At 69.1% G+C, this 226,543-nt stretch carries 215 protein-coding genes and 3 pseudogenes (2 of these 218 cut by a window edge); 105 read left to right on the forward strand and 113 right to left on the reverse strand.

The window, feature by feature from the left end; genetic code table 11:
• Window positions 1-902 carry the 5' end (the start) of a bifunctional lysylphosphatidylglycerol synthetase/lysine--tRNA ligase LysX gene (gene lysX / locus EV644_RS18415; protein ID WP_132189527.1) on the reverse strand. The gene continues 2,455 nt to the left of window position 1, outside the view, so only the first 902 of its 3,357 coding nucleotides appear in the window; the start codon lies at window positions 900-902; its stop codon lies beyond the left edge, outside the window.
• A 141-nt stretch (window positions 903-1,043) separates the two neighbouring features.
• Here lysX and EV644_RS18420 point away from each other — a divergent pair, with 141 nt between their 5' ends.
• The gene (locus tag EV644_RS18420; protein WP_132189528.1) at window positions 1,044-1,790 is read left to right on the forward strand and encodes an alpha/beta fold hydrolase; all 747 of its coding nucleotides are present in this window, start codon (window positions 1,044-1,046) and stop codon (window positions 1,788-1,790) included.
• A 70-nt stretch (window positions 1,791-1,860) separates the two neighbouring features.
• Entirely contained in the window at window positions 1,861-2,289 is a 429-nt protein-coding gene (locus tag EV644_RS18425) for a PPOX class F420-dependent oxidoreductase (protein WP_132189529.1), read from the forward strand.
• A gap of 39 nt (window positions 2,290-2,328) precedes the next feature.
• Here the strand turns inward: EV644_RS18425 and EV644_RS18430 are convergent, their stop codons facing one another.
• The 4 genes from EV644_RS18430 to EV644_RS18445 all read right to left on the reverse strand — a co-directional run bounded on the left by EV644_RS18430 (window position 2,329) and on the right by EV644_RS18445 (window position 9,923).
• Window positions 2,329-3,564, reverse strand: coding sequence for an ROK family transcriptional regulator (locus EV644_RS18430; RefSeq protein ID WP_132189530.1), 1,236 nt, complete (start codon window positions 3,562-3,564; stop codon window positions 2,329-2,331).
• A gap of 162 nt (window positions 3,565-3,726) precedes the next feature.
• Entirely contained in the window at window positions 3,727-6,648 is a 2,922-nt protein-coding gene (locus EV644_RS18435; protein WP_132189531.1) for an ATP-binding protein, read from the reverse strand.
• A gap of 151 nt (window positions 6,649-6,799) precedes the next feature.
• Window positions 6,800-7,000, reverse strand: a complete 201-nt coding sequence (locus tag EV644_RS18440; protein WP_132189532.1) for a hypothetical protein — start codon at window positions 6,998-7,000, stop codon at window positions 6,800-6,802.
• Window positions 7,001-7,037: 37 nt separating this feature from the next.
• Window positions 7,038-9,923 (reverse strand): type 2 lanthipeptide synthetase LanM family protein, encoded by a 2,886-nt coding sequence (locus EV644_RS18445; RefSeq protein ID WP_132189533.1) that lies wholly within the window; start codon window positions 9,921-9,923, stop codon window positions 7,038-7,040.
• Window positions 9,924-10,246: 323 nt separating this feature from the next.
• Between EV644_RS18445 and EV644_RS18450 the strand changes: the two genes are divergently transcribed.
• Both EV644_RS18450 and EV644_RS18455 read left to right on the forward strand, forming a co-directional pair.
• Window positions 10,247-11,440: an MsnO8 family LLM class oxidoreductase gene (locus tag EV644_RS18450; protein ID WP_241998340.1), complete on the forward strand. Its 1,194-nt coding sequence runs from the start codon at window positions 10,247-10,249 to the stop codon at window positions 11,438-11,440.
• Between the two features lie 68 nt (window positions 11,441-11,508).
• Window positions 11,509-12,969, forward strand: coding sequence for an NAD-dependent succinate-semialdehyde dehydrogenase (locus tag EV644_RS18455; RefSeq protein ID WP_132189534.1), 1,461 nt, complete (start codon window positions 11,509-11,511; stop codon window positions 12,967-12,969).
• Here EV644_RS18455 and EV644_RS44615 read toward each other — a convergent pair whose 3' ends face one another.
• The 5 genes from EV644_RS44615 to EV644_RS18475 form a co-directional block, all read right to left on the reverse strand.
• Complete coding sequence (locus tag EV644_RS44615; protein WP_158292867.1) at window positions 12,970-13,140, reverse strand: hypothetical protein; 171 nt, start codon at window positions 13,138-13,140, stop codon at window positions 12,970-12,972.
• A gap of 96 nt (window positions 13,141-13,236) precedes the next feature.
• A complete protein-coding gene (locus tag EV644_RS18460) occupies window positions 13,237-14,463 on the reverse strand; it encodes a glutathionylspermidine synthase family protein (RefSeq protein WP_132189535.1) in 1,227 nt (408 codons plus the stop codon).
• Window positions 14,463-14,900 (reverse strand): hypothetical protein, encoded by a 438-nt coding sequence (locus EV644_RS18465; RefSeq protein WP_241998342.1) that lies wholly within the window; start codon window positions 14,898-14,900, stop codon window positions 14,463-14,465. The genes EV644_RS18460 and EV644_RS18465 overlap by 1 nt, the downstream gene beginning before the upstream one ends.
• The gene (locus tag EV644_RS18470; RefSeq protein ID WP_241998344.1) at window positions 14,897-16,255 is read right to left on the reverse strand and encodes an APC family permease; all 1,359 of its coding nucleotides are present in this window, start codon (window positions 16,253-16,255) and stop codon (window positions 14,897-14,899) included. Before EV644_RS18470 ends, EV644_RS18465 begins: the two co-directional genes overlap by 4 nt.
• 61 nt (window positions 16,256-16,316) lie before the next feature.
• The gene (locus EV644_RS18475) at window positions 16,317-16,871 is read right to left on the reverse strand and encodes a GNAT family N-acetyltransferase (RefSeq protein ID WP_132189536.1); all 555 of its coding nucleotides are present in this window, start codon (window positions 16,869-16,871) and stop codon (window positions 16,317-16,319) included.
• A gap of 98 nt (window positions 16,872-16,969) precedes the next feature.
• Here EV644_RS18475 and EV644_RS18480 point away from each other — a divergent pair, with 98 nt between their 5' ends.
• Complete coding sequence (locus EV644_RS18480; RefSeq protein WP_132189537.1) at window positions 16,970-17,554, forward strand: TetR/AcrR family transcriptional regulator; 585 nt, start codon at window positions 16,970-16,972, stop codon at window positions 17,552-17,554.
• A 42-nt stretch (window positions 17,555-17,596) separates the two neighbouring features.
• Window positions 17,597-18,007: a type II toxin-antitoxin system VapC family toxin gene (locus EV644_RS18485; RefSeq protein WP_132189538.1), complete on the forward strand. Its 411-nt coding sequence runs from the start codon at window positions 17,597-17,599 to the stop codon at window positions 18,005-18,007.
• On the opposite strand, the gene EV644_RS18490 is transcribed toward EV644_RS18485, so the two are convergent.
• The 5 genes from EV644_RS18490 to EV644_RS18510 all read right to left on the reverse strand — a co-directional run bounded on the left by EV644_RS18490 (window position 18,008) and on the right by EV644_RS18510 (window position 23,430).
• Window positions 18,008-18,301: a hypothetical protein gene (locus tag EV644_RS18490; protein ID WP_199239888.1), complete on the reverse strand. Its 294-nt coding sequence runs from the start codon at window positions 18,299-18,301 to the stop codon at window positions 18,008-18,010.
• A gap of 128 nt (window positions 18,302-18,429) precedes the next feature.
• Window positions 18,430-20,904: a glycoside hydrolase family 2 protein gene (locus EV644_RS18495; RefSeq protein WP_241998346.1), complete on the reverse strand. Its 2,475-nt coding sequence runs from the start codon at window positions 20,902-20,904 to the stop codon at window positions 18,430-18,432.
• Window positions 20,905-20,987: 83 nt separating this feature from the next.
• Window positions 20,988-21,590, reverse strand: a complete 603-nt coding sequence (locus tag EV644_RS18500; protein WP_132189539.1) for an SGNH/GDSL hydrolase family protein — start codon at window positions 21,588-21,590, stop codon at window positions 20,988-20,990.
• Window positions 21,590-22,687 carry a Gfo/Idh/MocA family protein gene (locus EV644_RS18505; RefSeq protein WP_132189540.1) on the reverse strand — a complete coding sequence of 366 codons (1,098 nt, stop codon included), beginning with the start codon at window positions 22,685-22,687 and terminating at the stop codon, window positions 21,590-21,592. The genes EV644_RS18500 and EV644_RS18505 overlap by 1 nt, the downstream gene beginning before the upstream one ends.
• Window positions 22,684-23,430 (reverse strand): sugar phosphate isomerase/epimerase family protein, encoded by a 747-nt coding sequence (locus tag EV644_RS18510; RefSeq protein ID WP_132189541.1) that lies wholly within the window; start codon window positions 23,428-23,430, stop codon window positions 22,684-22,686. Before EV644_RS18510 ends, EV644_RS18505 begins: the two co-directional genes overlap by 4 nt.
• Before the next feature lie 709 nt (window positions 23,431-24,139).
• On the opposite strand from EV644_RS18510, the gene EV644_RS18515 reads away from it, so the two are divergent.
• Window positions 24,140-25,153, forward strand: a complete 1,014-nt coding sequence (locus EV644_RS18515; protein ID WP_132189542.1) for a LacI family DNA-binding transcriptional regulator — start codon at window positions 24,140-24,142, stop codon at window positions 25,151-25,153.
• Here the strand turns inward: EV644_RS18515 and EV644_RS18520 are convergent.
• The 3 genes from EV644_RS18520 to EV644_RS46365 are packed head-to-tail and all read right to left on the reverse strand — an operon-like array spanning window position 25,143 to window position 28,042.
• A complete protein-coding gene (locus EV644_RS18520) occupies window positions 25,143-27,245 on the reverse strand; it encodes a molybdopterin-dependent oxidoreductase (RefSeq protein WP_132189543.1) in 2,103 nt (700 codons plus the stop codon). The genes EV644_RS18515 and EV644_RS18520 overlap by 11 nt on opposite strands.
• A gap of 36 nt (window positions 27,246-27,281) precedes the next feature.
• Complete coding sequence (locus tag EV644_RS18525; RefSeq protein ID WP_132189544.1) at window positions 27,282-27,800, reverse strand: AAA family ATPase; 519 nt, start codon at window positions 27,798-27,800, stop codon at window positions 27,282-27,284.
• 56 nt (window positions 27,801-27,856) lie between these two features.
• On the reverse strand, window positions 27,857-28,042 hold the full coding sequence (locus EV644_RS46365; RefSeq protein ID WP_241998348.1) for a hypothetical protein: 186 nt from the start codon (window positions 28,040-28,042) through the stop codon (window positions 27,857-27,859).
• 38 nt (window positions 28,043-28,080) lie between these two features.
• Here EV644_RS46365 and EV644_RS46370 point away from each other — a divergent pair, with 38 nt between their 5' ends.
• From EV644_RS46370 to EV644_RS18540, 3 genes are read left to right on the forward strand one after another with little or no spacing between them, the layout of a single operon-like run.
• On the forward strand, window positions 28,081-28,257 hold the full coding sequence (locus EV644_RS46370; protein WP_241998350.1) for a hypothetical protein: 177 nt from the start codon (window positions 28,081-28,083) through the stop codon (window positions 28,255-28,257).
• Window positions 28,258-28,312: 55 nt separating this feature from the next.
• Complete coding sequence (locus EV644_RS18535; protein ID WP_132189545.1) at window positions 28,313-28,960, forward strand: Pr6Pr family membrane protein; 648 nt, start codon at window positions 28,313-28,315, stop codon at window positions 28,958-28,960.
• 14 nt (window positions 28,961-28,974) lie between these two features.
• Window positions 28,975-29,616, forward strand: a complete 642-nt coding sequence (locus EV644_RS18540) for a class I SAM-dependent methyltransferase (protein ID WP_241998352.1) — start codon at window positions 28,975-28,977, stop codon at window positions 29,614-29,616.
• 150 nt (window positions 29,617-29,766) lie between these two features.
• Here the strand turns inward: EV644_RS18540 and EV644_RS18545 are convergent, their stop codons facing one another.
• Window positions 29,767-30,417, reverse strand: coding sequence for a transglycosylase family protein (locus EV644_RS18545; protein ID WP_132189547.1), 651 nt, complete (start codon window positions 30,415-30,417; stop codon window positions 29,767-29,769).
• Between the two features lie 662 nt (window positions 30,418-31,079).
• Between EV644_RS18545 and EV644_RS18550 the strand changes: the two genes are divergently transcribed.
• Window positions 31,080-31,355, forward strand: a complete 276-nt coding sequence (locus EV644_RS18550) for a response regulator transcription factor (protein ID WP_241998354.1) — start codon at window positions 31,080-31,082, stop codon at window positions 31,353-31,355.
• Here the strand turns inward: EV644_RS18550 and EV644_RS18555 are convergent.
• Both EV644_RS18555 and EV644_RS18560 read right to left on the reverse strand, forming a co-directional pair.
• Complete coding sequence (locus tag EV644_RS18555) at window positions 31,334-31,765, reverse strand: ATP-binding cassette domain-containing protein (protein ID WP_241998357.1); 432 nt, start codon at window positions 31,763-31,765, stop codon at window positions 31,334-31,336. The two genes, EV644_RS18550 and EV644_RS18555, sit on opposite strands and share 22 nt — an antisense overlap.
• Window positions 31,766-31,891: 126 nt before the next feature.
• Complete coding sequence (locus EV644_RS18560; RefSeq protein ID WP_241998359.1) at window positions 31,892-32,848, reverse strand: catalase family protein; 957 nt, start codon at window positions 32,846-32,848, stop codon at window positions 31,892-31,894.
• A gap of 519 nt (window positions 32,849-33,367) precedes the next feature.
• Between EV644_RS18560 and EV644_RS18565 the strand changes: the two genes are divergently transcribed.
• Window positions 33,368-33,859 carry a DinB family protein gene (locus EV644_RS18565; protein ID WP_369410501.1) on the forward strand — a complete coding sequence of 164 codons (492 nt, stop codon included), beginning with the start codon at window positions 33,368-33,370 and terminating at the stop codon, window positions 33,857-33,859.
• An 18-nt stretch (window positions 33,860-33,877) separates the two neighbouring features.
• Here EV644_RS18565 and EV644_RS18570 read toward each other — a convergent pair whose 3' ends face one another.
• The 8 genes from EV644_RS18570 to EV644_RS18605 all read right to left on the reverse strand — a co-directional run bounded on the left by EV644_RS18570 (window position 33,878) and on the right by EV644_RS18605 (window position 39,252).
• On the reverse strand, window positions 33,878-34,432 hold the full coding sequence (locus EV644_RS18570) for an isochorismatase family protein (RefSeq protein WP_132189548.1): 555 nt from the start codon (window positions 34,430-34,432) through the stop codon (window positions 33,878-33,880).
• A gap of 268 nt (window positions 34,433-34,700) precedes the next feature.
• Window positions 34,701-35,141 carry an SRPBCC family protein gene (locus tag EV644_RS18575; RefSeq protein WP_132189549.1) on the reverse strand — a complete coding sequence of 147 codons (441 nt, stop codon included), beginning with the start codon at window positions 35,139-35,141 and terminating at the stop codon, window positions 34,701-34,703.
• A 62-nt stretch (window positions 35,142-35,203) separates the two neighbouring features.
• On the reverse strand, window positions 35,204-35,542 hold the full coding sequence (locus EV644_RS18580) for an ArsR/SmtB family transcription factor (protein WP_132189550.1): 339 nt from the start codon (window positions 35,540-35,542) through the stop codon (window positions 35,204-35,206).
• Window positions 35,539-36,003 (reverse strand): SRPBCC family protein, encoded by a 465-nt coding sequence (locus EV644_RS18585; RefSeq protein WP_132189551.1) that lies wholly within the window; start codon window positions 36,001-36,003, stop codon window positions 35,539-35,541. The genes EV644_RS18580 and EV644_RS18585 overlap by 4 nt, the downstream gene beginning before the upstream one ends.
• Window positions 36,004-36,096: 93 nt before the next feature.
• Window positions 36,097-37,176, reverse strand: a complete 1,080-nt coding sequence (locus tag EV644_RS18590; protein WP_132189552.1) for an ABC transporter ATP-binding protein — start codon at window positions 37,174-37,176, stop codon at window positions 36,097-36,099.
• Entirely contained in the window at window positions 37,173-37,985 is an 813-nt protein-coding gene (modB, locus tag EV644_RS18595; RefSeq protein WP_132189553.1) for a molybdate ABC transporter permease subunit, read from the reverse strand. The genes EV644_RS18590 and modB overlap by 4 nt, the downstream gene beginning before the upstream one ends.
• 86 nt (window positions 37,986-38,071) lie before the next feature.
• The gene (gene modA / locus EV644_RS18600) at window positions 38,072-38,857 is read right to left on the reverse strand and encodes a molybdate ABC transporter substrate-binding protein (RefSeq protein ID WP_132189554.1); all 786 of its coding nucleotides are present in this window, start codon (window positions 38,855-38,857) and stop codon (window positions 38,072-38,074) included.
• Complete coding sequence (locus EV644_RS18605) at window positions 38,857-39,252, reverse strand: TOBE domain-containing protein (RefSeq protein ID WP_132189555.1); 396 nt, start codon at window positions 39,250-39,252, stop codon at window positions 38,857-38,859. The genes modA and EV644_RS18605 overlap by 1 nt, the downstream gene beginning before the upstream one ends.
• A 111-nt stretch (window positions 39,253-39,363) precedes the next feature.
• On the opposite strand from EV644_RS18605, the gene EV644_RS18610 reads away from it, so the two are divergent.
• Window positions 39,364-41,337 (forward strand): acyl-CoA dehydrogenase family protein, encoded by a 1,974-nt coding sequence (locus EV644_RS18610; protein ID WP_132189556.1) that lies wholly within the window; start codon window positions 39,364-39,366, stop codon window positions 41,335-41,337.
• Window positions 41,330-41,947 (forward strand): hypothetical protein, encoded by a 618-nt coding sequence (locus EV644_RS18615; protein ID WP_132189557.1) that lies wholly within the window; start codon window positions 41,330-41,332, stop codon window positions 41,945-41,947. The genes EV644_RS18610 and EV644_RS18615 overlap by 8 nt, the downstream gene beginning before the upstream one ends.
• Window positions 41,948-42,307: 360 nt before the next feature.
• Here EV644_RS18615 and EV644_RS18620 read toward each other — a convergent pair whose 3' ends face one another.
• From EV644_RS18620 to EV644_RS18630, 4 genes are all read right to left on the reverse strand, one after another.
• The gene (locus EV644_RS18620) at window positions 42,308-43,066 is read right to left on the reverse strand and encodes a nucleotidyl transferase AbiEii/AbiGii toxin family protein (protein ID WP_132189558.1); all 759 of its coding nucleotides are present in this window, start codon (window positions 43,064-43,066) and stop codon (window positions 42,308-42,310) included.
• Complete coding sequence (locus EV644_RS18625) at window positions 43,063-43,962, reverse strand: type IV toxin-antitoxin system AbiEi family antitoxin domain-containing protein (RefSeq protein ID WP_241998361.1); 900 nt, start codon at window positions 43,960-43,962, stop codon at window positions 43,063-43,065. Before EV644_RS18625 ends, EV644_RS18620 begins: the two co-directional genes overlap by 4 nt.
• Window positions 43,963-44,904: 942 nt before the next feature.
• Window positions 44,905-45,057, reverse strand: a complete 153-nt coding sequence (locus tag EV644_RS44620; RefSeq protein ID WP_158292868.1) for a hypothetical protein — start codon at window positions 45,055-45,057, stop codon at window positions 44,905-44,907.
• A gap of 74 nt (window positions 45,058-45,131) precedes the next feature.
• Window positions 45,132-47,678, reverse strand: coding sequence for a bifunctional FO biosynthesis protein CofGH (locus tag EV644_RS18630; RefSeq protein ID WP_132189560.1), 2,547 nt, complete (start codon window positions 47,676-47,678; stop codon window positions 45,132-45,134).
• A 90-nt stretch (window positions 47,679-47,768) separates the two neighbouring features.
• On the opposite strand from EV644_RS18630, the gene EV644_RS18635 reads away from it, so the two are divergent.
• Window positions 47,769-48,350 (forward strand): TetR/AcrR family transcriptional regulator, encoded by a 582-nt coding sequence (locus tag EV644_RS18635; RefSeq protein WP_132189561.1) that lies wholly within the window; start codon window positions 47,769-47,771, stop codon window positions 48,348-48,350.
• Here the strand turns inward: EV644_RS18635 and EV644_RS46375 are convergent.
• Genes EV644_RS46375 through EV644_RS18655 form a run of 5 tightly spaced genes read right to left on the reverse strand, consistent with a single transcriptional unit; the run spans window position 48,339 to window position 51,948 of the window.
• Window positions 48,339-49,079 carry an MFS transporter gene (locus EV644_RS46375; RefSeq protein WP_241998363.1) on the reverse strand — a complete coding sequence of 247 codons (741 nt, stop codon included), beginning with the start codon at window positions 49,077-49,079 and terminating at the stop codon, window positions 48,339-48,341. The two genes, EV644_RS18635 and EV644_RS46375, sit on opposite strands and share 12 nt — an antisense overlap.
• A 49-nt stretch (window positions 49,080-49,128) precedes the next feature.
• Window positions 49,129-49,596, reverse strand: coding sequence for an MFS transporter (locus EV644_RS46380; protein WP_241998364.1), 468 nt, complete (start codon window positions 49,594-49,596; stop codon window positions 49,129-49,131).
• Window positions 49,593-50,039: a MarR family winged helix-turn-helix transcriptional regulator gene (locus EV644_RS18645; RefSeq protein ID WP_158292869.1), complete on the reverse strand. Its 447-nt coding sequence runs from the start codon at window positions 50,037-50,039 to the stop codon at window positions 49,593-49,595. Before EV644_RS18645 ends, EV644_RS46380 begins: the two co-directional genes overlap by 4 nt.
• Before the next feature lie 53 nt (window positions 50,040-50,092).
• On the reverse strand, window positions 50,093-50,632 hold the full coding sequence (locus tag EV644_RS18650) for a hypothetical protein (RefSeq protein ID WP_132189563.1): 540 nt from the start codon (window positions 50,630-50,632) through the stop codon (window positions 50,093-50,095).
• A 56-nt stretch (window positions 50,633-50,688) separates the two neighbouring features.
• Complete coding sequence (locus EV644_RS18655; RefSeq protein WP_158292870.1) at window positions 50,689-51,948, reverse strand: glycosyltransferase family protein; 1,260 nt, start codon at window positions 51,946-51,948, stop codon at window positions 50,689-50,691.
• A gap of 41 nt (window positions 51,949-51,989) precedes the next feature.
• Between EV644_RS18655 and EV644_RS18660 the strand changes: the two genes are divergently transcribed.
• The 5 genes from EV644_RS18660 (at window position 51,990) to EV644_RS18680 (ending at window position 55,597) form a co-directional block, all read left to right on the forward strand.
• Window positions 51,990-52,469: a MarR family winged helix-turn-helix transcriptional regulator gene (locus EV644_RS18660; RefSeq protein ID WP_158292871.1), complete on the forward strand. Its 480-nt coding sequence runs from the start codon at window positions 51,990-51,992 to the stop codon at window positions 52,467-52,469.
• On the forward strand, window positions 52,462-52,929 hold the full coding sequence (locus EV644_RS18665) for a methyltransferase family protein (RefSeq protein ID WP_132189566.1): 468 nt from the start codon (window positions 52,462-52,464) through the stop codon (window positions 52,927-52,929). Before EV644_RS18660 ends, EV644_RS18665 begins: the two co-directional genes overlap by 8 nt.
• Before the next feature lie 87 nt (window positions 52,930-53,016).
• On the forward strand, window positions 53,017-53,667 hold the full coding sequence (locus EV644_RS18670) for a TetR family transcriptional regulator (protein ID WP_132189847.1): 651 nt from the start codon (window positions 53,017-53,019) through the stop codon (window positions 53,665-53,667).
• Window positions 53,664-55,301 carry an MDR family MFS transporter gene (locus EV644_RS18675; protein WP_199239889.1) on the forward strand — a complete coding sequence of 546 codons (1,638 nt, stop codon included), beginning with the start codon at window positions 53,664-53,666 and terminating at the stop codon, window positions 55,299-55,301. Before EV644_RS18670 ends, EV644_RS18675 begins: the two co-directional genes overlap by 4 nt.
• Window positions 55,298-55,597, forward strand: a complete 300-nt coding sequence (locus EV644_RS18680; protein ID WP_132189567.1) for a thiamine-binding protein — start codon at window positions 55,298-55,300, stop codon at window positions 55,595-55,597. The genes EV644_RS18675 and EV644_RS18680 overlap by 4 nt, the downstream gene beginning before the upstream one ends.
• A 47-nt stretch (window positions 55,598-55,644) precedes the next feature.
• Here EV644_RS18680 and EV644_RS18685 read toward each other — a convergent pair whose 3' ends face one another.
• Window positions 55,645-56,388: an SDR family oxidoreductase gene (locus EV644_RS18685; RefSeq protein WP_132189568.1), complete on the reverse strand. Its 744-nt coding sequence runs from the start codon at window positions 56,386-56,388 to the stop codon at window positions 55,645-55,647.
• A gap of 99 nt (window positions 56,389-56,487) precedes the next feature.
• On the opposite strand from EV644_RS18685, the gene EV644_RS18690 reads away from it, so the two are divergent.
• Window positions 56,488-57,333, forward strand: a complete 846-nt coding sequence (locus EV644_RS18690) for a helix-turn-helix transcriptional regulator (RefSeq protein WP_132189569.1) — start codon at window positions 56,488-56,490, stop codon at window positions 57,331-57,333.
• 180 nt (window positions 57,334-57,513) lie between these two features.
• Complete coding sequence (locus tag EV644_RS18695; protein WP_199239890.1) at window positions 57,514-58,899, forward strand: ThuA domain-containing protein; 1,386 nt, start codon at window positions 57,514-57,516, stop codon at window positions 58,897-58,899.
• On the opposite strand, the gene EV644_RS18700 is transcribed toward EV644_RS18695, so the two are convergent.
• Window positions 58,853-59,740, reverse strand: a complete 888-nt coding sequence (locus EV644_RS18700) for a bile acid:sodium symporter family protein (RefSeq protein ID WP_132189570.1) — start codon at window positions 59,738-59,740, stop codon at window positions 58,853-58,855. The two genes, EV644_RS18695 and EV644_RS18700, sit on opposite strands and share 47 nt — an antisense overlap.
• Before the next feature lie 96 nt (window positions 59,741-59,836).
• Here EV644_RS18700 and EV644_RS18705 point away from each other — a divergent pair, with 96 nt between their 5' ends.
• From EV644_RS18705 to EV644_RS18715, 3 genes are all read left to right on the forward strand, one after another.
• Window positions 59,837-60,940 carry a WD40/YVTN/BNR-like repeat-containing protein gene (locus EV644_RS18705; RefSeq protein WP_132189571.1) on the forward strand — a complete coding sequence of 368 codons (1,104 nt, stop codon included), beginning with the start codon at window positions 59,837-59,839 and terminating at the stop codon, window positions 60,938-60,940.
• A gap of 75 nt (window positions 60,941-61,015) precedes the next feature.
• Window positions 61,016-61,846 (forward strand): endonuclease/exonuclease/phosphatase family protein, encoded by an 831-nt coding sequence (locus EV644_RS18710; RefSeq protein ID WP_132189572.1) that lies wholly within the window; start codon window positions 61,016-61,018, stop codon window positions 61,844-61,846.
• Between the two features lie 261 nt (window positions 61,847-62,107).
• Window positions 62,108-63,532 (forward strand): C40 family peptidase, encoded by a 1,425-nt coding sequence (locus tag EV644_RS18715; RefSeq protein WP_132189573.1) that lies wholly within the window; start codon window positions 62,108-62,110, stop codon window positions 63,530-63,532.
• A gap of 93 nt (window positions 63,533-63,625) precedes the next feature.
• On the opposite strand, the gene EV644_RS18720 is transcribed toward EV644_RS18715, so the two are convergent.
• Entirely contained in the window at window positions 63,626-64,114 is a 489-nt protein-coding gene (locus EV644_RS18720; protein ID WP_132189574.1) for an inorganic diphosphatase, read from the reverse strand.
• Between the two features lie 50 nt (window positions 64,115-64,164).
• On the opposite strand from EV644_RS18720, the gene dacB reads away from it, so the two are divergent.
• From dacB to EV644_RS18780, 12 genes are all read left to right on the forward strand, one after another.
• Window positions 64,165-65,526, forward strand: a complete 1,362-nt coding sequence (gene dacB, locus EV644_RS18725; protein WP_132189575.1) for a D-alanyl-D-alanine carboxypeptidase/D-alanyl-D-alanine endopeptidase — start codon at window positions 64,165-64,167, stop codon at window positions 65,524-65,526.
• A 61-nt stretch (window positions 65,527-65,587) separates the two neighbouring features.
• Window positions 65,588-66,682: a zinc-dependent metalloprotease gene (locus EV644_RS18730; RefSeq protein ID WP_132189576.1), complete on the forward strand. Its 1,095-nt coding sequence runs from the start codon at window positions 65,588-65,590 to the stop codon at window positions 66,680-66,682.
• Window positions 66,654-67,808 (forward strand): tRNA lysidine(34) synthetase TilS, encoded by a 1,155-nt coding sequence (tilS, locus tag EV644_RS18735; RefSeq protein ID WP_132189577.1) that lies wholly within the window; start codon window positions 66,654-66,656, stop codon window positions 67,806-67,808. Before EV644_RS18730 ends, tilS begins: the two co-directional genes overlap by 29 nt.
• Window positions 67,809-67,867: 59 nt before the next feature.
• The gene (gene hpt / locus EV644_RS18740; RefSeq protein WP_132189578.1) at window positions 67,868-68,419 is read left to right on the forward strand and encodes a hypoxanthine phosphoribosyltransferase; all 552 of its coding nucleotides are present in this window, start codon (window positions 67,868-67,870) and stop codon (window positions 68,417-68,419) included.
• A 179-nt stretch (window positions 68,420-68,598) separates the two neighbouring features.
• Window positions 68,599-70,629 (forward strand): ATP-dependent zinc metalloprotease FtsH, encoded by a 2,031-nt coding sequence (gene ftsH / locus EV644_RS18745; protein ID WP_132189579.1) that lies wholly within the window; start codon window positions 68,599-68,601, stop codon window positions 70,627-70,629.
• Complete coding sequence (gene folE, locus EV644_RS18750; protein ID WP_132189580.1) at window positions 70,598-71,206, forward strand: GTP cyclohydrolase I FolE; 609 nt, start codon at window positions 70,598-70,600, stop codon at window positions 71,204-71,206. The genes ftsH and folE overlap by 32 nt, the downstream gene beginning before the upstream one ends.
• Window positions 71,207-71,545: 339 nt before the next feature.
• Window positions 71,546-72,343 carry a dihydropteroate synthase gene (gene folP, locus EV644_RS18755; protein WP_132189849.1) on the forward strand — a complete coding sequence of 266 codons (798 nt, stop codon included), beginning with the start codon at window positions 71,546-71,548 and terminating at the stop codon, window positions 72,341-72,343.
• On the forward strand, window positions 72,340-72,804 hold the full coding sequence (locus EV644_RS18760) for a nuclear transport factor 2 family protein (RefSeq protein WP_132189581.1): 465 nt from the start codon (window positions 72,340-72,342) through the stop codon (window positions 72,802-72,804). Before folP ends, EV644_RS18760 begins: the two co-directional genes overlap by 4 nt.
• Window positions 72,801-73,202, forward strand: coding sequence for a dihydroneopterin aldolase (gene folB / locus EV644_RS18765; protein WP_132189582.1), 402 nt, complete (start codon window positions 72,801-72,803; stop codon window positions 73,200-73,202). Before EV644_RS18760 ends, folB begins: the two co-directional genes overlap by 4 nt.
• Window positions 73,199-73,765 carry a 2-amino-4-hydroxy-6-hydroxymethyldihydropteridine diphosphokinase gene (folK, locus tag EV644_RS18770; protein WP_132189583.1) on the forward strand — a complete coding sequence of 189 codons (567 nt, stop codon included), beginning with the start codon at window positions 73,199-73,201 and terminating at the stop codon, window positions 73,763-73,765. Before folB ends, folK begins: the two co-directional genes overlap by 4 nt.
• Before the next feature lie 2 nt (window positions 73,766-73,767).
• Window positions 73,768-74,286 carry a DUF3180 domain-containing protein gene (locus EV644_RS18775; protein WP_241998365.1) on the forward strand — a complete coding sequence of 173 codons (519 nt, stop codon included), beginning with the start codon at window positions 73,768-73,770 and terminating at the stop codon, window positions 74,284-74,286.
• A gap of 95 nt (window positions 74,287-74,381) precedes the next feature.
• Complete coding sequence (locus EV644_RS18780) at window positions 74,382-74,738, forward strand: hypothetical protein (RefSeq protein ID WP_241998366.1); 357 nt, start codon at window positions 74,382-74,384, stop codon at window positions 74,736-74,738.
• 25 nt (window positions 74,739-74,763) lie between these two features.
• Here the strand turns inward: EV644_RS18780 and EV644_RS18785 are convergent, their stop codons facing one another.
• The 3 genes from EV644_RS18785 to EV644_RS18795 all read right to left on the reverse strand — a co-directional run bounded on the left by EV644_RS18785 (window position 74,764) and on the right by EV644_RS18795 (window position 77,909).
• Entirely contained in the window at window positions 74,764-76,074 is a 1,311-nt protein-coding gene (locus EV644_RS18785; RefSeq protein WP_241998367.1) for a type II toxin-antitoxin system HipA family toxin, read from the reverse strand.
• Window positions 76,067-76,393: a helix-turn-helix domain-containing protein gene (locus tag EV644_RS18790; protein WP_132189586.1), complete on the reverse strand. Its 327-nt coding sequence runs from the start codon at window positions 76,391-76,393 to the stop codon at window positions 76,067-76,069. Before EV644_RS18790 ends, EV644_RS18785 begins: the two co-directional genes overlap by 8 nt.
• Before the next feature lie 310 nt (window positions 76,394-76,703).
• The gene (locus tag EV644_RS18795) at window positions 76,704-77,909 is read right to left on the reverse strand and encodes an NADH-quinone oxidoreductase subunit D (RefSeq protein WP_132189587.1); all 1,206 of its coding nucleotides are present in this window, start codon (window positions 77,907-77,909) and stop codon (window positions 76,704-76,706) included.
• 190 nt (window positions 77,910-78,099) lie between these two features.
• Here EV644_RS18795 and EV644_RS18800 point away from each other — a divergent pair, with 190 nt between their 5' ends.
• Together EV644_RS18800 and EV644_RS18805 are read left to right on the forward strand one after the other, a co-directional pair.
• A complete protein-coding gene (locus EV644_RS18800) occupies window positions 78,100-78,588 on the forward strand; it encodes a PH domain-containing protein (protein WP_132189588.1) in 489 nt (162 codons plus the stop codon).
• Complete coding sequence (locus tag EV644_RS18805) at window positions 78,585-80,012, forward strand: PH domain-containing protein (protein ID WP_132189589.1); 1,428 nt, start codon at window positions 78,585-78,587, stop codon at window positions 80,010-80,012. Before EV644_RS18800 ends, EV644_RS18805 begins: the two co-directional genes overlap by 4 nt.
• A gap of 86 nt (window positions 80,013-80,098) precedes the next feature.
• On the opposite strand, the pseudogene EV644_RS47210 reads toward EV644_RS18805, so the two are convergent.
• Together EV644_RS47210 and EV644_RS18815 are read right to left on the reverse strand one after the other, a co-directional pair.
• Window positions 80,099-80,758 (reverse strand): annotated as a pseudogene (locus EV644_RS47210) (SAM-dependent methyltransferase); the annotation flags it as partial.
• Window positions 80,755-81,309 carry a 2'-5' RNA ligase family protein gene (locus EV644_RS18815; RefSeq protein ID WP_132189590.1) on the reverse strand — a complete coding sequence of 185 codons (555 nt, stop codon included), beginning with the start codon at window positions 81,307-81,309 and terminating at the stop codon, window positions 80,755-80,757. The gene EV644_RS18815 and the pseudogene EV644_RS47210, both read right to left, overlap by 4 nt.
• A 129-nt stretch (window positions 81,310-81,438) precedes the next feature.
• Here EV644_RS18815 and EV644_RS18820 point away from each other — a divergent pair, with 129 nt between their 5' ends.
• From EV644_RS18820 to EV644_RS18850, 7 genes are all read left to right on the forward strand, one after another.
• The gene (locus EV644_RS18820) at window positions 81,439-82,296 is read left to right on the forward strand and encodes a Rossmann-like and DUF2520 domain-containing protein (RefSeq protein ID WP_132189591.1); all 858 of its coding nucleotides are present in this window, start codon (window positions 81,439-81,441) and stop codon (window positions 82,294-82,296) included.
• The gene (gene panC / locus EV644_RS18825; protein WP_132189592.1) at window positions 82,293-83,120 is read left to right on the forward strand and encodes a pantoate--beta-alanine ligase; all 828 of its coding nucleotides are present in this window, start codon (window positions 82,293-82,295) and stop codon (window positions 83,118-83,120) included. The genes EV644_RS18820 and panC overlap by 4 nt, the downstream gene beginning before the upstream one ends.
• A 188-nt stretch (window positions 83,121-83,308) precedes the next feature.
• Window positions 83,309-85,021, forward strand: coding sequence for an L-aspartate oxidase (locus EV644_RS18830; protein ID WP_132189593.1), 1,713 nt, complete (start codon window positions 83,309-83,311; stop codon window positions 85,019-85,021).
• Window positions 85,022-85,025: 4 nt separating this feature from the next.
• A complete protein-coding gene (nadC, locus tag EV644_RS18835; protein WP_132189594.1) occupies window positions 85,026-85,880 on the forward strand; it encodes a carboxylating nicotinate-nucleotide diphosphorylase in 855 nt (284 codons plus the stop codon).
• On the forward strand, window positions 85,880-86,644 hold the full coding sequence (locus tag EV644_RS18840; protein WP_132189595.1) for a type III pantothenate kinase: 765 nt from the start codon (window positions 85,880-85,882) through the stop codon (window positions 86,642-86,644). The genes nadC and EV644_RS18840 overlap by 1 nt, the downstream gene beginning before the upstream one ends.
• A gap of 186 nt (window positions 86,645-86,830) precedes the next feature.
• The gene (locus EV644_RS18845) at window positions 86,831-87,274 is read left to right on the forward strand and encodes a hypothetical protein (protein ID WP_132189596.1); all 444 of its coding nucleotides are present in this window, start codon (window positions 86,831-86,833) and stop codon (window positions 87,272-87,274) included.
• Between the two features lie 35 nt (window positions 87,275-87,309).
• Window positions 87,310-88,755, forward strand: a complete 1,446-nt coding sequence (locus EV644_RS18850; protein WP_132189597.1) for a multicopper oxidase family protein — start codon at window positions 87,310-87,312, stop codon at window positions 88,753-88,755.
• 1 nt (window position 88,756) lies between these two features.
• Here the strand turns inward: EV644_RS18850 and EV644_RS18855 are convergent, their stop codons facing one another.
• The gene (locus tag EV644_RS18855) at window positions 88,757-89,344 is read right to left on the reverse strand and encodes a carboxymuconolactone decarboxylase family protein (protein ID WP_199239891.1); all 588 of its coding nucleotides are present in this window, start codon (window positions 89,342-89,344) and stop codon (window positions 88,757-88,759) included.
• Between the two features lie 71 nt (window positions 89,345-89,415).
• Here EV644_RS18855 and EV644_RS18860 point away from each other — a divergent pair, with 71 nt between their 5' ends.
• Window positions 89,416-89,607 carry a hypothetical protein gene (locus EV644_RS18860; protein ID WP_132189598.1) on the forward strand — a complete coding sequence of 64 codons (192 nt, stop codon included), beginning with the start codon at window positions 89,416-89,418 and terminating at the stop codon, window positions 89,605-89,607.
• Here EV644_RS18860 and EV644_RS18865 read toward each other — a convergent pair.
• Window positions 89,598-90,005 (reverse strand): TIGR03668 family PPOX class F420-dependent oxidoreductase, encoded by a 408-nt coding sequence (locus EV644_RS18865; protein ID WP_132189599.1) that lies wholly within the window; start codon window positions 90,003-90,005, stop codon window positions 89,598-89,600. The two genes, EV644_RS18860 and EV644_RS18865, sit on opposite strands and share 10 nt — an antisense overlap.
• A gap of 105 nt (window positions 90,006-90,110) precedes the next feature.
• Between EV644_RS18865 and EV644_RS18870 the strand changes: the two genes are divergently transcribed.
• Window positions 90,111-91,400, forward strand: a complete 1,290-nt coding sequence (locus EV644_RS18870; RefSeq protein WP_241998368.1) for a hypothetical protein — start codon at window positions 90,111-90,113, stop codon at window positions 91,398-91,400.
• On the opposite strand, the gene EV644_RS18875 is transcribed toward EV644_RS18870, so the two are convergent.
• From EV644_RS18875 to EV644_RS18890, 4 genes are all read right to left on the reverse strand, one after another.
• Window positions 91,386-92,084 (reverse strand): DedA family protein, encoded by a 699-nt coding sequence (locus EV644_RS18875; RefSeq protein ID WP_132189601.1) that lies wholly within the window; start codon window positions 92,082-92,084, stop codon window positions 91,386-91,388. The two genes, EV644_RS18870 and EV644_RS18875, sit on opposite strands and share 15 nt — an antisense overlap.
• 46 nt (window positions 92,085-92,130) lie before the next feature.
• Window positions 92,131-92,985 carry an SPFH domain-containing protein gene (locus tag EV644_RS18880; protein WP_132189602.1) on the reverse strand — a complete coding sequence of 285 codons (855 nt, stop codon included), beginning with the start codon at window positions 92,983-92,985 and terminating at the stop codon, window positions 92,131-92,133.
• Window positions 92,973-93,419, reverse strand: coding sequence for an NfeD family protein (locus EV644_RS18885; protein ID WP_132189603.1), 447 nt, complete (start codon window positions 93,417-93,419; stop codon window positions 92,973-92,975). Before EV644_RS18885 ends, EV644_RS18880 begins: the two co-directional genes overlap by 13 nt.
• A 138-nt stretch (window positions 93,420-93,557) precedes the next feature.
• A complete protein-coding gene (locus EV644_RS18890; RefSeq protein WP_199239892.1) occupies window positions 93,558-94,130 on the reverse strand; it encodes an ArsR/SmtB family transcription factor in 573 nt (190 codons plus the stop codon).
• A 58-nt stretch (window positions 94,131-94,188) separates the two neighbouring features.
• On the opposite strand from EV644_RS18890, the gene EV644_RS18895 reads away from it, so the two are divergent.
• The 4 genes from EV644_RS18895 to EV644_RS18910 all read left to right on the forward strand — a co-directional run bounded on the left by EV644_RS18895 (window position 94,189) and on the right by EV644_RS18910 (window position 100,516).
• Complete coding sequence (locus EV644_RS18895; protein WP_158292872.1) at window positions 94,189-95,478, forward strand: MFS transporter; 1,290 nt, start codon at window positions 94,189-94,191, stop codon at window positions 95,476-95,478.
• A gap of 10 nt (window positions 95,479-95,488) precedes the next feature.
• The gene (lysS, locus tag EV644_RS18900) at window positions 95,489-97,009 is read left to right on the forward strand and encodes a lysine--tRNA ligase (protein WP_132189606.1); all 1,521 of its coding nucleotides are present in this window, start codon (window positions 95,489-95,491) and stop codon (window positions 97,007-97,009) included.
• Between the two features lie 294 nt (window positions 97,010-97,303).
• A complete protein-coding gene (locus EV644_RS18905) occupies window positions 97,304-97,636 on the forward strand; it encodes a histone-like nucleoid-structuring protein Lsr2 (protein WP_132189607.1) in 333 nt (110 codons plus the stop codon).
• 345 nt (window positions 97,637-97,981) lie between these two features.
• A complete protein-coding gene (locus EV644_RS18910) occupies window positions 97,982-100,516 on the forward strand; it encodes an ATP-dependent Clp protease ATP-binding subunit (protein ID WP_132189608.1) in 2,535 nt (844 codons plus the stop codon).
• A gap of 89 nt (window positions 100,517-100,605) precedes the next feature.
• Here EV644_RS18910 and EV644_RS18915 read toward each other — a convergent pair whose 3' ends face one another.
• The 3 genes from EV644_RS18915 to EV644_RS18925 form a co-directional block, all read right to left on the reverse strand.
• Window positions 100,606-101,115, reverse strand: coding sequence for a hypothetical protein (locus tag EV644_RS18915; RefSeq protein WP_241998369.1), 510 nt, complete (start codon window positions 101,113-101,115; stop codon window positions 100,606-100,608).
• A gap of 94 nt (window positions 101,116-101,209) precedes the next feature.
• Window positions 101,210-101,809 carry a hypothetical protein gene (locus EV644_RS18920; protein ID WP_132189609.1) on the reverse strand — a complete coding sequence of 200 codons (600 nt, stop codon included), beginning with the start codon at window positions 101,807-101,809 and terminating at the stop codon, window positions 101,210-101,212.
• Window positions 101,806-104,541: a hypothetical protein gene (locus EV644_RS18925; RefSeq protein ID WP_132189610.1), complete on the reverse strand. Its 2,736-nt coding sequence runs from the start codon at window positions 104,539-104,541 to the stop codon at window positions 101,806-101,808. Before EV644_RS18925 ends, EV644_RS18920 begins: the two co-directional genes overlap by 4 nt.
• A 310-nt stretch (window positions 104,542-104,851) precedes the next feature.
• Here EV644_RS18925 and EV644_RS18930 point away from each other — a divergent pair, with 310 nt between their 5' ends.
• Together EV644_RS18930 and EV644_RS18935 are read left to right on the forward strand one after the other, a co-directional pair.
• Window positions 104,852-106,834 carry a kinetoplast-associated-like protein gene (locus tag EV644_RS18930; RefSeq protein WP_132189611.1) on the forward strand — a complete coding sequence of 661 codons (1,983 nt, stop codon included), beginning with the start codon at window positions 104,852-104,854 and terminating at the stop codon, window positions 106,832-106,834.
• A gap of 72 nt (window positions 106,835-106,906) precedes the next feature.
• The gene (locus tag EV644_RS18935) at window positions 106,907-107,860 is read left to right on the forward strand and encodes a DivIVA domain-containing protein (protein WP_132189612.1); all 954 of its coding nucleotides are present in this window, start codon (window positions 106,907-106,909) and stop codon (window positions 107,858-107,860) included.
• 143 nt (window positions 107,861-108,003) lie between these two features.
• On the opposite strand, the gene EV644_RS18940 is transcribed toward EV644_RS18935, so the two are convergent.
• The gene (locus EV644_RS18940) at window positions 108,004-108,897 is read right to left on the reverse strand and encodes an HhH-GPD family protein (protein ID WP_132189613.1); all 894 of its coding nucleotides are present in this window, start codon (window positions 108,895-108,897) and stop codon (window positions 108,004-108,006) included.
• 32 nt (window positions 108,898-108,929) lie between these two features.
• On the opposite strand from EV644_RS18940, the gene EV644_RS18945 reads away from it, so the two are divergent.
• On the forward strand, window positions 108,930-109,613 hold the full coding sequence (locus EV644_RS18945) for a hypothetical protein (protein WP_132189614.1): 684 nt from the start codon (window positions 108,930-108,932) through the stop codon (window positions 109,611-109,613).
• Window positions 109,614-109,625: 12 nt separating this feature from the next.
• Here EV644_RS18945 and EV644_RS18950 read toward each other — a convergent pair whose 3' ends face one another.
• From EV644_RS18950 to EV644_RS19010, 13 genes are all read right to left on the reverse strand, one after another.
• The gene (locus tag EV644_RS18950) at window positions 109,626-111,140 is read right to left on the reverse strand and encodes a DHA2 family efflux MFS transporter permease subunit (RefSeq protein ID WP_132189615.1); all 1,515 of its coding nucleotides are present in this window, start codon (window positions 111,138-111,140) and stop codon (window positions 109,626-109,628) included.
• Window positions 111,113-111,688 (reverse strand): PadR family transcriptional regulator, encoded by a 576-nt coding sequence (locus EV644_RS18955; RefSeq protein WP_132189616.1) that lies wholly within the window; start codon window positions 111,686-111,688, stop codon window positions 111,113-111,115. The genes EV644_RS18950 and EV644_RS18955 overlap by 28 nt, the downstream gene beginning before the upstream one ends.
• A gap of 141 nt (window positions 111,689-111,829) precedes the next feature.
• Window positions 111,830-112,924: a DNA integrity scanning diadenylate cyclase DisA gene (gene disA / locus EV644_RS18960; RefSeq protein WP_241998371.1), complete on the reverse strand. Its 1,095-nt coding sequence runs from the start codon at window positions 112,922-112,924 to the stop codon at window positions 111,830-111,832.
• 136 nt (window positions 112,925-113,060) lie between these two features.
• Entirely contained in the window at window positions 113,061-113,885 is an 825-nt protein-coding gene (locus tag EV644_RS18965) for a hypothetical protein (protein WP_132189617.1), read from the reverse strand.
• A gap of 299 nt (window positions 113,886-114,184) precedes the next feature.
• Window positions 114,185-115,123: a beta-ketoacyl-ACP synthase III gene (locus tag EV644_RS18970; RefSeq protein WP_132189618.1), complete on the reverse strand. Its 939-nt coding sequence runs from the start codon at window positions 115,121-115,123 to the stop codon at window positions 114,185-114,187.
• A 133-nt stretch (window positions 115,124-115,256) separates the two neighbouring features.
• On the reverse strand, window positions 115,257-115,448 hold the full coding sequence (locus tag EV644_RS18975) for a hypothetical protein (RefSeq protein WP_132189619.1): 192 nt from the start codon (window positions 115,446-115,448) through the stop codon (window positions 115,257-115,259).
• A complete protein-coding gene (locus EV644_RS18980) occupies window positions 115,445-117,259 on the reverse strand; it encodes a hypothetical protein (RefSeq protein WP_132189620.1) in 1,815 nt (604 codons plus the stop codon). The genes EV644_RS18975 and EV644_RS18980 overlap by 4 nt, the downstream gene beginning before the upstream one ends.
• Before the next feature lie 392 nt (window positions 117,260-117,651).
• Window positions 117,652-119,061: a DNA repair protein RadA gene (radA, locus tag EV644_RS18985; protein WP_132189621.1), complete on the reverse strand. Its 1,410-nt coding sequence runs from the start codon at window positions 119,059-119,061 to the stop codon at window positions 117,652-117,654.
• An 80-nt stretch (window positions 119,062-119,141) separates the two neighbouring features.
• Window positions 119,142-120,467, reverse strand: a complete 1,326-nt coding sequence (locus tag EV644_RS18990) for a tetratricopeptide repeat protein (protein ID WP_132189622.1) — start codon at window positions 120,465-120,467, stop codon at window positions 119,142-119,144.
• Window positions 120,464-122,239 carry a sugar ABC transporter permease gene (locus tag EV644_RS18995; protein WP_132189623.1) on the reverse strand — a complete coding sequence of 592 codons (1,776 nt, stop codon included), beginning with the start codon at window positions 122,237-122,239 and terminating at the stop codon, window positions 120,464-120,466. Before EV644_RS18995 ends, EV644_RS18990 begins: the two co-directional genes overlap by 4 nt.
• Complete coding sequence (locus EV644_RS19000; protein ID WP_132189624.1) at window positions 122,239-123,501, reverse strand: ABC transporter substrate-binding protein; 1,263 nt, start codon at window positions 123,499-123,501, stop codon at window positions 122,239-122,241. The genes EV644_RS18995 and EV644_RS19000 overlap by 1 nt, the downstream gene beginning before the upstream one ends.
• Window positions 123,491-124,042, reverse strand: a complete 552-nt coding sequence (locus EV644_RS19005; RefSeq protein ID WP_132189625.1) for a P-loop NTPase family protein — start codon at window positions 124,040-124,042, stop codon at window positions 123,491-123,493. Before EV644_RS19005 ends, EV644_RS19000 begins: the two co-directional genes overlap by 11 nt.
• Before the next feature lie 107 nt (window positions 124,043-124,149).
• Window positions 124,150-124,848 (reverse strand): class I SAM-dependent methyltransferase, encoded by a 699-nt coding sequence (locus tag EV644_RS19010; protein WP_132189626.1) that lies wholly within the window; start codon window positions 124,846-124,848, stop codon window positions 124,150-124,152.
• 123 nt (window positions 124,849-124,971) lie between these two features.
• Between EV644_RS19010 and EV644_RS19015 the strand changes: the two genes are divergently transcribed.
• The gene (locus tag EV644_RS19015) at window positions 124,972-125,838 is read left to right on the forward strand and encodes a GNAT family N-acetyltransferase (RefSeq protein ID WP_199239893.1); all 867 of its coding nucleotides are present in this window, start codon (window positions 124,972-124,974) and stop codon (window positions 125,836-125,838) included.
• On the opposite strand, the gene EV644_RS19020 is transcribed toward EV644_RS19015, so the two are convergent.
• Window positions 125,826-127,082: an MFS transporter gene (locus EV644_RS19020; RefSeq protein WP_132189627.1), complete on the reverse strand. Its 1,257-nt coding sequence runs from the start codon at window positions 127,080-127,082 to the stop codon at window positions 125,826-125,828. The genes EV644_RS19015 and EV644_RS19020 overlap by 13 nt on opposite strands.
• A 181-nt stretch (window positions 127,083-127,263) precedes the next feature.
• Here EV644_RS19020 and EV644_RS19025 point away from each other — a divergent pair, with 181 nt between their 5' ends.
• Both EV644_RS19025 and EV644_RS19030 read left to right on the forward strand, forming a co-directional pair.
• Window positions 127,264-128,691, forward strand: a complete 1,428-nt coding sequence (locus EV644_RS19025; protein WP_132189628.1) for a beta-N-acetylhexosaminidase — start codon at window positions 127,264-127,266, stop codon at window positions 128,689-128,691.
• A 108-nt stretch (window positions 128,692-128,799) separates the two neighbouring features.
• Complete coding sequence (locus EV644_RS19030) at window positions 128,800-130,236, forward strand: WS/DGAT/MGAT family O-acyltransferase (protein WP_132189629.1); 1,437 nt, start codon at window positions 128,800-128,802, stop codon at window positions 130,234-130,236.
• A 109-nt stretch (window positions 130,237-130,345) separates the two neighbouring features.
• On the opposite strand, the gene EV644_RS19035 is transcribed toward EV644_RS19030, so the two are convergent.
• Together EV644_RS19035 and EV644_RS19040 are read right to left on the reverse strand one after the other, a co-directional pair.
• Entirely contained in the window at window positions 130,346-132,682 is a 2,337-nt protein-coding gene (locus tag EV644_RS19035) for an ABC transporter permease (protein ID WP_132189630.1), read from the reverse strand.
• A complete protein-coding gene (locus EV644_RS19040; RefSeq protein ID WP_132189631.1) occupies window positions 132,679-133,386 on the reverse strand; it encodes an ABC transporter ATP-binding protein in 708 nt (235 codons plus the stop codon). Before EV644_RS19040 ends, EV644_RS19035 begins: the two co-directional genes overlap by 4 nt.
• Before the next feature lie 137 nt (window positions 133,387-133,523).
• On the opposite strand from EV644_RS19040, the gene EV644_RS19045 reads away from it, so the two are divergent.
• A complete protein-coding gene (locus EV644_RS19045; RefSeq protein ID WP_241998372.1) occupies window positions 133,524-134,327 on the forward strand; it encodes a sensor histidine kinase in 804 nt (267 codons plus the stop codon).
• On the forward strand, window positions 134,324-134,992 hold the full coding sequence (locus tag EV644_RS19050) for a response regulator transcription factor (protein WP_132189633.1): 669 nt from the start codon (window positions 134,324-134,326) through the stop codon (window positions 134,990-134,992). Before EV644_RS19045 ends, EV644_RS19050 begins: the two co-directional genes overlap by 4 nt.
• Window positions 134,993-135,013: 21 nt before the next feature.
• On the opposite strand, the gene EV644_RS19055 is transcribed toward EV644_RS19050, so the two are convergent.
• The 3 genes from EV644_RS19055 to EV644_RS19065 form a co-directional block, all read right to left on the reverse strand.
• Window positions 135,014-135,778, reverse strand: a complete 765-nt coding sequence (locus EV644_RS19055; protein WP_132189634.1) for a Type 1 glutamine amidotransferase-like domain-containing protein — start codon at window positions 135,776-135,778, stop codon at window positions 135,014-135,016.
• Window positions 135,775-136,407, reverse strand: a complete 633-nt coding sequence (locus EV644_RS19060; protein WP_132189635.1) for a VOC family protein — start codon at window positions 136,405-136,407, stop codon at window positions 135,775-135,777. The genes EV644_RS19055 and EV644_RS19060 overlap by 4 nt, the downstream gene beginning before the upstream one ends.
• 127 nt (window positions 136,408-136,534) lie before the next feature.
• Window positions 136,535-137,275, reverse strand: coding sequence for a DUF3109 family protein (locus tag EV644_RS19065; protein WP_132189636.1), 741 nt, complete (start codon window positions 137,273-137,275; stop codon window positions 136,535-136,537).
• A 146-nt stretch (window positions 137,276-137,421) separates the two neighbouring features.
• Between EV644_RS19065 and EV644_RS19070 the strand changes: the two genes are divergently transcribed.
• From EV644_RS19070 to EV644_RS19090, 5 genes are all read left to right on the forward strand, one after another.
• Window positions 137,422-138,354, forward strand: coding sequence for a Ppx/GppA family phosphatase (locus EV644_RS19070; protein ID WP_132189637.1), 933 nt, complete (start codon window positions 137,422-137,424; stop codon window positions 138,352-138,354).
• A 62-nt stretch (window positions 138,355-138,416) separates the two neighbouring features.
• A complete protein-coding gene (locus EV644_RS19075; protein WP_132189638.1) occupies window positions 138,417-139,283 on the forward strand; it encodes a sugar phosphate isomerase/epimerase family protein in 867 nt (288 codons plus the stop codon).
• Window positions 139,280-139,915 carry a TetR/AcrR family transcriptional regulator gene (locus tag EV644_RS19080; protein WP_132189639.1) on the forward strand — a complete coding sequence of 212 codons (636 nt, stop codon included), beginning with the start codon at window positions 139,280-139,282 and terminating at the stop codon, window positions 139,913-139,915. The genes EV644_RS19075 and EV644_RS19080 overlap by 4 nt, the downstream gene beginning before the upstream one ends.
• Before the next feature lie 65 nt (window positions 139,916-139,980).
• The gene (locus EV644_RS19085; RefSeq protein ID WP_132189640.1) at window positions 139,981-140,709 is read left to right on the forward strand and encodes an ABC transporter ATP-binding protein; all 729 of its coding nucleotides are present in this window, start codon (window positions 139,981-139,983) and stop codon (window positions 140,707-140,709) included.
• Window positions 140,706-141,443, forward strand: coding sequence for an ABC transporter permease (locus EV644_RS19090; protein WP_132189641.1), 738 nt, complete (start codon window positions 140,706-140,708; stop codon window positions 141,441-141,443). Before EV644_RS19085 ends, EV644_RS19090 begins: the two co-directional genes overlap by 4 nt.
• 26 nt (window positions 141,444-141,469) lie before the next feature.
• On the opposite strand, the gene EV644_RS19095 is transcribed toward EV644_RS19090, so the two are convergent.
• Window positions 141,470-142,540: a DUF695 domain-containing protein gene (locus EV644_RS19095; RefSeq protein ID WP_132189642.1), complete on the reverse strand. Its 1,071-nt coding sequence runs from the start codon at window positions 142,538-142,540 to the stop codon at window positions 141,470-141,472.
• 238 nt (window positions 142,541-142,778) lie between these two features.
• Here EV644_RS19095 and EV644_RS19100 point away from each other — a divergent pair, with 238 nt between their 5' ends.
• The 7 genes from EV644_RS19100 to EV644_RS19130 all read left to right on the forward strand — a co-directional run bounded on the left by EV644_RS19100 (window position 142,779) and on the right by EV644_RS19130 (window position 150,173).
• Window positions 142,779-143,708, forward strand: coding sequence for a proline dehydrogenase family protein (locus EV644_RS19100; RefSeq protein ID WP_132189643.1), 930 nt, complete (start codon window positions 142,779-142,781; stop codon window positions 143,706-143,708).
• Between the two features lie 161 nt (window positions 143,709-143,869).
• Window positions 143,870-144,493, forward strand: a complete 624-nt coding sequence (locus EV644_RS46390; protein ID WP_241998373.1) for an excalibur calcium-binding domain-containing protein — start codon at window positions 143,870-143,872, stop codon at window positions 144,491-144,493.
• A 56-nt stretch (window positions 144,494-144,549) separates the two neighbouring features.
• Window positions 144,550-145,353: a pyrroline-5-carboxylate reductase gene (gene proC, locus EV644_RS19110; RefSeq protein ID WP_132189644.1), complete on the forward strand. Its 804-nt coding sequence runs from the start codon at window positions 144,550-144,552 to the stop codon at window positions 145,351-145,353.
• A gap of 136 nt (window positions 145,354-145,489) precedes the next feature.
• The gene (locus EV644_RS19115) at window positions 145,490-146,077 is read left to right on the forward strand and encodes a hypothetical protein (RefSeq protein ID WP_132189645.1); all 588 of its coding nucleotides are present in this window, start codon (window positions 145,490-145,492) and stop codon (window positions 146,075-146,077) included.
• A 70-nt stretch (window positions 146,078-146,147) separates the two neighbouring features.
• The gene (locus EV644_RS19120; RefSeq protein WP_132189646.1) at window positions 146,148-146,897 is read left to right on the forward strand and encodes an HAD family hydrolase; all 750 of its coding nucleotides are present in this window, start codon (window positions 146,148-146,150) and stop codon (window positions 146,895-146,897) included.
• On the forward strand, window positions 146,894-149,260 hold the full coding sequence (locus tag EV644_RS19125) for a glycoside hydrolase family 65 protein (RefSeq protein WP_132189647.1): 2,367 nt from the start codon (window positions 146,894-146,896) through the stop codon (window positions 149,258-149,260). The genes EV644_RS19120 and EV644_RS19125 overlap by 4 nt, the downstream gene beginning before the upstream one ends.
• Before the next feature lie 10 nt (window positions 149,261-149,270).
• A complete protein-coding gene (locus EV644_RS19130) occupies window positions 149,271-150,173 on the forward strand; it encodes a TIGR03560 family F420-dependent LLM class oxidoreductase (RefSeq protein ID WP_132189648.1) in 903 nt (300 codons plus the stop codon).
• Between the two features lie 22 nt (window positions 150,174-150,195).
• Here EV644_RS19130 and EV644_RS19135 read toward each other — a convergent pair whose 3' ends face one another.
• Window positions 150,196-150,948, reverse strand: coding sequence for an endonuclease/exonuclease/phosphatase family protein (locus EV644_RS19135; RefSeq protein WP_132189649.1), 753 nt, complete (start codon window positions 150,946-150,948; stop codon window positions 150,196-150,198).
• Window positions 150,945-151,913 carry a tryptophan--tRNA ligase gene (trpS, locus tag EV644_RS19140; RefSeq protein ID WP_132189650.1) on the reverse strand — a complete coding sequence of 323 codons (969 nt, stop codon included), beginning with the start codon at window positions 151,911-151,913 and terminating at the stop codon, window positions 150,945-150,947. Before trpS ends, EV644_RS19135 begins: the two co-directional genes overlap by 4 nt.
• A 270-nt stretch (window positions 151,914-152,183) precedes the next feature.
• Here trpS and EV644_RS44625 point away from each other — a divergent pair, with 270 nt between their 5' ends.
• The 6 genes from EV644_RS44625 to EV644_RS19165 all read left to right on the forward strand — a co-directional run bounded on the left by EV644_RS44625 (window position 152,184) and on the right by EV644_RS19165 (window position 156,212).
• The gene (locus tag EV644_RS44625; RefSeq protein ID WP_158292873.1) at window positions 152,184-152,351 is read left to right on the forward strand and encodes a hypothetical protein; all 168 of its coding nucleotides are present in this window, start codon (window positions 152,184-152,186) and stop codon (window positions 152,349-152,351) included.
• Between the two features lie 61 nt (window positions 152,352-152,412).
• Window positions 152,413-153,588, forward strand: a complete 1,176-nt coding sequence (locus EV644_RS19145) for an acetoin utilization protein AcuC (RefSeq protein ID WP_132189651.1) — start codon at window positions 152,413-152,415, stop codon at window positions 153,586-153,588.
• Between the two features lie 125 nt (window positions 153,589-153,713).
• Window positions 153,714-153,929, forward strand: a complete 216-nt coding sequence (locus EV644_RS19150; RefSeq protein WP_112248247.1) for a helix-turn-helix domain-containing protein — start codon at window positions 153,714-153,716, stop codon at window positions 153,927-153,929.
• Between the two features lie 140 nt (window positions 153,930-154,069).
• The gene (locus EV644_RS19155; protein ID WP_132189652.1) at window positions 154,070-154,693 is read left to right on the forward strand and encodes a histidine phosphatase family protein; all 624 of its coding nucleotides are present in this window, start codon (window positions 154,070-154,072) and stop codon (window positions 154,691-154,693) included.
• A 73-nt stretch (window positions 154,694-154,766) separates the two neighbouring features.
• Window positions 154,767-155,465: a 4a-hydroxytetrahydrobiopterin dehydratase gene (locus tag EV644_RS19160; protein WP_241998374.1), complete on the forward strand. Its 699-nt coding sequence runs from the start codon at window positions 154,767-154,769 to the stop codon at window positions 155,463-155,465.
• 225 nt (window positions 155,466-155,690) lie between these two features.
• The gene (locus EV644_RS19165) at window positions 155,691-156,212 is read left to right on the forward strand and encodes a GNAT family N-acetyltransferase (RefSeq protein ID WP_132189653.1); all 522 of its coding nucleotides are present in this window, start codon (window positions 155,691-155,693) and stop codon (window positions 156,210-156,212) included.
• Here EV644_RS19165 and metG read toward each other — a convergent pair.
• From metG to crcB (EV644_RS19180), 3 genes are all read right to left on the reverse strand, one after another.
• Window positions 156,194-157,696, reverse strand: coding sequence for a methionine--tRNA ligase (gene metG, locus EV644_RS19170; protein WP_132189654.1), 1,503 nt, complete (start codon window positions 157,694-157,696; stop codon window positions 156,194-156,196). The genes EV644_RS19165 and metG overlap by 19 nt on opposite strands.
• A gap of 189 nt (window positions 157,697-157,885) precedes the next feature.
• Window positions 157,886-158,260, reverse strand: a complete 375-nt coding sequence (gene crcB, locus EV644_RS19175; protein ID WP_132189655.1) for a fluoride efflux transporter CrcB — start codon at window positions 158,258-158,260, stop codon at window positions 157,886-157,888.
• On the reverse strand, window positions 158,257-158,742 hold the full coding sequence (crcB, locus tag EV644_RS19180) for a fluoride efflux transporter CrcB (protein ID WP_132189656.1): 486 nt from the start codon (window positions 158,740-158,742) through the stop codon (window positions 158,257-158,259). The genes crcB (EV644_RS19175) and crcB (EV644_RS19180) overlap by 4 nt, the downstream gene beginning before the upstream one ends.
• Before the next feature lie 59 nt (window positions 158,743-158,801).
• On the opposite strand from crcB (EV644_RS19180), the gene EV644_RS19185 reads away from it, so the two are divergent.
• Window positions 158,802-159,320, forward strand: a complete 519-nt coding sequence (locus EV644_RS19185) for a GNAT family N-acetyltransferase (protein ID WP_132189657.1) — start codon at window positions 158,802-158,804, stop codon at window positions 159,318-159,320.
• A 7-nt stretch (window positions 159,321-159,327) separates the two neighbouring features.
• Here the strand turns inward: EV644_RS19185 and EV644_RS19190 are convergent, their stop codons facing one another.
• The 3 genes and pseudogenes from EV644_RS19190 to EV644_RS47805 all read right to left on the reverse strand — a co-directional run.
• Entirely contained in the window at window positions 159,328-159,810 is a 483-nt protein-coding gene (locus EV644_RS19190) for a GNAT family N-acetyltransferase (RefSeq protein WP_132189658.1), read from the reverse strand.
• A gap of 1 nt (window position 159,811) precedes the next feature.
• Entirely contained in the window at window positions 159,812-159,940 is a 129-nt protein-coding gene (locus EV644_RS47215) for a hypothetical protein (RefSeq protein ID WP_255511325.1), read from the reverse strand.
• A 58-nt stretch (window positions 159,941-159,998) separates the two neighbouring features.
• A pseudogene (locus tag EV644_RS47805) lies at window positions 159,999-160,157 on the reverse strand (class I SAM-dependent methyltransferase); the annotation flags it as partial.
• Between the two features lie 110 nt (window positions 160,158-160,267).
• On the opposite strand from EV644_RS47805, the gene EV644_RS19195 reads away from it, so the two are divergent.
• From EV644_RS19195 to EV644_RS19205, 3 genes are all read left to right on the forward strand, one after another.
• Window positions 160,268-160,369 carry a 30S ribosomal protein bS22 gene (locus EV644_RS19195; RefSeq protein ID WP_008356322.1) on the forward strand — a complete coding sequence of 34 codons (102 nt, stop codon included), beginning with the start codon at window positions 160,268-160,270 and terminating at the stop codon, window positions 160,367-160,369.
• Between the two features lie 64 nt (window positions 160,370-160,433).
• Window positions 160,434-161,453 (forward strand): NAD-dependent epimerase/dehydratase family protein, encoded by a 1,020-nt coding sequence (locus tag EV644_RS19200; RefSeq protein ID WP_369410502.1) that lies wholly within the window; start codon window positions 160,434-160,436, stop codon window positions 161,451-161,453.
• On the forward strand, window positions 161,446-162,663 hold the full coding sequence (locus EV644_RS19205; protein WP_132189659.1) for a lysophospholipid acyltransferase family protein: 1,218 nt from the start codon (window positions 161,446-161,448) through the stop codon (window positions 162,661-162,663). Before EV644_RS19200 ends, EV644_RS19205 begins: the two co-directional genes overlap by 8 nt.
• A 321-nt stretch (window positions 162,664-162,984) precedes the next feature.
• Here the strand turns inward: EV644_RS19205 and EV644_RS19210 are convergent, their stop codons facing one another.
• Window positions 162,985-164,055 (reverse strand): DUF5667 domain-containing protein, encoded by a 1,071-nt coding sequence (locus tag EV644_RS19210; RefSeq protein ID WP_132189660.1) that lies wholly within the window; start codon window positions 164,053-164,055, stop codon window positions 162,985-162,987.
• A gap of 209 nt (window positions 164,056-164,264) precedes the next feature.
• Window positions 164,265-164,807 (reverse strand): sigma-70 family RNA polymerase sigma factor, encoded by a 543-nt coding sequence (locus EV644_RS19215; RefSeq protein ID WP_132189661.1) that lies wholly within the window; start codon window positions 164,805-164,807, stop codon window positions 164,265-164,267.
• A gap of 514 nt (window positions 164,808-165,321) precedes the next feature.
• Here EV644_RS19215 and EV644_RS19220 point away from each other — a divergent pair.
• From EV644_RS19220 to EV644_RS19255, 8 genes are all read left to right on the forward strand, one after another.
• Entirely contained in the window at window positions 165,322-166,770 is a 1,449-nt protein-coding gene (locus EV644_RS19220) for an AMP-binding protein (RefSeq protein ID WP_132189662.1), read from the forward strand.
• Window positions 166,767-167,003: a glutaredoxin family protein gene (locus tag EV644_RS19225; protein WP_132189663.1), complete on the forward strand. Its 237-nt coding sequence runs from the start codon at window positions 166,767-166,769 to the stop codon at window positions 167,001-167,003. The genes EV644_RS19220 and EV644_RS19225 overlap by 4 nt, the downstream gene beginning before the upstream one ends.
• A 136-nt stretch (window positions 167,004-167,139) precedes the next feature.
• On the forward strand, window positions 167,140-167,898 hold the full coding sequence (locus EV644_RS19230) for a redox-sensing transcriptional repressor Rex (protein ID WP_132189664.1): 759 nt from the start codon (window positions 167,140-167,142) through the stop codon (window positions 167,896-167,898).
• Window positions 167,899-167,971: 73 nt separating this feature from the next.
• Window positions 167,972-169,339, forward strand: coding sequence for a glutamyl-tRNA reductase (locus EV644_RS19235; protein WP_132189665.1), 1,368 nt, complete (start codon window positions 167,972-167,974; stop codon window positions 169,337-169,339).
• The gene (gene hemC, locus EV644_RS19240; protein ID WP_132189666.1) at window positions 169,336-170,217 is read left to right on the forward strand and encodes a hydroxymethylbilane synthase; all 882 of its coding nucleotides are present in this window, start codon (window positions 169,336-169,338) and stop codon (window positions 170,215-170,217) included. Before EV644_RS19235 ends, hemC begins: the two co-directional genes overlap by 4 nt.
• An 89-nt stretch (window positions 170,218-170,306) precedes the next feature.
• On the forward strand, window positions 170,307-171,971 hold the full coding sequence (locus tag EV644_RS19245; RefSeq protein WP_132189667.1) for a bifunctional uroporphyrinogen-III C-methyltransferase/uroporphyrinogen-III synthase: 1,665 nt from the start codon (window positions 170,307-170,309) through the stop codon (window positions 171,969-171,971).
• A gap of 4 nt (window positions 171,972-171,975) precedes the next feature.
• Window positions 171,976-172,956: a porphobilinogen synthase gene (hemB, locus tag EV644_RS19250; protein WP_132189668.1), complete on the forward strand. Its 981-nt coding sequence runs from the start codon at window positions 171,976-171,978 to the stop codon at window positions 172,954-172,956.
• Window positions 172,957-172,986: 30 nt separating this feature from the next.
• Entirely contained in the window at window positions 172,987-173,241 is a 255-nt protein-coding gene (locus EV644_RS19255) for a hypothetical protein (protein WP_132189669.1), read from the forward strand.
• Window positions 173,242-173,318: 77 nt separating this feature from the next.
• Here the strand turns inward: EV644_RS19255 and EV644_RS19260 are convergent, their stop codons facing one another.
• From EV644_RS19260 to EV644_RS19290, 7 genes are all read right to left on the reverse strand, one after another.
• The gene (locus tag EV644_RS19260; protein WP_241998375.1) at window positions 173,319-174,572 is read right to left on the reverse strand and encodes an MFS transporter; all 1,254 of its coding nucleotides are present in this window, start codon (window positions 174,570-174,572) and stop codon (window positions 173,319-173,321) included.
• Window positions 174,573-174,702: 130 nt separating this feature from the next.
• Complete coding sequence (locus EV644_RS19265; RefSeq protein WP_132189670.1) at window positions 174,703-175,227, reverse strand: dihydrofolate reductase family protein; 525 nt, start codon at window positions 175,225-175,227, stop codon at window positions 174,703-174,705.
• A gap of 99 nt (window positions 175,228-175,326) precedes the next feature.
• Complete coding sequence (locus tag EV644_RS19270) at window positions 175,327-176,184, reverse strand: carbohydrate ABC transporter permease (protein WP_132189671.1); 858 nt, start codon at window positions 176,182-176,184, stop codon at window positions 175,327-175,329.
• Window positions 176,174-177,115: a carbohydrate ABC transporter permease gene (locus EV644_RS19275; RefSeq protein ID WP_132189672.1), complete on the reverse strand. Its 942-nt coding sequence runs from the start codon at window positions 177,113-177,115 to the stop codon at window positions 176,174-176,176. Before EV644_RS19275 ends, EV644_RS19270 begins: the two co-directional genes overlap by 11 nt.
• Window positions 177,112-178,368: an ABC transporter substrate-binding protein gene (locus EV644_RS19280; protein ID WP_132189673.1), complete on the reverse strand. Its 1,257-nt coding sequence runs from the start codon at window positions 178,366-178,368 to the stop codon at window positions 177,112-177,114. The genes EV644_RS19275 and EV644_RS19280 overlap by 4 nt, the downstream gene beginning before the upstream one ends.
• A gap of 12 nt (window positions 178,369-178,380) precedes the next feature.
• The gene (locus tag EV644_RS19285; protein ID WP_132189674.1) at window positions 178,381-179,976 is read right to left on the reverse strand and encodes an FAD-dependent oxidoreductase; all 1,596 of its coding nucleotides are present in this window, start codon (window positions 179,974-179,976) and stop codon (window positions 178,381-178,383) included.
• Window positions 179,977-181,005, reverse strand: coding sequence for a LacI family DNA-binding transcriptional regulator (locus EV644_RS19290; RefSeq protein WP_132189675.1), 1,029 nt, complete (start codon window positions 181,003-181,005; stop codon window positions 179,977-179,979). It lies immediately after the preceding gene.
• Between the two features lie 221 nt (window positions 181,006-181,226).
• On the opposite strand from EV644_RS19290, the gene EV644_RS19295 reads away from it, so the two are divergent.
• The 3 genes from EV644_RS19295 to EV644_RS19305 all read left to right on the forward strand — a co-directional run bounded on the left by EV644_RS19295 (window position 181,227) and on the right by EV644_RS19305 (window position 186,618).
• Window positions 181,227-183,116: a hypothetical protein gene (locus EV644_RS19295; protein WP_132189676.1), complete on the forward strand. Its 1,890-nt coding sequence runs from the start codon at window positions 181,227-181,229 to the stop codon at window positions 183,114-183,116.
• Between the two features lie 154 nt (window positions 183,117-183,270).
• Complete coding sequence (locus EV644_RS19300; RefSeq protein WP_132189677.1) at window positions 183,271-184,221, forward strand: hypothetical protein; 951 nt, start codon at window positions 183,271-183,273, stop codon at window positions 184,219-184,221.
• Between the two features lie 36 nt (window positions 184,222-184,257).
• Window positions 184,258-186,618, forward strand: a complete 2,361-nt coding sequence (locus EV644_RS19305) for a carbohydrate-binding protein (protein WP_132189678.1) — start codon at window positions 184,258-184,260, stop codon at window positions 186,616-186,618.
• A gap of 2 nt (window positions 186,619-186,620) precedes the next feature.
• On the opposite strand, the gene EV644_RS19310 is transcribed toward EV644_RS19305, so the two are convergent.
• Window positions 186,621-188,399, reverse strand: coding sequence for a hypothetical protein (locus EV644_RS19310; RefSeq protein ID WP_132189679.1), 1,779 nt, complete (start codon window positions 188,397-188,399; stop codon window positions 186,621-186,623).
• 207 nt (window positions 188,400-188,606) lie between these two features.
• Here EV644_RS19310 and EV644_RS19315 point away from each other — a divergent pair, with 207 nt between their 5' ends.
• The 6 genes from EV644_RS19315 to EV644_RS19340 all read left to right on the forward strand — a co-directional run bounded on the left by EV644_RS19315 (window position 188,607) and on the right by EV644_RS19340 (window position 196,443).
• A complete protein-coding gene (locus tag EV644_RS19315) occupies window positions 188,607-189,530 on the forward strand; it encodes a carbohydrate ABC transporter permease (RefSeq protein ID WP_132189680.1) in 924 nt (307 codons plus the stop codon).
• The gene (locus tag EV644_RS19320; RefSeq protein ID WP_132189681.1) at window positions 189,520-190,398 is read left to right on the forward strand and encodes a carbohydrate ABC transporter permease; all 879 of its coding nucleotides are present in this window, start codon (window positions 189,520-189,522) and stop codon (window positions 190,396-190,398) included. Before EV644_RS19315 ends, EV644_RS19320 begins: the two co-directional genes overlap by 11 nt.
• 48 nt (window positions 190,399-190,446) lie before the next feature.
• Complete coding sequence (locus EV644_RS19325) at window positions 190,447-191,775, forward strand: ABC transporter substrate-binding protein (protein ID WP_132189682.1); 1,329 nt, start codon at window positions 190,447-190,449, stop codon at window positions 191,773-191,775.
• 25 nt (window positions 191,776-191,800) lie between these two features.
• Entirely contained in the window at window positions 191,801-192,955 is a 1,155-nt protein-coding gene (locus EV644_RS19330; RefSeq protein ID WP_132189683.1) for a Gfo/Idh/MocA family protein, read from the forward strand.
• Window positions 192,956-193,870 (forward strand): DUF6807 domain-containing protein, encoded by a 915-nt coding sequence (locus EV644_RS19335; RefSeq protein ID WP_132189684.1) that lies wholly within the window; start codon window positions 192,956-192,958, stop codon window positions 193,868-193,870.
• A gap of 758 nt (window positions 193,871-194,628) precedes the next feature.
• Complete coding sequence (locus EV644_RS19340) at window positions 194,629-196,443, forward strand: TOMM precursor leader peptide-binding protein (protein WP_158292875.1); 1,815 nt, start codon at window positions 194,629-194,631, stop codon at window positions 196,441-196,443.
• 21 nt (window positions 196,444-196,464) lie between these two features.
• Here EV644_RS19340 and EV644_RS47530 read toward each other — a convergent pair whose 3' ends face one another.
• From EV644_RS47530 to EV644_RS19370, 3 genes are read right to left on the reverse strand one after another with little or no spacing between them, the layout of a single operon-like run.
• Window positions 196,465-199,446 (reverse strand): helix-turn-helix transcriptional regulator, encoded by a 2,982-nt coding sequence (locus tag EV644_RS47530; protein ID WP_158292876.1) that lies wholly within the window; start codon window positions 199,444-199,446, stop codon window positions 196,465-196,467.
• Window positions 199,447-199,487: 41 nt separating this feature from the next.
• Window positions 199,488-201,020 carry a sensor histidine kinase gene (locus tag EV644_RS19365; RefSeq protein ID WP_132189688.1) on the reverse strand — a complete coding sequence of 511 codons (1,533 nt, stop codon included), beginning with the start codon at window positions 201,018-201,020 and terminating at the stop codon, window positions 199,488-199,490.
• Between the two features lie 6 nt (window positions 201,021-201,026).
• Window positions 201,027-201,785 carry a response regulator transcription factor gene (locus tag EV644_RS19370; protein WP_132189689.1) on the reverse strand — a complete coding sequence of 253 codons (759 nt, stop codon included), beginning with the start codon at window positions 201,783-201,785 and terminating at the stop codon, window positions 201,027-201,029.
• Between the two features lie 165 nt (window positions 201,786-201,950).
• Between EV644_RS19370 and EV644_RS48155 the strand changes: the two genes are divergently transcribed.
• The gene (locus EV644_RS48155) at window positions 201,951-203,171 is read left to right on the forward strand and encodes a S1C family serine protease (protein ID WP_132189690.1); all 1,221 of its coding nucleotides are present in this window, start codon (window positions 201,951-201,953) and stop codon (window positions 203,169-203,171) included.
• Here EV644_RS48155 and EV644_RS19380 read toward each other — a convergent pair.
• The 3 genes and pseudogenes from EV644_RS19380 to EV644_RS47820 all read right to left on the reverse strand — a co-directional run bounded on the left by EV644_RS19380 (window position 203,058) and on the right by EV644_RS47820 (window position 205,777).
• Complete coding sequence (locus EV644_RS19380) at window positions 203,058-203,690, reverse strand: alpha/beta hydrolase (RefSeq protein WP_132189691.1); 633 nt, start codon at window positions 203,688-203,690, stop codon at window positions 203,058-203,060. The genes EV644_RS48155 and EV644_RS19380 overlap by 114 nt on opposite strands.
• A complete protein-coding gene (locus EV644_RS19385) occupies window positions 203,687-204,670 on the reverse strand; it encodes a ring-cleaving dioxygenase (RefSeq protein WP_132189692.1) in 984 nt (327 codons plus the stop codon). The genes EV644_RS19380 and EV644_RS19385 overlap by 4 nt, the downstream gene beginning before the upstream one ends.
• Window positions 204,671-204,872: 202 nt before the next feature.
• Window positions 204,873-205,777, reverse strand: a pseudogene (locus EV644_RS47820) (phosphotransferase enzyme family protein).
• A gap of 121 nt (window positions 205,778-205,898) precedes the next feature.
• Here EV644_RS47820 and EV644_RS19395 point away from each other — a divergent pair.
• Window positions 205,899-207,695: a hypothetical protein gene (locus EV644_RS19395; RefSeq protein WP_132189693.1), complete on the forward strand. Its 1,797-nt coding sequence runs from the start codon at window positions 205,899-205,901 to the stop codon at window positions 207,693-207,695.
• A 150-nt stretch (window positions 207,696-207,845) separates the two neighbouring features.
• On the opposite strand, the gene EV644_RS19400 is transcribed toward EV644_RS19395, so the two are convergent.
• The 10 genes from EV644_RS19400 to EV644_RS19445 all read right to left on the reverse strand — a co-directional run bounded on the left by EV644_RS19400 (window position 207,846) and on the right by EV644_RS19445 (window position 216,796).
• Window positions 207,846-208,430 carry a cytochrome P450 gene (locus EV644_RS19400; protein ID WP_241998376.1) on the reverse strand — a complete coding sequence of 195 codons (585 nt, stop codon included), beginning with the start codon at window positions 208,428-208,430 and terminating at the stop codon, window positions 207,846-207,848.
• 269 nt (window positions 208,431-208,699) lie between these two features.
• On the reverse strand, window positions 208,700-208,885 hold the full coding sequence (locus EV644_RS47825; protein ID WP_369410506.1) for a GrpB family protein: 186 nt from the start codon (window positions 208,883-208,885) through the stop codon (window positions 208,700-208,702).
• Entirely contained in the window at window positions 208,846-209,223 is a 378-nt protein-coding gene (locus EV644_RS19410) for a GrpB family protein (protein ID WP_132189694.1), read from the reverse strand. The genes EV644_RS47825 and EV644_RS19410 overlap by 40 nt, the downstream gene beginning before the upstream one ends.
• Before the next feature lie 29 nt (window positions 209,224-209,252).
• Window positions 209,253-209,975, reverse strand: coding sequence for a hypothetical protein (locus EV644_RS19415; protein WP_132189695.1), 723 nt, complete (start codon window positions 209,973-209,975; stop codon window positions 209,253-209,255).
• Entirely contained in the window at window positions 209,972-210,775 is an 804-nt protein-coding gene (locus tag EV644_RS19420; protein ID WP_132189696.1) for a CPBP family glutamic-type intramembrane protease, read from the reverse strand. The genes EV644_RS19415 and EV644_RS19420 overlap by 4 nt, the downstream gene beginning before the upstream one ends.
• Window positions 210,776-210,813: 38 nt before the next feature.
• Complete coding sequence (locus EV644_RS19425; RefSeq protein ID WP_132189697.1) at window positions 210,814-211,536, reverse strand: hypothetical protein; 723 nt, start codon at window positions 211,534-211,536, stop codon at window positions 210,814-210,816.
• Window positions 211,533-212,483 (reverse strand): ABC transporter ATP-binding protein, encoded by a 951-nt coding sequence (locus tag EV644_RS19430; RefSeq protein ID WP_132189698.1) that lies wholly within the window; start codon window positions 212,481-212,483, stop codon window positions 211,533-211,535. Before EV644_RS19430 ends, EV644_RS19425 begins: the two co-directional genes overlap by 4 nt.
• A gap of 103 nt (window positions 212,484-212,586) precedes the next feature.
• On the reverse strand, window positions 212,587-213,231 hold the full coding sequence (locus EV644_RS19435) for a response regulator transcription factor (protein WP_132189699.1): 645 nt from the start codon (window positions 213,229-213,231) through the stop codon (window positions 212,587-212,589).
• The gene (locus EV644_RS19440) at window positions 213,222-214,979 is read right to left on the reverse strand and encodes a sensor histidine kinase (protein ID WP_132189700.1); all 1,758 of its coding nucleotides are present in this window, start codon (window positions 214,977-214,979) and stop codon (window positions 213,222-213,224) included. Before EV644_RS19440 ends, EV644_RS19435 begins: the two co-directional genes overlap by 10 nt.
• A 728-nt stretch (window positions 214,980-215,707) precedes the next feature.
• Window positions 215,708-216,796 (reverse strand): aldose epimerase family protein, encoded by a 1,089-nt coding sequence (locus tag EV644_RS19445; protein WP_241998377.1) that lies wholly within the window; start codon window positions 216,794-216,796, stop codon window positions 215,708-215,710.
• Window positions 216,797-216,971: 175 nt separating this feature from the next.
• On the opposite strand from EV644_RS19445, the gene EV644_RS19450 reads away from it, so the two are divergent.
• From EV644_RS19450 to EV644_RS19460, 3 genes are all read left to right on the forward strand, one after another.
• A complete protein-coding gene (locus EV644_RS19450; RefSeq protein ID WP_199239895.1) occupies window positions 216,972-217,571 on the forward strand; it encodes a cysteine hydrolase family protein in 600 nt (199 codons plus the stop codon).
• Window positions 217,572-217,578: 7 nt separating this feature from the next.
• A complete protein-coding gene (locus tag EV644_RS19455) occupies window positions 217,579-218,514 on the forward strand; it encodes a GlxA family transcriptional regulator (protein WP_241998378.1) in 936 nt (311 codons plus the stop codon).
• A gap of 172 nt (window positions 218,515-218,686) precedes the next feature.
• Window positions 218,687-220,831 carry an MMPL family transporter gene (locus tag EV644_RS19460; RefSeq protein WP_132189702.1) on the forward strand — a complete coding sequence of 715 codons (2,145 nt, stop codon included), beginning with the start codon at window positions 218,687-218,689 and terminating at the stop codon, window positions 220,829-220,831.
• 55 nt (window positions 220,832-220,886) lie between these two features.
• Here EV644_RS19460 and EV644_RS19465 read toward each other — a convergent pair whose 3' ends face one another.
• The 3 genes from EV644_RS19465 to EV644_RS19475 all read right to left on the reverse strand — a co-directional run bounded on the left by EV644_RS19465 (window position 220,887) and on the right by EV644_RS19475 (window position 225,624).
• A complete protein-coding gene (locus EV644_RS19465; RefSeq protein ID WP_132189703.1) occupies window positions 220,887-224,051 on the reverse strand; it encodes a glycoside hydrolase family 3 N-terminal domain-containing protein in 3,165 nt (1,054 codons plus the stop codon).
• 173 nt (window positions 224,052-224,224) lie between these two features.
• The gene (locus tag EV644_RS46415) at window positions 224,225-224,935 is read right to left on the reverse strand and encodes an HNH endonuclease family protein (RefSeq protein ID WP_199239896.1); all 711 of its coding nucleotides are present in this window, start codon (window positions 224,933-224,935) and stop codon (window positions 224,225-224,227) included.
• 77 nt (window positions 224,936-225,012) lie between these two features.
• Window positions 225,013-225,624 carry a hypothetical protein gene (locus tag EV644_RS19475; protein ID WP_132189704.1) on the reverse strand — a complete coding sequence of 204 codons (612 nt, stop codon included), beginning with the start codon at window positions 225,622-225,624 and terminating at the stop codon, window positions 225,013-225,015.
• Between the two features lie 278 nt (window positions 225,625-225,902).
• Here EV644_RS19475 and EV644_RS19480 point away from each other — a divergent pair, with 278 nt between their 5' ends.
• Window positions 225,903-226,543 carry the 5' end (the start) of a S8/S53 family peptidase gene (locus EV644_RS19480; RefSeq protein ID WP_158292877.1) on the forward strand. 1,210 nt of this gene lie beyond the right edge of the window, so only the first 641 of its 1,851 coding nucleotides appear in the window; it begins with the start codon at window positions 225,903-225,905; its stop codon lies off the right edge, out of view.

A 226,543-nucleotide genomic window follows, 5' to 3' on the forward strand; every position in this document is an offset into this window, starting at 1 on the left:
CCGTTGACCACCCGGTACGCGATCGCGGCCTCGTTGTCCGGGGAGAAGACCACGGCCTTGTCGCGCCGGGTGGCGAAGTACCCGAGCGAGTCGCGTTCGCCGTACTGGAGCAGCAGGCGGCGGAGGTGCAGTTCCTCGGGCTGGCTCAGGTAGCGGACCCGGCGGACCGAGCGGAGGAAGATGGCGAATGCGATCACCAGGGAGGCCGCCGAGATCGCGCCGACGGCCAGGCCGACCCAGCCGTGTCCCTCGTGGCCGGCGCCGATCCTGGTCCGGCTCTGGCCGAGCGCGGCCATCACCGCCCAGCCGATCTTCTCCTTCTGGCCGCTCAGGGTGTTCGGGAAGATCTGGGTCAGGGTGATGCTGACCGCGATCGAGATCATCAGCCCGGCGACCAGGGCGGCGATCGCCTGCCGCCGGCTACCGGGCGCGACCCGGGCCGGGAAGGCGCCGCGGATCTTCCACAGCAGCACGATCAGCGCGGAGACCACGACCAGCTGGGCGATGCCGCGCTCCAGGTCCTGGATCCTGGCCGGGCGGCCGAACTCCTCCAGCAGCGCGGCGTCGTCCGGATTGGCCAGCCGGACGCTGGTGAACGCGACCGCGGCGATCTGGGTGACCAGCCACAGCACCTCGAAGACCCACAGCACCCAGAGCAGCGCCGCTCGCTTCCCACGCAGCAAGGCACTGCCGATGACGGCGAGGTAGACCGCGGAGAAGAACGTGTGACCGGCCGGGATCCCGAAGAACTCGAAGGCCAGGTCGACCTTGCGCACGTACGCCGGTGCGAACAGGTGCAGCGGGATCGCTAGGAAGGACCAGACCGAGGCGGCCACGACGACGCGGCCGACCCAGACGGCCGCCCGGTGCTGCCAGTTCGGTACGTCCTGTTGCGATGACACGGTGCGATCATCCCACCTGCCACTTGGCGGCCTCTGCGACGCTGGCCCCCATGGCAGCCGTCCAGCTCCCGCGCGCGCACCGGGGCAGGTGTGCTAAATCTCGGCGACAGCGTCGCCCGCGGTGAGGCAGGCTTTGCTCCGATGAATACGCGCTGGGTGGTGCTGCCGGGGCTGGCCGAGACGCCTGAGGAGTTCGGCCGGGTCGTCTCGCTGCTGCCCTCCTGCGAGCTCCGCCTGATCGACCCCTGGCGTACTCCGGTCACCTCCGCCCCCGACGTGCTCAGCTCGGCCGCCGGGGTGGAGTCGCCCGTCGGCCTGGTCGGTCACTCCATTGGCGGACTCGCGGCGCTGCGGTGGATGCTCATCCGGCCGTTCGAGGTGGACCGGCTGATCCTGGTCGACACCAGCCTCACCTCGGAGACCGGCCTGCGCTGGCTCTACCCGGGCACTCCCGCCGACCGCGGGATCCGCGCACTGCTGGGATTCCTCGGCCGGATCGGCGTACCGGGGTTGCTCGGGCCGGCGGCGCGGCGGTTGCTGGTCCGGGTCGGCAGCGCGACCAACCGGGATCTGTTGTCCAAGGCAACAGCCAGGGCCCGGTACGGCGCGCCGGGGTCGTGGTTGCTCTTCTGGGACGAGCTGGCGAGCAGTTGGGCGCTGGCGGCGGAGGTGGCCGCGCTGCTGGAGCACCCGCCGGAGGACCTGCCGCCGACCGTTCTGCTGGTTGCCACCGGAGGCAGTTCCCGGTTCACCGCCAACCGCTGGCTGGCTGGTCAGCGTGCCCTCGCGGCCAAGCTGAACGCAACGGTCGAAGTCCTGCCCGACTCGGCCCACCTGGTCCACCTGGACCGGCCCGACGCGATCGCCGGCCTCCTCGTCCAGATCTGACCTCGTCGAGGCGTCGATCCAGGCCGCGCCTGTTCGTGTAGAGGGTGATCATGCCTATTGAGGAGGACTGATGGGTTTCACCGATGGGGAGATCGCCTACCTGCGGTCGCAGCCGCTCGCGCGGCTGGCGACGTTGGGGGAGGACGGGCAGCCCGACCTGGTCCCGGTGGCGTTCGAGCTCGACGACGGCGTCTTCTGGGTCGGCGGGGTGGGGCCGGACGTCGTGCAGACGCGGAAGTTCAGCAATCTGAGGGCCGGCCGCGACAAGGTCGCGCTGGTGATCGACGACCTGATCTCGCTGGAGCCGTTCATCGCTCGCTGCGTCCGGGTCTACGGTCGGGCGGAGCTGCCGATCGAGCGCGTCGGCATGGTCGGCCCCGGCCTCTACAGCCGCATCGTCCCCACCACGAGCTGGAGCTGGAACATCGAGGGCAGACCCGCCGGCGACACCTGGTACCCGGCCCACCGCACCGTGCATCAGCCAGACCGGGTGGACTAGCCCGGACCACGCGGGCCGGCCCGGACCAGGCGGGCGTCGTCAGCGCGGGGTCGGGAGCTTGCGCTGCCAGACCTCGTCCAGCGCCATCCGCATGGCACCGGTGACCACGGCGTCCTCGGCGAGGGCGGAGAGCTCGAGCTTGGGGTGGTTCAGCGTCAGCAACCGGAGCTGGTCGGAGATCGCGTCGAGCAGCACAGCACCCGCACGCGCCACACCGCCACCGATCACCACAGCGGTCGGGTCCAGCACCAGTACTGCGGGCGCCAGCGCCCGGGCGAAGTCGCGGGCCACCTGCTGCACGACCGCCTGCGCGACGGGATCACGCTCGGCCGCAGCGGCGAACACATCGGCCGTATCCAGCTGGTCCCGGCCGAGCTCCGCCAGCCGGGAGTCCGGGTTGTCGAGCACAGCCTGACGCCCGAGAGCAGCGATCGCCTCCGAGCCGACAGCGCGTTCCAGCGGGCCGCGGCTGTCCTCGGGGTTGATCACGTCGTCCGGGGCCGTGGCGATGAAGCCGATCTCACCAGCGGCGCCAGTGCCCCGGTGGAGCCGGCCGTCGATCACGATGCCGGCACCGAGCCGCTCGCCCCACTGAACGGCCAGCAGGGTCCCCGTGCCGCCACGGGCCGCTGCGATGGCCAGGGCCGCCAGGTTGGCGTCGTTGTCGAGAATCACCGGGCAGTCGAGCAGGCTGCGGACGTGTTTGGTCAGGTCGATCGCGGACCACCCCGGCACGCTCGGGACCAGCTGGACCCGGCCGGTGTGCTCGTCCACGATGCCGGGGCTCGCGGCGACCGCCGCGGCGATGTCCTCGGCCGGCACCTCCGCCTCGGCGAGCGCCTCGGTGATCACCTCGCTGATAACCCCCAGGAGCTCCTGGGCGGTCCACCCGGGCCCGGACCGGCGTACCAGCGAGAGCTTGCGGCCGGCCAGGTCGGAGACGCCGACGGTGACGCGGTGCGGGCCGACGTCCAGGCCGAGCACCGGCGCGGCGCGGCCGCGCAGGGAGACCCGGATGGCCGGGCGGCCGAGCGAGCGGTCCGCCGAGTCCGGGCCGTGCTGCTGCAGCCAACCGGCGTCCAGCAGTTCATCGACTGCCTGCGCCACGGTCGGTCTGGCCAGGCCGGTGCGTTCCACCAGTTCCGCGACCCGCAGCGGTGCGGGTGCCGAGCGGCGAACCGCGTCCAGCACCGCAGCGACGTTGATCCGCCGCAGCATCGTCGTACCGCCGCCGCCGACCGTTCCCTTGCCCATGTCCGACCCCTTGCCTGCCACTCACCCATCCTATATATAAAGCGAGCGTTCATAAATTAGCTGTCGCTTGCGCGCGCCGAGCACGCCCAGAACGCCGGGGCGGGCGGTCGCCCCGAAGTCCGTGAGTCGACAACTATCACTCACCAGCCGTCCACCTGCCCAGCACACGCACTGGGGCAGGGCTCAGTCCTGCAACACCGTCCGCGCGAAACTGCTGAGGGCCTCCCGGTCCGGCTGCTGGGTCTTGGTCATCAGGCTGGCGACGTGCTTCTCCACCGTCCGGGGTGAGATGTGCAGCCGCGACGCGATCGACTTGTTCCCGATCCGGTCCACCAGCAACTGCACGACCTCGAACTCCCTGGTGGTGATACCCAGCTGGCGCAGATTCGCCGGCACCTGGTCGGTTCCGCTCCGCCGCTGCGAGACCGTCGCCCCGAGCTGCCGCAACATGCTGCGGCAGGCGCTCGCCACCGCTGGAATCTCCGCATTGTGGAAGTAGTCCTCGGCCTGCCGCAGCCAGCTCACCGGCTCGCCCCACCCGTCGGTCGCCGCGGGCTGAGCAACCAGTCGCAGCCCGAGGTGCCGGGCCATCGGATAGAGCGAGGAGGTCTCCTGCGCCACCGACAGGATCGCGTTCGCCTCGTCGATCCGGCCGTCGCGCCCGAGCAGTACGGCGTGTGCGAGCTGGACGAACTGCTTGTTCCACCGCATCCCGCTCGCCGCTTTCGCCGTCACCGCCTCGAAGTGCGGCCACCCGTTCCGCCCGGCGAGGACGCCGAGCAGCAGGCCGAGCCCGTTCTTGCCGGAGGTGTGGAAGGTGGTCGGGTTCTGGGCGTCGTACGCGAGGGCCTGGGCCATCTCGGACTCGGCCAGCTCGTGGTTCTCCTCCAGCAGCGCGCAGAAGGTCCGGGCCAGGCCGTAGGAGTAGGGCAGCTCGTACGAGCCGCGCTCACCCCAGACGGCGACCTCCGCGAGCGTCTCCTCCATCGCGGCGCGCCGTCCCTGGTGCGCCTGCATGATCGCCTTCGTCACCAGCACGTACGCCGCGCCGCGGCCGAGCTTGAGCCGCCGGGTCACCTCCAGGCACTCCTCGAGGATCACCGCGGCCTTGTCGTACTCCGAGCGCAGGATCGCCTGTTGCCCGAGGATCCCGTCGACCTCGTACGCCAGCGGGATGGCGCCGATCCGCAGGGCCTGCTGGCGGGCTCGTTCCAGCTCGACCACGCTCCCGTTGGTCAGGCAGATCGTGCCGGCCTGGAACAGATGCGAACAGACCCGCTGGAACGTCATGTTGTGTTCTTCGGCGACCTGCCGGGCGCGATGGAAGTACGCGACGGACTTCGCCAGGTCGTGCTCGCGGGAGAGGATCCCCAGCAACTGCAGGGCGTCGCAGGCCACGGCCGGCAGCATGGCGCGTTCCGCGGCCTCGGCGGCGCGGGTGGCGAGCAGTGTCGCGGACCGGAGCCGGCCAGGGCTCGGCCGGGCCAGCTCGAGGTGGGCCGCGATCGCGTCCAGCGGGGCGAGATCCGCGTCACCGGCGTCCGGGCCGAGCAGGGAGCGTGCGGTCGCCACCTGGGTCATTGCCGCAGACCATCGGCCAGCCATGTGCTCGACGTTGGCGAGCTGGATGTGCAGCGCCGCGACCTTCCGGCCGTCCAGGTTGCGGTCGGCCATCTCCTCGATGGCGGTCGCGTGTTTGGCGCTGTTCTCGAACATGCCGGTCTCGCTCAGCGCGATCAGCAGCGAACCGAGCACCTCCGCGCGGTAGGTGGTGTCGGGATCCGCGGCGAGCAGGGTGTTCGCGCGTTCCAGCAGGTTCACCGCCGAGCCCATCGAGCCGTCGTCGAAGGATCTGCGGCCGGCCAGCGCGAACTGGCGGCCGGCCCGGGCCAGGTCGCCAGCGGTCTCGGCGAGCTCCGCGACCATCGGGCACCACTCGCCCGGCAGGCCGGGGTGGAGCTCCTCGATGGCGTCGGCACACCGCCGGGCCAGGATGGACCGCTCGGTCGGCGTCAGCCCGGCCAGCAGGGCGTCCGCGGTCAACGGATGGCGGAACGCGTACCAGTCGGGCACCGGCTCGTCCGGCCCGACCAGCTGGGCCGCCAGGCCGGCCCGCAAGGTCGCGAGCAGCAGCCGCTCGTCGGTCCCGGTGGCCTTGCGGACAACGCTGAGTGGGAATCGATGCCCGATCACCGCGGCCAGGATCAGCAGGTCCCGCGACTTCGGTCCGAGCTGGCTGGTCCGGCTGCCGATGCTGCGCACCACGGCGGCCGGGACGCTGGTCTGGAGTCCGTCGACGACCTGGATGCTGCCGTCCGGGCCGGACAGCAACTGGCCCGACCTGCCGAACTCCTGCAGCAGTTCCTCGACGATGAAAGGGATCCCGGCACTGTCCCGCCAGAGCTGGTCGGTGAGGTGGTCCGGTACGCCGCTCAGCGGCACTTCCAGGCAGCCCGCGACGAGCTCGCCGACCTCGTCACGGCCGAGCGGTTGCAGGTCGATCATCGCCGCGGTGCCTCGCTGGGCGGACAGCCGGGCGAGCTCCAGACCGGCGCACCTCTCGGAGCGAAGTGTGGCGACCAGCGCGATCGGCTGCTCGCTGAGGTTGTCCAGCAGGTACTCGACCACGGCCAGCGTCTCGGGATCGGAGCCGTGCAGATCCTCGAGCACCAGCAGGCAGCCCCGGTCACGGCCGGCCAGCGCGAGCAGGCGCAGGATGCCCTCGCCCAGCACGACCGCGGACGTCGCGGTCTCGTGGGCGGTGCCGTCGTCCCAGTCCGGGACCAGCCGACCGAGCACCTGACGGTACGGGCCGAGGCCCTCGGACGGCGGCATCTCGCCGCGCCGGATCAAGGACAGCAGCGCTTCGGTGAAAGGGCGGAAGGCCACCATGTTGCCGACGGCTCCGACCCGGCCGCGAAGGGTGGCCATGCCCTCGTCGAGCGCCTTGGTGGTACTCACCGCGGCCAGCCGGCTCTTGCCGATCCCGGGCTCACCGACCAGGAAGACCGCACCCCCGCGACCGTCACGTGCCGAGGCCAGCAGACCGCGGAGATGGTCGATCTCCCCGTCTCTGCCGACCACCTTCGGCGCATGGGTCTGCATGCTTGCTTACTTTAACGACGTGTCGGTCCGGTCGCAGTCGAATCGGCAGGTTGGTCCGAGCCGCCGGACAACGCGGACGACCGGTGCAGCAAACGTATGTTCAGCCGTCAGCGGACGTCCGCGACCGCCCGCCGACGGCTGGTCCATGGGGTTATTCGGCGATCGTCGGCCAGGTGCTGAAGGTCTCAGCGAGCGCGGCTACCCCGACGCTCGCGACACCGACCACGCCGGCCAGAGCCATCGCCCGGCGGCCGAGGCGCGAGCGGGTCGGCACGTCGATCGGGCCGAGCGGGTCGGTCTCGGCGGTCTGGGAGTCGAACTGGTCGTCACTGGAGGTGTTCTGGGCGGTCATGGTGTTTCCCCTGTCGGTGGTGGGTCGGGACCGGCTCTCAGCGCTGTGATGGGTGCCGGGGGCCGGTTGTCGGTTCGAGCAGCAGCACGGACGGAACCTGTCCGCCGAAGGCGAGGCGCAGCAGTCCGTAACCGATGCCCGCCAGGCCGGTCAGCAGACCGGCCGAGGCGACACCACGGGGACTACCACAGCGCGGCCCGTACTGCTGTACTGCGGCGAGCACCAGCCCGGCCCGGCGACGCCGGACCACCTCGATGGCGGGGTGTTCGCGTTCGGCGAGCCACATCAGTGGCTCCACCGCGCCGAGCTCGCCGTGACACAGACTCATGTCGGCGAGCACCGGACGTTCTGTGGCGGTCCTCAGGTACGCCTCGAGGTCCGCGGGGACACCGGCGCCGAGTCGCGCCAGTGCGGTACCGGCGTCGCCCGAACACCAACCTGCGTTGGCCGGACGGGTCCGCCGGTCAAGGTCGGCCGCCACCCGCGCGCCGTCCCGGTACTTCGCCTCCGGTACGTCGTACTGCCCCAGCGCCCAGGCGATTCCCTCGTACCCGCGGGCGAACCCGCCGGCCGGTGCGGGCAGTTCCCGGCGTACGCCGAGGTCGATGGCGGCCAGTAGCTCATCGGCATAGCGGGTGGCGAGCCGGGAGGCGGCAGGCTGGTCGTGGATCGCCTGCATCGCGGCCAGTCCACCGGCAGCGCCGTCGGCGAAGCCCGGGAACATCGTCGGGTCCGGGGGGATCCGCTCGGACAATTCCAGTGCTGTTGCGAGCCACTGGGGGATGTCGGAGTCGCCGAGCAGTTCCGCGAGCCGGCTGAGCCCGTAGCAGATCCCGCCCAGTCCGTGCAGCCCAGATCCCACCAGTTGCGCGGACTCCAGGTCCGTGGCGAGGGCCTCGAACAGCAAGGGGATCGGGCGGATCGCGTCCCGGGCGAGCTCGCTGTACTTGTCCGCGCCGGTCAGAGCAGCCACCTGGGCCAGGAAGAGCGCGGTACCGGTGTAGCCGTTGGAGAGCCCTGCTCCCATCGGCATGACGGCCCAGTGGTGGTCGTCGATGAGTTCGAGGCTCAGCCAGTTCGCCGGACCGCCGCTGTCGCCGAGCACCTGCGCGACGATCTCGTCGGCGATGTCGGTGGCGGCGGCCAGCAGTCGCTCGGGGTCTGCCTCTGCCGCGCCCAGGCCGGCCCTGTTCGCCGTACAGGCGTGCACGACGGGTTCCGGGCGGGTGGCCAGACAGGCGGAGATGATCCACTCCTGCCGGTGCTGGTCGATCTCGCTCATCGCCGCGATCTTGGCCTCGACTTCGGCAAGGCCCTGCGCAGCAAGGACTTTCGGGACCCGGGTGCCGTCCGCGGTCCAGAGGTCACGGCTGTCCGGCCGCGCCATGAACAGTGGTACGTCGCCGGCCCACAGGTCGGCCAGTTCGAACGGGACCAGGCGTCGCTGGCGAGGGTCGGCATCCCAGAGCAGGTCGAGCAACCGGCTCCGGCCGTCCGCGTCGCGCAGTGCGTCCGGGTGCGTCGACTCGTCCAGCAGCGCCACGTAGGTGGCGGTCGGCCTTGGCACGTAGCGGATCTCGTCGGCGGCGCAACGGGCGAGCATGCCGTCAGGGCCGAGCAACTCTCCCGAGTGCCGGGCGATCGCTTCATAGGCGGCCCGGAACCCTGTCAGCAAGGCGATCTCGTGGTCGCGCGGGTCCATCGGGACGTCGTCGAGCCGCGGCCGGTTCCGGCCGCCGCGGGTCCGGCCGGGCCGCCGGACCAGGTGCATCGAGTCCAGTCCGGGGTCCGCCCAGTCGACCGTGCTTCTCGGCGCTACCTCGCCCGCGTCCCCGCCCAGGCCGGACATGTCCGCGACCCCGTGCTCTCCGGTCAGCAGCAGCGGGAGCAGCGCTGTGCGATACACCGAGCTCCGCAGGGCCGCGTGGGCTGGGTCGTGGCTCAGTACTCCGACCGTGGCCGGGCTGGGGTGGAACAAGGTCTCGACGTCCACGAGCACCGGTTGGTCGCCATCGGCGATCAGGTTCTCGTAATGCATGTCGGTGCCGTCCAGCACGTACAGCAAGGCGAGCAGAGCGCCTTGCCGGTGGTAGAAGCGGCGTACTGCGGAGAGGTCCGCGCACGGGGTGTGCGGGACGTACCCGAGCCAGCCGTAGCCGGGGCGGCGGAGGAGCCGGACGGTGCGGATGCCCAGGCCGGTCCTGTCGTTCAGCCAGTCGACGAGTTCGTTGAAGTGGCCGTGCAGATCCAGCGGCCTGGGCTTGTAGACAACTTGCCGGCCGTCCGCGAAGGTGAGGGTCGCCGTCAGCCGGCCGCCGCGGTGCGGATCGCCCCCGGGCTCCACGCTGACCAGGGGCCCGGGGTCTGCACCCGCCAGCAACTCGGCGGTCAGTTGCTCGCGGTCATCGGCGAGACGCGTCAGCAACTCGAGGTGGCCCTCGACCGCCTGCCGACACGCCTCGCCCAGGACCCGGGCCAGCACCGGGTATGCCGCCAGGAACTCCGCCAGCTCGCTCCCTCCGACGAGCCGGTGGGTGAAGTCGAGGAATCGCTCGGCCGGGGTGTCCCCGGCAAGTTCGCCACGGTCTCGTGCCCGGGCCAGTTCCAGCACCAGCGTCCGGGAGGCCAGCTTGACCAGCCGGAGGCCGAGGCGCTGCAGGAACTGCTCGGTCAGGACGCCGGTCTGCCCCGCCGCGGCGAGGTCCTGCCGGGCCGAGGCCAGCAGTGGTTCGAGACACCGGACCAGGGCCTGTTGCCAGTCGTCGGCGACCGGCGGCGGGGTGGAGAAGGTGGTGGTACTGCGTTCGACGTACTCCGCCCACGCGGGCATCGTCCGGCCCAGCTCATGGGGGCCGACCCCGGCTGACCACCAGGCCTTGGCCTGGCTGGTCCGGGGTGTCCCGGTGGCGGTGGAGTTGAGCACGCGCTCAGGCTGCCATCGGCCTATGGGTGCTGCCATGGGTATGCGGCCCCCATATTCTGCGTGGGTTGTCCTGCTGTACCGCGGACTGTCCTGCTGTACCGCGGGATGGCGACTGGGGGTTGGCCACCCCGCGGTACAGCAGCGCCTGGCCGGACGACCTCTGGTGGAAGGTAGGCCGGCGCAGGAATTCAGGTGCGGCAGGTGACCGTTGTCGGGCCCCTGCGGTTCAGGTCACTCGTGGCCGGCCTCCTCGTGATCAGCGCGTCGATGACTGGGGGAACGCCGTGAACGATGCCCGAGCGCCGGAAGGGGCGGCAAGGGCCGTGAGCACCCAAATTCCCGCCGTCGCCCCGGCGTACAACCGTGGGGGAGCGTGGACCGGAACATGGGGGACGAACCCCCATGCGCTGAACAGCGGGGACTGCGACGGTGGGCTCGTGTACAGCCCAGCCGCTCCAGGCCTGCCGGTCTCCGCCCACTCGGTGCTCGACGTGGTGCCGCAGCTGGCCGGCCAGTCGGCGGCCGCTGCCCTGCGGGAGACCGCCGAGGTCGCGCAGACGGCGGACGACCTGGGCTACCGGCGGTTCTGGCTCGCGGAGCATCATGGCGTCCGCGGCACCGGCAGCGCCAGTCCGGCCGTGCTCGCCGCGATCCTGGCCGCCCGGACCGACCGGATCAGGCTGGGCTCGGGTGCCGTCCTGCTGACGAACCACCAGCCACTGGTGGTCGCCGAACAGTTCGCGGCCCTCGCTGCCGCCTACCCGAGCCGGATAGACCTGGGTGTCGCCAAGTCACCGAGTGCGCCGCCCAGCACGGCCGCCGCACTCGGGTGGACCGACAAAGCGTGGGACAGCTTTCCCCAACGGCTGGACGAGCTCTGCCGCTTCCTGCGGGACGGACTGCCCGGTCGTGCTCCAGTAGGGGATGTGCGGCTCGCGCTCGCGGGGTTGCCGCCGCCCGTCTTCGTCCTGGCGGACAGCCCGGCCGGAGCGCAGGTTGCCGCAGTACGTGGGCTGCCGGTGTTCCTCTCGCACCACTCGGCGTCGGCAGCCACGCTCGCGGCCGCCGCGGCGTACCGGGACAGCTTTGAGCCGACTGCTCCCACTGGCAAGCCGTACGTCGGGGTGACGGTGGGGGTGGTCGCCGCGGACACGGACGAGGAGGCGGTCAGCCGGCTGGCGGAGTACGTGCGGGTGAAGGGGCGGCTGAAGACAGCCTCGAACCGGGCGACTCCCGCGGAGCTGATGCACCTGCTGGAGCCGCCCATCACCAATCGCGAGCGGTCACGGGCCGAGCGGCTGCTGGACGACCCGGGGTACGTCGTCGGCTCCCGGTCCGGGGTTGCCTCGGGCCTGGCGACCGTGGCCGCCACCACCGGCGCGGACGAGATCATGCTGGTCCCGCTGGCCTTCGACAGCCTGGTGCGGTCCGCCATTCTGCGGACGATCGCGTCCGGCCTGACCCGCGCCATCCGGACCATCCCGCGCCACGCCCCGCACTTCGTCGCCACCGCCTGACCCAACGCTGCCAAGGCCCTTCACCGTCGTCCTATCGTGGAGAGTGCTGACTACTGAAAGGCAGACCGATGTCGCGGGAGCAGGAAGTCGTCGAGGCGTGTCCGGCTGAGCTCTTCATCGCCGGCAAGTGGCGAGCGGCCGAGGGTGGCAAGACTCTCGCGGTCGAGGATCCCTCCACCGGCACGACGTTGTGCGAGGTGGCGGACGCCAGTCCCGCGGATGGGCTGGCCGCGCTGGACGCGGCGGTCGAGGCGCAGGCGGACTGGGCCGCGACACCGCCGCGCGAGCGGGGCGAGATCCTGCGGCGCACGTACGAGTTGATGACCGAGCGCGCCGACGACCTGGCGCTGCTGATGACGCTGGAGATGGGCAAGCCGGTCGCTGAGTCGAAGGCCGAGATCGCCTACGCGTCGGAGTTCTTCCGCTGGTTCGCCGAGGAGGCGGTGCGGATCGACGGCGGCTACCAGGTCGCGCCGAACGGCAAGGGCCGCTTCCTGGTGATGCGGCAGCCGGTCGGGCCGTGCCTGCTGATCACGCCGTGGAACTTCCCGGCCGCGATGGGCGCCCGCAAGATCGGGCCGGCCGTCGCGGCCGGCTGCACGATGGTGATCAAGCCGGCCGCCCAGACGCCGCTGTCGATGCTGAAGCTGGCCGACCTGATGACCGAGGCTGGACTGCCGCCCGGCGTGCTGAACGTGATCACCACCAGCGACTCCGGCGGCGTGATGGAGCCGCTGATCCGCGACGGCCGGTCCCGCAAGCTCTCCTTCACCGGTTCCACCCCGGTCGGGCAGAAGCTGATCGAACAGTCCGCGGAGCAGGTGCTCCGGACGAGCATGGAGCTCGGCGGGAATGCGCCGTTCCTCGTCTTCGAGGACGCGGACCTGGACCAGGCCGTGGCCGGTGCGATGCTGGCGAAGATGCGCAACGGCGGCGAGGCCTGTACGGCGGCCAACCGGATCTACGTGCACTCGTCGTTGATGGACGAGTTCGCGACCAGGCTGACCGAGCGGATGTCCGCGCTGACGGTCGGCCGCGGTACCGAGGACGGGGTCGACCTAGGCCCGCTGATCGACGCCAAGCAGCGCGACAAGGTGAAGGAACTGGTCGAGGACGCGGTCGGCCGCGGCGCCCGGGTGCTGACCGGCGGAACAGTTGCTGAGGGCAACGGGTACTTCTACCCGCCGACGGTGCTGGCCGACGTGCCGAAGACCGCGCGGCTGCAGAAGGAGGAGATCTTCGGCCCGGTCGCGCCGCTGACCGCCTTCGACACCGAGGACGAGGCGGTCGCGATGGCGAACGACACCGAGTTCGGCCTGGTCTCCTACCTGTTCACCAAGGACGTCAACCGCGCGCTCCGGGTCAGCGAGCGGCTGGAGAGCGGCATGGTCGGCCTGAACCAGGGCATCGTGTCCAACCCCGCGGCGCCGTTCGGCGGCGTCAAGCACTCCGGCCTCGGTCGCGAAGGCGGCCCGGTCGGCATCGACGAGTACCTGGAGATCAAGTACATCGCCGTCGCGCAGGACTGATCAGCTCTCCCGGATCGCCCGCACGATCAACTCGTTGCGGGCGTTCTGGCCGAGCGGCACGGACGTGTGCAGGCCGTCGCGCAGATAGGTGCTGAGCCGCCCCGGCTGCGCGGCGGCGATCCCCGCGCTGAGCGCGCTGATGGCGGCAATCCCACCCCGGCTGCGATTCATCAGGCCCCCAGCTCCGTCGCCGCGTTCCCCTCACCCTGAAGAAACGCGGCGCAGCGACGGAACGCTGCATCGACCCGGCGACTTTCTGGCGGCCTGTTACTCCGCGAGCCAGGCCTGGATGGTCTCCTCGTCCGGCCGGGCCTCCGTGCCGATCGCGTGCGGGACGAACCGGGCGTAGTAGTCGGTGATCGGCCCGTCGGACTCGCGCACCATCATCCCGGCGGCCACGCCGTCGACCACCCAGCTGCCGATCACCGCGCGGTTGCCCTCGTACGACGGGAGCGGGTGCCACTCCTGGTAGACCATCGTCGAGGTGTCGTACGGACCCTCGTGCACGTGGTCGTCGGTCGAGGCGATCGTGTGGATCTGGATGTTGCTGCCCTCGCGGCCGTGCAGCGGCTTCGCCACCCACTCGAGCAGGTCACCCGGCGAGTCGAAGTACGCCGGCAGCAGGTTCGGGTGGTCCGGGTACAGCTCCCACAGCACCGGCAGGATCGCCTTGGTGGACAGCATCGTCTTCCAGATCGGCTCGATCCACTGCACCGGTTCCCGCTCGACCCCGGCCAGCACGTACCGGCCGAACTCGTCGTCGAGCATGTCCTCCCACGGGTAGAGCTTGAACGCGGTCCGGATCGGCCGCCCGCCCCAGTCCACGAACGCGCGTTGCTCCGACTCCCAGCCGAGGTCCTCGATCTCATGCCCGTACGTCGCCAGTCCCGCCATTGCCGCGGTATCGCGCAGGTAGGCCACCGTCATCGCCTCTTCGCCGGTGGTCTCGGCTCCGGAGTTGAAGAAGTGAGCCTCGTTCCCCGGGAAGCGACCGGCCGCGAGGTTCACGGCCCACCACTTGACCAGCCGGTCGTGCACCGAGTTCCACTGGTCGGCGTCGGGGAACACGTCCTCCAGCCAGTTCCACTGGATCACCGCGGACTCCAGCAGACCGGTCGGGGTGTCTCCGTTGATCTCGAGCATCTTCGGCTCGACCCCGTTCCAGGCCAGGTCGAACCGCGCGTACACCGACAGGTCGTCCCGCTTCAGTGACTCCCGAACCAGCGGCAACGTGCCGGAGGCGAGGCCCAGTTGCGAATCACTGAACCGATCGCCCGAGGCCATCACCGAGGCGGCGTGCTTGCACATCTCGTAGAGCTCCTCGGTGACGCGTTCGAGGTGCAGGACCTCCTCCAGCGTCACCTCGTACCAGGCGCTCTCGTTCCAGTACGGCCGCTCGCTGCCGTCGGGCATGTCGGTCATCGGGAAGACCAGGCCCTGCTCGACGACCTTGTCCTTCCAGTCCGGGCGCGGCTTGATCGAGTGACGCCACATCAGCCGCCGGAGCCCCCCTTGCCCGCCTTGCCGAAGCCGCCGCGGGTGATGGTGCCGATGTTGCCGCCCTTGGTGTCGAGCCCGCCGCGCTTGACGGTCGCAGTACCGCCCGCGGCGTTGCGCAGTCCGGCGGTGGTGTACGAGCCCGCCGCGGTGTTGTAGCGGCCGCCGATCGGTGGCACGAACGCGTTGCCGCGGGTGGCCATGTAGAACCAGAAGAAGCCCGCGCCGGAGCCGTGGTACTCGCGGTCGTCCTTGCAGTTGCCGTCGTCGGTGCGCTCCTGCGTCTGCGGGTCGACGCAGATCGCCGCGTAGTCAGGCTGGTCCTCGTCGTTGGAGCACCCGGTCAGGGACGCGGCGACCAGAGCGGTCAGCCCGAGCGTGATGCCCGCGCTCCGCATCCTCCTCTTGCCTGCCTGCGACCTCTGTTGGGTCATCGCCTTTCCCCTTCGGCGGGCGGCTTCATCGAGAACATGATGATGGCGCCCACGACCATCGTGACACCCACGACAACCAGGGGACCGGTGCCGACGTCCGCGACGGCCAGCACGAGCACGACGACGAAGGAGCCGGCCGCGACGAGAGGGATCACCGCGCGCTGCAATACCCGCCCGCGGATCGCCCCGCTGAAGTACACCGGTACGGCGAGCGCCGTGGCCACGTAGTACAGCGACACCAGCACGGAGACCGCCGCGACAGAGTCAGCCAGTACTGCGTCCGACGTGAGCACGAGCGTCACGTAAACGAGCACGCTGGCTGCCGCGAACACCCAGGTGGACACGCTGGGGGTCTGGTAGCGAGCGGAGATCCGGGCGAACTGCCCGGGGAACGCGTCCCGCCGGGCCATCGATAACATCGTCCGGGCTGTCGGCAGGATCGTCGTCTGGGTCGAGGCCAGGGCGGACACCAGCACCGCGCCGATCAGGACCTTGCCGCCGGCCGTGCCGAGGAGATCCGTGCTCAGGATCGCGAAGAAGTCGTCGTCGGCGATCTCTGTCAGCGGGTCCACCCCGGCGTACGCGATCGCCGCCCACGTGACCACGACGTACAGCACGATCAGGAATGCGTTCGCGATCAGCGCGGCGATGGCGGGAGTACGGCGGGGGTCGCGCGACTCCTCGTTGACGCTGAAGGAGGAGTCCCAGCCCCAGTAGAGGAAGATCGCCACCAGGATCCCCGCGGCCCACGCGCCATCGCCGGTCTCCGAGAACGCCGGGATGCGGAGCGTGCCGGCCTCCTGGAACGCGTTGATCACGAACCACAACAGCGCGAGGACTTCCACGCTCACCAGGATCAGCTGGGTCCAGGCGGCGACCCGGATGCCGCGGTAGGCGAGCAGGGCCATGCCGAGGATGAACACTGTGCCCAGGGCGGCCTGCGCGAGTCTGGAGTCGGCCGCGCTGTTGAGACCGAGCAGGTCGTAGGTGTAGACGGCGGCCACCTGGGCGAGGTTGCTCATCACGAGCACGCACGCCATCACCGTGGTCCACCCGACCATCCGGCCGATGCCGAGCCCGAACGCCTTCTCGGTCCACGGGAACGTCGTACCGCAGTCCGGCTCGGCCCGGTTCAGCTCGCGGAAGCACAGGGCCACCAGGACCACCGGGATCGCGCTGACCGCGAGCAGCAGCGGAGCGGCGGCGCCGACGTACCCGACAAGCAACCCGACCGACACGGCCAGTGAGTACGCCGGGGCGGTGGAGGCGATCCCGATCGCGGTGGACGACCCGATGCCCAGGGTGTTCCGGCGCAGGCTCCGGCCCCGGGAGCGCGAGTCAGCGGTCGTGGTCATCGCCCCCAGGGTCGCACGCGACCGGTTCGGGTCAGCAGGACCCGGGGGTCAGACCCAGGCCTCAGGCCCAAGCGCGGTGGGGCCACTCGTCGCTGAGGATGGACCAGACCTGTACGTCGTGCAGCTCGCCGCGGTACGGGAAGGCCTGGCGGAGGGTGCCCTCCAGGGTCATCCCGAGCCGCTGGGCGACCGCGACGCTGCGGGTGTTCGCCGGCACGCACCGCCACTCGACCCGGGTCATCCCGCGGGTTCCGATCGCCCAGTCGACCAGTTGCTGCGCGGCTCGGGTGATCAGCCCGTGCCCCTCCGCCTCGGCCGACAGCCAGACGCCGATCTCGCAGCTGCCCCAGGCGGCCTCGAAGGTACGGAACAGCAGCCCGCCGACGAGTTCCCCGTCCAGCCAGATTCCGTAGATCCGGCCCTCGTCGGCCGCCTGGCGCTTCGCGTACCGCTCGAGGAAGTCCCGCGCCTTCTCCTCGTCGACGACCACCTCGGCCCAGGGGATGTACGGCTCGATGTTGGCGCGGGCTTTGTCCACGTGCGCCAGGAACTCGGCCGCCTGCCACGGCTCGAGCGGGCGGAGCTCGGCATTCTCGGTGATCTTCGACGCGAACAAGGCGGCCTCCCCGGAGTACATAACAAACGTTCGGTACGTACTATAACCCTGTACGGGTGGAGCTTCTACGGGGATCCCCCGGGAGCAGGAGGTGGACGATGCCGGCGAAGACGGACCACGACGCCAGGCGGCGGGACGTGTCGGCCGCGGTCTGGCGAGTCCTCGCCGCCCAAGGCTTCGGCGGGCTGACTCTGCGCGCGGTCGCGGCCGAGCTGGGCGCCACCACAGGCCTGGTGACGCACTACTTTCCCTCCAAGCAGGCGCTGATCGTGCACGCACTGGAGGTCGCGGAGACGCACACCCGTGCACTCGTGCCATCTCTCGAGGGTGTTCACGGCTTGGAAGCGCTGCGGCAGGCGCTGGCCGCAGTATTGCCGTTGACTCCAGAAGGCACCGAGATCAACCGCGTCTGGGTGAGCTCCTGGGACGCCGCCCTGGCCGATCCCGAGCTGCGCGCGCTGGAGAAGGCCCGCTACAAACGCTGGCGGTCCCGGTTGAAGCCCCTCGTCATCGAGGCCCAGAACGACGGCGACCTGCCAACAGGTGACCCGGATGACCTGGTAGCAGCCCTAGCAGCCTTCACCCACGGCCTCGTAGTGCAGGCACTCTTCGACCCGCGGACCTTCCCTCGCCAACGGCTGCTCGCCGTCCTCGGTTCCCACCTCGAAGGGCTCCGTCCCTAGGAGAGACTGGTGCCACCTGCTCGATCGGGACGACCGTTTCTGATGCGCGTGTACGTGGATAGCAGCGCACTGATCAAGCGGGTGATCGTGGAGGAGGAGTCCGACGAGCTGGTCGATTTCCTCGATGCGCATTACCACCAAGCCGACATCCTGGCGTCGTCTTCGCTCGCCTGGGTCGAGGTGTCCCGCGTGGTGCTGGCGCGCGCCAAGTCGTCGACCGATACCGGCGATCTTATCGACGGAGCGATGTCCGGAATCGACGAAAGGTCGATGACAGCCGAGGTCGTCAGCGTGGCCCGCCGGATAGAGCCGCTGATATTGCAGAGCCTCGACGCAATTCACCTTGCGACGGCCGTGTTGATCGACGCCGACCTCGTCGTCACGTATGACGACCGGCTGGCCGACGCTTGCCGCCGCAACTCTCTCGCCGTCGCGATGCCTGGTCGCGATTGACTACTCCACGACGAGGTTGAGGCGTTGGATGCCCCAGTTGTCGGTTGACGGGCCGTAGACCTGGTAGTGCGCGCCGGCGCAGGGGTTCGCATCGGTCACCTGCAGCGTCGGCTGACCCCAGTCGCTGATCCACTGCAGGGCCTGCCCGTTGCGGAACGCCCGGTACGCCTTCGCGCCGGCGACCCGGTTGAAGGTGAAGGTGACCCGGCTGTCGGACCCTAGGCGGCCGTTGATCCCGGTCGGCGCCGGCAGCCGCCCACTCACGTCGTACAGCGGGGCGGTGGTTCGTTGCACGAACAGACCTCCAGGACGGGGCGGGGACCATGAGGTTGCGAACTGTCAGCACCCAGTAGGGGGTGCCGCGATCACTTAGTCAAGGTCTCGACGTAATTGCTTTCGGGCCCGTCCTGGAGGGCCTGCCATCAGGTCAGCAGGTCGTTCGCCGATCGCAGCACCGGTACGCCGAGCGCGCCGGCCGGGGTGGACGCGCCGGTCACGTGGAAGGTGTGCGACTCGCCCGCGCTCAGGGTGATCAGGCCGCTGTCGACCCGGGCCGAGGCCTCCAGCCGGTCCGGGAACAGCGCCAGGTCCTTGGCGAGCGCGGTCGCCGTCACCGTGACGTCGTAGCCGTTCTCGGTGCCGGCCACCTCGGCGGTGTAGGCGTCCCCGTCCAGCTTCAGCGCGGTGTCCTCCGCGAAGTACCAGTACGCCGACGCACCGTCGGCGGCCCGGACCTCCACGTACTCGGTCGCCAGCTCACCGGCCGTGGCGACTGACGCCGGCAGCGAGTTGAGCACCGCCGAGCGAGCCGGGACCTCCAGCGCGAAGGTCTCGCTCGCCAGTACCTCGCCACTCTTCGCGGTGCTGCGCCGGGACACCGTCACCTCGGTGCTCCAGGCAACGTCCGTGTCGTTGTGAGCGGCAACCACCGGGCCGTCCTCGCGAGGTTGCACCGTCAGCAGGCGGTCGGCGTACACGCGGCGCAGGGCGAACCACAGCGGCTTGCGGATGCCGTGCCCGTCGACGGCGGCCCAGGAGACGACCGGCCAGTTGTCGTTCAGCTGCCAGACGATCGCGCCGGTGTTCAGCGGGAACAGGCTGCGGAAGTGCTCGATGCCGTAGGCAACCGCCCGGGCCTGGTTCAGCTGGGTGGTCCAGTGCCAGTCGTTGATGTCCTTCCACCTCGGCAGGTGCTCGCCGAGTCCCCGCTCCAGCTTGAGGTTGCCCTCGAACGCCTTCTGGTGCACCAGCATCTGCTCGCCGTACGGGTCGAGCGGCTGGTCGTGCACCACCGAGGTCAACGTCGACCAGGCGGGCGGCCCCTGGAAGCCGAACTCGGAGACGAACCGTGGCTTGTAGTTGCGGTACGTCGAGTAGTCCACCTGGTTCCAGACGTCCCAGATGTGCATGGTGCCGTTGCGCTCGTCGTTCGGGTGAATGTACCGGTCGTAGGAGAACGGGCTGCCCGCGCTGTACGGCGTACGAGGGTCGAGCTCGGCGACGATCGCGGGGAGCAGGTCGAAGTAGTACCCCTCGCCCCAGGTGCGTCCGGCCAGCGGCGCGCGCCAGCCCCACTCGACGTACCCCCAGATGTTCTCGTTGTTGCCGTTCCAGAGCGCGAGGCTGGCGTGCCGGCTCAGCCGGGTGACGGCCTGTCGTGCCTCGGCCTCCACCTCGCCTCGCAGGGGCTCCTCCTCGGAGTACGCGGCGCAGGCGAAGAGGAAGTCCTGCCAGACGAGCACGCCGAGCTCGTCGCAGACGTCGTAGAAGTCGTCGCTCTCGTAGATGCCGCCGCCCCAGACGCGGAGGAGGTTCATTCCTCCGTCGATGGCGTCGCGGATGCTGCTTTCGTAGGTCTCGCGGTTGAGCCTGGTGACGAAGGCGTCGTCAGGGATCCAGTTCGCGCCGCGCACGTAGACGGGCTTGCCGTTGACCGACAGGACGAATGGGCCACCGTTCTCGTCGGGGGCGACGTTCATGGTGATCGTGCGGAACCCGACCCGGCCCCGCCACCCGTCGGACTGCGCGTCCGCCTCGAGGGACACGGTCACGTCGTACAAGGGCTGGTCGCCGTACCCGCGTGGGTACCAGCGGTCGACCGCGTCGACCGTCGAGGTGACCGTGGCCTCGGTGGAGCCGGCCGGGACGGTCACCTGGTTCGTGGTGCCGCCGACCTCGACGGTGATGGTGGCGTCAGTGGAGAAGCCTTCGGCCCACGCGAGCGCGACCTTGGTGTCCAGCACGCCGCGGTCCTCCTCGAGGCCGGCGAGCGGACGCACCGAGTCGATCCGTACGCCGGTCCAGGACTCGATCCGGATCGGCCGCCAGATCCCGACGGTGGCGACATCCGGTCCCCAGTCCCAGCCGAAGTTGCTCGCCATCTTGCGGATCGCGTTGTAGGGATGGAGGTTCGTGTGCGGCCAGAGCCCGGACTCCTCGGACAGCCGGTTCGCGGTCGTCACCGGGGAGGCGAACTCGATCACCACTTCGTTGCCCTCGGCAATGAGGAGTCCGGTGACGTCGAACCGGTACGAGCGGTGCTGGTTGCAGGTGCGACCGAGCTCGGTGCCGTTCAGCGTCACCGTGGCGGCCGTGTCGAGGCCCTCGGCAACGAGTTCCTGGACGGCCTGCTGGTCGTCGGCCCAGTCGAAGACCGTGCGGTAGGTCCAGCTGGTCAGGCCGATCCAGGCGAGCTCGCCCTCGTTGTCGCCGTCGAACGGATCCGGGATCACGCCCGCCGTCAGCAGGTCGGTGTGCACCTCGCCGGGGACGGTGGCGGCGACCGGTGTGGTCAGCAGGTCGCCCTGCCCCTCCGGCACCGGGCCATCGACCGCCCGCACGGTCCAGGCGGCACCGCCTGCGGTGGTCAGCGGGACAGTCCTGAGAGTGGATTTCACAGACGGATCTCTTTCGGGAGAGGGGTGCTTGACCGGTTTACTTGATTGACGCGACGAGGTCTGCCGGCCCGCTGTCGGCGTGATCAGGAAATGGTGCGCTGCCAGAGATCGGCGAGCAGTCGGTGTCCGGCGGCCGTCGGATGGACGCCGTCATCGGCGAGCGTGGTCGCCCCGACAAGTGCTGCCTGCCGGTTGAACTCGACATCGGCGGGCACCAGCACAGCGCCGTACTCCGAGGCCAGCCGGCGGACGACCTCGATCTTCGGGTCCAGGTCTTCCCGCCAGGCGTCCTGGTCGTCCTTGACCGCGAGCAGGAACGGCTCGACCAGGATCAGCTTCGCCTGCAGCGGTTCGAGCAGGGCCCGGTAGGACCGCTCGAACGACTCGGTCGAGGTCGGGTCGTTCTTGTCATACCGGCGCCAGGTGTCGTTGATACCGATCAGCACGGACACCACGTCCGGCCGGTGCGCGAGGACATCGGTCTGCCAGCGTGCCTCGAGGTCAGCGGCGCGGTTGCCGCTGATGCCGACGTTCACGATCCGCGGCCGCTGCGGACCGAGGGAATCGAACAGGTCCCGGACATAGCCATCGCCCAGGCCCCGCGGATCCTCCCGGCGGCCGCAGTCGGTCACGGAGTCCCCGGCGAACACGACGGTCCGCCGGGGATCCAGGAGTTCTTCGATCATCAGATGGTCGAGGCGTGCACGTCCCAGTCGTCCGGCAGGACGGCGGGGATCTCCACAGTGCTGGTGACGTCCACGAAGGCGCCCGTCTCGATCGACTCGGTGATGGAGGCCATCACGTCGACGACGTGGAACGCCAGCGCCCCGGTGGCCCGGTGCGGCCTGTCCTCCCGGATCGCCCGCGCCATGTCCAGTACTCCGGTGCCGCGCTCGGCGGACGCCTCGGTGCTGGCGACGGTCTCCCAGTCCTCGCTGCCGCGGCGGCGGATCTTGATCTCGCCGTCGAAGCGGTTCGGGTCCGGCAGGGCCAGGGTCGCGTCCGCGCCGGTGATCTCCACCAGCCCGGCTCGCGGCAACGGCGAGTCGAAGCTGAAGATGCTCTGCGAGGACTGCCCCGACTCGAACCGGGCGATCGCGGAGACGTGGGTCGGAACCGTCACGTCGAAGTCCGTGCCCTGCAGCGGGCCGGATCCGATCGTGCGCTTCTCCCGCGACTTGGAGGCGAGCCCGGCGACGGCCGCGACCGGTCCGAAGCTCTGCACCAGCGCCGTCAAGTAGTACGGGCCGATGTCGAACAGCGGGCCCGCGCCCTCCTGGAACAGGAAGGCCGGGTTCGGGTGCCACGATTCCGGGCCGGGGGACTGCATCAGGGTGAGTGCGGTCAGCGGCTCCCCGATGTCACCCTTCTCGATGATCCGCCGGGAGGTCTGCAGACCCGGGCCGAGGAACGTGTCCGGAGCGCAGCCCAGCCGGAGTCCCGCGTCCTGAGCGGTCGCGAGCAGCTTGAGTCCGCTCTCCTGGTCGAGCGAGAAGGGCTTCTCGCTCCACACGTGCTTGCCTGCGGCAACGGCCGCCAGGGCGACCTCGACGTGGGCCAGCGGGATGGTCAGGTTGACCACGATCTCCACGTCCGGGTGGCTGAGCACCGCCTCGGGACCACCATGGGTCTCGATGCCGTACTCCTCGGCCTTGGCCTTGGCTGCCTCCGGCCGCAGGTCCCCGATCGCGACCACCTTCAGGTCAGTGAAGCTCTGCATGCTCTTCAGGTAGGCGTCGGAAATGGTTCCGGCACCGATCACGCCTACGCCGACAGCGCTCATGCAACATCCTCTCCGGTCAGGTAGGCGAAGCTGCCCGCCACCGCGTCGAAGATCTCGCCCTCGAAGTCGTCGAGCTCGACGACCCGCAGCGTGCCCGGAGACGCCTTGAGGATCTCGTTCACGTTGATGGAGCCGGCGCCGACCGCGACCTGCGCCTTGTTGTTCAGGGTGCCGTCGCCGTCCTTGACGTGCAGCGCCTTGACCCGGTCACCGAGCCGGCCGAGCAGGGCCGGTACGTCGGCGCCGCCGACCGCGGCCCAGTAGGTGTCGACCTCGAGGATGACGTCGTCGGACAGGTTGTCGGCCAGGATCTCCAGGCCGTGCACCCCGTCGATCACGGACTCCAGCTCGAACTGGTGGTTGTGGTACCCGACCGTGATGCCGTGGTCGGCCGCCTCCACCGCCGCCTTGTTCAGCGCTTCCGCCGTCGCCTTGATGTCGTCGGCGGACTGCCAGCGCGCCGGGTCGACGTGCGGGTCGATGACGGTGGTGATGCCGAGCTTCTTCGCCACCTCGAAGATCGGGCCGGACTCCTCACGCAGCAGACCCGCGTGCGTGGTGGGAGCCGTCAGGCCGTACTTGGGCAGCGCCTCGGCCAGCTTGTCCGCCAGCCCGACCACACCGAACGGCTCCACCTTGCGGTAGCCGATCTCCGCGATGCGGGCCATCGTGGCGTCGAAGTCCTCCTCCAGCTTGTACCGGACCGTGTAGAGCTGAAGGGACAGATTGTCCACTGCGACCATGTTTTCTCTCCTCGTCCCCGAAGCACCCCGCTGCCCGGGAGGCGCTCCGGCCGACCTAGCCGAACCGGTTAAGTAACTCGCCGCAGCGTATCCCACCACCCCACCCCCCGGCCACCCCGAAACCACCCACTGAGCCGCCTTCACCACCTGAAGGCAAGCGCTTACCTGTCTCGCCTCCGGACCTCCTCGCCCTGAGTCACGGTGACGCCAGCCGCCACACGGCGTCGAGTCGTGAATCTGGGGGAACCAGCAACCGGTTGCCAGCAACCGGGATCCACGACTGAGCGAGCACTCACTGGCTAGACGCCATGGCCGGCGCGGGTGCACCAGCCACTTTGTGCACCACCGGAGAACGGCACCCGGCCAGCGGCACTCACGTGATGCACAAGGTGGCAGATCCAGGAAGGTGGCAGTATTGCGCCGTGCGAAGTAGGGGGTGGCCATATCCGTTCGCAGAGGTGCCGTGGGGCAGGATTCATGAGTTCCCGACAGGTGCAGGCCGGCGGTGATCGGGGCGTGAGGTCTACCGACAGTAATTGTTCTGTGCGTTTGAATGTCTTGCTCGGCGCGGGGTTTGTTTGATCAATACAGGTTGCTGTGGGTAGGGGAGAGCGGTTACCTGTGGACAGGGTGTAGGCGGGGGGTCGCAGAATGGGGGGAGAGGCCGGGTCGCCGTCACGGTCCGGGTTGCCTGTTGAAGGAGGCCGTTGTGGCCCGCATCACCATCAAGGAGATCGCCAGACGGGCCGGGGTCTCCAAAGGCGCCGTGTCGTATGCGCTGAACAACCAGCCGGGGGTGTCCGAGGCGACCCGGGCGCGGGTGCTCAAGGTCGCCGAGGAGTTGGAGTGGGTGCCGAACCGGGCTGCCCGGCAACTCTCGGTCGCGCGAAGCGAGACCTTCGGACTGGTGCTCGCGCGGACCGCGAAGACCCTCAGCGAGGAGTCTTTCTACATGGGCTTCGTCGGTGGCGTGGAGTCCGTGCTGAGCGAGAAGTCGTACGCGCTCGCCCTCCAGGTCGTTCCCAGCCTGGAAGAGGAGATGGCGACGTACCGGAAGTGGGCTGCGGAGCGCCGGGTGGACGGGGTGCTGGTGGTCGATCTGCGGGTCGCCGATCCGCGGATCCCGCTGCTGCGCAAGCTCGACCTGCCCGCGGTACTGGTCGGCGATCCGGCGATGGCCGACGGGATGACCTGTGTGTGGACCGACGGGACGACCGCGATGGAGGCCGCAGTCGGGCACGTCGCGAAGCTCGGGCACCGGGAGATCGCGCGGGTGGCCGGACCACCGGAGCACGGGCACGTGTGGATCCGGGATCAGGCCTTCGCGGCGGCGAGCCATCGACTCGGCCTGGATGCGCGGGTGGTGCACACGGACTTCTCCGGCGAGGCGGGCGCGGCGGCGACCCGCGAACTGATGGCGAACGACAGCCGGCCGACGGCGATCATCTACGACAACGACCTGATGGCCGTCGCCGGGTTGTCCGTCGTGAACGGCCTGGGGCTGAAGTCGCCCGACGACGTCACGATGGTCGCGTGGGACGACTCGACCCTGTGCCGGCTGACCCACCCGACCCTGACCGCGATGAGCCACAACATCGTTGCCTACGGCGCTGAAGTCACCCAGCGGCTGTTCGACCTACTCGACGGTGCGCTGCCCGCCGCGCACCTCTACTCGACGCCCGCCCTGGTGGTGCGGGAGAGCTCCGGCCCGCCTAACCGATAACCGCGGCCGCAGTCACCTTCACCGGTACGCCGTTCAGGGCTGCCGTACCGGCGAGGGTGTCCGTCAGGTCGGCATCGGTCACGTCGTTCGCACTCGCCCCGGCCACCTGGTTCGCGATCGTCAGCCGTGCCCCGGGCCGTCCATGACCGAACCCGTGCGGCAGGCTCACCACTCCAGGCATCATGTCCTTGCTGGCAGCGACCTCCACGTCGACGGATCCCGCCGCCGAGCTGACATGCACCAGCTGACCGTCCTCGAGATCACGCGAGAGAAGGTCGTCCGGGTTCATCAGCAACTGATGCCGCGGCTTGCCCTTCACGAGTCGAGCCGAGTTGTGCATCCACGAGTTGTTGCTGCGCAGATGCCGTCGCCCGATCAGCACCAATCCGTTGCGCCCGGCAAGCAAAAACGCCGACAGTCGCGGCAGATCATCGAGGATCATGCGCTGCGCAAGGTCGATCCGCTTCGACTTGTTGCGAAGGGCGCCTGGCAGGGCAGGCTGCAACGGCCCGAGGTCGATCCCGCCGCGCGACTTCCGCAACTTGCCCACGGACAACCGGTACGGCCCGATCCGCAGGCCCAGGTCGACGACCCGCTTCGGCGACAACCGCAACCGCGCCGACGCGATCACCTTGCGCCGGCTTCTCGGCGTACGGCGTAACAGGGCGAGCCCGAGTCCGCGGAAGATCTCCCAGTCGTGCCGGGCCTCCGGCGGACGAGGGAGTACGGCATCGTTCCAGCGGGCCGTGTTCCGGACGGCGAGCTGGTGGAACGCCAGGTCGTAGTGGTCCCGCTCGAGCGGTGGCGTCGGGGGCAGGATCACGTCCGCGTGCCGGGTGGTCTCGTTGATGTACGGATCGACGCAGACCATGAAGTCGAGGGTGCCGAGGGCCTCGTCGAGCTTGCGGCCGTTCGGCGTGGAGAGCACCGGGTTGCCCGCGATCGTCACCATCGCCCGGATCTGGCCGTCGCCCGGCGTCAGGATCTCCTCGGCCATCACGGATGCGGGCAGTTCGCCGCTGAATTCGGGCAGTCCGCGCACCCGGCTCTTCCAGACGCCGATGTGGCCGCGGCCGATCCCGCGCAGGGTGTCCACGGCGGGCCGCGGGATCATTGTGCCGCCCGGCCGGTCGAGGTTGCCGGTGATGATGTTGAGAACCTGCACCGCCCACTGGCACACCGCGCCGAACTGTTGCGTGGAGACGCCGACTCGTCCGTAGCAGGCGGCCTTGTCGGCGCCGGCGAACTCGCGCGCGATCCGGCGGATGGTGTCCGCGTCGATCCCCGTCACCGGCGCCGCCCGCTCGGGCGTCCACTCGCGCGTCGCCTCCGTCACCGCCTCCAGCCCATCGACGTACTGCGCGAGCCTGGCGTGACCGTCGGCGATCACCTGATGGATCAGCGCGAGCAGGAACGCCGCGTCCGTACCGGGCCGGACGAAGTGGTGCTCGTCCGCCACGGCCGCGGTCTCGCTCCGGCGCGGGTCGATCACGACCACCCCGCCGCCGCGCTTCTGGACCTCCTTGAGCCGCCGGCCGAATCCCGGCGCGGTCATCATGCTGCCGTTGGAGGCGAGCGGGTTCGCGCCGAGCATCAGCAGGTACGACGTACGGTCGATGTCTGCGACCGGGACCATCAACTGGTGCCCGTAGAGCAGGTGCGACGCCAGCATGTGCGGCAGCTGGTCGACCGAGGTGGCGCTGAACCGGTTGCGGGTCCCCAGCTGCCGGACGGCCGTCGGCATGTGCGTGAGCGCCCCGAGGCTGTGGACGTTGGGGTTGCCAAGGTAGACCCCGACGGAGTTCTTCCCGTGCTCCTTCTGGATCTCGGTCAGCTTGGCGGCGACCAACTCGTACGCCTCGTCCCAGCCGAGCTCCTCCCACCCGTCGGCGGTACGGCGTACCGGGGTGGTCAGGCGGTCCGGGTCCTCCTGGAGATCGCGCAGCGCGACCGCCTTCGGGCAGATGTGCCCCCGCGACAACGGGTCCGCCTCGTCGCCCCGGATGTCCGTGACGTGGCCGTCCTCCACCGTCACGAGCACGCCGCAGATGGCTTCACACAGATTGCACGAGGTCCTCCGCACGGTCGCCATCCGGTCAAACTACCCCTGGGTAGCGCCGACCACTAGTCACTCGAAGCGGGCCTCGTCGAGGCGGCCCAGGATGGCGTCGACGGTTTCGTGCGGGGAGAGGTCGGAGTTGTCGAGCCAGAGCCCGCGGCGCGGGGTGAAGGCGTGCAGCTCGTAGTCGAGCTCGTCGACCGAGTGCTCGTACCCCGAGCCGAGGCGGTTCGAGATCACGTCCGGTCGCGGGGTCAGTACGACGAGGTACCGTGGCCGGGTCTGGATGCCGTCGAGGAACTCGCGGAGCAGTTCACCGATCACCACGTCCTGCAGTACGACGGTGAACCCGGCCTGGGCGTAACCGTCGGCCGCCTGGCAGGCCAGCCGGTACCTGAGCTTGAGCTGCTTCTGCGCCTCGGCCCCGTTCTCGATGGCCGAGGAGGCCTGGCCGCTGACGATCATCCGGCGGAACACGTCGCCGCGCAGGTGGACGCCGTACTGGAAACGCTCGGCGAGCAACTGGGAGACGGTGGACTTCCCCGCCGCCGTGATCCCGCTGACGACGATCACCCCCTCGGTCTCCATGAGGGGATCGTGCCACGCAGGACAAGCTTTTGGTCAGGCCTCGTCCATTCTTGTCTTTAGTCGGACATACCGGGCCCGGTCGTCAAGCGCGCAACGATTCCAGGTGCGCGCGGCTTCTGGGTCCTGCTCGCCGCCGGGATGATCACGCGGTACGGGTTCCGGCTGCCCAGGCTCGGGATGGCGTTGCTGATGGCCGTCCCGCTGGTCGACGTGGTGATGCTGGTCGCCAGCGTGATCGACATCCGCCGGGGCGGAGAGCCGTCGCGTCGGTGTCGGGGTGATGCTCGCTCTCGGCCTGCTGTCCGGCCAGGGGTACGACGCGTTGCTCGGGCCGGCCTGGACCTGGACCTGGACCATCGTGCTGGTGATCGACGGCTTCGGCTCCTTCAGCTACGGCGGCCATGTCGAAGAGGACGTCGACGAGGACGAGCCGGGCAAGGTCGAGCAGAACGTCTGAGTGACAAGGCCGAAGATCCGGGCCGGACCCGTCCGGAACCCGTACATTGACGGACATGACGAAGTCCGTGGCAGGGCGGGTCTGGTTCGGTGTCACCGCGCTGGTGGTTGCGCTCGGCATCGTGATCCAGTTGTTCGTGACCGCGAACGGCACCGAGGGTTTCTACCCGGACAACCCGGAGCGCGTGCTCAATGTGTTCGCCTACTTCACCATCCAGTCCAACCTGCTGCTCGGGGCGACCTGTCTGCTGCTGGCGATGGATACCGACCGGCCGCGGGGGGCGGTGTTCCGGACGCTCCGGCTCAACGGAGTTCTCTGCATCGCGGTGACCGGCATCGTCTACCACCTGGTGCTGGCCGCGACCGATGAGCTGTCCGGCTGGGGCGCCGTCACGAATGTCCTGGTCCACACGGTCACCCCGGTGCTTGGCGTCCTGGGGTGGTTGCTGTTCGGGCCGCGGCGGCAGACCGACGGCCGGATCGTCGCCTGGTCGATCGTGTTTCCGCTGCTCTGGCTGGCCTTCACGTTGATCCGGGGCGAGGGGACCGGGTTCTACCCCTACCCGTTCACCGATGTCAGCCTGCACGGCTACGGGCAGGTCCTGCTGAACTGTCTGCTCGTCGCGCTACTGTTCCTGGCGCTGGCGGCCGGGGCCACCTTCCTCGATCGCCGGATAGGCCAGAAAACCCCCGCCGAGAGGTAGTGAGTGCTGTGTTGGTGACGTCTCGCTCGTATGCCGAGTACGAGGCGATGTTCGACCTTTCCGAGCTCCCCGGCTCGGTGCTCGACTGTTGTGCCGGGGGTGCGAGTTTCACCGCGGAGGCCGCCGAACGTGGCGTCGACGCGGTGGCGGTCGATCCCGCCTACGACCTGCCGCCCGCCGAACTGGTCGACACCGTACGGCGCAGTCTCCCGGCGACGGCCGGCATCGTCGACGAGCACGCCGCGAGCTTCGTCTGGACCTGGTACGGCGATCCCGGGCGCAAGGACGAACTGCGGATCCAGGCGGCCGACAGGTTCCTGCAGGACGTGGCGGTGGCTCCCGAGCGGTATGTCGCGGGGAGTCTGCCGGAGTTGCCGTTCGAGGATGAGCGCTTCGACCTGGTGCTGTGCTCGCACCTGCTCTTCACCTGGGCCGACAAGTACGACCAGGACTGGCACCTCGCCGCGCTACGGGAGCTCATCCGGGTCAGCCGTTCGGAGGTGCGGATCTTCCCGCTCGTCCATCAGGGTGCGGGCCAGCCGGTGGCGTATCTGCCTGACTTGCTCGAGGCTTTGCCCGAGGTCTCGTCCGAGTTCCGCAAGGTGCCCTACGAGTTCCAGGTCGGCGCCGACCAGATGCTGGTCCTGACCCGCTGATCGTCTGTACTGCGGGCCGAACGCACCTGGTCGCCCCGTGCCACAGGGCGGAGGGATCCGTGGCGCGGGGCGACGGTGGTGTCCGTGCCACAAGGCGGCAGTGGTCGCCGCCGCCCCGCAGTACGGAGGGGATTCGACTGCTGTGAAGGGCTAGCGCAGGAAGCGTCCGCAGACTGGCCACGGGGAGGCACCGCGCTGGGCGTAGAGCATCTTCGCCCGCATCAGCTGCTCGCCGGCCGACGCCTGCGCCGGACTGCCGGAGCCGCCGACGCTGCGCCAGGTCCTCATGTCGAACTGGAACAGGCCGTAGTAGCCTGCCGGGTTCACCGCCCGGGAATTGCCGCCCGACTCGCAGTTGGCGACCTTGCGCCAGCCCGAGCTCATGTTCGCACTGCCGCCGCTGGCACGGGTGTCGGAGCGGGGCGCGCGAGCCTTCTTGACGGTCTTGGTCTTCTTCGGCCTCGACGACTGGCTCCTGGACGACTTCGTCGACTTGGTGGTCTTGGCCCGCCGCTCCGTGTGCCGGACGGTGGACTTCTTCACACCGTCGAGCTGGAGGGTCTGACCGATCAGGATCAGGTCCGGATCCTTCAGGTTGTTCAGTCTCGCCAACTCGTGCCAGTCGGCGCCGTTGGCCTGGGCGATCTCGGACAGGGTGTCGCCGGGCTTGACCGTGTAGTCGGTGGCGAACGCGGCACCGGCGCCGGCGGCCGTGATGCCGGCCCCGAGGCCGGCGATGGAGATGGTCCGGACGACCCGCCGGGTACTTCGGCGGGGACGGGCGTGTCGAGCTTTGGACATCAGATTGCTCCTCGTGAGCTGGGCATGGTGAATTTCTCCAGCCCGGATGATTCAGCCGCGTGCGCACTTACCCCGAGAACCTCGCGCCGGGAAGTGCGGACCGGGGCGAGACGAAGGTGGACGTCACCTGGGTGCGTGAGGCTCGGATCGCCGGCCGCTCCCTAGCGAGCAGCCGCACCGGGCTCCGCAGTCTGGTGAGGTACCACTCCCTTCCCGGGTGCAGGGGACCGACATCCGGCCGATATCACGGGACGGCGTCCGAATGATCACGTGACGGTAACGACGTGACCGGCCCATCGTGCGCGAGACGGCCGCCGAACGCAAGGGGCCTCGCCGAATCAGGACAAGATTTTTCGGCGTCTGTGAGAGCGCGAAACCTCAACAGCAGAACGGTTTCCGGAGCCCTCGTCAGGCGGGGAATCGACCATTCTTCCCCCGCTTCGGGCGGTCCAACCATCCCACTTTGCCCGCCGCCGCGAGTCCGCCCGGATTCCGGTATTCGTGCGTGTCATCCGCGCGGTTCGCCCGTTGTTCGAGTCACGGGCCTGGCTGCTCCGAGTGCCGCGTCGCGATCCGTCCGTGACGGATCGGACGCTCTCGGTGGCCGCGGCGTGCGTTGAGGCGATCAAGTGATGGGGACGAGCGAGCGGTGATCCGACCAGTTGGTCGAGGCGATCCGGGACGTCGCGAAAGGTCTGCCCGTGGTCGATGTCCGGCTCGCCGTCGCCGCGCTCAAGGCCGGTGACAACCCGGTGACGGATCGCGAGTGCGAAGTACTGCGTCAGGTCACGACCGGCGCGACCGCGCAGGCGATCGCCCGCACGCTCAGTCTGAGCGCCGGCACAGTACGGAACTACCTGTCCCGGATCCTGGCCAAGACGGGTGCGCGCAGCCGGATCGAGGCGATCCGCAAAGCTCAGGACGCGGGCTGGATCTGATCACCTCCGGGCTGCCAGTGGCCGAGGAGTACCCGGTAGAGCCGCGACGACCTCAGCAATGTCGTGTGGTTGCCGATGGCAGCTTTGTTGCCGTCGAGGACGAGGATGCGCCGGGCCCGCAGTGCGGAACTGATCCGGTGCGCGATGAGGATCACCGTGCCGCCGCGGGCCGCGAAAGCCTCCTCCGCGCGCCGCTCCGCCTCGGGATCGAGGAAGCACGTCGCCTCGTCGAGCACGACCAGGGGAGCCGGCGACAGGTACGCCCGGGCGAGCGCGATCAACTGCTTCCCACCCGCGGACAGGTCTCCAGGTCGCACTCGCGCTCCTAGCCCACCGAGCCGGGCGGCCAACGCCTCGGCACCGACCGCCTCGACCGCCTCCATCACCTCGGAGACCGTTGCATCGGGCAACAGATTGGTGACGTTCTCCTCAGCGGACCGCTGAAGACGTAGGCCTCCTGGGGAATCAGGACTCGGGCCGACGAGGGCCAGGTGCTCGCCTTCGGCGGTCCGATCAGGAGTGCTTGTACAGCCCGGTCACTTCGCGGACCGGTTCTCCTGGCTGCCGAAGTACGCGACCTTCCGGGCCCGCATCACTTCGCCCAGCGGGCGATGCTCGACCAGCGCGTTCCACGGGTCGAACTTGGCTGCCTCGACCTCCTGGTCGAACGTCTCGTCCCTGGTCTGCCGGAGGATGGTGAGCCTGCCGATCGACAGGTACGGCGCCTGCCAGCTGACCGACGCGTCCTCGATCGGGGTGGACTCCTCGTCGCTGAAGAACTGGGCCTGGACGTCGTAGTGCAGCGGCCGGTCGGTGAGCCGGCGGTAGATGTCCGCTCCCCAGTCTTCCCGCGCGGCCGGATCCGGCTCGCTGGAGGCGGCGACCAGCTTGATGCGTACGGCGTACGGGCCGAAGCTGATCGGGGCGGCGCTGAAGAAGTCGGTGGTGGCGAATCCGCTGAACGGAATCTTGAGGGCGGCCGAGACGGTCCTGAGCTGCGGGACGATGCCGGGCCGCTTGAGGGCTTTCAGGAGGATCTGGCCCGTGGTGCCGGAGCCGGTGGTGGCGACGGTGACGAAGTCCTCGCTGGTCGCGGAGCTGAATCGGTCGTGGTTGATCAACGCGAAGTCCTGCGAGACCGCCTCGCCGCCGAGCGCCGCCGCGCCGTTGACGCCGAGCACCTTGACGGCGAAGCCGCGGATGTCCGGCACCTGGTCCGGCGCACGGTTGAACCCGCCGTTCGAGAGCCGCACCCAGGCGTCGTACTTGTCCGGGTTCGAGAAGATCCCCTGCCGCGCATGGTCGGGCAGATCCGCCGGCACCTCCAGCATCGCCCGCAGTGCCGCCACCTGCTTGCGATGCAGAGCCCGCCCAGTCCCGTACTGCGTGTCCTTGCGCTGCTGCATCTCCCGGAAGAGCGCTGCCTGCCGCTCATGCCTCTCACCCTCGTCCGGCAGAACCACTTCGCGCCACTGCATACTCGGCTCACCCACGACAACTCCCCTCGCCGGACCGGACCAGTCCCTCCAGTATCCGCCCCCCTGGTAGTTGCACCCGGCAACTTCCCACTCTCCAGCCCCCGCGCCCCCTCCGTCGCCGCGCCCGCCCGCCCGGAGTCGCCACTCCTGCGTCGCGGCTCGGTGAGAGCGAGGCGGTCGTCTGAGCTGCCGTGCATTGCCTGAGAGAAGTGGCTTGAGTGCGAGGCGGCGCCTCGGGTGGGGCCGGGTTCTTCCTCGCAGCTCAGGAGAAGCCAGGGTGGTCGCGGTGGAGTGGGTGATCGCCGGACGGGCGGAGCGGTGAAGACGCCGCGAGGGGCCAGGCGGCCCGGCTCCCTCACAAGGCACTCACCGAGGTGCTGCGCCGGCACGGCTGTACCGAACAAGAGGTAGAGATCGCTCACGACGTCCACATCCACGCTCACCGAGGTAGCTGAGGCGCAGAGAGAACGCAGTACTTCCTGTCGGTCCGTACGCCGCCCGCCCGCCCGGCGTCGCAGCCCCTACGATCGGCGGGTGACTCGTGAGCGGCCGCCAGGAACGGCAGATGAGCGGGCGATGCTCGTCGGGTGGTTGGACTGGCAGCGGGCGACGGTCAGGCTGAAATGCGTCGGGCTGTCGGAAGGGCAAGCTCGACTGGCGCCGCTTCCCTCGTCGCCGCGGATGACGGTGGCGACGTTGGTCGCGCATCTGCGGTGGGTGGAGCTTGCCTGGTTCGAGGTCAGCTTCCTGGGGACACGGGAGCTCGCGACCGAGGATCCTCTGGACCTGCAGGATCCTCCACAAGCCTCCCTCGATCGGCTGTTGAGCGAGTACGACGCGCAATGTGTCCGGTCCAACGAGATCCTTGCCGCCGCTCAGCTCGACGACCTGGAAGCGTGGGCGCCCGCCGGGCTGGAGTTGGTGTCGTTGCGGTGGATCGTGACGCATCTGATCGAGGAGACCGCTCGTCACCTCGGCCACCTTGATGCCCTTCGCGAGCTGATCGATGGCACCACCAGTTACTAGCCGGCGCCGACTGGACGATCAGCTCTTGAAGTCGACGTTCTTGGTTTCGGCGACGGCGGCGGTGCGGCCGGGGGCGGTGTGGTACTGCCAGTAGAGGTTCGTGTGGGCGATGACCTTGTCGGGGGGCGGGGCGCCCCACTCGGACTGGTCCTCTGTGGTGTGGGCGTCGCCGACCAGGGTGACGTCGTAGCCGCGGACGAAGGCGCCGTGGATGGTGGAGCGGATGCACTCGTCGGTCTGGGCGCCGGTCACGATCAGGCGGCCGATCCCGGCCGCGGCCAGCACCTGCTCGAGGTCGGTGTCCTCGAAGGAGTCGGCGTACGTCTTGTGGACCAGCGCCTCGGACTCCCGGCGCGGCAGTTCGGGCACGTACTGCCAGTCGGCACTGTCCTTGGGCAGGTTCTCGCTGTTGTGCGCGACCCAGACGATCGGGACCTCCTCCTCGCGGGCCTTCTCGACGAGGGTGCCGATGTTCGCGACGACCGCGTCGCGCTCGTGGGTGCCGGTCACGACGCCGTTCTGGACGTCGATGACCAGCAGGGCGGTGTTGGGTCGATCGGACAGCGTGGTCATGACGATCTCCTAGCTGGTCGGACGCGGGATCTGCCGCGGAGAACACGCTAGGACGATCCGCCGACATTTTCTCCGGCAGGGCGCTTCCGGAACCGACTTGCACACCGTTCAAGTCGTGGGTGGACCCTGCAGAGGATCCGCCACGTGGTCGTCTTCGGCGCCTCGATCGTCGTTCTGTTCGCAGTCGCCATTTCGTGACAGCGGCTCCCGCTCGCCGACCTTGGGCAAGGTCGGCAGAGCGGGAGCCGCGGGCTTTGTGAGGTGAGGCTCAGTGCCAGTTGCTGATCTGGACGTCGCGGGGGGACGGGGCGCCCTTGCCGGTCTCGACGAGAGACTTGAGGCTCATCAGGTAGATCGCCCATTTGGTGCTGCAGTGGGACATGAACTCCACCGGCTCCTTCCAGCCCAGGTGCTGGAACAGAATGATGGTGTAGTCGCCCTCCTGCTTCAGCTCCCAGACGACGTTCGTGCCGATCCATTCCTCGGGCCCGTCGACGACCTCCCACAGCACGCGCCGGTTGGGCTCCAGCTCGAGCACCTTCATGTCGAAGCCGCCCGGCAGGAAGCGGAACTGGAGGACGTCCCCGATCCCGCTCTCGCCCTGCGTGTCGTCCGTCCACCAGCCGGCCAGGCCGTCGCGGGTGGTGAGAGCCTGGTAGACCTCGTTCGGGGACGCGGTGATTCCGACTCTGTGGAGAATGTCCACCATGATCGATTCCTCTTTCCAGTCTTGGGTTTGAAGGACTAGCCGGTCGGCGGGTGAGCCGCCGGTCACTGCTCTTTCCTGCGCTGGATCGCCTCGGCGATGCGCTTGATCCGCCGCAACCTGGCGTCCCAGGTCGCGCCGACTGTGGACAGTTGTGCCGCTGCGCGGGCGAGTTGCTCGTCGTCCACCAGGTACCGCCTCTCCCGTCCGGCCGGTGTGCCCTGGACCAGCCCGACGCGGTCGAGTACTGCGAGATGTTTGGCGACGGCCTGCCGGGTGACGGGGAGTCGCTCGCTGAGGGAGGTCGCCGTACCGCCGCCGTCCGCCAGCAGCAGGTCGAGCATCCGCCGCCGGGTTGGGTCCCCGATCGCCGACCAGAGATCGTCGTCGACCGTGACCGTCATGACTTCGAGACCAGCCGTTCGGTGTACTTGACGAGCCGGGGGAGGAAGTAGTCCCACCCGGTGCTGTGCTCCTGGTACTGCTCCTCGAGCACGGCGACCTCCCAGCCCTGCTCCCGGAAGCCGGTCTCGGTGAGCCGCAGGACGGTACCGGCGCCCGACGGCTCGAGCCGGAACGTCACCAGCAGTGAGTTCGACGGGGTCGGGGCGTCGCCCTTGGGGTGCGTCCACCGGAAGGAGAACAGCCGCGGCGGCTCCGCCTCCACGACGGTGACCTGGACGACGTTCGCCTCGGGGGAGGTCCGGTCGCCGAAGACGATCTCACCGGTGCCGCCGGCCGACGGATCGAGGTCCGCCTCGTCCGGCCACCACTCCTTCAGGTGCTCCGGGCTGCTGATCACCTCGAACACCACCTCGGGTGACGCGTCGATCCTGATCTCGCGCTCGAGGTTTCCGTACTCCATGGTCAGCCCACTTTCCGCAACGTTTGGTTGCACGTCACGGTAGTACAGCGCACGCCAGATGCGCAACCGTTGGTTGCACATTCATTGCCGGTACTACGTGGGGTAGGTCTGCGTCTCGGTGGCCTTGAGGGTGGCGTGGAGGCGTTGGCCGGGGGCCAGGTGGAGGTCGGCCACGGCGGCGGTGGTGATGTCGGCGAGCAGGACGGCCGGGGCTGCCCGGTCCTGGGTGGCGCTGGGGTCTGGGGTGAGGCGGACCCGGACCGTGTGGGCGTGTTGTTCGATGCCGGAGACAACCATCGGCCAGGTGTTGCGCGGCGTACCGGTCGGGCGCTCGGGGTAGAGGCTGACGGCCGCCGGCGGGAAGGCCACGTAGACCGGGCCCGACGACGGCGTCGCGATCGTCAGGGAACCACCCCCGTCGAGGACGACCGTGGTGCCTTCGGCAACGCCGCGGTAGAGGTTGAGGCCGACCAGTTGTGCCACGTAGTCCGTCCGCGGGCGGCGCGCGATCTCCGTCGGCCCACCCTCCTGGACGACCCGGCCGTTCTCCACGATCACCAGGCGATCCGCGAGCACCATTGCGTCCAGCGGATCATGCGTCACCAGGAGAGTTCGGCCGTCGTAGCGGGACAGGTGATGCCCGAGTTCCGCCCGCACGTGCAGCTTCGTACTGGCGTCCAGAGCGGCCAGCGGTTCGTCCAGCAACAGCAGCGAAGGCTGCGTCGCCAGGGCGCGAACCAGAGCGACTCGCTGCGCCTGACCTCCGGACAGTGCCCGTGGACGGCTGCGAGCTTGGTCGGTCAGTCCGACGGTGTCGAGCCAGTGGGCCGCCTCGGCTCGGGCCACCCGCTTCTCCATACCGCGTGCACGTAGGCCGAACGCCACGTTCTCCACCGCACTCAGGTGGTTGAACAGCAGGTAGTCCTGGAACACCACCCCGATCGGCCGACGGTCAGCGGACCGGAACACCCGGGGCGGTTCGTCCCAGACCTCGTCGTCGAGCCGGATCTGCCCGGCGGTGACCGGCAGCAGCCCGGCGATCGCGCGGAGCGCCGTGGTCTTGCCCGCGCCGTTCGGCCCGAGCAGCGCGACCACCTCGCCCGGTTCGACGGTCAACTCCAGGTCGAGCTCGAAGGAGTCCCGGGTCACCTTCAGGTCGGCGTACAGGGTCATCGCAGACCACTGATCCAGCGTTCCCGCAGGCAGGCGAGAACCACAACGGACACGGCCAGCAGGACCACGCTCAGGACGACGGCGACATCGGGGTCCGTCTCCAGCGCCAGATAGACCGCCAGAGGCATCGTCGTGGTCCGGCCCGGCAGGTTGCCCGCGAAGGTGATGGTCGCGCCGAACTCCCCGAGGGCACGGGCCCAGCACAGTACTGCGCCCGCCACGATGCCCGGCGCGATCGACGGCAGGGTGACCCGGCGGAAGGTGAGCCAGCGACCGGCGCCGAGGGTCGCGGCAGCTTCCTCGTACCGCGGGTCCGCGGCGCGCAGGGCTCCTTCCACCGAGATCACCAGGAACGGCATCGCCACGAACGCCTCCGCGACGATCACCCCGGCCGTCGTGAACGGCAGGGAGAACCCGAACCACGTGTCGAGGTGCTGCCCGATCAGCCCACGCCGGCCGAGCACCAGCAGGAGAGCGACCCCGCCGACCACTGGTGGGAGCACCAGGGGAACCGTCACCAGCGCCCGGATCAGGCCGCGACCGGGGACCTCGGCACGGGCGAGCAACCACGCGAGCGGTACGCCGAGGAGCAGGCAGATCACGGTGGCGGAGCTTGCGCAGACCAAGGACAACCGTAGGGCCTGGCCGACCTCGGCGCTGAAGAGCCGCGACGGCAGGGTCGCCCAGGGAGCCTGGGCGAGCAGGCCGATCAGCGGGACGAGCAGGAAGGCGAGCCCCAGCAACGCGGGCAGCAGCAGGACCAGCGGCAGCCGCCCACCGATCCGTCGCTGCCTCCGTCTGTCACTCATCGCCCGCCCTTCACGCACGCCAAGCTCTCACGAATCCGACGCACGCCGGCGCGAGGCTCACGGGTGCGAGGCTCACAGGGCGAGGCTCACGGGGCGGCGAAGCCGGCTTCGGTGAGGACGGTCTTGCCACGGTCGGAGAGCACGAAGTCGACGAACGCCTTGCCGCCGTCCGGGTTCTTCGCGTTGGTCAGCGTCGCGATCGGGTAGTCGTTGATCGCCGAGTCCGCTTCGGGGAACTCGATCCCGTCGACCTTGTCCTTCGCCGACAGCACGTCGGTCTTGTAGACCAGCGCGGCGTCCACCTCGCCCAGCCCGACCTTGGTCAGCGCGGCCTTCACGTCCTGCTCCAGGCTGTCCGGCTGCGGGGTGATCTTCGCCGTCTCGAACACCTTCTTCGCGGCCGCGCCGCACGGCACCTGCTCGGCGCAGAGCGCGATCTTGCGATCCTTGTCCGCGAAGTCGGTGAGCCCGGTGATCTTGGCCGGGTTGCCCTTCGGTACGGCGATCTCCAGCTTGTTCTTCACGAAGACGACCGGGGTGCCCTTGTCGGTCACCTGGTCCATGTTCTTCGGGGCCGCCGAGGCGAAGACGTCCACCGGCGCGCCCTGGTTGATCTGCTGGGCCAGCGCCGAGCTGCCGGCGAAGTTGAGGACCACCTTGACGCCCGGGTGCGCGGCCTCGAAGTCCTTGCCGAGCTGAGTGAACGTACCGGTCAGCGACGCCGCCGCGAACACGGTCACCGTGCCGGAGATCGCAGCGCCGGACGAGGACGAGGGCGACGAGGGCGACGCGGCCGGAGTGTCCGAGCCGCAGCTCACGAGGCTGAGCGCGGCGACGGAGGCCAAGGCGGTGAGGACGGTACCGCGGAACATCAGGCCTCCGGGATCTCGACGACGACGTGGGTGGACTTGATCGAGGCGACGGCGATCACGCCGGGCTCGAGGCCGAGCTCGTCGGCGGCCTCGCGGCTCATCAACGAGACCACCCGGAACGGCCCGGCCTGCATCTCTACCTGGGCCATCACCCCGTCCTTGAGGACGCGGGTGACGATGCCGCGCATGCGGTTCCGCGCCGAGGCGGCCGTGGTGGCGCCCGACTCGGGTGTTTCCGCCAGTTGCTGGGCGAACGCGGCCAGCTCACGTCCCTCGACGGCCATCCGCCCGCTGTCCTGGATCGCGGGCAACCGCCCCTGGTCGACCCAGCGCCGGACGGTGTCGTCGCTGACTCCCAGCAACGCGGCCGCCTCACTGATCCGCAAATTCGGCATGTTGTGCAGCCTAGTGCCGCAAACGCGGATCCCGAAGACCTTTCTCGCCGACAGGCTGCCAACGTGAGCGTCGTTACGCCGCTGGAAGTACCCGCGACATAGGTTTGGTGCATGAGCACGGGGTTGCGGGAGTACCTGGACGGGCCGCACAAGGCGGTGCGAGACGTAGTACGGGACGGGCTGGCGGCGAACGCCGGGCTGCTGAACGCGGGACTGGACCTGTCGCGGGACGAGTACCGCGATCAGGTGCTCGCCGTGATGCAGCAGGTCACCGCCGAGGGACACACCGGCCGGGGCTTCCCGAAGGAGTTCGGCGGGCAGGGTGACCTGGGCGGCTTCATCGCCGGGTTCGAGACGCTGGCCTTCGGGGATCTGTCACTGATGGTGAAGGCGGGGGTGCAGTTCGGCCTGTTCGCCGGGGCGATCCTGCACCTCGGCACCAGCCGGCACCACGAGCAGTACCTCACCGATGCGATCGATGGCCACCTGCTCGGCTGCTTCGCGATGACCGAGACCGGGCACGGCTCGAACGTCCAGGCGCTCGGCACCACCGCGACGTACGATCCGGCGACCGAGGAGTTCGTGGTCCACACGCCGAACGCAGCCGCGCGCAAGGACTACATCGGCAACGCGGCGAGGCATGGCCGGATGGCGGCGGTCTTCGCCCAGTTGGTCGTCGGTGGCGAGACGCACGGCGTGCACTGCCTGCTCGTGCCGATCCGTACGCCGGACGGCGAGTCGATGCCCGGCGTGACCTTGAGCGACTGCGGCCCGAAGCTCGGCCTCAACGGCGTCGACAACGGCCGCATCGTCTTCGACCACGTCCGTGTACCCCGTACCGCGCTGCTGGACCGCTACGCGCAGGTGGATGCCGAGGGCACCTACTCGAGCGAGATCGAGAACCCGGACCGGCGCTTCTTCACCATGCTCGGCACCCTCGTCCAGGGCCGGGTCTCCGTCGGCGGCGCCGCGATCAACGCGAGCAAGGTGGCGCTCACCATCGCCATCCGGTACGCCGATCGGCGACGGCAGTTCAGCGCGCCCGGGAGTGCCGAGGAGGCGCTGCTGCTGGACTACCGGATGCATCAGCGCAGGTTGCTCCCGCTGCTGGCGAGGACGTACGCGCTGCACTTCGCCCAGGCCGAGCTGGTCGACGAGTTCGTCCGGATCTTCGGCAGCGACGGCACGGACAACACCGAGGGCAACACCGATGGCGAGGGCGGGCTCGGGGATCGTGACGAGCACGACCGGCGGGCTCTCGAGGCGCAGGCGGCCGGCACGAAGTCGCTCGGCACCTGGCATGCCACCGAGACCATCCAGATGTGCCGTGAGGCCTGCGGTGGCGCGGGCTATCTCGCGGAGAACCGGCTGGCCGCACTGAAGGCGGACACCGATGTGTTCACCACCTTCGAGGGTGACAACACGGTGTTGCTGCAACTGGTCGCGAAAGGGCTGCTGACCAACTACCGGGAGTCGTTCGGGAAGCTCGATCCGCTTGGGACGGCCCGGTTCATCGCCGCGCAGGCGGTGGAGATCGCGGTCGAGAAGACCGCGCTGCGGACAGTCGTCGAGCGGCTGCGCGACGCAGTACCGAACCGGAACGATACTGCCGACCCCGATGCCGGGCTTCGGGACGATGCGTACCACTGCGGCATGGTCCGGTTCCGGGAGGAACACATGCTGGCCGGGGTGGCCCGGCGACTCAAGAAGGGCATCGACGCCGGCGACGACGCGTTCGAGGTGTTCAACCGGTGCCAGGATCACGTGATCGCGGCCGGCCGGGCGCACGTGGAGCGCGTCGTACTGGAGGCGTTCCTGGCCGCGGTACAGGCTGCGCCCGAGGGGCCGGTGCGGGATCGGCTGAAGGAGTTGTACGACCTGCACGCGCTCGCCACCATCGAGGCGGAGCGCGCCTGGTACATCGAGCACGGCCGTTTGTCGGGTCAACGATCCAAGGCGATCACGGCACTGGTGAACGAGCTCTGCGCCGCCGTCCGGCCGCACGCGGACGAGCTCGTGGAGGCGTTCGGAGTACCGGGCGCGGCAGTCGATGTGCCGATGGTTGTACCGTCGCAGCATGAGTGAGCCGATTGAGCCCGCGTCGGCCGCCGAGGCCGCCCGCGAACTGGCGAAGGTGCTGCTGGAACAAGCCGACGCTCTGGACCTGCACGATCTGCGAGCCACCACGGCGATCGAGAACGTCCGAGTCCAGGCCCGGGTGCTCGCCGACGCCGTGCACGAGCGCGGCTGGGGCGACATCTTCCTCGGCATCGACTCCTACGATCCGGACGAGCTCGACGACCTGCCGCTGGGCCCCGACGACTTCGACGACCCGGCCGACTACCGCGAGATGGTCGAGCGCGGCGAGCTCGACGACCTGGAGGAGCCGCTGGTACCGGAGAACGGCATCCGCCTCAGCTACCAGGCGCGGTACGACTTCGTGGTGACCGACCCGGAGGCCTTCATCGCCTACGTCCGCGGCCGCTCCGACGAAGCCCAGAACGACGACGTGATCGACGACATCGAGGACGCCCGCTCAGCCTTCGAGCTCCTCGGCTACCTCGACGGCATCGGCTCGAAGGACTACGACGGCCTAGGCCTCAGCCCGGCCGGCGGCGAGGAATCCCACAAGGTAGTCGACTTCTCCCTCTGGGACATGGACCCCACCCGCCGAGACGACACCTACCCGTACTGATCCCCACGCAGCTCCCCACCCCCGGTGCAGCGGCTCTTGCGTCGCCGCTTGCTTGAAGGGCGCGGTGGTGACCGTGCGCGGTTTGGTTGCCGCAGGCGCTGGTCAGCGCACTGGTCGCCCGCCGGGTCTGCAGCTCGCGGCCACCCGGCCACCCCCGCCCTTGGCCAGCGTGTACGTCGTCCGCAGAAGCCGAGGTGCCACTCAGGTCCAGCGTTGAGAGGTGATGTCCCAGACGCCCTGTGAGATGGCGCCGCTGAGAAGAGGGCTGAGGCAAGCACTCACGGTGCCCAGGGCCTTCTCGAGGTCGTACAGCTCCGCCGGCACCGCGGCTTGGACGGCTTCACTCCGGTAACCGGCGGGCTATTGTCCGCCAGGCGAGTCCAGCGTGGTGGGCAGAGCCAGGTCTCGATGCAGCGCCTCGGCCTGCAGAGCGGCTGATGTGTCGGTCGCATCGATGCCCGGACCGCTGGTGACGATCAGCACCAGGTCGACGAGGTCGTGATACCGCGTCGAAGACGCACCGTCTCGGTGGAGTTCGTACATCGCACAGAGTTTGTCCGCAATCTGATCGGCGAGGGAGTAGAGCGAAAATTCGGGGAGCTCCGGAACGCCTGGCATCACGATGATCGGCTTGGGTTGGAATCGGTCGACGCTGCAGATGCGACGTTTCTTGACGGACAGGTCGATGCTGAACCGCTGATACTCGGTGGAGCCGATGGAGGCTGTGACGCGGATTGTGGCTACGGCCTTCTCGTCGTCTACAGCGGCCCGTTCTTCAACTCGTCCCAGTTCGAAGCGGAAGAAGTCGTCACCGCACGGCTGGGCCATCGCGTTGCGTAGTTCGGCCAGAGGTGCGACCAGGTCGATGTTGCCAGCGGGATAGAGCAGGTCGACGTCGTCGCTGTAGCGGGCCCGGGGAAGTCTGACGAGGAGACCGGTGCCGCCTTTCAGCACCCACGGCGCGTCGGGTTCGCGGAAGATGCGAGCCAGGAAGCGCTGCATGACGAATTCGCGGTTGATCTCCTGCGTCGGTCGCCCGGCGTCCTTGGCGACCTTCTTCATGCGGGCGTTGGCGCTTACGCGGAATTCCCGTGCGCTTGCGTACGGCGTTTCTCTCATGTGGCCGCCTGGTCTGTTGGTTCCTCGAGGAGCTTTGCCCGGGCTTCGTAGGCGGCCCGTAGCGCCTCTTGAACGTCTTCTGGTTCATCGGTGATGCCGAGCAGGGCCTGCAGTTGCCGGAGCTCGTCAGTCGACAGTCCGACGTGAGCGGCACGATTGCGCAGGTCTCTGGGGACCCGTGGATCCAGTAGGGCGAGTGCGTGAAGTAGAGCAGCGTCGGCTGGTGATGGTCCTGGCGCGGCGAGTTCGGCAGCCTGTTGGGTCGCTTTGGGAATGCCGGCCTCGTCGAGGAGGCGATTCAAGAGCGCGCGGCCATGCCCGAGCTGCTGGCCATAGTGGTGCGCATAGGGGGCGAGCGCAGAGCTGAGCTCTTCCGCGGTCACGGAGTTCAGAGCCATCGCGTCGCGAACAACGCCCGCCAGATGACCGCCATCTGTATGAGTCTTCGCCAGATCACTGATCGTCTTGACGATTGTCGTTACCGGAAGACCGGTGGTGATCTGCCAGTCGGCTGGGCTGAGACTCTCGCGGTGGAACCTCACGTCAGGTCTCTTCGACTGTTTGCGGGTGGCGACGGTGAACTCGAATCGATCCGCGTCCAAATCGCCGAGTTGGTGGTATCTCGCGGCCGATCGGTGCGACAAGACCGCGTCTGGTGCTCTGAGGCGGGCAGCGGCCGGTTGTTCTGGCGCGAGCGCGAGCCAAGCTGCCCGCAAGTCATCCAACGGCGATCCAGCGCCCACGACCCGATAGACGCCATGTGTCACCCGCTCTAGCACACCTTCAGCGGCCAACCGTGCCATGGACTGAGCAGACACACTGGCGGCGCGCGCCTGAGCGGTCGTGACCAGCCCCCACTGCTCATCGGCGATGGCGGCCACCTCGGCGATCTGCACTTCAATCCTCCGCATCCTGCTCCAAAATTACTCTATCAGATGAATATCGAAGCATATTCAAGATAATCGGAGTCAGGTGTTCCGGTGTCGACGACCTGGCATTGCGGAGCCCTGCCCGCGTAGCGAGCCGGTGGCGGACTGATCTCGCTGCTGCGGCGCCAGTGCCGCCACTCTGCTGAGAGCGCGACACAGGCCATCCGGCGGGTTTGTTGCCCTCAGCACCGTCCTCTTGCGGCGTCCGCCGACGTGCGTCCAGTGGAAGCTGCGTGTTGGTCGATGCTGGGCCCGGCCTTGCCGCCCAGCTGAAGATTCCCAGCTGGCCAGCGATTGGGCTATCAGTGGCGACGCGGGAGTTGCGGGGGCGTGGTACCGGTCTGGTCCGCAACGGCATCTAGTTGTTGCTGAAGGCAATTTCTTCTACTCGCGAGTACGCAAGGTGAGGTCGGATATACGGAGCGTCGCCTTAGTCAAGATCAATGCAAATGTTTGACCCCGTGCGTGGCGGCTCTCCGCCACCCCGTGACAACGTTCTGTCGTCAGCGACGGACGGGTCGCTGACACAGGCTCCAGGCGGTACCGCGGTACTCCCGTCCGCGACCGGACTGTACCTCCCCTGCCGGTCACGGAATGAGACGGCGGGACCTCCCTCCTTCGGGCCGAACCGCCCACTCGGGGCAAAGCAAGACGCCGGCCGTGTCGCCGGGGTGCCGGTCGCCAGTGAGGTGGTGACCGACACCCGATGCGGTCGGCGTTTCTTTTCCCGAGGTACTGATGCGATTTCTGGGGATCAGTACCTCGGGAAGCTCCGGGTGCCAGGCGGTGCCGCTCGGGTTCTTCCTGCGGAACCGGACCTCAGCCTTTATCGCCTACATCGCGATCGGCCGTCGCGGTCGACCTCGCCCCCGCGCGCTGACGGACGGTGACGCCGGTCGGCCCGCGAGTTCAGCCGGCTTCGCGGCTTTCGTCTTCCAGGTCTTCGGTGTCAGGTGGCCGGCGCAGGTCGACCAGGTCGTCCAGGACCGGCGTCGCGGTCAGGCCGGCATATAGAGCGAGAGCGACCGCGATCGTGACGATCGCGAGGATGGCGATGAGCATGATGTCCCTCGGCGTACTGATGCACTGTTGTTCATCTGTACGTCGGGGTTCCGTGGTCAGTTCATCGCTGAGCGTCAGGCGAGTTCCAGCGCGCTGATCGGGTGCTGCTGGACCTGGCCGTACGTCGTGGTCCGCTGCCGGGCCGGACGCCCCGCGGCGGTGGCCATCTGGGTGAGTTCTTCAATGGACTTGCGGGAGCCGTGCTTGGAGCCGGCCATCCGGCTGATGGTCTCCTCCATCAGGGTGCCGCCGATGTCGTTGACGCCCCCGTTGAGTACTGCGACACAGCCGTCGACGCCGAGCTTGACCCACGAGCACTGGATGTTGTCGATCCGGCCGTGCAGCATGATGCGGGCCATCGCGTGCACGGCCCGGTTCTCGTCGTACGTCGGCCCGGGCCGGGCAACACCGGCCAGGTAGATCGGCGAGTTGGTGTGGATGAACGGGAGCAGCACGAACTCGGTGAACCCGCCGGTCTGGTCCTGCACCGCGGCGATCGTCCGGAGGTGCTGGACCCAGTGGTGGGGTGAGTCGACGTGGCCGTACATCATCGTCGACGAGGAGGGCAGCCCGACCTTGTGCGCGGTCGTGATGACCTCGATCCAACTGGCCGTCGGCAGCTTGCCCTTGGTGAGGATCCAGCGGACATCGTCATCGAGGATTTCAGCGGCCGTGCCGGGGATGCTGTCGAGTCCGGCTTCCTTCACCGAGACGAGAAAGTCTTCGATCGACAGGCCGGTCCGGACGGAGCCGTTGACGATCTCCATCGGCGAGTAGGCGTGCACGTGCATCTCGGGCACGCGGTCCTTCACCGCCCGGACCAGGTCGGCGTACGCGGTACCGGGCAGGTCGGGGTGGATGCCGCCCTGCATGCACACCTCGGTCGCGCCGATCACCCAGGCTTCCTCGGCCCGCTGGGCGACCTCGTCCATCGACAGTGAGTACGCGTCGGCGTCGGTACGGCGTTGGGCGAAGGCGCAGAACCGGCAACCGGTGTAGCAGACGTTGGTGAAGTTGATGTTCCGGTTCACCACGTAGGTGACGTCCTCGCCGACGGTTGCCTTGCGCAACTCGTCGGCGATCCTGGCGAGCTGGTCCAGCGCCGGGCCGGTGGCCGTCATCAACGTCAACGCTTGCGCGTCGGACAGCCCGGCCGGGTCGCGTTCGGCTGCAGCGAGGGCTTCCTTGACGTCGCCCTCGATCCGCTCAGGTGCAGCCCTGTTCGCGACGTCCTCACGCAGTACGTCCCAGTCGCCGTAGGCCGCGTCGAAGTCCGACCGGGTCTCGGTCCGGCGACCCTCGGTGTCGATCGCGGTGTGCAGATCGGTCCGGCCGACGCTGTCCCAGCCGCCGTCGGGCTCCTGCCACGGCAGGCCCTTGGGGAAGGCCGCCTCGTTCGCCAACCCGGTCTCGGGATCGACCAGCGCCTCCACATGCGAGATCAGCCGCGGATCCAGCCACGGCTCACGCAGGTACTCCGGGTGGGCGGTCAGCCGCTCCCGCAAGGTGAACCCGGCGTCGGCGGTCACCTTGGCAAGGTCGTCGATCTGCGGCCACGGCCGTTCCGGGTTCACGTGGTCCGGGGTCAACGGCGACACTCCGCCGAAGTCATCGACACCGGCATCCAGCAGCAGGCGGCACTCGGCCAGGTCGACCAGATTCGGCGGTGCCTGGACCCGCATCCGGGGTCCGAGCACGACCCGGGTGACGGCGATCGCGGCCAGCCACTCATCCAGCGGTACGTCGGCGTCATTGCGCATCGCGGTGTCCGGCTTCACCCGGAAGCCCTGGATGATGACCTCCTGGATCCCGCCGTACTGCCGGGCGATCCGCCGCAGCGCGAAGATCGAGTCGGCCCGCTCGGCCAGGTTCTCCCCGATGCCGATCAGCAGGCCGGTGGTGAACGGCACGTTCGAGCGGCCGGCGTCCTCCAGCACCCGCAGCCGGATCGCCGGGTCCTTGTCAGGGGAGCCGTAGTGCGGCTGGCCCTTCTCCTCGAACAACCTGCGCGACGTGGTCTCCAGCATCACGCCCATGCTCGGCGCGACCGGCTTCAACCGCTGCAGATCCTGCCACGACATCACGCCGGGGTTCAGGTGCGGCAACAGCCCGGTCTCCTCCAGCACCCGGATCGCCATCGCCCGGACATAGTCGAGCGTCGAGTCGTACCCGGCCTCCTCCAGCCAGGTCTTCGCCGCGTCCCACCGGTCCTCGGGCGCATCCCCAAGCGTGAACAGCGCCTCCTTGCACCCCAACGCCGCACCCTGCCGGGCGATCTCCAGAACCTCGTCCGGACTCAGGTACGGCGAGTGAACCCGGCCCGGGGTCGTCGCGAAAGTGCAGTAGTGACACCGGTCCCGGCACAACCGGGTCAGCGGGATGAACACCTTCTTCGAGAACGTCACCACTCCGCTGCGCCCGGCATCGGCCAGCCCCTGATCCCGCACCCGCGCGGCGGTCGCCATCAGTGAGGTGAGCGCCTCGCCCGAGGCGGACAGGAGGACTTCAACCTCAGCCGGGTCGAGCGTCTTGCCGTCATCGGCACGCTTCAGAGCGCGGCGCATGGCGGTGCTGATCGTGGTGTTCCGGGGAGTGGCTGAGCGCTGTTCGGGTTCGGTCACGACGACGAGCGTATGTCGTGAAATGGCCCGATCCGACCGAATCCGGGACCCAAAATCAAGTGGTACGTTCGTCCTGATAGTTTGCCATTCGTGCAGGTCAGCAGGGTAGTCGGCGGGGTGGTGAGAGCACCGAAGGCGGACGGGCGGCGGGTCCGCGGCCGGCTCCGGCGGACGGAACTGCTGACCGCCACGCTGGCTGTGATCGAGCGGGACGGCGTCGCCGGCGTCAGCCACCGGGCGGTCGCCGCGCAGGCCGGGGTCTCCCTCGCCTCGACGACTTATCACTTCGCAAGCCTCGACGATCTGCTGGTCGCCGCGCTGACCTGGGCCGCCGAGGACCTGACCGCCGAACTGCAGGAGCGCGTCAACGAGATGGGCGCCCGGCCCGCCGACGAGCTCGCCCGGTTGATCGAGCACTGCCTGGTCTACCGCCGGGGGCGCACCCTCGCGGAGTACGAGCTCTATCTGCTCGCGGTCCGTCGCCCAGCCTTGCGGGAAGCCGCGGCGGCGTGGCTGGAGCCGCTCACCGAGATCGCCCGCAACTTCACCACCGACCCGCACAAGGCGAGCCTGCTGGTCGCGGCGCTGGACGGCATCCTGTTGCAGTCCCTGATCGGTGCCCGCCCCTACAACAAGGACGACTTCTCCGCCTTGCTCACGCTACTGCGTTGAGGTCGGGACCAGTTTCAGCCCAAAGGCTCTCTCAGGCGTCAGCAGTGGTGAGGGCGGTGGCTCGGCTTCGGAGTGGGCCGTGGGGACGCGGAGGTGCGACAGCGGCTTCCAGCCACTGGCGAGCACGCCGACCGCGAGCAGGACGGCGAAGGCGCCGACGTAGAACGGCAACTGGATGTTGATCTCCTCGCCGAGCTTGCCCGCAAGCCACGGCGCGACCGCACCACCGGAGAAGCGCACGAAGCTGTACGCCGCGGAGGCGGTGCCGCGCTCGACCGGCGCCGCGCCCATCACGGCCTCGGTGATCAGGGTGTTGTTCACGCCGAGGAACAACCCGGCGACGATGACGCCGGCCGCGAGCACGCCGCGGTGGTGTGCGTACACGCCCATCACCGCGAGATCGGCGGCGAACAGCAGCAGCGAGGTCATGACCACGGGCAGCGTGCCGAAGCGGCGCTGCAGCCGGGGCGCGGCGAACACCGAGGTCAGGGCCAGCCCGATGCCCCAGCCGAAGAAGATCAGGCCGATCTGGCGGGCCGACATCGCCAGCGGGAACGGGGTGAACGCCAGCAGCGTGAAGAAGCCGAAGTTGTAGAGCAGCGCGGTGACCGCCACGGTGGCGAGGGAGCGGTGCCGGAGTGCCTTCAGCGGTTCGATGATCGAGGTACGGCGAGGTGCCGGCGGCGAGGCGGGGAGCAGGAAGGCCGTCGCCGCGAGCGCGATCGTCATCAGGACGGCGACGCCGAAGAACGGGCCGCGCCAGGAGATCGTGCCGATCTCACCACCGACCAGCGGGCCCGGCCGCGATGCCGACGCCCAGCGCCGCTTCGTACAGGATGATCGCCTGCGCGACCGAACCGCTCGCGGAGTTCACGATGGTGGCCAGCGCGGTCGCGATGAACATCGCGTTGCCCAGGCCCCAGCCGGCCCGGAAGGCGACGATCATGCCGATCGAGTTGGACAGGCCGGCCAGCGCGCTGAACACGACGATGATGGCCAGGCCGATCAGCAGCGTGCTCTTCGCGCCGATCCGGCTGGAGACCGCGCCGGTGATCAGCATCGCGACACCGATGACGGCCATATAGCTGGTGAAGAGCAGGGAGACCTGGGACGGGCTCGCGTGCAACTGCTCGGCGATCGGCTTGAGGATCGGGTCGACCAGGCCGATGCCCATGAACGCGATCACACAGGCGAAGGCGACGGCCCAGACGGACTTGGGTTGTTTGAGGAACGAGTTGCTGCTCAACGGGGGGTGTCCTCCAGATCGAGGGTGAGGATCGAGTGCATGACGGTGACCGCGGCCTCGAGGGTGGCGAGGTCGGTCGACGGCAGGTGCCGCAGGCGCGCCGCGATGGCGGTCCCGGCTTCCTGACGGGCGCGGTCGAGCTCCGCCCGGCCGGCGTCGGTGAGGCTGATCAGGCTGGCGCGGGAGTCGGCCGGGTCGGGCTCGCGCCGGACCCAGCCGCTCTCCTCCTGGCGCTGGACCAGGTTCGACATCGTCGGCTGCGAGCAACGGTCGGCCTTGGCCAGGTCGCTGATCCGGGTCGGACCGAGCTCGTCGAGCCGGCCCAGCAGCCGCATCGCCGCGTGCGGGAGCGCACTCACGTCGCGGCTGGCGAGCCGGGTCAACCGGGCCGCGGCCACAACCACGTCGACGCCGAGCTGAGTCAGAGCTGTCGTAGCGATCACGTAATCCAACATTACATAGGAAAGCTATGTATTTCCAGAACGGGTGAACCAGCTCACCTGACCGGGTTGCCGTCGGGATCGCGGAAGGCGCTGACAGGCACCGGGCCGCGGTGCAGGATGTGCGGGATGTCGGCCCATGGCAGCAAGGGCTCGGTGGGGTTGAGATTCCGGAGCCGGTGCAGGGCCTGATCGGAGGGCTGGGACAGTGCGGCTGCCGCCTCGGCGCTGTAGGGGAGGTAGTCCTCGGCGGCCTGGGGTCGGAACAGTGGCTCGTGCCGTTTGAGCAGGATGCAGGTCCGTTCGGGCACCAGCAGTTCCGCGTCGATGGTCCAGTAACCGAGCCGGCGCAGTACTCGGCCGGACTCGCGGAGCGCGTCGAAGATCGGCGCCGGATGGACCGGGGAGAAGAAGACGACATCGGTCCAGCGGCAGTCGAGCGGGTGGACCGGATGATCCATCACGTGCGGCCGCTCGGCGTACTTGGCGGCTTCGCGGTGGTAGAGGTCGGGGTAGCGGTCGCGGATCATGGACAGCGGCAGCAGGTCGTCGCCACGGAGATCACGGATGGCGCCCTTGTAGAGAAGTGTCGGCATGAAAGAAGCCTCCGACGCGGTGATCGCTTCGGAGGCTGCTCTCTTGATTCTACCGGTCAGAGGTGTCTTGCGATGGCTTCCGCGGCCTGAGCCGGGCCGTCTACGGTGGCGTAGAGCTTCTGGATTCGTTCGGCAGCTTCCAGGTGGCGGCGGTTGTGGAGCATCTCGGTGGCGGTGCCGGCCAGGCGGTTCAGGTGGTGGGGCGCGACGTGGCGGGCCGCGTCGAGGCGCTCGACCAGGGCGACGTTCAGGTCCTGCTCCGGCTGCAGCGGGACGCCCAGCAGGGGAGTGCCGCAGGCCATCGCGGTCTGGACGCTGCCCTGGCCGCCGGTAGTCACCGCGAGGTCGACCTGCGGCATCACCAGATGACTCGGCAGCACGCCTCCGACCATGATCCGGTCCGTCGCGAGATCGCTGAGCTCATGGATGGTGCCGGCCACCAGGATCCGTACGTCGAGTGCGCTGAGCGAAATGACCGCCTCCCGGACGAGCGCGGGCGGTGTCGACGTCATCGCCAGGTAAACGACAGGGCCAGGTCGGTCGAGGAACTTCCGCACCCCCTCCGGCAGCGGGACATCCAGGTGCGCGAAGAGCGGTCCGATCCCCTGCAGGCGAGTGTCGGGGCGATACCCGACCTTTCCCGCCGGTGTCCACGCTGCGAGTTCCGCCGCCGAGACATCCAGCACCTCAGGCACTTCCGGCACCAGTGAGAGGTCGCCGAGCAGGAGCGCCGCGAGGCTCGGGACTCCCTCGACCCCGAGCGACGCGGCCACCCGGTTGAAGCCGGCGCAGTACGCCGGAGTGCGGTTCGAGGTCCGGTTGATGAGGAAGCGGCTGAGCCAGTCCGGTGCGTGCTTGAGCCGGGGATCCACCGGTCGGCTGGGCGCGGGTAGCAACCTGCGCTCGGCGACCGGCGGCACGAAACTGCCCGCGTGCTCGGTGATCAAGCGGACGCCGGTCAGCCGGGACGACAGCAACGTGGTCAGGGTGAACCCGGTGACGGCCACGGTGATCCCGTGGGCGCGGAAGTACTCCGCTTCCGCCCGGACGTAGGTCTCGATCTCCGCGTCGTCGTACATGCTCTGGCGGGGGTCGCCGAGGCCGACCGCCGACGCCACGAAGGATGCCGCCCGCTCGGGCGACATGCCCGGGCCCAGTACGTCGTACGGGATGCCGGCTTCGACCAGCAGGCGCTCGTGCGGGCCGCCGTGAGTGGCGACGCGGACCGGGACGCCGAGCACGGTCAGGGCTCGGTGGATCTCCAGCATCCGCGACGTCTCGGACAGGTAGGCGCAGTGTGGCAGTAGGCAGATCACGGTGGTTGCCCCCCTCGATGCTAATAGGTAATATATTGCCTATGTCGCGGGAGAACAAGACCGAAGTACTGCTCGGGATCGGGCCAGGGTCGCGGTTGGAGCCGTCGATCCGGGCGTTCCGGACCACGCTGACGCTCGCCCACAAGTTGCGTTACGCCATGGACGAGCGACTCCGTGCGGACGGGCTGACCACCCAGCAGGCCGCGCTGATCACCGTCGTGACAGCCGCCGGGAAACCGTCGCTGGCCGAAGCCGCGGCCGCGCTGGGGAGTACCCATCAGAACGTCGCCCAGATCGTCGCGGCCCTGGTGCGCAAGGACATGCTGCAGATCGAGCCGGATCCCGCGGACAAGCGCAGGAAGTTGCTCTCGACAACGAACCGCAACGCGGCGTACTGGCAGGAACGCGACGAGGGCGACTTCGGCGCGGTGGCCGACTGGTTCGGCGAGCTGTCGCCGGCGGAGCTCAAGACCTTCTGCGAGTTGTCCGACCGGGTCATCGCCGGGCTCGACAATGCTTAAGGCGGCGCTGGGCAGCACTGCCTTCTTCTTCGCCGCACCTTGTGTGGTGGCCGGTCTGGTGCCTTGGTGGATCAACGGCTGGGCCGAGCCGCGCTTCTGGCCTGCACTCTTGCTGGTGGCCGGCGGCATCCTCGTCGTCTTGCGCGCCTTCATTCGCTTTGTCCGCGAGGGCCGTGGTACTCCGGCGCCGGTGGCCCCGACCGAGCAGTTGGTCGTCGGCGGCGACTTCCGCTACGTCCGCAACCCCATGTACGTCGGCGTCGTCGCGACGATCCTCGGTCAGGCGCTGCTGTTCCTCGACCTCTGGTTGTTCGTCTACGCGGTGGTCGCCTGGGCGGTGATGGCGTCCTTCGTCCACTGGTACGAGGAGCCGGTACTGAGCCGGCGGTACGGACGGCAGTACGAGGACTACCGCCGGGCGGTGCCCGCGTGGCTGCCCCGGCTCAGGCGTTCGAAGTGATCTAGACCACTCTTTCCGTGCAGTCCTGCAAAGTTGCAGGAATATTAATTTGCAGTGTGTGCAAGTTCGCATATCGTTGACGTCGTGATGCAGACCGAGGAGAGCGCGCCGCCCGGGCGGCGGGAGCGGAAGAAGCGGGAGACGCGCGCCGCGTTGATGGCCGCCGCGCTCCGGCTGGCACTGGAGAAGGGGCCGGACAACGTCACGGTCGAGGAGATCAGTGAGGCCGCGGACGTCTCGGTGCGGACCTTCTTCAACTACTTCCCGCACAAGGAGCACGCGATCCTCGGTCGCGACCCCGAGGAGCTCGAGCGCGCGCTCGAGCGGCTCCGGGACACCCCGGCCGGCCAGTCGCCGCTCACCACGATGCGGATGCTGATCGCCGAGGCGCTGGTCGACGTGGAGCAGGACAGCGCCACCGCCTCGCAGCGGTTCGCCCTGATCGTCCAGTCGCCGACGCTGCTGTCCCAGTTCGTCCTGCTCGGCGCCGAGGACGAGCGGGTGCTGTCCGCGGCGATGGCCGAGCGGATGGGTGAGCCGCGGGAGGCGATCCGGCCGATGCTGATCGTCGCCGCCGCGAGTACGGCGGTCCGGATCGCGTTCGAGAAGCAGAAGGACGCCGGTGGGCGCTCGGTGCGCTCGCTGATCGACGAGGCGTTCCTGCTGCTCGCCGACGGGGTGGATCCGGACTTCGACAAGACCACAGTTTTCCGAACCGACCAGGAAGGTCAGTCATGACAACGACCTCTTCGCCCAAGCCCCCGGAGGCGGCGGGCGAGGTCAACTCCGACGACACCGCGGCGGCCCGGCCGCAGGACACCATTTCGCTCGAGGTGGCGGCCGAGCAGGTCGCCGCGCTCACGCCGCGTCAGACCGTGCAGGCGATCTCCGGCCTGATGATGGGGATGTTCGTCGCCATCCTGGCCGGCACCGTGGTCTCGACCGCGCTGCCGCGGATCATCCACGACCTCGGCGCGAGCCAGTCGTCCTACACCTGGGTCATCACCCTGGAGTTGCTCACGATGACGGCCACGGTGCCGTTGTGGGGCAAGCTCGCCGACCTCTACAACAACAAACTGCTGGTCCAGCTGTCGCTGGGCTTCTTCGTGGTCGGCTCGCTCGTCGCCGGCTTCGCCCCGAACATCGAGGTGCTGCTGGGCAGCCGGGTCCTGCAGGGTCTCGGCGCCGGTGGTCTGACCGCCCTGGTGCAGATCGTGATGGCGGCGATCATCCCGCCGCGTGAGCTCGGCCGGTACTCCGGGATCTTCGGCGCCATCTTCGCCTCGGCGACGGTCGGTGGACCGCTGCTCGGCGGCTTCCTGGTCGACTCGCCGCTGGGCTGGCGGGCCTGCTTCCTGATCGGCGTGCCGTTCGTACTCGCCGCGATCGTTCTGCTGCAGCGCACGCTGAAGTTGCCGACCGTGCGCCGCGAGGTGAAGATCGACTGGTGGGGCGCGTTCCTGATCACCGCCGGGGTGAGCACCCTGCTGGTCTGGTCCTCGTTCGCCGGGAGCAAATTCGAGTGGGCGTCCGGTTGGAGCTTCGTGCTCGTGGCTCTCGCCCTGGTGGCGCTGGTGGCCGCCGTGCTGGTCGAGCGTCGGCACCCTGAGCCGATCATCCCGATGGACCTGTTCCGCAACCGCACGGTGACGCTGTCCATCGTCGCGAGCGCGCTGGTCGGCGTGGCGATGTTCGGCGGCTCGGTGTTCCTGGCGCAGTACTTCCAGATCGCGCAGGGCTACTCGCCGACCAAGGCCGGGCTGATGAGCCTACCGATGATCCTGGGCATGATGGTCGCCTCCACGATCGCGGGTGGGCTGATCACGAAGTACGGCAAGTGGAAGATCTACGTGGTCGTCGGGAGCTTGCTGCTGCCGATCGGGCTGGCGCTGTTCGGCACGATCGACGCGCACACCTCGAAGTACATGCTGTGGGCCTTCATGATCATCCTCGGTGTCGGCATCGGCCTGGTGATGCAGAACCTGGTGCTCGCCGCGCAGAACGACGTACCGGCCCGGGAGCTGGGCGCGGCCACCTCGGCGGTGAGCTTCTTCCGCAGCATGGGCGGCACGATCGGGGTCAGCGTGCTCGGCGCGATCCTGGCCAACAAGGTCACGGAGACGCTGAACCCGGGCGGTGCCTCGTCCGGTGGCAGCAACGCGGTGCCGAACATCGCGGAGCTGCCGGAGCAGGCCCGGACGGCCGTCGAGAACGCGTACGGCGCGGCGACCGCGGACCTGTTCATGATGTCGGTGCCGTTCGCGGTGCTCGCTCTGATCGCCGTCCTGTTCATCAAGGAGAAGCCGCTGCTGACCACGTCCGGCGCCGAGCGCCGGGCCCATGAGGAGCAAGCTGGCAAGCTGGACGCATGATCGTTGCATTCAGCATCAGCCCGGCGGCCGGGGACGAGACCGGCGGCGTGAGCGAGGCGGTCGCGGAGGCGATCCGCGTGGTCCGCGCCTCCGGCCTCCCGAACGAGACCAACGCGATGTTCACCAACCTCGAGGGTGAGTGGGACGAGGTGATGGCGGTCGTGAAGCAGGCGGTGGACGCCGTCGCCGCCGTCTCGCCCCGCGTCAGCCTGGTCCTCAAGGCCGACATCCGTCCCGGCTACACCGGCCAGCTGACCGCCAAGGTCGAACGCATCGAACAGGCCCTCTCCGACTGACCGTTCCGGTCGGCGCCCGTACTGCGGGACGCCGGCCGGTCTGTCGGTCAGTGCGAGTTGACCGCGGCGAGGGTCTGGTCGAACCGGCCCTCGCGCTCGGCCAGCCGGAGGAACTTGACCCGCTCGACCAGGATCTCGTCCGCGTCGGGCTGCTGCTGGATCAGCTCCATCGCCTCGGTCAGGTAGTCCTCCAGCGGCATCGCCCGCTCGTTGTCCTGCTGGCCCAGCAGCGTGGTCCGGACCGCCGGTGGTACCAGCTCGATCACCTGGACCGACGTGTCCGCGAGCTGGAGCCGCAGGCTCTGCGTGTAGCTGTGCACGGCCGCCTTGGTCGCGTTGTACGTCGGCGTGATCGCGAGCGGCACCGTGGCGAGGCCCGAGCTGACGGTGATGACCGCCGCTTCCGGCCGGGTGATCAGGAACGGCGTGAACGTGGCGATCGTACGGATGGTACCCAGCAGGTTGATCTTGATGGTCTCTTCGGCCGTCTGCTGGTGAGCCGGGTCGAGCAGGTTCTCCATCTGCATGATGCCGGCCATGGTGATCAGGACGTTCAGGTCCGGATGGGCGGTCGTCACCGCCTCGAATGCGGCGGCGATCGAGGAAGGGTCGGCGACGTCCAGCTCCACCGTCTCGAGGCCTTCGTGCTCGGCCGCCAGCTGGTCCAGCAGGTCCTTGCGGCGACCGCTGATGATCACCTTGTTGCCCAGGTCGCGGAATCTCAGGGCCAGGCCGAGGCCGATGCCGGAGGTACCGCCGGTCATGAAGATCGTGTTCTTCGTCGGGTTCATGTCCTCAGCCTGGAGCGCCCCGCGGATGGCATCCAGGCTCGCTTCAACCACTGCTCGACAAGCAGTGGTTAACGCACCGAGGTGCTGAACAATGGCTTCATGGAGTACACCGAGCTGGCCGATTTCCTGCGCAAGCGGCGGGAGCTGCTGCAGCCCGAGGACGTAGGTCTGCCGCGCGGACGACGGCGCCGTACTCCGGGGCTGCGGCGCGAGGAGGTCGCCGTCCTGGCCGTCATGTCTACCGACTACTACAGCCGCCTCGAAGGGGGCCGCGGGCCACAGCCGTCGGTGGAGATGCTCGCCTCGATCGCCCGGGCGCTGCGGCTCACCCCGGCGGAGCGGGACCACCTGTTCGTCCTTGCCCGGCACGGAAAGCCACCGTTTACAGCGGTCGCCGACCACGTCAATCCCGGTCTGCTGCGGATCCTGGACCGGCTGGACACCCCGGCGATGGTGCTGAACCGGCTCAGCGAGACGCTCGCGCAGAACCAGGCGCACGTCGCCTTCGACCGGGAGCAGACCAACTTCGAGGGACTCGAGCGCAGTGCGGTGTACCGGTGGTTCACCGGGGAGGTGGACCGGGCGCTCTACTTCGAGGAGGAGTGGGCCTCGCACGGTCGGGTGCTGGTCTCGGGCCTGCGGTCGGTGGTCGCGGTCGACGGGCCGGCCTCCCGTGCCGCCACGATCGCCGACGCTCTGCGGCAGGAGAGCGCGGAGTTCGCCCAGTTGTGGGAGGCCCACGAGGTGGGAGTCAGGCACAGCGGGACGAAGCGGTTCCGCCATCCGGTGGTCGGCGACCTCGAGCTGTTCTGCCAGTTGCTGGACGATCCGGAGCAGCAGCAGACGCTGCTGGTTTTCACCGCCAGCCCGGGGAGTGAGAGCGACGAGCGGTTGCGGCTGCTGTCGGTGCTCGGCAACCAGCGGTTGCAGCCGACAGAAAACTGAAGGATTTTCGGACAGAGCTTGCTGAAGGTCTTTACGGCGGTTTGGCCGTGAGTTAATTTAAGCCCTGAAATCCCATTCCGTAACACCTCGATCACCGAGGGGATTCAGTTATGCCCGCTCGGCTGCTGCCGCCTGCGCAAGAGCACGCGCAGTAGCACCCCCACGGAAGGACCCGCCCCCATGCTTTCCGACCGCAAGATCCCGATCATCCGATTACTGGCGCTGCTCGTCCTCGCCTGTCTGTGCCTGACCTCCGGGAGCGCCTTCGCCCGCGAGGCCCGGCCGGACAGCCAGAACGCTGTCGCCGCGAACTTCAACGTGCTCGCCTTCTACAGCGGTACCTGGGATGCCGCGCACATCGACTTCGACAAGGAGGCGAACCAGCGGTTCCCGCAGTTCGGCGCGCAGAACGGCTTCACCTACACCGCGACGACCAACTGGGACCAGCTCAACAACCTGACCGCCTCGCAGTACCAGGTGGTGATGTTCCTGGACGACTCACCGCACAGCGCCGCGCAGAAGGCGGGGTTCCAGCGGTACATGGAGAACGGCGGTGCGTTCCTCGGCTTCCACGTCTCGGCGTACAACGATGCCAGCGGCAACTGGCCGTGGTTCAACAACACCTTCCTCGCGACCGGCTGGTTCGCGACGAACACCTGGGGACCGACCGCGGTCACGTTGAAGGCGGAGAACCGCTCGCACCCGTCGCTGGTGAACACCGGCGCGACGTTCCGGTCGTCGGTGAGTGAGTGGTACAGCTGGCAGAACGACCTGCGGAACAACCCGAACATCCAGATCCTGGCGTCGATCGATCCGTCCAGCTTCCCGGTCGGCACGGACCCGGCGCAGACCTGGCGCAGCGGCTACTACCCGATCGTCTGGACCAACAAGAACTTCAGGATGATCTACGCCAACTTCGGCCACAACGCGATGAACTACGAGACCGACACCCGGCTCTCCTCGACCTTCGACAGCCCGGCGCAGAACCAGTTCATGATGGACGCGCTCAAGTTGCTCGGCGGGGGCGGCGGCACCGTGCCGCCGGTCGACCAGCCGTCGCCGACCGCGTGGTACTCCGTGGCCAACAAGGGCAACAACAAGTGCGTCGACGCCCGGGCCGCGGGTACCGCCAACGGCACCGTGATCCAGCAGTACTCCTGCAACTCCTCGCAGGCGCAGCACTTCCAGTTCCAGCCGACCTCGGGCGGGTTCACCCGGGTCAACAACCGCAACGACGCCAGCAAGGTGATCGACGTGACCGGTGTGTCCGCCGCCGACAACGCCGGCCTCCAGTTGTGGACCTACAGCAACGGCGCCAACCAGCAGTGGCAGACGGTCTCCGAGGGAGGCGGCTACTTCCACTTGGTCAGCCGCCTGAGCAACAAGTGCCTCACAGTCCCAGGAGGCTCCACCGCCGACAGCACCCAACTCGTCCAACTCACCTGCAACAAACTCCGCTGCCCAGTCCTTCGAACTCACCGCGGCCTGATCGCCTGCTTGCGCCCGGAGAACCTCGGGGTCAGACCTCCAGGTTCTTCGGACGCAATGCGGTCGGGCGGTGGCTGAGGTAGTAGGCGAAGGCGGCGGTGGGGACGAACATGACGATGCCGTAGACGGCGACGGGGATGGCTATCTCGCTGTTGTCGAGGAGTGACGGGCTGAGGGCGATGGTGAGGGCCAGGGTGGCGTTGTGGATGCCGATCTCCATCGAGCACGCGATCGCCTGCCGCTCACCGAGCCGGGCCAGCCGCGGTACGGCGTACCCGAGGGCGAGGCTGAGGACGTTCAGCAGTACTGCGACCACGCCGACGGCGGCCAGGTAGTCGAGCACGTTGTCGCGCTCGGTGTAGACCGCGGCGAAGATGACCAGCGCGAGCACCAGGATCGAGCCGAGCTTGACCGGCCGGACCATCCGCTCGGCGAATGCCGGCTGTTTGTTGCGCAGCAGCATCCCGAGCGCGACCGGGATCAGCACGATCGCGAACACCTGCAGCATCTTGAGCGGCTGCAGACCGATCTGGCCGTCGCCCAGGAAATATGCGAGGGACAGGTTGACCACGATCGGCAGCGTGATCACGGCGAGCACCGAGTTCACCGCAGTCAGGGTGACGTTGAGTGCGACGTCACCGCCGGCCAGGTGGCTGAACAGGTTCGCGGTCGTTCCGCCGGGTGACGCGGCCAGCAGCATCATGCCGACGGCTAGTGCCGGTGCGAGGTCGAAGAGCTTGACCAGACCGAAGCAGATCACCGGGAGCAGGAGCACCTGGGTGCCCAGTGCAACCAGCACCGCACGCGGCATCCGCAGTACCCGGGTGAAGTCGGCGACGGTCAGCGTGAGGCCCAGGCCGAGCATGATGATCGCGAGCGCGACCGGCAGCAGCACCGAGGTCAGCACGGAGTCGTTCACAGGCGGCTCCTTTGAGCGGGTGCTCAGAGTGGCAGCGGGCGTGAGCTGTCGGCAAGACCTCGTCTTGTGTCGGCTCGGTGTATTACGTTGCCGCCCATGAAGACGCTGCGCATCGCCGCCCTCGCGGCCGGAGTCCTGCTCGCGATGTCCCAACTGACGCCGGCCCAGGCGGTGACGAGCCCCGGCCTGACCGGCGGCGGGCGCCACGGGCCGAAGTACCAGTGGGACCTGAAGCCGACCGGGAGTGCGTCGCAGTTCCGCGGACTCGCGGCGGTGAGTGCGGATGTTGCTTGGGTGGCGGGCAGTGCGGGGCAGGTGCTGCGGACGACCGACGGAGGCAAGACCTGGCAGAACGTCAGCCCGGCCGGCCAGACGCTGCTCTTCCGTGACGTCGAGGCGTTCGACGCGAAGCGTGCGGTGATCCTGGCGATCGGTCCCGGCGAGGACTCGCGGATCTTCCGGACCAGCGACGGTGGCAAGACCTGGGCCGAGTCGTTCCGCAACACCGACCCGAACGCGTTCTACGACTGCCTTGACTTCAACGACCAGCGCCACGGCCTGGCCTTGAGCGACCCGGTCGACGGGAAGTTCCGGATCGCGGAGACGTCCGACGGCGGCCAGTCGTGGCAGGTGCAGTCGACGAAGGGGATGCCGGCCGCGCTGCCGGGCGAGTTCGCCTTCGCCGCCAGCGGGACCTGCCTGGTCGCGGGACCGGGTCGGACCGCCTGGTTCGCGACCGGCGGTGGCGACCGGCCGCGGGTGTTCCGCACCAGCGACGGCGGTCGCAACTGGAAGGTGACCGACTCCCCGATGGCCAGTGGCGCGGCGGCCGGCATCTTCAGCCTGGCGTTCCGTGGACCGCTGTTGGGTGTCGCGGTCGGCGGCGACTTCGAGAAGCCGACCGAGGCGGTCAAGGCCGCTTCCGTCACGAACGACGGGGGCCGCAGCTGGAAGCTGGTTCCGGCGGACAAGGCGCCGAAGGGATACCGCAGTGGCTCGGCCTTCGTACCGCGGACACTGGCGACGGTGATCGCCGTGGGGCCGTCCGGCAGCGACGTCAGCTACGACGGTGGCCGCAGCTGGACGCAGTTCTACGACGGCAGCTTCGACAGCGTCGAGTGCGCCGGGCACGGGTCGAGCGCAGCCTGCTGGGCGTCCGGCGCGAAGGGCGCGGTCGCCCGTCTAGCCGTCAAGCGCTGACTTGCTGCTGGTCCGTTGCCAGGGCGACACCCGTACGTCGTGCGGGGGTCGCCTGGCTGCGGTGAGGATGAGGGCATGCGCAAACGTCCGAAACGTTTGCTGGTCACCTTCACGGGTCTGCTGATGCTGCTGCCGACGGCGGCGGCCGCGAGCCCCGGGCATTCCGACGACCGCCCGGGCCGGCCGCTGAAGGTCCTGACGTACAACATCCACCACGGTGCGGGGACCGACGGCCTCCTCGACCTCGAGCGGATCGCCCAGGTGATCGACGACTCCGGCGCCGACGTGGTCGGCCTGCAGGAGGTAGAAAACCACTGGAGCGAGCGTGGCAACTGGGAGGACCAGGCCGCCTGGTTCGCCCGGAGGCTGGACCTGCACTACGCCTTCGCGGCGAATCTGGACCTGCCGCCGCTGAACCCGGGCGAGCCGCGCCGGCAGTACGGCACGGCCGTGCTGTCGAAGACGCCGATCCGGGACTTCCGCAACACCCTGCTGCCGCTCTACCCGACCGGTGAACAGCGTGGGCTCGCCGTCGCGACGATCAAGGTGCGGGGACAGAACATCCGGTTCGCCAACACCCACCTGACGTCGAACAACAACGCCGAGCGCCTCGAGCAGGCGAGGAAGGTGGTCGAGTTGCTGGCCGGCTCGAAGACGCCCACCCTGCTGGTCGGCGACCTCAACGCCACCCCGGAGAAGCCGGAGATCACCACTCTGACCGCGGTCTGGCGCGATACCTGGGCCGAGGTCGGCCTCGGGCCGGGGTACACGATCGAGGCGGACAAACCGACGGCCCGGATCGACTTCGTCCTGCACACCCGCACGCTGCGTCCGACCGCCGCCGAGGTGATCACCACCAACGGCTCCGACCACCTCCCGGTGGCAGCCACCTTCACCCTCCGCTGACCCCGCCCCGCGGCGACTGATCGCCGTACAGACGCACCGGCGCCACCCGACCTCGGGTGGCGCCGGTTTGCTGTGTGCGCTCGGGGACCTGAATTACAAGCTTGTAGTTTGTCAAGCCGACACGCAGGTGAAGCAAAGTTATTCGTGGGAAAGGTGTTCCCAATGGGGCTGCAGGCACCTAGTGTCACCTATGTGGTCCAAGAGGACCAAAGTTCACGAACCCTGGGGAAGGGGTTCGCGACTGGCGGAAGGAAGTACCCGATGCGGACGCCCACTGGGGCTACGTCCGGTCAGCGGGACACGAGCACCGGGAAGACCGGCAGGGCTTTGCTCTCCGGGGTGCTCGCGGTCTCCTTGGCCGGAACCATGGCCCTGATCCCGGTCCCGGCGCAGGCTGATCCCAAGCCGCCGGTCATTCCTTCACAGTCCACGGTCGACGCGGCCAAGCGGGCGGCTGCCGCGAAGGCGGCCCTGGTCGCCACGATCGAGCAGCAGCTCGCCGCCGCGAACGACCGCCTCGAGCGGCTCGGGATCGAGTCCGGCAAGGCCGACGAGGCCTACAACGGCGCGATGTACCGCCTGCAGCAGGCGAAGACCGATGCCGCCGCCGCCGCCGACCGGGCGAAGAAGGCGGAGCAGACGCTGGCCGCTCAGCGCCGCCAGATCGGCCGGTTCGCCGCCGCGTCGTACCAGGGTGGTGGCGACCTAGCGAAGATCGGGCCGCTGTTGACCTCGGAAGGCCCGCAGCAGTTGCTCGACTCGGCCGGGGCCGCGCGCTCGGTGTCCCAGGCGATGCAGGGATCCTTCCTCCGGTTCACGGCGACGCAGGTGGTCAGCAACGCGTTCAAGGTGCAGGCCGACCAGGCCGTCACCAAGGTCAAGGCCGCCACCGATGAAGCGGCGAAGGCGAAGGCCGCTGCCGAGGCCGCCGAGGCGAACCAGGCCGCCGCAGTCACCGCGATCGGTGTCCAGCGCAAGCAGCAGATCGCCCAGCTCGCGACCCTTCGGAACACCTCGGTCCAGGTCGCCGAGCAGCGGCAACGTGGCCTGGAGGAGCTCGCCCGGCAGCGGGCCGCGGCGCTGGCCGCCAAGAAGGCGGAGGAGCTGCGCAAGCGGATCGCGGTCCGGGAGGCTGCCGAGCGCGCTCGCGAAGCGGCCGAGAAGGCTCGCGAGGAGCGGGAGAACAAGGCCAGGAACCAGCACAAGGCGAAGCCGCCGAAGCACCAGCCCGATCGCGGCGGCACCGGCAAGGGCACCAGCACCAGCACCGGCACTGGCACCGGCGGCAACGACAACGGCGGCGGCTCCGGGCACAACTCGCGCGGTGCCCGAGCCGCCGTCGACTTCGCGCTGTCGCAGCTCGGCGAAATGTACCTGTGGGGCGCGGCCGGACCCGACCGCTGGGACTGCTCGGGTCTGACGATGGCCGCCTGGCAGCGGGCCGGAGTGGAACTGTCGCACTACAGCGTCGCGCAGTACGAGCAGACCAAGCGCATCTCCGAGGACGAGTTGCGGCCCGGCGACCTGATCTTCTGGGCCGAGAACGCGAACGATCCGGGCACGATCTTCCACGTCGCCATGTACCTCGGCGGTGGCCGGATGGTGCACGCGCCGCGCACCGGCAAGCCGGTCAGGATCGACAGCGTCTACTACTGGGAATCCCCGGACTTCTTCGGCCGCCCTTGATGAATCGACCGCGCAGCAGGGCGCTGCTCACCGCCGCGATGTCCCTCGTCCGCCGGAACCGCTCGGCCGACCAGCCGATCGGAACCGCAGGGGTCAGTGCGGCTGGGTCTTGAGCCGCTCGAAGGAGGCGCTGATCTCGGCCTCGGCGTCGGCGCGGCCGACCCAGCTGGCGCCCTCGACCGACTTGCCCGGCTCGAGGTCCTTGTAGACCTCGAAGAAGTGCTGGATCTCCAGCCGGTCGAACTCGGGCAGGTGGTGGATGTCGCGCAGGTGCTCCTGGCGCGGGTCGCCGGCGGGCACGCAGACGACCTTGTCGTCCGGGCCCTTCTCGTCGGTCATCCGGAACATGCCGATCGCGCGAGCCCTGATCAGGCAGCCCGGGAAGGTCGGCTCCGGCAGCAGCACCAGAGCGTCCAGGGGGTCGCTGTCCTGGCCCAGCGTGTCCTCGATGAACCCGTAGTCGGCCGGATACTGGGTCGACGTGAACAGGGTCCGGTCGAGCCGGATCCGGTTCGTCGTGTGGTCCAGCTCGTACTTGTTGCGGGTGCCCTTGGGGATCTCGATGAAGACGTCGAACTCCATACGGCAGATACTGTCACGGTTCTCACCGTTGAAATGACAGGAGCAGCCCGGTGGCCCGTTCTCCCCGTGCGGTTTTCGTCACGCTGCTGGCCTGCACGCTGTTGGCCGGCCTGACGAGCGGCGCGCAGGCAGTGCGTGGCTCGTCCCAGCGCGGCACCGCCGCCCCCGCAGTACTGGCCCCGGCCAAGCCCAAGGGGACCGCGCCGACCACTGTCGGCGTACAGAAGGTGCTGGCGGCGGCGATGAAGGATCCGTCGCTGGGAAGGCATCACGGCGTCTACGTGTACGACGCGTCGCGTGGCAAGGCTGTCTATTCGGCAGGTATTGCGACGGGCTTCGTGCCGGCGTCCACGATGAAGCTGCTGACCACGGTGTCGGCGCTGGAGACGATGGGGCCGGACCACACGTTCACCACGAAGGTGGTGCGCTCCGGGTCCGGCTCGATCATCCTGGTCGGCGGTGGAGACCCGTTGCTGACGACGAAGCGAGTCACCGACCCGTTGGACTTCCCGCCGCGCGCCTCCCTGCAGGAACTCGCCGTCAGTACTGCGACCGCGCTCGAGGCCGACGGGATCACCAGCGTCACCCTCGGGTACGACGCCGGCCTGTTCACCGGGCCCGCCGCGAATGCGAAGTGGGAGCCGAAGTACCTCACCGAGGGGATCGCCGCCCGGACCTCCGCGCTCTGGGTGAACGAGGGACGAATGACTCCGGGGATGGCGAAGCGGGCGACCTCTCCGGCTCAGGCGGCTGCCAGTGCGTTCGCGCTGCAGTTGCGGGCGGCCGGGATCACCGTGGCGAAGGCGATCAAGCCCGCGGTGGCGGCTTCGTCGGGGGAGGACGTCGCCCAGGTGCACTCGGCCTCGCTCGGGGACATCGTCGAGTACGTCAACCTGCACAGCGACAACGACGGCGCCGAGGTGCTGCTGCGGCACGTCGGGCTGGCGACGGACAACGGCGGCTCCTACGCCGGTGGGATCACGGGCGTCCGGACCACGCTGACCAAGCTGGGGCTGAACGTCAGCAAGGCCCGGATCGAGGACGGCAGCGGGCTGTCGCGCACCAACCAGGTCCCGCTCGACCTGCTCGCCGGCGCGGTCCGGGTGGCGGCCTCGCCCGACAAGCCGCAACTACGCCACCTGCTGACCGGTCTGCCCGTGGCCGGCTTCACCGGAAGCCTCGAAGACCGCTTCGCCAGCCCCGGTACGAGTGCCGGCACAGGCCTGGTCCGCGCCAAGACAGGCACCCTCACCGGCGTCCACTCCCTGGCCGGCCTGGTCCGCACCACCTCAGGCACGGTCCTCGTCTTCGCCGTGGCAACAGACACCGCCCCACCCGCCAAGGCCCTAGACGCCCGAGCCGCCCTGGACCGAGCCTCCGCCGCCCTCTCCACCTGCGGCTGCACCAGCTGACCCCGCCTCAACCGGTGCGGGTGGGAAGGCGCAGGTTGGAACATGGCACTAGGGTCGAAACATGAGTACGGCGGAAGGTGGGACCGCGGCTGACATGGTCGACTGGCAGCTGGCGACGGGAGTGGCTCGCAAGCTGCTCCGGCCGGGGCCGGCGGTCAGTCGCGCCGAAGCGGACCAGGTGGTCGCCGAGCTGCGGCAGTTCGCCGCCGACTCGGAGCATCATGTGCGGGAGTTCACCGGGCTGCGGGCGACCTCCGCCACGGCACCCGTGGTGATCGTGGACCGTCCTGGCTGGGTGCAGGCCAACGCCGACGGCTTCAGGACCGTGCTGCAACCCCTGGCGGACAAGCTGCGCGAGAAGCAGGAGCGGACCGGCGGGCTGTCGTCCGCGGTCGGTTCCCGTGTCACCGCGATCGAGGCCGGCGCACTGCTGGCCTTCCTCTCTTCCCGGGTGCTCGGGCAGTTCGACCCGTTCTACCCGTCCGAGCCCGACCCGGCGCGTCCCGACCTGACCGGCCGGCTGCTGCTGGTCGCGCCGAACGTGATGCACGTCGAGTCCGAGCTGGGCGTCGTACCGCGGGACTTCCGGCTCTGGGTGTGCCTGCATGAGGAGACCCACCGGGTGCAGTTCACCGCGGTCCCGTGGCTGCGGGACCACCTGCGCTCCGAGATCGCCCTGTTCCTGGACGAGGCCGAGCTGGACGCTTCGGCGTACGCGGCGATGTTCCGCGAAGCCGTGCAGCGGCTCGGGCGGTCGGTGAAGGGCGACGCCGAGCTCAGCCTGGTCGACCTGATGCAGTCGCCGGAGCAGCGGGCCGTGCTGGACCGGCTGACTGCGGTGATGTCGCTGCTGGAGGGCCACGCGGACTTCGTGATGGACGGCGTCGGGCCGAGCGTGATCCCGACCGTGGACGCCATCCGCGCCAAGTTCACCTCCCGCCGCACCAGCGGCAGCCCCGTGGACCAGTTGCTGAAGCGGCTGCTCGGGCTGGACGCGAAGCTCAAGCAGTACCAGGACGGCGCCGCCTTCGTCCGCCGCGTGGTCGACCGGGTCGGCATGGAGGGCTTCAACCGGGTCTGGACCGGCCCGAACACCCTGCCCACCAAGAACGAGATCGCCAACCCCGATGCCTGGGTCTCCCGACTCCACGGCTGACACCGCGCCGGCCGACGGTGAGCGAGGTACGGCGACGGACGGGCAGGGCGACGAGCAGGTGGCTGAGCCGGCGTCGGCCGGCCGTCACCGGGCGGCGAGCGGGGAGCAGGAGGCAGAAGAGTTGGTGGAGGAGCGGCGTGGCCGGCTCCACCCGGCGGTCGCGCGGACGCGGGAAGCCGTCCGCGCGGGACTCGTCGAGCTACCCCGCGGGACGCTTCTGCTGGTCGCCTGCTCCGGTGGCGCTGACTCGCTCGCACTGGCCGCGGCGACCGCCTTCGAGGCGCCGAAGCTCGGGCTCCGGGCCGGGGCGGTGATCGTCGACCACGGGCTGCAGGCGGACTCCGCCCACGTCGCGGCGGCCGCTGCGGACCAGTGCCGCTCGTTGGGCCTCGATCCCGTCCAGGTACGCCCAGTAGAGGTCGGCACTGAAGGCGGCCCCGAGGGAGCCGCTCGTAGAGCCCGGTACGACGCCCTGCGGGACGCGGCCGACGAATTCGGTGCAGACGTGATCCTCCTGGCCCACACCCGGGACGACCAGGCCGAGACCGTCCTGCTCGGGTTGGCGCGTGGTTCAGGAGCCCGCTCGCTGGCAGGGATGGCCCCGGCGGCAGGACTCCTCCGACGTCCTTTGCTGGACGTGCCACGGAGTACTACGGCCGCCGCGTGCATCGCGTCGGGCCTGCGGCCGTGGCATGACCCGCACAACGACGACCCGACGTACAAGAGAGTGCGGGTGCGGCACGAGGTGCTGCCGGTGCTCGAGGAGGCTCTCGGGCCCGGTGTCACCGAGGCCCTCGCCCGGACCGCTGGGCTCCTCCGGGCCGATGCCGACGCTCTCGACGTCCTGGCGGCCGACCTCGCGGAGACCGCGGTACGGCATACCGAGGACGAGGTGGTCTGCGACATCGGCATGCTCGAGGTGGAACCGACCGCTATCCGGACCAGGGCGCTCCGGCAAGCGGCCCTCGAGGCCGGCTGCAAAGCGACGGATCTCACAGCGGGCCACATCGCCGCCGTCGACTTGTTGATCACGGACTGGCGCGGGCAACGCTGGATCGACCTGCCACAAGGCGTTCGGGCGGTCCGGCGGGATGGCTCGATCGTGCTCGCTCCAGGGCTGACCTGACCGGTCAGGGACCGCCCCCGGATTGATCGGATCGGGCTTGCGTATGACACGCTGATCCCGTGGATGCGGCGGACATCGAGAAGGACCTGACCAAGATCCTCCATACCGAGGACGAGATCCTGGCCAAGCTCAAGGAACTGGCCGTGCGGATCGAGGCCGACTACGAGGGCAAGGACCTGCTGGTGATCGGCGTCCTCAAGGGTGCCGTGATGGTGATGGCCGACCTGGCCCGCTCCTTCCGCCGGCACGTCGAGATGGACTGGATGGCCATCTCCTCCTACGGCTCGGGCACCAAGTCGTCCGGGGTGGTTCGGATCCTGAAGGACCTGGACACCGACATCACCAACCGGCACGTGCTGATCGTCGAGGACATCATCGACACCGGGCTGACGCTGAGCTGGCTGGTCAGCAACCTGCAGTCCCGCAAGCCCGCCTCGGTGGAGATCTGCACCGCGTTCCGCAAGCCGGACGCGGCCAAGATGGCGGTCCCGGTGAAGTACGTCGGCTTCGACATCCCGGACGAGTTCGTGGTCGGCTACGGCCTGGACTACGCCGAGAAGTACCGGAACCTGCGCTGCGTGGCGACCCTCGCGCCGCACGTCTACTCCTGACCTCGGTTTCGCGCTCGGCGAAGTTGGTGACAGGCTGTAGACAGGGCCCGTACCGTCGTTCGGTGACCCTCGTGGTGGGCACGCTTGCCCGACACGAGACACTTGGACTTGGTATTACCGTCACAAGCCCACACACCCGGGCCTGCTGAGCTAGGAGGGACGGGGCGCCTGCCCTGATCATGGACGTGAAGCGCTTCTTACGCGGACCCCTGTTCTGGATCGTCATCGCCTTCGTGGGCGTACTGGTGATCGGACAGCTCCTGACCGGCTCGACCGGGTACAAGACCCAGCCCACGGGCCAGGTCGTGCAACTGATCCAGCAGGCCACCTCGTCGAGCGACAAGACGCTGAAGTCGGTGACGCTGATCGACCCGGACCAGGAGATCCGGGTCGAGAAGACCGACGGCACCAAGGTGCGGGCCCACTGGGTCGACGGCCAGGCCAACACGCTGGGCACCCAGCTGCAGACCCTGTTCCAGGACGGCAAGCTCGAGAAGTACGACGTGGAGAACCCGAAGCCGAGCTTCATCGGCCAGGTGTTCTCGACGCTGATCCCCTTCCTGCTGATCGCCGTGGTCTTCATCTTCTTGATGAACTCGATGCAGGGCGGCGGCTCGCGGGTGATGAGCTTCGCCAAGTCGAAGGCCAAGCTGATCACCAAGGACACCCCGAAGACGACCTTCGCGGACGTGGCCGGGTGTGACGAGGCGATCGAGGAGCTCGGCGAGATCAAGGAGTTCCTGCAGGAACCCGGCAAGTTCCAGGCGGTCGGCGCGAAGATCCCGAAGGGCGTCCTGCTGTACGGCCAGCCCGGTACGGGTAAGACCCTGCTGGCCCGCGCGGTCGCCGGTGAGGCGGGCGTGCCGTTCTACTCGATCTCCGGTTCTGACTTCGTCGAGATGTTCGTCGGTGTCGGTGCCTCCCGGGTCCGCGACCTGTTCGAGACCGCGAAGACCAACGCCCCGGCGATCGTCTTCATCGACGAGATCGACGCCGTCGGCCGGCACCGTGGCGCGGGCCTCGGCGGTGGCCACGACGAGCGCGAGCAGACGCTGAACCAGCTGCTGGTCGAGATGGACGGCTTCGACGTGCGCGGCGGTGTGATCCTGATCGCGGCCACCAACCGGCCGGACGTGCTCGACCCGGCGCTGCTGCGCCCGGGCCGCTTCGACCGCCAGATCGCGGTCGACGCTCCGGATCTGCCGGGTCGCGAGAAGATCCTGAAGGTGCACGCCCGCGGCAAGCCGATGTCGGAGAACGCCGACCTGCGCGCGGTTGCCCGCCGTACGCCGGGCTTCACCGGTGCCGACCTGGCCAACGTGCTGAACGAGGCGGCGCTGCTCACCGCCCGGCTGAACAAGCAACAGATCGACAAGAACGCGCTGGACGAGGCGATCGACCGCGTCATCGCCGGACCGCAGCGCCGGACCCGGCTGATGTCGGACAAGGAGAAGGTACTCACGGCGTACCACGAGGGCGGACACGCCCTGGTCGCCGCGGCGCTGCCGCACTCCGACCCGGTGCACAAGGTGACGATCCTGCCGCGCGGTCGCGCGCTGGGGTACACGATGGTGCTGCCGGACGAGGACAAGTACTCGACCACCCGGTCGGAGATGCTCGACAAGCTGGCCTACATGCTCGGTGGCCGCGCCGCCGAGGAGATGGTGTTCCACGACCCGACCACGGGCGCGAGCAACGACATCGAGAAGGCGACGGCGCTCGCCCGGGCGATGGTCACGCAGTACGGCATGACCGAGCGGCTGGGCGCGATCAAGTTCGGCCAGGACTCCGGCGAGCCCTTCCTGGGCAGGGATCTGGGCAGCCAGCGCAACTACTCCGAGGAGATCGCCGCGGCGGTCGACGAGGAGGTCGGCAAGCTGATCCTGAACGCGCACCAGGAGGCCTTCGACATCCTGGCCGAGAACCGCGCGGTGCTGGACCACCTGGTCGAGGAGCTGCTCGAGAAGGAGACCCTCGACAAGGGCGAGATCGCCCGGATCTTCACGCCGATCCAGAAGCGCGAGCTGCGGCCGGCCTGGACCGGTTCGTCCACCCGGGTGCCGTCGGAGCAGCCGCCGGTGATGCCGCTGCCGAACCGCGGCGAGCAGAACGGCTCGCTGTCCGACGTGATCCCCGGCGGATCGGTCGGCCCGGACGAGGCCGCGCACGGCCCGAACTATGGCGGTGGCCCCACTCCGCCAGTGGACTGACCCGGTGACCTCGCCGAAGTTCGATCACGACCGGGCCGAGCGTGCGGTCCGGGAACTGCTGATCGCGATCGGCGAGGATCCGGATCGTGAAGGCCTGAAGGACACGCCGGCCCGCGTCGCGCGCTCGTACGCCGAGATCACGGCCGGGCTGGGCCAGCTCCCCGAGGACGTGCTCACCACCACCTTCGACCTCGGCCACGACGAGATGGTGCTGGTCAAGGACATCGAGGTCTGGTCGGTGTGCGAGCATCACCTGGTCCCGTTCACCGGGGTGGCGCACGTCGGCTACATCCCGAGCGCGGACGGGCGGATCACCGGGCTCTCGAAGCTCGCCCGGCTAGTCGACCTGTACGCGAAACGCCCGCAGGTGCAGGAGCGGCTGACCACCCAGGTGGCGGATTCCCTGGTGGAGTTGCTGAAGCCGCGCGGCGTGATCGTGGTGATCGAGTGCGAGCACCTCTGCATGACCATGCGCGGCGTCCGCAAGGCGGGTGCCAAGACGATTACCTCGGCCGTCCGCGGCCAGCTCCGCGACCCGGTCACCCGGGCCGAGGCGATGAGCCTGATCGTCGGCTGACGCCGTACCCGTAGCTTCACCGCGCCGGTTTCGCTGAACATTTCGGAGCCGTAGGCGTAGACAATCTGTGTCTGAGCGAATACTCTCCGTAGTGGTGCTTTTATCGCACAGGCAGGGGCACGGGCAGGCGAACGAGTCCTACTCACAACCGATCGGTGAGGCGCTGTCCGCTAGCGGCGCCTCATTGGTACTGGGTTAGCGACCCTCGGCGGAGCCGGGAGTCGATGGGGGCCTGGTACCTAGGTGGGGCGGTTCGGGCGCGGCCACTACGGTGGTCGGGTGCGAACTGCCCCACCGAGTCATGTCGAAGGCCTGCCCACACCGGATCGCTGTCTGGTGATGGGCGTCGTCAACGTGACCCCGGACTCCTTCTCCGACGGTGGTGAGTGGTTCGAGCCGTCCGCCGCGATCAAGCACGGCCGCGAGTTGCTGGCCGAGGGCGCGGACCTGCTGGACGTGGGTGGCGAGTCCACCCGGCCGGGCGCCGAACGCCCCGCACCGGCCGAGGAGATCCGCCGGGTGCTGCCGGTGATCGAGACCCTGGCCGCCGAGGGAGCGCTGATCTCGGTGGACACGATGCGGGCCGACGTGGCTGCCCTCGCGCTCGACGCCGGCGCCGTGATGGTGAACGACGTGTCCGGCGGGCTGGCCGATCCGGACATGCTCGGCCTCGTTGCACAACGCGGTACGCCGTACGTGTGCATGCATTGGCGTGGGCACTCTGCCGACATGCAGCAGCGGGCGCAGTACGACGATGTGGTGGCAGAAGTGATCGCGGAGCTCGGCGAACGGCTGAAAGCGATCCAGCAGGCTGGAGTGGACTTGAACAGGGTCGCACTGGACCCCGGACTGGGTTTCGCGAAGAACGCGGACCACAACTGGGAGGTGCTGCGCCGGCTGCGGGAGTTCGGTGTCCTCGGGCAGCCGTTGCTGATCGGTGCCTCCCGCAAGGCGTTCCTCGGTAGGCTGCTCGCCGACGAGAAGACCGGCGAGCCGAGACCGGCCGTCCGACGAGACGACGCCAGCGCGGCCGTCTCCGCCCTCGCCGCCGCGGCGGGCGCCTGGTGCGTCCGGGCCCACGCGGTGGCGCCGAGCGCGGATGCGGTGCGGGTGGCGCGTAGGTGGGGAGCGGTATGACGGAAGAGCCGGGCGGTAGGCGGCGAGGGACGAGTGCCTCCGCCGAGAGCGTTGTGCTGAACGCGAACACGGCGTTCTACAACGCGTTCGAGGCGGGTGACCTGGACCTGATGGCCGCGGTCTGGCTGCCGGAACCCGATCCGGTCTGCATCCACCCGGGCAACGCCGCGATCTACGGCTACAGCGAGATGATGCGGGCCTGGGCGATGATCTTCGCCAATACGCCCTACATCCAGTTCTTCCTCACCGACGTACAGGTAAGAGTGGATGAAGACGTGGCTTACGTCACGTGTACGGAGAATGTCCTGTCCTCCGGTGAAGGGGCCCCGGAGGAGGGTTTCGCGGGGGGCAAGGCACTGGCCACGAACGTCTTCAGGAAAACTTCTTCCGGCTGGCGGTTGTGGATCCACCACGCCTCCCCGGTACTGTCGTCTGGGGGTCGACAGGAGGAGGCGGAATGAGCGGTCCCGTGATGCCTGCCGCCGGACCTCCCGACGTGATCGAGATCCGCGGCATCCGCGGCTTCGGCCGGCACGGCGTCTTCGACCACGAACGGGCCGAGGGCCAGGAGTTCGTGGTGGACGTCCGGCTCGAGCTCGACACCCGCAAGGCCGCGGCGACCGACGACCTGGCCGACACCGTGAACTACGGCGTGGTCGCGGAACAGGTGCACGCCGCCATCGAGAACGACCCAGTCGACCTGATTGAGACACTGGCACAACGGATCGCGGATCTGTGCCTCGCCGACCGGCGGGTGAGCGGTACCGCGGTGACCATCCACAAACCCTCGGCGCCGATCAAGGTGCCGTTCGACGACGTTGTCCTGACCGTGCAGCGCAGAGCCGGAGAATCCTCGTGACCGAGACCCCTAGCCCCTACGTCATCGATGCGGACACCCTCAGCGGTGGCCTCAAGCCGATCCGTCAGGTGATCCTGTCGCTCGGCAGCAATCTCGGCGACCGTGAGGCGAACCTGCAGGGCGGCGTCGACGCACTGCGGGACACCCCTGACGTCGTCGTCGTCGACGTCTCGCCGGTCTATGAGACCGAGCCGGTCGGCGGCCCGGACGAGTCCGGCCCGTACCTGAACATCGTGCTGCTCGCCGACACCACCCTGTCGGTCGACACGCTGCTGGACCGCGCGCACGCGGTCGAGCAGGCGTTCGGCCGGGAGCGCAGCGTGCCGGGAGCGCCGCGGACCCTGGACGTCGACCTGATCACCTACGGCAAGAAGACGATCGAGTCCGAGGAGCTCACGGTCCCGCATCCGCGGGCGCACGAGCGTGCCTTCGTGCTGGCGCCGTGGCTCGACATCGAGCCCGACGCCGTCCTGCCCGGCGTCGGCCCGGTGGCCGAACTGCTGGCCGGTGTCGGCACCGAAGGTGTGAAGAAGGTCGACGACCTCACCATCGAGCTGCAGTAGTGGTGTCAGGCGGTACCGGCCCGGATCGTGCGCCAGGCGCAGGCAAAGAACCTCCGCGCCCTGGCTCGGTCCGGCCGACCTCCCGTCGGCTGCTGGTCGCGATCGTCGTCCTCGGGGCGGCGATCGGCTGGACCCTGGTCAAGGCGATCGAGTCCGGCGGCGGTGTCGCGCCGACCGTGTCGTGGCTCACGCTGGTCGCCTGGGGCTTCCTGGCCGCGCTGCTGTTCGCCGCCGCCCGCAACACCCACCAGCGGATCCAGGTCCGGCGGGAGCGGATCGAGCCGTCCCGGGCTGTCTTCCTGCTGCTGATCGGAAAAGCGTCCGCATTCGTCGGCGCGTTGTGCGCCGGTGTTTACGCAGGGTTCGCGTTATCCTTCCTGGGCGCCCTCGGTTCGTCCGGGCCGCGCAACCGCGTGATCACAGCCGGTGCTGCGGCCGTGATCTCAGTGCTGGTCGTCACGGCCGGATTGCTACTCGAACGGGCGTGTCGTATCCCCGATGACCCCGAGGACACCCCCTAACATGTCGGTCCATGGGGTCAAGGGGTAGCCGCCGTCGAACCAGGGCCACAGTTCTCGCCGTCGCGAACGGCTTACTGATCGTCATCTGCCTGACTGTGAGCATCGCTCTCTTCTCCCAGAACGAATGGATCCTGCGCGCCGCCGCGGTCGCCGCCGTTCTGGTCGCGATCGGCGCCTCCTTCCTGGTCCGCCACCAGCTCCTGGTCGAACGCCTGGCCCACAGCGACGAGCGCGCCCACGTGGCCCAGCAGTACTCCCGCATCACCAGCGCCCGCGTCGTCGAGAACGCCGAGTTCGTCGACCTGATGCAGCGCCGCCTGGATCGCATCGACGAGCGCCTCGACAAGATCGACGAGGAAGTCGCCACGGTCGTTGCCGCCGGCGACAAACACTCGATCGCCGACGCCCCCACCGTGGTAGACCTCAAGCTCCGCGGCCTAGCCGCCAGCTGACGTACCTGCTGGGCAGGATGCGGGATCAGCTGAGTCGGCGGGCGATGACGGCTTGTTCGTGCTCGAAGGCCGGCGCCAGCTGGTCGATCTGCTTCTTCGTCTGACCAAGCTGAGTTGCCACGTCTCGCCAGCGTGAGACCGCCTTCGCGACCTCTGCCATCGCCGCCACCGCCTCCGACCGGTCGAGGCGGAACAACTCGGCAACCTCCAGGGCCAGCTCGACGCTTGCGTCGGTCTCCGTCTCGTTGATCGCGGTCGAGAGGTACTTGGCGCCGGGCGAAGGGTCAGGGTTCAGATCGAAGGCCGGCGACAGCGCCCACGAGCCGGTGACCAGGTGCAGGAACCCGTGATTCCGCAGATGATCGTCGAGGTTGGAGATGAGGACGGAGAAGACCATCCGTTTCCAGAGTTGGCGGAGCTCCTCACTCGCGGCGGCTGAGTGCTCCTCGATGACCGCGCCGATGTCGAGATAGCTGCCGGTGTCGCCGTCGCGCGCTTCGAGCATCGTCATCGCGCTGACGTAGCCGATCCGGCGGGACGCCACTCGGTCGAAGCGGTTGATCACATGGACGTCTCGTCCCGCGATCTTCAGCAGTGCCGAGTCCGGTACGACGATGCCGGCTGCCCGGGCGAGGTCGAAGGCGACCTTCTCCCACGTCATGACGTTCCACTCGTCGGAGCGGCTGGGGAACTTCGCGATCGCGATCGCGCCGCTGTCCGTGCGAACGTGCGCCTTCGGCCGGGCGCCGCCGAGCGAGCTGCCGGCTCGGAGCAGCTTCGTCAGGCCTGCAAGGTCGGCATCGTCGTCTTCGGTCCGCTCGGCAAGGTCGAGCAGTGCGGGAAGGTCCGTGAGGGCCGGTACGCCGCTTGCGTCGTCGGCGATGAACCCGGTCGTCCCGGGCAGAGCGAACCGGATGGCGCCCTGCCTCAGATCGTCGCGGACGCCGAGGAGGTAGCTGAACTCACTCAGGGTGCGGGGTGTCGAGGCTGCGTCCCTCGCGCGGCGCCGCTCAGCCTTGGCGATCAGAACCTTGCCCCAACGATCGGGAGAGCTGTCCGCGAAGGAGTGGAACATGGAGACGCCGACCGCGGTGTGCTGTGCGCCGATGGTGAGTGGCAGTGCCGGTTCGAGCGGATACGCCCGCGGGTCGGCGAGGTAGGACGGGTCGTAGAGGAACGTCGCCGACTCCGTGCCGCGTCCGTAGTGCGAGTTCAGTTGACCGGCTCTGACATCTTGTCCGTCGATCTGGACATGCACCTCAACCTTGCCGGGCAACGGGTCACCCGTGGCAGCAATGGTCCGGTCGGCCTGATCGCCTCTCGGAGACTTAGCCATCGGAACGCTGCCGGGCCGGGCGCACGCGCCGAGGAAGCTCCTCGTCTGCGCGCAGACGACCGACGTCGGTCGTGTATGGATCCAGCGAAGTCACCAACTGCTCGAGAACACCCAGTGCCCTGGCGACGCGAAATGTGCTCTCGAGGCTCACGCCCTCGCCTGCCTCAAGCCGTCGGACGGTCCCTCGGGAGACCCCGGCGCGGTCTGCCACCTGCTCGGCGGTGAGGCGCTGGAGACGGCGCCAAGTGCTGAAGTGTTCACCAGCCGTCCCCAGTGCGCGCGCCACCGGGCGTGGCAGTGGTTTGGTCTGCCGAGGCATGCTATCTCCAGAGGTAAGGTTCTGTTTTAGGCACGTTAAGTCTGATAGTGACCTAAAAATAATACAGTATTCCTGGGTGCAGCCTAGCTGGCTCCGTGCGGATGTGTCGACGTTCAGCGATCCTGCTGTGGACGAAGCAGTCGCCGACCTCGACGCCGAAACCTGGCACAAGACAGCCCGTTGTGGAGTTTCGGCCAGCCGGACGAGCGAGCGACGTACGGATCGGGCCCGTCTGACGGTCGCTCGCTCGGCTGCGACCACCTGACATTCGCTGAGCGGCGACGGGGGAGCTGGGTGGGCGGGGTACCAGCTATTTGTCGATATCGCCGACGACGAAGAACATTGAGCCGAGGATGGCGATCATGTCGGCGACGATGGTGTTCGGGAGCATCTCGGGGAGGACGGAGATGTTGTTGAAGCTGGCGGAGCGGAGTTTCATCCGCCAGGGGGTCTTGTCGCCGCGGGAGACCAGGTAGTAGCCGTTGATGCCCAGGGGGTTCTCGGTCCAGGCGTAGGTCTGGCCCTCGGGGACCTTGAGGATCTTGGGGAGGCGGACGTTGACCGGGCCGGCGGGCATCGTGCGAAGGCGGTCCAGGCAGGCGTCCACCAGGTCGAGGGATACCTTGACCTGCTCCAGCAGTACCGAGAAGCGGGAGAAGCAGTCGCCGTCGGTGCGGGTCACCACGCGCAGTACGCCGTCTTGGGCCAGTTTCTCGTAGGCGAGGTAGGGCTCGTCGCGGCGCAGGTCGGCGTCGACGCCGGAGGCGCGGGCGATCGGGCCGGAGACGCCGTAGGCGGCGATCAGCTCGGGGGACAGGCGGCCGACGCCGACGGTCCGGGCGCGGAAGATCTCGTTGCCCAGGACAAGGTTCTCGATGTCGGGGAGCCGGCGGCGGACGGCGGCAGAGGCGCCCGCGGCACGCTGCAGCCAGCCGAGCGGCAGGTCCTCCTTGAGGCCGCCGACCCGGTTGAACATGTAGTGCATCCGGCCGCCTGACAGCTCCTCCATCACCGCCTGGATCGTCTCGCGCTCGCGGAACGCGTAGAAGACCGGCGTGATCGCGCCGAGCTCCAGCGGGTAGGAGCCGAGGAACATCAGGTGGTTCAGGATCCGGTTCAGCTCGGCCAGCAGGGTCCGCAGCCAGACCGCCCGGACCGGGACCTCGAGGCCCATCATCCGCTCGACGGCGAGCACCACGCCGAGCTCGTTGGAGAAGGCGGACAGCCAGTCGTGCCGGTTCGCCAGTACCAGGATCTGGCGGTAGTCGCGGACCTCGAAGAGCTTCTCCGCGCCACGGTGCATGTAGCCGATGATCGGCTCGCAGCCGACGATCCGCTCGCCGTCCAGGGTCAGCCGCAACCGCAGTACGCCGTGCGTCGCGGGGTGCTGCGGGCCGATGTTGAGCACCATGTCGGTGGTCGGCAGCTCGGAACCGGAACCCGTACCGCCGCGTTCGTACAGCGGGTCCAGCCCCGCGGCTCCAGCCCCGATTCCCACCACTCTTTCGGTACTCATGACCCTTAGTGTGCCGTGAGCGATGCAATTTGACGCTGCTGACGCCCAGGCACGCACCTCACGACCTTTGAGAATCATCCACGATGCTCCGCATCGAGGACGCTTCTCAAACGCCGCGATGCACGCACCTGGACGCCACCATCATTCAAGTTGCATCGCTCACGGCACCCTGTCGTGACAGGCTGGAGGGGTGGACGACCTCTTCGCACCTTCGGATGTCAGCTGGACGCCGGTCTCGCCGAAGCTCGCGACGGTGCGCAGGCTGAACGCGGCGATCACGTTCGGCCTGCTGGCGATCGCGGGCCTGCTGCTGTTCGGAATGCTGATGGACTGGCTGTACGGCGTACTGGCGGTGGTGGTCGCCGCGCTCGGGTTCGGCTGGGCCTGGATCGTGATCGGGCGCAACCAGCGGTCCTGGAAGTACGCCGAGCGCGAGGACGAGCTGCTGGTCAGCCACGGCATCATGTTCCGCCAGCTGGTGGTCGTGCCGTACGGGCGGATGCAGTTCGTCGACGTGGCCGCCGGGCCGTTGGAGCGGGCGTTCGACCTGGCGACGGTGGAGCTGCACACCGCGACGCCGGCGACGGACGCGAAGATCCCCGGGCTGCATCCGGACGAGGCGGCTCGCCTGCGTGACCGGTTGTCCGCCCTCGGTCAGGCGCAGGCGTGGGGCCTGTGACCGAGCCGTCCGCGCCCCCCGAAGCGCCGGAGATCCGGCAGGCCGAGGCCGGCGGGGCCCGGCTGCACCCGCTGACCCCGTTCGTGAAGGGCTGGGGGTACTTCGTCGTGGCCGCGTTCGCGATGGCCAACAACGAGGGCCTGCGCAGCGACCTGACGATCGCCGGGCTCGGGCTGCTCGCGGTACTGGTCGGCGGGATCCTGCTCGGCGCGCTGTCCTGGTGGTTCACCAAGTGGCAGCTGACCGCGGACGCGATCCGGGTGGACAGCGGGTTCCTGTTCCGCCGGACCCGGATCATCCGGTTCGACCGGATCCAGACGATCGACGTGGCCCAGCCGTTCGTGGCCCGGTTGTTCGGCATGGCCGAGCTGCGGATGGACGTGGCCGGCGGGGGCAAGAGCGACGGCAGGCTGAGCTACTTCAGGTACGACGAGGCGGTGAACCTGCGGGCGCTCCTGCTGTACCGGGCCAAGGGCGAGCAGGCGGCCGAGCAGCAGGCGCCACAGGCGGAGCCGGAGCCGCTCCTGGTGGTTCCCACCGGCCGGCTGCTCGGTGCGACGCTGCTGTCGTCGACAGTGCTCGCGAGTACGGCCGCCCTGATCTGGTTGATCGCCGCGACCACGGTGCTGGAGTTCCACATCGGCCTGTTCGCCGCTCTCCCGCTGCTGCTCGGTGTCGTGCAGCCGATCTGGAAGCAGGTCGTCGGCAACCACAGGTTCACCCTGTCCGAGACGCACGACGGGCTGCGGACCAAGCGCGGCCTGTTCGACCTGCAGCGCCAGACGGTTCCGCCGGGCCGCGTCCAGGGCCTGCTGATCACCGAACCGCTGATCTGGCGGCTGCTGGGCTGGTCCCGGGTGGATCTGGACATCGCGGGCGTCGTCGGTGGCAACGGTGGCGACGGCGAGGACAGGAACGACGGCGCTCAGCTTCTCCCGGTCGGCGAGCGCCAGGAGGTGGCCGGCGTCCTCGCTCGAGTGCTGCCGGGCTTCGACCTGGCCGCGATCGAGATGCACCGTGCCCCGGAGCGGGCGAAGTGGCTGCGTCCGGTCGGCTGGCGCTACCTGGCCTACGGAGTCGACGAGCAGGTCCTGGTGACCACCCGTGGGTGGGTGAGCCGGCGTACGTCCATCGTGCTTCACCACAAGACGCAGTCGGTCCGTCTCCAGCAGGGACCGCTGCAGCGCCGTCTAGGGCTCGCCAACGTCCACGTAGACACCCCGCAAGGCCCGACCGACGCTGTCGCCCTCCACCGCGATCTGGCGGAAGCTGCGGCCCTCCTGGAGGCTCAGGCCGACAGAGCCCGCGAGGCGCGCCGTACTGCGGACTCCCCGGCCGCCGTCCACACCCAGCCGAAGGCGCCGAGCCCCGACGGGTCCAGCAGCTCAGCGGCCTCTCCTGCGGACGACAGTTCGGCCAGGTAGCGCAGGGGCTCCTCACGGGCCAGCTCCTGGCTGGGCCGTGCGGCGGTGACGCCCAGGGCCTGCAGAGCCTCTCGCTGGGTGGTCACCGTGCCACCCAGCGAGTCCAGCGCGACGTGGGCCGTGATGTCGCACGAGCCATCCGGCACCGGGTCGCACTCGTGCCCGTTCCGGAACCCCGTCAAGGTCCCGTACGGCGGCCTGCCGGCGCGCAGGTGTCCGTAGTCGATCGCAACGGCGACAGCACCTTCCTCGAGCCGGCCGAGGACGTCCGCCCAGGCCTCGTCGCGGGTGATCCCGATCTCGGCCCGGTCGCCGGGCTCCAGCAGTGGCCACCACCTCTCCAGCCACTCCAGGTCGTTGCCCGTCACAACGTCACCCGGAGTGAGGTCCGCCCGCAAGTAGCGCGGGACGCCGGCCGAGTCCAGCTCGGCCAGCTCGCACGGCATGTTGTCCAGCCACTCGTTCGCGATCACCAGGCCGGTCAGCCGGTCGGGCAACGCGTCGTCGAGCTCGATGTCCAGCACCTGCAGGCCTTCGGCGCGCAGGACCTCGCCGAGTTCACCCGAGCCCGCGGCGATGTCGACCACCTGGGAGGCATCGACGGCATGGGCCAGCCGCGCGACCGCCTGGCCGAACAGCCCGGACGCGTGCACCGAAGTACGGAAGTGGGCTGCGGGGCGTTCGCGGCGGTAGAAGCCCTCGGGACCGTAAAGCGCCTGGTCCCAGGCCTGCCGGAAGGTCGTCATCCCAGCGGGACCGACCCGGTCAGTTGCCAAACCTTGTCGTCGCCCTCGCGCCAGATGGTCAGGTCGTCGAGCGTCACCGTCGGGGCCGGAGCGGCGGCGAGAGCAGCCTGGACCTCGGCCAGCACCGGGTCGCTGTCCCGTGCGGAGATCGTCAGGTGCGGATGCGGGTCGGGGTGGTCACCGCCGTAGGGCGGGCACTCGGGGAACGCGCTGATCACCGTCCGCACCAGCGCGCGCACCTGGTCGAAGGGCTCGGGCCGGAGCCAGACGGGGCTGTTCGGGAACTGCTCGGCGGTGGGGAAGCTGAGCTCGAACGGCCGCACCTCCGAGACCGCGTCGGTCAGCCGCTGGACGTGTTCGGGCGTCGGGTCCCTGAGCCAGGGCACCAGCACGGTCACGTGCGGCGGGATCAGCTCGGACAGCGCCAGGTCGGGCCGGGCCGACGAGAACGACGCCGTCCGCCAGCGATCGGTGTACTCGGCGAGCTCCGGTACTGCGATCAGGATCGCGGTCAGCCCCGACCGCTTCGCCCAGGGGTCTTGTCCGTTCACCGGCACATCGTCCCACCTGTGACGAAGAACTCGACCCCATCCCCGCCGCCCGCACTACCCTGTTTCTGAACCGCATCAATTCGTCTGGTACCCCGAACGGCCCTGGGGACTGGAACGTAGAGAGTGGACATGGAACGCATCGGCATCATCGGCTCCGGCCGGGCCGGCAGCGCCTTGGGAGCAGCCTTGGCGTCCGCCGGGCATCCCGTCACCGGCCTCACCGCGCGCTCGCGGGCATCACTCGACCGCGCCGCGCGGCTTCTTCCGCATGTACCCGTCCTGTCGCCCGACGAGGTGACCACCCGGGCCGACGTGGTGCTGGTCGCCGTACCGGACGACGCGATCGCCCGGGTGGCTGCCGATCTCCCGCTGACGGAGGACCAGTACGTCGTACACCTGTCCGGCGCGCACGGGTTGTCCGTACTGGCCGGGGTCCAGGCGATCCCGGTGGCGCTGCACCCGCCGATGACCTTCACGGGCGGCCCGGCGGACCTCACGGAGGTCGTTTTCACGGCGACCGCGCCGGACGAGGCACGGGAGGTCGTCGAGCGGCTGGTGAAGAGCCTCGGGGCCGGTGTGCAGTGGGTCGCGGAGGAGGACCGGGCGCTGTACCACGCGGGCGTCGTGCACGGCGCGAACCACCTCACCACCCTGCTCGCGCAGGCGTTCGAGGTGCTCCGCGAGGCCGGGATCGCCGACCCGGCGGCAACACTGCGGCCCTTGCTGATCGCAACTCTCGACAACACGCTGCGGTCCGGTCATGATGCGCTCACCGGGCCGATCGCGCGCGGCGACGTGGACACGGTGGCAGCCCACCTTGCGGTACTGCGGGGCCGCACCGCGAGCACGTACGCCGAGCTGGCCAGGGCGACGGTGGACCTGGCGGCGGCGGACGGACGGCTGGACCGCACGACGGCCGAGCGGTTCCACCAGGTGTTGGCAGCAGGGGTGCTGGAGCGGGATCGAACAGGGGAGGCACCGGCGTGAGACTCACCCAGACCAAGGCGGAGTTGCGGGCAGCCGCGGCGATCCGGCCCCGCGCGGTCGTGATGACGATGGGCGCCCTGCACGAAGGCCATGCGGCGTTGCTCGCCGAGGCCCGGGAACGCGTCGGGCCGGAAGGCAGCGTGGTGCTGACCATCTTCGTGAACCCGTTGCAGTTCGGGCCGACCGAGGACTTCGACCGGTATCCGCGGACGCTGGCCAGTGACCTGGCGATCGCCAAGAGTGAGGGCGTCGACCTGGTCTTCAACCCGTCCCGGGACGAGCTCTACCCGAACGAACCGTCCATCACGGTCCATCCCGGGCCGCTGGCGGACGAGCTCGAGGGGATGGTTCGGCCAGGCCACTTCGCCGGCGTCCTGACCGTGGTGTCGAAGATGCTGCACCTGACCTCGCCGGACCTGGCGCTGTTCGGGGAGAAGGACTACCAGCAGCTCACGCTGATCCGCGAGATGGTGTGCGACCTGGACATGGACGTCGACATCGTGCCGGTGCAGACCGTGCGAGAGGCGGACGGGCTCGCGCTCTCGTCACGCAACCGCTACCTCAACGAGACCGAGCGTGACGAGGCCCTGGTGCTCTACCGAGCGCTCACCGCGGGCGCGAAGGCAGGCATGAACGGCCCGGACGCCGTCCTGGCCGCCGCCCACGCCGAACTGGAAGCCGTTCCGTCGGTCGAGATCGACTACCTGGCACTCAGAGCACCGGACCTCGGCCCGGTGATCGGTCCAGGCGAAGCCCGCATGCTCATCGCCGCCCGCGTAGGGACCACTCGTCTCATTGACAACATTTCCATCACGCTCCGGTGAGTGCGGTGGGGGTTGGGGGGTCGGCGCAGTTCTCCGGCGCCCGGAGGGGCACCTCGCGGCGTTGGAGAAGAAGCCACGATGAACACCGCATCGAGGCTCCTTCTCCGCCTTGCGATGCACCCCTCCGGACACCGGAGAACTGCACCGACCCCCCAACCCCCACCGCAGCCGGTTGATACGGTCGCCGGATGACTGCTCCTGCTGTGCCGCAGCGGTTGGCTGCGCCCGAACCAGGCTGGACCGACACCGTGGACGTGGTGGTGATCGGCTCGGGCATCGCGGGGCTGACCGCCGCCCTGCGCGCCCGGGAGCTCGGCTCGGTGCTCGTGGTGACCAAGGACGTCGTCGCGTCGGGGTCGACCCAATGGGCCCAGGGCGGGATCGCCGCGGCGCTCGGTCCGGGTGACTCCCCGGAGGACCACCTGAAGGACACCCTGGTGGCAGGTGCCGGGCTGTCTGACCCGACCGCCGTACGGGTGCTCGTGACCGAGGGACCCGAGGCGGTCCGCGACCTGATCGACTTGGGCGCGCGGTTCGACACGCAGGCCGGGGGAGACCTGTCGCTGACCCGCGAGGGCGGCCACCACCGCAACCGGATCGCGCATGCCGGCGGGGACGCCACCGGCGCGGAGATCGAGCGGGCGCTAGTCGCCGCGGTGAGGCGGGCCGACGACATCCGCATCATCGAGCACGCGCTGGTGCTCGACCTGCTGACGGCCGAGGACGGCGATGTCGCGGGTGTCACCCTGCACGTGATGGGCGAGGGCCAGTTGGACGGCGTCGGCGCGATCCGCAGCCGGGCGGTGATCCTCGCGTCGGGTGGACTGGGCCAGCTGTACGCCGCGACGACGAACCCCAGTGTCTCCACCGGCGACGGTATGGCGCTCGCGCTGCGGGCCGGCGCGAAGGTGCGGGACCTGGAGTTCATCCAGTTCCACCCGACCGTGCTGTGGCTCGGCAAGAGCGCCAAAGGCCAGCAGCCGTTGGTCTCCGAGGCCGTTCGGGGCGAGGGTGCGTTCCTCGTCGACCACCTGGGCAACCGCTTCATGCAGGGGCAGCACGAGCTCGCCGACCTCGCCCCGCGCGACATCGTGGCGAAGGCCATCATGCGGCAGATGCTTGCTACCGGCAAGGATCACGTCTACCTCGACGCCCGGCACTTCGGCGACGAGAAGTGGCGGGTGCGGTTCCCGACCATCCTGGCCTCCTGCCGGTCGCACGGTATCGACCCGGTCCGCGAGCTGATCCCGGTCGCACCGGCCTGCCACTACTCCTCCGGCGGAGTCTGGACCGACCTGTACGGCCAGACCTCCGTGCCCGGGCTGTACGCCTGCGGCGAGGTCGCCTGTACCGGCGTGCACGGCGCGAACCGGCTCGCCTCGAACTCCCTGCTCGAAGGACTCGTCTTCGCCCGGCGGATCGCCGGATCGCTGGCCGAGATGATGCCGGAACTGCGGGAGCCCGCGGTCGACCACCGGGTCCCCGGCCTGGTGGACGCGGACGTCGTGCCGGAGTTGCAGCGGGTGATGACGGTCGGCGCCGGCGTGATCCGGAGCGCCGGCGGCCTGTCGGAGGCGGGTGCCACCCTCGGCAAGCTGATCGAGCAGCCGGCCGGAGAGCCCGGAACGCCGGGCTGGGAGGCTACGAACCTGATCACGGTCGCGTCCGCGCTGATCGCGGCGGCAACCACCCGGGAGGAGAGCCGCGGCTCGCACTGGCGTGAGGACCACCCGGATCGTGACGACCGGAACTGGTCCGGCAGTCTGGACATCACTCTTCCGGCCGAGGAAGATTCGGCCCGGCCCGCCACGACGTTCGTGGCGCACCGTGCAGACGCAGTAACAGGCACAGCAACAGACGCAGTAGCAGCAACAGGCGAAGCATCACCTGAGGGGAAGTAGCAGCATGGATGAAACACTCGACAGGCCGTGGGTCGAGGACCTCGTCCGGGCCACCATCGAGGAGGACCTGGCCGGGGGTGTGGACGTCACCACGACCGCCACCGTCGAGGCGGACCAGGTCTCGGTGGCGGAGTTCGTGGCCCGGGCCGACGGCGTGGTCGCGGGTCTGCAGATCGCCGAGCTGGTGATCCGCCTGGTCGCGGGCAAGGAAGAGGTCGAGATCGAGCACTCGGTCGCGGACGGCGCCACGGTCAAGGCCGGCGACGTCCTGATGACCGTGCGCGGCAAGACCCGGCAGTTGCTGACGGCCGAGCGCACCACGCTGAACCTGCTCTGCCACCTCTCCGGCGTCGCAACCTTGACGAGCCGCTGGGTCGCGGCGGTCGACGGCACGGGCGCGGTGATCCGGGACACCCGCAAGACGATGCCGCTGCTGCGCTCCCTGGAGAAGTACGCCGTCCGCTGCGGTGGCGGTAAGAACCACCGGATGGCGCTCTCCGACGCCGCCTTGATCAAGGACAACCACGTGATCGCCGCGGGCGGCGTGGCCGAGGCGTACCGGCTGGTCCGCAAGGCCTACCCGGACATCTCGATCGAGGTCGAGGTGGACTCCGTGGAGGACGCGGTGATCGCCGTCGAGTCCGGTGCCGAGCTGATCCTGCTCGACAACATGCCCGTGCAGCAGTTGCGCGAGGCGGTGGAGAAGGTGGCCGGCCGGGCCCGGCTCGAGGCCTCCGGCGGACTCAGGCTGGAGATGGCCCGCGAGGTCGCCGAGACCGGCGTGAACTTCCTCGCCGTCGGCGCGCTCACCCACTCGGCGCCCGTCCTCGACATCGCGATGGACCTCCAGGCGGCCTGATGCTGCTCGCCGTCGCCGTCGAGAACACCCGGACGCTGGTCGGCCTGATCGACGAGGGCACGGTCAAGCGGCACTGGTGGGTGGGGACGGACTCCCGCCGTACGGCGGACGAGTGGGCGGTGCTGCTCGAAGGGCTGCTGACCGGGGAGTCTCCGGTCTCGGGGATCGCGGTCTGCTCCGCGGTCCCGCACGTCCTGCACGAACTGCGCGACGTGGTCGCCCGGTACTACCGCGACATACCGAGCGTGGTCGTCGAGCCGGGCGTGAAGACCGGGCTCCCGGTGCTCGTGGACAACCCGCGCGAGGTCGGCACCGACCGGATCTCGAACGCCCTGGCGGCGGTGCACCGATTCGGAGCCCCCTGCATCGTGGCGGACTTCGGTACTGCGACCACGGTGGACGTGGTCAACCCCGGTGGCGCGTTCGTCGGCGGGGCGATTGCCCCGGGCATCGAGAGTTCCGTGGACGCGCTCGGCGTCTCCGCGGCGCAACTCCGCCGGGTGGAGCTCGTCCGCCCGCGGTCGGTGGTCGCCAAGAACACGGTGGAGGCGCTGCAGTCCGGCGCGATCTTCGGTTTCGCCGCGCTGGTGGACGGTCTGATCACCCGGATCATCGCCGACCAGGGTCTGGACCGCTCCACCGTCACAGTGGTCGCGACAGGTGCGCTGGCTCCGCTGGTGGTCCCGGAATGCGCCCAGATCGACTACCACGAACCGTTCCTGACCCTGCACGGCCTGAACGAGGCATTTGCCCGCAACAATTGATCCCACCCCCTGCCCGATCGGGCAGTGTTACTGTCCGTTGAGGCCAGGTCACCGGATAACGGTCTTGTGCACAGGGCGGTAAGAGGATCACCATGAGGACGAGCGACACCCGGGTGGGGAGGCCCGGGGCCACGGGGTGGGTTCGTGGTCGCATCGGCGCGGGTCGCTGTGATCCGGGGGAGGATCATGAGATCCGCATACCGTGTACTCGCAGGCCTCATCTCGCTCGGCGTCCTGGTCCAGGCGATGGCGATCGCGCTCGGCTGGTTCACCGCCATCAAGGACGTTGACGACGGCTTGGTGATCGACAAGAACTACGACGGCAACATCGGGCACAGCCTGCACGGCACCATCGGCATGATGGTGATCCCGATTCTTGCCATCCTGCTGCTGATCGTGTCGTTCTTCGCGCACGTCCCCGGCGGGGTCAAGTGGGCGGCGATCGTCTTCGGCCTGGTGGCGCTGCAGATCGCGCTGGCCTTCGTGGCCTTCGGCGCGCCCGCGGTCGGCGCCCTGCACGGCGCCAACGCGCTGGTGCTGCTCGGCGTCTCGGGCATGGCGGCCAGGCGGGCATCCGGCCCGCCGACACCGGCGACGACCGGCGCCTCGGCGACCCAGGCGACCATCTAGATGCTCTTGGCAACGAGTTGCGGCCGGCGGAGCTGATGGCCCGCCGGCCGCTCCGCCGCGTCCTGGTCGGCCTGCTGGCCACGGTCGCGCTGCTGGCGCCGATCGGCTGGTTCTGGCAGCAGAGCCTGGTGCCCGGCGGCCTGTCCGCGATGGACATGGGGTACGCCGACTTCGGTGGCGGCCCGTCGGTGGCGATGATGCACGCCGGCCACGGAACCGACCTGAGCAAGCTGGCCGCGGTCCCGGATCGTCCGGCCGACGTCTCGGTGAACCTCGTCGCGCGCAAGGAACGCTTCGACATCCCCGGCCGTGGCTCGACCGAGGGCTACACGCTCAACCACACCTCGCCGGGCCCGGAGATCAGGGCGAAGAAAGGCGACCTGGTCGAGGTCACCCTGGTCAACGAGTCGGTCTCCGCGGGAATCACGCTGCACTGGCACGGCGTCGACGTACCGGCCGCGCAGGACGGCGTCGCCGGCGTCACCCAGGACGCGGTGATGCCCGGGCAGACGTTCAAGTACCGCTTCGTCGCCCCCGACGTCGGCACGTACTGGTACCACTCGCACCAGTTGTCGCACGAGCAGGTCAAGGGCGGTCTGTACGGCGTGCTGGTGATCTCGCCGGGCCCGACAGACGTGGTCGCCGTGGCCCACACGTACGACAAGGTCCGCACGGTCAACGGCGGGTACGGCGAACGCCGGGTGCCCGGAGTCGCCGGGACCACCGTGCGGGTCCGAGTGATCAACACGGACAACGGCCCGATGGCGTCGTGGGTCGACGGCGCGCAGTACAAGGTGGTCGCGGTGGACGGGACCGAGGTGAACGCGCCGACGCAGGTCGCGGGGAAGTCCGTGCTCGTGACCGCCGGCGGCCGGATCGATCTCGCCATCACCCTGCCGGCCACCGCGATCCGGATCGGCCTGGGTGGCGGACCGACGACCCTGGTGATCGGCGAGGGCGACGCGCCGACCGGTCGCGAACCACCCGGGCCGGTCGACCTGCTCACCTACGGGAAGCCCGCCGCGCTGCCCTTCGACCCGTCAGCGGCGGATCGGAACTTCGAGTACCGGATCGGCCGCCGCCCTGGCTTCTTCGACGGCAAGCCCGGGCTGTGGTGGACGATCAACGGCCACCAGTTCCCGGACGTACCGATGTTCGTCGTGAAGCAGGGCGACGTCGTCAGGATGACGGTCAAGAACACCTCCGGCCAGGTCCACCCGATGCACCTGCACGGCCACCACGTGGTCGTCCTCAGCCGCAACGGCCAGCCGGCCACCGGCAGCCCGTGGTGGGTCGACTCCCTCAACGTCGAGGATGACGAGACCTACGAGATCGCGTTCCTGGCCGACAACCCGGGCATCTGGATGGACCACTGCCACAACCTTCCGCACGCCGCGCAGGGCCTGATCACCCACCTGATGTACGAGGGCGTCACCACCCCGTTCCACCTCGACGGCCCCACCGGCAACGAACCCGAGTAGGTCAGGCGTCGATCGGGCGGCCGACCGTGAGGGCTGTGCGCAGGGCGGCGGGGAGGCTGTTGTACGCCGGGTCGGGGGTGGTGCCGGTGGCGTCGAGGGTCTTGGAGAAGAAGCAGCGGGCGGCCGCGGCGAGCGCGACGTCCAGGATGTCCTCGTCGGAGAGGCCTTGCGCGCGGAGGGTGTCGACGTCGGACTCGGTGATGGTGTGGGCGGCGACGGCAATCTTGCGGGCGAAGGACATGACGGCTCGGTCGACCGGGTCGTCGGACGGATCATGGACCAGCGCGGCGACCTCGTCGGGGGTCAGGAACTTCTCGGCCAGGACCTGGCCGTGGGCGAGACAGCAGTAGCTGGACTTCAGCGCCGTCGCCGCGGCCAGCGTGGCGAGCTCGTAGCGGCGGAGGTCCATGCTCGCCTTGATCGCGCCGTTCAGCTGCTTCCACGCCTCGTAGACCGCGGGCCGGGCGGCGAACATGGTGACGAAGTTCGGGATGTGCCCGGCCGGCGAGCGGTTCTCCTCGAGAAAGCCCTCGGGCGGTTCGGACGGATTGAGGTAGGCCATGATTCCCCCGGAGGTCGTGTCGGCCACCAGTGTGTCCCATCGCGGCCCGCGGAACCGTTTTCTTGACTCACTCCAGATCAGCTGGAAAGCTGCGGTGCATGTACCAGCTGATCTGCCGGCGCTGCGGGCGGATCGAGGACGTCGATCGCGCCGTGGGCGAGACGACCTGCCTGGGAGCCGACGACGGGAGCGGCTTCCGGATCGACGAGGCCGAGGTCACCTACTGGGGACTGTGCCCGGCCTGCGCGGCCGATCGCGACGCCAGCCACCGGTCCACCGCTCAGCTGTAGGACCAGCCGGACCAGGCGTCGATCGTCATCGTGATGACCGGACCGTGCGGTGGGTCCAGCCGGTACTGCGGGTACTTGGCGGCGAGAGACTCCACCGCCTCTGGGTTCTGCTCGTCCACTCGGGCCACGCCGTCGGCACGGACCCACCAGAGCTGGGACCAGTCGGCGTCGTACCGGTCGCACAGGACGGCGACGCGGGGATTCCAGGCGAGGTTGCGCAGCCGGCGGAGGTTCGTGGTGGACTTCGGCTTCTGATCGATCGCGATCACGAGTTCGTCGCCGGCGAGGGCGAAGACGACCGGGACGATGTGCGGCCGGAGGTCCTCGCCGGTGGTGGCGAGGAACGCGCGCTCGGCGGTACCGAGGTACTGTCGGCAGACGTCCGCCCCGAGTCTCACGGATCGACACTACTGCCGGTCCGCGGGTCGTTCTGACTGGGTAAGGTCTTAGCCGTCGCTGCTGTGAGGGTGGGGTGAGGCGAGATGGTCAGGGTGCGGGCTGTCTTGTCGACTGTTCTCGCGGCGCTGTGCGGAGCCACACTGCTGACCGCCTGCTCCTCGGACCCGACGCCGAGCGGGGTCACGCTCGCCTGGGCCAGTGACAGCCGCCAGGCCGTCCGGGTGAGCTGGAGGGACTCGAACGCGCCGAACCGGATCACCATCGAAGGCGTGCTCAGCACCAGCCCGTCGTACGTGAAGTATCTGCCGGACAACGCGCCGAACACCTGGGACATCCCGAGCTCGGAGTTCCCGCCGGACGGGAACTACCGGATCGCGATCGCGGTCGGGACGTCGAGCGGTGGGGTCACCAGCAAGCCGGCCAGGTCGCCGATGTTCGACACCGACGGCCCGGTCCGGCCGTCCGCCTCGGCCGCCATCCCGACCGGGGAGTCCGGCCAGGACGTGCTCGTGCGCTGGGACGTGCCGGCGCCCCCGCAGGACTTCAGCCCGGACGATCCACTGGACGTGACCGGGCGTCCCCAGCTCTACGTCCCGCTCGTCGGCCGGCCAGGGGAGCAACTGCGCGCGATGGGACCAGGCACCACCTCCACCCAGGTGGTGCTCGAGGACCTGAAGCCCCCGTACCTCTTCCAGCTCCGCGCCCAGAACGAGTGGACCTCCGCGGTCGGTGGCGAGATCGCGGGCCGGTCCAGTACGACGACCGCGTCGGTCCCCGGGTCGGCGCAGTTCAGCGTGGCCATGAGGATCCGTGGCCGGGCGATCCTGCAGGAGGTCCGCTGCGCCCCGGAGACCAGTTGCGTGGAGCAACGAACCACCTTGGCCGGACTGCCGGTGGTCGTCCTCACCCAGGTCAGGCCGCGCGCCCGGTGGACCCCCGCGGGTCGCGGTATCACCAGCACCGGCGGGTATTACGACATAGCGGTCACCGCGGCGGGCACCCGTCCCTACATGGTCACCGTGCCGCTCTACAGCGGGGCTGGATCGATGGTCAGCTCCTCGACGAGCAAGCCGGCGGTGACGAGGGGCGTCGTACGGGTCGCATCGGCCGGATTCATCGGCGGGGCGTCGCGGCGGCGGGGTGAGACGATCACGGTCTACGCGACCGTGAAGCCTCCGATGAACGCGGTCGCGTTGCTGCAACAGTGGAACCGAGTGTCCAAGAGGTGGAACAACGTCAAACAGGTGCGGATCCTGCGGGGCCAGGTGGTGTTCGCTTTCAAGGCCGCGCGGCCGGGCCTCTTCGTCTTCCGCTACGTGCTGCCGAACGCGACGTATCTGGGCCGGCCGCTGTACAGCACGGTCACGCCGCACCTGATGCTAAGCATCCGCTGAGGTCTCGACCGCCATCGGTCCCGCCTCCAGCGACTGGGCATCAGCCGGTACTGCGGCCTCGGTCCCCCCGCTGCGGCGTTTGCGCAGTTTGTAGCCGGCGTACGCCGCGACCACGGCGACGGCGATCACCACCAGGGCCCAGACCGAGACTTCCCCGAAGATCTTGTCCGCGTTGTCGCCGACCTTGAACGCGACGATGCCGATCGTCGTCGCCCAGGCGATCCCGCCGGCCGCGTTGGCGGCGAGGAACCGCGAGTACGGCATCCGCAGCGTGCCCGCCATCGGCCCGGCGAAGATCCGCAGCAGCGCGACGAACCGGCCGAAGAAGACGGTCCAGACGCCGTACTTGTGGAAGTACTTCTCGGCCTTCTCGATCCGCGCCGGCGAGAAGTGGTGGAACCGGCGGCCGAGCCGGTCGAACAGCCCGCGCCCTGCCCGGCGCCCGATGAGGTAGCCGACCGAGTCGCCGATGATGGCGCCGGCCGCCGCTGCCGCGATCACGATCACCAGGTTCAGGTCACCCTGCGAAGCCAGCAGCGAGGCGGCGATCAGCGTGGTCTCGCCCGGCAGTGGCACCCCCATGCTCTCGATGCCGATGACCAGCCCGACGACCAGGTACGCCAGTACGGCGACGCCGCCGGTCGGTACCGCGATGGCCAGCGCGTCCAGTGTTGTTCCCCCCATGCCTCCATCCTGGCACCCGCGCGCAAGCGTTTAGCTGATCTGTGAGCTATTCCCGGGGAATTTCAGGGTTCGTCCCGTTGAACGCCTTCGTGACGTTCTGTAGCGCCGCTGTGACCTCGGACGGGATCACCCAGAAGGTGTTGCCCGGACCCTTCGCGAGCTCGGGCAGCATCTGCAAGTACTGGTAGGCCAGGAGTTTCGGGTCCGGGTCGTTGCGGTGGATCGCCTCGAACACCGTGTCGATCGCCTTCGCCTGGCCCTCGGCGCGCAGGATGGCGGCCTGCCGGTCACCCTCCGCGGTCAGGATCCGGGCCTGCCGGACGCCCTCGGCGGTGAGGATCGCGGCCCGCTTCTCCCGGTCCGCCCGCATCTGCTTCTCCATCGACTCCTTGATCGACGGCGGCGGGTCGATCGCCTTCAGCTCGACCCGGTTCACCCGGATGCCCCACTTGCCGGAGGCCTCGTCCAGCACGCCGCGCAGCTGTGAGTTGATGTGCTCGCGGGACGTCAGTACCTTCTCCAGGTCCAGGCTGCCGATCACGTTGCGCAGTGTGGTGACAGTGAGCTGCTCGATCGCCTGCTCGAAGTTGGCGATCTCGTACGCCGCCGCGCGGGGATCGGTGACCTGGACATAGAGCACCGTGTCGATGTCGACGACCAGGTTGTCCTCGGTGATCACCGAGCGCGGCTCGAACGAGATCACCTGCTCGCGCAGGTCGATCAGTTGCCGGGGCCGGTCGACGAACGGGATGAGGATGTTCAGCCCGGGCTCGAGCGTGCGCAGGTAGCGGCCGAGCCGCTCCACGTTGCTGGCCCTGGCCTGCGGGATGATGCGGACGGTACGCAGGACCAGCACGACGGCCAGCAGCGCCACCACGATCCCGACGATCAGTTCGGCCATGGATCCTCCCGGGGATGCACGAGGGCTGTGGCGCCCTCGATCGCGAATACGTCGACGGTGGTCCCGGTCGGGATCAGCACGTCGGGGTCGTAGGACCGGGCGCTCCACTCCTCGCCGCCGATCCGGACCCGACCGGGCTCCCGTCCGACTGGGCTCAGGACCACTGCCTCCCGCCCGATCAGGGCGGCCACACCGGTCCGTAGCTGCGGGTGCGAGTTCAGGTGCCGGCGGGCGACCGGCCGGACCAGCGTGATCATCGCGGCGGCTGTCACGGCGAAGGCGAGCAGCTGCAGCCCCGTCCCCAGGCCCAATGCGGCGAGCGCCGCCGCGGCCAGTGCCGCGACAGCGAGCAGCAACAAGTCGAACGTGGCCGTCAGCAACTCGGCGATACCGAGCACCGCGGCAATGGTCAGCCAGAGAAGCCAGGACTGCATGTGATCACCTGCGCGGCGGAGAAACCCTCTCGTTTCGACGGTACTCCGGTGCGGCGGAAACGTGTCCTGTCGGCGGCTAACAGTTCGGACAGTGCCCGAGTCGGGCTCAAGTCGGCCCGAATCAGGCTCAGGCGGCGCTCAGTCGGCTTCTTCGGGCGCCTTGCCGGTGGGGACGACGGCAAGCAGGGTGCTGACCAGGCGGGTGGACGCCGGGTGGCTGGCCGCCGTCCGGCCGCGGCGGTGCCGGTCGATCACCTCGGTGAGTTCCTTGCCGAGCTCCTCGGCCTCGGCCTTCGTCAGCCACAGGCGGGCGCGGCTCATCAGGCTGAGCTCGTCCCAGGGATCGTCGCCGGACATCTCCTCGAACTGCTCCATCACCCGGTTCACGTTGGTGCGCATCATCGTCTGGCTCGCCAGCCGGCCCGCGCCGCTGGACTGGGACGAGATGACCAGGCTGACCGCTGGGGCCCGCCACGGCCGCTCGCGGCCGTCCGTGGTGTCGTCCGCGCGCTCAACGATGCCCCAGCGGGCCAGCGCCCGGAGGTGGTAGCTCGTCGCGGACGGGGTCAGCCCGGCCAGCTCGGCGCACTCGGTCGCGGTCAGCACCCGGCCGTTGTACAGCTCCTCGATGATCAGCTGCCGGGCCGGGTGGGCCAGGGCGCGGATCGCCCGCGGATCGGTCAGCTCCAGGCGCTTCTTCTTCGCGGCCACGGCGACAGCGTAGCCGGTCCCTTGACCCGGGCATATCTGAAGCATTAACTTCATAGTTGTGAAGCAATCACTTCAGACTTCGATCTGGTCCTTCCGCGATCTCCGCCTCGTGCTGCCTGCCCGCGCCCTGTCGTACGCCGGTGACTCGATCGCGCTGATCGCCTTGATGCTGCGGGTTTCCGGCGACGGTGGGCCGGGCGCGATCACCGCGCTGCTGCTGGCGTTCGCGGTACCGACGGTGGTGATGATCCCGTTCGCCGGCCGGATCGTGGACGGCTACGACTCGCGGACCGTGCTGGTCTGGTCGTCCCTGCTGCAGGCGGCCGCCGGGGTCGGGCTGGCGTTCTGCCACGGTCTGGCCGCCACGCTCGCGCTGGTTTGCGTCCTGCAGGTCGGCCAAGCCGTCGCGGGACCCGCGTGGGGTGCCTTGATCCCGCGGATCGTCGGCGAGGACCTGGTCGGTCGCACGACCGGCACGAGCCAGGCCCTGATCGGCGTGGCCACGCTGGCCGGGTCAGCCGTCGGCGGCGTACTGGTCGGCTGGTCCGGTGATCGCGGGGCTCTGCTGGTGGACGCCTCGACCTTCCTCGGGCTGGCGCTCGTCGCCCGGGTGGTCCGGACCCGCCGCAGCCCCGAGCCGGGCGCAGTACGGGAGCGAGGCGCGCTGATGGCAGGCCTGCGGAGCATGTTCGCGGACCCGCTGCTGCGGATCCTGGTCCCGGCGCTGTGGGTGTTCGTCCTGGTCGGAGAGGCCGTGAACGTGGTCGAGGTCTTCCTGATCACGGATGAGATCGGCCTCGGCCCGAGCGGGTACGGCGGCGTCCTGGCCGCCCAGGGCGCCGGCGCGATCGCCGGTGCCTGGTTCACCGGCCGGCTGCGGACCGACAAGGCCCGCTCACACGCTGTTCTCACCGGTACTGCGGCGATCGGGGTGTCCTGCGTCCTGATGGGCCTGGCCGGCGGGGTGGTCCCGCTCGTGATCGGCGCCGTCGCGGTCGGATTCGGCAGCGGCATGCTGAACGCCGCGACCAGCACACTGGTGGTGACCAGGTCGGCTGAACTGGTCCGCGGCCGGGTGATCGCCGCGCTGGGCGGAACCGCCCGTGCCTTCAGCCTGCTGGCCCTTCTCCTCGGCGGCCTGGCCGGCTCCGTCTTGGGGCCCCGGGCAACATTCGTGACCGGCGGCACCGGCTGCGCCGTCGCGGCGGTGGTCGCCGGAGTACTCGTGATTCGGGCCGGCAGGCGGCCTGCGGGCGGCCGGCCCGGGGAGGCGGAGCAGGGTGCCGCCGAGGCCGGCCCGCCATCCGCGGTACTAATGGATTCGGTCGAGAGGGGAGTCAGTCACTAGCCTTTGGGGCATGACTGAGCCACGTGAGAACCCGGTGACCCCCGACAGCGGGCAGGACGACCTGCCCGAGCAGATGCGGGTCCGCCGGGAGAAGCGTGACCGGCTGCTGGCCGAGGGGGTCGAACCGTACCCGATCACAGTGCCCCGGACCCACCTGCTGAAGGACCTGCGAGCCCGGTACGACGGGCAGGAGCTCGAGCCGGACACGAAGACCGGTGAGCAGGTCTCCGTGGCCGGCCGGGTGATCTTCCTGCGCAACACCGGCAAGCTCTGCTTCGTCCGGCTGCGCGAAGGTGACGGCACCGAGCTGCAGGTGATGCTGTCGCTGGCCGACATCGGCGAGGAGGAGCTGGCCCGGTTCAAGGCGCTGGTGGACATCGGCGACCTGCTGTCCGTGCAGGGCGAGGTGGTGACGAGCCGCCGCGGCGAGCTCTCGGTCCAGGCGACCGCCTGGCAGATGGTCGCCAAGACGCTGCGCCCGCTGCCGAACGAGTACAAGCCGCTGAGCGAGGAGTCCCGGGTCCGGCTGCGTTACGTGGACCTGATCGTCCGGCCGGAGGCGCGCGACATGGTCCGCACCAAGGCCGCCGTGCTGAAGTCGCTGCGCGCCACCCTGGACGCCCAGGACTACGTCGAGGTCGAGACGCCGGTCCTGCAGCTGACCAACGGCGGCGCGGCGGCCCGCCCGTTCCGGACCCACCTGAACGCCTTCGACCAGCAGATGCTGCTCCGGATCGCCCTCGAGCTCGATCTCAAGCGCGCGATGATCGGCGGCGTCGACCGGGTCTACGAGATCGGCCGGACCTTCCGCAACGAGGGACTCGACTCCACCCATGCCGCGGAATTCTCGATGCTGGAGGCCTATCAGGCCTACGGCGACTACAACACGATGAAGACTTTGCTTCGTGATCTGGTCCTGAATGCGGCGGAGGCGGTGGACCGCACGGTGGTGACCGGACGTGACGGTTCTGAGATCGATCTGAGCGCGCCCTGGCGCGAGGCCAGCGTATTCGACCTGATCTCCGAAGCGGTCGGTGAAGCGGTGGACGTGACCACCGACGCGGCCGCCTTGACGAAGCTCGCCGAACAGCACCGGGTCGAGTTGCAGCCGGGCTGGAATGCCGGCGAGATCGCGCTGGAGCTGTACGAGAAGCTGGTCGAGCACACCCTGATCCAGCCCACCTTCGTGCAGGACTATCCCGAGTCGGTGCGCCCGCTGGCGAAGCCGCACCGGTCAATTCCCGGCCTGGTCGAGGCTTTCGACCTGATCATCAACGGGGTCGAGCTGGCGCCGGCGTACTCGGAGCTCAACGACCCGGTGATCCAGCGTGAACGCCTGGTGGCACAGTCGTTGCTGGCCGCGGCCGGCGATCCCGAGGCGATGGACCTGGACGAGGATTTCCTCCGCGCGATGGAGTTCGGGATGCCGCCGGCCGGTGGGATGGGGATGGGCGTGGACCGGCTCGTGATGCTGTTCACCGGGGCCGGTATCCGCGAGACGATTCTCTTCCCGCTGCTTCGTCCGGAGTGACCTGATTGCCCGCTGACCGGCGCCGATAAATCGGACCCGGGGACCGTTGCATAGCACAACCAACGGCCAAATCCATTCCCGGGTCCGATTTTTGTGCCGGACCGTCCTGCAGCCAGCTGAATACCGATGGTCACGACGGATGCGTTGCGTCGCCGGTGCGGAGGTTTTAGTCACATCTTTCGGTTACATTGTGCCTGTTGAATGACACGGTGCCGGTTTGTGCGGTACAAATCAGGAGCAACAATTCCGCACGTTGATTGTGCCCGGTGGCGGGCGCGGAAAGGACTGTCATCGATGGCGCAAAGGGTCCAGGTGGTTCTCGAGGACGATCTCGACGGCGGTAAGGCCGACGAGACCGTGACCTTCGGTCTGGATGGCTCGACGTACGAGATCGACCTGTCCAAGAAGAATGCCGCCAAGTTGCGTGACGCTCTGGCCGCCTACGTCGGAGCGGGGCGCCGGGTCTCCGGCCGCCGCGGTGGCGCCGGCGGGCGTGCGCGCGGACGGGGCCGGTCGGCGACCGACTCCGCCGACATCCGCGCGTGGGCCAAGGACAACGGCTACGAGGTGAGCGAGCGGGGTCGTATCTCCGCCGAGGTGCGGGCGGCGTACAACGACGCCAAGTAATTCCCCGGACTGCGGTCCCGGCGCCAGCGATGGCGCCGGGACCGTCCGCATTCCGGCCGTTTCACAGTGTGGACACGACGGGGACGCCAGGGCGGTACCGGCCTGCGCCGGATAGCTGAGTAGGCAGCGATCTTCGAGAATTCGCTGGTGGCGAACACCGGGCGCGGCGGGAACACCGGGCCCGGTACAGAGGTTGTTCCCTTGTGATCCCCAGTTGGCGACCGTACGAGAGGTCGCAGCTTGTTCGCTGAGAGCGAGCCTGTCGGTGCCGGGGACTAGCATGCATGTACGGGGGTCGGCCTATACGGCACGTCCGACTCCTCTGAGGCAAGGAGCGCTTTGGCGATGTTTGAACGATTTACGGACCGCGCCCGTCGGGTAGTCGTCCTGGCCCAGGAAGAGGCCAGGATGCTCAGCCACAACTACATCGGGACCGAGCACATCCTGCTCGGCCTGATCCACGAGGGTGAGGGTGTCGCCGCCAAGGCTCTCGAGAGCCTGGGTATCTCGCTGGAGGCTGTCCGCTCTCAGGTCGAGGAGATCATCGGCCAGGGACAGCAGGCTCCGAGCGGGCACATCCCGTTCACCCCTCGCGCCAAGAAGGTACTGGAGCTCTCCCTGCGTGAGGCCCTGCAACTGGGCCACAACTACATCGGCACCGAGCACATCCTGCTCGGCCTCATCCGCGAGGGTGAGGGCGTCGCCGCGCAGGTCCTGGTCAAGCTCGGTGCGGACCTGAACAAGGTCCGCCAGCAGGTCATCCAGCTGCTGAGCGGGTACCAGGGCAAGGAGACGGCGTCCGCCGGCGCGCCCGCCGAGGGTGCGCCCAGCAGCTCCTTGGTGCTCGACCAGTTCGGCCGGAACCTCACCCAGGCCGCCCGTGAGTCCAAGCTCGACCCGGTGATCGGGCGCGAGAAGGAGATCGAGCGGGTCATGCAGGTGCTGTCCCGGCGGACCAAGAACAACCCGGTCCTGATCGGTGAGCCGGGCGTCGGCAAGACCGCGATCGTCGAGGGCCTGGCCCAGGCGATCGTGCGTGGCGACGTGCCCGAGACCCTGAAGGACAAGCAGATCTACACGCTCGACCTCGGCGCGCTGGTGGCCGGGTCGCGCTACCGCGGTGACTTCGAGGAGCGCCTGAAGAAGGTGCTGAAGGAGATCCGCACCCGCGGCGACATCGTGCTGTTCATCGACGAGATCCACACCCTCGTCGGGGCCGGCGCGGCCGAGGGCGCGATCGACGCGGCGAGCATCCTGAAGCCGATGCTGGCCCGTGGTGAGCTGCAGACCATCGGCGCCACCACCCTCGACGAGTACCGCAAGTACGTCGAGAAGGACGCCGCGCTGGAGCGCCGCTTCCAGCCGATCCAGGTGGCCGAGCCCTCGATCGCGCACACGATCGAGATCCTCAAGGGCCTCCGGGACCGCTACGAGGCGCACCACCGCGTCACCATCACCGACCCGGCCCTGGTCGCGTCGGCGCAGATGGCCGACCGGTACATCTCGGACCGCTTCCTGCCGGACAAGGCGATCGACCTGATCGACGAGGCCGGTTCCCGGTTGCGGATCCGCCGGATGACCGCTCCGCCGGACCTGCGCGAGTTCGACGAGAAGATCGCGAACGTGCGCCGGGAGAAGGAGTCGGCGATCGACGCCCAGGACTTCGAGCGGGCGGCGAGTCTTCGTGACGACGAGAAGAAGCTCATCAACGCGAAGGCCGAGCGCGAGAAGCAGTGGAAGGCCGGCGACATGGACGTCGTCGCCGAGGTCGACGAGGAGCTGATCGCCGAGGTGCTCAGCACCGCGACCGGCATCCCCGTCTTCCAGCTGACCGAGGAGGAGTCCTCCCGGCTGCTCAAGATGGAGGACGAGCTGGCCAAGCGCTACATCGGCCAGACCGACGCCGTCAAGGCACTGTCCCGGTCGATCCGGCGGACCCGTGCGGGTCTGAAGGACCCGCGCCGGCCGAGCGGCTCGTTCATCTTCGCCGGTCCGTCCGGTGTCGGTAAGACCGAGCTGTCCAAGGCGCTGACCGAGTTCCTGTTCGGTGACGAGAAGTCGCTGATCAGCCTCGACATGTCGGAGTACTCCGAGAAGCACACGGCCTCGCGGCTGTTCGGTTCGCCTCCCGGGTACGTCGGCTACGAAGAGGGTGGCCAGCTGACCGAGAAGGTGCGCCGCAAGCCGTTCAGCGTGGTGCTGTTCGACGAGGTCGAGAAGGCCCACCCGGACATCTTCAACTCGCTGCTGCAGATCCTGGACGAGGGTCGTCTGACCGACGCCCAGGGCCGCGTGGTCGACTTCAAGAACACCATCATCATCATGACCACGAACCTGGGTACTCGCGACATCTCCAAGGGCAGCCTCGGCTTCTCGCAGACCAGCGACACCTCCGGCTCGTACGAGAAGATGAAGGCGAAGGTGACGGAGGAGCTCAAGCAGCACTTCCGCCCCGAGTTCCTGAACCGCGTCGACGAGATCGTGGTCTTCCACCAGCACGACAAGGACGCGATCGTCAAGATCGTCGACCTGATGGTCGCGCAGGTGGAGGAGCGGCTGAAGGACAAGGACATGGGCATCGAGCTCACCCCGGCGGCGAAGGCACTGGTCGCCGACCGTGGCTTCGACCCGGTCCTGGGTGCTCGCCCGCTGCGTCGCGCGCTGCAGCGTGACGTGGAGGACGTGCTGGCCGAGAAGATCCTGTTCGGGGAACTGCGTCCCGGCCAGATCGTGCTCGTCGACGTCGCCCCCGAGGGCACCGTCAGCGAGGACGGCGTGCCGGAGTTCTTCACCTTCCTCGGCACCCCGAAGGCCGCCACCAGCCCGGACCTGGAGCTGACCGAGATCGCCGGAGGTTCCTCCGGCCTTCAGGACACCTGATCCAGGCTTTGGCCTAGGCAGACCGAAGGGCCCCGCGGACACCAGTCCGCGGGGCCCTTGGCCGTACTCAGGGGCGTCGGCTGACCAGTTCAGCTGCCGCGGCCGCGTAAGGTCCGCAGCCCTCGTATGCCGAGCACAGCCCAGCCGGCGCCGAGCAGGAACGCCCCGAAGACCAGCAACAGCCGGGACCCGACCTTCTCCGGTACTCCGGCCAGCCCTTCGCCGAGCTCTTTGAAGGCGCCCCAATCGAACAACCCGGTGGCCAGCTCCAGAACCGCCAGCCCAAACACGACCACCTGCAGCGCCGTGAACCCCAGCAACGGTCGGTACGCCGTGGGGCTCCACTCGGTCCGGGTATGCCCGAGAGCAGCCGGCACCCCGAGGAACCCGAGTACTGCGATCACCCCGGCGCCCACGTGCTCCGGCAAGAACGCGAGCAGCGAGAGCTTCTCGTTCTCGGGCGGCACCAGGCCGAACGGGTACCAGTCCGCACCCAGGAGCCACGCCAGCCCAAGTGCGCCGTACAGCAGGGACAGGCAGGCCACGAGCACCGGGAGCCTGGTGGTGGTGCTGCGGGTCTGGTCCACGGTGACAGTCATCGATTCCTCCAGCTTCACGTGCTTCCACGGTCGCGCCGGAGGTACCTCGGTCGCCTCGTTCCCGCGGGTGGTGCCGCTCCCTCGGCCGGGTGATTCAGCGGGCGTTGCGAAGGCGGGTGACGGCTTCTTGGAGGGCCTCGTCGGTGGGGTGGGTCTGGGGGACGCGGGAGGCGACCAGTTGGGCGCTGGCGGCGAGCAGCCAGGTGAAGCCGGTGATGGCGGCGAGGGCGGGGCCGGGGCCGGGCCAGGAGTCGCTGAGCGAGCCGAGGTCCCGCGCCTGCCAAGCCCCCGCGATGAAGAGCATGGCGATGAGCGCGGTGACAGCTGCTGCCGTCTGGCTGTAGATGCTGGCGGTCGTTCGCGTCTGGTCGTCGCGGGAGGAGGCGGTCGCTCGAGTCGGGTCGTCACTGGAGGAGGCGGGCTGGCGACGGGGGTGGAGAGCCAGCGCGAGGATCGAGGTGGCGAGCCCGGCCAACCAGGTGACGGCCACCGACGGCTGGGTCTCCAGGCCGAGTTGCCAGACCGAGAGGCCGAGTCGCCTGCTGAAGGTCCACGGGAGGAGCAGCGTCACACCGGCGGCTAGTGCGGTCAGCAGGGTCACTCGACCGAACCACCGGTGCTGAGAGATCGCGAGCGCCTGCTCCGCGGCGTCCAGCTGGCGCGGGAGTTCCTCGTCGGGCAGGAGGTCGCTCATCGGGTGGGCTCCAGGCGGACGACGTCGGTGCCGAGTTCGAAGTACAGGGACTTGCCGATGACGGTGACCTGGTCGGCGGCCTGAGGGACGCCCTGGGCCGGTCCGGCGATCACCGTGACCTTGCCAGGCCCATCGACGCGGACCAGGTGGCTGCCGTCGTACCCCCAGAGCTTTCCGTCCGGACCGGCGAACCAGTTGCCGTCCGTGGTCCACTGGTCGGCAGCGACGCCGGTCGCGGTGATCGGCCAGCCGGAGGTCGCCCCGCCGAGCAGTGTGGTCGCCTTGCCATCATGCGAGACGTGGACGAGCCGCTCGCCCAGGACCATGGCTGCGTCGCCCGACCCGAGCTGGACCAGACCGTCCTGCTTCAGGGCGCCCTTCAGCTGGATGCGGTTCACCTGCGGGCCTGGACCGTAGAAGTTGTAGAACTGCCCGCTGATCGCAGTGACGAGCCTGCCGCCGGCGGCGGCCGCGAACTCCCCACGCTGGTTGGGCGCGACCGGCCGAGGATCGCGTACCGCCTCAGCCCCGGCGGCCGTCCAGTGCACCGCTACTTCGGCCGAAGGATTGCTCCGGCTGGCCACCGTCCACCACACACCGCCCAGCCCGTCCGGAGCCCACGCGTGCGCCGCGTTGGGTACCCGGAGCCGAATGAGCTTGCCGTGGGCATCTAAACCCAGCTGCATGCCCGTACCCGGAATAGCCTTGCCCGGCTGACCTTCTGCGGTCACCGATGGTTCCGCCGGCTGCACTGTCGGCAGCACAGTCGCCCTGTACTGCGTATTGCCGTCCGCAGGCTTCCGGCGATCGCAGCGAGCTGCCGGCTCGGGTGCGGCCGGGTAGGAGCCGGCTGAGTCGGCCGCGTCGGTGATCTCGAGGATCTGGTCACCACCACCCGGCGAAACACCCAGCAGGACGGACCCGTCGGGCCTAGCCTCGATGCTGTCCACTCCGGCGGGCCCAGCAGGCACCTCACGCAGTACGCCGTCCGGAGTGATCACGGAGGTCGGGGAGCTCCCACCGAGCCACAGGTTGCCTCGAACGTCCACGGCGAACGCCTCAACCGTCAGCGAGGAGCTGGCCGCGTCCTTGCTCAGCAGGCAGCCGGCGGGAGCCACCCCGGTGAGCTGCTGCGGCACACCGCCAGGCCTGAGCAGGGCGAGACCCGTCTGGCCGGTCCTCCAGGCCGTAGTGCCATCCGGCCCGGTGGAGACCTCATTTCCTGGTCCGCCCGGTCCCGGATCGACCAGGTAGTCCTTGAGCACCATGCCGCGCCGGAACTCGTTGGCCGGGATCTGCCAGGTGCTGGTCGATCCCCAGATCACCACCGAGCGATCCGCGTTGCGGTGAGTCAGCGCAGGCCCTTGCCCGGTCGCCAGCACGTCGACGTCGGGTGTCACGTAGTAGCTGCCGTCGGCGTTCTTGTGGCTCAGGCTGATGTCCGCGGCAACCAGTGTCAGCGGGACCGAGAGGACCGCCCAGGGACGATTCCCGGGACCGCCGGCGAGCAAAACCATCCGGTTGTCCGTCACCCCGAGCAGCGCGGGCGGAGTCACGCCATGGCTCAAGGCGACTCGCGGCAGCGCCACCCCGTCGCGGTACTCGAACAGCGTCGAACCCTCCGAGCCGGTCCGGCCGAGCAACCACTGGCCCGGCGTACCGTCGAGTGTTCCGGCGATGGAGTCCAGCGGGTCCGACGTCCCGATGGCGACGCGCATGCCGAGCCGGTCCACCATCTGCCCGCCCTGCAGGTCCAGGAGCCGATGCGGAGCCCCCGCCGCCACCACAGGCCGGTACTCCGGTGCTGCCGCGGCCGGCACGAACAGCCCGGCTGCAACGGCGACCAGACCGGTCACCGCGACCAGCACCAGGCGCAGGGACCACCCGGGTGCGCGGCGGCGTACGGAGAAGGCGGTGGCGGTCACGCCGAGAGCAAGAAGCAGCACACCGAATGCCAGAGCGAGCCAGGCTCCGACTCCCACTCTGTAGCCGACGCCGTCGGAGAGCCTTGGCGGCAACTGCGCAAGGGCGCTAAGGATGCCGGCCACGACCACAGCACCAGTCGCGACCGCTGACACGCGAAGGACAAGGTGTGCCGGCTTGGGCACGATCAGGGTGGCGACGGCGGCGCAGAGTGTCGCCAGCGCGGTCACTGCGAGCACCACAGCCCAGGCCTCGGCGGACGGGATCTCCCAGAGCTGTACGCGCGCCACACCGGCCTCGGAGCCGGTGGGTCCGAGCGCCACCGGGTCGAGCAGATCACGCCAGGGGAGGACCGTCGAGGCCAGCAGCAGCGCGGCGAGTGTGCCGGTCAGAATCGGCTCGATCGTCGTCCTGAGGTCGGCCGAGTTCTCGGCGACAGGACTCAGTCGGAGGAAGGCCGCTCGCAGTTCGGTCTGGTCGAGCGGCTCGCCGGATGAATTTTCAGTAACATCCGACGGCGCCGCGAGCAGGGCCGGCGGAGCCGGTGAACGGGTCGCCCAGAAGGCCGCGATCGAGCTCGCCAGGGCCCCGCAGACGACGACGCCGATCACAGCCGGTGAGGTCGAGCAGCCCGTTCTTCCCTGCGTGGCAAGGCCGACCCAGGCAGTCCCGGTGACCACCACGAGAGCTACTGCGCCCCAACCGCGAACCTGCGGCCGAAGCCAGATCCTGTCCGCACACAAGCGATCCGCGAGCAGCAGCGCGAGCACGGTGACCGGTACTGCGAGGGCGGCACCACGTCCACTCACCGGCTGGGTCGTCGCGCGCCAGAGGTAACAGCCTGTGCTCGCGGAGCCGGGGATCAGCACGGCCAGTGTGGCGGCGACAATGAGACACCCGAGGGCTGCACTTTGCCACTGGGTTCGTCGTAAGGTCCTCCGGTGCTCCAGCTCCTCGGTCCGGAGCAGAGCCGCCGCGGCTTTCGATTCGGTGGGAAGATCGCGCAACGGCATGAAAAGAAGTTACCCGGCTGTCGATCTAGCTCGTTGTAGCAGCATGACCACAGGTTTCGGACCCGGACTGTTGGAGAGGGGGCCGGAGATGGAATCATCTCCTCGCATGGACGCCCCGCGTCTCTCTCTGACCCAGGAACCGGTCCCCGACGCCGGTTCCTTTGGCGTGCGGCAAGCGGGTGGCGTGCTCGAGCGGGCGCAGCGGATCGCGGACACTCTGCGGGAGCAGGCGGAGTACGAGAACGACAGCGCCCTCGAAGAGGCGGAGCGGATCCGCGCCGAGGCCGAGCGGGTCCGGGTCGCGGCAGAACAGGCCGCGCAAAAGCTGCGCGACGACGCCGGCTCGGCGGCCCAGCGGCTGCTCGACGACACCGAGCGGGCCGCGGAGCAGCTCCGGTCCGAGTCAGAGGCCGAGGCCGAGCGGGTCCGGCGCGAAGCCAACGCCGAGGCGGATCGGCTGCTCGAGGAGTCGACCGCCGCGGCCCAGCGCCTGCGCGGCGAGTCCACCGCGGCGGCCGAGCGACTGCGGTCCGAGTCGATCGCCGAGGCGGAGAGGGTCCGGGCGGAAGCCGAGGCGGAGGCCGAGCGGCTGAAGCTGGAGTCGGAGAGCGCGGCCGAGCAGCTACGCAGTACTGCGGCAGCCGGGGTGGCGCACCGCCGGTCCGAGTCGGAGGCGGCCGCCGAGCAACTGCGGGCCGAGTCGCACGCGGCGGCGGATCGGCTCCGGCAGGAGTCCCAGGCTGCGGCGGACCGGCGGCTGGCCGCGGCCGAGGCGGAAGCGGCCCGGCTGAAGGAAGACGCCGACGAGCTGATCGACGAAGCCCGGCAGGCCCGCGAGTACGCCGCGCAGGCCGTCGAGCGCGCGAGCCGCGAGGCGCAGCAGCTGGTCGCCGATGCCGGCGAGCAGGCCGCCCTCGTCTCGCAGGCCGCGGTGAACAACGAGGCCGAGCTGATCGCCCGGGCCGAGTCGGAGGCGAGCGAGCTCCGTACCGCGGTCGAGCGCGAGGCCGAGTCGGCGCGCGAGCGGGCCCGGGTCGAGATCGCCGACGCGCACGCCGAGATCGAGCGGCTGCGCGGTGAGAACAGGGCCGAGCTGGAGCGCCGGACCGCCGCGCTGGAGGAGACCGAGCGGGCCAAGCTGGCCGCGATCTCGCTGGAGATCGACAAGCTCCGCGCCGCCGCGGTCGAGGAGATCACGGCGCGCAAGGCCGAGGCCGAGGAAGCCAACGAGCGCCTGATGGCCGATGCCCGGGCGCAGGCGAAGCTCGTGATCGACAGCATCGAGGCCGACCGGCGAACCGCGTCCGCCGAGGCGCAGCGGATCGTCGAGGACGCCAACCTGGCGGCCGAGACCGCCCTCGCGGAAGCCGAGAAGCAGACCGCCTGGAGCAAGAAGACGGTCGACGATCTGGTCGCCGCCGCAGAGCAGGAGGCCCGGGGCATCCGCAACCGCGCCGCGATGGACGTGGCCGAGCTGGCCCGGCAGAAGCGTGCGCATCTGCGCCGGGTGGTCAGCCGGTCGACCAGTCGGCTCAGGGAGACCCAGACCGCGATCGCCAGGGAGAACGCCGAGCTGACGACGCTCGCCGAGACCACGCTGAGCTCCGCCAACCAGCAGGCGGAGGCGACGCTGGCCGCCGCGACCCAGCAGGCGGACAGGGCCACCTCCCAGGCGCAGGGCAGGGCGGACCGGCTGAAGGCGGCCGCCGAGGTCGAGGCCAAGGAGATCGTCACCCGGGCGAACCGCCGGGAGGCCGAGGCGCAGGCCAGCACCCAGGTGCTGCGCGAGCGCGCCGCCAAGGATCTGGCCGACGCGCAGCGCCAGTCGCACGAGCTGATCCGCAAGTCCCGCGCCGAGGCTCAGGGCCTCGAGGCGCAGGCCCGCGAGCATGCTGACGAGCTGCGCGCGCAGGCCCGTAAACTTCTCGCCGACGCCGAGGCGAGGGTCGCTGCGCTCAACCAGCGCCGCGACGAGATCACCAAGGAGCTCACCCAGCTTTCGGGTGTGATCGAGGCACTCGCTATCCCTGGGTTCCACGCAGGTGGTGGAATGTCCGCTAGCGAGGGTTCCACGGGGGAATCAGGATGAGGACGTGACAGTCAGATCCTTGTCAGTGACAATGTGTGATCCACCCACCCACCGAAGTGAGCATCAGAAGACATGAGCAGTGAAGCCCCAACCCCGTTCCGCACCGTTCTGCGTGGCTACGAGCCTGCCCAGGTGGACCAGCACGTTCGTGAGCTGACCACCTCGCTGACCGCACTGCAGCAGCAGTCCGAGCAGCTGCAGCGCCACGTTCAGGAGCTGCAGACCCGGACGGACGCGGCCGAGTCGGCCGTGATCACCGCCCAGGAGGACAACAAGGACCGCACGCCCACGTTCACCGAGTTCGGTGAGCGGGTGGCGAAGATCCTGTCGCTGGCCGACGACGAGGCCCGCGATCTGGTCACCCGGGCCCGTGCCGACGCCGAGGCGATCGTCGCCGACGCCGAGGCGCACGCGAAGAAGGTCCGCAAGGAGGCCGAGCAGTACTCCCTGGACTGGAAGAGCGAGGTGGACGCCGAGGCTGCCCGCATCCTCGAGGAGGCGCGCACTCAGGCCGACGACATGCGCGACGAGGCCGAGCGCGACGCCACCGCGCGCCGCAGCGAGGCCCAGGCGCTGTACGAGCAGGAGCGGGCCAAGTCCGCCCAGGCAGCGGCCGCTTTCGAGACCACCCTGGCCGAGCGCCGGGGCAAGGTCGAGCAGGAGTTCGCCGCCCGGACGGCCCTGGCCGAGCAGCAGCTGGCGGCGGTCACCGACCGTGCGGCCCAGGTGCAGCGCGAAGCCGACCGTTCCCGCTCCGAGGCGGAGCGCCTGGCCCAGCAGCAGCTGGCCGACGCCAACCGTCAGGCGCAGGAGATCGTTGCCGCCGCCAAGGACAAGTCCGAGCGGATCCGCGCCGAGTCCGAGCGTGAGCTCGCGGCCGCGACGCAGCGCCGCGACAGCATCAACGCGCAGCTGACCAACGTCCGGCAGATGCTGGCCACGTTGTCCGGCAGCCCGGCGATGCCGCTGGACCTGCTCACCGACGACGACGCCGAGGCCACGGCGAACGGCAGCAAGAAGAACTGAGCACCTCCCGCTGAGGCCGGCTCCCGGGGCAAACCACCCCGGGCCGGCCGCCAGCACCTCTCACCGGACCGCACCGTCGGCCCGGCTTTCGCGACGTCCGGAGTTCCCGTGAGGGTCTCCGGACGTTCTGGGTTCTGCCGACTTCAGGCCGGCAAGGCGTAGCGGTTGCGGGGAAGCGGATCCACTAGACCGTCTGCGACCAGGCCATCCAGGGCTCGCTCGCGCTGGAGCTGGTCAGGCCAGCAGGCGTCGAGGTCGGCCTTGGAGACGGCGCCGGTCGCGGCCCGCAGTACGGCGAGGAGGCGGCCGCGAGCCTGGCGATCGGTGCCTTCGTAGGTCTGGCCCTTGCGCGGCGGCCCGGAGTACTGCGGACTGCCGGCCAGGACCCACGCGCACTGACTGCGGATCGGGCAGTCGGCGCAGCGCGGTGTGCGAGCGGTGCAGACCAGCGCGCCCAGCTCCATCGTCGCCACAGCCCAGCGAGCCGCGGTGGGCTCGTCCTGCGGCAGCGCGGATACCGCGAGCCGCTGGTCGGCCGCAGTCGGGGAGATGCTCGGCTGAGCGGTGCCGGTGAGCGCCCGGGCGAAGACGCGGCGCACGTTGGTGTCCACGACCGCGTGCCGCTGCCCGAAGGCGAACGACGCGATCGCGGCCGCCGTGTAGGTCCCGACGCCCGGCAGAGCGAGCAGCGCCGCGTGGTCGTCCGGTACTTCGCCGCCGTGCTGCTCCACGATCGCCCGAGCTGCCGCGTGAAGCCGCAGGGCGCGCCTGGGGTACCCCAAGCGGTCCCAGGCCCTCACAGCCTCACCTGGAGCCTCTCCGGCCAGGTCTGCCGGCTTCGGCCACCGCTCCATCCACACCTCGTACGCCGGGAGTACCCGGGCGACGGGGGTCTGCTGCAGCATGAACTCGCTGACCATCACTGCCCAGGCACCAGCCGAGGGGTCGCGCCAGGGCAGGGTGCGGGCGTTCGCCGCGTACCAGCGCAGGACGGGCTCGTGCAGGGCTGATGCGAGCGGAAGCGGCGAGTCTGACATGGCGAGCACAATCCTGACATTAGGGTGCGAGCATGAGCAGCCTGCTCCGACCCGTCGGGCATCTGCCCGCCAGCGTCTACTGGTTCCGGCGCGCACTCGTGCTCGTCGTGCTGGTGGTCGTCCTGGTGGTGCTGGTCCGCGTGATCGGCGGAGGCGGCGGCGATCAGCAGAACTCCGCGGCCACCGACCCCGGGCAGAGCCCCAGCACCCAGCCGAGCGCCGTACTGACCTCCACGCCGTCGACGTCGGGCAGCACGAAGACGCCTGGCGGCAAGACCTCGGAACCGGGCAGGACCACCGGTACGGCGAAGACGTCCGAGCCGCCGAAGGACGTGAAGTGCACCGGCAGCGACGTGAAGATCGACGTGCTGCCGGCCAGCAGGTCGCTCGCGCCGGGTGCGCCGCTCAGCCTCGCGATCCAGTTGAGCGCCGTCGGTGACGAGTGCAAGGCGACGGTCGATCCGACCCGGCTCTCGGTGACGATCACGTCGGGCCAGGACCAGATCTGGACCACGACCCATTGCGGGCAGGCGATTCCGCGCGCCACCCTGATCCTTGCCAAGGGCAAACAATCCACCACGACGGTGCTCTGGAACGGCCGCCGCTCAGGCCTCGGCTGCCTGCCCGGCCAGCCCCAGGCGAAGCCGGGAACCTACGTGGCCAAGGCCGTCTACGACGGCCGGGCCTCGACCGAGCAGGCCTTCCGGATCGTTTAGGGCCCTGGATCCCTACGCTGCTTCGGCTTTCGCGGTGGTCGTGTCGGCCGGCCGCTCGAGGTAGTTGGGCTTGGTGAAGAACAGCGCGGCGATCAGCCCGATCACCAGAACGGCGGCGGGCAGCATCAGTGACTGTGCCATCGAGTCGCTGAAGCCCTGGTGCAGGGCCTCCGGCAACTTGCCGCCGCCACCCTCGCCTGCCGTCGCGCCGCCCGGCACCATCGGCAGGTTCGCCGCCAGCCGCGACTCCATCAGTACTGCGATGCCCGCGCTGCCAAGCACCGCGCCGACCTGACGGGTGGTGTTGTAGACACCCGCGCCCGCTCCGGCCTGGTGCATCGGCAGGTTCCGCGTCGCGGTGCTGCCGATCGGCGCCCACATGAAGCCGTTCGCGACCCCGAGCAGCGCGATCGGCAGCAACAGTTCCCAGATCGGCACCGTCGGCTCGATCACCTGGCTGAGCCAGAACAGCGACACCGAGCAGCACAGCAGGCCGAACCCGGCGATGAACCGCGGCGGCGCCTTGTCGGTCAGCCGGCCAACGAACGGCGCCAGCACACCCGAGATGACAGCCATCGGCACCAGCAGCAGCGCCGACCGGGTCGGGCTCAGCCCGCGCACGGTCTGCGCGTACAGCATCAACGGGAACGCCATCGCGGTGATCGCGAACCCGACGGTCGTGATCGCGGTGTTCGCCAGCGAGAAGTTGCGGTCCTTGAACAACGACAGCGGCAGCAACGGCTCGGTCTTGATCCGCGCCTGCCAGACCAGGAACAGCGCGATGAACACCAGGCCGGCGATGATCAGCGACCAGACCGAGAGCGGTCCCTTGATCTGGCCCCAGTCGTATTTCTGTCCCTCCTGGATACCGAACACCAGGCAGAACAGGCCGATCGTGCTCAGCGCCACGCCGAGCAGGTCGAACTTGTGCTCGTGCGTCGGCAGGTCCGGCACCAGCCGCCACGCGAGCACGAAGCCGACCACGCCGATCGGCGCGTTCACGAAGAAGATCCACTGCCAGCCGAGGCCGTCTACCAGCACGCCGCCGAGGATCGGGCCGACCAGGGTCGCGACGCCCGCGGTCGCACCCCACAGGCTCATCGCCCGGCCGCGCTCGTTCGGCGGGAAGATCCGGGTGATCACCGCCATCGTCTGCGGCGTCATCATCGACGCCCCCAGGCCCTGGAACACCCGCGCGACTATCAGCATCTCGATCGAGGTGGTCAGGCCGCACCAGACCGACGCGAGGGTGAACAGCGTCAACCCGGCCAGGTACAGCTTCTTCGGGCCGACCCGGTCGCCGAGCCGCCCGGTGATGAGCAGCGGTACGGCGTACGCGAGCAGGTAGGCGCTCGTCACCCAGACCACCGTGCCGACATCGGCCCGCAACTCGTTCAGGATCGCGGGTGTCGCCACCGAGACGATGGTCGTGTCGACCAGGATCATGAAGAAGCCCAGCACCAGGGCCCACAGCGCAGGCCACGGCCGCACGTCGGGGCTCAGCTTTTCTTGCTGCGGTACGGCCATGGCAGGTCCTTGCTCTCAATCCGGTTGACGATGGTCTGGAGCCAGTCACGCTCGGCGACGGCTTGGGTGCGCAGGTAGTCGGCCACGAACCAGTACGCCTCTTCGACGTCCTCGGTCCGGACCCGTTCGATCGTCGCCTCGATCTCGTCCACCTGTTTCCGCAGTAGTTCGAGGCGCCGGTTCAGCACCCGCACGGTCTCGTCGGCCGGCAGGTTGTGGGCCTCGCTGAGCGCCACCGGGAAGAGCGGGTACTCGTACACCGGGGTCTCGATCGCTTCGCTGATCCGCCGGCGCAGGGCGGCGGATCCCTCGGCGGTGATCGCGTAGGTGGTGCGCTCGGGACGGTTCCCGGCCCTCTCGGTGCCGGTCGCCTCGACCAGTTGCTGACCGGCCAGCCGCTCGACCGTGTGGTACACGGTGCCCAGCCGGACCTTGATCAAGCGGTCCTCCTCGCGGCTCATCAGCACCTGGAACATCTCGTAGGCGTGCATCGGCCGCTCGTTCAGCAGGGCCAGCACGGCCATGCCGACGGGGGTCAGCTCCGTCATGGTCCTCCGCCCGGAATAGTCGGCGTGAATTGATCCACGTGGAGTATTACTCGCGCGACGGCGGTCACGCAAGCCCGAGTGGACGCAAAAACGCGGCGCCGGCTGAAAGCTCAGCCGGAGCCGCGTTCGGAGTACGGAAGGTCAGACGTAGCGTTCGAGGATGCTCGACTCGGCCAGCCGGGACAGGCCTTCGCGGACCGTCCGGGCGCGGTTCTCGCCGACGCCGTCGACCGTCTGCAGGTCGTCGATGCTGGCGGCGAGAAGCTTCTGCAGGTGGCCGAAGTGCTCGATCAGGCGGTCGATCACCGCACCGGGCAGACGCGGCACCTTGGCCAGCAGGCGGTAGCCGCGCGGGGTGACCGCGGCGTCCAGCTGCTCGGCCCCACCCAGCTGCAACGCGCGAGCAACCTGGCCGATGTCGAGCAGATCGGTCGGGCTGACCGCGTCCAGCTCCAGCAGTACGTCGTCCGCCGTCTTGGAGCGACGCCCGCTGGCCGGCGGCAGGTAGTCCCGCACGACCAGTTCGCGTTCACCCGCGACGCCGGCGACGAGCTCGTTCAGCTGGAGGGTGAGCAGGCGGCCGTCGGTGCCGAGCTCGATGACGTACCCGTCGATCTCGGTGGCGATCCGGCGGACCATCTCGAGCCGCTGCGCGACCGCGGCAACGTCGCGAACGGTGACCAGGTCCTCGATCTCCAGTGCGGACAGGGTCCCGGACACCTCGTCGAGGCGGAGTTTGTACCGCTCCAGGGTGGCGAGCGCCTGGTTGGCCCGCGACAGGATCGCGCCGGAGTCCTCGAGCACGTAGCGCTGGTCGTCGACGTACAGCGCGATGATGTGCATCGACTGCGACACCGAGATCACCGGGAAGCCGGTCTGCCGGGCGACGCGGTCGGCGGTGCGGTGCCGCGTGCCGGTCTCCTCGGTATGGATCGACGGGTCCGGCATCAGGTGCACGGCGGCACGCAGCATCCGGCTCATGTCGCGGTCGAGGATGATCGCGCCGTCCATCTTGCTGAGCTCACGCAGACCGGTGGCGGTGAACTCCACCTCGATCTCGAAGCCACCGGTCGAGATGGAGTCGACCACCTTGTCCTGTCCGAGGACCAGCAGGGCGCCGGTACGGCCCCGCAGGATTCGTTCCAGGCCTTCACGCAGTTCGGTACCGGGAGCCACGGCGGCGAGGGTCGCGCGCATCCGGGCGTCGGTGCTGTTCTTGTCGGAATTCGTGGCCACGGTCCCTGAGTCTATGCGGCTCAGACGTGCCTTGTGACCGACCCACCTGCTTTCCGGCCAGTCATGCGACGGCGATCGGGTCGCATTTACAAACGCCCGTGCATCAGACCGTGCAACCGCTCGTGCACACGTGAAATCAGGGCTTTCCGGCTCTCGAACGTGATCGGGCGTGCCAGCTCGCGGTGAGCGCGGCGGCCCAGAGGATCAGCGCGAGGTACGGCGCGGGCAGCCAGTCGATGGCGAACTCGGGACTGCCCATCGAGCGGACTTTCGGCAGTACCAGCAGCATGAACGCCGCGGTGGACACCAGTCCCAGAGCTGCCACGAAGGCTGTGATCGTCTGCTGGGCGGGCAGCAGGAGCAGGAGCCCCATCAGGATGACGATCCCGGCCAGAGCGTAGCTTTCCAGGTTCGGTTGGCCGAGCATGCTCAGGCCGGTACTGGCGATCGGATCGTGGTCGGCCGGAGTCGTCTCGAGGATGATGTCGGATCCACTCGATTCGACCAAGGTGATCTGCGCCCACCCGGCCGCCATGGTGACGAGCAGCCCGATGCCGCAGGCGAACACCACCGTGCGCTGCGCGAGCAGCCGCCGCTCCGATGGCTTGCCCACAGACCGCCAACTGGCAGCGGTGATCGCGATCAGCAGTACCCACAGAGCCATGGCGAGGATCGGCGCTTTCGTCCACGCGTACATGAAGTCGAAGGTGTTGCGAGCGGGCTCGGGGTCCCTGCTGAAGTACACGCCGAGCACAACGGCGAGGCCGGCGATGGCGGGCAGTGCGGGCCATGGCCGCCCAGGTGGCAGGAGCCCGACGGCGACCAGCAAGGGGATCGAGAGTGCCAGCACCGGCCAGTGGCTATCGACCTGCAACGCGTTGTGAGGTATCACCCCACCCACGTCCGGGTCGAAGTCGGAGCACCACGGCGTCCACAGCAAGACGAACTGTCCCAGCGCCACGACGGCCACCTGCCGGCGCCGAACCCCCCACCCCGCCACACCACCAACCGCAGCTCGCAGCGCGCGCCCCGGTCCTCCGGTGAACGCACGACCGCGCTCACGCTGCGCCTCCACCTGCTCGCCCAATCCCCCTGTACGCCGCACCGCCGGGCGCCGCCGACCGTCGCGCGAATGCTGACACCTCGCGGGGGTCAGTTCGGGGGAGGCGGTCAGTTCCCGGGAGAGGGCAGCTGACGGGAGGGGGGTCAGTTCCCCGGGAGGGGGCAGTTCCCGGGAGGGGGGTCAGTTCCCGGGAGGGGTCAGGGGCAGCGGATGATCTGACCGGCGTAGGAGAGGCCGCCGCCGAAGCCGAAGAGGAGGACGGGGGCGCCGGCCTGGACCTCGCGCCTCTCCACCAGCTTCGACAGCGCGATCGGGATGCTCGCCGCGGAGGTGTTGCCGGACTCGATCACGTCGCGGGCGACCACCGCGTTGACCGCGCCGAGGCGCTTGGCCAGCGGTTCGATGATGCGCAGGTTGGCCTGGTGCAGCACGACACCGCCGAGTTCCTCGGGGGTGACGCCGCTCTTCTCGCAGACCTGCCGGGCGATCACCGGAAGCTGCGTGGTGGTCCAGCGGAAGACGCTCTGCCCTTCCTGGGCGAACTTCCCGTCGCGGCCCTCGATCCGGACCGCCTCCGACATCTCCGGCACCGAACCCCACACCACCGGGCCGATCTCCGGCTCCTCGGTGGCGACCACCACGGCCGCACCGGCGCCGTCGCCGATCAGGACGCAGGTGGTCCGGTCGGTCCAGTCCGTGAAGTCGCTCAGCTTCTCGACCCCGATCACCAGCGCCTTGGACGCGGCACCAGCGCGGATCGCGTGGTCGGCGGTGGCGAGCGCGTGGCTGAACCCGGAACAGGCCGTGTTCACGTCCAGCGCGGCGGGACTACCCAGCCCGAGCCGGGCAGCCACCCGGGCGGCGATGTTGGGGGAGCGGTCGATCGCAGTACAGGTGGCGACGACGACCATGTCGATCTCGGCGGTGTCGAGACCGGCGTTCGCGATCGCCTTCTCGGCGGCCCGCCAGGCCATCTCGTCCACCTGCTCGTCCGGCGCGGCGATCCGGCGCTCGCGGATCCCGACCCGGCTCTGGATCCACTCGTCGTTGGTCTCGACCATCGTGGCCAGCTCGACGTTGGTGAGCACTCGCTCCGGCTGGTAGTGGCCGAGGGCGACAACTTTCGAACCGGTCATTCCGAGTGCTCCTCAGGTCGGGGCCGGCCTGGGTCGGAGGCCGGTTGGGGGCGACCCCAGAGTACTTTCCGGTCTCCCGCCCCACGGACACCCGTCTCACCACCCGTACTGCGAGGCACGCGCGTCGGTGCGGTCACGACCTCGCCTTTGCCCCCGTCTGGCGCAAGACGCCGAAGGTGATCGTCTCCACCAGCCTCGCCCACGCCGACCGGAACACCACAGTCATCAACCGCGACGTGGCCGAGCGGTTGACCGCGATGAAGGCGCAGCCCGGCGGCGCCATCATCCTGACTGGCGGGAGCACCGGGTGGTCCTCCATCGTCATATGCCGTCGGTCAGAGGGTGAGTGCCGGTGTGGTCGACGCGGAATTTGTAGCCGTGGCGGGTGGTCCATTCGAGTGCGCCGTCGTTGAGGCGGTGGACGGTCCAGTGGCCGTGGGTTTTGACCCGGTGGCTGTAGCGCCGGAGCGGGGTGAGGTTGGTGGTGCTGGTTTGGCCTGGTGGTCCGGTGGTGTTGAAGGTGTAGGGCTGGATGTGGTCGAGGTCGGTGTGGTTGGTGGTTTCTGCGGTGCCGTAGGGGAATTGTTCGACGGGGTGGGTGAGTTTGAGGTGTTCGCGGATGCGGCGGGGGATTTCGTAGGCGTCGACGCTGATCTTGTTGTTGAGGTCGATGACGGGCTTGACGGTGATCTGGTCGTGGCCGAGGAGTTCTTCGAGGCGGGTGGCGTAGACGGGGCCGAAGCGTTCGACGCGGGTGATGCCGCCGCCGGTGAGCAGGGTCTGGTCGGTGATGTGCACGTAGAGGGTGGTGGTCCGGGCGTGCTTGCGCCCGCGTTCGGTGCGGTTGTCGGTGGTGCCGGCGCCGCTGGTGGGGTGGTTGCTGTGGGCGTCTTGTTTGATGGCGGCTAGTTTCCGGGCGAGTTCGCGGCGCGCGGCGGCGTCCATCCCGGCGCCGGAGGTTTCAGGCGTGCCGAGGTGAAGGCTGGCGCTGCTGCCGCTGTTGGTGGCGCTGTGGTCGGGTGCTGGTCGTGGTTCGGATCGTTCGTCGAATGCCGGCTCGCTGGGGTGTGGCGCGTCGCGGTCGGCTTCGTCGTCCGGGCCGGGCTCAGCGTCCGGGCCGGGTTCGTGGTTCTGTCCGGGGTCGTCGACGCGTTGTTCGTCGTCGCCCGGTTCATCCATGTTCCGCGTGCCGTCGGGCCGGTCGTCCGCGGACTGTTCATCCGCGGCTGGGGCGGGCGCCGATGCGGGCGCGGACGCTGAGGTCGGGGTAGGCGTGCGCGTGGCCGAGGTGGGGGTCGGCGTGCGCGTGGTCGTGGTGGGCGCGTCTTGGTTGGGCGGGTGGTTTGGGGTGGGCGCCTCTTGGGTGAGGTGGTGGGCGATGGTGAGGAGTTGTTGGGCTAGTTCTGGGTCGGCGAGGATGCCGATTGCTTTGGCGCGGCGTTGGTCGAGGGGGTCGGTGTCGCCGAGGTCGGCCAGGGCGTCGGCGAGCTGGGTGAGGGTGGCGTGGAGGCGGATGATGTCGCCGGTGGCGGCCTTGACGTACAAGGTGGTGGTGCCGTGTTCGTCGGTGCGGCCGGGCCAGACGCCGCGTTGTCTGGCTCGGGCCTCGGCGGCGGCCTGGGCGGCGTCGGGGTCGGCTCGCCACAGCGCGGCGCGGACGATGTTGGCGATCCGGTGCGGGGTGACGGTGTCCACGATGCCGGCGAGTTCGGCGTCGACGATCGCGGCGGCCTGTTCGGACAGGTTGAGGCAGGCGGTGGCGATGGTGCAGGCTTTCCAGGCGGTGGCGTGCTCGGAGCGGACCTGGGCCCAGATCCGGGGCAGCCGGTGGCGCAGCGCCAGGGCCTGGCCGAAGAACGCGGTCGCGGAGCCGGTGGAGCGGCCGATCACGGCGCCGAACTCGGCCACGGCGAACTCCGCGACCGCCGGGCAGCCCGGTCCGCCGTAGACGACGCCGCGTTCTCCGCCGGGGACGCGGTGGTGGCCGGGCACGGTGGCGGGGTCGGGGTGCAGGTCGGCGAAGTGCAGGGCCAGTTCGAGCAGCTCGACGTCGGCGCGGTTGCGTTGCGCGTGCAGCCGCGCGGCCGAGGCGAGCGTCTCGGCCGCACTGAGCTCAGTCACATCGCAGACGAACATGTGTTCGATACTAGTGTGAGTGATGGACGGTTCGCAAACCGTCAGAGCCCCGGATCGCCTTATCCACAAGGGGAAACGTCACACTTGCTCAGTGGTCGAAGTCGGGTATGCACGCCCCGGGGGTTGCAGTGTGGAGTCAGTTCAGCAGGGGCGAGGCGCGTGGCGGACAGTTCACTGGTCCAGACAGATGGCGCCGCACAGGACGCTAGGTCGGTGGCGGTGGGCCGGTAGCGACAGATCGGGTGGTGCTAGACCGGGCGCCTGGTCGAGGTGCTAGCCCGGGCGCGAGGTCGGGGGACCTGACTGATAGTGCCGGGTCGGCGGGGCCGGGTCGGTGGTCCAGGTAGGTAGTGCCAGTCGGTAACGGCAGGTTGGTGGGAAGTCTTGGCGGGTCAGGCGATGCCGGCGGCGAGGAGGGCGGCTCGGATGTCGCCGGCGGCGAAGACTCGGAGGCCGTACTTGGCTTGCATGTCCATGGGCTTGAGGTCTTTACCGCGGTTGGGGGTGTCGGCGGGGACGATCGCCTTGGTGAAGCCGAGACGGGCGGCCTCGGCGAGGCGTTTCTCCAGGCCGCCGACGCGACGGACCTCTCCTGCCAGACCGACCTCGCCGATGGAGATCAGGCCGGGGTGGATCGGTTTGTCCATCACCGAGGACGCGACCGCGATGGCTACCGCGAGGTCCGCGACGGGCTCGGTGATCTTCACCCCGCCCACGGTCGCGACGTACACCTCCTGGTCGGTCAGCTTCAGGCCCGCCCTGTTCCCCAGCACGGCGAGGACCATGGCGACGCGGGACGACTCGAGCCCGGACGTCGTACGGCGGGGTTGTGGTGCGGCGGACGGGCCGACCAGCGCCTGGACCTCGGCGAGCAACGGGCGGCGGCCCTCCATCATCACGGTCACGCAGGTCCCGGCGACCGGCTCGGAGTGCTCGGAGACGAACAGGCCGGTCGGGTCGCTCACCTCGACGATGCCGGTGTCGACCATGTCGAAGCAGCCGACCTCGTCGGACGGGCCGAAGCGGTTCTTCGTCGCGCGCACCATCCGGAAGCCCGAGTGCCGGTCGCCGTCGAACGCGAGCACGACGTCGACCAGGTGCTCCAGCATCCGTGGTCCGGCGATCGCGCCGTCCTTGGTGACGTGGCCGACGAGCACGACCGCGATGTTGCGTTCCTTCGCGAGGCGGACCAGGGCGCCGGTCACCTCGCGGACCTGGGTGACACCGCCGGGCGCCCCATCGACCTCGGGGTGCGCCATCGTCTGCACCGAGTCGATCACCAGGAAGGACGGGTCCACGGCGTCGACCTGGCCGACAACGGCGCCAAGGTCGGTCTCGGCGGCCAGGTACAGCTCATCGACCAGAGCATCCGTGCGGCCGGCGCGGAGGCGTACCTGGGCGGCTGATTCTTCACCGGAGACGTAGAGGGTGCGCTGGCCCCGGCGGGCGGACTGGGCGGCTACCTCGAGGAGGAGGGTTGACTTGCCGACGCCTGGCTCGCCCGCGAGCAGGATGACCGCGCCGGGGACGACACCGCCGCCGAGGACGCGGTCCAGCTCGCCGATGCCGGTCGGGCGTGACTCGGCCTCGATCGCGGAGACCTTGGCGATCGGCATGGCAGGTGAGGAGACCGGGCCCGCGGTGATCCGGGCAGCCTTTGGGGCACCGACCTCGGCGACCGTGCCCCACGCCTGGCACTCGCCACAGCGTCCGATCCAGCGGGCTGTCGTCCAGCCGCACTCGCTGCAGGCGAACGGCGATTTGCCCGCCTTCGACCTCGTCGACCCCGCTGCCTTCACCATGCCGACAAACCTAGGCGACTCCGCCGACAATCCTCGTCAGCCTGTCCACAGCTCGCCCGGTTCTTCTTGTCGGCGCGAGATCAGGAGCGCCAACGCTTCAGTAGATGGTGGAGCCAGGAAGGGGTGTGGCGAGGGGAGTCTTCAGGGAAGGCGGGTTGGGGATCCGTGGGGTGGCGGGTGGCTTTGAGGTACTTGGTGAGGAGGGGGTGCGAGCTGTCGGCGTCGCGGAGGGTGGCGCTTTGTTCCAGGATGGCTCGGGCGTTGTCCAGGCGGCCGGCTACCACTTCCGCTGAGCCGAGGTGCTGGAGGCAGCGGGCCTGGCCTTCGCGTTCGTCGATCTCGGAGTACAGGTGTTCGGCCTGTTGCCACCACTTCTTGGCTTCCTGCGGGTTCCGCTGCATCCAGGCAGCCACGCCGGTCAGCTCGAGAGCGTGGGCGAGACCGCTGGCATCGCCCGCCGAGGACGCCTGCGCGGCGGCCGGGCGCAACTGGTCGAGCGCGCTCTCGGGGTCCTGCTGGTAGAGGTGGACGATCGCGAGGTTGATGTGGATCGCGATCTCGCCGGCGAAGTCCGGGCCCGGTCTACTGAGCCGGGCGTCGTCCAGGCGATCGCGGGCGTTCAGGACGGCCTCGTCGCGGTCGTTGCCGGCCGGTGCCTGCTCGGCGCGAGCCAGGTGCAGCAGAGCTCGCTCGACCTGTCGCCTGGTGGTCAGGGCCGCCGCCGTACGGCTGTGCCCACGCCGCGCGGGCGCGACGTTGTCGGAGATCCCCAGCCGCGTGCTCGCCGCCTCCAGCTCACCCATCAGCCGGTACGCCGTTGCCGCCCGGGCCGCGGCGAGTTCTGCGAGGTCCCGGCGGCCACAACCATCAGCCACAGCCGACAGGAACTCGCTCAACTCCAGCAGTAGCGCCGGTTCTCGGCGGCGCAGGTACCAGCCCTCCAAGGCGTCGCAGATCCGGGCGATGTCGTCCGCGTTCTCATCCCGGGGTTTCTCGTCGGACAGCAGTTCCCGCAGCCGCGGTTCGTGCTGCTGGAACCACTCGGCGGCGGCCATGCCACCTGCGTCCGAGCCGAGCGAGATCGACCACTGCTCGGCTTCTTCAGCCGCCGTGCGGAGCTCGCCGGGCTCGTGCGGCGTACCGGCGCGCCACCGGCGGAAGCGGCGCAGGCCGACAGGTGCGTTGTAGATCGCCCAGATCAGCGCGAACAGGATCGTCAGGCTGAAGCCGACGACACTCACCCAGCCGCCGCTGTCGAGGCTCTGCGACAGCTTGTCGCCCGCGAGCCCGGACAGCAGCGCGGACGCGAGCGCGCTGATCCCGAAGAAGTCCCCGCGCCGCCGTTCTTGTTTCGCGGGCTTCTCGGGCGGCTGCTCGTCAGCCTTTTCGTCAGCGGGAGGCGTCACGGCTTGCTCCCCACGGTCAGCCCACGCACCACGGTCGGCCAGAACGACAACAGCAGCACAACGGGTACCACGGACGCCACCACCGCAGCCGCCGCCACTGTTCCACTCGAGGACGCGAACTGCCGCGCCTCGCCCCACAACACCAGCGACAACGGCGTAGTACCGGAGCCGCTGATCAAGAAGCCGACGATGAAGTCGTTCCACACCAACGCGAACTCCAGCACGGCAACAGCAACCAACGCGGGCCGATACGTCCGCTGCACAGTCGCCAGTACTGCGCTCTGTCGCGCGGGCCCCTGGAGAGCCTCGGCAACGAGCACAGGGGGAGCCGACGCAAAGGCCGAGCGCAGCAACAACACCGCGAACGGCAGCCCGGCAGCAGCGTGTACCAAGGCCAGCGCGACCCGCGACCCGGCAAGCCCAGCGGCGGAGATCGCATCCCGCAGCGGCGCGGCGTACATCTGCACCGGCGTCACGGCCAGCACCACGAACGCAGAGGTGACCACTCGCCCCAACCACTGCGGTAGTCCGCCCCAGGCCACCAGATAGGCGGTCGGGACGGCGATGACCAGCAGCACGATCGTCGCGACAGCCGAGATCAGCACAGTGGACAGCAGAGCCCGCAACAGCCCCGCATTGGCCGCAGCAGCAAAGGAATCAAGCCCAAGCCCGGCCGTGGACCACCAACCATGAAGCCCTGCCTCACGTGGCGAGTGCAGCGCCGTTGCGACGAGCACGACAGCCGGCAGGATCCAGAACAGGCCGACCGCGAACCCGACAGTCCAGCCGATCCTCCGGACCCGGCGACTGGGCTTCGACCGGCCCAGCGACGGATCAGGCTTCACCACAGCGACAGGCATCGCCCACCGGCGCCGACGCAGCCCGCGCACGCCGATCACCGCGACAGCGGCCACGATCGCGAACAACACCACACCGAGTGCGGCAGTGCGACCGGCCGGCTCCCCCGTACTAGTAGCGCGCCACCAGTTCAGACCGAGCACGTCCGCGTCCCGCTGCATCGGCCCGGGCACCACGATGAGTATGAGGTCGAAGACGCGCACAGCGGCGATCACCAGTGTCAGCGTCACCACCCCGGTGATCGGCCTCAGCAGCGGCAGTTCGAGCGCGAACAGCCGCCGCCAGCCCGTCACACCTTCAGCAGCGACAGTCCGGCTCACGTCGTCCGGGATGGCGTCCAGGCCGGCGCGGAACAGCGATACGACGTACCCGAGCCAGGTCCAGCCGAACGCCGACACCAGCACCAGCCAGAACAGCCCCGGCCCCAGCCACACCGGGCTCGACCCGAACAACCGGGTCGCGACGGCTGTCACCGGGCCGCGCTCCGGCGACGCGTCGTAGATCAGCCGAAAGGTCGCGCCTGATACCAATACCGAGACAGCGAACGGAATCACCAACGCAGGTTGGAGAAACGTGGACAGCCCGGGCAACCGGTAGCTCACCAGCGCCAGCAGGAAGCCGACCACGACCAGGCCGAGCGCCACCGCGATCCAGGCCAGGCTGTTGCCGACGGCATGCAGTGCGGCCGGGTCGCCCATCACCGCGAAGTTCCCCAGACCGAAGGAACCGTCGGGCCGTCTGAAGGCAGCGACGACCGTCACGCCGACGGGAATCAGCAGCAGGCTGCTCAACAGCAAGGCAGGAAGCCCCAGTAGATAAGGGCTCGCGGGTCGGCGCGGCTTGCCCGGCACGGGGCGTCCGCTGATCTCGCGGCCGACCACTTCGAGCGTCAGGCCGTTGCTTTGCAGCCCCATCAGCCTTCCACCTTCTCCACTGCGCCGAGCTCGGCCAGCGCGGACTCCACCGCGCCCGGCACGACGTCGCTGCCGCGGTTGCCGATCCGGACCAGGAAGTCCGTCAGCACTCGCCAGAGCCCGTTGATGTCGCCCAGCCGTTTCAACCGGTCGGACAGGTCGAACTGCAAGGACGTACCGGGTGCCACGAGTTGCTCCGCCAGCCGGGTGAGCTCGGGGGAGTAACCCGTGGTCCGCCCGTCGGCGAGGAATCCGCCGGAAGCGATCCAGGGATCCAACGCGGCAGGGTCGGCGAGGCGGCGTACCAGGTCTTTGGCGTCGTCGGTCGATGGCCGCGGCAGCACCATGACGTCACCGCCGACCACCACCGGAGCCGCGGCGCCCGGGCTGATCGGCGGGAAGGTGAACATGCCGATGTCCGCCGGGTCCGCGGCGAACGAGCGCACCACGGGTTCGGCGAAGTCCGAGGCGAGCACCATCGCGGCCCGGCGATGCCCGAACACCTCGACGATCGCGTCGGGGAACTGCTGCACGAGCGAACGCTCGACCCCACCAGCCAGCGTCCCCGGGGCCGACCACATCGTGCCCAGCAGCCTCAGCGCGGCCGCGAACTGCGGCTGCTCCGAAGGCTTGGGCTTCGCCGTGGTCGCCAGCGCCCGGTACGTCGAAGGCGAGGCGCCGAGCAGCACGTTCTCCAGGAAGTCCGTGAGCACCCAACCGTCCCCAGCCGCCAGCGACAGCGGCCGGATGCCTGCCAGCGACAGCGACCGGTTGAGCTCGAGCCAGTCGGACCAGAGCCTCGGGGGCTCCAGCCCGACCTTCTGCAGCATGGACGGCCGGTACCAGACCGCTGACTTGTGCGCGGTCTTGAACGGCACCCCGTACGTCGTGCCGTCGACCACCAGGAGTTCGTCCCAGAGCCGGGCCCGGCCACGAGCCGCCAGGTCGTCCGGGATCGATTCCAGGTCGTGGACGTGCTCGGGGACGAGCCCGGGCTGGGGGAGCATCACAATGTCCGGCCGCCGGGCAGAACGCGAGCCGAAGGCGGTGGAGATGTCGTCGCCGAGCGGGATCACCTCGACCGGGTAGTCGAGTTCGCCGAGCCCCTCGAGCACGCTGTGGAAGGCGCGGAGCTCGGTACCACTCCAGCTCACGGCGACCCGGACACTGCGGCGCAGGCCGAGCACGTCCGGAGTACCGGAGCAGCCGGCGGCTACCAGTGTGGCTGCGGCTCCGAGGAAGGCTCTGCGGCTACTCGGCATGGTGGAACCCCGTAGTACGAGCCGGGTCTGTGGTGATGAGCAGGAGTGCGGCGGACCAGAGCTCGGGGTTGTGGTCGAATCGCAGGAGCGATCCCCAGGTCGGTAGGCCGGCGGCATCCTCGAGGACGATCACCGCGGGGTGTGCTCGGAGTGCACGAGCTACTCCGGCCAGGCGGCGACGGCCAGGGGTGATCTCGTGCGGGTAGCGCTCCAGCACGTCCTCGAGGCCGCAGCGGGTCGCAGTGACGCGGCACTCGTCGGCGGCCGCGCGTCGAGTCACTCGGTGAGTCACCGTGTGGCCGTGGACGACGTTGCCGAGCACTGTGAGGTGTGGAAGGAGTCCGCCCTCGGCAGGGACTAGCCGGACCCCGCCGCTGGTCTTCACTACGGCACCTTGGGGTGGTTCGTCGAGTCCGGCGACGACGTCGGCCACCTGCCGGGCAGCGGCCGCGTTGGCGACCACCAGGGCTCGCTGCTCGCCTACGTCGATGCGGAGTTGCCGCGGTATGCCTGGCAACCCTTCGAGCAGCAGTCCGTCCATTCCGGCCTGGCGCCTCCCCAGTCGGTGCGAATGTTCACCTTAGGGGGACAACCGGGTCTCTGCAGCCGATCCGCGCGCCGCCGAGGTGTTGGTGGGTGGCTGAGCTCTCAGTAGGTCTTGCTCCAGAGGTTGACGGCGTAGTCGACCTCGACGCCCCGATGCGAGGCGATGATGCGCTCGGCGTCGGCGGGCTTGAACTCGATCCGGATCACCGCTTCGAGGTCCTCGCGGCGCTCGAACCGCCAGCCCATGTCGAGCTCGGTCCGCTGCCAGCCGCGGGCGGTCCAGAAGCGCTCCACCTCAGCCGCCTTGATCTTCGGGTAGCACTCGCTGAACCACCGCCCGAAGGTCGACCGGCTGCCGTCGTTGTCGATCACGAACGCGGTGCCGCCGCGCCGCATCACCCGGTCCAGCTCGGCCAGCCCCGGCTCGCAGCCCGGGCCGAAGAAGTACGCCCAGCGCGCGTGCATCACGTCCACCGACGCGCCACCGACCGGCAGTTTCTGCGCGGTCCCCTGCCGGACCTCGACGTTCGCCAGATCCTTGGTCCGCCGCCGCGCCGCATCCGCCAGGTCGCCGTGCGGCTCGACCCCGATCACCCGCGCCGCGGTCGCCGCGAACATTGGCAGGTGGAACCCGGTACCGCAGCCCAGGTCGAGCACCGTCGCCCCGGCCCAGTCCCGCACCTGCCGCATAGCCGGCTCGAGCACGCCGTCCGGATCGACCGCCCGGTTCTCCACCTCGTAGACGCCGGGGTGATGCCAGATGTTGGGGCTCGGAATCCCACCCTCAGCGATGCTCGCCATACCCAAGACCTTAATTGCCTCCCGCAACTCAAAACGATGGCGGTCCGGGGAAATGTATATAGGTTGAGCAGGCGGTCCCGAGCAGCAATGCTGGCCGCCTGACTCGCTGACCCGGAGGTTCGAGTGCGACGCCGTGACTACGAGGGACCCGACGATCTCCGGTTGATGCAGGACCTGGTGCAGCGGACCTGGAGTCCACGGTCGCGCTTGCACATCGGCGACGTGGCGTGGGAGCGCAGCGTGAACTTCGGCCGGCGCGGGGACACCTGGCGTACTGCGCTGTGGGAGGACGACGGCCAGGTGGTCGCCTGGGGCTGGGCGGAGTTGCCCGACCACCTCCTGCTCGTCGTCGACCCGGTCCGGCCCGAGGCCGCCGCTGAGGTCATCGCTTGGTACCGGGCACTAGTCCCCGAGGGAGCCTGCAGCGTCCTCGAGGAGGAGACCCACCTCGTCTCCGCGTTGGAAGCTGCCGGCTTCCACCCGGACGACGAGGCCCCGTTCTTCACGCACCACGACATGTCGTTGAGCGATCTCCGTACTCCGGTGGTGCCCGACGGGTTCACCCTCCGGCACGTGCGACCGGATGAGGTGGAGAAGCGGGCGGCGGGCCATCGTGCCGCCTGGTCCGACCTGGCTCCGTCGAAAGTGACCGACGAGGACTTCGCCGCGGTGATGAGCACCTGGCCCTACCGGCCCGAGCTCGACTGGATCGTCGAGGCCCCGAACGGCGAGTTCGCGGCCAGCGCGCTGATCTGGCTGGACGAGGTGCATGGTGTCGGCCTGGTGGAGCCGGTCGGCTGCGCCCCGGAGTACAGGCGTCGGGGGTTGGGGCAGGCGGTCAACCTTGCCGCGCTGCACGCCCTGCGCGACGCCGGTGGCACTGACGCCAGGGTCTGCCCTCGCGGCGACGACGGCTATCCCTCGGCGCGGGCGCTCTACCAGTCCATCGGTTTCAAGCCGGGCGCGAGGACCAGGCTCTACGTTGCCTGAGGCAATAGCTTCGCCGAGGTCGCCACGGCCAGCACCGCGACCGGGATGAGCAACATGCCGCAGAGCACGGCGAGCCAGTGGAAGCCGAGGTGGGCGAGAACCGGGCCGGCGGCGATGCCCGCGATGGAGGCGAAGGCGCCCATGGTCAGGTCCGACAGCCCTTGTGCCGAGGTGCGGATGTCCTCCGGCACCGACCGGGACAGCAAGGTGGACCCCGCCACGAGGCAGGCGGACCAGCCGAGTCCGAGGAGGACCAGTGCCAGCCCGGTGAGGCTGTGCGCCTCGTCCGGAGCCAACGCTGCACACGTCATCGCCGCGGCCAGGATGGCCAGGCCGACGCCGATGGTGGGGATGCGACCGATCCGGTCGGCCAGCCAGCCCATCACCGGGGACAGGGCGTACATGCCGGCCACGTGAGCGCTGATGACGAACCCCACGATCGTCAGCGAGGCGCCGTGGTGCCGCAGGTGCACCGAGGTCATCGACATCACCCCGACCATCACGGAGTGCGCGGCGGCGATCGACAGCAACCCCAGGCGGGCTTGGGGAATCACCATCACCCGGCGGAAGGTCGTTGCCAGCGGCTGCCGCTCCACCTTGGTTCGCACGGTCACTTGCTGCAGCCGGCGCAGCCCCATCCACACGACCGCCAGTGCGAGAGTGAAGGCCACCACCGAGAAGATGTACGGCCCGGCGAGCGCCATCACGCCGACCGACGTACCGACCGAGCCGCCGACGCCGGTGAGGTTGGGGCCGACCACGACACCGATGGTGGTCGCCCAGACCACCAGTGAGAGGGACCTGGCCACGTGCTTGGGGTCAGCCGCATCCGTCGCGGCGTACCGGGCCTGCAGGTTGGAGGCGGAGCCGCTGCCGAACAGGCAGCCGGCGAGCAGCAGCAGGGCGAGCGAGTCGATCTGCGCCGCGACGATGCTGAGCAGCGCGCCGGCGACCGCGATCAGATAGCCGATCGTGAGCGACACCCGGCGTCCCTGCGACCGGGCCAGGCGCGCGAGCGGTACTGCGAGGATCGCGGCCCCGAGCGTCGTCGAGGTGGCGACGAGCCCGGCCATCGACGTCGACCCCGAGATGTTCTCCGCGAGCAGTCCGGCCACGGCGAACCCGCTGGCCACGGCCACTCCGCCGAGCACGTTGCTGACCACGAGCACGCGCAACGTCCCGCGCTGCAGGTCGGCAGCGGTCGTCGGTACTGCGTCGGCGGGGCGGGCGGAGTCGGCGGTCACCCGCTCACCTTCTCATCGGAACGCCGTCCCGGCAGCCGGATTAGCGTGCCGAGAACTGCTCGGCAGTGCTCCTGCGGGTGACTTGTGCGCAGTTCGGAGCGTGGACCTGACCTGTGCCCGCGGTGGTCTGCGCGGGTATGGTCGCACCGACGTGGCAGCATCGACCCTGACTGGAGTCCGGATGTCCGAACCGATCGCGATCGTCCCAGCCCCCCGCGAGCTCGTCACCGAAGACGGCCAGTGGATCACCTCGGACCCGGCCGCCGACGCCGTCCGGACCGTGGTGGAGAACCTCGGCGAGACCGAGTACCGGATCGACGTGACGCCCGGCGGCGCGCGGCTGTCCGCCGGTTCCGAGGACGCGCTCCGGCACGCCGAGCAGACCTACCGGCAGTTGCTGGACTCCGCCGTACCGGCCGAGGACGGGGCGGTCGCCGTACCGGCGGTGCGGATCGCGGACGCCCCGGCCTTCGCGTGGCGCGGGATGATGCTCGACGTCGCGCGGCACTTCATGCCGAAGGACTTCGTACTCCGGATCATCGACGCGATCGCCCTGCACCGGATGAACGTGCTGCACCTGCACCTCACCGACGACCAGGGCTGGCGGGTGCAGATCGACGCGTACCCGAAGCTCACCGAGGTCGGCGCCTGGCGGCCGGAGACCATGGTCGGCAAGATGTCGCACGGCCAGACCGAGTTCAGCTACGACGGGACACGGCACGGCGGCTTCTACACCAAGGACGACCTGCGCGAGATCGTCGCGTACGCCGCCGAGCGCGGGATCACCGTCGTCCCCGAGATCGACCTGCCGGGCCACATGCAGGCGGCGATCGCGGCGTACCCGGAGCTCGGCAACAACCCGGACACCCAGCTCGGCGTCCGGCAGATCTGGGGCATCAGCGACGACGTGCTCAACGTGAACGACGAGACGGTCGAGTTCGTCCGGACGGTACTGCGAGAGGTGCTGGAGATCTTCCCCGGCCCGTACATCCACCTCGGCGGCGACGAGTGCCCGGACGTGCAGTGGCGTACCGCGGAGGCGGCGCAGGCGCGGCAGGCCGAGCTCGGGCTGACCGACGCCGGGCAGCTCCAGGGGTGGTTCACCGCGCAGGTCGCGGCGGTGCTCACCGAGGACGGCCGGCGGCTGGTCGGCTGGGACGAGATGGTCGAGACGGACTGCCCGAAGGACGCCGTGATCATGGCCTGGCGTGGCCCGGATCGCGGTGAGGTGGCGGCCAAGGCCGGCCACGACGTGGTGATGGCGCCGAACCAGTCTGTGTACTTCGACTACTACCAGGGCAACCCGGAGACCGAGCCGCTGGCGATCGGCCACTTCACCCCGCTGGAGAAGGTGTACGACTTCGAGGTGATCCCGCCCGGCCTGACCGCCGAGGAGCAGGCCCGCATCGTCGGCACCCAGTGCCAGGTCTGGACGGAGTACATGGAAGGTCCCGACCAGGTCGGCTACATGCTGCTGCCCCGCCTCAGCGCCTTCGCCGAACGTGCCTGGGGCTCCCCGAAGACGTCGTACGACGACTTCCTCACCCGGCTGCGCCCGCACCTGAGCCGGATCGGGTCCCTCGGCCTGAACTACCGCCCGCTGGACTGACGACCACGCAACGGCGGGGGTGCCTCCAGAACGGAGGTACCCCCGCCGTTTGCTGTCTCGGCAGTTAGGTCATAGCTTGCAGAAGGCATCTGGAGAGCGGGAGGGCTGATGAGCGCGGTGGGGCCGCTGGATGCGATGTTCTTGCTGGGGGAGACGCGCGAGCAGCCGATGCATGTCGGCGGGCTGATGTTGTTCGAGCTGCCGGACGGCGCTCGCGACCAGGTGTTCCCGGACGGGACACGGGACTACGTGTCGCGGCTCTACCAGGACATCGTCGAGAACCAGACGGTCAACCCGGTCTTCACCCGGCGGGTCCGGAACCGACCGCTCGACCTCGGCTACTGGTCGTGGCGCCAGGACCAGCAGATCGACCTCGAGTACCACGTCCGGCTGTCCGGGCTGGCCCGGCCCGCGCGGTACCGGGAGTTGTTCGAGCTCACCAGCAGGTTGCATGGCACGCTGCTCGACCGGCGCCGGCCGCTGTGGGAGATGCAGTTGATCGAGGGGGTGCACGGTCGCTGGTTCGCGGTCTACACCAAGGTCCACCACTCGATGATGGACGGCGTCACCGCGCTCCGCTGGATGCAGCAGATGCTCAGTCCGGACCCGGCCCGGACCGGGATGCCGGCGCCGTACGCGTTGCCCGAGCAGGAGACCGCGGCGACCGGGCTCACCTCGGCGGCCGCGCCCGGCGGATTCTCCCCGGCCAGTCTGGTCGCGGCGGCCGGGCGGACCGCGGGTGGTGCCGGGCGGGTGCTGGCGGACCTGGCCGGGTTGTCGCCGGTCGCTTTGCGGGGTGCTCTGCGGGCGCTGCAAGCCGAGCACTCGTCGGTGGCGTTCCAGGCGCCGAGGACGATCCTCAACCAGCCGATCACCGGGGCCCGGCGGTTCGCCGCGCAGTCCTGGCCGACGGAGCGGCTCGAGAAGGTCCGCGCCATCACCGGCGCCACCCTCAACGATGTGATGCTGGCGATGTGTTCAGGTGCCCTGCGCAACTACCTGCTGGAGCTGAACGCCCTGCCGGACAAGGGGCTGACGGCGATGGTGCCGGTGTCGCTGCGCGGTGCCGACAAGGAGGCGCCGGGCGGCGGCAACTCCCTCACCACGCTGATCGCGGATCTCGCCACCGACGAGCGGGACCCCGAGCGCCGGATCCGCCGCATCATGGACTCGACCACCTACGGCAAGAGGGTGCTGTCCGGGCTGACACCCCTGCAGAACTTGATGATCGGAGCACTCGGCCTCGCCTCGGCGGGACCCGCCGCGGTGATCCCCGGACTGGCCGGCCGCACCACCCCGCCGTACAACGTGGTGATCTCCAACATCCCCGGGCCGGTCGAGAGCCCGCTGTACTGGAACCGCTCGCGGCTGCTCGGGATGTACCCGGCGTCGATCGTCCTGAACGGCCAGGCGCTCAACATCAGCGTCACCAGTTACGACCACCGACTGCACTTCGGCCTCACCGGCTGCCGCACCACGGTGCCCCACCTGCAACGCCTCCTGGCCCACCTGGAGACATCCCTCGCCGAGCTGGAGACTCTCTAGTACGGCAGCCGGACTTCGTGGTGTTGGCGCTGGCCGAGCATCCCGGCCATGACTCCCCGGATGGCGGTCTATCAGCCATGCAGGCATTCCTACCAACGGCGACCGACAGTCACTCGTTGTGGAGGACTTCGGCGATGGTGGCTCTGGCGGCGGAGCGCGCTGGGAGGAAGGCGCCTAGAGCGGCGATGGCGATGCCGGCCAGGACCAGGAGGGCGAGTAGGCCCAAAGGATAGACGTCGAGCATGAAGTCGGGGATCTCGACCTGGGCGCCGTTGGCCATCGCGGGGACGACCAGGCGGTGGGCGATGATGCCGATCGGGATGCCGAGCAGGCCGCCGACGGCGCCGAGCGCGGCCATGGAGGTCACCACCATCAGCGTGACCTGGGCCGGTGTCATGCCGATCGACTTGAGCATGCCCAGGTCGCGCCGGCGTTCGCGGGTGTTGAGGACGACGGTGTTGAAGACGCCGAGTGCGGCCACGGTCCCGAGCATCAGGGTGAGCAGGATGACGGTCGCCAGCACGATCGCGATGAACGGGCCTGGATCCTGTCCCGGTACCTCCTCGAGGCCGGAGTCGCCGGCCTGGACGGCTTTGACATACGCATCGATGTCGGTGCCCGGCTTGAGCTGGATCTCGTAGGTGGTCGCCTCGGTGCCAGGCGCGACGAGCGCGAGCGTCTCCCAGTTCGACAGCACCTCTTCGCCCGAGTTGTACAGCACCTTGGCAACGATCCGCACCTGCGTGCTCTTGCCGCCGGACTGCAGCGCGATCGTGTCGCCGACCGCGACGCCCCGTTGCCGCAGGAACCGTTCGGACACGGCCACCTGCCCCGGTCCGTCGGGCCAGCGCCCCTCCAGCACCCGATAGCCGAGCTGGTTCGAGTCTCCGCGATAGAAGGTGACCCGCAGGTCCTGCTTCGTCCCGGCCAACCGCATCGGGAGATCATGGCTAGCCGTCACGTAGAGAGCACCCGCCGACGACCGCAGCAGTGCCTCATCTGCGGAGTCACTCAACTTCGCGACGGGTCCTGCCGGCGAAACACCCTCCGGAACCAGCCGCGAACCGTTCTCCGCCCTCCCACCGAACATCGTCAGGTCGACGGCGCCGGCGCGGCTCGCGGCCGTCTGGTAGGTGGTCAACGACTCCCCGAGACCCACTGCCAGCGTCACACTCGTCACGCCGAGTACGACGGCTGCCAGCGTCAGGGCGGTGCGTGCCGGACGGGCGAACGGCAGTCCGAGGCCAAGGCTCACTGACCGCGGCAGCCGCGTGCCGCTGAGCCAACGCTGAGCGCGCAGACCACGACCGGCCCGGGGCGCGCTGCCCGCACTGATCGCCTCGGCGGCCGACAGACTGCGGGCTCGCAGCGAAGGCACCAGCGCGGACAGCGCGACCAGCAGCGGTACGCCGACCAGCGCCGCCACGTCCACCCAGACGGGTACGCCGACTCCCTCGGCGCCGTAGTTCTCGAAAGCCCTTGTCAGCAAGGACTCCGCGAGAACGTTGCCGAGGACAACCCCGAGCGCACAACCGACGATCGCCGGAATGGAGATCATCGCGAGATAGACCGCCATCACCTGCGTGGGCGTGAAGCCCAGGGCCTTGAGTACGCCGATATGCCGGAACCCGGCCACCACCGCACCACTGACCACGTTGGCGACGATGAGTACGGCGACCGCCAGCCCGAGCCAACCGAACACCAGCAGGAACGGCACGAACGTGTTCGGTTCGCCGGTGGCAACCGCCCTCAGAACCAGGTACGACTGCGTGCCGAGCAGCGCGCCCGACGGCAATCCGGCCGTCACCGCGGACTCGCCTGCCGCGACCTGCGCGTTGGTCGCCGACTGAGTGAAGCGGTAGAGCATCTGACTGGCGGTCGGCTTCAACGCGGTCATCTGCTCAGGCGTCACCCACGCGTCGGCCGACTCGCTCACGCTGTACGCGAATCCGACGACGGTCAGAGTGGGACCACCAGGCACGGTGAGCTGGTTTCCCACCGCCGGCGCGCCGCGTCCGCGACTGGAGGTGACCGGGTTCCGGTTGAGCACGATCTCGCCCGGCTTGTCCGGCCAGCGGCCTTCCCAGACGTTGAGGCGGTCGACCGGCCCGTCGGCGTCCGCGCGGCCTACCACGACAAGTGACAGCGGGGGCCCGCCGATGTTCAGGTCAAGGGTGGTCATACCGAATGGGCCCGCTGAGGCCTCAGCCGCTCGAGCGGCCTCGGTGAGCTGGCTGTCTGAGACCTTGGCCCGGTCGTACGACGCTACGAGGTGTGCACCGCTTTGACGCGAGTACGCCTGGTCGAAGGGCCCTGTCGAGGCTGCCAGGAGTCCTAGCGCGACCACGATCATCGTGGTGGACAGCGCGACGACGACACCGATCACGAGCGTCTGGAGCCTGCGGCGTCGTACCGCTGCTCGCGACACCGGCCACACGGCGCTCACGCCGTACGCTCCAGGCTGCGCTCGCGGGCGACCTGTCCGTCGACGACCTCGACCAGGCGGCTGGCGCACCGAGTGGCGAGTTGCTGGTCGTGAGTCACCAGCAGCAGCGTCTGGCCGATCTGGTTGAGGTCGAGCAGCAGATCCATCACCTGCTCGCCGGCACGAGTGTCCAGTGCGCCGGTCGGCTCGTCGGCCAGCAGCACCGCCGGGCGGTTCATCAGCGCTCTCGCAACGGCCACACGTTGCCGTTCGCCACCGCTCAGCTGGGCCGGGTACGTGTTGCGGCGACCGGCGATGCCGAGCTCTTCGAAGAGTTCGAGCGCGCGTTTCCGGGCGTGCGATGCCGAGGTGCCGGTGAGCTGCGCGGCCAGCGCGACGTTGTCGAGCGCCGACAGATCGTCGAGCAGGTTGAAGAACTGAAAGATCATGCCGATCCGGCGACGGCGGTAGAGCGCCAGGCCCTTCTCGTTGAGCGTGCCCAGGTCCTCGCCGTGCACCACGACGGACCCCGAGGTCGGCCGGTCCAGTCCCGCGACCATGCTGAGCAGCGTCGACTTGCCACTGCCGGACGGTCCCATCACCGCCACCGCCTCGCCGGCGTGGATCTCCAGCGACACCCCGTCCAGCGCGACGGATTCGCCGTACTCCTTGCGCACCCGGCTGAGCTGAACGACTGCCTGTCCGTTGCCTTCGTCATCCGTCATGCGTTCAAGCTAGGCCCAGCCGCGCTCGCCGGACGTCAGCCTGCGGACGTAACGTTCCCGCCCTGTCATCCTGGAGATGTACGGCGTGCCACCTGCGGAGGATGCGGAAACCGGGGCGCCTTGGGACAGTGGTCCATGTGTTCACGATCTGGCTGCCGATCGCGGTGGTGGCCCTGCTTGCCGCCGTGCTGCTGGCGGTCGCACTCGTCCGGACCAGGCGGGCTCATGCCAGGGCGTTCGAGGAACGCGGCTGGCTGCTGGAACGGGAACGGGAGAGCGCCGCGCGGAACGCGGTCGACGCCGAGCGGGCCAGGATCGCCCAGGACCTGCACGACATCGTCAGCCACAACGTGAGCGTCATGGTGATCCAGGCCGGCGCGGCCCGGCAGGTACTCGCGACGGATCCGGCCGATGCCGAGGCGGCGCTGCTCGCGGTCGAGGCGGCCGGACGCGACACGATGACCGAGCTCCGGCACCTGCTCGGGTTGCTCACCCCGTCGCCCGACGGCCAGGACGACGAGCAGCTGTCGCCGCAGCCCAGTCTGAGCCGGTTGAGCCCGCTGATCGACCGGATTGCGTTCGCCGGCCTGCCGGTCGAGGTCCGCATCTCGGGCGAGCCGCGACCGCTTCCCGCGGGGGTCGACGTCACGGCGTACCGGATCATCCAAGAGGCGCTGACCAATGCGCTGAAGCACGGCGACGGCGTGAAGGCGGAGGTGACGGTGCGATACGCCGACCACGCGCTGCGCGTCGAGGTGCTGAACACCGGGCCGAGTGTCCTGTCCGGCGGGCGTCCGGCTCAGGCCAGGAACGACTCCGAGGGCCGAGGGCTGCTCGGGTTGAGACAGCGGGTGGCGGTGTACGGCGGCGACCTCGACGCCAGGCGGAGAATCGGCGGCGGGTTCCGGGTCCGGGCCAAGATCCCGCTGGAACGCCCATGACGGAACCGCGGGTCGTGATCGCGGACGACCAGGCGCTGGTGCGGATCGGGTTCCGGATGATCCTGACCGCGCGGGGCATCGAGGTGGTCGGTGAAGCCGCCGATGGCGCTGAGGCGGTCGAGGCGGTACGCCGGCTGCGACCGGACGTCGTACTGATGGACATCCGGATGCCGACCATGGACGGCCTGGAAGCCACCCGGCGCATCCTCGCCGAGGCGCCGGACTGCCGCGTCCTCATGCTCACCACGTTCGACCTGGATCGCTACGTGTACGCCGCTTTGGCCGCGGGGGCCAGCGGGTTCCTGCTGAAGGACGTCACACCCGAACACCTCGCCAACGCGGTCCGCCTGGTCAACACCGGTGACGCGCTGCTCGCTCCCTCCATCACCCGCCGCCTGGTCGAACGGTTCGCGGTGTCGGAGCACGTGCCGTCGCTGCCCGCGATCCACCGCGACCTCGCCGCACTGACGCCGCGGGAGCTCGAAGTCCTCACCCTGATGGGCCACGGCCTGTCCAACGCGGAGCTCGCCACGGAGCTGACTCTCAGCGAAGCGACGGTGAAGACCCACGTTGCCCGGATCTTCGCCAAACTGTCACTCCGTGACCGAGCCCAAGCTGTCGTCCTCGCCTACGAAACCGGCCTGGTCACGCCTGAACGGAACTGATCGACTACCGACCGTCGTGGTCTAGAGGTCTTGGGGGACGAGAGTCGTGAATGTTGAGTCAAGCTGTCGTAGCAGGTACCGCGGCACGATCTCGCTTTCGAGGAAACCGCCCGAGCCGTCCGGGTCGACCTTCCAGGCGCGGGCGTCGGGGAGGACGGAGACCACTTCGTGCAAGGCGCCGTCGACGTAGTGCAGCCCCACGCCGTCCTCCGTCGCGTAGCCGCCGGGAAGAGCGCCCGAGGCAACCAACTGCCGGTACGCCGTACGCCGTGGCTGGTCGCCGAGATCGTCGTGCACGCCGTTGCTCCACGGCAGCCAGCCGAGACCGTTGCTGAAGGCATCCAGGGAGTCGCGGTACGAGTCGGTCGGGCCGCCGAGGTGCCAGCAGAGGCTGCCTGCGCTCTGGCCGGCCATCACCACGCCGTTCTGCCAGCACTCGTGCAGGATCTCGGGCAGTCCGTGCGCGCGCCAGACCGCCATCAGGTTGACCACGCTGCCGCCGCCGACCCAGACGACGTCCTGCGCCAGCAGGTGTTTACGGACGTCCGGCACGTTCGGCGAGGTGAACAGCGTCAGCACACTCGGCTCGACCGACGGGTCGTTGCCGAAGGCATCCTCGAACCACTTGACCACCAGCGGGTTGTCGCCCTCGGCGGTCGGGATGAAGCAGAACCTCGCCGGGCCGGACGCGCCGGCCAGCGACACGGCGTACGAGATCAGGTCGCGGGTCCGGGAGCGGTCGCCGGTCAGGATCCCGGAGACCGCGAGGATCTGCGACGAGGTCACAACCGGACGATGCCCTGCGGGGTCTGGAAGACGGCGGCGACCAGGCCGGGCTGGCCGTTCGGTCCGACCCAGGCGACGTCGAGGTCGTCGAGCAGGTGGTCGGCCGGGTGGCCGATCCAGTCGGTCACCCGGGTCGGGTCACCGGCGATCTCCAGCCCGGTCAGCTTGACGCCCTTGCCGCCGGTCGACGGGTGCTGGGTCAGGTCGTCCCAGTGGATGAAGAAGGGCAGTTGCGGGTCGGCGATCAGGCCCTTGACGCCGATCTGCCGCCAGGTGAGGTTGACCCCGTCCGGCCGGTGCCGGTTGCCCGGAACGGCGTCGCGGCCGAGGCGCTTCTCCATCCGCTCCATGTCGCGGACCGCGACCACCCAGCCGAGCCAGCCGCCGCCCAGTTGCTTGCGGGCGCGGACCGCCTGGCCGAACGGCGCCTTGTCCGAGGACGGGTGGTCCAGCACGTCGACGACCTCGATGTAGCGGTCGTTCTCGAGCGGCAGGACGTGGTTCACCGTGCCGAAGCGCGGGTGCACCCCGCCGTCGACGAACTCGGCCCCGAGCACCGCGGACAGCCGGTCGACGGTCGCCTGATACCCGTCCGGCCCAGCGGCATATGACAAGTGATCCAAGCGCATGCGAAACATTGTGTCGGCTCCCGGCCAACCCCGCCGATCCGGGGTGTCGAACAAAGGCAACCCTTACCTCAAACAACACCCTGAAAAGCCGGCGCCCCGGAGGTCGTTCTCCGTCTTACCGAGCGTGCTATTTGGAGGCGGGGTGGGGGAGTAGCGGTTTGGGGGCGGCTAGGTGCTGGCGGCAGAAGTCGGCCAGGACGTCGTAGGCCTTCTCGCCCATCAGGGTCTGGAGTTCGACCTTGCTCGACTCGAAGACCGCCTCGACCGCGATGTGCGCCTCGGTGTTCCCGGTGCAGTACCAGTCCAGGTCGTGACCGCCCGGGCCCCAGCCGCGCCGGTCGTACTCACCGATGCCGACCTCCGTGTACGACGTGCCGTCCGGCCGCTCGACCTCGCGGAAGGTCCGGCGGATCGGGAGTTGCCAGCAGACGTCCGGCTTGGTCTCGACGAAGTGCACGCCCTGCTTCAGCGCCAGCCCGTGCAGCGCGCAGCCACCGCCGCCGGCGAAGTCCGGCCGGTTCAGGAAGATGCAGGCGCCCTCGAAGACGCGGGTCTTGCGGTCACCCTCGTCGTCGGTCTCGACCCAGCCGTGCTTCTTGCCTTCCTTGCGGTACTGCCAGTCGTCGCTGGTCAGCTGCTTGACGTACGTCTTCACCCGGGCCTCGTCGTCGGCGTCGGAGAAGTGCGCGCCGAGGGTGCAGCAGCCGTCGTTCGGGCGGCCCTTGTAGATGCCCTTGCAGCCGCCGCCGAAGATGCAGGTCCAGTTGGACGTCAGCCAGGTCAGGTCGCAGCGGAACACCTGGTCGGCGTCGGCGGGGTCGACGAACTCGACATAGGCGCGGGGGAAATCAAGTGAGACCTCAGGCACCGGGAAAGCGTACGTCGTTCGCGGCGATACGCGGTCATCCCGGCCGGTACTGCGTGGGTTGCCGATCGGCCGGACGGGATCAAATCTGCGGGAAGACCACCGCGGGCGGGCAAGGTGAACTCCAGGAGTCCAGTAGCGTGGAGGGTATGCGGCTAGGCGTACTCGACGTGGGATCCAACACCGTCCACCTCCTCGTGGTGGACGCTCACCGTGGTGCCGCCCCGCTGCCGGCGTACTCGCACAAGACCGAGCTGAGGCTCGCCGAGCACCTCGAGAAGGACGGCAACATCGCCCAGTCCGGCGCCGACGGGCTGGTGGCCTTCGTCAAGGAGGCGGCCGAGCTGGCCGAGGACAAGGGCTGCCAGACGGTGCACGCCTTCGCCACCTCCGCGCTGCGTGAGGCCCCGAACGGCGAGAAGGTGCTGGACCGCGTCCGCAAGGAGACCGGGATCGACCTCGACGTGCTCACCGGGGAGGACGAGGCCCGCCTGACGTTCCTGGCCGTACGCCGTTGGTTCGGTTGGTCGTCCGGGCGGCTGGCCGTGTTCGACATAGGAGGTGGGTCGCTGGAGATCGCGGCCGGGTCGGACGAGGAACCGACGGTCGCCGTGTCCGTCCCGCTCGGCGCCGGCCGGCTGACCCGGGAGTCGCTGACCCAGGACCCGCCGGACAAGGACGAGGTGCGGGAGCTGCGCAAGCGGATCCGGATCGAGATGGCGGCGGTGGCGGGTGACGTACTGCGGGCCGGCAAGCCGCAGCGGTCCGTCGCCACCAGCAAGACGTTCCGCTCGCTGGCCCGGATCTGCGGGGCGGCTCCGTCCGAGGACGGGCCGTACGTGCCGCGGTCGCTGAACCGCGACGACCTGACCGACAGGATGCCGAAGCTGATCAAGATGACGGCGGCCGAGCGGGGCGAGCTGCCCGGTGTCTCCGCGGGCCGCTCCTCCCAGCTCGTCGCCGGCGCCCTGGTGGCCGACGCCGTGATGGACCTGTTCGACCTGACCTCGCTCGAGGTCTGCCCGTGGGCTTTGCGCGAAGGCGTGATCCTGTCCCGCCTTGACCAGTTGCAACCCCGATGACACCGGTCGCACCCTTGTGACCCGGTCGCTATCCCGATGACGAAGTGCGAAGGCACCAGCAGATGAGCCCCCGCGACACCGCAAAGATCGGCCTCTCCAACGCTTCGGTCTACCCCGAGTCCACCGCCAGTTGTTTCGAGCTGGCGGCCCGGCTGGGGTACGACGGCGTCGAGGTGATGGTGGGGATCGACCCGCTCAGCACCCAGATCGACGCCGTACAGCGGCTCGTCGACTACCACCAGTTGCCGGTGCTGGCGATCCACGCGCCGTGTCTGCTGATCACCCAGCGGGTCTGGGGTACCGACCCGTGGGGCAAGCTCGAGCGCAGCGCCGAGGCGGCCAAGGAGCTCGGCGCCGACGTGGTCGTGGTGCACCCGCCGTTCCGCTGGCAGCGTGACTACGCGCGCGGCTTCGTCGAGGGGATCGCGCGGCTGGAGGTCGAGACCGGGGTCATCTTCGCGGTCGAGAACATGTACCCGTGGCGCGCGCCGGGCAAGGGCCTGCAGGCGTATGCGCCGAGCTGGGACCCGACCGAGCAGAGCTATGCGCACACCACGCTCGACCTGTCGCACGCGTCCACCGCGGAGCAGGACTGCGTCGACCTCGCCGCGACGATGGGGTCCACCCTCAAGCACGTGCACCTGACCGACGGCACGGGCTCGGCCAAGGACGAGCACCTGGTCCCGGGTCGTGGTACTCAGCGTGCCGGCGATCTGCTGCAGGGTCTGGCGAACAACGACTTCCGCGGCCACATCATCATCGAGATCAACACCCGCCGCGCGACCAGCCGGTCCGAGCGCGAAGTGGATCTGATCGAGTCGCTGGACTTCACCCGCAAGCACTTCGTCCGGACCACTGATGCCGTCTCGTCCCGGCGGTCGGCCTTCGCCGTGACCAGCGACGGCGAGGTGTCGGAGCTCAACTCGTGACGAGCCGCCGCACCCCGGACCGCAGTACGGCCGGTACTCCGGACCGTGCCTCGGCCCGTACGCCGGGACGCCGCCCGGGTGGTCCTGACACCCGCGGTGAGATCCTCGACGCGGCCCGGGAATCCTTTGCCGGCAAGGGATTCGCGGCCACCTCGCTCCGGGCGGTCGCCCGGGAGGCCGGCGTCGACGCGGCGCTGATCCACCACTACTTCGGTGGCAAGGACGAGTTGTTCATCGAGTCGATGTCGCTGCCGATCGACCCGCGCCAGGTGGCCGCGGCCATTCTCGACGGCCCGCGCGACGAGCTCGGCCGTCGCATCATCACCGTCTTCCTGGGCGTCTGGGAGTCCCCCGACGGCCAGCAACGGATGAAGGCGATCCTGCGCAGCGTGGTCAGCAGCGACGAGGTCGCCCGGATGATGCGCGAAGGCATCACCCAGATGATCATCCACCCTGTCTCCCAGGTCCTGCGTGTCCCCGACGCCGAGCTCCGCGTCTCCCTGGTCGCCAGCCAGCTGCTCGGCATGGCCCTGACCCGCTACCTCGTCGAGCTGGACCCCATCGCCACCACCGACGTCCCCACCCTGATCGACCGCATGGCCCCCGCGATCCAGCACTACCTCACCGCCTGATTCCAGCGGAGTCCTGATCGACCCGAGGTGTTGCCAGCGGGTGCGCTGCGCGCTAAATTCATCACATGATGAAAAACGCGGCGGCAGTGGTGTGCCGGGACGTCGTGGTGGTGCGCGGGGAGCGGGAGGTCCTGCACGGGGTCGGGTTCGACCTCCGGGCCGGGTCGGTGACGGGGCTGCTGGGGCCGTCGGGGTGTGGCAAGACGACGTTGATCCGGGCGATCGTGGGCCTGCAGGCCAAGGTCACCGGGCAGGTCGAGGTGCTCGGGCTGCCGGCCGGCGCGCCCAAGCTGCGCGGGCGGATCGGCTACGTCACGCAGGAGCCGAGCGTGTACGGCGACCTCACCGTGACCGAGAACCTGCGCTTCTTCGCCGCGGTGCTCGGAGTCGGCTCGGACGACATCGGCCGGGTGATCGACGCGGTCGATCTGCGCAGCCACGCTGACGTACGGGTGGACGAGCTGTCCGGCGGCGAGCGGTCCCGGGCCTCGCTCGCGGCCGCGCTGCTCGGCGACCCCGAACTGCTCGTCCTCGACGAACCCACGGTCGGCCTGGATCCGGTGCTGAGGCGCGACCTGTGGGAGTTGTTCCACCGGCTCGCGGACGACGGCGCCACGCTGCTCGTGTCCAGCCACGTGATGGACGAGGCGAGCAGGTGCGACCGGCTGCTGCTGATGCGCGACGGCGACCTACTCGCCGACGAGACCCCACGGGCGCTGCTGGAATCGGCCGGCACCACCGACCTCGAGCAGGCCTTCCTCATCCTGATCGAGCAGAAGGCAGGTGCACGATGACCCTGCGAGTGACCTTCGCCGTGGCGGCCCGGGTGCTGGCGCAGCTGCGCCGGGACCACCGCACGGTGGCGATGCTGATCGTGCTCCCGGCAGCGCTGGTCAGCCTGATGTGGTGGATGTTCCAGGACTCACCGACCACCTTCGACCGGATCGGCGGACCGCTGCTGGCGGTGTTCCCCGCGATCATCATGTTCATCGTCACCTCGGTGGCGACATTGCGCGAGCGCTCCAGTGGCACTCTGGCCCGGCTGTTCACCATGCCGATGGCCAAGCTCGACTTCCTGCTCGGCTACGCGTTGGCCTTCGCGCTGATCGCCGTGGTCCAGGCGGTCGTGGTGGTCTCGATCTCGCTCTATGCGCTCGACCTCGACATCCAGGGCGCCGCCTGGCAGCTCGGTGTGGTGGCAGTCCTCGACGGCGTTCTCGGTACTGCGCTGGGCCTGTTCGCGAGCGCCTTCGCCGCGACCGAGTTCCAGGCCGTCCAGATGATGCCGGCGGTGATGATCCCGCAGATCCTGCTCTGCGGACTCCTCGTGCCGCGCGACGACCTCCCCGACGTACTGCGTGCGATCAGCGACGTGCTGCCGCTCTCGTACGCCGTCGACGCGGTCGCCGGAGTTGCCCAGGGCAACGGATTCGGCAGTGGCGCCGGCGCCGATGCCCTGGTCGTCCTCGCGTTCATCCTGGCGGCGCTGGCCCTCGGCGCAGCCACCCTCAAACGCCGTACCGCCTGATCACTCGCCCAACAGTTCGGCGGGCGTTACGACAGGTGGCGGACGTGTTCCCAGGCGGGGTCGGGGGTGGCCTTGAGGTGGACCGGGCCGTCGGGCCAGCCGCTGATCGCGGCCTGGAGCTGGGCCGCGGCCGGGGTGGTGCCGTCGACGTAGTAGTGCAGGATCCGCGAACCGGCAGCCGTCTCGTGCGCGAGCAGCCGGCCTGAGTCTCCGAGCCGGTCGCTCAGGTGGTCCTCGAAGTCGCGCAGGTGGCTGAGCGTGTCGTCCTGGGGAAGACCGTCCTCGCGAGCGTCGAGGTACGGCACCAGGACGGCCACGTGGGTGTCCAGGTGCGGCATCTGGATCGAGCGCAGCGGCACCATCGCGGTCGCGACCAGCCGGTCCCCGGCCTCCGTGGTTCCTTCCATCAGCCGCCAGCTCGGCCCGCCGTCGTCCGCGACATGCGCGGCCGCGAACGACGCCACCGCGGGCAGCAGCTCCGCGATCGGTACTGCGTCCGCCGGCTGCTCCACCGCGGTGTCGATCGCGCCGACCCAGGTCTCCACCAGTTCCTCGCCGAGAACGAGATCCAGCAGCAGGAAGGTGACGCGCTTCTGCAGGTCCTCCGGGAGCTCGCGGAAAGTGGGGTGGTGCACCGCCACGTGCAGGGCGGCCTCGCGGGTGTCCGGCTCGATCGACACCAGGGCGGCGTCGATCTGGACCGGCGGCATCCCCTCGAACCTGATGGTGACGTCCGGCGCCGGGCGGCGCATGTCGGCGTACTCCCAGAGCTCGTCGGAGACCGGGGCGGCGCGCAGCCAGCGGCGCGCGATCGCCCGGGTGCCGGGGTCGCCGGCCGCGGTGACGACCAGGACGTGCCGGGCGTGCAGGCCCGCGCCGAGCTCCCAGTCGAGGTTCGGGTGGATCCGGGAGACGTGCCGGGACAGCAGGTCGGCGGTCGACCCGGGGTCCTTGCGGGCGATCGCGGCGGCGATCTCGGCCGCGCCGGAGGCGGTCCACCAGGTCCAGAACGCGGCGATCGGATCACCGCCGGCGGCGGCGGCCCGGCGGCGCTGGAGCCCCGGCCGCTTGAACAAGGGCCGCTTGAACAAAGGCATGGCGCATCTTCTCCCGGCCGAGGGTGCAGCCGATCCGGCGGCACGGCGTCCGGCTGTCTCCCTTGCACAGTACGGGACCACACCACTGGACCAAGTGGTGTGGTGCTGGCCACACTGTGCCCAGTGACGTGCCCAGGGATTAGGGAGCGTGACGTTCAGCCGCGTAACCTGCTGACACCCCTGAAGCAACGCGGCATATGGGGCCGGGTGGGCCGGGGTAACGAGGAGGAACGCGAAAGTGCTTCGGCGAGTCCTGCTGGGCGTGTCCCGCAGCCCCCAGATCAAGAAGGCCGTCTCGGCGATGCCCGTCTCCAGCGGCATCGTCGCGCGGTTCGTCGCCGGCGAGACCGCTCCGGAGGCCGTGCTGGCCACCGAGAAGCTGGTCGGCAACGGCCTGAACGTCACCCTCGACCATCTCGGTGAGGACGTCACCGATCTCGCCGCGGCGACCGCGACCGCCGACGCGTACCTCGAGCTGCTGAAGCAGCTGTCCGAGGCCGGCCTGACCGCGCACGCCGAGGTCTCGGTCAAGCTGTCGGCGGTCGGCCAGGCGCTGCCCGGCGACGGCGAGAAGATCGCCCTGGAGAATGCCCGGACGATCTGCCTCGCGGCCCGCAACGCCGGCACCACGGTCACTCTGGACATGGAGGACCACACCACCACGGACTCCACCTTGGGCATCCTGCGCGAGCTCCGGCAGGATTTCCCCGAGACAGGCGCCGTGCTGCAGGCGTACCTGCGCCGTACCGAGGGCGACTGCCGCGACCTGGCGCACGCCGGCTCGCGGGTGCGGCTGTGCAAGGGCGCCTACAAGGAGCCCGAGTCGGTCGCGTACCAGGACAAGCGGGCCGTGGACAAGGCCTACGTCCGGGCGATGAAGATCCTGATGAACGGCGACGGCTACCCGATGATCGCCTCGCACGACCCGCGGCTGATCGCGATCGCCGGCTCCCTGGCCGACCGCGCCGGCCGCGAGCGCGGCAGCTACGAGTACCAGATGCTCTTCGGCATCCGCCCCGAGGAGCAGCTCCGGCTGTTCCGCGAGGGCCAGACCGTTCGCGTCTACATCCCGTACGGCGAGGATTGGTACGGGTACCTCGTCCGCCGCCTGGCCGAGCGCCCCGCCAACCTCCAGTTCTTCGCCCGCTCCCTGATCAGCAAGAAGTAAGGCCCCGGAACTTCCGGGCCTGACCGCGCGTCCGCGACTTTCGGTGACGGCGCGCTCCCGCTAAGTGACGTGCGTGCCAAGGCGCCGCGCCCCGCGTTCGCGGATGCCGTTCTGCTGTCTATGCTGCGGTGCGTCGGACAACCTCGGGAGGGCAGGTTGGAGTGAGGCAATTCAACGCGCCGCCGGGTTGGCCGGAGCCGCCGAATGCTCGCTGGCGCCCGCCGAAGCGCTGGCGCCCGAAGGAGAAGTGGCCGCCTGCGCCGGCGGGATGGTCGTTCTGGACGGACGAGCACGGGCAGCCGGTGCGCGGCCCGCTCGGACGGTACGGGGGGCCCAGTCCGCTCCGATACGGCGCGGTCGTCGCAGTGCTGGTCGTGCTGGTCGGTCTGGTGCTGTTCAACCCGTTCGGCCGGGGCGACTCCGGGCAGGCGAACGAACCGCCGCCGACGACCCCGGAAACGGTCTCACCGTCCACGACGGAGCCGACGCCGACGCCGCACCCGACCCGGACACCCGAGCCGTCCGAGACGCCGACGCCTGCCCAGACCTCGGTCCGGACGACCGACACCTCGCCAACCCCGGCACCTGAGGTCTCGCCGACGAGCTCGCAGAGCAGTACGGAGCCGACGATGACGCCGGCACCGGGGTCGCCGGGCGTCACCTACACGAGCTGTGCGGAGGTCCGTGCGGCAGGCAAGGCGCCCTTGCACCGAGGCGATCCGGGCTATTCGCGGGAGCTCGACCGCAACGGCGACGGCGTGGCCTGCGAGCGCGGCAACTCCTGAACTGCGGGTGAACCTGCGCCGAGCCGCCGGACGGGCCGCGCCGCTAACCTGTGGCCATGACTAGTCAGGTGGCCATCCTCGGGGCCGGTGTGATGGGCGAGACGTTGCTGTCCGGGCTGTTGCGGGCGGGACGCCGGCCGGAGGAGCTGCTGATCACCGAGCGGCGGCCCGAGCGCGCGACCGAGCTGCGCGAGCGGTACGGCGTGGACGTGGTGACGAACGTGGACGCGGCGGCGAAGGCGGACACGCTCGTCCTGGTGGTCAAGCCGCAGGACATGCCCGAGCTGCTCGCGGAGATCGCCCCGGCGGTCCAGCCCTCGCAGACCGTCGTCTCCCTGGCCGCTGGTATCACCACTGGTTTCATCGAGTCCCGGTTGCCCGAGGGCGTCGCGGTCGTCCGGGTGATGCCGAACACGCCTGCGCTGGTGGACGAGGGCATGGCCGCGATCTCCCGCGGTGCGCACTGCGACGAGAGCCACCTGGTCCTGGCTGAGGGGCTGCTGGCCGCGACCGGCCGGGTGATCCGGGTGCCGGAGAAGCAGCAGGACGCGGTGACCGCGATCTCCGGGTCGGGTCCGGCGTACATCTTCTTCGTGGTCGAGTCGATGATCGAGGCCGGCGTTCACATGGGCCTGCCGCGCTCCACCGCCACCGAGCTCGTCGTCCAGACCGTCGTCGGCTCGGCGAAGCTCCTCCGCGAGACCGGCGAACACCCCACCGTCCTGCGCGAACGCGTCACCTCCCCGGGCGGCACCACCGCGGCCGCGGTCCGTGAGCTCGAGGACCACAAGGTCCGCGCAGCCTTCCTCTCCGCCATCGAAGCCGCCCGCAACAGATCCCGTGACCTCGCCGCCGAGTGAGTGTCGCTATCCTGGGGCGCCGCGGTCTATCGGCCGGCGGTGACGGCGGTCCTCGCCGAGTCGGCCTGGGCCTTTTTCAGAGGATGAGTCGATGTCGGGTCAGCTGGTCGGAGCCGATGGGTCTAGGGTCCCGCCCATGGGAAATCGTCCGGGCGGCGCCGAAGACGCTTCCGCACGCCCTGCTCACCTGACCGGCGACACGGCTGAACAACCTCCCCCGCTGCCCTGGCAGGTGCCGCTGGATCCGGCGCCCTGGTGGGCCTGGGCGCTGTTCGTGCTGCCCTTCCTCGCCGTGCCCACACTGAACTCCTGGCTCTGGATGGGCGCCCGCGACTTCCTCGCGGTCGGTCTGTTCACGCTGATCGGCGCCTCCGTGGTCCGCGTCGCCGGCGGCGTCGTGCTCTACCGCGTCGAGATCACCGCGACCGCGCTGAAGGCCCGGACCAGCCTGCTCGTCCGCAGCCTCGCCTGGCAGGACGTGGACGACATCGAGATCGTCGACGGCTCGGTGGTGCTGACCAGCGGCAAGGACGAGAACGAGATCAACGGCATCGCCGAGGGCCGGACCGCATACGTCGCTGCGGTGATGCAGACGGTCCGCGCGGACGCCGACGCCCTGCCCGTACGCCGGTCCAGGCCGCGCCCGGGCATCGGCGTAGTGGTGGTCCTGTTGTACCTCGTCCTGTCGGTCGGCGCGTTCCTGCTGCGCTGGCATCTGGTCTGACGGGACATGCCCTAGGCTCGGTCGGGCTCCCGCCCTCCGGAAACCACCCCCGAACGGGAAAAGGTGAACGATGCTGGGACTGCCAGACCGGATCCAGGTCGGCCTCTTCGACCTGGACGGCGTCCTGACAGACACCGCGGCCGTGCACGCCGCGGCCTGGAAAGAGATGTTCGACAAGTTCCTCCAGCAGGACGCGGAGGAGAACGGCAAACCGTACGTGCCCTTCGACGCGCGCGCCGAGTACGACCACTACGTCGACGGCAAACCCCGCGTCGACGGGGTCCGGGACTTCCTCGCCTCTCGCGACATCGTCCTGCCGGAAGGCACCAACGACGATCCGGGCACCGCGCTCACGGTGAACGGACTCGGCAACCGCAAGAACGAGGCCGTCCGGCACCGCATCCGGACGCAGGGCGTGCAGGTCTTCGAGGGATCCCGCCGCTACCTGGAAGCCGCCAAGCAGGCGGGGCTGCGCCGCGCTGTGGTGTCGTCCAGTGCCAACACCCGGGAGGTTCTGGAGGTGACCGGGCTCGCGCCGTACATCGAGGAGATCGTGGACGGGCTGACGATCCGCGCCGAACACCTGCGCGGCAAACCTGCGCCTGACACCTTCCTGCTGGCGGCGAAGCGGTTGGGCGTCGAGCCGCAGGACGCGGTGGTGTTCGAGGACGCGCTGGTCGGTGTGCGGGCCGGGCGAGCGGGCGGGTTCGGCTTCGTGGTCGGCGTCGACCGGGTCGGCCAGGCCGAGCAACTCCTTGCCCAGGGCGCTGACATCGTCGTGCAGGATCTCGCCGAACTCCTGGACGGGGAGGCCCGATGATCGACCGGAAGCACCATCCGATCGACCCCTGGCGGCTGCGGGAGAACGAGTTCGAGCTGGAGAACCTGGCCCAGTCGGAGTCGCTGTTCGCCTTGTCGAACGGCCACATCGGCCTGCGCGGCAACCTCGACGAGGGCGAGCCGTACGCGATCCCCGGGACCTACCTGAACTCCTTCTACGAACGCCGCCCGCTGCCGTACGCCGAAGCGGGGTACGGGTATCCCGAGCAGGGCCAGACCCTGGTGGACGTCACCAACGGCAAGCTGATCCGGCTGATGGTGGACGACTCGCCCTTCGACATCCGGTACGGCGAACTGCACTCCCACGAGCGGGTGCTCGACTTCCGCTCCGGCATCCTGCAGCGCGACGCCGACTGGACCTCCCCGGGCGGCAAGCGGATCAAGGTGCGCTCCCGCCGGCTGGTCTCGCTGACTCAGCGGGCCATCGCCGCGATCGAGTACGTCGTCGAGCCGGTCGACCAGCCCGCGCGGTTCGTCCTGCAGTCCGAGCTCGTCGCGAACGAGACCCAGCCCCAGCTGTCCAACGATCCCCGGGTCGCCGCTGCGCTCGACAGCCCGCTGCAGGCGGTGTCGCACGACCGAGACGACGAGGAGATCGTGCTGATCCACCGGACCAGGTCGAGCGATCTGCTGATGGCCGCGGGGATGAGCCACGAGATCGAGTCGCCCGGCCGGATCGCCGTCGACATCGACGTCCGGGACGACTGGGCCCGGACCACGATCATCTGCGAGCTGAAGCCCGGTCAGTACCTGCGCGTGGTGAAGCTGCTCGCCTACGGCTGGTCGAGTCTGCGGTCCGAGACGGCCATCGGGGACCAGGTCGCCGCGGCACTCGCCGGCGCCCGGTTCTCCGGCTGGAGCGGACTGGTCGAGCAGCAGAAGATGTTCCTCGACGACTTCTGGGACGCGGCGGACGTGGAGGTGCACGGCCATGCGGAGCTGCAGCAGGCCGTCCGGTTCGCGCTGTTCCACGTCCTGCAGTCAGGTGCCCGGGCCGAGCGCCGGGCGATCCCGTCCAAGGGTCTGACCGGCGCCGGGTACGACGGCCACACCTTCTGGGACACCGAGGGTTTCGTGCTGCCCGTGCTGACCTACACGATGCCCGACTCGGCCGCCGACGCCCTGCGCTGGCGGCACTCGATCCTGGACCAGGCCAAGGAACGCGCGGCCGCCCTCGGATTGCGCGGCGCGGCGTTCCCGTGGCGGACGATCCGCGGCCAGGAGTGTTCGGCGTACTGGCCTGCGGGCACCGCGGCGTTCCACCTCAACGCCGATATCGCCGAGGCGGTGATCCGCTACCACACGGCGACCGGCGACGACCAGTTCATCGAGGACGTCGGTCTCGAGCTGCTGGTGGAGACCGCACGGCTCTGGATGTCCCTGGGCCACCACGACCGGCGCGGCCGCTGGCACATCGCCGGCGTCACCGGGCCGGACGAGTACAGCGCTGTTGCCGACGACAACGTCTTCACCAACCTGATGGCCTCGAAGAACCTGCGCGCCGCGGCCGAGTTCGCCGTCCTTCATCCCGCGAAGGCCCGCGCCCTGTCGGTGGACGCGGAGGAGGAGGCGGCCTGGCGGGACGCGGCCTCCGACGTCTACATCCCGTACGACGAGGAGCTCGGCGTCCATCCGCAGGCCGAGGGCTTCACCGGGCACGCCGAGTGGGACTTCGAGGCCTCGAACGGCTACCCGCTGATGCTGCACCACCCGTACTTCGAGCTGTACCGCAAGCAGGTGATCAAGCAGGCGGACGTGATGCTGGCGACCTACTGGTGCGGCGAGCACTTCACGCCGGAGGAGAAGGCGCGCAACTTCGACTACTACGAGCGGCTCACCGTCCGGGACTCGTCCTTGTCGGCCTGCGTGCAAGCCGTGATGGCAGCCGAGGTGGGGCACCTGGACCTCGCCTACGACTACGCCTACGAGGCGGCGCTGATCGATCTGCTCGACCTGCACCACAACACCCGCGACGGTCTGCACATGGCGTCGCTCGGCGGGGCGTGGACGGCACTGGTCGCGGGCTTCGGTGGGTTGAGAAGTCGCGAGGGCAAGCTCTGCTTCAACCCTGCGCTGCCAGCCGGCATGACCCAGTTGGCCTTCTCCATCCGGTGGCGGGGTGCGCGACTCCGGGTCGAGATCCGCCAGGACGAGGTCACCTATGCCGTGCACAACGGCGCCGACGTCGAGGTCACCCTCACGCACGCGGGCGAGGAGCTGACCGTGACCTCCGCCGAACCGGTGACCCGTCCGGTCGAGCGACGCAAGCCGCTGCTGCCACGTCCCACCCAGCCCCCCGGCCGCGAGCCCCTGTCAGCCCTCGGCGGCACGCTACCGGCATAGGGTCGGGGATATGGACTTTTCCCTGTGGCCCAGTGCGACCAGGAGCTGGCAAGAGGTTCTCGACGGCGCGGAGTACGCCGAACGGACCGGCTGGCACGGCGTCTGGATGGCCGACCATTTCATGCAGAACGGCGACGACCTGTCCGTGCCGATGAACGAGTGCCTCGCCCTGCTGGCGGGCCTCGCGGTACGGACCGAACGGGTACGGCTCGGATCGATGGTGCTCGGCAACACCTACCGGCATCCGGCGGTGGTGGCGAAGCAGGCCGCCACGATCGACCAGATGAGTGGCGGCCGGTTCGTGCTCGGCATCGGCGCCGGCTGGCAGAAGAACGAGCACCACGCCTACGGCATCGACCTGCCGCCGGTGAAGCAGTTGCTGGCCCGCTTCGAGGAGGCCTGCCAGGTCTTCCAGGGTCTGCTCACCCAGGACCGGGCCACCTTCGACGGCGAGTACTACCAGTTGAACGAGGCGCCGCTGGAACCGAAGCCCGCGAAGCTGCCGATCCTGATCGGAGCCTCGGGGGAGAAGGTCGCGCTGCGGATCGTCGCGAAGTACGCCGACGAGTGGAACCACTGGGGCCTGCCCGAGGTCGCTCGGCACAAGGGCGACGTGTTCCGCGCGCACTGCGAGAAGATCGGCCGGGATCCGGCGACGGTCCGCCGGTCCACCCAGGCGATGATCGAGGTCCTCGTCCCGGGTGACACCGAGGCGGAGGAACGCCGCGACCGGCTCACCGCCGCCGGCCGGCCGGTCATCATGGGATCTGCCGGCCAGGTTCTCGACGTCGTCGCCCGCTACCCCGAGACCGGCATCGACGAGTTCCTGGTGCCGGACTCCTTCCTGGGCAGCGGTTCACGCCGCTTCGACGCGCTGGAACGCCTGCGCGAAGAGGTCTTCAACAAGATCTAGGCCATAGGTTCAGCCAGCAGATCTAGACCAGCCGAAGCGTCGCGACGACCGGCCAGTGGTCGGAGGGCAGCCGTCCTGCCGGGCGGTAGTGGGAGACGGCTGCCTCGACCGGCTGCCAGGCGTCGTTGACCAGGATGTGGTCGATCCGGTCCCGGTCGGTGGCTCCGGTGAAGGAGTGCTCGGAGCCGCCCTCCGAGGCCGGTACGACGTCGCGCAGGCCGGCCTCGGTCAGGGTCTTCAGCGGCGGCGAACCCGGCGTCGCGTTCAGGTCGCCCATCACGATCCAGGGCAGCTCCGTCGCGGTCCAGGCGGCGAGCAGCCGGGACGACTCCACCCGAGCCTTCTCACCGGCATGGTCGTAGTGCGTATTCGCCACCCCGATCTCGGTGCCGTCCGCGTGGCGCAGCCTCACCAGGGTCGCGATCCGGGTCAGGTGCGCGTCCCAGCCCACCGATCCCGGCGTCGACGGCTCGGCCGACAACCAGCGGGTCTCGTGCGACTCGACCTGCCAGTCGCCCGGCCGGACCATCACCACCGAGTGCTCACCCTCGTGACCGCCGTCGTCCCGGCCCTCGCCGACGATCTCCCAGCCGGGGAACCGCTGCTGGAGGTACTCGAGCTGGTCGGGCAGCACCTCCTGCAGGCCGACCACGCCGGCGTCGAGCGCCTCGATCGCGGCCGCGGTCGACTCCCGCCGTACCGGCCAGGAGTCGTCGCCGTCCGGCGCTGAGGAGTTCCGGATGTTGAAGGTCGCCACGCGCAGCTGGAGAGTCACCCGGTCGATCCTGCCAAACCCATCGCGCGCACCGCCGCCTGGAGTCGCGGCCGGCTCGCCTCGATCGCCCGGTCCCGCCCGCGGGCGAGCATCTCGTCGACGGTGCCGGGGTCGGACGCGAGTCGCGCGTACTCCTTCTGCAGCGGCTCGATCACGCCGAGCACCGCGTCCGCGACATCCGCCTTCAACTGCCCGTACGTCGAGTAGCCACTCGCCATCTCGACCGGATCCTCGTCGGTGCAGGCGGCCAGGATCTCCAGCAGGTTGGTGACTCCGGGCTTGGCCTCCTCGTCGTGGCGGACCTCGCCGTCGGAGTCGGTGACCGCCCGCATCAGCTGCCGGCGGATCACGTCCGGCGGGTCCAGCAGCCGGATCGTGCCGACCGCGTCGTCCGTGTCGGACTTGCTCATCTTGGCCGTCGGGTTCTGCAGATCCTTGATCCGCATCGCCAGTGCCGCCTTCTGGAGCTGCGGGACCACGAACGTCTCGCCGTACTCCCGGTTGAAGCGGATCGCGATGTCCCGGGCGAGCTCGACGTGCTGGTCCTGGTCGCCGCCCACCGGGACCCGGTCCGTGCCGTAGAGCAGGATGTCCGCCGCCATCAGGCACGGATAGGTGAACAGTGAGGCCCGGGTCATCGGTTTACCCCGGCCCTTCTCCTTGTACTGGATCATCCGGGACAGCTCACCGACGTACGAGGTGCACTCGAGCAGGTACGCGAGCTGGGCGTGCGCGGGCACGTCCGACTGGATGAACACCGTGCCCGGCGGGAGTCCCGCGGCGAGCATCAGCGTCGCCATCTCACGGGTCAGCACGCCGAGGCGGCGCGGATCGTGCTTGGTGGTCATGGCGTGCAGGTTCGCCACGAAGTAGAACCCGTCCGGGTCGGTGAACCGGCGCAGCGCGCCGAGGTGGTTGCCGAGCGTGAGCCGGCCGGACGGGGTGATGCCGGAGAGCGAGGTCATGATTCCTTCTTTCGAACGGGCCTCGCTGAAGGGCATACAAAAGGCCGCCTCGGCGAGGCGGCCTTTGGATGCGTGTGAACGCTGGGGGTCCGCCCTCAGGCGGCCCACCACTGCTGCAGACGCGTTGTGTTCACAGAAGCAGAATAACCCACGCCGGGTTCCTGACGGCAACCCCTCGGAGTCAGCGGCCTTGTGGGCGGGGTGGGGTGGTCTTGGCCGCTGCCAGGCGTCGACGATGAGTCTGTTCCGGGCGATCGCTGGGTCGAGCTGGTGGTCGCCGCTCTCCTGGTCGGCTGGTCGGGTGCCGGCCGGCATCATTGGGCGGCACTGGCCGCGGGAGCGCTCGGAGTCCTGGGCATGGCGCTGTTCCATGCTCGCGGCGGGGCGTTCTGGCTGAACACCCGCTGGGGTCGGGCCAATCCGCCGCGGGTCGGTTGATCGCCGGCAGCGAGCGAGTGGGCGGGGGCGCGTACCGCGGGCGCGGGCTAAGGTCGGGGGCATGAGCGGTGAGGCGATGCTGGTCTTCGACGAGGGGCTGACGGCGTACGACTTCGGTCACGGCCATCCGATGAGCCCGATCCGGGTGGATCTGACGGTCCGGCTGGCCCGTGCCCTCGGCGTGCTGGATCTGCTCAAGGTGGTGCCGGCGCCGGTCGCCGACGACGCGCTGCTCCGCACCGTGCACACCGCGGAGTACATCGAAGCGGTGAAGCACGCGGGCGCGGATCCCGACAGACCCGATCTGGAGCACGGCCTCGGCACCGACGACACCTACTGCTTCCCGCAGATGCATGAGGCCTCCGCCCATGTGGTCGGCGCCTCGGTCGAGGCAGCCCGAGCCGTCTGGCAGGGCGACGTGCTGCATGCTGCCAACATCGCGGGCGGGCTGCACCACGCGATGCCCTCGCTGGCCAGCGGATTCTGCGTCTACAACGACCCCGCGATCGCGATCCAGTGGCTGCTGGACCATGGCGCCGAACGGGTCGCGTACGTCGACGTGGACGTGCACCACGGCGACGGAGTACAGGCTGTGTTCTACAACGATCCGCGGGTGCTCACGGTGAGCCTGCACGAGTCGCCGACCACGTTGTTCCCGGGCACGGGGGCCGCGACTGAGACCGGCGGGCCGGACGCCGAGGGCACGTCGGTGAACATCCCGCTGCCGCCTGGTACCGGGGATGCCGGCTGGCTGCGCGCGTTCCACGCGATCGTGCCAGACGTCGTGAAGGCGTTCCGGCCGTCGGTGCTGGTGACGCAGCACGGGTGCGACTCCCACGTCGAGGACCCGCTGGCGCACCTGACGAAATCCGTCGACGGGCAGCGAGCGGCGTACCTGGCGCTGCACGACCTGGCCCACGAGGTCTGTGCTGGCAAGTGGGTCGCCACCGGAGGCGGCGGCTACGCGATCATCGACGTCGTACCGCGGGCCTGGACGCACCTGCTGGCGATCGTCGCGGGCCAGCCGATCGAACCGTCCACCCCGGTCCCGGAGTCGTGGCGCGAGGACGTGCGGATCCGGTACGCCCGGGTGGCACCCTCGCGGATGACGGACGGCCGCGACGCGTCGTACGCCGCCTGGTCGACCGGGTACAACCCCGACACCTGGCTGGACCGCTCGATCAAGGCGACCCGGGACGTCAGTTTCCCGCTGCTCGGACTCGATCCGACGTACTAGCCATCCAGTCACACCAGACACCCCCTTTCCCATTCGCACCAACAGCCACTAGGCTCGGTTCAAGCATGGGCGGAGGTGCCGGAGGGGAAGCCGGCGCACGACCCGTGCTGGAAGTGCGGTGCGCAATGGCATCAAAGAAGTCCGGTGGTGAGTCGCCGCTCGCCGAGGTGAAGTTCCTGACCGTGGCTGAAGTCGCCACGGCCATGCGCGTGTCCAAGATGACGGTGTACCGCTTGGTGCACTCCGGCGAACTGCCCGCGGTGCGGGTGGGTCGGTCGTTCCGGGTGTCTGAGGACGCCGTGCACGACTACCTCAAGGGCGCCTTCTTCCAGGCCGGATAACCACGAGAAGCGATGGCGGTCGGCTCCCTGCGGGGACCGGCCGCTTCGCCCTGCGCTTTGTCACCTCCTGAGCCCGAGCGTTCGCAGTACCGGCGGGCTAGCCTGCCTATAGGTGGGGTGAGGTCGAAGGGGGAACGGTCATGGCCGGTACTGCGGCGCGGTATCTCTACCTCGCACGACATGGCGAGGCGTCACCTGATCAGAGCGAACTCTCCGCCGCCGGCCTTCGCCAGGCGGCTCTGCTCGGTGAGCGGCTTCGGTCGGCGCCTCTGACAGCGATTCACCACAGTCCGCTCGCGCGGGCGGCGCAGACGGCCCGGCTGGTTCGCGGCCAGCTCGACGGCGTTCCGCTGGAGGAGTCCGAGCTGGTCGGCGACTACATCCCCTACGTGCCGGAGAGAGACGAACTCCCGCCGGATCTGGCCGACAGCACGCTGGATTTCCTGGCGCTGTTCTCACCGGAAGAGCTCGAGTCCGGTCCGCCGCTGGCCCAGCGAGCCCTTGCGGAGTTCACCGGACCGGTCGACGGGGACGAACCGCGGCATGAGCTCGTCGTGACTCACAACTTCGTCGTCGCCTGGTTGATCCGCGACGCTCTCGACGCCCCGAAGTGGCGGTGGATGGCGCTCAACCACGCGAACGCGGCGCTGACCGTGATCCGCTACGCGCCCGGCCGGGCCGCGAGCATGCTGGTCTACAACGACCTGGGACATCTCCCTCCCGAGCTCCGCTGGACGGGGTTCCCGCCTGAGCTTCGGGTCTGAATCCGCCCGGTCAGTGGAGAAGGTTGCTGGTTCGCGGAAGCGGAGTGTCCGGGTTGGGTCCTACGGTGGCCGCATGACTGAGAGCTTGCGGGAGATGTTGAAGACGAAGGACATCGTCGGGGCGGAGCTTGCGGACTGGCGGAAGCTGGCTCAGGCGTTCCATGGGCGGTTCCTGACCGGTGATTTCGCCACCGGGCTGAGGTTCGTCGCGGCGATCGGTGCGCTCGGTGAGGAGCTGGCGCACCAGCCCGAGGTGAAGCTGACCGCTACGTTCGTCGACCTGAAGTTGATCAGTGACGACGCGGTCTACCAACCGGACGACGGGCCCGCGATGCAGGTGCCGTGGGTGACGCAGAAGGATGTCGAGGTCGCCCGGCGGATCAGTGAGCTCGCGAAGGAACAGGGGATCGCGGCGGACCCGCGCGCGGTGACTCAGGTCGAGCTGGGCTTGGACACTGCCGATGTCGCGGCGCTCGGGCCGTTCTGGGCCGCGGTGCTCACGAGCAGCACCGATTCACGGCAGGGTGACGACGTTCGCGATCCGGGCGGCCAGGTGCCGACCATCTGGTTCCAGGGCACCGATGCGCACGAGACCCCGCGGCAGCGCTTCCACATCGACCTCTGGGTGCCGCACGACGTCGCCCACGAGCGCATCGCCGCCGGGGTGGCGGCCGGCGGCAAGGTGGTCTACGACAAGGAAGCGCCGTCGTTCACCGTGCTCGCCGACCCCGAGGGCAACAAGGTCTGTATCTGCACGTTCCTCGACCGCTGACCCGCGCAGCCCGACGGCCACTACCAGCCCGGCGATCCCGAACGTCACCGGCCCTGCCAGGTCCCGGGGCGACAGCGGAGCCACGGTCGCGGTGATCGCGGATTCGGCCGTGGCCAGCGACTGGCGATCCGGGCCGTCGGGGAGCAGCCGCACGACCCTCGCCGATGGCACCCACCGAGCCAAAATAGGTGCGGGCGAAGGGGCCGCGGAGCTTATCGTCGGGGGATGGTTGAGCTTGTGGTGCCGACTGTGGAGTTGCGGGAGTCGTGGCTGGACTCGCTGAAGGAGTGGGGTGCCGCCCACCAGGACGGCGCCGGCCTGGGAGAGGGCGACGAGGTGGAGTCGCCCGAAGGTTTCGCCCGCTGGGTCGAGCGATTGAGGCGGCAGGCGGACCACTCGATCCCGGTCGATCCAGGACGGGTGCACGCCAGCTACTGGTGGATCGTCGAGGACGAGACGTACCTGGGCGCGATCTCGCTGCGGCACGAGTTGAACGACTTCCTGCTCGATGCCGGCGGTCACATCGGGTACGGCGTACGGCCGTCCGCGCGTCGGCGGGGGCTGGCGACGTGGGCCTTGGGTGAGACCCTGGACAGAGCACGCGAGCTGGGGCTGGCTCGCGTGCTCGTCACCTGCGACGACACCAACGTCGCGTCCGCCCGCACGATCGAGGGCAACGGCGGGGTGCTTGAAGACGTGCGCACGACCACTCTGGGGCTGACCCGCCGCTACTGGATCGACTTGTGATCCAGTCGCGGGAAGAGCGGGGTCGCCGCGGGGAGGACGCCATCGACGGCGGTGCACTGTTCCCTGATGCGGGCTGAAGCTCCTGGCAGGAAAGGCTCCAGCTCGGCTGCGAGGCCGAGACAGGTCTGCAGGAGGAGGTCGAGTACGTCGTCGAGGTCTGAGGACTGGTTCCGCGCCAGTTCCCAGGGTCTGGTGGTCTCGATGCATCGGTTGGCGGCCTCCACGATCGTCCAGAGCGCGGCCGCCGCCCGGCGGAAGTCGAACTCCGTCAAGTACTCGGAGACCTCACAAGGTGCCGTGTCCCAGACGCGCAGGAGCTCCTCAGTCCCGGCCGCCGCTCCGCTGGTCGCCGGCGCGGCGCGGCCGTCGCGGTACCGATGGATCATCGAGACGACCCGGTTGACGAGGTTGCCCAGGCCGCCGGCGAGGTCCGAGTTGGCGCGGCTGATCAGGCGGTCCACGGTGAAGTCCGCGTCGCCGGTGCGCGGAACCTCGCGGATCAGCCACCAGCGCACGGCGTCCACCCCGAACTCGGCGACCAGGTCGGCCGGGTCGATCGCCGTACCGCTCGACTTGCTGAGCTTGCGGCCGTCGACGGTGAGGTAGTCGTGCACGAAGATCGCCGTCGGCAACGGCAATCCGGCGGACAGCAGCATCGCCGGCCAGTAGACGGCGTGGAACCGGACGACGCCCTTGCCTGCCAGGTGAATCCGGTGGTTCGCGCCGGTCCACCACTTGTCGAGGTCGGTCTCGTCGCCACCGTAGCCGAGACTCGTCACGTAGTTGCCCAAGGCATCCCACCAGACATAGACGACCTGATCGGGATCACCAGGGACCGGGATGCCCCAGCCGCGAGCGCGCTGCTGCGACCGCGAGACGGAGAAGTCGTGCAACCCGCTCGCGATCAGGCTCAGTACTTCGTTGCGCCGGCTCGCCGGTACGACTCGTAACCGGTTGCTCGAGATCAGCTCCCGCAGGGTTTCGGCGTACCGGGACAGCCGGAAGAACCAGTTCTCCTCGGCCACGAGTTGCGGTTCGGTGCCGTGCTCAGGACATCGCCCGTCGGTGAGGTCGTCCGCCGCGTAGAACTGCTCGCAGCCGACGCAGTACAGGCCCTCATAGTGCTTGCGGTAGAGGTCTCCCGCGGCGGCACACCGCTCCCACAACCGCTCAACTCCGACCTGGTGCCGCGGATCAGTGCTCGTGCGGATGAAGTCGTCGAACGACAACTCCAGCGGCCCCCGCAGCCCTTCGAAAGCAGCCGCATTGCGATCGACCAACTCCTGTACTCCGATGCGTTCCGCCTCCGCGGCCAGCACGTTCTTCAGGGAGTTCTCGTCGGTCCCGGTGAGGAAGCGGACCTCGTGGCCGGCCAGGCGGCGATGTCGTGCCAGCACGTCCGCCTGGACCAGTTCCAGGGCGAACCCCAGATGCGGCCGGGCATTGACGAACGGGATGGTCGTGGTGATGTAGGAACGCGTCATCGGTACCTCCTCATCAGCCGAGACGAGGCCCACAACGCGAAAGAGGCCCCGACTCGGGGCCTCGGAATCGTCAGATGTCCGTGTGTCAGCAGCCCCGCGCGCGGGGCATCATCGGCGACAACGGACGGATGCTCATACCAGCGAGGCTAACAGCCACCGCGGCTCAGTCCCAGCCATTTACCCACGCTGTCACGGCCAGATCGACTGGGTGACCGCGAGACCGAGATAGGCCGAGCCGAGGGCGGCAAGGATACTGGCCGCGACGTTCAGGCCGGCGGTGAATCTGGATCCTCGTTCGAACAGGCGCAGCGTCTCGTAGGAGAAGGTCGAGTAGGTGGTCAGCGCACCGCAGAACCCTGTGCCCACGAGGAGTTGGACCCAGTGCGGAACGTCCGCGGCGCTCGTCGCGCCGGTGACGAAACCGAGGATCGCCGACCCCACGACGTTCACGGTGAACGTGCCCCACGGGAAGTCGCTGTCGTGCCGTTGCTGGATGAAGCGGTCTGTCAGATAGCGCAGTGGAGCGCCGACCAGCGCGCCGGCGATCACCAGGAGCAACTTCATCGCGACCTCCGGTGGACGAGCGCCCGGGTCGTCGTGGTGGTGGCCCAGACCGCTGCCAGCGCGCCGATCACGGTGATCGCCAGGTAGAGCAACGCGGTGACGGGGTGGCCGTCGTTGAGGAGTCCCTGGATGTCGACGGCGTAGGTGGAGAAGGTGGTGAAGCCGCCCAGGATTCCCGTTCCCAGGAAGGGCCGCACCAGCCGGTGCGTCGTCCAGACCTCGGAGACGAGGACTATCAGGACGCCGATCAGCGCGCAGCCCACCATGTTGATCATGAAGGTGGCCCAGGGCAACGACCCGGACGGGGTCGGCCAGGCCAGCCCGACCAGGTAGCGCGCCGAGGCGCCGATCGCACCGCCGATCGCGATCGCCGTCACGACCGGCAGTTCACTCGCCCGGACCTCGGCCGGGGCGGGGTGCCGCAGATCGACGTCGGGGTCGATCGGCTCCCGCGACGCCGGATCGAGGTGCCCGTGTGTCACTCCTGGAACCTTACGGGAGGCCGGGTGTGGTGGTCTTGCGGTGGGGGAGACTGGCGGGCATGACGACGAGGTACGGCGGGCCAGGGGTGCGGCTGGCAGGGGACGGACTGGTACTGCGGGAGTGGGAACGCGGCGACGTGGTCGCGATGGTGGAGTTGTTCGACAATCCCGAGGTCGCGTACTGGACGCCGCTCGTGACGCCGTTCGACCTGGCGGCGGCCGAGGCCTACGTCGACGCGGCGCACAGCGACAACGGGCGGGTCCACCTCGCCATCACCACGGACGGCGGCGAGCCGATGGGCGAGGTGATGGTGAACGGGAAGACCGCCGCCCTCGGGTACGCCGTGGGACCCGCCTTCCGCGGCAAGGGCCTGGCCCATCGCTCGCTGATCCTGCTGACGGAGTACGCGCACGAGGTGCTCGGTCTCGAGCGCCTGATCCTGGAGATCGAGCCGGACAACGCCGCGAGCTCAGCAGTCGCCCGGCGGGCCGGCTACCGGCTCACCGACCTCCCGCTCATCACCGTGACGGACAAGGGCCGCGAACTGACCCTCACCACCTGGGAACACCTCGCCTGAAGCCGCGTCAGAGGTCGAGAGACCAGTCGTTGCAGCGCATCCAGTGACCCTTCGGGTACTCGAACTCCCGGGCCTCCAGCAAGGTGAAGCCGGCTTTGCGGCACAAAGCGTTCGAGGCGCCGTTGTCCACGCCCGGATAAGCGTGCAAGGTGCGATGCGAACCCTCGGCGGCTGCCGCCTTCGTCACCTCGGCGATCGCGGCCGTGGCGAGCCCCTTGCCCTGGTGCTCGGGCAGGATCGCCCAGCCGGTCTCCCAGACCGCGTCGCCGTTCTCCTCGTGTTCCCAGTAGCCGATCGAGCCGGCCGGATCCCCGTCAGCCGTGCGGATCACGTACATCTGCCCGGCGAACGCGTTCTCGACGTACCGCTGGTGCCGCGAGATCAGCTGCTCCGGGGTCTCCGGGCCGCCGAGGAACGCGGTCATCTCGGCGGTGTTGCACTGCTCCAGCAGCGAGAAGTCGTCCGCCGTCCACGGCCTCAGGGAGACCATGTCAGTTCCGCCGGGCCTTGATGGCGAGGGCGTGGGGGACGGGCATGTCGCCGGGCTCCTCGATGTGTTCGACCGTCAGCTCGGGGCGGAGGAACACGTTCAGCAACTCGGGCAGCGGGATGTGGCGCATGCCGACCTGCCGGCGGGTCGGCCGAGCGGTCCACGCCGACGACGCTGCGCCCGCTGTCGCGAATGGTGTCGAAGTTCCGGCCGGTGCCGCAGCCGAGATCCAGGCAGGGCCCCGAACCGGGGCCGAGAAGCTCGGGAAGCGAGGGCAGATGCCGTGGCGTGCCGACCACGAAACGGGCGTCGTACCAATCGGCCAAGCCGTTGTAACGAGCGGTCATACAGGCCTCCCCAGTCGCCGAAAAACCACCCTATCCGGCCTCACTTAGGTCAGGGAGGTGACCTACAGGTAGGCTTTGCCGACGCTCTCTTTAAGTTTGGAAGGTCCACTGTGGGTTCCGTTATCAAGAAGCGCCGTAAGCGTATGGCGAAGAAGAAGCACCGCAAGCTGCTGAAGAAGACGCGGGTGCAGCGCCGCAAGCTCGGCAAGTAGCAAGTCCCGCCGGCCTGGCGACAGGCTGGCGTTGTGTGGAGTTGCTGTCTGGCTGGGGGTACTCGTGGCACAGGTAGTGATGGTTACCGGCGTCTCCCGGGACGCCGGTGCTCGTTGTGCCCGCCGCCTGGCAGCCGATCCCGGTATCGACACGGTGATCGGCATCGACGTGGTGCCGCCGCGCGCCGAGCTCGGCCGGGTCCGGTTCGTCCGCGCGGACATCCGCAACCCCGTCATCGCGAAGGTCATCGCCGGTGAGGACGTCGACACGGTCGTCCACACGGGCGTCGTGGCGACCCCCGGCAGCGCCGGTGGCCGTTCGTCGATGAAGGAGATCAACGTCATCGGCACCATGCAGTTGCTCGCCGCGTGCCAGAAGGCGCCCGGTGTGAGCAAGCTGGTGGTCAAGTCGTCGACCACCGTGTACGGCGCCGGCCCGCGCGACCCCGCGATGTTCACCGAGGAGATGGCGCCCCGGGCGATCCATCAGACCGGCTTGAGCAAGGACGCGGTCGAGGTCGAGGGCTACGTGCGCGGCTTCGCCCGGCGCCGCCCGGACGTCTGCGTCACCACCCTGCGGATGGCCAACTGGATCGGCCCGCGGACCGACTCCCCGATCACCCGGTACTTCGCGATGCCGGTGGTCCCGACCGTCTTCGGCTACGACGCCCGCCTGCAGTTCCTGCACGAGGACGACGGCGTCGAGGCGATCCACCACGCGACCGTGACCGACCTGCCCGGCACCTTCAACCTGGCCGGCGACGGCGTGCTCTCGCTCTCCCAGGCGATCCGCCGCCTCGGCCGCCCGGTGCTCCGGTTCCCCTCCTTCACCGCCGCCAGCACTGCTGCCGTGGTCCGCCGGGCCAGGCTCGCGGACTTCTCGCCCGACCAGATCACCTTCCTCACCTATGGCCGGGCCGTCGACACCACCCGGATGCGCAGCGAGTTCGGCTTCGAACCGAAGTACACGACCGCGGGCGCCTTCGACGACTTCCGCGCCTCGCTCGGCCCCGGCGCGGTCACGACCGCCACGCGACTGGTGACCGCCGGGCTGAATGCCGGTCTGGGGGCACTCCGTGGCTGACGCCGACGTCATCCCGATCGGCTCCGGCGGACGCCCCGGCCGCGGCAGCGGACGCCGTACCACGCCGTCCGCCGCGGCCCGCGCACTCGCCGGCCCCGGAGCGACGAAGGCTCGTAGCGCCCGCACAGCCAAGACCCGCACAGCCAAGACCGGCACAGCCAAGACCGGCGCAGCCAAGACCGGCGCCGCCGCCGTGGAATCTCCGGCGGAGTCCCGGGGTGTTGCCGCGCCTGGAGTACAAGCCGCGCCTGAGCCCGGAGTACAGGCCGCGCCTGAGCCCGGAGTACAGGCCGCGCCTGAGGCCGCAGTACAGGCCGCGGTACAGGGTGGGCAGGATTTTGCCGGGTTCGAGCGGTTCATCCGGGAGACGTTCGGGGCTGATGGTGAGGCCAAGATCGCCGAGGTCCTCGCGTTCCTGCGGCGGCGGTTGACCGGCGACTACGAGGTCGACGAGTTCGGCTACGACCCCGAGCTCACCGACCAGGTCATCCTGTCGGTACTGCGCCCGCTGGCGGAGAAGTGGTTCCGGGTCGAGGTCCGGGGCGTCGAGAACATCCCCGACACCGGCGGCGCGCTGATCGTCGCGAACCACTCCGGCACGATGCCGCTGGACGGGCTGATCACCCAGCTGATCATCGCGGACCACACGAACCGCCCGCTGCGCACGCTCGCCGCGGATCTGGTGTTCCAGACCCCGTTCGTGGGGGAGCTGGCCCGCAAAGGCGGCGCAACCCTGGCGAGCAACGACGATGCCGAGCGGCTGCTGAGCCGGGGCAACCTGGTCGGCGTCTGGCCGGAGGGGTTCAAGGGGATCGGGAAGCCGTTCAGCGAGCGCTACAAGCTGCAGAGGTTCGGCCGCGGCGGCTTCGTCAGCGCGGCGATGCGCACCGGCGTACCGATCGTCCCGTGCTCGATCGTCGGCGCCGAAGAGATTTACCCCCTCGTCGGCAACATGGCCTCCCTGGCCCGGCTGCTGGGCGTGCCTTACATCCCGATCACGCCGTTCTTCCCCCTGCTGGGACCCCTCGGCCTGATCCCACTGCCCTCCAAGTGGCTGATCGAGTTCGGCGAACCCATCCGAACCGACGAATTCGCCGAAGGCGCCGCCGACGACCCCATGCTCGTCTTCAACGTCACCGACCAGGTCCGCGAAACCATCCAGCAGACCCTCTACGCCCTCCTGATGCAACGCCGCAGCGTCTTCTTCTAGTCGCCCCACGCAGCTCCTCCGCCGCCACCAAGAGCCGGCCCGGCTGATCCCGCAGTACGTGCGGGTGCACCGCCGCAGACCAACCGCCACCGGGCCGGGCAAACTCAACCGGCTGAACGGGGAAACACCTGGCCGGCGCCCAATGACGCCAGAGCGGCTGATAGTCGCCGGGTCAAGCGGGCGGTGTACGGACCGACAGGAAGTACTGCGTTCTGTCTACGCCTCCACCGCCTCGGCGAGCGTGGAGCTTGACGTCGTGAGCGACGTCTGTCGTTCGGTACAGCTGTGCCGGTGCAGCGGTGGGCCCTTCAGATGTCTACGTCACTTCCAGGGCGGGAGCAGAGTCTGGATCACGCCTGGGAGGTTGGTTGTCGGGAGGGGAAGGCTCAGGGTCGGGAACGGCCAGGGCCAGCTTGGGGTGCCCGTCGGCAGGGTCGGGACGGTGGGTCCTGACGGTGTCGTGGTGGGCTTGTCTGACGGGTTCGGTGGCGTCTTCAGGTCGGTCGGTTTCGCCGTCGGCTCTTGCAGGATCGTCGTGTTCGGGACCTTGGACGGCACCGTGCTCGGCGTTGCGCTGGAAGCGCTCGGCTTGATGGAGGGCACGGTCGTCGGCCCGGCATTGCTGCCCGGCTTGGAGGTCGCCGGGCCTGCGTTCTTCACCGGCTTCGGCTTGTCGCACTTCGGGCACGCGACGGTCGTGTGCTGAGCGAGCTGCTCGATCGTGGCCAGGGCCTCGACCGCTCCCTTCAGCGACTCCGGCGGCAGTTTCGGAGCGAGCTCACCGATGGCCTGGCGGGCGCTGGTGATGAACGTCGTGACGACCGTGATGGAGGTGGCGTCGCCGTCCTGCTGGTACGACGCGACGAGCCGGGAGACGCCCTTGCGGGCCTGCGCGGAGAAGTCGTCGAACGTGCTGTTGATCGTGGTGACGTCGCCGCCGTTCTCGACCATCGCATCGATCTCGGACAGCCTGGTCATCGCGTGCTGGAGCTCGCGGCGGCCCCGGGAGTCGTCCCCGACGCTGACGTTGGTGGAGACGTTCTCGATGCTGCGCTTCATCCCGTACAACGTGTCGCCGGGCATCGCCTGCTGAGCGGCGGCGGCAGAACCGATGCCACCTCCGAGCAGGACCAGCGCGGCGGTACTGGCCACGAGCTGGATACGCCGGCCGTGACGGCGATGGCGGATATAGGTCACGGACGCGTCGTCGTCCTCGCGCGGAGGCGGTTCGTCCTGGTCGTCCGGTGCACTGCGCATCAAGGTCGGAGTCGTCGTCGCGGCACGGGCCGCGGCCTGCTCGAGGAGGCGGTGCCTCAGCTCGGCAGTGAACTCTGGTCGCGGTGAGACTGCGCCGGCGATCCTCAGCCGTCCTGCGAGCTCCACAGCATCCATCAGTTCAGGGTCGTCGCTCAGTCGCGAAGAGTGACGGGGCCCATCATCGACGGCGTGCGCGAATGCCTCCGCGCGCGCTCGAGCCCTGTGTAGGTCACTCATGAGTTCTCGTTCTCCTCAATTGGCCAGCCGGGGTCACCGACAGGTCCTCACCAGGCAAACGAGGAAACTCCCTGACGGGTTACGAAAGACATTCGTTGTCATCCTGCTCACCTCGAGTCCTTGGGGATTACCTTCGCCAAGTGCCGTACGGCCCTCAGTTGCAGTTGCTTGACGGCGCCCTCCGACTTCTCGAGTGCCTTGGCCGTTTCGGCGATCGACAGACCGGCGAAGAACCGCATCGTCAGGCAGTCGCGTTGCTCGTCCGGAAGCGCCGCGACGGCGTCCCGCAGTACCTCGGCGGTGGCGGCGGCCAGCACATCGACCTCGGGGCCCTCCGTCTGCCGGTCGTGGGTCTCGATCTCGTCGGTGACCACCTCGAGCCGGACCCGGCCCGACTTGTAGTGGTCGGTGATCAGGTTCCGCGCGATCGTCACCAGCCAGGCACCGAAGTCCCGGCCCTGCCAGCGGAACGAGTCCAGCGCGCGCAGCGCCCGGACGAACGTCTCGCTGGTGAGGTCCTCCGCGGGCGCCGATGACGACACCCGCGCGTAGATGTAGCGATACACGGTCAGCGAGTACTCGTCGTACAGCTCGCCGAACGCACCGACGTCACCTGCCTGGGCGCGATCGACGAGCTCTGCGCGTCTCATCCCGTCCGGGCTTGGCTCCGGCGTCGTCAAGTTCTCTCCCCGTTCAACTGACACGTCTACGTCTGACACATCCGCGAAGGCCCGCAGCGGCTGAGACAGCACCGAGCGTTACGTCTGACGCACCCGCTGTCAACAGTGCGCGGCGTGCCGCGCGCCGTCCGAGCCGATATTCACCGATCCGCCGGCTGGTTGCCTGCGCAGGACGCAGTAGCCCGCCGTCCGGGTTGACCGCACACGGATCCCCCACCACCCCGGGCCTCGCAAGGTCGTTCGCCGAGCCCGGGCAGGTCGGTGCGCGGGCCAGGTCCAGGCCCTCGTGCGACGCCGGTGCGCGGACGTCGTCCGACTTCACCGGGCGGTGGCGGCTATCGCCCGGGAGTACACCTCTACAGCCCCCGTCACGCGTGCCTGCAATCGATCCCAGTACTCCGGTGAGGCGGAGCCGGCGCGCAGTTCACACGTCTTAGGTCGAGTCACAGAGAGCACCCTAATGGCCTCGTGGCAGACTCGCCTGGTGAACTTCAACTTCGCGGACACTCTTCGTGACACAGCGCGAGGTCACGGCGATCGTCTCGCGCTGGTAGACGGCGACCGGCGGCTGACCTGGGGTCAGCTCGACACGGCGGTGAACGCGGCTGCCCAGGGGTTCGCGGCGGCCGGGCTCGTCCCGGGGTACCGGGTGGTGCTGCTGATGGCCAACAGCGTCGAGTTCATCACCTCCTACCTGGGAAGTCTTCGCGCCGGGCTGGTCGCCGTACCGCTGAACACGGGCCTGACCAAGACCGAGGTCGGCCACGTGATCGCGCACTCCGGCGCCCGGATCGCGGTCACCGACGGGGACCTCGCGGACAAGGTCGAGGGCATCCGGGTGGTCCGTCCCGGCGAGCTGACCGGTCACGCTCCGCTTACGCCGCAAACCGATCCGGAGGCACTCGCCGTCCTGCTCTACACGTCCGGGACGAGTGGTGAGCCGCGCGCCGCGATGCTCACCCACCGGGCGCTCGGCGCGAACGTGAAGAACCTCGCCGACCTGGGCGAGGACCGGATGGGCCCGGACGACGTCGTGCTCGGCGTGCTGCCGATGTTCCACGCGTTCGGCCTGAACGCGGTGCTCGGCTGGGCCGTCGCCACCGGCGCGGCGCTCATCCTCGAGCGGCGGTTCGACTCGACCGCCACGATCGACCTGGTCCGCCGGTACGGCGTAACGCGGCTGCCGCTGGCTCCGCCGGCGCTGAACGCGTTCCTCGCCCGGCCCGATCTGAAGGACGCGCTCGAGACGGTGAAGGTGGTTCTCACCGGCGCCTCGACGCTCGAGCGCGGGCTCGCGGAGCGGTTCGAGCAGGCCACCGGGTTGTTCGTGCACCAGGGATACGGGCTGACCGAGGCGTCGCCAGGTGTCACCACCACGCTCGGCGAGGACGACCCGAAGCCGGGCTCGGTCGGCCGGCCCCTGCCGCATGTCGAGCTCCGGATCGCCGACGAGCTGGGCGAGGACGTCGAGGGCGACGACCCCGGCGAGATCGTGATCCGCGGCGGCAACCTGTTCTCGGGGTACTGGCCGGACAGCGTGGACGGGCCGGACGACGAGGGCTGGTACCGCACCGGCGACGTCGGTTACCTCGACGCCGACGGGGACCTGTTCCTGGTCGACCGGCTCCGTGAGCTGATCATCGTGTCCGGGTTCAACGTCTTCCCCAGCGAGGTGGAAGAGGTCCTGGTCAGCGCCCCCGGAGTACGGGAGGCAGCTGTGATCGGCGTGCCGTCCGAGGAGACCGGCGAGGCGGTGAAGGCGTTCGTGGTACCGAAGACCGGCGCGGCGCCGAATCCCGCCGAGATCCTGGAGTACGCCAGGACGCGGCTGGCGCGGTTCAAGTGCCCGGTGGAGATCGAGGTGGTCGACCACCTGCCGCACTCGGTCACCGGCAAGGTCGCCAAGGGCAGGTTGCGGGAGGCGGACCGGTGAGGGTCACGCTGTACGGGAAACCGGGCTGCCATCTCTGCGACGACGCCCGGGCGATCGTCGAGCAGGTCTGCGGCGAGCTCGGGGTCGGCTGGACCGAGATCGACATCACCCAGGACCCCGCGTTGTTCGAGCAGTACGGCGAGCAGATCCCGGTCACCTTCGTCGACGGCCGCCAGCACGACTTCTGGCGGGTGGACCCGCTCAGGCTGAGGAAGGCCTTGACAACTCAGTGATCTTCGCCGGGCGGCCACTAGTGACATCCGTCATGGGTGTCCTCGCCGATTTTGTTCTCACGTTCACAAGCTCCTAGAGTGGGGTAGTCGCCAGCCGTGAGGCGGTGACTTGCGAACCACCATTTCCAGGAGAATTGTGACGCCTGCCCGCAGCCGTCGCCCCGGCGCGCCGACGAGAACCGAACGCGGCATTCCCGAGGCCACTGTCGCGCGCTTGCCGGTGTATCTGCGGGCCCTGACCGCGCTGTCGGACAGTGGCATCGCCACCGCGTCGAGCGAGGATCTCGCGACCGCGGCCGGCGTCAACTCGGCCAAGCTCCGCAAGGACCTGTCCTACCTCGGTTCCTACGGCACCCGCGGCGTCGGCTACGACGTGGAGTACCTGCGCTACCAGATCGCCCGCGAGATCGGCGTCACCCAGGACTGGGCCGTGGTCATCGTCGGGATCGGAAACCTGGGCCACGCGCTGGCGAACTACTCCGGCTTCGGCACCCGCGGCTTCCGGATCGTGGCGCTGCTGGACGCCGACCCGAGCCTGGTCGGCGAGCGGATCGGCGAGATGGTGGTCCGCGACTTCGCCGAGCTCGAGGAGATCGTCGCCTCCGACCGGGTCTCGATCGGCGTCATCACCACTCCGGCCGGCCCCGCCCAGGAGGTCTGCGACCGCCTGGTCGCCGCCGGGGTGACGAGCATCCTGAACTTCGCGCCGGTGGTGCTGTCCGTGCCCGACGGCGTCGACATCCGCAAGGTGGACCTCTCGATCGAGTTGCAGATCCTGGCGTACCACGAACAACGAAAGTCCGGAGAGGCGGCGCTCCCCGAGGTGCCCGAGCTACCAGCGACGATGAACGGTCTGACCGATCTGCCTAGCGTGGGTGGGGGTGTCGGAGCGTGAGGGAGCGCAGCGAGCGAACCAATAAACACAGCGAGTCCAGTTCATGCGTGGCCGACGCGGAGCGAGGTCGCAAATGAGTTACCTGGTCGTCGGCATCTCGCACCGCAGCGCGGAGATCTCGGTCCTGGAACGGGTCGCGCTCGACCCGGACGCCGCGACGAAGCTCGCGCTGGCCGTGCAGCACACCCCGGCGGTGACCGAGTCGGCCGTGCTCGCCACCTGCAACCGCACCGAGGTCTACGCGAACGTCGACCGCTTCCACGCGGGCATGGACGAGGTCACCGCGATCCTCTCCGACATCACCGGCGTGCCGCTGCTGGACCTGGCCGAGCACCTCTACGTGCACTTCGAGGAGGGCGCCGTCGCGCACCTCTTCCAGGTCGCGGTCGGCCTGGACTCGATGATCGTCGGCGAGAGCCAGATCGTCGGCCAGGTGAAGGAGACGCTGCGCGTCGGCCAGGACCTGGAGACGATCGGCACCGGCCTGAACGCCCTGCTCCAGCACGCGTTGCGGGTCGGTAAGCGCGCCCGCGCCGAGACCGGCATCGACTCTGCCGGCCGCTCGGTGGTCTCGGCCGGACTCGAGGCCGTCGGCGGATTCGCCGGTCGCCGCGCGCTGGTGGTCGGCGCCGGTTCGATGGCATCCCTGGCCGCCCAGACCTTGCTCGCCGGCGGCGCGACGAGCGTCACTGTCGCGAACCGCAACTTTGATCGTGCCGTCGCCCTGACAGACCGCGTCGGCGGTACTGCGATCCGCCTGGCCGAGGTTCCGGACGCGCTGACCGAGGCCGACCTGGTCGTGTCGTGCACCGGCGCGCGCGGCGTAGTACTGACCGAGGAGATGGTCCGGAACGCGGCGGACGGACGGCCGTTCGGCGTACTGGACGTGGCACTTCCGCGCGACGTCGACCCCGCCGCGGCGCGGATCCCCGGCGTCACGCTGGTCACCCTGGCGGACCTCGCCGGTACCGCGGGCGGCAGCGAGCACGACGTCGAGGAAGTACGGCGGATCGTCGGCGAGGAGACGGGTGCCTTCGAGGCGACCCGGCGGGCCGCGTCCGTCACGCCGACCGTGGTCGCGCTCCGGGCGATGGCAAGCGAGCTCGTCGACGCCGAGCTGGCCCGGCTGGACCGCAAGCTGCCGGGGCTCGACGACGTCCAGCGCGGCGAGGTGGCCCGGACCATCCGCCGGGTGGTCGACAAGGTGCTGCACACCCCGACCGTGCGGGTGAAGGAACTCGCCGCGGATCCGGGCGGACCGACGTACGCGGAGGCGCTGCGCGAGCTCTTCGCGCTGGACCCCGCGACGGTCGACGCGGTCACCGCCCCCAACGCAACGCCGAAGACGGCCCATGATCCGGCCGCTGATCCGGCCCGTGATTCCGCCCTTGATCCCGCACAGCATTCGGCACCGCAGATCACCGGAGGTGAGTCCGCATGATCCGGCTCGGTACCCGCCGCTCCGCGCTCGCGACCGCCCAGGCGACCCAGGTCGCCGACAGCCTGCGGGCTCTCGGGCACGAGGTCGAGCTGGTGCCGATCGTGACGACCGGCGACACCAGCAAGGCGCCGCTGGAGCAGATCGGCGGCACCGGCATCTTCGTCAGCGCGCTGCGCGACGCCCTGCTGGCCAACCAGATCGACATCGCGGTGCACTCGCTCAAGGACCTGCCGACCACGCCGCTCGACGGCCTGACGATCGGCGCCGTCCCGCAGCGCGAGGACCCCCGCGACGTACTGGTCGCCCGCGACGGCCTGACCCTCGGCGAGCTGCAGACCGGCGCCCTGGTCGGGACCGGTTCACCCCGCCGGGTCGCGCAACTGGAGGCGCTCGGACTGGGTCTGGAACTGACGGGCATCCGCGGCAACGTGGACAGCCGGATCGCGATGGTCGCCGAGGGCAAATTGGACGCGGTGGTGCTCGCGAGGGCAGGGTTGGCCAGGTTGGGCCGGCTTTCGGAGGTCACCGAGACGCTGGACCCGATCCAGGTTCTGCCGGCACCGGGGCAAGGCGCCCTGGGTATCGAATGCCGCGCCGACGACGTCGCGGTACTGGCAGCTCTCGCTCCGCTGGAGGATCCCGCGGTACGCGCCGCGGTGACCGCGGAACGGCAGTTGCTGGCCACGCTCGAGGCAGGGTGCACGGCTCCGGTCGGCGCGCTCGCCGAGGTGGTCGAAGGTGAGGACGGGCCGGAGCTGTGGCTCCGGGGAGCGCTCGGCCAGGAGGGCGGCGTACGGCGGCTGTCGGCGAACGGGCCGGTGGACGACCCACGGGCCCTCGGGCGGGCACTCGCGAACGAGTTGCTGGAGCAGACATGACACCGGCACGGGGAACGACGGGCAGCAGCGGGACGAGCACGCGTGGGATTCAGAGGACGAGCAGGACAAGGGCAAAGGCGACAGCAGACGTGAGCAGCGCGAAGACAGCGGCCACCAAGGCACCCCAGAAGGTGCCGGCGAAGATCGCAGCCAGCACCACGACGGTCAAGCAGGTCAGACCGCTCGGGCACGTCACGTTCGTCGGCGTCGGACCGGGCGACCCCGCCCTGCTGACGCTGGCCGGCCGCGACGTGCTGGCGAACGCCGACGCGGTGGTGGTGGAGGGTCCCGAGCACGACGCGTTCCTGGCGTACTGCAAGCCGGGCGTCGAGATCGTGGACGGCTCCGGCGCGGAGGGCAGCCGGGCGCTGCGGGTCGCGGCCCGCGCCCGCCTGGTGGTGAAGACCGCCAAGGCCTCGGCGAACGTGGTCCGCCTGCTCACCGGCGACCCCTTCACCTTCTCCAGCGGAGCCGAGGAGGCCGCCGCCTGCCGCAAGGCCGGGATCGGCTTCAACGTGGTTCCCGGTGTGAGCGAGGTCAGCGCGGTTCCGACGTACGCGGGCATCCCGCTGACGATGAAGGGCGACCGCGAGGTCACCGTGCTCGACCTGGCCGAGTCCAAGCTCGACTTCACCCGGCTGCACCCGAAGCAGACCCTGGTGCTGCTGAACGCGGTCGACGTGCTGAAGGAGACCACCACCGCGCTGATCGAGGCCGGCTTCGACGCCGGTACTCCGGTCGCCGCGACCGTCGGTGGCACCACCACGGCGCAGACCAGCGTGGTCGGCACCCTGGGCACGATCGTGGCCGACCTGCGCGCGGCCAAGCTGACGGGTGAGGCCGTCATCGTGGTCGGCGCGGTCGTCGAGCAGCGCGAGTCGCTCAGCTGGTTCGAGACCAAGCCGCTGTTCGGCTGGCGGATCCTGGTGCCGCGCACCAAGGACCAGGCCGGACCGCTGATGGACCGGCTGCGCCGCTACGGCGCGATGCCGGAAGAGGTGCCGACGATCTCCGTCGAGCCGCCGCGCAACCCGCAGCAGATGGACAAGGCCATCCGCGGCCTGGTCGAGGGCCGGTACGAGTGGGTCGCCTTCACCTCGGTGAACGCGGTCAAGGCGGTCCGGGAGAAGTTCGACGAGTACGGCCTGGACGCGCGCGCCTTCTCCGGCCTGAAGATCGCCGCGGTCGGCGAGAAGACCGCCGAGGCGATCGGCGCCTGGGGCATCCGGCCGGACCTGCTGCCGTCGGGCGAGCAGTCCGCCGCCGGGCTGGTCGAGGACTGGCCGCCGTTCGACGAGGTGCTCGACCCGATCAACCGGGTCTTCCTGCCCCGCGCCGACATCGCCACCGAGACGCTGGTGGCCGGCCTGACGGATCTCGGCTGGGAGGTCGACGACGTCACGGCGTACCGGACCGTCCGGGCCGCTCCGCCGCCCGCGCCGACCCGCGAGGCGATCAAGTCCGGCAAGTTCGACGCGGTCGTCTTCACCTCGTCCTCGACGGTGCGCAACCTGGTCGGCATCGCCGGCAAGCCGCACGCGTCGACGGTGATCGCGGTGATCGGCCCGGCGACCCTGAAGACCGCCGAGGAGCACGGCCTGCGCGTGGACGCGATGGCCGAGTCCCCGTCGGCCGAGGAACTGGCCGACGCTCTGGCTCGATTCGGCGCCGAGCGGCGTGACACCATGATCGAGGCCGGTGAACCGGTCACCCGCCCGTCCGAGCGCCGCTCGGGCTCACGTAGGAAGAGCTAGGTCAGTGACTGGTTTCCCGGGTGTCAGGCCGCGGCGGCTCCGGTCGTCCGCGGCAATTCGCAGGCTGGTCTCCGAGACCACGCTCGAGCCTCGTCAGTTGATCCTGCCGATGTTCATCCGGGAAGGCGCGCGCGAGCCGATCGCGATCAGCTCCATGCCGGGCGTCTACCAGCACACCCGCGAGACCGCCCGCAAGGCGATCGCCGAGGCCGCTCAACTCGGACTCGGCGGCGTGATGCTCTTCGGGGTGCCGTCGTCCAAGGACGAGGTCGGCTCCGGGGCGGTGGATCCGGACGGGATCCTGAACGTGGCGATCCGGGACGCTGTCTCCGAGGTCGGCGATGACCTGCTGGTGATGTCGGACCTCTGCCTGGACGAGTTCACCTCGCACGGGCACTGCGGCGTACTGGACTCTGCCGGCCGGGTGGACAACGACGCGACGCTCAAGATCTACGCGGAGATGGGCGTAGCCCAGGCTTCCGCCGGTGCGCACGTCGTGGGGCCGTCCGGGATGATGGACGGCCAGGTCGGCGCGATCCGTACTGCGCTGGACGCGGCCGGGCATCTCGACACGGTGATCCTGGCCTACGCCGTGAAGTACGCGTCGGCCTTCTTCGGTCCGTTCCGCGAGGCCGTGGACTCGTCGCTGCAGGGCGACCGGAAGACCTACCAGCAGGACCCGGCCAACGCACGCGACGCTCTGCGTGAGGTCGATCTGGACGTGGCCGAAGGCGCGGACATCGTGATGGTGAAGCCGGCGCTGGCGTACCTCGACATCATCCGCCAGGTCCGCGACCACGTGAACGTACCCGTTGCGGCGTACAACATCTCGGGTGAGTACGCGATGGTCGAGGCCGCTGCTGCGAATGGCTGGATCGATCGCGAGCGCGCGATCATGGAAACCCTCACCTCGATCCGCCGAGCCGGCGCCGACACCATCCTCACCTACTGGGCCTCCGAAGTCGCCCAACTCCTCCACCGCTGACCCAAACGCGAGTACAGCACTGGGAGCGGTTTGTTCGCGATCCGGGCCCACCGCCTGTACGACCCGGGCTACGAAGGCTGCGGCTTCTGGGAATGCTGCCCGCCCTGGTACGAAGTCCGCGCCATCCTCACCACCACCGCCAACTTCCCCGCCGAGACGCCCGCCGCCCCCGGGCCCGACTCGACCGCCTGGACGAGCTGTGGTGAGGAGTTCCGTACCGAGGGACAGGTAGTTGTGCCATCGCTCAACCGAGGTCAGGCTCGGCTGTGGTCGGCGTGGGGCTGAATTGGCGACTACTACCTGTCGATCGGTACGGCGTTGCCGGCGTTCGGGGGAAACCGACGGCCTGCTCAGGCGCAGCTTCACCCCCGGACGTCAGCCGGTTGATCAGACTTGGCGTCGTACCGGCGGAAGGTCTTGTTGGTACTGAGGGCGAGGATGCCCAGGACGCAGGCGGCGCCGCCGGTGATGATGCTGGTGACCGGGCCGAAGAGGCCGGCTACCGCGCCGGCGCGGACGTTGCCCAGGTTGGGGCCGCCCAGGCCGATGATGAAGTCGAGGGAGTTGAGGCGGCCCCGGAGTTCGTCGGGGGTGTTGGTCTGCAGGATGGTGGCGCGGAAGACGGTGGTGACGATGTCGGCGGCGCCGGCGATGGCGAGGAAGGTGACAGCCAGCCAAAGGTTGTGGGTCAGGCCGACGCTGCCGATGCCGGCGCCCCAGACGGCGACCGAGATGAGCATCGCTCGGCCTTGGTGGCGGATGTGGCCGAGAGGGCCGGAGAGTACTGCGGCGATCAGGCCGCCAATGCCGATGCCGGCGAACAGGTAGCCGACGGTTTGTGGGCCGCCGCCGAAGTGGGTGGCGGCGAGGGCGGGGAAGAGGGCGGTCGGCATCGCCAGGACGGTTGCGTTGAGGTCGATCAGGAAGATCATCCCGATCGGTTTGTGGTTCACCGCGTACTTGAGGCCCTTGACCACCGACCGCAGACCGACACTCGAGCCGCCGCCCTCGGGTGGCATCGGTGGCAGTCGCTGGACGCTCACCATGACGGCTGCGAAGGTCAACGCATCGATCCCGTACGCCGCTTCGAGGCCGACCGTGGCGACCAGTACTCCGGCCAGCACCGGCGCGGCGATGATCGCGACCTGGAAGGACAACTGGCTCAACGCGGCAGCGGCCGGAAGTCGTTCGAGCGGGAGTACGCGCGGGATGAACGTCCGGCGTGAGGGGGTATCGACCGCGCTCAGCGCCGCGGCGGTTGCCGTGAGCAAGTAAAGCAGCCAGACCTGCTGCCACTCGAGCAATGCCTGCAGGGCGAACACGAACGACACCAGCATCAGCCCGCTGCTGGTGAACAGCACCAGCCGCCGCCGGTCGACCGCGTCCGCGATCGAGCCGCCGAACAACCCGAGCAGCAGGGTCGGAACCAGGCTGGCGAGGCTGATCGCGCCGACCGCCACCGACGAGCCGGTCAGGTCGTACATCTGGATCGCGACCGCGACCATGGCCATCAGGCTGCCGATCGAGGACAGCGACTGCCCGGCCCAGAGCCAGCGGAACTCCACCGACTCCCGCAGCGGCGTCACATCGGCGAACAACCTCCGGGCTCCAGGCACAAGGACCGATTATCGTCCGCCGCTCGCCCGCCGACCACCCAATTACCCATCACCCACCCCCGACCAGCACCGGGACCGGAGTACAGGTCAGCGGTGCCGGTCTCGACCAGCGGCGGGATCGGAGTACGGGTCAGCGGTGGATGGTGTAGTCGGATTGGATCAGGCCGGCGCCCAGGGTTCGGGTGGCGTTGTGGGTGAGGGAGATGTCGTGGTCGAGCTCGCCGAACAGCGGGATGCCCTGGCCGAGGAGGACCGGGACGACGGTGATGGTGAGCTCGTTCAGCAACCCGGCCCGCAGGAACGTCTGTACTACGCGGCCGCCGTCTGCGTAGATCCGCTTGGCGCCGCGGTCGTCCAGCGTCTGGACCAGTCCTTCGATGGTCCGGTGCACGATGATCCGCTCGTCGGCGTCCACCGGCAGGGTGCTGCTGAGCACCTCGACCTGCTTGCCCTCGTACGGCCAGAAGCCGAAGGTGAGGACCTTCTCGTAGGTGTTCCGGCCGAGCACGACGGTGTCGACCGCCGCCATGAACTCGTCGTACCCGGTGTCGCCGGCCTTCTCACCCCGCTCGGTGAGCCAGTCGATCGACCCGTCAGGGCGCGCGATGAATCCGTCGAGGCTGGTCGCGATGAAGACCGCGGCATGGAAAGTCACCTTTCCTTTGTACAGCCTGCCACCGACACCACACACCGAGGGACCGGTACTCCGGGCGTCAGCACCCCGTTCACGTGCTCCCGGCCCAGCCTCCCTGGCTCAGCCCTTCAGGCCTGCTTGGGCCAGGCCTTCTACGAACTGGCGTTGGGCGAGGATGAAGATGATCAGGACCGGGAGGGCGCTGAGGGTGGCGGCCGCGAGCTGGACGTTCCACAGGGCGCCGCCGTACGCGTCGACGTACTGGGTGAGGGCCTGGGGGATGGTGAACTTGTCCTTGCTGGAGAGGAAAACGATCGGTTCCAGGTAGAGGTTCCAGCTGTGCAAAAAGGTGAAGATCGAGACGGCGCCGATCGCGGGGCGGGCCAGCGGGAGCGACACCTGCCAGAACAGCCCGAGCCGGCCGAGCCCGTCGACCCGCCCGGCCTCCTCGAGCTCCTTCGGCAGGGTGATGAAGAACTGCCGCATGATGAAGGTGGCCAGCACGCTGGGCGCGCCGAGCATCGGGATCAGGATCAGCGGCCAGTGGGTGTTCACCAGGCCGAGCGAGTCGAACATCCGGTAGAGCGGGATGATCGTCACCTCGTTCGGCACCAGCAGGCCGGCCAGCACGATCACGAAGACCACTCCGGCGCCGCGGAACTTGATCCGCGCGAAGGCGTAGCCGGCCAGGGACGACACCACCAGCGTGCCGAGGGTGACGATCACCGCGATGTACAGGCTGTTCAGGTACTGCCGGCCGAACGGCTGCAGCTCGAACACCTGCCGGTACGCGTCCAGCGTCGCCGAGCGCGGCAGCAGCGACGGCGGGAACGCGAAGATCTCGTTCACCGGCTTCAGCGAGGCCGTCGCCATCCACCAGGTCGGGAAGACGAACGGAATGCAGCAGACCAGCAGGACGGAGTACACGATGAGCTTGCCGCGGCGGCTCAGCCCGGAGACGGACGACTTACGACTCATGGAACACCCACCTCCGACGCATCCTCCACTGGAGAACCGTCAACGCGAGCACGATGACGAACAGCAGCAGCGAGATCGTCGCGCCGTAACCGAAGTGATGGAACTGGAACGCCTGCTGGTACAGGTAGTAGACGAGCACGGTGGTCGAAGTACCAGGCCCGCCCTGCGTCAGTACTGCGATCTGCGCGAAGACCTGGAGTGACCCCACTACCGTGAGGATCGACGTCAGCAGGATCGTCGGGCTGATCAGCGGCACGGTGACCCGGCGGAACCGCGCCCAGGCCGACGCGCCGTCGATCCGAGCCGCCTCGTAGAGTTCGGCCGGAACCCCTTGCAGGGCAGCGAGAAACAGGACCATGTTCAACCCGACGCCCTTGAACAGCTGCACCACGATCACCGAGATCATCGCCGTCGCGTCGCCACGCAGCCAGTTCGGCCCGTTGATCCCGACCAGGTCGAGGAACCCGTTGATCCCGCCGTTGTCCTGCAGCAGGAATCCCCAGACGATCGTCCAGGCGACCAGCGTCACCACGACCGGCGAGAAGAACAACGTCCGGAAGACGACGGTGCCGCGGAGCTTCTGGTTGAGCAGCACCGCGAGGAACAAGGCGAGACTGAGGTTCAGCACCACAAGGCCGGCAGAGAACAGTCCGGTCGCCCGGAGCGCCGGACCGAGCCGCGGGTCCGACGCCAGAGCCTTGAAGTTGTCACCGCCGACGAAGTCGAAGGTGCCGGCCAGCACGTTCCACTCGTGCAGGCTGTACCAGACCACCAGCCCGAGCGGAACGATGACGAAGGCAACGATCCCGGCCAGCTGGGGCGCGACGAACAGCCAGCCGGCCAGCTCGTCGCGCCGCCGCATGGTCCAGTACGGCGCCCGCTCGGCGGGCGGGTCGGGCGCCGCCACTTGCTTGTCCAGAAGGATCGTCATTTGCTCAGCAGCGGGTTGATCTTCGTGCACACCCCGGACAGGACCGCCTTCACGTCGGCGTCGGGCTTCCACAGCGGGTCGAGCGCGGCCCGGACGGTCTGCTGGAGCTCGGCGTAGCCGGTGTGGCCCGTCTTGATGTCGCCGCGTTCGATGCCGTCGATCACCACACTCTGCAACTGCGCCGGCTTGAGCAACGGGTTCGCCTTGGCCAGCAGGTCCGTCGTCAGCTGCGACTTGCGCGGCGGCGGGAAGAACTGCGCGAGCTTGGCCGAATTCTCCTGGTTGGTGAAGTAGGCCAGGAACTTCTTCGCCTCGTCGGCGTGCTTGCCGCGCTTCAGAACGCCGATCCCCGCCTGGCCGACGACGGAGTACTCACCGGCCGGGCCCTTCGGCAGCGGCACCAGGTCCCACTTGAACTTCGCCTTCTCCAGCAGGGCGGCGCGGCTGATCTGGGTGAGCACCATCGAGGCGTCGCCGGCGAAGAAGTCGGTGGTCCGGCCCGGGCCGGGCATCGCCTTGTCGGTGAAGACCATCTTGTGGATGAACGTCATCGCGCCGACCATCTCGGGCTGGTCGAATCCGCAGGTCTTGCCGTCCTCGCTCCACGGCCGCGCGCCCCAGCCGGCCCAGATCGTGTTCAGCGTGTCCCAGCCCTTGTAGTCGAAGTCGCCGACCACGATGCCGCCCTTGCCGGTCTTCGCCTGTACCGCGGCGCCGGTGGCGACGGCCTGCTCCCAGGTCCACGTTCCGGCCGCGATCTGCTGGGCCGGGGTCGGTCGTCCGGCCGCCGTCACCAGGTCGGTGTTGACGAAGACGCCCAGCGGCGAGGTGGAGAACGGGTACGCGAAGAGCTTGCCGTCCTGCTCCCAGGTGGCGGTTGCACTCGGCAGCAGATCCGCGTCCTTGTCGATCTCTTCCAGCGCACCGGAGGAGACGAAGTCGGGCGCGGTGCTCTCCAGGATCCAGGCCAGGTCGGGCGCGTTGCCGCCGCCGATCTGGGTGGTCAGCGCGGTCGTGTAGGTGTCGAACGGGATCGACTCGAAGGTGATCTTCCCGACCTCCGGGTGGTCCTTCTTGTAGGCGGCGGCGATCTGGTCGAACAACGCCGTGTGCTTGGCGTTCGCGCTCCAGATCGTCATCCGCAGGTCGACCGGGCCGGACGCGCCGGCATCGTCGCCGGAGCCGCCACCGCAGCCGGCCAGCGCCAGCAGAGCTGCGGCCACACCGGCCGCGGTCAGCGTTCGGAGTTTCATCTCAGTCCTCCATCAGTAGCCGGTGACGTCCGGCCAGCTCAGTTCGACGCCCTGGGCGACCAGCCGTGCCTGGAAGTCGCTGAGCAGAGCAGGGGAGTTGCGGACCGCGCGCGGGCTGACGCCGCGGTCCAGGCAGAAGGCGGCTAGCAGCCCAGCGGCCTCGCCGACGTTCCACTCGACCGGGTGCAGCCGGTAGCAGCCGTTGGTGATGTGGGTGGTGCCTATGTTCTTGCCGGCCGGCAGCAGGTTCTCCACCCGCTGCGGGATCAGCGCCCCGAGCGGGATCCGGAACGGGCTGCTGGCCACGTCGATGTAGTTGTCGCCGCCCGTGGAAGGGTGCAGGTCGATCCGGTACATCCCGATACCGACGCTGTCGGAGTACTCGACCGCGCCCTTCGCACCCCGTACTGCGACCGACAGGTCCTGCTCGACGATCGTGTACTCCGCGGCGATCCGCCGGGCCTCCCGGATGTACGGCGCCTGGGCCAGCCCGTCGGTGGAGCCGAGCAGATCCCCCCGCAGACGGAGTCCGCGGAAGCCGGTCCCGCCGTCAGGCCGGGGAGCCTCGGTCTGCAACCAGTAGAAGACCGCCTGCGACAGTTCGCGGGCCCCGGCCAGATGCTTCTCCGCATCCGGTACGTCGATCACCGGGCCCTCGAGGTAGTCGATCATCGGCCAGTTCACCAGGCAGATGTCGCTCTCGTAGGCACCGGGTACGAAGTGCCGCCGCGCCGCGATCCGCCGGAAGGTCCACAGATTCGTGTCGCCGCCGGTACGTCGCTGGTCCGCGACCACCGCGAGCGGATCGTCGTCCGGGTTCGGCGTGAACGTGCGCCGCGAGGTAACCAACGTGCGCGGATCCGGTGCGTTCCACGACAGCATCCGGTCGCCCCAGAACGGCGGCTGGTAGTTCCGCCAGAACGGGTAGTTGGCCGGCGCGTTCCCGACCTGGTCGCCACCCACGTGGTCCACCGCGAAGCAGAACGAGACGGCCTGCATGTTCAGCGGCTGCGCCTCGTCCGGCGCACTCGGCTCACCGGTGACGGCCTGCGACTCGAAGCCGGTCACGTACTCCGTGCCCGTGAGCGGCAGGAGCTCGCCGGTCTCCGTGGCGTCCAGCACGTAAGGCGCAGTCAACGTGAGCTGGTCGCCCGTGTCTCGATGCTGCACGACCACGGAGGTGACCCGGTCGCCGTCGGTGTCGGCCGAGACCGGCTTGTACGGCTGGAGCACCTGCAAGCGGCGGCTGGCGCGGTACGGAGCGAGCATGGACTCCAGGACTGCCAGGGCGACTCGCGGTTCATGGCAGAGCTTGGACACGTACCCCGCGCCCGGGTTGAGCTCCGCGACGGCTCTGGAGGCTTCGGTCAGCGGGTAGTGGCGCCGGTAGTAGTCCCGGATGCCCTCGCGGAGTTGCCGGTAGGAGGCGGTGATGCCGAACTGCTCAACCCAGGTGTGCTCGTCGGGCGGCACGGCCTGGCTGGTCAGCTGACCCCCGAGCCAGTCGTACTCCTCGGTCATCACGACCGAGCGACCGGCGCGCAGGGCGGACAGGGCCGCGGCGACACCGCCGAGCCCGCCACCGATGACCAGGACGTCCGTTTCCATTCATGAACCCTTCGGCTTGGCGAGGGTGCTTCCCTCAACTAGTTCGCAGGACAGCAACTGCTGGGTCTCGGCCTCTTCGCCGGACAGGATCGCCTCGAGCAGGCCGACCGCTTGCCGGCCCATCTCCTTGCGTGGGATGTGGAAGCCGGAGTAGTCGGCATCACTCGGCACCGGCCGACTCGCATCACCGAGCGCGACCACCGAAAGATCCCCCGGTACGTCGAGCCCGCGCTGCCGCGACGCCTCGGCGATCGTCGCCGCATCCGCCAGATCCTCGACGAACACCGCCGTCACCTGACGAGCCAGCAACTCATCCAGCACGTCACCCAGCTCGCGATCCGCTGGAGAGAGGTGGAGGCCGCGTGAGGCGATCTGGTGGAACCCGCGGAGGCGATCGGCTGAGGACTCCGCGCCTTCGCCGGGGCCTACGAAGGCGAGTCGCTCATGACCGAGCTGGAGGGCCCGGGCGGTGACCGTGGCCGTCGCGCTCACGTAGTCGGCGCCGACGTACGGGATGGTGGCGCGAGCGTCGGGGAGTTCGGGGTCGTCGCGGCGGCCGACGGAGACGAAGGGGTACTTCTCGGCGACCAGGCGGCTGAGTTCCTCGGCGGGGATGCGGCGGCCGAGCAGGAGCGAGCCGTCCGCGATCCGGAGCCGGTTGTTCTCGTGGAAGACGCGGCGTCGGCCATCCGTCACGGGGGCGCTGGTGAACAGCAGCAGGTCGCAGCCGAGCTCCTCGGCGCTCTCCTCGATACCGCTCAGGAACGGGTGGTAGAAGTCCGCGCTCGCACTCGGGAACACCGACTCGTAGGTGAACACCCCGAGGATCTGGTTGCGCTGCTGCAGCAACCGACGAGCGAGTGGATCGGCGACGTACCCGGTCTCGCGGATCACCTTCAGCACCCGGTCGCGGGTCTCGGCCGGGATCCGCGCGGACGCGGCCGTGCGGTTGTTCAGCACCAGGGAGACGGTCGTCTGGCTCACCTTCGCCAGCCGGGCGATGTCGCGCTGGGTCAGCCGGTTCGTCATCGCCACCTCCCTTGAGTAATACGTATTGCCGGGCGTTGATCGGGAACGCTAGACCGCGCTGTCAGCAGCCGTCAAGAGTGGATCGACCTAGTAATACGAATTAGCACCGGCCTGCTCTTGACGCCACCGAGCACCGGACAGGAAACTCCTCGACCAGGGCAACCGCTTACCAAGCCGCTCCGCCCTCAACCTGCCGTCTCCGCCTGGACCAGGAGTGCCGCATGACCCTGAACCGCCGCACACTGCTCGCCGGTGCCTCCGCTGCCGCCGTAGCCCCAGCTCTCACAGCCACTCTCCCCGCTCACGCGGCCCTTCCCGCTCGTACCACCGCAGCCGCCGGGTCCCTCCCGCTGCTGCAGCCACTCCCCGCTGGTGCTCCCGATCGGCGGTTGTTCGCGCCGTTGGAGCAGCGGTTCGCGCCGTACCTGACGATCCTCGCGCCGATGGTGAACGACATCGTCGACGCCGACCCCGCGACGTACGGGTTCATGGGTGGGGGCTGGTGGCGGACGCCGGCGCAGCCGTTCAACGCGCGGGTGCAGGAGCACGTTTTCACGCTCAGCTGGTTCTACGCCAACAAGCGCGCCTGGAACCCGTACTACCGCGATCCCGCGCTGCTCGGGCGACTCGACGCGGCGCTGCGGCACTACCTGAACCTGCAGAACCCCGACGGCTCATGGCCGGAGTACGCGCCGGGGGAGCGGGGCAAGGCGTCGAGCGGCTTCGGCCTCGGCTACCTCGCCAAGACGCTGGCGAATCTCCGCCAGGCCAGCGCCCTACCCACCCGCCGCGCCGAGCTGGAAGTTGCCCTGCGTAAGGGAGTCGCGTGGTACCTCGAGCCGAGCAACGGTGTCGTCTGGGATGACCCGTTCCAGTACACGAACCAGGCGGTCGCGGGCGTGGCCGGCTCAGCGCTCTCGCTCACCCTGTTGCCGGATCGCGCGCTGTGGCTGCGACTTCAGGAGCGCATCCGGTACGTCGCGCGCTGGGCACAGAGCCCGGCCGGATTCTTCTACGACCCGCGCGGGATGGACATCAACTACAACTTCGAGGTGATGCTGCCGGAGATGGCCGAGCTGCACCTGCTCACGGGCAACCCAGCACTCGTCAACATGACCCGGAAGTTCAGCGACTGGTTCGGCTACAACCTGCTGCGCGAGCCCGACGGATCCGGCTGGCTCACCTACTACGCCGTCTCCGACCGCACCGCGACCGCCTACTACGACGACGTGATCCCGGACCCGGACCGGACGAACCTCGGCTCGCTCTTCGTCCCCGCAGTACCGGAGCTCGGCGCCTTCTTCACCTCACGGGAAGACCGAGCGGCGACCCGTGCGGCGTGGGCGGCCGATCCGGCGCCGGTACCGCCGCTTGTCAAGCAGGACACCTCGCCGCGGATCATCGCGCACGCGCCGTACGGCGAGCGGTTCCCGAGCAGGTCGGCCAAGGGTGCTGCGATCGCCCGGATCCCGTACCTCCGCAAGGACTCCTTCACCGAACTCCGTCGCGACGAGGTGGAGAACCAGCATTACCTCTACGTACGCCGCCCCGGCCTCTATCTGGGCGCGTACTTCGGAACCCGCGCGGGTAGTGCCGTCAAGGCAGGCACCGGCTTCCTCTGGCATCCGCAGGCCGGCACGGTGATCCACTCCCAGCAGACCGCCACCGGCTGCTGGGGAACGGTCCGCGCGGGCAAGGCCGATGCCGACAGCAACCTGGTTGCCGAGTACCCCTCGAAGGACCTGGTCCGCTACCGCACCACCGACTCGACGGTCGCGACAGAACTCGTCATCGGTCACGCCTCGGTGACCCGCCGGGTGACGGCGACGACGGCCGCCACCGAACAGATCCCCCTCGTCCTGCAGCCAGGTGATGAGGTCGTCTTCTCGGACGGCACGCGTGTCCCCTACAACGAGAGCCGTACCACGTCCGCCGACGGCCTGGTGATCCGTCGGGGGCGCACCACGATCAGCATCACCTGGACCGGCGTCCGCGCGGCGTCCGTCTCGACCTCGACCCGCACCTACCTCCGCGATCAGCGCCGCCGCATCCACGTCCTCCGCATCCCGCACGACGGCACCCTCGACACGACCGTGCGGACGGAGGCGTAGCCGGATGGATCAGCTCAGCCGCCGCACGTTCCTCACCGTCAGTGGTACCGCGTTCGCCGGCGCGGCCGTGTTCGGCATCTCCGGCGGAGTCCTGTAGGCCGAGGCCGTCGGCGGACCCAGCGGCGCCTCGATCACCCGGCGAGGCAAGACCTGGGTGCTGGAGAACGACGTCCTCCGCGTCAAGCTCGACGCGTCCGCCGGCGGTGTGCGGATCACCAGCATCTACAACAAGGAAGCTGGTCAGGACTACCTGACGTCCCGGCAGCCGTTGTTCTCGTACGAGTTCGACGGCACGACCTCGATCACGGCCGAGAACGGCTGGGAGCTCCTCGCACCGCGCGTCAGCGACCTGTGGATGCACACGGTCCAGGGCCGGGTGAAGGTCGGCCGCGAGCTCCGCATCCCCTTGCGCAGAACGGCTCCGCAGTCCATCACCGTCACCGCCGTCTTCGACCTGTACGACGGCCGCTCGGGCTGGCGTTTCCACACTCTGATCCGCAACGACTCGCCCACCAAGACGTCGATCACCAACTCCACCGTCCTGGCACTCGGTCTGCCGGATCGCCCGCACCGGCTGCACTACCCGCCGAACATGCGCTGGAAGAGCACCATCGGCTCACTCTCACCCGTCCCCGAGGGCAAGGCGGAACTGCCCAAGAAGGTCATCACCGTGTACGCCGAGGGGCACGGGTGGAGCCTCAGCCCAGAGATGAACTGGAAGACCCAGCGCGGCAAGGGGAACTACGCAGGCGAGTACATGCTGCCGCCCTTCGCGGCGCTCAACGCGTGGCACGAGATCGACCACGTCCGGGTGACGACCAACCCGCAGTCCCTGCAACTGGTGCTGTTCCCCGGTGAGGAGTTCGAGTATCTCTCGGTGAACCTGAGCGTGTTCACCGGTGACGTGATCGACGCGAAGATGGCCGAGGAGGAGCACTTCCGCCGGCGGTTCCGCTACAACAACGTCAGCACGCTGTTCAATACCAACGACTGGGACTACCGCGGCGGCCCGGGCAGCACACTGCCGGACAACTACTACTACGACGTGATCATCCCGAAGGCCAAGCGAGCCCGGTTCGACCTGGTGATGCTCGACGACCTGTAGAACACCACCCGCGACAGCATCGAGCCGAGCGCGGTGATGGCGAAATCGATCCGCAGCCTGGACGAGTTCTCCCGGACCGTCACGGACAACGGGATGCGACTCGGGCTCTGGTACAGCCTCAGCGGCGGTGGTCACGTGGAAGGCCGGGACCTCGCGGATCCCGCGCAGTTGCAGGAGAAGGGGGCGCGGATCGAGACGCTGATCACGCAGTACCGGATGAGTCATCAGATGATCGACCTGACGGAGTGGTGGCAGAACGAGTCCGTCACGACCTACTCGCACCCGAGTGACAACGTCTATCGCAAGGCGGTCCTGAGCCGTCGGCTGCTGAACGACCTGGTCGAGAAGTACCCGCACTACCTGCCGAAGGTGACGAGCGAACTGGACATCTGGCCGACCCAGGGCGACCGGAACACCAGCCTGATGCATGTCGCCTACAACGGCTGGAACACGGCCAACGGTGGTATCACCGGTGAGGATCTCTCGCTGCGGACGGCGGTCACCGGCTTCGGGCACCTGCCGATGAGCTCGGCGTACATGAACGACGGTCAGCTGACAGGCCGGATGGAGGACTACTACTCCTACCTGGCCGTGCGGAACGTGAAGTTCGGGCAGGACCCCGGCAAGCCCGGCACCTGGCCGGACGCGGCGGTCGACCTGATGGGCGCGTTCAACCGCTGGCGCAAGCACCCGCGCGTCGCCCGGCTGACCGAACAGCCCTTCCGGCCGGTGTACCTCGGCAGCGGCTGGGACGGTACGACGTGGAACTCGAGCAGCGGGCCGTTCGTGTGGTTGTGGACCGACGACGATGGCCGGGAAGCGCTGGTGATCGCCACCGGTAAGGGTGGATACGCGTCGACCGTGGTCGCCGATCTGCGCTGGCTGCGGCCGGGTCGGAGCTACGCGGTCGCCGACATCAGCCTGGACGACGACAGCTCCCATACCTACGCCTATCGGGGCACCTTCAGCACCGAGGAGTTGAAGGAGTTCCCGATCGACCTGCGAACGAACACCTCGCGCGGCAAGGCATTCTGGATCCACGAGACCCAGGGCAAGAACGTCCAGGTCCTCTATCCCGACGAGGACATCACCTCGTTCCAGCAGCAGGGATCGGCTCAGCGGATCGAGTTGAAGCTAACGGGGACTGCTGGCGCGCAGGCAGTCGTGGTCGTCGTCGATCCGCGGACGAACCGCGGTCTGGCCAAGCCGATCCAGCTCAGCGCAGCGGGCAAGGCGACGGCCACGATCAAGGCGTCCGAGCTGTTGCCGCCCGCACCCGTCAGCAAGGTCTTCGCCGAGCCGATCTACTGCGAGGCCGAGTTCTTGCCACGGACCACCGATGCCACCGCGACGGAGATCAGCGAGCCGAACGCGAGCAACGGCGCGTGGATCCTGGCCAACCTCACCGCCGTCGGGCAATCGATCGAGTACACGGTCGACGTCCCGGCAAACGGCCTCTACCAGGTGGACGTGCGCTACAAGGAGAACGAGTCCCGCGGACGCAGCCAATTGGCGGTCGACGGCACCGCGCTCGGCCCGGAGGCGGACCACTTCCAGCCGCGCGGCATGTACAAAGGGATCGAGTTCCGCGAACGCCGGCAGGGCAACCTGCAGCTCACCAAGGGCAACCACGTGTTTCGCTTCACCTCGACGGGGCGGACCGGAACGAGCTATGCGGTCGGCGTCGACTACCTGAAACTCACTCCGACCGCCACTCCGGCTCGGCTCACCTTCGAGGCGGAGACCTCGTTCACCGCGACGAGCGCCACGGTGGCGACAACAGCGGACCCGGCTGCCTCGAGGGGCCAGTGGCACGCGCTCAAGGCAACCACCGTCGGCGACTGGGTCGAGTACTCCGTAGCCGTTCCGTTGGCCGGGCGTTATCGGATCAGCTCAATGGTCAAGGTCCATGCCGAAAGGGGCCAGGCGCAACTACTGGTCAACGGCAACCAGCTCGGCGAGGTCTTCGACGAGTACCTGGCGCCCGCCGATGGTTCCTACCAGTATCGCGAGGTGACCCATGGCGAGGTCGACCTGCCGGCGGGATCCGTCGTACTGCGGTATCGGGTGACCGGCCGCAACCAGGCGTCGGCGTCGTACGGGCTGGCGACCGACCAGATCCTGCTCAGCCCGGTGCCGCGGTTGACCCTAGCGGGCAAGGGGAATCTCCGAGTCGGCGAGCAGGCGGCGTACACGGTCGGGTACCTGCAGTTCGAGCCGTACTACGCGCAGAACCGGTACCTGCTGTGGACCGTTGAGCAGGAGAGCACTCCGGGAGTCCTGACGATCGACCAGAACGGGGTCGCGCACGCGGCGGCGCGCGGCAGCGCCGTAGTACGAGTGACCAGCCAGATCGACCCGACCGCCACCGCGACGGTCGCGGTGACGGTCGGCTGAGATCAGGAGGTCCGCAGTTGAAGCGTGTACCGCGTCGGGGTTCTGCCGGTCAGGTAGACCCGGAGACCGTCGGGGACCAGGCTGCCGTTGAGCTGGGTGTAGCGCTCGCCGGGGTCCATCGTGACCCGGGTGGCGCCGTTGCCCGGGCCGAACTCGATCCGGTCGGAGCCGACCGTGTAGGCGCCGGTGCTCTCGGCAAGCTGATAGTTGCCGGTGCCCTCCAACGGCACGACGCCGCTCAGCGAGCCGCCGGGCCGGAAGCACAGCTCGATCGCGAACGGCACCTCGGACTGCTCCAGCTCGAAGGTCAGGTCGAAGCCGTTGCCGATCTCCGTCACCGTGACACTGGTGCGCAGAGTCCGGTACTGCTTCGGCCGGTGCGGGAAGTCCATCGAGGCGTAGAACCTGCCGTCGAGGGTGAGGGCGTAGGCGCCGTCCTTGCGCCGGTACCGCTTCGGCAGCGGCAGGTGGTACGGCACCTTCACCTCGTCCGACAACCGGAAGCTCCGCGCCCCCGTACGTTGCAGGCCGTCGCTGCGGAAGTGGCCCGTGCTGAAGAACTGCGGGGACAACCGCACAGAGTCCAGGATCGCGGCACCCTTGCGGAGCTTGAAGAAGGTCGGATTCGTGGAGAGACCGGAGGCGATCACCGGAATGTCGTGGAAGTCCGTGCCGCCGAAGAGCGTCGCGGTCCGGTCACCGCAACGGATCCGGGCCAGCTGGTGGGCCTCGTAGGGCTGGACGAAGTCGGCCGGGACGGGCTTCGCCGGCGGCAGCTGAGCGGCCAGCTCGGGCCGCTCGAGCACCTCCGCGAGGAAGTCGCCGACCTCGCCGGTGCCCCGCCGTTCGATGTCCTTGGCAACGGTCGCGAACCGGCCGTCGCGCTCGTGCAGAGCCAGCTCGCGGAACTGGGTCAGGTACCACCAGACGTCGCGGACCCGGGTCTGGTCCTGCCGGCGCGAGGCGGTCGTGTCCACCTCGCCGTTCGGCTCCAGCAGGTACAGGGTGGCCTCGAGGTTGCGGCGGACGAAGCCGACCAGCTCGGGCCGGTCCCGCAGCCACGCGATCGTCAGCAGGCAGGGGTTGGTGACCTCGGAGGCGTAGGTGGCGCTCCGCTCGCTGTAGATGCCGTCGGGGGTTGCGTCGATGCCCTCGTCGAGCCAGTCGTCGATGCGCGCGGCGTACCGGCCGTCCGGGAACAGATGGTGGGTCCGCGCCAGTGCGGCCGACACCTCCCAGCGGTGGTTGGGCGTGTGGACGCCACCCGTCGCCAGAGCGGGACCCGCATTGCGGAGGATCGTCTCGAGGATTGCTCGGTGCGGCTCGGTGGCGGCCTGGCCGTCGGCGTCGAGCAACGCCCACATCATGCAGAGGTCCTGGATGGCGAACGCGCTGTCGGGCGGCGAGTGCAGGTTGCCGACGTCGTAGAGGCCGTCCTCGTGCTGCAGCGTCGCGAGCCGGTCGCACAAGGTGCGGAGCGGATCGAGCAGAGCGTTGTCGTGGTGATAACGGGAACGACCCCAGACATATCCCGAAATCAGCCGGCGACCTTTCCGGGCAATGGTCCGGACGCTGTCGCCGGCGTTCTGGTAGCTGCTCAGGACGACCGGGATCTGCGCCTCGTTGGCCTTGGTGAGGAATGCCAGGAACTCCTCGTCGACGGCTGCCGCTGTCGGAGTGCCGGGCGCCGGAGTACTGGCTGTGGCGCTCGCTTGGCCGGGTATCAGCACTTCAGCGGACAGGCCGGTCAGGGATCCGGCGAGGAACGTTCGACGCTGCATGGAAGCCTCCGCAGGGACGGGAAAGCGATTGCCAAATGCCCAGAACTGTTGCTGCGCCACTTTGTCCTGTCAAGACTTCGCAGGTGTCCGGAATCGGTCACCGGATGTGTCGGCGAGACCTTGTCTGAACCGGTTCGCTGAACTAGTTTGTCCGATCTGGGTAAACGCTTTCCGTTGGCAGTTGAGGCTTTCTGGAGGAAAGAAAGTATGAGCGCGCTGAGTGAGCTGGGCACGCTCGGACGGAAGAAACCGCCCGGGCAGAAAAAGGATAATCTCGCGGCGTACCTGTTTCTCACGCCGTGGCTGCTCGGGCTGTTCCTGATCACCGTCGGGCCGATGGCCGCGTCGCTCTACCTGGCCTTCACGGATTACAACCTGATCCAGGCGCCGGAGTGGATCGGCCTGGAGAACTTCACCCGGATGCTGTCCGACGAGCGGCTGCACAATTCGCTGCAGGTGACCTTCACGTATGTGTTCGTGTCCGTGCCGCTGCAACTCGCGGTGGCTCTGCTGCTGGCCGTGGTGCTGGACCGCGGCGTCCGCGGCATGGCCTTCTACCGTTCGGTCTTCTACCTCCCGTCGCTGCTCGGCTCGAGCGTCGCGATCGCGATCCTGTGGAAGCAGGTGTTCGGCACCGAGGGCCTGCTGAACCAGGTGCTCGCGCCCTTCGGCTTCGACGGTCGGGGCTGGATCTCCGACCCGAGCACCGCGCTCGGAACCCTGGTGGTGCTGAACGTCTGGACCTTCGGCGCCCCGATGGTGATCTTCCTCGCCGGCCTGCGCCAGATCCCCTCCATGTACTACGAGGCGGCGTCGGTGGACGGCGCCGGACCGATGCGCCGGTTCGCGAGCATCACCCTGCCGCTGCTCACCCCGATCATCTTCTTCAACCTGGTGCTGCAGATCATTCACGCGTTCCAGTCGTTCACCCAGGCCTTCGTCGTCTCCGGCGGCACCGGCGGACCGTCCGACTCGACGATGTTCTTCACTCTCTACCTCTACGACCGTGGCTTCGGCAATTTCGACATGGGCTACGCATCCGCGATGGCGTGGTTCCTGCTCGTGATCATCGGGGCCTTCACCGCGGCGAACTTCATCGCCTCGAAGTACTGGGTGTTCTATGACGACTGAGACGATCCGCGTGGCGAACCGCCGGACCGCGACGATCAGCTGGGCCCGGATCCGGCCCGCCCTGACGCACGTCGCCCTCGCGGCCGCCGCCCTGGTGATGCTGTACCCCGTCATCTGGATGGTGGTCAGCTCGCTGCGGCCGGGCAACGAGATCTTCCGCGAGCCGGGCATCCTGGTCCGCGACCTGGAGATCAGCAACTACCGGGTCGGCTGGAACGCGCTGACCGAGCCGTTCACCCGGTACCTGCTGAACTCGGCCGCGGTGGTCCTCGGCGCGATCGTCGGGAACCTGGTGTCCTGCTCGATGGCGGCGTACGCCTTCGCCCGGCTGGAGTTCACCGGCAAGAAGTTCTGGTTCGCGATCATGCTGGTCACCATCATGCTGCCGATCCACGTGGTGATCGTGCCGCAGTACATCCTGTTCTCGCAGGCCGGCTGGATCAACACGTTCCTGCCGCTGATCGTGCCGAAGCTGCTGGCCACCGACGCGTTCTTCGTCTTCTTGATGGTGCAGTTCATCCGCGGCATCCCGCGCGAGCTGGACGAGGCGGCCCGGATCGACGGCTGCGGCCGGGCCGGGATCTTCCTGCGGGTGATCCTGCCGCTGATGGTGCCCGCGCTGGCGACCACCACGATCTTCACGTTCATCTGGACCTGGAACGACTTCTTCAGCCAGCTGATCTACCTGACCGACCCGAAGATGTACACCGTTCCGGTCGCACTGCGGTCCTTCGTGGACGCCACCGCGAGCACCTCCTGGGGATCGCTGTTCGCGATGTCGGTGGTCTCGCTCGTGCCGGTCTTCCTCGCGTTCTTGTTCGGCCAGCGGTTCCTGATCAAGGGCATCGCCACCACAGGCATCAAGTAACACCGACCAATCCGATTTGGCCCTGCCCCACCAGAAAGGTTCACCACCATGCGGTTGCCACCTCGTCCTACCGCACCGCCGCGCCCGCGGTTTCGTGCCCTCGCCGCCATCGCGATGGCGGGCGCCCTGCTGGCCGCCAGTGCCTGCGGTGGCGACTCCGGCGGCGGCGCATCCGCCGACGGGGAGGTCACCCTCCGCTTCAACTGGTGGGGGTCCGACACCCGCCACAAGATCACCCAGCAGGTGATCGACGCCTTCGAGAAGGACCACCCGAACATCAAGGTCAAGGGTGAGTTCGGCGAGTGGTCCGGCTACTGGGACAAGCTCGCCACCACCGTCGCCGCCAACGACGCGCCCGACATCATCCAGATGGACGAGAAGTACCTGCGCGAGTACGCCGATCGCGGCGCGCTGCTGGACCTGAAGAAGGCCGACGGCCTCGACACGTCCAAGTTCGAGCCGGACACCCTCGGGGCCGGCGAGTTCGACGGCGGGCTGTACGGCCTGAACGCCGGCATCAACGCCTTCACGATCGTGGCGAACCCGGCCGTCTTCAAGGCCGCTGGGGTGCCGCTGCCGGACGACACCACCTGGACCTGGGACCAGTACACCCAGATCGCCCAGCAGATCAGCGCGAAGCTGAACGGCAAGGGCTGGGGCACCGCGGCGTACGGGACCAACGACGCCAGCCTGAACATGTGGGCCCGGCAGCACGGCGAGTCGCTGTTCACCAAGGACGGCAAGCTCGGCGTCACCAAGCAGGGCGTCACCGACTTCTACACCAACCTGCTGAAGATGCAGGAGGTCAAGGCGACGCCGACGGCCGAGTTCACCTCGCAGGACATGAACGCGCCGCTCGACCAGTCCGGCATGGCGACCGGCAAACTCGCCATGTCGTATGCCTGGAGCAACCAGTTGAACGCCCTCAGCAAGGCGTCCGGCCAGCAGTTGAAGCTGCTCCGGCTGCCGAGTGTCGCCGGCAAGGCGACCGAGAACGGCGCGTACTACAAGGGCTCGATGTTCTGGTCGATCTCCGCGCGGTCGAAGCACCCGAAGGAGTCGGCCGAGTTCGTCAGCTTCCTGGCCAACAACACCTCCGCCGGGAACCTGCTGCTGGCCGAGCGGGGGGTGCCGCCGAACACCGAGATCCGCGCGGCCGTCGAGTCCAAGCTGCAGCCGGCCGACGCCGCCTCGCAGACCTTCATCCAGACCATCGCCAAGGAGCTCGGCGAGCCGTCACCGCCGCCGCCGGTCGGTGGTGGTCAGGTGGAGAAGATCATCCAGCGCTACACCACCGAGGTGATGTTCGGCCGGCTGAAGCCCGACCAGGCGGCCCAGCAGTTCATCGACGAGATCAACGGGGAGCTGACCAAATAGTGTTGCTGCAGGCAACTGATTCGCAGTGATCGGTACGCCGCGAGTGGCCGTGGCGGGTGTCCACGGCCACGGGGCGTCCCACGTGCGGCACGTCGCCCGGCTGGCAGCAGCCGGGCGCGTCCGCTTCGTCGCGGTCGCCGACCCGCGGCCACCCGCTGACGGGTTACTACCCGACGGAGTGGAGAACTTCCCGGATCTGGGAGCGTTGCTGGCGGCGCGGGAGATCGATGTCGTCGTGATCAGCACACCGATCCAGACTCACGTCCCGCTGGCCGAGCTGGCCTTGCGGGCCGGTGCGGACGTGCTGCTCGAGAAGCCGCCGACAGCGTCGATGGCGGAGTTCGAGCAACTGTCCGCGGTGATCGCCGAGACCGGCCGCAGCTGTCAGGTCGGCTTCCAGGTCGCCGGTTCCGATGCCGCCCGGACGCTGGCCTCGATGGTGGCCGACGGGCAGCTCGGGGAGCTCCGGGGAATCGGTGCGGTCGGCGCCTGGGTGCGGGCCGCGGAGTACTGGCAGCGGGCGCGCTGGGCCGGCCGACGGTCGCTCGATGGCGTGGCTGTGGTCGACGGCGTGGTCACCAATCCCTTCGCGCACTCGACCGCGGCCGCGTTGATGATCGACGGCTCGGCTCGCGCGGACCAGGTCGCATCCGTCGAGACGGAGCTGTTCCGTGCCAACCCGATCGAGGCCGACGACACCTCCTCGGTCCGGATTCGCACCACTCGCGGAACGACGGTGCTGACCGCGCTGACCCTGTGCGCGGAAGCCCCCGGCGCCGAGCCGATGGTGGTCGTGCACGGCTCCGCCGGCCGCGCGGTACTGCGGTATCCGTCGGACCGGCTGGAGATCACGCTCGGCGGCCGCACCACCGTCACGCAGTACGGGCGGGACGATCTGCTGGAGAACCTGCTCGACCATCGGGCAGACCCCGCGACGCTGTTGCTGTCGCCATTGGCCGCGACGGGTGCGTTCACCCGGGTCGTGGAGGCGGTCCGGATCGCGGACCCGCCCGCTGAGATCCCGGCCGAGCTGGTTCGCTGGCAGGGCGAGGGCCCGGAGCGCCGGCCGGTCGTGCTCGAGGTCGAGAAATGGGTGACCCGGGCGACCGAGGAACTCGCCTTGTTCAGTGAACTCGGCGCCCCCTGGGCACAACCACACACAGAGACGGAGTTCGGATAGATGACGCAAACCCTCGGCTGCAACCACGCCGTCGGCAAGTCCATCCAGGTGACCGCAGGCGACAGCGAGCTGTTCACCTACGTCTACCGCCCGACCGACCCGCAGCTGGAGTCTCCGCGGCCCTACCTGCACCCGATCCGCACCCTCGGCGGTGATCTCGTCTCAGTGTTCCGGCCGCACGACCACGTCTGGCACAAGGGCATGACCTGGTCACTGCCGCACTTCGGCCACGAGAACTTCTGGGGCGGACCGACGTTCTCGGTCGAGCACGGCTATCAGCAGCTCGACAACAACGGTTCGATGGACCACGACCGGGTGGAAGCGCTCGACGTGTCCGAGGACCTGGTCCGGTTCTCGCACCACCTGTCCTGGCACACCCAGGCGGGTGAGCACGTGGTGGACGAGCTCCGCACGCTGGAGGTGCGGCTCGCGGACGACGGCTGGGTGCTGGTCTACGAGACCGCGATGACCAACGTCTCGGACGCCACGATCCAGATCGGCAGCCCGACCACCGCGGGCCGCCCGAACGCCGGCTACGGCGGTCTCTTCTGGCGCGGCCCCCGCTCCTTCACCGGCGGCACCGTCCTCGCGCCCCAGGGCCTCGGCGGCGACGAGCTCCGCGGCCAGCGAGCCGCCTGGATGGGCTTCTCCGGCAAACACGACAGCACCGACCGAGCCTCCACCCTGATCATCGTCGACGCCGCCGAGAACGCGAACCACCCACCAGAATGGTTCGTCCGCTCAGAAGACTTCGCCGCCGTCTGCGCAGCCCCCTTCTTCAGCGAAGAACTCCCGTTCGCCCCCGCCTCCACCCTGCACTTCCGCTACGCAGTAGTGGTAGCCGACGAAGCCTCCGACAACGACCGCGCCACCCACCTGGCAGCCCAGGCCACCAAGTCCCTGACCGCCGGCTGACCTCGCGGACTTCCAGGATCTAAGGGGTCGTACGCCGGATCTGAGGGGTTCCCCCGATGCCACGATCGGCAGCGACGGCTGACTGTTGAGTGTGGGCGGCGAGGTACAGCCGCCTCGAGTGCTCTGAATGGCGGTCCCGACCGTCTGCTGACCCTCGCCCGAAACCTTGTTCGGCTGCTTCGGCGAGGTCGATACTCGAGACGTACCGGCCATCGCGGCCGTCTCGGGGCGGGGTCTGCCGGAATGTCAGCGGCAGCTGCAACACCTTGCTGTCAAGCGTTTGAAGGGGGAGTCATGACCACTGACCACGACCACAGCGGCGGAATGCCAGGTGGTGGAGGGATGAATTCGAAGGCGGACACCGGTCCAACAGGGGACACCGGTCCAGTAAAGACGGTGACCGAGGTCACGTACGGGCGCCTCTGCTGGGGACCTCCTCCTCCTGACGGATCCTCGGGGCCTCCGATGAAGATCACGCTGACGATCGACCTCGGCGCCGGCTCGCCTGATGCAGGCAGCCAACCGCCAGGATCATCGGGTCAGCCAGGGTCACCATCGAAACCGGCTGGCGGTCCTGTAGGACGAATGGGGGAGCTCGACAACGAATGATCCCGTCGAGGCCGGGAAGCGCGTTCGTGCTTCTCGGACACGCCGCTGTGGCTGAAGCAGTTTCCGTGGCCCTGTGTGCTGCAGGCCTACCTGCGGACGAGGTGGCTGGACAGGCGTATCCACAGCGTCGTGGAGATCTCCAGGAGTTGGTGCGAGGGGCGGATGCCGTCGTTGCGGTCGGCGACGGCACCCTGCCGGTGCTGCATCACTGGCTGAACGGGATCGGACTCCGGTCCGCTGTGCCGACGCTGCACGCCGAGCTGAGCGGCGCCCACGCCACGATTGGTCCGCTGGTGCTTCCGGAAGACGGAGCCTGCTACCTGTGCTGGCGAATGCGCGCACTTGCCTGTGCGGAGGACTTCGCCGGCGCGATGGCAGCGGAAGAGGAACTGGTCGCCAGACGGCCTCCCGTGACAGACGAACCGGTCTTGCCTGCCTTGGTGCCGATGGTCGTCGAAGCCTTGGTGACCGACCTGCTCGCGCTGAGGACGGGAAGTTCGCAGCTGCGGCTGAGTGGTGCCGTGCTCACAGTGGACGGGCGGAGAGAGACCCAGGAACTGCATTCTCTGCTCGCACGCCCTGATTGCCCAGCCTGCTCCAGTCACGGGCGCAGGTCATCCGCGGAGAAACCGGAGCGCGGTGAGCTTGACGGCGCCGCCACAGACTTCGACGGCATCGCTCGCTACACCGTCGACCCCGGCTGCGGGGTGATTCGAGCTATTGACCTGATTCCTGCACACGTCCAGGAGCCGGAGCCGCCGTACGTCGTTCGTGCCGAGCTGGCGAACGCTCGCTTCAGCACTGACGAAAACTGCTTCGTCGTCTGCGAAGGCAAGGGGTGGACTGAGCGGGAGGCCCGCGAGGGTGCACTCGGTGAGGCCCTGGAGCGCTACGCCGCGATGACGTGGCAACCCCGGCAGCGGGTCAGCTCGGCCTATGGGGGGCTGGATGGCCCAGGACTGCACCCACAGGACCTGGTGCTGTTCGCCGACTGGCAGTACGACATTGTGCCGTTCCGGCGCTGGCAGCCGCAGTCGCAGCTGGAGTGGGTGTCCGCCCAGTCGTTGGTGACGGGGGAGACGGTCTGGATTCCCTTGCTGGCAACGCATCTGAACTACTATCCGCCGCCTGCTGCTGCGCTGTTCCAGCCCAGCTCGAACGGTTTCGCGGCCGGCTCGGATTGGAGCGATGCAACCGCGCGTGCGCTGCTGGAGGTGGTCGAGAGGGACGCGTTCATGATCGCCTGGTCGCACCGGCTGCCCGGACGGCGGGTGGCGGCAGCTCAAGTGCCGGACGAACGGATCCGTGTGCTGGCGGCGTCGTATGCCGACCGGGGTGTCGAGCTGATGGTCCACCTCCTGCCAACCGACACTGTGGCGACTGTGGTCCTCGCGATCGCGTGGTCCGATCGGCCGCCTGCGGCGACGATCGGACTCGGGGCGTCACTCGACCCACTCGCCGCCGCGCGGTCCGCCGTACTCGAGGTCGGCCAGGTCCGGTCGGCACTCCGGACCCGCCTCGCATCCTCCGAGGTGCGGGCCCGGCTGGAGGAACTGTCTGCCGCACCGATCGAAGTCCTGTCGCTCGGAGACCACGATCTGATGTACGCCGCGCCGGCGGTGGCGGCCGCCGGGATGCGCTTCCTCCGCGAGGCTCCCCTCGAACCATGGCCGGACCTCACACCGCAACCAGCTGCTGCCGGCAATGAGTTGGACGTCTTGACGCGGTCGTTGGCCGAGGTGGCACCGGACGTCCTGGCAGTCGACGTCACACCGCCGGATGTCGCCGCGCTCGGGGTGAGCGTGGTCCGTGGTCTGGTTCCGGGGTTCGTGCCGATCTGGTTCGGAGCCAACGGGGCCCGGCTCGGCGGCACCCGGCTGCTGGAGATGCCCAGCCGGATCGGCCTGCGCTCGCGGCCCGCGCTGGTGGACGAGCTGAACCTCGATCCACACCCCCTGGCATGACCTGACCGACCGACAACCGGCTCAAGGCCGGCCAGCCGCTGTTTGGCCGAGTCGCAGGGCCAGAGCGGACACCTCCTGGCGTGACGAGGTTCCGGTCTTGTGGAGCAAATTCGACACGTGCGTGCTGACGGTCTTCTCGCTGATGAACAGCGCTGCTGCGATCTCGGGGTAAGTGCGGCCGACCACGAGGTGGGACAGCACCTCCCGCTCCCGCTTCGTCAGCGAAACCCAAGGCCCGGAAGTATCGCTCTGTGGCGCCACCACCGGTTCCCGGAGCGGAATCCTGCTGAGACCGGCCAGAGTTTCCACCTGCTGTTGCAAGGGGGTCGCGCCCACTTCGGTGGCGTACCGGTACGCCGATCTCAGCGGTCCGGCTATCGCGGCCCGGGCTGCTCCCTCCTTGAGCAGGGCTTGCGCCAGGCGCCATGAGGCCGAGGCTTTCTCGCCCAAGAGCCCAGCCGCATCGCACCGGTCGACGACTTCCTGCCAGAGGGACGACGTCGGGGTCTCTGCCTTGCAGCGTGCGCGCTCCGCGACGTACATGGCCTTCGTCGCCGGCTGGATCAGATCATCCTCCACCAGGACGCCAAAGGGTGCAGGCGGCACGCTTTCGCGTAGTGCGACGAAATCCTCGAAGGTCGCCAGAACCCTCCTGACCTGCTCGTCGTCGCGCCTGTCCCGCGCAGACTCGGCGAGGTCGGCGGCTGCACGCGCGCCCCACATCAGCATCTGGTCGGCATCGCGGGGATCGGCGATCTGGATGAGCAGCGTTCGGGACAGGAGGTCGAGCGCCTGCTCCGCCTCTCCGGTGGCGACCAGGTACTCGGCCAGCGTGGCGGCCGCGAATATTCCCAGGGCTTCCTCCGCGTCCGGCACCAGTTCCCTGGCTCGCTGCATATGCAGGCCCGCCGCATGCAGATCGCCCCGTCGGACCGCCAAGGAGGTCGCGGCGAAACGGACCATCGTGTTGGCGGTGGGCGCCGCGGGGAGTGAGAGCCCTTCGCGGATCACCTGCTCGCACTCGGGCAGACGGCCCAGCGTCAGCAGATCGTGAGCCAGGACACCCGCGACGAAGACCGCTATCGGAATCAGACCACGGTGCAGGACGAACGGAAGGAACTCGGCTCCCAGCGCAGCGCACTCGGTGACTCGGCCGCGCTGGATCAGATAGTTCATCCTGGACACCAGGGTTCGCCAGATCAGATCCGGATCATCGGTCAGCCCGGCCCAACGGACGGCCCTGTCCGTATCCTGGTCGGATCGTGGGTCCTGCCAGAAGGCGTTGGCCCGGGATGCATACGCGAGGCTGAGAGCCTCGGTGGACCGGGCGTGCTCTGCCGCCCGCACTGCTTTTTCGGCGTCCGCCCGTGCAGGTCCGAATTCGTTGTTCCACGCTTCGCGCCAACTGAGAATGGCCAGCGCCTCGGCGTACTCCTCGCTGTCCGGGAACGGCTGGCTCAGCTCGACCGCATGCTTGCCCTCGACAACGGGCAGTCCGGCCCCCCTTCCCGTCACCCACGCAGAGTCGGCCCATCGACGCACCAACCTGCTTGCCCGCAGTGGGTCGGCGTGCTCGTCGACGAGCTCGCGCAGGCGGGTCCATGCCTGGAAGCCCGCCTCCGAGTCCCCGAACAGGTCGTTGGCTCGCGCGACGCGCTCGAGAAGGTCGATCTCCGCGGCGACGGAGCTGTCACCGTCGTGGACCAGCCGCCAGTACTTCGACGCCCGGAGGAGATGCATCGCCTCCTCACGGGGCGATCTGAGGTTCTTCGCGAGGTCCGCCGCACGTACTGAGGCGTCGAGACAGGACGGCAGATCGTGTGCACCCTCGTAGTGGAGAGCCAGATCTCCCAGCCTGCGTAGCTCGTCGAGACCCGCCGCGGAGCGGGACTCGAGCGCCTTGGCCCACGCGGCGTGAACGGGTGCCGCCTCGCCCGGGACGAACGTCGCGTACAGCACCTCGGCGAGCAGCGGATGGCGGAACCAGCAGAGTTCGGTCCCGTGCGACACACTGATGCCCGTGTTCGTGGCCTCGGCCAGGGAGGTGGTCAGCGCCTCCGGGCCGATGCCGCGTCCTGCGCCGACCTCGGTCAGCGCTTCGATCGAGGTGGGTCGCCCTGCGACAGCGAGAATGCGCATCACTTCTCGCGAGACTGGGGAGAGGCGATGCCATGCGGCGAGCAACGCACCGGACAGCTCGTCCGGCAGGTCGGCAGGGAGCCGCTCGTCGGCGACAGTGAGACCGTGCACCAGCAGCTCGCTGAGGTACGGGTTGCCGTCGGATCGCTGAACGACATCGTCGACCAGCCCGAGCTGCGGAGATCCGCCAAGCAGCATGGACAGCTGCTCCTCCGTCTCGTCCCGGGTGAGCCTGTTCAGTCGAAGATCAGTCACGGCCGGCAGACGCCTCAGATCGGCCAGCCAGCCGTGCATCGGGTGTCCAGGCCCGAGCTCCTCATCCCGGAAGGTGGCGAGGATCACCAGTCGTTGGGTCCGGAATCCGGCGACCAGGTAGGCGAGTGCATCGCGTGAGGCCAGATCAGCCCACTGCACATCATCGACAACAAGGGCCGTCGGTCGTCGTGCGGCGATAGCCATCACCAGGGAGTCGGCGACCGCCAACAGCCGAACGGGACTGCCGGAGACCTGGGCGCCCAGGGATGGGAGCAGGTCACCGGCAGCAGGCACCGCAGCCAGCACTTGCGCCCGGTCGTCGGGGTCGGCTGATTCAACCCAACCCTCCAACGCGCTGATCAGTGGGACATAGGGGGAGTCCACCGAACCGAAGCGGACGCAGCGGCCCCAGAGAGTCGTGACTCCGTCGGCTTTCAGTTCGTCGCAGAGAGTGGCGGCCAGGCGGGTTTTGCCCACGCCTGCTTCGCCGTGTACCAGGACTGCACACGGTCGTCCTGTGCTGGCGCGCTGGGCTGCCGATCGCAGGGCCCCCAGTTCCTCGATTCGACCGGCTAGACCGGGCGTGCGGGCGATAGTTGCCCCTCCCACACGGCACAGTCTGCGCCTCTTTCGCCGGGAAGTCCTGGCTATTAAGGGGAACTGAGTCCCGGCACAGCGTCCGTCTCCGGCAGAAAATGTCGGTCAGAGGAGGACGCGGGCGGCTTGGTCAGGGGGAGGGCGAGGGCGAAGGAGGTGTTGCCGGGGTGGGAGGTGACGGTGAGGCCGCCGCCGTGGGCTTCGGTGATGGACTGGGCCAGGGAGAGGCCCAGGCCGGAGCCGCCGGAGTCTCGGGTGCGGGAGGTGTCGCTGCGGCTGAAGCGTTTGAAGACGGTGCGTTGGAGAGTTTCCGGGATACCGGGGCCGTTGTCGTGGATGGTGAGGACGGCCGAGTGGGAGTCGTCCGCGCCGAGGGTGATGGTCACGGTGGTGCCGGGCGGGGTGTGGCGGCGGGCGTTGGTCAGGAGGTTGGAGACGACCTGGTGGAGGCGTTGCTCGTCGCCGTCGACCATGACCGGGTCCTCGGGAAGCCTCAAAGCCCAGCGGTGGTCGGGACCGACGATCATCGCGTCGGCCACGGATTCCATCGCGAGCCGGGTCAGGTCCACCGGGCGGCGTTCGAGTGGTCGGCCGGCGTCGAGGCGGGCCAGCAGCAGGAGGTCCTCGACGAGCGATGCCATCCGGGTCGCCTCCACCAGGACCTTGCCCATGGCATGAGTCAGTTGTTCGGGATCGGGTCTGCGCAGACTAAGCTCGGCGTACCCGTGGATCGTGGTCAGCGGGGTGCGCAGTTCGTGGGAGGCGTCGGCGACGAACTGGCGTACCTGGAGCTCGCTGCGATGTCTGGCATCCAGCGCCTCCTCCATGTGCCCCAGCAGGGTGTTCAGGGCGACGGCGACCTGGCCGACCTCGGTCCGCTCGTCGGTCAGGTGCTCCGGAACCCTTGCGGTCACACCGATCTCGCCGGTGGCCAGGGGGATGCCGGCCACCTCCCGGGCCGTCTGGGCGACATCCCGTAGCGGTCGGAGCTGACGCCGTACGACGAGGACGGCCACGCCGCCGGCGGCGAGTACGCCTAGCGTCGACAAGGACGCCTCCCAGGCGAGCAGGCTCGCGAGGGTGTCGTCGACCTCCTTGGTGGGAAGGCCGGTGACGACCAGGGTGTCCCCGAGCCGCGACGCCTGAATCCGGTACTGGCCCAGGCCGGGCAGCTCGACGGTCTCGTTCTCGGCGGCGGGCGGGACGGTCCCGAGTACGTCGAGCGCCTGCTCCGAGAGCGGGTCCAGCTCACCGTCGGCGGTGATGACGTTGCCGTTGGCACCCAAATCGGTGCGATAGGCGGTCACCGTGCCGGCGTCCTGGCCGTGCGCGTTCTCGATGTCGGGCGGTGGCTTGGACTGCTGCCCCACGCCCTTGGTCAACGCCCCGACAGCCCGGCCGTGGGATGCGGCGACCTTCGTGTCCAGCTGCCTGGTCAGGTACGAGCTGATCGCGGCTGTGGTCAATCCGCTGATCAGCACACTGACCACGGCCACCAGCAGTACGACGGACGCAGCGACCCGGGCGGTCAGCGAGGTCGGCAACCACCGGCGTAGCTGAAGACGGCGGACTATACGGCCGAGCATGAGAGGTCAGCTCGCCGGCTTGAGGACATAGCCGGCCCGCCGCAGGGTGTGGATCATCGGCGCACGGCCGGCATCGATCTTCTTGCGCAGGTAGGAGATGTAGAGCTCGACCACGTTCGCCTGCCCGCCGAAGTCGTAGTTCCAGACCCGGTCGAGGATCTGCGCCTTGCTCAGCACCCGGCGCGGGTTGCGCATCAGGTACCGCAGCAGCTCGAACTCCGTCGCCGTCAGCGGGATCTCCGCACCACCACGGAACACCTCGCGGCTGTCCTCGTCGAGCGTGAGGTCCCCTACCCTGAGCAACGAGCCGGCCCGGCCGGCGACCGCAGTACGGCGTAGCTGCAATCGCAACCGGGCCACGAGTTCTTCGAGGCTGGACGGCTTGGTCACGTAGTCGTCGCCGCCCGCGGTCAGCCCGGTCACCCGGTCCTCGACCGCGTCGCGGGCAGTCAGGAACACGATCGGCACCTCCGGGAGCACCTGCCGGATCCGCCGCATCACTTCGAGGCCGTCGAAGTCCGGCAGCATCACGTCCAGCACCAGCGCGTCGGGGCGGGTCTCCTTGGCGAGCGCGACCGCCTGCGCGCCGGTGTGGGCGACGCTGATGTCCCAGCCCTCGTAGCGCAGCGCCATCGTGAGCAGCTCGGCGATGTTCACCTCGTCGTCCACGACGAGGACCCGCGGCGGGCTGCCGTCGGCGCGGGTCAGCGGACCGGGCACCGGAGTGGTCAGCGGGCTGGTGGCGGGGAGCGTCTGCGTGGTCATGACATCAGCTTGCGCGCCGATGCCTGGCGCTTCCTGGGCGATTCCTGTGGGAACGCTGTGAATGCCTGCTCTCACCTGACTGGTGGCTCACGCACAGGTCGGACACAGCTTGGGCCAGCAGGGTTCAGAACGTCGACCAGACGTCCTGACCCAGGAGGCAGCACGATGAACATCCACCCCACTCGCCGGATCGCGGCCCTCACCGCCGCGACCATGGTCCTGTCCTTCGCAACCATCGTCCCGGCCGCAAGCGCCCCGGCCCGACTCTCCGCCGACCCTCAATGGCCAGACACGATGCCGTACGACGCCTACGGCACGGCGCCGGACTGGTACTCCGTCGTGACGCCGTCGACCGCTGCCCTGGACACCGCGACCGCCACCGCCGACGAGCAGGCGGGTCTGGTGCTCGTGTCGACGACCCTGGCGGGCGACTCCGGCACTGCCGCAGGCACCGGCATGGTGATCGACGAGGACGGCATCGTCCTCACCAACCACCACGTCGTCGAGGGGTCCGACTCGATCAAGGTCACCGTCGCCACGACCGACACCACCTACACGGCCCGGGTACTCGGCACCGACGCGGTCCACGACATCGCGGTCCTTCAACTGGTCGGCGCCGACAACCTGACCACCGTCACCCCGGACAGCACTGTGGCCGTCGGGGACGAGGTCACGGCGGTGGGAGACGCCAACGGAGACGGCGGGAACCTGACCGCGTCGGCGGGCAGCGTCACCGCGTTGGCGCAGTCCATCACCGTCCAGGGCGAGGACGGGACCCCGAGCGAACTGGACGGGCTGATCGAGGTGGACGCCGACGTCATTGCGGGCGACTCCGGCGGCGCCCTGCTCGACGCCGACGGTCAGGTGGTCGGCATGACCACCGCGGCCTCCAGCGGGTTCGGCCGACATCACCGGGTACGCAGTACCGATCAACACCGCTCTCACCATCGCCGACCAGATCCTGGCGGGCCAGGAGACGGGCTCGGTCGAACTCGGGTACGACGGCTTCCTCGGCGTACAGCTCCGTACGTCGACCACGATCGCCGGTGTCGTCGACGGCTCTCCGGCCCTCGCGGCCGGCCTGGTCGCCGGGGACACCGTCACCGCGGTCGACGGAACCAGGATCACCACCGCGGAGCAGTTGCACACCGCCATCTCGTCCCACGCCGCCGGCGACAAGATCACCGTCACCTGGACCGACACGACCGGAGGCAGCCGGAGCGCGTCGATCACCCTCGCCGAAGCCCCGGTGTCATGACCTCGCTTGTGTGCTCAGTGGGATGTGTGGGTTTCGATGAACTCCTTGATGGCGGGGAGTTGGTCGCCGTGGATGGTGTGGCCGCCGTCGAAGGAGAGGAGTTCGACCTCTGCGTCGCGGCGGCGTAGCTGTTCGGTGAGGCGGCTGGTCTGCTCGGGGGTGGCCATCGGGTCGCGGTTGCCGTTGACGATCAGAACGGGCTTGCCGGCAAGAGCCTGGTCCTGCGGCTCGTCATCCTGGAAGGGCACCATTGCGGCGAGGAGTACTGCGCCGGCGAGTGACTCGGGATGGCGCAGGAGCAGCGCGGAGGCCATGTTGGCTCCGTTCGAGAAGCCGACGGCCAGCCAGGAGCCTGCCGCCACGCCGTACTTCTGCTCGGCGGCGGTGAGGAAGGCGGCGAGCTCATCCGTCTGGTGCCGGAGGTCGTCCTCGTCGAACACGCCCTCACGGACCCGGCGGAAGAACCGGGCCATTCCGTGCTCCGTCACGGTGCCGCGAGGCGACAGCACCGGGGCGTCGGGCGCGAGGTGCTCCCGCAGTACGAGCAGGTCGTGTTCGTCGCCGCCGGTGCCGTGCAGCAGCAACAGCGGAGGACTGCCCGACCCGGGCTCCCAGATATGGGGCCGCTGGAGCGCGTCGTCGCTCATCGGTCGACTTCTTCCGGTGTCGGAGGTGGCACGCGGAGGGTCGGCAGCGAGTTCTGGATCTGCTCGCGGTTCGGCTCCAGCCACGGCGGAAGCTTGAGGTGCTGACCGAGCTCCAGCAGCGGTTCGTCCACGGTGAACCCGGGTTGGTCGGTCGCGATCTCCAGCAGCACGCCGCCCGGTTCGCGGAAGTAGATCGAGGTGAAGTACTGCCGGTCGAGGATCTCGGTGACCTGGATGCCGGCATCGATCAGTTCGAGCCGCCACCTCGCCTGGGTCTCCCGGTCGGGCGCCCGGAAGGCGATGTGGTGGACCGTGCCGGCCGCCTGCAGACCCCGGGACGCCTTGCTGGGAAGGACATCCACCGCCGTACCGTCGTCGGTGCCGCCCTCCTGGCCGGACATCATGAACCGGGTCCGGTCGGTGGTGTTGTGGCCGTACTCCATCCCCAGCAGACCGTTGAGCATCTCGGCCGTGGGGTCGAGGTCCTGCTCCGTCATTGTCACCGAGAACAGGCCCCGGATCGCGTTGTCGGCCGGTACGGCGGCAGCGCCGTCCCACCCGGAGCGGGAGTCGCCGTCGGACGCGACCAGTTCGATCACCAGGCCGTCGGGATCACGCAGCCGCAGGACCTCCTCGTCGGAGCGTGCGACCGGGGCGTCCGCGTCGACGCCGAGATCCTTGAAGCGCGTCTGCCACCAGCCGAGCGCCTCCGGCGGGATGCTGAACGCGGTGGCCGTGGTCAGGCCGGTGCCCTGCCTGCCCTGGTCGACTCCCGGCCACGGGAAGAACGTCAGCAGGGTGGACGGCTTGCCCGACTCGTCACCGTAGTACAGGTGATAGGTGTCGGGGGCGTCGAAGTTGACGGTCCGCTTGACCAGGCGCAACCCCAGCACCGTGGTGTAGAAGTCGACATTCCGTTGCGGGTCCTCCGCAATGGCAGTGACGTGGTGAAGCCCGTGTGGTGCGACCGCTGCAGCCATCCGCTCGTCCCCTTTCGCTCGCTGCCCCCAGGATCCAGCTTGCCCCTTCACGGCTCCGGAAAGTAGCCCCGTGGCGGAAGGTGAACAGATCTCACCGGTTGCGGCCAGAGGAGGTCGCCGGCGGCCCGGCGGAGGGCTGCCAGCTCCTCATCGGCCCAGCCCTCACCCCGGGACTCCGTACCGCGGATCAGAGGCTTGTCGATCAGGTGGAAGCGGAGGTTGAAGATGCGGCCGACGACGGCGAGGTACGGAACGGCGGCCAGGTCGGCCTCGGAGATCGGGCCCTGCTCGCGGTAGCCGCGGAGGAAGGCCGGCCAGTGCGGGTCGCGGCGACGCCGGTGAAGTCGGCCGCGCGGTATCCCTCGGCGGACAGATCGAAGTCGTGCAGCGCGAGTCCGTCGTCGGTGATCAGCACGTTGTCGAGGCTGACGTCGCCGTGGCAAACACCCCAGCTCAGCTCCTCGGAGTACTGCGCGATGCTGTTCCGTACTGCGTCCGCCAGGTCCAGGAGCAGGTTTTCCTCCGCGGCGGCAAGGAACGGGCGAATCTGCGCCAAAGGTTCATCCAGCCGCCGGTGGAGGTCGGACCGGCGGCGCGGATTCGGCGAGGAAAGGTGTCGGCGACCGCGTGGAAGCGGGCCACCAGCCGGCCGAACCCGGAGTACAGGTCATCGGTGAAAGGTGGTCGCGGCTTGGCACCGGTGACGAACCCGGAGAGGACGAACGGGCGCTCTCCCTCGGCCGAATCGAGCATGCCGACCTCGTTGCCGTCGGCCAGCAGGTGGACCAGGGGGACCGGCAGGCCGGCGGCCAGATGTGCCGAAAGCCCTGTCTCCCAAAGGATTTCGGCCGGTTCCCAACCGTCCGCGAGGTACAGCTTGAGGACGTACCGGGCGTCCGGCGCGGCTAGTTCGTAAACGTCGTTCACGAGCGAGCGGAGCAACGTGCAGGTGGTGAAGGGGAGGTCGTAGACTCCGGCGAGATGGTTGCGCAGGGCCAATGGATCGGGCAGCGACCGGAGCGTCGGAATCACTCGGCCGACCCTACGCGCGAGCCGGACGGAATGCCTGGGAACAACCTCCGGAAATGGCCCGCGACGGGTATCCACAGGGTGGACGGCGGGTGTAAAAGTTGCCTTTCGCGGGCAGCAACGGAATCGTTGCCCGGATCACCTCCCCCTGAAGGCCCCGGAACCGGTAGCCTCATCCAGCCACCTGGGGAGGCATCGCATGACCATCACCGACGAACTGCCGGAGAGCCCAAACCGGTCAGGAGACCACGTCTTGCAGGAGAACACATCCAGCACCCGTACTGGCGAGCTCGCCAACGTACCCCTCACAGGTGCTGACAAAGTCGCCTACGCCTTCTATGCCACCGCGGCAACCGCCGCCCTCGTCGGTCAGGTCTGGGCCGGCGTCACCCACATCCCTTGGCCGGAGGAAGGCTTCTCGCCGTTCCTCAAGATCGCCCTCGTCACCCCGGCGGTCGCCGTCATCGAACTCGGTGGCGTCGCCACCGCCGCCCTCGCCGACCTGCGCCGGCGCAAGGGTGAGCAGGCCTACGCCTACCGGGCCATGTCGTTGTTCGCGGCTGTCGTCGCGCTCGTTTTCAACGTGGTAGGCCACTGGCGGCCGGAGGAGCGGTTCCTCGCCTTCGGCTTCGGTGGTCTGTCCGCGTTCGCCTACGTGCTCTGGCTGATCCACAGCTCCGCCCGCCGCCGTGACGCGCTGCGCCGCGCTGGGCAGATGGCGACCACCGGTCCTGTGTACGGCGTGGTGCAGTGGGCGCGGGAGCCCAAGGTCACCTGGCTGGCCCGGGGACTGGCTCTGGAGCACGGCTACGGCCTGTACGAGAGCCTCCGGGTGGCCCGTGTGCAGATGCGCAACAACGCGCGGCGCGACGCGATCGCCGGAACCGTTGCCGAGTACATCCGCTCCGAGCACCAGGACGAGCGACTCGCGAAGATCGCCGAGACGACGTACGACGCGGACCGGCTGGCCGGGATGCTCGAGGAGCGGATCAACTACGAGGTCGTCACGAACAAGCTGACGCTGGCGATCTCCCCGCCCCCGCCGGAGCCCGAGCCGCAGCAGGTCCAGGAAGCGCGGACCGATCTCCGCGCCGCGGTCTGGGTGGTCGAGGGCACCACCCCGCCGCCGGTGCAGCAGATCCCGGTGCAGCAGTTGCCGGCCCAGCGGATCCGTCCGACCGGCGGTGTGCCGATTCGTGACGACGAGCAGTGGGGCGAGGCGATGACCGGCGAGCTGATGGCCGTCGACTACCTCCCCTACGACCGGACCACGGACGAGGCGCACGACGCCGAGGTCGTCGAGGAAGCCGCCGCCGCTGCCGTTGCCCAGCAGCCGGTCGTGGCCAAACCTCGGCCCGAGTCACCTTTCGCCCAGCCGCAGCCGTCCGCACCGCCTGCCGTTCCCCAGCCTGCCGTCCCCCGGGCTGCCGTTTCGCAGCCTGCCGTCCCCCAGCCTGCCGTTTCGCAGTCTGTCGTCGAGCAGCAGCCTGTGGTTACGGAGCCGGTGGCGGTCGAGGAGCAGCACGTCGTGCAGGCGGCGCCGCAGCCGGTCGTGAAGGCTGCCGTGAGGCCGGCCGTAGCCAAGCCTGCTCCGGTCAAGAAGCAGCCGAAGACCGTGGTGCGCAACACTGTTCCGCAGTCCGTCGCCCCGGTGGCCGAAGAGCCGAAGGTCGTCGCGGCCCCGGAGCCCGAGCCGGTCCCGGCTCAGGTCGCGGAGCCCGCCGTCGTCGCCCGCGAGGTGACCTCTCGGACCACGCCGGCCAGTTCATCACCCCGGCCCGCGCCGAAGGCCGCGTCGTCCCGCGGCGATCTGGACAAGAAGCGGATGCGCGCCTGGGCCCTGCTGTCCGACTGGCCGTCGGACCGCCCGCGCAACGCCGAGACCCTCGCCTCCGCGATCGCCTCGACCGTCAAGGACGCCGGGGACTTCATCACGCAGTACGACGCCGAACACGGGTCCAGCAACCTCACGCTGGTCTCCAACTCGCAGAACTGAGCTCCACACCCGACAGGGGAAGTTGCTTGATCCAGGCAACTTCCCCTGTCGGGTTTCAGTGGGAGTGTTGTCCCAGGTTCACGGGGAGTTCGGCGAGGCCGCTGACGAGGACGCGGCGCCATTGGAGGTCCTCGGCGGGCTTGGCCAGGCTCAGGTCGGGGAAACGGCGGAGGAGGGCGAGCAGGGACTCCTGCAACTCGATGCGGGCCAGCTGGGCGCCGAGGCAGAAGTGCGGGCCGAATGAACGACAGGTGCTTGTTGTCCTTTGCGATCCGACCGCAGCTCGTCCGGTTCGTCATAGGCCCGCGGGTCCCGGTTGGCCGAGTTCAGTGTGGCCATGACGCCTTCACCGGCTTTGATCTGTACTCCGTGCAGTTCCACGTCCTCGAGCGCGACCCGCAACTGGCCGACCTCGCTGAACCGGTTGAACCACAGCAACTCCTCGATCGCCGAGTCCACCAGCGAGTGGCCGGCGACGAGCTTGGCCCAGTTCTCCGGCCAGCGCAGCAGGGTGGCGACGCAGCTCGAGATCTGGTTCGCGGAGGTCTCGTGGCCGGCGACGAGCAGGTTGACTCCGAACGAAATCAGCTCGTCGTGGCTGAGCTGGTCGCCTTCCTCGCGGGCCCGGACGAGTTCGTCGAGCAGGTCCTCGGCCGGCGCGGCGGTGTTCGCGAGCTTCCGGGTGACCAGCTTGTCGATGTACTCCGTCAGGTCCGGGCGCGGTTTGCCTTCCAAGACCCAATCACCCAGCCGATGCACCGGACGGCTGTACCGACGACAGGTAGAGGTCGCTCACGACGCCAGCCTCCACGCTCACCGAGGCGGTTGGGCCGCGGAGAGAACGCAGTACTTCGATCCGTACACACCGCCCACCTCGACCCCAGCGATTGCCAAGCGCAGTCGAGTCGGTGTCGCTGGAGTCGCGGTCAATCGAGCAGGGGCCCCTGCGCAGGTGCTGCTTCTTCCGTGCATCGGAGAACGCGCACTCGAGCGGAGGCGACTGCCTACTCCCAGACCGGGACTGATGGGAGGCCGCGGTGGCGGCGGGCTTCGTCGGTCAATTGTTGGATGAAGTCCGTTTTGCCAGCGGTATAGGCGAAGCCGGTGAGGCCTTCGGCGGCCAGGCGGCGTTTTAGTTCTGAGTAACTCTTTACGGCGTCAGGGGTTTTGCGGAGGTAGTCGCGGAGGATTCGTTGGTTGAGGGTGTCCCAGGCCTCGGTGGGGAAGACGTGGAGGTTGTGGGTGAGGGTGCCGTCGACGACGCGGGTGTAGGTGCGTCCCCGGGTGGGCCGGCCGGCTCGAGGGGGAAGCCGAGGGCCGCCAGACCTGGGTCCTTGCCTGCGGCAACCTCTAGGTTGACGGCCCGGGCGGCGATGTCGATCACCGGCTTTGCGACCAGGCCCGGTACCGCCGTGCTGCCGATGTGTTCCAGCTCCGTCACGGTGTCCCCGAACACCGCCCGGAGCCGCTCGGCCATCTCCGCGAACTGCCCCGGCCACGCCTCGTCGTACTCCGCCAGCACGGTCATCGCCCCACACCTCTCGCTCGCCTCCGAGGCTAACGGCGGGAAAGCCCAAGAGCCGAGATCATGACGGCGGTGCCGATGGTCAGCAGCAGAGCGCTGCCGATCAAGGCGCCGACGGCGATGCCCCGGATGGCGGGGAGCTTGCCGCCGACGCTGACGTCGACGTCGACAGCCGGTGATCCGTCCGCGTTCATGATCACGACGGCCCAGTCGCCTTCGGTTGCGTTCCAGCCGAGTGTCCGGGCTCCGGTTCCCGTGTCCGAGGCGACCCAGAAGGACTGCGTGGCCGGGGCTGCGGCCGGCCGTCCACCCGGGCGGGTCGTGGTGACGACCTCGAAGGGATCGACAGCGATGTCCGACACCTCGTCATGACCAAAGCCGACAAGGTACTTCGCCACCTCGGCGGCCGGGCCGATGCCGACGAACAGCGGTACGCCGGTGTTCCTCGACTCCAGCTGGATCCGGACGTCCCCCAGGAAGTCGCCGGCGTACAGGTCATCGGGGCCGGCGCCGCTCAGCTCGAGCAGGGGGACGGACACCGCGGAGGTCTCCGTGCTGACGCGCTCGGGGCCGGCACGGAAGTAGCCGTCATCGTCGCGCTGCTGGTTCGCCCACGCGGCGGTTCCGCCGATGGCCAGGAGGACGACGCCGGTCAGGATCAGGAGGGTGCCCAGGCTGACCAACAGTGCACGCGGGCCGTTGCGGGACCGAGGTGGTGTGGTGGCCGGTACCGGGGCGATCGGTGTGGTGGTCATGAGACTGCCTCCGGGACGTCGGCCGGACGCCGGCCGGGATTGGTGGTATGGGCGGGTGCGGGACTCGTCCAGAAGTGGCGGTTGAAGACCAGCAAGCCGACGGCCAGCGCGCACCAAACCGCGACGTACAGCCAGGTCTCGCGGCTCGCGTCGGGACCGGCAGACCAGAGATCGGCGGTGTTGATGCTGCCCTCGGTGGCGTGGGCGATGAGGGTGATGAGGACGCTGCCGGCGGCGTGGTTGAACAACCACGCGTACCAGAAGGTGACGGCGACGGTCGTCAGCGCCTCATAGGGATGCAGGCCGAACGAGGAGATGAAGAACAACGGCAGATGCCAGCCTGTGATCGCCGCGGCCATGATCGCGGTGGCGACGAGCGGGGTGCGCTTGGCCTGGAGGCTCGCCTGCGCGAAGCCGCGGAAGCTGGGCTCCTCGCTGACAGGCCCACCGAAGGGGTCGATCATGTTCATGCCGATCGCCAGCGCGATCCCGTACCACGGGGTGAACTGACCGCTGGACGGTGCGTCCGCCCCCAGCGCCTGGTTGATCGAGATCGTGACGAAGTGGATGAGCAGTGGGACGGCGATCGCGACGAGGTACCAGATCCACCGGACCCGCCACCTGATCACCCGGGCGCCGACGGCCCGGAGGCCGGCGACTCCTTCGGTGAGGAAGACCACGATGAGGGCGGCGACCAGGGCGCCCGGGGCGAAGAAGCTGCCGAACGGGACAGCTCCCCAGGCCAGTGCGTAGGCCAGTACGAAGAAGGTGAAAACGGGGTGATTGCGGATGAAGGACATGATGGATCTCCTTGGATCAAAGGTGGATGAGGCCGGCCCTAGCTCACGTCACGGCGAGCGAGGACAGCTGCGGCGAGCAGGGCGGACACGGCCGCGTAGCCGCTGAGACAGAGGACTGCCGTACCGCGGCCCAAGGTCGCGCCGTCGAGGCCGAGCAACTGGTTGATCAGGCCGTAGGGGAGGTAGGCGACCCAGTCGCCGAGCGCCAGTCCGAGCAACCTCTCGGCGGGGAACCAGCCGACGATGACGAGCACAGCGGCGGCCTGGCTGCGGCAGATGGTGCCGATGCTCACGCCGACGATGGCGAACAGCGGGACGGTGGCGATGGCGCTCACGACGATCACGGGGGTCAGCCCGAGCGTGAGGTCCTTGGCTGCGACGAGTGGTTGGGCGATCGCCAGGGCCAGGCCCATCGCGGCCGCGCCGACGACGAGGGCGAACGCCGCGTAGGTGGCCAGACTCGCCATCAGCAGGCGTGACCTGCGGGGCGCGGCGAGGAGGCGCTGGGTGATGGTGCCGTACCGGTAGTCGCCCGCCACCCCGCTCGCGGCGTACAGGCAGACGATGATCGTGACGATGACGCCGACGGTGATCATCACCGGCTCGCGTACCTCGACCGGCTCGACGTAGGTGACCCCGAGATTGGTGCCGAGGTCGGCGAGGACCATCACCAGTACGGCGGCCACTGCGCCGAGCAGGACGCCGTAGGTACTGCGGAGCGTCCGGAGACCGAGGACCTGGGAGTGAATCAGCGTGATCATCGGATCTCCTCGGATTGCGTGGTGAGCGCGAGGAAGGTGTCCTCGAGGCTCGGGGTCTCGTCAGTGATCTCGGAGAGCACGAGGCCGTGCTCGAGCGCCAGCCGGCCGATCTGTTCGGGCGGGCAACCGGTGACGACGACCGCGCCGTCCGGTCCGGCGATTGCGGTGAACCCGGCGGCGGCCAGGGCGGTGACCAGCACGTTCGGCTGCGCAGTACGGACGCGCACCTGGTGCGACGCGTGCGCCGCGAGGAGCGTGTCGAGCGGAGCTTGGGTGACGAGCCGACCGGCCTTGATGACCACGACGTCGTCCACCGTCTGCGCGACCTCTGCCAGCACATGACTCGAGAGCAGGATCGTGCGGCCCTCCGCGGCCAGACCGCGCAAGAACTCGCGCAGCCAGCGGATGCCTTCGGGGTCGAGACCGTTCGCGGGCTCGTCCAGGATTAGGACCGCGGGATCGCCCATCAGGGCGCCGGCCAGGCCCAGTCGCTGGCGCATCCCCAGGGAGAAGCCGCCGACCCGGCGGTCGGCGGCGGCGTCGAGTTCGACCAGTTCCAGCAGTGAACCGACCCGTGACCGCGATGCGCCGGCCTCGGCCGCGAGCATCGCCAGGTGGTTCCGTGCGGTCCGGGCAGGATGGGTCGTTGCCTCGAGCATCGACCCGACGGTGCTCAGCGGCCGGCGGAGGTCGCGGTACCGGCGGCCGTCGATGCGGCAGTTGCCCTCGGTCGGTGCGACGAGTCCGAGCAGAGCCCGCAGTGTCGTCGTCTTGCCGGAACCGTTGGCACCGAGGAAACCGGTGATCGTCCCGGCGCTGACCGAGAAGCTGAGCCGGTCCACCGCTCGTACCGAGCCGTAGTCCTTGCTCAGTCCGTCGACCTCGATGATCGACGGCGATCGGCCGGCCCCGGTGGGCTCGTTCTGGATGATTCGGGTCTTGAGCATCGTTCCTCCACTGGCAGCGTCTCCGTCGAGACTCGCCCCGGCGGGCGCGTTCGGCAGCCCGGTCAGCCGGTGGAGGTGGGGTACGGGTTTCTGGTGTACGTCGTCAGGCGCGCAGGTAGAGCAGGACGGCCAGCACCCGGCGGGACTCGCTGCGGGTGGACGGGATACCGAGCTTGGTGAAGATGCCGGAGACGTACTTCTCCGCGGCCCGCAGGGTGATCACCAGCGCGTCGGCGATGCCCTGGTTGGAGGCGCCGGTGGCCATCAGCTCCAGCGCCTCCCGCTCGCGCGGGGTGAGCAGAGCGAGCGGATCGTCGCCGCGCCGCCGTTGCAGCAGGGTGGAGACGATCTTCGGATCGATGGCCGAACCGCCGCCGGCCACCCGCCGGACCGCCCCCGTGAAGTCGTCGACGTCGCTGATCCGGTCCTTCAGCAGGTAGCCGACACCCTCGGCGGACTCCGACAGGAGTTGCATGGCCAGCCCGAGCTCGAGGTACTGCGACAGCACTAGGACGCCGACCTCCGGGTGGCGTTCCCGGATCTGCAGAGCTGCGCGCATGCCCTCGTCGTTGTGCGTGGGCGGCAACCGGATGTCGAGGATCGCGACCTCCGGCGGGAAGCTGCGCACGTACCTGAGCAGGTCGTCGGCGTTGTCGTACGCCGCGACCACCTCGAGCCCCGCGTCGGTCAGGATCCGGGTCACTCCCTCGCGCAGCAGGACGCTGTCCTCGGCGATCGCTACTCGCATGGGATCTCCGCCTCCAGCCGGGTCCCGCCGCCCGCGGGACTCCAGATCCGCAGCCGGCCGCCGATCGCCTCGACCCGGTCGGCGAGCCCGCGCAGTCCGGTCCCGCGCTCGGTGTCCGCACCGCCGAGACCGTCGTCGGTCACCTCGACGACTACCTTTCCGGCTGACCGGGTGACCCGGACGGATGCGTTCGCCGCGCGCGCGTGTTTGCCGATGTTGGTCAGGCTCTCGCTGACCACGTAGTACGCGGCGACCTCGACCCGCTCGGGCAGCCGGCCGCCGACTTCGACGTCAAGCGCGACCGGTACTGCGCCCTGCGCGGCCAGGGACTCCAGCGCGACGGCCAGCCCGTGACCGGTCAGCACGGCGGGATGGATGCCGCGTGCCACGTCACGGAGCTCGTCCAGCGAGACACTGATCTCCCGCTTCGCCCGCAGCAGTCGTGCCCTGGTCTCCGTCTCGGTCTCGGTCGCGGAGCCGCCGGCGATCAGCCCGAGCTCGAGCGCCAGCGCGACCAGGCGCTGCTGGGCACCGTCGTGCAGGTTGCGCTCGAGCCGCTGCCGCTCCTTCTGACCGGCGTCGAGGACGCGCGCTCGTGACCCTTGCAATTCACGCAGCCGGGCTCGCAGCTCGGCCTGCAGTCGGCTGTTCTCCAGGGCGATGCCGGCCGCCGCGGCCACGGCGTCCAGCAGTTCCCGCTCGTCCTCGAGCGACCGGTCGAACTCGAGTGCGACGATCGGCTCGCCGTCGCGATGGATCACCCGCGTCGCCCGTCCGTCCCCCGGACCGGCCAGGGTGACAGCATGCCCCTCGGCATCGGCCCAACTCCCGTACTGCGGCAGCCAGTAGGCGAGGCGCAACGAGGGATCGTGCAGAGCCCGGGCCAGTGGTTCGCGCAGATCCTTGGTCGGTTCCGCGCGCAACTCCAGTAGCAGGCCGCCGACATCGGTTCGTGCCAGCCGAGCGTCCAGCAGGCCAAGCAGGAACGCGACCGGCGCGAGCCCGAGTGCCGCGAAGGTGATGTGCCGGACGGTCTCGACGTGTGCCCAGCCACGAAGACCGGCGATGAAGAGGATGGCGAGCATGATCAGCGCCAGGCCGAAGGTGTCCACCAGCAGCGCGGCCGGGCGTCGGCGCGTCTGGCTCGCGATCGGCCGCCGGAGCAGCAGGGCGGCGCCGATCAGCAGCAGCGCGCTCATCGCGATCAGCTGGAACTGCTCGATCCGGCCGGCCGCCTCCGGGTTCGCCGTGACCGCGAACAGGCTGTCCGGATTGATCCCGAGCAGGACCTTCGCGAGCTGCAGGATCCCGGCGACGGCGTACCCGGCGAGCACGACCACCTGTCGCGGCCGGCCCTCCAGCCGTCCGCTGGGATACGCCAGGAAGACGTGCAGGAACATCGCCGACGGCAGCATGTCGAGCAGGTGACCGAGGGAGAGCAGGATGGGCACCGCCGACCACTGCAGGGCGGTCAGCGCCATCACGAAGGCCGTCGCGATCATCAGCGGACCGAGCCTGCTGGCGGGCCGGCGCCACCAGGCGATGGCTCCGCTGATCAGGTACGGGACGGTGATCCAGTTGAACAGGAACGCCTGCAGCCCGGGCCGGACCAGTTCGTCACCGGCCATCGCGAGGACGATCGAGACAACCAGCGTGGCGAGTCCGCCGACAACGGTCGCCCACAGGGCCAACGGCCCCGGGCCGTGCGGCAGCCGCCCAGCCGGTTCGAGCGTCGATGCCGAGCCCACAGACCCACCCCATCCTCTACCGGCCAGCCTGCTCCCATCACCCGGCCCAGGCAATGCCCGACCGCCGCGGACCCTTCGCTCGAGGAGTGCTGCGTCGTGGTACTCCGACCCACAAGGTGACTTGGCGCGTGCGGTGGTGATCAGGCGGCGCTAGGGGACAAGACGCCGATCTGGGCTGCTACTGCAGTGCAGCTGTACCGAGGAACAGGAAGAGCTCGATCAGGACGTCGACCTCCACGCTCATCGAGGCGGTTGAGACGCAGAGCGAACGCAGCATCTCCTGTCGTTGCGTACGCCGCCGGCCCGATCCACAGCGACTGCCAAGCCCACACGGGTTGGTGGCGCCTGTGCTTCACCCGGCGAGGGAGGTACTGCGCCCGTGCCGCTCGTTCGCTGCTTCACCCGGGTTCGCGGCTCCTTCGTCGCCGCTCGTTAGAACCTGGGATGGCATCGAGGTGGATCTGGTGATCGGTCGCGCCGACCAACCATTGACCGAGGTCGGTGGACACCGCGCTGAGAGGCACTGTCCGATGCAGCGGCGGTAGGAGTCGGCAACCACCTCGCCTCGATCAGCAACAGGCCGCCCGGCACCACAGGTGCCTTCCAGAGGCGACGGGGAGCCGCAACCTCGAGGTGGTGGTGGGAGCGGCGACGGAAGAGGCGCGTGGGGCGGCGTACAAGCATCCGCCCGCTCCAGTACACGACCGGAGGGGGCGGATGGGTGACGCCTATTTGGTGCCGAAGGAGTAGATGGTGGTGGAGGTGAAGGTCTCGCCGGGGCGGAGGACCGTGGAGGGGAAGTCCGGCTGGTTGGGGGAGTCGGGGAAGTGTTGGGTCTCGAAGGCGAAGGCGTCGCCCTGGCGGTAGGACTTTTTGCCGATGCCCTGGAAGGTGCCGTCGAGGAAGTTCCCGCTGTAGAACTGAGCGCCGGGCTGGGTCGTGTGGACCGTCACCGTGCGGCCGCCCTCCGGTTCCCAGAAGTGGGCGGCGAAGCGCATGCCGTCGTGGTCGGGTTTGCCGAGGACGAAGTTGTGGTCGTACCCACGCCCGATCACCAGTTGGGGGTGGTCGTCCCGGATCCGCTGGCCGATCGCGGTCGGCTTGTTGAAGTCGAACGGCGTCCCCGCGACCGGGGCGATCTCGCCGGTCGGGATCAGGCCCGCGTCGACCGGCGTGTACGACGGGGCGTCCAGCTGCAGGACGTGTCCGTCGATCGAGCCGCTGCCCTCGCCCGCGAGGTTGAAGTAGACGTGGTTCGTCAGGTTGAGCACGGTCGCCTTGCCGGCGACGGTGGCCAGGTAGTCGATCCGCAGGTTGTCCTCCTTGTCGAGCGTGTACGTGACGGTGCTGGTCAGTTCGCCCGGGAAGCCCATCTCGCCGTCGGGGCTGACGTAGGTGAAGGCCACGCCGACCGCGGCGGAGGACTTCACCAGCTTCGCCTTCCAGACCTTCTTGTCGAAGCCGATCGTGCCGCCGTGCAGGGCGTTCTCGCCGTTGTTGATCGGGATCTGGTAGGTCTGGCCGTCGAGGGTGAACCGGCCCTTGGCGATCCGGTTGCCGTAGCGGCCGACGGTGGCCCCGAAGTACGGGCTGAGGGCCGCGTAGTCGGGTAGGTTGTCGAAGCCGAGGCTGATGTTCTCGGTGTGGCCGCGCCGGTCGGGCGTCTCGACCCGCTGGATGGTGGCGCCCCAGGTCAGCATCGAGATGGTGACCCGGCCGTTGGTGAACGTGTAGACGTCCACTCGCTCGCCTTCGGGGGTGGTGCCGAACGGATCCTTGCGGATCTCGAGCCGGCCATGACCGCGCTGTGAACCCATGGGCGCGACCATATCCGGCCTACCGGCGGCTTCCGCGGGAGGTCTGGTAACGGTGCGGAATCGTCCGATGACTCGACCTTGCCGCGACAGCCCCCAGCAGGCTGACCAGATCCGTCCGGTCTGAGGCGGGATGGGGCCTTATCCCGGACCGGGCCGGACCCTCACGATGAGACGCATGACCCAGACAGCACTGATCGTGATCGACGTCCAGGAATCCTTCCGCGCCCGCCCGAACTGGAGCGTGGTGAACCACCCCGACATCGCCGACCGGGTGAACCTGCTGGTCGACGCCGCCAGAGCCAGGGGCGATCTGGTCGTCTGGGTGTTGCACACCGAGCCCGGTACCGGTGGTGTCTTCGACCCTGCCAAGGGTCACGTCCGGCTGATCGAGGGGCTCGAGCCGATCGCCGGTGAACCGGTGATCACGAAGACCTCCCACAACGCCTTCACCACGACGAATCTGCAGCAGCTGCTCACCCAGCACGGGATCCGGGAGGTCGTCATCAGCGGCATCCGGACCGAGCAGTGCTGCGAGACCACCACCCGGGTGGCGTCGGACCTGGGCTACGAGGTCGTGTTCGTCACCGAGGCCACCGCGACCACGCCGCTGCCGCACTGGACGATGCCGGCCGACGCCTCGCTCGAGGAGATCCTCGCCGATCCGCGGACGCTGAGTCCCGAGGTGATCGTGGAGCGCACCGAGTACGCGCTGGCCGGCCGGTTCGCCACCATCCGGACACTGGACGAGGTGGCCGGGCTGCCCGTGCCATCCTGATCGGACCATGTCTGACCGGATCATGCCCACCAAGGTCGTGTTCCTCCTGGTGCCCAAACTCCACCTGCTGGACCTGGCCGGTCCGGCCCAGGCCTTCTCCACCGCGAACGACCTCGGCTACGGGTACGACCTGTACTACGTGGCCGAGGCCGACGAGATCACCACCGCGCAGGGTGTTCCGATCCGAGCGAGCCTGGAGTGGCCCGCGCTTGGCCCGGCCGACCTGATCGTCGTACCGGGGTGGCGGTCGCCGCGGTTGTCGCCGAACACCCCGATCGCCGCGATGACGAGACAGCGCCTGCGTGCTCATCACGCGGCGGGTGGTTCGGTCGCGAGCGTGTGCTCCGGGGCCGACGCGCTCGGGGCGTCCGGTCTGCTGGACGGCCGGAAGTACACCACCCACCACGACCTGACCGACGAGCTCGCCGCGCGGTACCCGAAGGGCAACATCGTCCGCGACGTCCTGTACGTCGTGGACGACCGGGTGATCACCTCCGCCGGGATCGCCAGCGGGATCGACCTCGCGCTGCACCTGATCGCGGTCGCCCGGGGTGCCGAGGCCGCCGCCCGGGTGGCGCGCGAGATGGTCGTCTATGCGCGGCGCAACGGCGACGAACTGCAGGACAGCGCCATGCTGCGGCACCGCGGTCACCTGAGCGATCTCGCGCACCGGGTCCAGGACGTGATCGACAGCCGGTACGCCGAGCAGTTGAGGTTGTCCGACCTGGCCAGGGGAGCCGGGGTGAGCGAGCGCACCCTGACCCGGATCTTCACCACCGCGACGGGTCTCACGCCGCTGCGCTACCAGCAACTCCTCCGGCTGGAACGCGCCGAACACCTGATCGGCCACGGAGCCACCGTCGAAGCAGCAGCCCGCGCCGTCGGCTTCGAAGACGCCCGCATGCTCCGCCGCCTCCGGTCCCGCCCAGCCGCCGCCAGCTGACCCGTACTCCGGTACGCCGTACCCGCGCCCGTCCGGTCCGATACCGCGAAGGGTAGACCTAGCACCCCCAAGTGACGGGGTTTTGCACTCCTGAGATCCATCGCCGTTCACGCCAGGCTCATACCCGAGCGGGCATGGTGCCCGGGCGGGGCCGGCGAGAGGTAGAACCAGGATGAGCAGGGGATCGGTGACGGTGCGCGTCGCGCGCTGGAGTGCTACCCACCCATGGCGGGCGATCGGCCTCTGGCTGTTGCTCGTCGTCGTCGCGGTCGGGATGTCGGCCGTGATTCCGAAACAGCAGACCAAGGCGGACGACACCTGGATCGGGCAGTCCGGCGTCGCGTCGGAACTGGTCCGGCAGGCGAACCTCGAGGACAAGCCGAGCGAGACCGTCCTCCTCACCGACAAGGACGGCCCGCTGGACAAGGCCGCCGCCACCACAGCGCTGAACCAGCTCCGCCAGACGATGACCGCCATCGACGCGGTGGACGGAGTCGGGCAGCCGGTCTGGGCCGAGAACGGCAAGGCCGCGTTGCTGCCGATCCAGCTGAAGGGGTCCGCGGACGATGCGGCCGACAACGTCGACAAGCTGGTCGCCGCGACTGCTGACGTGCAAAAGGCCAACCCATCACTGCAGATCGAGGAGACCGGTAGCGCGTCGCTCGACGCCGGCATCTGGAAGCAGGTCGGGTCCGACCTGGCCCGGGCCGAGAAGCTCAGCCTGCCGATCACCTTCGCGCTGATGTTGCTTGCCTTCGGCGCCTTGATCGCGGCCGGAATCCCTGTCCTGCTGGCGTTCTCGGCGGTCGGCGCGGCGCTCGGCTTCTACGCGCCACTGTCCTACCTGTTTCCCGACGGCGGCTCGGTCGCGAACGTCGTACTGCTGATCGGTATGGCGGTCGGCGTCGACTACTCGCTGTTCTACCTGAAGCGTGAGCGCGAGGAACGCAGGCGTGGTCATGGCACGGTGGACGCCGTCGAGATCGCCGCGGCGACTTCGGGACACTCGGTGGTTGTCTCCGGCCTCGCCGTCATCGTCTCGATGGCAGGCCTTTACGTCGCCCAGGACCCGGTGTTCTCCTCGATGGCGACGGCAACGATCGTCGTCGTGGCGGTCGCGGTGCTCGGCTCGCTGACCGTGCTGCCGGCGCTGCTGGCGAAGCTGGGTCACCGGGTGGACCGCCCGCGCGTCCCGCTGCTGTGGCGGCTGAACCGGCGGATCGGACCGGGTGGCATCAGCCGCAGGATCCTTGCCCCGGTACTGCGCTTCCCCAAGGTCGCGCTGCTTCTCTCAGCCATCGCGGTGGTCGCGCTCGCAGTACCGGCGCTCGGGATGAAGACGGAGCCGGGTGGTCTGAGCACGCTGCCGCAGACCATCCCCGAGGTCAAGACGATGACGGCGCTGCAGCAGAACTTCCCGTCCGAGGGAATGGCCTACGACGTGGTTGCCAAGGGCAAGGATGCGGCGACCGGGCTGGCGAAGGTGCAGCAGTCCGCGGTGGACAGTGGCGAGTTCGTGGTGACGCCCGGCCAGGAGATCCGCAAGAGTGACGAGACCGCGGTACTGACGCTGGTCTCGGTGCGGCCGGACACCAGCGAGGACGCTCGGGTGGCGCTGGAGCGGTTGCGGAACGATCTGGTTCCGGCGGCGTTGACCGGTACGACTTGGGCGGTCGGCGGCGAGACGGCTTCGTCGGTCGACTACGGGGAGCACCAGCGCAACCAACTGCCCTACGTGATCGCGTTCGTCCTCAGTCTGACGCTGGTGATGATGGTGTTCACCTTCCGCAGCGTGGCGATCGCGCTGGTGACGACCCTGCTGAACCTGGCTTCGGTGGCTGCCTGCTTCGGAGTGCTGTCGCTGGTCTTCCAGCACACCTGGGCCGAAGGGTTGCTGGACTTCACCTCACCCGGGTTCGTGGTGTCGTGGATCCCGGTCTTCCTGTTCGTGATCCTGGTCGGGTTGTCGATGGACTACCACGTGTTCGTGCTGGGCCGGATCCGCGAGGGCGTGCAGGAGGGGCTGTCCCCGCAGGAGGCGGTCCGCAAGGGCATCACCGAGTCGGCCGGAGTGGTGACGAGCGCGGCGGCCGTGATGGTGTCGGTCTTCGCCGTCTTCGCCACGCTGGGGATGATCGAGATGAAGCAGATGGGCGTCGGCCTGGCGGTCGCCGTACTGATCGACGCGACGCTGGTCCGGATCGTGATCCTGCCGTCGATCATGGTCCTGCTGGGCCGCAAGGCCTGGTGGCCGAACAAGCTCTCCAAGGAGCCGGCCGCACCTGAGGTCCAGGAGCCGGAGCTGGTCTCGGTCTAGGACAGCTCGAACAACGCGGGGCGGTGGGTTCACAACCCACCGCCCCGCCTCGCTGTTACTTCAGTTTGTACGCCGCGGTCAGCTTGGTGATCGCGCCGGTCAGGTCACCGCTGAGCGCCAGGTGGTCGGCATCGGAGGTGAGCTTCGAGGTGGCCTCGTCCAGGTTCTGGCCGATCTGGTCCTGGGCGATCCAGCGGGCCGCCGAGACCACCGCGTCGTCATCGGCGAACGAGTCCACCATGGCCCGCTGCAGGTACTTGCCGGCCTGACCCAGAGCGGCGAGCGCGGTGGTTGCCTGCGGCCCCGACCAGTCCTGCACGTGCAGCGCGAGGTCGATATTGATGACCGCGGCGAGCACGTCCGGGGACAGGAAGTCCTTGCGCAGCAGCTCCTTCTTGGCGTCGGTCAGCTTCTGCCGAGCCGCCGCCTGAGTGGTCAGACCCCAGCCATACGGGTACTGCGGGTCGTAGGACGCGTCGCCGACGTTGATCGGCTGCTGTGCCTCAGACTTCGCCCAGGTGACGGGCAGCCGACCGCTGAACGGGCGCTTGCCGAACAGCACATCCGCGACGCCGGCGCCTTCGGTGCCGGGCAGCCAGGAAGCCACCAGGGCATCGATGTCGCCGAGCTGGTCGGCGATCACCTGAGGACGCCCCGACACCACCAGCACGACACACTTCATCGCCGCGCAGACCTTCGTCACGGCTGCCTTGTCGGCGTCGCTCAGCGCCAGGTCGTGACCGTTGCCGACGTCACCGATGCCTTCGGCGTAAGGCCGCTCGCCGACCACCACGACACCGACGTCGTGTCCCTCCAGCGGCGCCGAGGCGTCCTGGCTGAACGTTGCCGTCGGCACCACCTGCTTGATCCCGTCGAGGATCGTGGTGCCGGTCGTGGTGTTGCCGGAGGCGCCTTGCCAGGTGATGCTCCAGCCGCCCATCTGGTTGCCCAGGTCGTTCGCGTTGCTGCCGGCCACGTAGACCTTCGCGGTCGATGCCAGCGGCAACACGTTGTCCTGGTTCTTCAGCAGCACCTGCGACTTGGCCGCCGCCTCCCGGGCGACCACCCGGTGCGCCGCCGAACCGATCGAGCTCAGCCTGCTCGTGTCGGCGAACGGGTGCTCGAACAGGCCGAGCTTGAACTTCTGGGTGAGGATCCGGCCGACCGCGTCGTCCACCCGGCCCTGCGTCACCCGGCCGGCGGTGACCTCGTCGGTCAGCCCCTGGGTGAAGGCCTGGTAGTTGGTCGGCACCATGATCATGTCGAGCCCGGCGTTGATCGACGTCCGGATGTCGCTCGGGTAGTCGCCCGGCAGCTGGTCGATCGCCTGCCAGTCGCTGATCACGAACCCGTCGAAGCCCATCCGTTGCTTCAGCACGCCGTTGATCAGGGCCGCATCGCCGTGCATCTTCACGGGCCCTTGGTCGTCGCCGATGATGTCGAGGCTGGAGTACGACGGCATCACCGTGCCGACGCCGAGGTCGACCGACGTCTTGAACGGGTCGAGGTGGATCGCCTCGAGCTGCTGCGGCGTCACCTCGGTCACGCCCTGGTCGATCTTGTAGGCGCCCGTCGTCGACGACCCGTACGTCGTACCGCCGTCGCCGACGAAGTGCTTCGCGGTCGCGAGCACGTGGTTGTTCTGGTCCAGCTGGCTGCCGTCGGCCTTCCCCTGCATCCCGGTGATGACGGTGGCCATCGCCTTCGCCAGGGCCGGGTCCTCGCTGAAGCCTTCGTACGCGCGGCCCCAGCGGTCGTCGCGCACCACGCAGACGCAGGGCGCGAAGTCCCACGGGATGCCGGTGGCGCGGACCTCGGTCGCGGTCAGCTCGCCCGCCCGGCGGGACAGCTCCGGGTCGCGGGTGGCGCCCATGCCGATGTTGTGCGGCAGGAGCGTCGCGCCGATCACGTTGTTGTGCCCGTGCACCGCGTCGACGCCGTAGATCAGCGGCACCTGCAGCCGGGTCGCCTGGGCGTTCAGCTGGAAGCCGTCGATCATCGCCGCCCACGCGGCCGGTGTGTTCGGCGTCGGCACCGAGCCACCGCCGGACAGCAACGACCCGAGCGCGTACGTCGCGATGTCGGTCCTCGAGCGCAGCGCGTTCCGCTCCGCCTGGGTCATCTGGCCGACCTTCTCCGCCAGTGTCATCCGGCCGAGCAGATCCTTGACCCTGGTCTTCACCGGGAGCTTGCTGTTCAGGTAAGGCAGGTCGTGCGCGTTGATGACCACCTGCGGTGTGGCTGCCGGTGGCTTCGCGCCGGTCACCGTGAGCTCCAGCGGAATCGTCTCGGCGACCTCCGCGGAATTGTCCTTCTTGGTGACCACCTTGACGAGCTGGGACGTGCCGGACGCAGTACCGGCCGGGAAGGTGAAGGCTCCGGAGACCGGGAGGTAGTCCGTGGCGCCGGCTGTGCCCGTTCCCGTGCGGTACTCGACGGTGACGGGCTCCTCCAGCGGAGTACTGCCGGTGGTGGCGACGGTGAGCTTGACCTGCGCGGTGTCGCCCTCCTTGACCGGGTAGACGCCGGCGTCGGTGACCACGCTCGCCTTGAGCGCCGGGTCGGCCTTGCCGAAGACCTCGACCTGGTCGATCGCGAACTCACCAGGAGTCCCGACCGGCATGGTGAACGCGTAGCCCCACATCTGGGTCAGGTTCAGCACCTGGTCGATGCCGCCGACCGGTTGGTAGTCGCCGCGGTAGACGAGCTCGCTGAACGGGATCTCGACCTGGTGCCAGCCCTGCCAGTCGTCGGTGAAACTCGTGTTCCACAGCTCGGACGCCTCGGCGTTCGCGCCGCCGTCCTTGATCTCGAAGAAGATCCGCTTGCCTGAGCCCGGAGGCAGCGGCGCGGTGTTCTGGCCGTACCACCAGAACCGGATCCCCTTGTACGCCGACCAGTCGCCGGGGTTCTGGTCGAACGTCACGTCGTGGCTGAACCCGCCGTACCCGCTGATGTTGTACGTGCCGTGCAGCACCTTCTCGCCGACGGGTGCGTCGGCCCGCGCCTGCAGCTCCATCGTCGGCGGGTCGTCCGCGTCACTGCCCCAGCCGAAGATGCCGGCGTTCGGCGGCGAGGCGAACGGCTCCGCCCCCTCGAACGCCGCCAGTACGGTCGGCACCGGGTCGTCCGCCGCCGCCTGCGAAGCGACCCCGAGAGGCAGCAACCCGGTCAGCAGCGCGGCGGCGGTGACCAGCGCGGTACGAAGTTTCGGTCGCATCCGGCGACGGTCTGGTCTGGGGACGGCAGGCCACCTGGGCATGGGCGACTCCTCGAGGGGATGCTGCGCGAGCCTCACGCACGCGTCGGGCCCGACTCTCAGCCCTCCCCGCCCGCAAATCAATACCCCGCCGGTTCCGGAACTAGAGCGCTCTCACTCCGCAAGACGCAGCTTCACGGGCAGGTCCGGGTGATTGTGCGGGCTGCGTCGCGGTCGGCTGTGGTGATGGGGAGGGCGTACTTGTGCGCGACCTGGAGGTAGCGGAGGACGTAGGTGCAGCGGTAGGCGCGGTTGAGCGGGAGCCATTCGCCGGGGCCTTCGTCACTCTTGGAGGCGTTCGCTGGTCCGTTGACGGCAAGCAGGTTGGCTGCCTGGTCATTGGCGAAGTCGGTACGTCGTTGCTGCGTCCAGCGCGAGGCCCCCATGTCCCACGCCCGGGCCAGCGGGTACATATGGTCGATCTGGACTTCGGTCGCCTTGGCCTTGAGGAACTCGATCCGCTTGCCGGTGTAGGGGTCGGTCAGGAGCGTGCCGGAGATGACGACGCACTTGGAGCGCTCGCGGTACCGCACCCCGGTCAACTGAGCGGCGAGAACATCGTTGCGCGTATCGCAGCCGTTGTGCCCACCACGCCCGCCATGATCGTCAGTCCACGTCTGCCCAAACTTCTCCCGCTCATACCCCGCCACCTCAGGCCTGGTGCCGACAACCCGAACCTGCCGAAGCTCGGCGACGATCAACTTGCCCGTGCCGGCAACTGGCCCGCTGGCCGTCGGGCCGGCCCGTGGCCGCGGAGTCGCCCCCGCGGGATCAGCCCCAGCCGCATACCCACATCCAGAAACCAGAACACCAACCACAGCCAGGACAACCACAGGGCGGATCACGAGAGCGAAACGTACCCGCCCGCCGCCAGCGCAACCGCACGGCTCGTCGGTTGTTCTTCGGCGGATCTTGTAGCTGCCTACCCCCGCAGTACGGCCTGGTGGAGGATCTCGGGGCGCATGAGTGGGCGGGGTGGCGTGGGGCAGTGGTGGAAGCGGACCAGGTCGGCGGTGTTGATGGTGACCGCGCCGAGCGGGGTGTTGCGGTGCTTGTCCACCCAGTCGATGAGCGGCTGCGGGTCTGGGATGTCGGTGGTGAAGTGGAGGAGGTTCAGGTACCAGATGTCTCGGCGGCCGTGGGGTAGTTCGAACCAGGCGTCTGGGCCGAGTTCGAACGCCAGGCGGTCCAGGAACAGGTCGGCCTGGTCGTCCAGGGCGACAGCGCAGGCCATCACTGTGCCGGCGGTCACGGTGAGCCCGGTGACCTCGATCTGGGCCGGCCCGGTCTGAGCCGCGGCCCGGTGCATGGCTGATTGGTAGCGCCGGATCACTGGCTCCGTGCACTCGACCTCCGACCGGTAGGTCTCCAGCGCCCGGACCGTGAGATGGGCCGACCCCGCCTGACCGGTCTGCCAGTGATCCGGGCCTGCCAGGGCGGCTGCCTCCGCGGTGATCTCGTCGAGGCGGTGGATGAGGTCGGTGTCCGCGGGCGGTCGCAGTACGACGCTGACCGGCCAGCGGCCGCCCTCCACAGGCGGGGAGTCGCGCTGGTGGCGGCCGGTGGAGATCAGCGGTACTGCGGCGTCGAACAGCTGGTCGAACTTGGTCGGCTGGATGGTCGTTCCCCTCTCCGGTGACAGCGGGTACGACGCCGTCCCGGCGCGGCGGGTTCGGAGTGGGGCGGGTAACGGTGGTTGGGTGTGCAGCGATGGGGGTTGTGGGGGGAATGCCGACGCCCACAGAGCCGTCTCCCCGTCGGCCGATGCCCGTCGGTGTTGGTCCGCCGGAATGCGCCAGGCTTGGAGGAACTGTGAGAAAGCTGCCCTACCTGCTCACCAGTGTTGTACTGATAGTCCCGGTGCTGGTCGCCACCGCGGTCCCAACCGCGTCGGCCGGGCCCACCGTGGCCGCCGCACCGTCTGCCCCGTCCAAGATCCCCACTCTGCTGCGTGACAGCGCCAACCTGGCCGCCGCGGCCGCCAAGGCGAAAACCAGCCAGGCCGACCCGAAGGCTCGTTCGCTCGGCATCGACAGCAGCGGTCGTATCGGCGTCCAGCTGTACGCCGCTGCGCCCGTGACCGCGCAGCAGGAGGCCACCCTCGCCTCGCTCGGGGTGTCCGTGCTGAAGAACACCGCCGACTTCAAGCCGGTGCCCGGTGCCGAACTGCCGGCGACCGGCCTGGTGTCGACCACGATCCCGTACGACAAGCTCGACGCGGTCGCGGCACTCGGCTGGGTGACCGCCCTTCGACCGTCGCTGCGGCCGGCTGTGGACGTAGGTCCCATCACCGCCGAGGGAGTCCAGCTCCACAAGGCCGATGCCGCACAGGCACGCGGTCTGACCGGGCGTGGTCAGAAGATCGGCGCGATCTCCGGCGACGTCGACCACCTCGCCGAGTCCGTCGCCCAGGGCGAGCTACCCGCCAACGTCCAGGTACTGCGCCAGGCGGA

It is taken from the genome of Kribbella orskensis (assembly GCF_004342085.1).
GTDB classification, from domain to species: Bacteria; Actinomycetota; Actinomycetes; order Propionibacteriales; family Kribbellaceae; genus Kribbella; species Kribbella orskensis.

Bases quoted from the DNA above. Each gene is read 5' to 3' on its own strand.
- EV644_RS19445 (WP_241998377.1), bottom strand. From the start codon at position 216,796: ATGGGTTCACAGCGCGGTCATGGCCGGCTCGAGATCCGCAAGGATCCG.
- EV644_RS19275 (WP_132189672.1), bottom strand. From the start codon at position 177,115: ATGACGATCCTTCTGGACAAGCAAGTGGCGGCGCCCGACCCGCCCGCC.
- EV644_RS19315 (WP_132189680.1), top strand. From the start codon at position 188,607: ATGAGCGCGCTGAGTGAGCTGGGCACGCTCGGACGGAAGAAACCGCCC.
- EV644_RS19305 (WP_132189678.1), top strand. From the start codon at position 184,258: ATGGCGAAATCGATCCGCAGCCTGGACGAGTTCTCCCGGACCGTCACG.
- nadC (WP_132189594.1), top strand. From the start codon at position 85,026: ATGGATGAAACACTCGACAGGCCGTGGGTCGAGGACCTCGTCCGGGCC.
- EV644_RS18580 (WP_132189550.1), bottom strand. From the start codon at position 35,542: ATGACGGTCACGGTCGACGACGATCTCTGGTCGGCGATCGGGGACCCA.
- radA (WP_132189621.1), bottom strand. From the start codon at position 119,061: ATGGTGAAGGCAGCGGGGTCGACGAGGTCGAAGGCGGGCAAATCGCCG.
- EV644_RS18505 (WP_132189540.1), bottom strand. From the start codon at position 22,687: ATGAGCGCTGTCGGCGTAGGCGTGATCGGTGCCGGAACCATTTCCGAC.
- EV644_RS18455 (WP_132189534.1), top strand. From the start codon at position 11,509: ATGTCGCGGGAGCAGGAAGTCGTCGAGGCGTGTCCGGCTGAGCTCTTC.
- modB (WP_132189553.1), bottom strand. From the start codon at position 37,985: ATGAGTGACAGACGGAGGCAGCGACGGATCGGTGGGCGGCTGCCGCTG.
- EV644_RS19115 (WP_132189645.1), top strand. From the start codon at position 145,490: ATGGGAAATCGTCCGGGCGGCGCCGAAGACGCTTCCGCACGCCCTGCT.
- metG (WP_132189654.1), bottom strand. From the start codon at position 157,696: ATGACGCGTTCCTACATCACCACGACCATCCCGTTCGTCAATGCCCGG.
- EV644_RS46370 (WP_241998350.1), top strand. From the start codon at position 28,081: ATGCTCGCTCTCGGCCTGCTGTCCGGCCAGGGGTACGACGCGTTGCTC.
- EV644_RS18480 (WP_132189537.1), top strand. From the start codon at position 16,970: ATGCCGGCGAAGACGGACCACGACGCCAGGCGGCGGGACGTGTCGGCC.
- EV644_RS18915 (WP_241998369.1), bottom strand. From the start codon at position 101,115: ATGACTGTCACCGTGGACCAGACCCGCAGCACCACCACCAGGCTCCCG.
- EV644_RS19285 (WP_132189674.1), bottom strand. From the start codon at position 179,976: ATGGAAACGGACGTCCTGGTCATCGGTGGCGGGCTCGGCGGTGTCGCC.
- EV644_RS19025 (WP_132189628.1), top strand. From the start codon at position 127,264: ATGTCCGAACCGATCGCGATCGTCCCAGCCCCCCGCGAGCTCGTCACC.
- EV644_RS18680 (WP_132189567.1), top strand. From the start codon at position 55,298: ATGATCGTTGCATTCAGCATCAGCCCGGCGGCCGGGGACGAGACCGGC.
- modA (WP_132189554.1), bottom strand. From the start codon at position 38,857: ATGTTCCGCGGTACCGTCCTCACCGCCTTGGCCTCCGTCGCCGCGCTC.
- EV644_RS18715 (WP_132189573.1), top strand. From the start codon at position 62,108: ATGCGGACGCCCACTGGGGCTACGTCCGGTCAGCGGGACACGAGCACC.
- EV644_RS18945 (WP_132189614.1), top strand. From the start codon at position 108,930: ATGAGCAGCCTGCTCCGACCCGTCGGGCATCTGCCCGCCAGCGTCTAC.
- EV644_RS18520 (WP_132189543.1), bottom strand. From the start codon at position 27,245: ATGGCGACCGTGCGGAGGACCTCGTGCAATCTGTGTGAAGCCATCTGC.
- EV644_RS18845 (WP_132189596.1), top strand. From the start codon at position 86,831: ATGAGATCCGCATACCGTGTACTCGCAGGCCTCATCTCGCTCGGCGTC.
- EV644_RS19235 (WP_132189665.1), top strand. From the start codon at position 167,972: ATGAGTTACCTGGTCGTCGGCATCTCGCACCGCAGCGCGGAGATCTCG.
- EV644_RS18605 (WP_132189555.1), bottom strand. From the start codon at position 39,252: ATGCCGAATTTGCGGATCAGTGAGGCGGCCGCGTTGCTGGGAGTCAGC.
- hemC (WP_132189666.1), top strand. From the start codon at position 169,336: ATGATCCGGCTCGGTACCCGCCGCTCCGCGCTCGCGACCGCCCAGGCG.
- EV644_RS18670 (WP_132189847.1), top strand. From the start codon at position 53,017: ATGCAGACCGAGGAGAGCGCGCCGCCCGGGCGGCGGGAGCGGAAGAAG.
- EV644_RS19120 (WP_132189646.1), top strand. From the start codon at position 146,148: ATGCTGGGACTGCCAGACCGGATCCAGGTCGGCCTCTTCGACCTGGAC.
- tilS (WP_132189577.1), top strand. From the start codon at position 66,654: ATGCCTGGGTCTCCCGACTCCACGGCTGACACCGCGCCGGCCGACGGT.
- EV644_RS18720 (WP_132189574.1), bottom strand. From the start codon at position 64,114: ATGGAGTTCGACGTCTTCATCGAGATCCCCAAGGGCACCCGCAACAAG.
- EV644_RS19280 (WP_132189673.1), bottom strand. From the start codon at position 178,368: ATGAAACTCCGAACGCTGACCGCGGCCGGTGTGGCCGCAGCTCTGCTG.
- EV644_RS18435 (WP_132189531.1), bottom strand. From the start codon at position 6,648: ATGCAGACCCATGCGCCGAAGGTGGTCGGCAGAGACGGGGAGATCGAC.
- ftsH (WP_132189579.1), top strand. From the start codon at position 68,599: ATGGACGTGAAGCGCTTCTTACGCGGACCCCTGTTCTGGATCGTCATC.
- proC (WP_132189644.1), top strand. From the start codon at position 144,550: ATGACTAGTCAGGTGGCCATCCTCGGGGCCGGTGTGATGGGCGAGACG.
- EV644_RS18795 (WP_132189587.1), bottom strand. From the start codon at position 77,909: ATGAGTACCGAAAGAGTGGTGGGAATCGGGGCTGGAGCCGCGGGGCTG.
- EV644_RS19465 (WP_132189703.1), bottom strand. From the start codon at position 224,051: ATGCGACCGAAACTTCGTACCGCGCTGGTCACCGCCGCCGCGCTGCTG.
- EV644_RS19090 (WP_132189641.1), top strand. From the start codon at position 140,706: ATGACCCTGCGAGTGACCTTCGCCGTGGCGGCCCGGGTGCTGGCGCAG.
- EV644_RS18880 (WP_132189602.1), bottom strand. From the start codon at position 92,985: ATGGCCGAACTGATCGTCGGGATCGTGGTGGCGCTGCTGGCCGTCGTG.
- EV644_RS19005 (WP_132189625.1), bottom strand. From the start codon at position 124,042: ATGGACGGACTGCTGCTCGAAGGGTTGCCAGGCATACCGCGGCAACTC.
- EV644_RS19415 (WP_132189695.1), bottom strand. From the start codon at position 209,975: ATGACCACCACACCGATCGCCCCGGTACCGGCCACCACACCACCTCGG.
- folB (WP_132189582.1), top strand. From the start codon at position 72,801: ATGAGCGGTCCCGTGATGCCTGCCGCCGGACCTCCCGACGTGATCGAG.
- EV644_RS19370 (WP_132189689.1), bottom strand. From the start codon at position 201,785: ATGACCACGCAGACGCTCCCCGCCACCAGCCCGCTGACCACTCCGGTG.
- EV644_RS18665 (WP_132189566.1), top strand. From the start codon at position 52,462: ATGCTTAAGGCGGCGCTGGGCAGCACTGCCTTCTTCTTCGCCGCACCT.
- EV644_RS18690 (WP_132189569.1), top strand. From the start codon at position 56,488: ATGGAGTACACCGAGCTGGCCGATTTCCTGCGCAAGCGGCGGGAGCTG.
- EV644_RS18705 (WP_132189571.1), top strand. From the start codon at position 59,837: ATGAAGACGCTGCGCATCGCCGCCCTCGCGGCCGGAGTCCTGCTCGCG.
- EV644_RS19130 (WP_132189648.1), top strand. From the start codon at position 149,271: ATGGACTTTTCCCTGTGGCCCAGTGCGACCAGGAGCTGGCAAGAGGTT.
- EV644_RS44620 (WP_158292868.1), bottom strand. From the start codon at position 45,057: ATGCTCATCGCCATCCTCGCGATCGTCACGATCGCGGTCGCTCTCGCT.
- EV644_RS18585 (WP_132189551.1), bottom strand. From the start codon at position 36,003: ATGGAGTACGGAAACCTCGAGCGCGAGATCAGGATCGACGCGTCACCC.
- EV644_RS18525 (WP_132189544.1), bottom strand. From the start codon at position 27,800: ATGGAGACCGAGGGGGTGATCGTCGTCAGCGGGATCACGGCGGCGGGG.
- EV644_RS18675 (WP_199239889.1), top strand. From the start codon at position 53,664: ATGACAACGACCTCTTCGCCCAAGCCCCCGGAGGCGGCGGGCGAGGTC.
- EV644_RS18575 (WP_132189549.1), bottom strand. From the start codon at position 35,141: ATGGTGGACATTCTCCACAGAGTCGGAATCACCGCGTCCCCGAACGAG.
- EV644_RS18620 (WP_132189558.1), bottom strand. From the start codon at position 43,066: ATGAGAGAAACGCCGTACGCAAGCGCACGGGAATTCCGCGTAAGCGCC.
- EV644_RS19030 (WP_132189629.1), top strand. From the start codon at position 128,800: ATGAGCGCGGTGGGGCCGCTGGATGCGATGTTCTTGCTGGGGGAGACG.
- EV644_RS18950 (WP_132189615.1), bottom strand. From the start codon at position 111,140: ATGGCCGTACCGCAGCAAGAAAAGCTGAGCCCCGACGTGCGGCCGTGG.
- crcB (WP_132189655.1), bottom strand. From the start codon at position 158,260: ATGAAGTTGCTCCTGGTGATCGCCGGCGCGCTGGTCGGCGCTCCACTG.
- EV644_RS18785 (WP_241998367.1), bottom strand. From the start codon at position 76,074: ATGGCTAAGTCTCCGAGAGGCGATCAGGCCGACCGGACCATTGCTGCC.
- EV644_RS18840 (WP_132189595.1), top strand. From the start codon at position 85,880: ATGCTGCTCGCCGTCGCCGTCGAGAACACCCGGACGCTGGTCGGCCTG.
- EV644_RS19165 (WP_132189653.1), top strand. From the start codon at position 155,691: ATGGTTGAGCTTGTGGTGCCGACTGTGGAGTTGCGGGAGTCGTGGCTG.
- EV644_RS19150 (WP_112248247.1), top strand. From the start codon at position 153,714: ATGGCATCAAAGAAGTCCGGTGGTGAGTCGCCGCTCGCCGAGGTGAAG.
- EV644_RS18830 (WP_132189593.1), top strand. From the start codon at position 83,309: ATGACTGCTCCTGCTGTGCCGCAGCGGTTGGCTGCGCCCGAACCAGGC.
- EV644_RS18610 (WP_132189556.1), top strand. From the start codon at position 39,364: ATGAGCACGGGGTTGCGGGAGTACCTGGACGGGCCGCACAAGGCGGTG.
- EV644_RS19040 (WP_132189631.1), bottom strand. From the start codon at position 133,386: ATGACGGATGACGAAGGCAACGGACAGGCAGTCGTTCAGCTCAGCCGG.
- EV644_RS19060 (WP_132189635.1), bottom strand. From the start codon at position 136,407: ATGCGCTTGGATCACTTGTCATATGCCGCTGGGCCGGACGGGTATCAG.
- EV644_RS19455 (WP_241998378.1), top strand. From the start codon at position 217,579: ATGTCTGACCGGATCATGCCCACCAAGGTCGTGTTCCTCCTGGTGCCC.
- EV644_RS19310 (WP_132189679.1), bottom strand. From the start codon at position 188,399: ATGCAGCGTCGAACGTTCCTCGCCGGATCCCTGACCGGCCTGTCCGCT.
- EV644_RS19215 (WP_132189661.1), bottom strand. From the start codon at position 164,807: ATGAGACGCGCAGAGCTCGTCGATCGCGCCCAGGCAGGTGACGTCGGT.
- EV644_RS18850 (WP_132189597.1), top strand. From the start codon at position 87,310: ATGGCCCGCCGGCCGCTCCGCCGCGTCCTGGTCGGCCTGCTGGCCACG.
- EV644_RS18955 (WP_132189616.1), bottom strand. From the start codon at position 111,688: ATGACGGAGCTGACCCCCGTCGGCATGGCCGTGCTGGCCCTGCTGAAC.
- EV644_RS19460 (WP_132189702.1), top strand. From the start codon at position 218,687: ATGAGCAGGGGATCGGTGACGGTGCGCGTCGCGCGCTGGAGTGCTACC.
- EV644_RS18685 (WP_132189568.1), bottom strand. From the start codon at position 56,388: ATGAACCCGACGAAGAACACGATCTTCATGACCGGCGGTACCTCCGGC.
- folE (WP_132189580.1), top strand. From the start codon at position 70,598: ATGGCGGTGGCCCCACTCCGCCAGTGGACTGACCCGGTGACCTCGCCG.
- EV644_RS18995 (WP_132189623.1), bottom strand. From the start codon at position 122,239: ATGGGGCTGCAAAGCAACGGCCTGACGCTCGAAGTGGTCGGCCGCGAG.
- EV644_RS19435 (WP_132189699.1), bottom strand. From the start codon at position 213,231: ATGCGAGTAGCGATCGCCGAGGACAGCGTCCTGCTGCGCGAGGGAGTG.
- EV644_RS18460 (WP_132189535.1), bottom strand. From the start codon at position 14,463: ATGTGGCGTCACTCGATCAAGCCGCGCCCGGACTGGAAGGACAAGGTC.
- EV644_RS19155 (WP_132189652.1), top strand. From the start codon at position 154,070: ATGGCCGGTACTGCGGCGCGGTATCTCTACCTCGCACGACATGGCGAG.
- EV644_RS18440 (WP_132189532.1), bottom strand. From the start codon at position 7,000: ATGACCGCCCAGAACACCTCCAGTGACGACCAGTTCGACTCCCAGACC.
- EV644_RS46365 (WP_241998348.1), bottom strand. From the start codon at position 28,042: ATGTCGATCACGCTGGCGACCAGCATCACCACGTCGACCAGCGGGACG.
- EV644_RS18885 (WP_132189603.1), bottom strand. From the start codon at position 93,419: ATGCAGTCCTGGCTTCTCTGGCTGACCATTGCCGCGGTGCTCGGTATC.
- EV644_RS18940 (WP_132189613.1), bottom strand. From the start codon at position 108,897: ATGTCAGACTCGCCGCTTCCGCTCGCATCAGCCCTGCACGAGCCCGTC.
- EV644_RS19430 (WP_132189698.1), bottom strand. From the start codon at position 212,483: ATGCTCAAGACCCGAATCATCCAGAACGAGCCCACCGGGGCCGGCCGA.
- lysS (WP_132189606.1), top strand. From the start codon at position 95,489: ATGACTGAGCCACGTGAGAACCCGGTGACCCCCGACAGCGGGCAGGAC.
- EV644_RS19365 (WP_132189688.1), bottom strand. From the start codon at position 201,020: ATGCTCGGCCGTATAGTCCGCCGTCTTCAGCTACGCCGGTGGTTGCCG.
- EV644_RS19410 (WP_132189694.1), bottom strand. From the start codon at position 209,223: ATGACCGTGCTGGCGGAGTACGACGAGGCGTGGCCGGGGCAGTTCGCG.
- EV644_RS18790 (WP_132189586.1), bottom strand. From the start codon at position 76,393: ATGCCTCGGCAGACCAAACCACTGCCACGCCCGGTGGCGCGCGCACTG.
- EV644_RS18470 (WP_241998344.1), bottom strand. From the start codon at position 16,255: ATGACCACGACCGCTGACTCGCGCTCCCGGGGCCGGAGCCTGCGCCGG.
- EV644_RS19425 (WP_132189697.1), bottom strand. From the start codon at position 211,536: ATGATCACGCTGATTCACTCCCAGGTCCTCGGTCTCCGGACGCTCCGC.
- EV644_RS19085 (WP_132189640.1), top strand. From the start codon at position 139,981: ATGATGAAAAACGCGGCGGCAGTGGTGTGCCGGGACGTCGTGGTGGTG.
- EV644_RS19050 (WP_132189633.1), top strand. From the start codon at position 134,324: ATGACGGAACCGCGGGTCGTGATCGCGGACGACCAGGCGCTGGTGCGG.
- EV644_RS19190 (WP_132189658.1), bottom strand. From the start codon at position 159,810: ATGGTCTCCCTGAGGCCGTGGACGGCGGACGACTTCTCGCTGCTGGAG.
- EV644_RS18425 (WP_132189529.1), top strand. From the start codon at position 1,861: ATGGGTTTCACCGATGGGGAGATCGCCTACCTGCGGTCGCAGCCGCTC.
- EV644_RS19380 (WP_132189691.1), bottom strand. From the start codon at position 203,690: ATGAGCGACGACGCGCTCCAGCGGCCCCATATCTGGGAGCCCGGGTCG.
- EV644_RS18935 (WP_132189612.1), top strand. From the start codon at position 106,907: ATGAGCAGTGAAGCCCCAACCCCGTTCCGCACCGTTCTGCGTGGCTAC.
- folP (WP_132189849.1), top strand. From the start codon at position 71,546: ATGGGCGTCGTCAACGTGACCCCGGACTCCTTCTCCGACGGTGGTGAG.
- EV644_RS19160 (WP_241998374.1), top strand. From the start codon at position 154,767: ATGACTGAGAGCTTGCGGGAGATGTTGAAGACGAAGGACATCGTCGGG.
- EV644_RS18570 (WP_132189548.1), bottom strand. From the start codon at position 34,432: ATGACCACGCTGTCCGATCGACCCAACACCGCCCTGCTGGTCATCGAC.
- EV644_RS18500 (WP_132189539.1), bottom strand. From the start codon at position 21,590: ATGATCGAAGAACTCCTGGATCCCCGGCGGACCGTCGTGTTCGCCGGG.
- EV644_RS18710 (WP_132189572.1), top strand. From the start codon at position 61,016: ATGCGCAAACGTCCGAAACGTTTGCTGGTCACCTTCACGGGTCTGCTG.
- EV644_RS18650 (WP_132189563.1), bottom strand. From the start codon at position 50,632: ATGCCGACACTTCTCTACAAGGGCGCCATCCGTGATCTCCGTGGCGAC.
- EV644_RS19395 (WP_132189693.1), top strand. From the start codon at position 205,899: ATGACCATCACCGACGAACTGCCGGAGAGCCCAAACCGGTCAGGAGAC.
- EV644_RS18875 (WP_132189601.1), bottom strand. From the start codon at position 92,084: ATGGGGGGAACAACACTGGACGCGCTGGCCATCGCGGTACCGACCGGC.
- EV644_RS19145 (WP_132189651.1), top strand. From the start codon at position 152,413: ATGAGCGGTGAGGCGATGCTGGTCTTCGACGAGGGGCTGACGGCGTAC.
- EV644_RS19385 (WP_132189692.1), bottom strand. From the start codon at position 204,670: ATGGCTGCAGCGGTCGCACCACACGGGCTTCACCACGTCACTGCCATT.
- EV644_RS18545 (WP_132189547.1), bottom strand. From the start codon at position 30,417: ATGTCCAAAGCTCGACACGCCCGTCCCCGCCGAAGTACCCGGCGGGTC.
- EV644_RS48155 (WP_132189690.1), top strand. From the start codon at position 201,951: ATGAACATCCACCCCACTCGCCGGATCGCGGCCCTCACCGCCGCGACC.
- EV644_RS19095 (WP_132189642.1), bottom strand. From the start codon at position 142,540: ATGCCTTTGTTCAAGCGGCCCTTGTTCAAGCGGCCGGGGCTCCAGCGC.
- EV644_RS19075 (WP_132189638.1), top strand. From the start codon at position 138,417: ATGAGCCCCCGCGACACCGCAAAGATCGGCCTCTCCAACGCTTCGGTC.
- EV644_RS18905 (WP_132189607.1), top strand. From the start codon at position 97,304: ATGGCGCAAAGGGTCCAGGTGGTTCTCGAGGACGATCTCGACGGCGGT.
- EV644_RS18970 (WP_132189618.1), bottom strand. From the start codon at position 115,123: ATGACCGGTTCGAAAGTTGTCGCCCTCGGCCACTACCAGCCGGAGCGA.
- EV644_RS18695 (WP_199239890.1), top strand. From the start codon at position 57,514: ATGCTTTCCGACCGCAAGATCCCGATCATCCGATTACTGGCGCTGCTC.
- EV644_RS18820 (WP_132189591.1), top strand. From the start codon at position 81,439: ATGGAACGCATCGGCATCATCGGCTCCGGCCGGGCCGGCAGCGCCTTG.
- EV644_RS18930 (WP_132189611.1), top strand. From the start codon at position 104,852: ATGGACGCCCCGCGTCTCTCTCTGACCCAGGAACCGGTCCCCGACGCC.
- EV644_RS19000 (WP_132189624.1), bottom strand. From the start codon at position 123,501: ATGCCGAGTAGCCGCAGAGCCTTCCTCGGAGCCGCAGCCACACTGGTA.
- EV644_RS19010 (WP_132189626.1), bottom strand. From the start codon at position 124,848: ATGGCGAGCATCGCTGAGGGTGGGATTCCGAGCCCCAACATCTGGCAT.
- EV644_RS18730 (WP_132189576.1), top strand. From the start codon at position 65,588: ATGAGTACGGCGGAAGGTGGGACCGCGGCTGACATGGTCGACTGGCAG.
- EV644_RS19270 (WP_132189671.1), bottom strand. From the start codon at position 176,184: ATGAGTCGTAAGTCGTCCGTCTCCGGGCTGAGCCGCCGCGGCAAGCTC.
- EV644_RS18485 (WP_132189538.1), top strand. From the start codon at position 17,597: ATGCGCGTGTACGTGGATAGCAGCGCACTGATCAAGCGGGTGATCGTG.
- EV644_RS19335 (WP_132189684.1), top strand. From the start codon at position 192,956: ATGACGCAAACCCTCGGCTGCAACCACGCCGTCGGCAAGTCCATCCAG.
- EV644_RS19185 (WP_132189657.1), top strand. From the start codon at position 158,802: ATGACGACGAGGTACGGCGGGCCAGGGGTGCGGCTGGCAGGGGACGGA.
- EV644_RS18660 (WP_158292871.1), top strand. From the start codon at position 51,990: ATGTCGCGGGAGAACAAGACCGAAGTACTGCTCGGGATCGGGCCAGGG.
- EV644_RS19320 (WP_132189681.1), top strand. From the start codon at position 189,520: ATGACGACTGAGACGATCCGCGTGGCGAACCGCCGGACCGCGACGATC.
- EV644_RS18975 (WP_132189619.1), bottom strand. From the start codon at position 115,448: ATGACGATGGAGGACCACCCGGTGCTCCCGCCAGTCAGGATGATGGCG.
- EV644_RS19210 (WP_132189660.1), bottom strand. From the start codon at position 164,055: ATGGATGCTGTGGAGCTCGCAGGACGGCTGAGGATCGCCGGCGCAGTC.
- EV644_RS19070 (WP_132189637.1), top strand. From the start codon at position 137,422: ATGCGGCTAGGCGTACTCGACGTGGGATCCAACACCGTCCACCTCCTC.
- EV644_RS19420 (WP_132189696.1), bottom strand. From the start codon at position 210,775: ATGTCCTTCATCCGCAATCACCCCGTTTTCACCTTCTTCGTACTGGCC.
- EV644_RS46375 (WP_241998363.1), bottom strand. From the start codon at position 49,079: ATGACGATCGCGCTCGCGGCGACGGCCTTCCTGCTCCCCGCCTCGCCG.
- EV644_RS18590 (WP_132189552.1), bottom strand. From the start codon at position 37,176: ATGACCCTGTACGCCGACCTGAAGGTGACCCGGGACTCCTTCGAGCTC.
- EV644_RS19325 (WP_132189682.1), top strand. From the start codon at position 190,447: ATGCGGTTGCCACCTCGTCCTACCGCACCGCCGCGCCCGCGGTTTCGT.
- EV644_RS18760 (WP_132189581.1), top strand. From the start codon at position 72,340: ATGACGGAAGAGCCGGGCGGTAGGCGGCGAGGGACGAGTGCCTCCGCC.
- EV644_RS18420 (WP_132189528.1), top strand. From the start codon at position 1,044: ATGAATACGCGCTGGGTGGTGCTGCCGGGGCTGGCCGAGACGCCTGAG.
- EV644_RS18920 (WP_132189609.1), bottom strand. From the start codon at position 101,809: ATGAGCGACCTCCTGCCCGACGAGGAACTCCCGCGCCAGCTGGACGCC.
- trpS (WP_132189650.1), bottom strand. From the start codon at position 151,913: ATGACCTCGCTCTCCGGCATCACCCCGTCCGGCCGGCTCACGCTCGGC.
- EV644_RS18615 (WP_132189557.1), top strand. From the start codon at position 41,330: ATGAGTGAGCCGATTGAGCCCGCGTCGGCCGCCGAGGCCGCCCGCGAA.
- EV644_RS47215 (WP_255511325.1), bottom strand. From the start codon at position 159,940: ATGCGCCACATCCCGCTGCCCGAGTTGCTGAACGTGTTCCTCCGCCCC.
- EV644_RS18510 (WP_132189541.1), bottom strand. From the start codon at position 23,430: ATGGTCGCAGTGGACAATCTGTCCCTTCAGCTCTACACGGTCCGGTAC.
- EV644_RS19295 (WP_132189676.1), top strand. From the start codon at position 181,227: ATGACCCTGAACCGCCGCACACTGCTCGCCGGTGCCTCCGCTGCCGCC.
- EV644_RS44615 (WP_158292867.1), bottom strand. From the start codon at position 13,140: ATGAATCGCAGCCGGGGTGGGATTGCCGCCATCAGCGCGCTCAGCGCG.
- EV644_RS18910 (WP_132189608.1), top strand. From the start codon at position 97,982: ATGTTTGAACGATTTACGGACCGCGCCCGTCGGGTAGTCGTCCTGGCC.
- EV644_RS18980 (WP_132189620.1), bottom strand. From the start codon at position 117,259: ATGTTCGTCTGCGATGTGACTGAGCTCAGTGCGGCCGAGACGCTCGCC.
- EV644_RS19125 (WP_132189647.1), top strand. From the start codon at position 146,894: ATGATCGACCGGAAGCACCATCCGATCGACCCCTGGCGGCTGCGGGAG.
- EV644_RS18535 (WP_132189545.1), top strand. From the start codon at position 28,313: ATGACGAAGTCCGTGGCAGGGCGGGTCTGGTTCGGTGTCACCGCGCTG.
- EV644_RS19290 (WP_132189675.1), bottom strand. From the start codon at position 181,005: ATGACGAACCGGCTGACCCAGCGCGACATCGCCCGGCTGGCGAAGGTG.
- EV644_RS18465 (WP_241998342.1), bottom strand. From the start codon at position 14,900: ATGACCCAACAGAGGTCGCAGGCAGGCAAGAGGAGGATGCGGAGCGCG.
- EV644_RS18860 (WP_132189598.1), top strand. From the start codon at position 89,416: ATGTACCAGCTGATCTGCCGGCGCTGCGGGCGGATCGAGGACGTCGAT.
- EV644_RS19450 (WP_199239895.1), top strand. From the start codon at position 216,972: ATGACCCAGACAGCACTGATCGTGATCGACGTCCAGGAATCCTTCCGC.